Genomic DNA, 229,401 nt, shown 5'->3' on the forward strand with positions numbered 1-229,401 from the left:
GGCGTGCGTCCCGCCTCATGAAGGGATGCCGCCACTGTCGTTCCGATGGCGCCCGGACCGACGAGGGCGACAGAGGGGAGGTCTCGCGTTGTCATAGGGTTCATCCGGTTCGATCATCTGCAAGGTGAGGGCGCAGGGCCAGGGCAAGAGGAACGATCGCCAGGGCGGTGAGCGCGGTCGCGTAGGTGGCCGCCTGCACGCCGATGCCGTCGCCCAGAAAGCCGTAAAGGACCGGCGATATCGCGCCGGACGCAATCGTGCCCGTGTAGAAAATCGCGAATGCGCGCTCGGCGCCTTCGGGCGCCGTCAACTCCGGAACGGTGCCGTACAACACCGACGATGTGCCATTGAGCATCATGCCCAGCATCGGCAGCAGCACCATGGCGAGGGGCAGCGGCAGGTAGATCAGCGCGACGATACTCACAGCGGTGCCGCCCTCGGTGAACAACACCGTGCGCACCACCCCCATGCGCGCGCCCAGCCAGCCGCAGACGAACTTGCCCGCCGCGCCGCCAACGAAGACCAGCGCGAGCGCCGTTCCAAGAAGTTTAGGCGAGATGCCCTTGGCCTCCAGCAGGAAAGGCAGGAAGGTAAGCAGCCCCATGCGGACCGCCGTGTCCAGCACGCCGATGGAAAACAGGGTGGAAAATCCGCGCTTTCCGGTACCTCCGCGATCACCGCGTTGCCCGGGCGGCGCTTCCGCTTCCGCTTCCGCCGCCGTGCCGGCGCTGCGGGGGACGGCGGGAAACATGAGTACGATGACGGCCGCAACAATGGCGCCCATGGCGGCGACGATCCATAGCGCGTGTCGCCACGACATTACTGTCACGAGCACCGAAATGGCCGCCGGAAGGATCGACTTTCCGAGGTCGCCGGAGAAATTGTAAAGACTGAGCGGACCTCTTGCATCGCGTCCGAAGGTGCGCGAGACGGCGCCCGATGCGATGGGGTGCTGCGTGCTCGATCCGCTGCCCGAGATCGCCAGCGCCACGCACAAACCGATCAGGCCGCCGGACATGCCTGCGATGGCGTAGCCGAGCGCGGCCAGGAGCGTACCGCTGGCAAGCGTGACGCGACTGCCCAGTCGCTGTGCCAGCCATCCGGCGGGCAACTGCAATGCCGCCATTGCACCTGCGTAGATGCCGCGCAGGATCGCCAGAGCCGCAAAGTCGAGTCCGAATTCGGACTGCCACACCGGCAGCAGCGCATAGATCATGTCGGTGTAGCCGTCGTGCATGGCGTGCGCAACGCAGGACAGCCACAGCACGCGTGGTCGTGATGGCATGGCCTCCTGAGCAAGCGGAGGGGAAAAAACCGGCAGGCGCATCGTTATTCTCTCCGGGCGAGCGGGGGCGGATTGTCATCGAAAGCCGCTCGCGCTGTCACTTTCTGGCTCGATGTGGAAAATTCTATGGCCGGGATGCCCGATAGTTCAATTGAGCTAAAATCGCGTCAATAGAGAGAAAAAGTCACGTCATGAATGCGAACCCAGGCGCTTCGAAGTCCCGCACCGAGTTGCCCCCGCTCAACGCATTGCGTGCCTTCGATGCGGTTGCGAGGCATGGCAGTTTCGCGGGCGCGGCAGCGGAACTGCACGTGACGCACTGGGCCATCGGAAAGCAGATCCGGTTGTTGGAGGACTGGTTCGGCCTGCCGCTGTTCGACCGTCGGCCGCGGGGTGTCGTGTTGACCGACGAGGGCGCCGCGCTGCTGAGCGACGTGAGCAGTGCGTTCGAGTCCCTCGGTACCGCGGTGGTGCGGTTGCGTCACAACACGGCCAGGCAGCGGATATCCGGGGTCGTGCGGGTGAACGTGCCGATGAGTTTTGCGTTCTGCTGGTTGCTGCCGCGATTGGCCGATTTCCACTCGCGATACCCGGACATCGACGTCAGGGTGTCGACCACATCGCGCAGGCTGCGCTACGTCGCCGACGCGTTCGATATCGGGGTTCGTTCCGGTCCGGAGCAGGGTGCGGGGGTCGTATCGCGGCCGTTGATGCCCGACGTGCGCATCCCGGCCTGCAGTCCCGCGTTGCTGCGCCGGCATCCGATTCAGCACGTGGCCGACCTGCGTCAACATACACTGCTCCACTCCGCGACGACACGCGCCGCCTGGTCTCACTGGTTGAAGGAGGCGGGCGCTCCCGATCTGCGAGCGGCGCGTCACGTCGAGTTCGATCACGTGAATCTTCAGTTGGGCGCAGCCATCGAGGGACTGGGCGTGGCGCTGGCGTCGCTGCCGCTGATCGCGCGCGATCTCGCCGAAGGGCGCCTCGTGTGTCCCATCGCGTCGCCCGCATGGCGTGCCGACGACTACATGCTGGTGACGAACGCCGACCGCGCCGACGATGCCGCCGTGTCCGCTTTCGAGCAGTGGATGAAGGACATGGCGATCCATGAGGCCGGACCGGCTCGTCAATTGCAGAACATCGCAAGGCCCTGACGCGGCAGGTCTTACGGCTTTCACGAGAACGTCGCCCCGAGGGCGCGACTATGCTTCGTACTGCAAATCGAATCCCCCATTGACCCGACCAATCCGCGCGAACCCGAGTTCGCCGAGATGCATCCCGGCGATGCGCAGGCGTTCGGCGCTCACACGATCCAACAGGCGTGAACGAGTGACGGCGGCCAGCGATGCGTCCTGATCGAAGGCGATGGAAACCTCGGGGCGCTGAATCTGGATGTGCGGGAAGTGCACCACGTCGCCCCAGACCAGCAGGCCCTCGTCGCCCGATTCGACCACATAGCCCGTGTGCCCTTCGGTATGTCCCGGCAATGGCATCGCGTGAATACCGGGCGCCACCTCGCCGTCGTCGAAGAGGCAAAGCCGGTCGCGATATACGTCGAACGCCGTGCGTGCGATCAGAAAATTCCCGCGTGCGCGCTCGTTGGCCCGGTTGAGATTCGCGTCGTCCTGCCAGAATGCGATTTCCTTGCGATGCACCACGAGCGACGCGTTCCCGAAGGCCGCGTGCCCTTCGCTGTCCACCAGTCCGCCGACATGGTCCGGATGGGCGTGGGTGAGCAGTACCGTATCGATGCTGTCCGGCTGGACGCCGGCGCGCCTGAGATTCGCCACCAGGCGCCCACCCCATTGCCGGATGCCGCCGGCGCCGGCATCGATGAGCAGCGTGCGGCCCGCGCCGCGCACGACGTAGCTATTGATGTGGATCGCGCCGGGTTCCGTCTGTCCCGCGGCGCGCTGCATTCTGGACGCGTCTTGCGCGTCGATGTTCGAAAGAAGATCGAGACTTGCGGTGAGATAGCCGTCGCTGATGGCAGTGATCGTGAAGTCCCCGACGTGTTGTGTGGGGAAAATGGCGCTATTCGACATATCGGATCCGTTCATCGTTGGCGACGCGCGAGCGCGTCGGCGTGTGTGAGCTGCTTCGTCATCGGTGCATAAAGACAGACGCCATTCGCGATCCGACCGGCGCGCTGCAGTGCTTGCGCCATTGTCCGCGGCAGTACGGCGAGCCAACGTAGCGCCGGAGATTTCTCGAGTGCCACGGCGCGCATGGCCAATGGTTCCAATCCCACGGCATGCAGGTGCTCGGGGCCGCGCGCGTCGAGCGCGAGGCATTCGTCGACTTGCACGGCCGGCGCCGGCCCGATGCCGCCGTACAGATTGCGGTGCCAATCGGTGATGTGCGGCTGCCACTTCGCGAAATTGCCGCCGCCTTTGCGTCGATACTCCTCGCCGTGCAGCACGTCGATTCCGTGCACGGTGTGAAGCGCGAGATAAGTCGGGCATCCGTCACTGATCGCCTTGAAGCGCTGCGATGTGTGAAATCCCGACACGCCAATGAGCGCCGGCAGTTTCTCGAGACTGTAGAAGTCGTTCCATTCGGCTTCGCAAGTGGGGTCGGCGAAGCTGCATTCGACGGTGTAGATCATTGACGGGTTGGCGCGGATAACGCGTGTTCATTGCGGTAACGTAATGCTAGGCTCCAGATTTCCGTCAATAAATCGAATAATGCTCAGGCTTCAGTGACATTTGCTCAAGCTGAAGGCGACCCACCCTGTACCCGCGAGACATTCATGAGCCGAAAGATTCCGAGCAATTCCGCGCTTCAGGCCTTCGAGGCGGCGGCCCGGCATGGCAGCTTCGCGCGCGCTGCCGAAGAGTTGTCGCGTACGGAGGGCGCGGTCAGCCGCCAGATCGGGCGGCTGGAGGCGTTCCTGGGCGTCACGTTGTTCGAGCGCATCGGCAACCGCGTGCGGCTCGCGCCCAATGGCGCTCGCTACGCCGGGCAGGTGCGCGAGATTCTCGACCGGCTCGAGCGCGACAGTCTTTACCTGATGGGGCAGCCCAGCGAGGGTGCCAGCCTCGACGTGGCGGCAAGCCCGACGTTCGCGATCCGCTGGCTGATTCCCCGGTTGAAGCACTTTCACGACAAGCATCCGAACATCACGGTGCACATCGCCGAACGCATCGAGCCGTTTCTTCTGGCGGGAAGCGGCTTCGACGCGGCGATCCATTTCGAGCACCCGGCATGGGCGGGCATGCATGTGCATGCGTTGATGGAAGAAGTGCTGGTGCCGGTGTGCAGTCCGGCGCTGCTCGCCGGCGCCGGCAAGCACGTCTCGCTCAACGCACTGCCTCGCCTGCACCGACGTCAGAATCCGGATGCCTGGCAACGCTACGCGCAGGAGTTCGGCATCGCCCTGTCCAACCCGGCGGTGGGCGCGCGGTTCGATCTTCACTCCATGCTGATCGAAGCCGCCATTGCCGGTCTTGGCGTGGCGCTGGTGCCACGTCTGTACATTGCCGCGGAAGTGGAGCAAGGCCGCCTGGTCACGCCGTGGCCGGACAGCCGCGCGGTCACCAAGCGCTTCTGTCTGGTGCTGCCCGACCCCATCGAGTTGAGCGCGTCACCGATGCAGGCGTTCGCCAGATGGTTGCTCGACGAGGCCAGTCATCTGACGCCCTGATCGCGACCCTCGGCGCGTGTCGCAGCGGACATCGAAGATGACGGCCTAATCGGCCCGAATCGCGTGGCGATGCCGTCGCTGGGCGAAATGAAGACGTCGATGGCCGGCATCGACATGGCCGGAGCGGCCGAGATGGATGCAGGGTACCACCGCGCGATTCGCAGCGATCCGTACGGACTCGCCGCGTTCGCGCCACGCGGGCTCAACTCGGTGAGGCTGCGGATTCCTGAGCGCGACGCAGACGCTCGCGGCTGTTTGTGAGGTGCGTGCGCATTGCCGCGCGCGCCGCTTCCGGGTCGCGTCGCGCAATGGCGTTGTAGATGTCTTCGTGCTCGCGGTTCACGCGATTCAGGTACGACACCTGGTCGTCGTCGGCCAGCGCGGCGGAATTCACCCGCGTGCGCGGAATGATCGTGTTGCCGAGTTGCTCCAGAATGTCGTGGAAGTAGCGGTTGCCGGTGGCGTTGGCAACTTGCAGGTGAAATGCCACGTCGGCGGTCACGGCATTGCCCGTGCGCTGGCGCACATGCATTTCGAAGTCGTCGAGCGCCTGGCGCATCAGCTTGAGTTGCGTGTCCGTGCGACGGTTGGCGGCCAGCCCGGCGGCCTCCGTCTCGAGCGAGATGCGCAGCTCCAGGATCGCCATCACGTCGAGCATGGTGAGAATGCTGTTGGTATCGACCTGAAGCGCGTTCTCGCGCGGCGCCTCGAGCACGAAGGTGCCGATGCCGTGACGCGTCTCGACCAGCTGCGCTGCCTGCAGTCGCGAGATGGCCTCGCGTACCACGGTGCGGCTCACGCCCAGACTTTCCATGATGGCCGACTCGGTCGGCAGCTTGTCGCCCGGGCGGAACGTGCCGCTGCGAATCTGCTCGGACAAGGCGCTCACGACCTCTTCGGTGAGGCTGCGGGACTTGCGGCGAGGGCGAGCGGGCAACGAGCTGGACATGGACATGGCGTCGGTTCGAATGTGGAGAGCGTAAAAAAACGCTCCCAGTTTACCTCATCGACCGTCGCATACATACGACAACCGATAAGAATCGACCGCCAACGCCACGGCCCAGTCCACATCAGGCGTCGGCGGTCGAAAATGCTGCCTCGTGCGACTTCTCGCGACCCTTCGGATCGATCCGGGCGGCACGCGCACGGCGCCGCCCGGATCGTATTGCGAACACCCTGGCGCGTCAGAAATCGACGCGTACCCCCAGCATGCCGACGAACTGCGAACTCGTGGCCGACGGCGTGCTGTTCTGCGAATCGCCAACCACCGGGCCGGCGTTGATGATGCTCGTGGCGTTTGCCGCGAGCGACTTGCCGTTCGCGTGTTGCCACGCCTCGAGCGCGTACAGCGACGTGCGCTTCGAGAGCGAATAGACCTGTGCGAGCGAGATCTGGTGATAGGTCGCCGAATCGGTGATGCCATTCGCCTTGGACGCGGCCGTGTAGCTGTACGCCGCCGCCAGGCGCCACTGCGGCGACGCCGTCCACGACGCATGCACGCCCGCCGTGTTGAAGATCGCCGTGTCGTGGAAGAGCGACGCCGCGCCCGGCTTGTACTGCACGTTGCTGTAGGTGGCGCCCAGCGTCACGCTGCCGATCGTATAGATGCCGGCCACCGCGATGTGCTGCAACGAGTCGGCGGTGACGTAGCCCTGATTGACGGCCGACGTGCCCGGCACGCCTGTCGACGCGCTGTTCCACGTGGTGCCGCCACCGATGTTGTTCAGGCGCAGGTACCCGGCCGCCAGCGACAGGGGGCCGCCGTCGTAACGCAGCGCGCCGGAGAATGTGTTGCCCTTGCTCATGGCGCCGGCCTGTCCGCCGAAGCCGTATTGCACGCTCGCGGTCACCCCCCAGAGCAGCGGCGAGGTGTACGTGACGGAGTTGTTGATGCGAATCGTCGTGTCCAGGCCGTCGATATCGCCCGGGTGGGCACCGGTCGCGCCCGTCACGTAAGACGTCGGGCCAATGGTGCCGACCATCAGGTAGTACGGCGAGTACTGACGGCCGATCGTCACCGTGCCGACCCGGTCGTTCTTCAGGCCGACGAACGCCTGGCGGTTGAACATCACGCCCGACGAACTCATTGTGCCGTTATTGACGTCGAACCCGTTTTCCAGCTGGAACAGCGCCTTGGTGCCCCCGCCGAGATCTTCCGTGCCACGCAAGCCCCAGCGGCTGCCCGCGAGGTTGCCGTTGCGCAGATACGTGTTGGAACTGCCGTTCTGGTTGCTGCTGTACGTCAATGCGTCGTCGACGATCCCGTAGAGCGTCACGTTCGACTGCGCGAATGCCGGCATGGCGCCGACAGCGAGACCGGCCCATACCAGCCCGGCAAACCGTTTCGAATGTCTCACGACTTCTCCTCTTCTGATGTGTTTTCGTTGACTTCCTGTGAATCGCTGATGCGTGCTACCGGTACTAAAAACGGGGTGCCTTGCCGCTCCAGTCGGGGCGGTACTTGCGCATCTGGACCGCGTCGTTGCGCGTGCGCAAGCCGCAGCGCAGGTACTGCTCGTGCAGCCTGGCCAACTGGTCCGGGTCGATTTCGAGGCCGAGCCCGGGCGCCCGCGTGAGGGCGACCGCGCCGTTGCGAATGGCGATCTTTCCGCCGCGCACGACCTCCTCGTCGGGGGCCTGCCATGGGTAGTGGGTGTCGCAGGCGTAGGACAGGCGCGGCACGCTCGCGGCCAGGTGGGTCATGGCCATCAGGCTGATGCCGAGATGCGAGTTGGAGTGCATCGACAGGCCGAGGTCGAACGTCTCGCACATCCGCGCCAGCGTCTGCGTGTCGCGCAGACCGCCCCAGTAGTGGTGGTCGGAGAGAATGATCTGCGCGCCGTTCAGGCGGACGTTCTCGCGGAACTGGCGCAGATCGGTCACGACCATGTTCGTGGCGAGCGGCATGCCGGTCTCGCGATGCAGCTGCGCCATGCCCTCGAGTGTCGGGGTCGGGTCTTCGTAATACTCGAGGTCGCCCGCGAGTTCACGCCCCATCGCAATCGCGGTGGCGAGCGACCAGTTGCCGTTCGGGTCGATGCGCAACGGCTTGTCGGGGAAGGCGCGCTTGAGCGCCTTGAGGCATTTCACTTCCTCGGCGGGTTCGAGTACGCCGGCCTTGAGCTTGATGCTGCCGAAACCGTAGGTGTCGATCATCGTGCGCGCCTGCGCGACGAGTTGTTCGGCGTTCAGCGTCTCGCCCCACGGATCGGACGCATAAGGCGCGTCGATGTGCTGCGCGTACTTGAAGAACAGATAGGCGCTGTATTGCACCTCGTCGCGCACGGCGCCACCGAGCAGTTCGACCAGCGGAACACCAAGGTGACGTGCCTGCAAATCGAGAAAGGGGACCTCGAAGGCGGAGTAAAGCTTCTCGGCGTCCTTGCGCGGATCGGTGCCAGGCGCGAGTTCGTACTCCACGCGCTCGCCGCGCACACCCTGGCGAACCACTGCCGCGACCCGCTCGCGCAGGCCGTTGGTGTTGAACGGGTCCATGCCGATCAGGCTCTCGCGAGCGTTCTCGAGCAGCGCCAGCATCGGCGCGTCGCCATAGGTTTCGCCCAATCCGACATGCCCGTTGTCGGTCTCGATTTCGATGATGGAGCGAAGCGCGTACGGCTCGTGAATGCCCGCCGCGTTGAGCAGCGGCGGATCGCGAAAAGCGATCGGGGTGATCGTGATGCGTTGGATTTTCACTGCGGCGTGTCCTCGGACCCCACCGGCCGCGGAGCCATGGTGAGGTGTCGTCTTAGGGTTGCGACGTAGCTTTTACGTCATCGTATGACTGGCCGTAATTTAGTGAGCGGCCGATCATTCCTCTATCAGTAATATCCCTGATCGAGGGCATGAAACTTCGTTGAGATCGCTGATAAACGCCTGAATTATCGGGGTTGTCTCGCCCTGTTAGGGAAATCTCTGAGGCGATTCGGCATGTCTTCCGATTGCAAATTCGCGACCTCAGTCATATGATGACTTACGAGAAATTCAACGCAAAGAGGAGACAGCATGGCCTTCAGTCGCAGGGGATTCTGGCAACGCACGCTTGGCGCACTGGCATGTGCCGCCGCATTGGGGAGCATGGCGGGTACCGCGACCGCCGCGCCGGTCGCGCTGAACATCGTGGATGTGGCGGGCAACCTCGCGCTCACGCAAAAGGGCTTCGAGGCGTTCCGCGACAAGTATCCGGATCTCGTTTCCAGGATGACGTTTACCAATGCGCCCGCGCCGCAGTTGCCGGGCAAGATCAAGGCCATGCAGGCGGCCGGTCGCGCCGATATCGACATCGTGCTCACGGGCACCGATGCGCTGGCCGCGGGGATACAGCAGAACCTCTGGCAGCGCCTGCTGCCCGACTACAGCGCGAAGCTGCCGGGCGTGCTCGACAAGTACCCGCCCAATGTGCGCGCGATGCAGGATCTCTCGAAGGGGTACGGACTGACGGTGACTTTCATGCCCGCCGGTCCGCTCGTGGAGTACAACCCGGCGAAGGTGACGCAGCCGCCGAAGACGCCCGCCGAACTGCTGGCCTGGTGCAAGGCGAACCCGGGCAAGCTGATATACGCGCGCCCGGCCAATTCGGGCCCGGGGCGCACGTTCCTGATGGGGCTGCCGTATCTGCTCGGTGACAAGGACCCGCACGATCCGATCAAGGGCTGGGACAAGACCTGGGCGTTCCTGAAGGAGCTCGATTCGTGCATTCCGTACTATCCGGGCGGCACCTCGGCGGTGATGAAGGAACTGGGCGAGGGCAGCCGCGACATGACGCTGACCGTCACGGGCTGGGACATCAATCCGCGCGCGCTGGGTATCGTGCCGGCGAGCTTCCGGGTGCAGGCATTCGACAAGCTCACGTGGGTCAACGACGCGCACTACATGGTGGTTCCGAAGGGCGTGTCGAAAGAGAAGATGGAGGTCATTCTCAAGCTCATCAACTTCATGCTCGAACCGGCCCAGCAGGCGCTGACGTATGACGATGGCTACTTCTATCCGGGTCCTGCGGTGAAGGACGTGCCGCTCTCGGCCGCCCCGGCGAAGAGCCAGGAAGTGATCGCGAAGTACGGCCGTCCGGAGTACGCGAAGCTCATTGCCGACTACCCGCACGCCGTGCCGCTCGACGCGACGGCGATGGTCGCGGCGTTCCAGAAGTGGGATGCCGAGATCGGTGCACTGAAATCGAAGTGATCGGAGCGATCGGAGTCGTCAATGAAGCACAACTTTCAACATCTGCGTCTCGATAGCGTCGCGCGCAGTTTCACCAACGCCGAGGGGCAGTCCGTGGCTGCCCTGAACGGCCTGGACCTGACCATCGAGCGCGGCGAGTTCATCGCCTTGCTCGGGCCGTCGGGCTGCGGCAAGTCGACCGCGCTCAACTGCATTGCCGGATTGACGCCGCTCACGGGCGGCGCGATCTGGCTCGACGACGAGCGTATCGACGTGCTGCCCAGCGAGAAGCGCGGCTTCGGCATGGTCTTTCAGAACTACGCGCTGTTTCCGCACATGAGCGTGCTCGATAACGTCGGCTTCGGCCTGCGCATGCGCGGCGTGCCGCGCGCCGAGATCGAAGCGCGCTCGCGCGAAGCCTTGCAGCTCGTGCAGCTCGTCGGCCATGAGCGCAAGTTGCCCGGCCAGCTCTCGGGCGGACAGCAGCAGCGCGTGGCGATCGCCCGCGCCATCGTGATCGAGCCGCCGGTGGTGTTGATGGACGAGCCGCTCTCGAACCTTGACGCCAAGCTGCGCATCGAGATGCGTGCCGAGATCCGCCGCATTCACGGCAAGCTGGACCGGGCCACGATCTACGTCACGCACGATCAGGACGAAGCGCTGTCGATGGCCGATCGTATCGTGGTGATGAAGGAAGGCGTGGTCCAGCAGATCGGCGCGCCGCGCGATGTGTACGCGCGCCCGCGCAATCTGCATGTGGCGCGCTTCATGGGCTATCGCAACGTGCTCGACGTGTCGATCACCTCGGCACAGGGCGATCACGCGCGCGTGTCGTGCGGCGACGCGTCGTTCGACGGCGTGCTCATGGAACCGCCGGGCACCGGAGGCAAGGTCAGCGTGGCGATCCGTCCGGACGACTTCGAGCGCGCTCCGGCGGCCAACGACAACGCCTTCGAGGCGGTGGTCGAGACGGTCGAGTACGGCGGTCGCGATTCGCTGTTGCGCGTGGCGTCGCCGTTCGGCCAGCTCTATGCACGCCTGCCCGGCGACTACGCGGTCGGTGAGCGCGTACCGCTGTGCGTGCCGGCCGAACGCACGCTCGTCTACGCAGGGGAACGCGCATGAGTACCGTGGCACCCTCTGCCGGCGTCTCGATGACGCCGGCCCCACGCTTCGACGGCCGTGGCTGGCTGGTCGCGCCCGCGCTCGTATGCCTGGTGGCGATGTTCGTGTACCCGTTCGCCTACGGCCTGTTCCTGTCGTTCCAGCCGATGGACGGCGGTGGCGTGTTTGCGAACTATCTGAAGTTCTTCAGCGAACCGACGCTGTGGCCGACGGTGCTCATCACGCTCAAGCTCGCGGTGCCCGCGACGCTGATCAACGTGGGGGCGTCGGTGCCGGCGGCCTTCGCGCTTCGCAAGAGCACGCGGGCGTCGAAGTTCGTGACGATGTTGCTGGTGGTGCCGGTCACGCTCGGCACCGTGCTCATCGCCGACGGCATGCTGACTTACTACGGGCCCAATGGCTGGTTCCCGCAGGCGTTGCACGCCCTGGGCTTGTATCACGACGAGGTTCGTCTCACGCACAACTACTGGGGCGTGCTGATCTCGCTGGTGATTTCGGGATTTCCGTTTGCATTCCTGCTGATCCTGTCGTACGTGACGGGCATCGACCCCACGCTTGCGCGCGCGGCCGGCACGCTCGGCGCCGGACCCTGGCAGCAGTTCCGCCTGATCTATCTGCCGTTGCTCGTGCCGGGGCTGACGATGGCGGCATGCCTGTCGTTCGTGCAGGCGTTTTCGGTGTTCCCGTCGGCCGTGCTGCTCGGGGTGCCCGCAGGCGCCACGCGCGTGGTGTCGATCGCAGCCTACGAGGCGGCGTTCGAAAGTTATGACTATTCGCTCGCGTCGTGCGTGGCAATCGTGATGGGCTTCGTGCAGTTGCTGATCGTGGCAGGCATGCTCGGCGCGCGCCGGGCGTTCTACAGCGGTCCGACCACGGGAGGCAAGGGATGAACGCGACGAAAAAGCCTTTGGCCGGTACGCTGGCCGCGCAGAATGGAGACTTCATGACGACCCCTTCTTCCGTGAGCCCGGCCGCCGCGGTGCCCGCGTCGCGGCATAAGATGCGCCGCGAAGGGCCGGGATCGCGTCTGTGGCGCATGCTGGTGTGGGGCGCGATGATCTTCTTCCTGGTCAACGTGGGGCTGATGATCGCGACCGTGACGATGAACTCGCTCGCCACCCGTTGGTTCGGCACGCCGCTGCCCGAGGGTTTCACGCTGCATTGGTACGCGCAGGCGTGGCGGGACTTCCAGTTGGCGGACGTGCTGTGGGTGACCGTCGAGGTCGTGGGTGCCGTGGTGCTGTTGTCGATCGCACTGGGCGTGCCTGCGGCGTACGCGCTCGCGCGTGCGCAGTTCCCCGGCAAGAAGCTCGCGATGCTGGTCTTCCTGTTGCCGCTGATGGTCCCGCCGGTCACGTACGGCATCCCGATGGCAACGGTGCTCTACAAGGTCGGACTGGGTGGCACGCTGACCGGTGTGATCCTGGCGAACCTCGTGCCATCGCTGCCGTTCGTGATTCTCGTGATGACGCCGTTCATCGAGCAGATCGACCCGAATCTCGAAGCGGCGGCGCGCATCTTCGGCGCCAACACTTTCAAGTATTTCCGTCACGTGTTGTTGCCGTTGCTGGTGCCCGGCATTCTCGCGGCCGGACTGCTGGTGCTGGTGCGCACGATCGGCATGTTCGAACTAACGTTCTTTACCGCGGGGCCGGACACGCAGACGCTCGTGGTCGCGCTGTACTACGCGGTGTTCTCGACCGGGGTGCGTGCGCCACAGTCCATTGACGCAATGGCGATGATCTACATGGCCATCACGCTGCTGTGGGTGCTGATAGCGTTGCAGTTCGTAAGCCCGACGCAGCTCGTCAGCCGGGTCAAGGAGGCGCCCAAGGGCGAGTGATCGCAGCAAGGCCGGGCTTGTCCGGGCAGTGGTGCCCGGACAACGGCATTGCGTTCGGTCGGTATGTTGCGTCGCAGCAGAAAAATATCGACCGACGCGGGGAATAACACGTGCGCGGCAGGCGTTCTGAGAGTGTCGTCATCGACATTCATCCAAGGAGCCAATGCCATGAACCAACGTCAATCGATGTCCGCCGTCCTGTCCGCGCTTGTGGCCGCCGCCGGCCTTCTCGGGGCCGTCGCGGCCCACGCCGAGGCCCCGCTCAAGGCAATGAGCGGCATGCTGGTCGACGGCAAGAACCACACTGTCTACACCTTCGACAAGGATGTGGCAGGCAGTGGCAAGAGCGCCTGCAACGGCCCGTGCGCCGAGGCCTGGCCGCCGGTGATGGCACCCGCCGGCGCGAAGGCCGAGGGCGACTACACCATCGTCACGCGCGACGACGGCACGAAGCAGTGGGCCTATAAGGGCAAGCCCGTTTACTTGTTCAGCAAGGACACCGCGCCCGGCGAGATGAAGGGGGACGGCTTCAAGGACGTGTGGCACGTCGTCAAGCCCTGAGGCGCCAGCGAGCGGGCGCATGGCGCCCGTGCGGCGTGGAGTGGGAACGTGAGGGCGGTGTGGGCGGCCATCGATGCCATGCGGCGCAGTGCAGCGCCGCGCCGGCTCGATATAATTTCGCGGCAGGCGTTGGCGATGCGCGCTGACGATGCTTCGCGCCGGCTTGCCGCCGCGCCTCCTCCGTCAGGACATGCGCCGATGACCGCCCAGGATTTGCCGAGCCTGCTACCGGATTTGCTGCCACGCCTCTGGGCGTTCGCGTTGCGCATTTCGGGCGACCGCCACGACGCGGAAGATCTCGTGCAACGCGCCTGCGTGCATGCCCTCGAGCGCACGCATCAATGGCAGCCGGGTACCTCGGCCCTGAGCTGGATGTATCGCATCGTGCACACCACGTGGATCAACGAGATCCGCGCACGCCGTGTGCGCTCGCGCGGCAGTCTCGCCTGGGAGGACGCCGACGTCGAGACCGTCCCCGATCTGCACGCCTCCACGCCCGAGGACCTCGCGAGCTATCGCCAGGTGTTCGGCGCTGTCGACAGGCTGCCTGAGGCGCAGCGGCTCGTGATGCTGCTCGTTGCCGTGGAAGGCATGTCTTACCACGAGGCGGCGCTGGTGCTCGACGTGCCCGTCGGCACCGTGATGAGCCGGCTCTCTCGCGCACGCCGCGCCATCGGCGAGCAATTCCGCCAATCCGGGGAACATGGCCGCCATGCCCCCGATGCCGGCGCTTCCGGCAGTTCCCGCAGTTCCGGCCCGACATTCGGTGCACGAGAGGAGGACGCGTGATGAACGAAGACGATATCCGCCTGCTCGCGTACGTCGACGAAGCGCTGTCCGCCGAAGCGCGAGCCGACGTGGAGGCGGCCATCGCGGCGTCTCCGGTGCTCGCTGACGTGGTGGCGTCGCTGCGCGCGTCGCGCCTGCCATATCGGGCGACGTTCGCGGCGCAAGTGATGCCGCCGGTGCCGGAACGGCTGAGCGCCGGGCTCGACGCGTTGTTGCGTGAGCATGCGCAGCGCCAGACGTCCGCGGCCCGGACGGAGGCGGCGAGCGAGCTGCCCGCGAGCGGAAAGCACGATGACACGCGGCGAACGCCCGCGGCCAACGAGCCTCGAGGGGGCCGGCGGGTACGCGCGTGGTGGTTGGGCGCTGCGTTTGCGGCCGGCGTGGCGGCCACCGTGGTCGCGTTGCCGATCGTCTCCGGCGTGCTGTCGCGACCTGGCGAAAATGCCGGTGCCGGTCCGATGACCACGGCCGCCGTTGACGCACCGCCGAAATCGCCGCAGGGCGTGACATGGGTGCGTGCGGCGGCCGACTATCAGCAGCTGTACGTGCGCGACACCGTTGCCGACTTGCCGGTGGAGGCGCGCGATGTCGAGCAGACGGTGCGAGACATCCGCCAGAGCGACAGCCTCGACATCCGCGTGCCCGACCTGACCGCGCAGGGGCTCTCGTTCAAGCGCGTGCAGCGCCTTCGCTGGCAGGATCGGGCGCTGGTGCAGATGGTCTATCTGCCGCACGTCGGCGATCCGATCGCCTTGTGCGTGGTGCGTGACGGGCGTGCGGATCAGGGCGTGGCCGAGCAGACGATCGACGGCATGGGCGTGGTGACGTGGCGCAAGGGCAAGCTCGGTTACGCGCTCATCGGCGCGCCGGGCAGTTCGGTCGATCTGAAGGCGGTGGCAAAGGCGCTCGCCGAAGGGGCCGTGGCGCCGTTGTACGGTCTGGCGCTGCCGCCCGATGGCACCGACGGGACCCGGTCGCAGGCGTCCTCGTAAACCGTATCTTTGATCGATGCCGATGCGCGAATTCAACGGGTGACGTCAAGGGGGAGCGTTCAGCCCGCGAGTGCGATACGCGTTGTCGGCGCACGGGACTCGCTGACGGCGTCGAACCGCGCCACTTGATGCAAAACGCCCTCGAATCGAGGGCGTTTTGCGCTGCGGCCGGTGCTGCGACGCCGGCCCCTGTCGGGGCCGCGCGGTCACGCCTGCGAGCGTACGCCGTCGCGAAGGCGCCACAAGCCGAGCGGATTGCCTTCCTTGAGGGCGTCGGGCAGTAAGGCGTCAGGTAGATCCTGATAGCACACTGGACGCAGGAAGCGGTCGATGGCCGACGCGCCGACTGAGGTGAACATCGCGTTCGACGTGGCGGGGAAGGGGCCGCCGTGCACCATGGCATGACAGACTTCCACGCCCGTGGGGAAGCCGTTGGCGAGAATGCGTCCGGCGCGACGCTCCAACCCCGGCAACAGGCGGCGCGCGATGGCGGTGTCGCCGGCATCGAGTTGCAGCGTGGCGGTAAGTTGGCCTTCCAGACGTTCCGTGATGGCGATCATTTCGTCGACGGTGTCGCAGGCGATGATCACCGAGGCCGGCCCGAAGACTTCGTCGTGCAGTGCCGGCGTCGCCAGAAATGCCGCCGCCGTGGTGCGGAACAGCGCCGCTTGTCCCTGGCACGCGCCGCCCGTCTGGCCCTTCGCGAGCAGCGTCACCTCGGATTCGCCGGACAGCCGCGCCACGCCGGTGTCGTACGCCCGGTGAATGCCCGGTGTGAGCATGGTGCCGGCGGCCTTCGCGCCGAGGGCTTCGGTCGCGACGGCGCAAAATCGCTCGAGCGACGCACCCGACATCGCCAGCACCAATCCGGGATTGGTGCAGAACTGACCGACGCCCATCGTGAGCGAGTCCACGAAGCCCCGGGCGATGGCGTCCGTGCGCGCGGCCAGGGCTTCCGGAAGCAAGTACACGGGGTTGATGCTGCTCATCTCGGCATAAACGGGAATCGGCACCGCACGCGCTTGCGCGATGCGTTGCAGTGCGAGCCCGCCCGTGCGCGATCCGGTGAATCCCACGGCCGCGATCGCCGGGTGCGCGACCAGCGCCTCGCCCACGGCCCTTTCGCCGACGAGCAGCGAGAACACGCCTTCCGGAAGATCGAGCTGCTGCACGGCCGAGCGTACGGCGCGCGCCACGAGTTCCGACGTGCCGAGGTGGGCCGAGTGCGCCTTGACCACGACGGGGCAGCCCGCCGCGAATGCCGACGCCGTATCGCCGCCGGCCACGGAAAACGCGAGCGGGAAGTTGCTTGCGCCGAACACCGCGACGGGGCCGAGGCCGATCTTCGCCAGCCGCAGGTCGCTGCGCGGCATCGGTTCGCGCGCCGGTTGGGCGGGATCGACGGTGGCATCGAGGAAGTGTCCGTCGCGCACCACGCGCGCAAACAGACGCAACTGGCCGACCGTGCGGCCACGCTCGCCTCGCAGGCGTGCAACAGGCAGACCGGTCTCGGCATGCGCGCGTTCGATGAGCGCGTCGCCCAGATCGAGAATCGCCTGCGCCACGGCCTCGAGAAATTGCGCGCGTCGCTCGAGCGGCAGGGTGCGGAACGGATCGAACGCTTCGCGGGCCAGTTCGCACGCGCGCTCGACGTCCTGCACGGTTCCCGCGCCGAACGCGGGGGCGAGTCGCTCGCCGCGCGCCGGGTCGAATGCTTCGAGCGTGCCCGCACTGCCGCGCACGTCGGCGCGACCGATCAACATCTCTCCAGTGATCTGCATGCCTGTGCTCCTTAGCCTTCGACTTGCTTGATGAGTGCGTCGAGGGCTTCGACTTCCTGCGGCAACAGGTCGGTCAGCGGCGCGCGCACCGGACCGGCGTCATGGCCGACGAGCTTCGCTCCTGCCTTGACGATACTCACCGCGTAGCCCGGGCAGCGATTACGGATTTCCAGGTAGGGCAGGAAGAACGTGTCGAGCAGGCGGCCCATGGTGGCCTGATCGTTCTCGCACACGGCGCGGTAGAACGCCATGGCCGTTTTCGGAATGAAGTTGAACACGGCCGAGGAATACACCGGAACGCCCAGCGCGCGGTAGGCCGCGGCATAGACTTCCGCCGTGGGCAGGCCGCCGAGATACGAGAAGCGCTCGCCCATGCGGCGACGGATCTGCACCATGCGCTCAATGTCGCCCACACCGTCCTTGAAGCCGATCAGGTTGGGGCAGGCGTCGGCCAGGCGCTCCAGCTCGTCGGCGCCCAGTTTCGAATTGGCGCGGTTGTAGACGATCACGCCGATGTTCACCGACCGGCAGACCTGTTCGACGTGAGCGGCAATGCCGTCGAGGCTCGCCTCGGTGAGGTAGTGCGGCATGAGCAGCACCCCCTTGGCGCCGAGGCGCTCGGCTTCCTGCGCATAGGCGATCGCCATGCGCGTCGGTCCACCCGCACCGGCCAGGATCGGCACCTTGCCCGCGCAGGTATCGACCGCCGTCTTGATCACGGCGCTGTAGTCCTGCGGGGTGAGCGAGAAGAATTCGCCCGTGCCGCCCGCCGCGAAGAGCGCCGTTGCGCCGAACGGCGAGAGCCACTCCAGGCGCGCGGCGTAGCCACGGGCATCGAAGTCGCCGTGGGCGTCGAAGTCGGTCACGGGGAAAGACAACAAGCCGTCGGAGACGATCTGCTTGAGTTCTTGAGGTGCGGTCATTTCAAGAGTTCCTGTCGGCAACAAGGCCGGATTCGATGAAGAAAGATGGCGCTCAACCAGCGCTCGGCGCTTAGTTATATGTCATCGTATAACATGTGATGACGCCGGACAAGAGGGGGCGGTGTCGAACGGCAGTGGGATAAACCCGGAAACAACAGTGATGGAGGTTTTATAGGCGTTTGCCCTGATCCTGTCGGAACCGTTGCAGCATATGGGACCGGCCCAACCTTGGATGTATGATGACGCATAAGTGATGCTCGGTTGAGCCAACATCAACGACAACCGACCCCCGGTCGAAACCGGGCAACACGACCGCGCACACGGATCGGCGACGGCGCAGTGCACGACGCATCGGCCGCATCAGACGCATCGGACGGGAAAGGCGGGAAGGACGGGAAGGACGGGAAGGACGGGAAGGACGGGTAGGCTGGGGAGGGCGAAACGCCATCAGGGATGCCATCGGGTGGCGTGACTCTCCCGCTGGCGCACCGCCGCGCGGCCCGCCTTGGGGCCTGGCCGAGGTGCGCGTCCCAACCTGGCGTGCCGTGGGCGCTTAGATCCCGGCCTGGGTTTGTGCCAGCCCGAACTCGAGCATGGCAGGCACGAAGCAGTGATTGAGCGTGTCGCGGCGCGACAGCTTCGTGAGTACATAGCGACGAAACGGCGTGAGCGTAGCCCAGTCGCCGACGTCGGGTGGCAGCAAGTCGGCCATCTCGCATTGCCTGAGCAGCCCCGGGGGCAAGGCGTTCGTATCCTGCCATGCGGTGGACGCGGCATCCTCGCAGCGTTCGACCGCCTGTCCGAGATGGTCGCGGGCGATTTCCGCCAGCCGCGCCGCGAAGTCATCGTCGCCGGGCACGCACGACGCCAGCGTATTGCGCGCTTCCTGCGGCAGGCGCTGCCAGTCGGCCAGCGAAAGATGCAGGCCGTTGCGATCCAGATTGAAGCGGATCGCCATCGTGATGTACTTCAAGTTCTCGCACGCTTCGATCTCGAAAACGAAGATCGGCAAACGCTGATAAAGATGCATGGCTGGCACTCCCCGTGTGGCGACGTATGGCGTGCGAACGATTGTACTCGCGCGGCGTGGCGCGTCGACCGCGCTGCGTGTGAATGGCGCCGCGGCGTCTTCCGAAAATCGACTCGCATGCATGGGAAAAATCTCAAATTTTATTTTGACGGGGAACCTGGGCGTGGCTCGATATGCGTGAAGCGGAATGGCGGAAAGCCTTGATGGGCGGTGAATGTGGCGCGCGCGCGGGGCGAGTGACGGCATGACATGTGAAAGATCCTAGAGTCTGGGTTCTTTCCGAAAGCTGCCAGCGCTTCCTAAGGTGGGCATTCTGTGTTTTTCCGCGTTTCGACAGGAGCCGCCATGTCGTCCAAATCGTCGCCGATGCCATTTCCCTTTTTGCCCGTTGTGCTCCCCCCTTCCTCGCCCGCGAAGGCGGCGCGGCGGGAACGAATGCCTGACGGTCCCGCGCGGGCTTCCGGCGCTGGAGGGAGGGCAGCGGCGCGTCATGGCGCCGAACGCATGGCGCCGCCCCCGCGATGGACGAGGACGGCATTCGGGCGTTCCGGGTGGAGGTGGTGCGTCGTACGGCATCCGAAGGATTGACCCTGCTCGGGGCGATCGTCCGATGAGCGCCGTTCCCGAGAGTGGTGGAACGCCGGCCCGGCGCGACGTGCCCGAGGCGGGCCACGACGCGGTCTGGATGATCGCTTCGCCCCATGCGCGTTGGGCCAGCGCCTCGGGCGACGTTCAGGCGCTGAGCGTCGCGTCGGACGAGGTGTGCTGTACGCTGCACGGCGCGCCCGCCGATACCATGACATGGCTCGAACGCCTTCGGCATGGCGTACTCCTCACGCACGCGCCGGCGCCGGGCACCTGGCTGGCGACGCTCGTCGACGAAGGGCTGGTGCAGGCGCTGCCCGCGACGCGCGACGGCACCGTGACGGCCTTCGGCGAGATCTGCGACGCCTGGGTGCGCGGCATTTTCGCCGCGCCGTTCTGGACTCGCTTTCTCGCGGGCGAGTCGAGTGAGATCCAGGTGCTGGCATTTCTTGCGCAGCTCTATCATCGCGCCGCGGGGCGGACGTCCACAATCGCATTGCGGTCGAGCGCTGCACCGACATGGCGTTGCGACCGCTGTTGCTGCGGCAGTATCGCGAGCAGCGCGGGCAGGCCACGATGCTCGCGGCGGGCCTGCTGCGATGCGGTCCCGCCGCGCGAACGTTTCTCGACAGCGGGGCGTTCGACACCACGCACGCCCTGATCGATTTCATCATCGGGGCGGCGGGCGACATGGCGTCGTACGTCGGGTGCTGTGCGCTCTGCCAGGCACCGGCGACCGTGCGCGCGGTCAGCGAAATCGAGGCACAGTTCGATGCCCTCGCACAACGGTACCCCTCGGCTGCCGACGGATTCGCGGCGGTCTGCGCGCACGCGAAGCACGACGCGAGCGTCAGCGCCAGCGTGCCGTTGCTTGCGCAATGGGTGACCGAGGCGGGCGAGCCCGATGCGGCGTCGCGTCTTCGCATGTTGCGCGGGGCACGCGGCGTGGCCGCGGCTTATCGGGGGATGTTCGACGCGCTGCATCGTCTCGACGAAGATATCTGAGTCCGGGGCGCCGTTCATGCCCCCGAATGGGGCATGCGGCTCGTATAATGGCGTCCCAACGGCGGGGGCGGTTGCGGCTCCGCGCCGCCCGCCCCCTGACCATGACGACCCAACTCGCCTACCTCGCCGCGCTCGGCGCCGCCCTCTGCTGGGCCTGCAGCGGCATGATCGCCATCACGCCTGTTCGCCGGGCCGGCTCGTTCCCCTTCAATTACGCCCGCATGCTGCTGGTCTTCGCGATGCTGCTCCTTGCGCTCGCGGTGCTGCGCGGCTGGCCGTCGCTCACGCTGGAACAATGGCTGCGGCTCGCGGCGTCGGGCCTGATCGGCATTCTCGTGGGCGACACGATTCTGTACACCTCGCTCGGCCGGCTCGGGCCGCGCCGCAATTCGATCATCTTCGCGACGAACGCACCGATGACCGCCGTGCTCGGTTATGCGTGGCTCGGCGAGTCGCTCGGATGGCGCGCGGTGGCCGGGGTGGCGCTGGTGACGGCGGGCGTGGCGCTGGCGATCGCGTTCGGCGGACGCCGGGACGATGCGCACCACTGGGAGTCGGTACGCGGCGATGTTCGGGTAGGGGTGGCGATCGGACTGACGGCGGCGTTGTGCCACGCCATCGGCACGTTGATCGCCAAGCCGGTGATGGCGGCGGGCGTGGACCCGGTTGGGGCGTCGGCCATTCGAGTGGGGGTGTCGGCGCTGGGTCTCACGATCGTCGCGGCACGGCGTGGGCGCGCCGTCTTCGCCAATTTCACGCCCGGTACGCTGGCGCTTACGGCGGCGTCGGGCTTCGTCGGCGTGGCCGTCGGCATGACGCTGCTGCTCTATGGCATGGGGCATGGCAACACGGGCGTCATTGCAACGCTCTCGGCGACCACGCCGGTCATGGTGCTGCCCCTGCTGTGGATTCGCACGCGTCAGCGTCCGGCGGCAGGCGCGTGGTGGGGGGCGCTGATCGCAAGCGCCGGCGTGGCGCTGATCTTCAATCGATGAGGGGCACGCGGTAACTCGACGCGTAGCCACCTCGATCGGGCGGCCACGATTCGGCACCCCGGCGCGGTATTGACATCCGGCGCGCGCATCGCGATGCGCGCGAGGGGCGCCGAGTGCGCTAGCGCGTCATCGGGGACTGCAAGGCGTCGCGGGTCTGATGCGGCGCTTCTTCAGTGAGTTGCGGCGGCGACACGGGCGGCGCAATGCTCGGGCGAGCGACGCTCGGCGTGAGCAGGCGGCGCAGCCATGCGGCCAGGCGCTCGAAGATTCCCGGATCGTCGTTGAACAGTTCCGGACGCAACACCCGCAGGTACTCCAGAATCTGTTCGGCCTCCTGAGTGCCGACCGACCCGTAAATCACCGCCAGGTCCAATAGCGCACGCAATTCGCCGAGCTTCTCGCGGGCTTGCAGCGGGCGCACCGACTCGACGGCGCGCTTGGCCTCGAAAACGCGTTCGCGAAGCACCGAAGCGGTGCGCCACGCGGGCGTTTGCAGGGTGGCTTCGAGCGCGCGCAGGTCCTGCGCCGAACTGACGATCTGACCGGCGAGCGATTCCACGATGCGCTCCTCGCCTTTCGCCTCGCGCACGATGCCTTCGGCCCAGCGGCTTGCCTGGCGCGACATGTCCTCGCGCGTCCACTCGGGGCGAGAGACGAAATAGAACCCGTGCTGGCGCGCCTGATTCAGGATGATCGAGACGACGTCGGGGAATTGCTTGTCGAAGGTGCGTTTTGCCCAGGCGTAGTGGCCGCCGGCGAGCAGTTGCGCCACGGCGGCTTCGGTGAGCGGCACGGTGCTGTCGAGCAAGCGGGCGCGCAGGAAGTCGTCGAACGGCGGCGGGGTGAAGTGGCGATCGACGGCGGCGCTGATGCGCACGAAGGCGTCGAAATCCTTCCTCAGGTCGGCGAGGGCGGTATCGGAGAGGGTCAGGGCGATGCGGCTCATCGTGACGGACTCCCGGTCACGGCCGCAGCGCGCGGGCGCGCGGGCGCGTGTACGCCGGCCGGTGCGGCGTCTGTCCGAGTGCGGCAAGCCACGGGCGCTGTCGCCGAAGCTCGTGCCACGTGCATCCCCATTGCGCGTGAAGTCATTTGCAGCGATACGTAAGCGTTGCGCTGCGGTCGTGGCCGAGCGCTGTGAAGATGGCCGGATGGGCACACGAACCGGCGTCCCGGTGTGCGGGGTCCCATGGCAAATATGGCGGCGATGCTAGCGTACGCATCGCCACGCATGCCGACCGGGCGCCACGAAAATTCAAAATCTCCGGTGCGCGCGGCAGGCGTCTGGATGGGTCAACGGCAGATCGGCGGGAAAACTTTAGCGACGGCCGGTCATTTTTCTTCGCTGACCGGGCGCAGCAGGTAGACGGCGAATCGCGCCCGGGCGTCGAGCCAGACGCGCTCGACGTCCCAGCCTGCGGAGGCGGCCAATGCCCGGAACTCCGTTTGTCCGTACTTGTAGGAGTTCTCCGTGTGGATGGACTCGCCGGCGGCGAAATCGAAGCGACGGCCGAGCACCGTCGCCTGGAACGGGCGCTGCGCCACCAGATGCATTTCGATGCGGCTGGCGCTGGCATTGAAGCGGGCTTCGTGGCGGAAGGCGTCGAGCGGCAGGTCACCGTCCAGCTCACGGTTGATGCGCGTGAGCACATTCAGGTCGAATCGTGCCGTCACGCCACGCGCGTCATCGTAGGCCGGCAGCAGCACCGCGGGGTCCTTGCAGGCGTCGACCCCCACGACCATGCGGCGGCGCGGGCCGAGCATCTTGCCCACGTGGGCGAGGAATGCCGCAGCCTGCCCGGGCGCGAAATTGCCGATCGTCGAGCCGGGAAAGAAGCCGAGTCGCGGACCCTGCGTGTTCTGCAACTGCGGCGGCAGGCGGAATGGCCGGGTGAAGTCGGCGCGCACCGGCAGCATGGGAATGCCGGGGCAGCGGCGCGCGAGCGTGGCGACGGCGTCGTCGAGGAAGTCGTCGGCGATGTCCACGGGCACGTAGGCGCGCGGCGTGACGAGGGCATCGAGCAGCAGCGGCGTCTTGCGGCTCGAACCGCTGCCGAATTCGACGACCACGGCGTCGGGGCCGATCACGTCGGCGATGGCTGCCGCGCATTCGCCGAGCAGCGCGGTTTCGGTGCGCGTCTGGTAATACTCGTCGAGGCCGGTGATTTCCTCGAAGAGTTCGCTGCCACGCCGGTCGTACAGCCAGACACTGGGCAGGGTCTTGGGCGTGTGGCCGAGACCGGCGAGCACGTCGGTGGCAAAGGCGTTGTCCGGTAACGACGGGCAAACGAACGCCGTGGCTTGGGTAGCTTGCGACATCAGCGGTCCTCCGCGAGCCTCAGGCCGCTGAATTGCCAGCGCTGATGCGGGTAGAAGAAGTTGCGGTACGTGGCGCGTGTGTGGCCGGGCGGCGTGGCAACCGAGCCGCCGCGCAACACGAACTGTCCGCACATGAATTTGCCGTTGTATTCGCCGACGGCCCCCGCCGCCGTGCGGAAACCCGGATAGGCGACATATGGACTGGCGGTCCATTGCCATACCGGGCCAAAGCATTGCGTCATGGCGGTCGACGTGGATGATGCCGCGTTCGCCGCGACCTCCCACTCCTGTTCTGTCGGCAGACGCTTGTCCGCCCAGCGGGCGAAGGCGTCGGCTTCGAAGTAGCTCACGTGCTGGACTGGCGCGTCATCGTCGACGGGATGCATGCCCGCGAGCGTCATCGATTGCCACTGGCCGTCGCGCAACTCCCAGTAAAGCGGATGGCCCCAGCCTTCGCGCTGCACGGTTGCCCATCCGTCGGACAACCACAGGCCGGCCATGCGGTAGCCGCTGTCTTCGATGAACGCCCGCCACTCGCCATTGGTCACCACGCGCGAGGCGATGGCGAAGGGGCGCAGCAGCACGTCGTGCGCGGGGGTTTCGCAGTCGAAGGCGAAGTGCTCGTGCGTCGCGCCTTCATGGCCGACGCGGTATCGTCCACCGTCGTGCTCGATCCATTGCAGCGGACCCGCGGGCTCGATGCGGCGCGGCGAAGCGAGGTGTGCGGGGCGCAGCGGATTCTGCGCGAACAGATGCAGCAAGTCGGTGTGCATCAGTTCCTGGTGCTGCTGCTCGTGATGCAGGCCGAGTGTCACGAGGGCGGCGACATCCGGATGCAGGTCGGCGTGCAACAGCAACTCGTGCATGGCGGCGTCGACATGACGGCGATAGGCGAGCACGTCGTCGAGTGTGGGGCGCGTGAGCAGTCCGCGCTGCGGACGCGGATGCCGCGGGCCGGCCGCCTCGTAATACGAGTTGAAGAGATAGGCGAAGCGCGGATCGTAGGGGCGGTAGCGCTGGCCGCCGAGGTGCGCGGGCTCGCCGAGCAGGAAGGTTTCGAAGAACCAGGTCGTGTGGGCGAGATGCCACTTGACGGGGCTCGCATCGGGCATCGACTGCACGGTGGCATCGGCATCCGACAGGCCTTGCGCGAAAGCGACCGACGCGGCTCGCACGGCATCGAATCGTTCCGGCAGCGACGCGGTGGACGTCAATACGCGGATCGACGGGCCGTCTCGCGCGGTGCGGGATCGGGGGGCTTCGGGGGAGGCGCCGGAGGGCGCCTCGGCTTGCGACGTACGACAGGGCAGGGTCATGGGACACACCGTACTGTGAAACGTGCTGCCTATTGTAGACCGGTTGTTCCGGCGCCGTGTGACGGTTCGTAACTGGGGTTGACGGCGCGGGGCCGTCGGTTGCGAGGGGCCGTTAGGTCAACCAGCCGGTCAGGCCGAGCAGGCTGCCGCCGGCAATGAGCCACAACGGGTTCCAGCGAGTGCGAAGCGTGATGGCGATGGCCACGAGCGTGACCAGTGCGCGTGCCGCGTTGATGTCGATTTCTCGCGCGAGCAAGGCGCTGCTGGCGGCGAGCAGACCGACGGTGATGGGCGCGAGGCCCGCACGAACGGCGCGCACCCACGGCGACGTTTCGTGGCGATCGACCCAGCCGCCGACGAGATAGGCCAGTAGCGAGCTGGGGGCACATTTGGCGAGAGTGGCGGTGAATGCGCCGGGGAGGCCGGCCGCTTGCAGGCCGATCAGCGTGACAGCCATGCCATTGGGGCCGGGGGCGGCCTGGGCGAGCGAAAAGAACGTGACGAACTGCGCGTCGGTGATCCAGTGGCGGGTGTCGACGGCGTAGCGATGGATATCGGCGAGCGTGACGTTGGTGCCGCCAACGGCGAGCAGCGACCAGAGCGAGCCATGCAGGAACAGGTCGAGAAGGGTATTCACGAAGCGGCGTCGCGTTTTCTGCGAAGGTGATGGGCCGTGACGATCGCGCAGGGGCCGAGCACGCCGAGCACGAGCAACAGTGGCAGGCCGAACACGAAACTGCCGACGAACGTGGCGGCGGCGAACGTCGCGGTGGTCCAGTGTCGTTCCAGCCCGGCGAGCAGGCGCAGCGCGGTGGCGATCACGAGTCCGGTGGCGGCCGGCATCAGGCCGGAGAGCAGATGCTGGACAGTGGGCGTTTGTCCCCAACGCGCGTAAGCGAAGCCGATCAGGATGATGACGAGGGTCGGGCAGGTGTAGAGGCCGGCGACGGCGGCTGCCGCGCCGCGGGGACCACGGAAGCGGCGTCCGAGTACGGTGGCGATGTTGGCGACGTTCGGGCCCGGGAGCAATTGGGCGAGCGGCAGCAGTTCCGCGAATTCACGGTCGGTGAGCCAGCGGCGCTGATCGACGATCATCCGGCGGGCCCAGGGCAGCACCCCCCCGAAACCCGTGGCGCCGACGGTGCCGAAGGCGAGGGCCAGTTCCCAGCAGGTGGGCGGGGTTGGCGTACGGGCGACGTCGTAAGTGGCGCTCGGGGAGTTGGAAGCGCGGGGCGCGGTGGTGGCAGTGGGATCGGTGCTCACGATTGTCCGTTACCGGCGGGGCCATGGAGCTCGTGTTCGAGCCGGACGACTTCCTGGGCGACGAGTGCGATGGCGTTGCGGATTTCCATGAGCGCGGTGTAGAGGGCTTGCGCGTTCTGAGGGGATTGCAGTGCAACGTCGCGGGCGGCGGCTTCGATGGCGTCGAGCGAGAGGGCGATGCGGTCGAGATTTTCCAGCATGGGTCGATCTCCGATGGCGCGCGCAGAGCGTGCATGCCCTCATGATACCCAACTGACGTATCGCGGTGGGGGATGTTAGAATGCGTGCCCTTGCCGGGGTGATGAAATTGGTAAACATAGCGGACTTAAAATCCGCCGCCTTCGGGCTTGCCGGTTCAAGTCCGGTCCCCGGTACCACCAAGGCTTCGCGCCACATCAAGACAGACACAGTAATCCCTGTTGTTTCAGGGGCTTGTGTTGGATGTTCTGTTTCAGTAGTTGTGCAATAGCGTAGTCAAAAGTAGCCCAAGAAAGCTATTTTCGCTTCTCAGTGCACCAGATTTGCACCGAAATTTGCACCAAAAAGTTCACGAATTCTCAACTGTCTGACGCCAGATGGAAGTCCTAAGGCTCCTCGTCCCGAACGGGGCGGCGAGGCTCCTTTTGAAGGTGTTCGATGGCGAGCCGTTCGACTTTCAAAGTCCTTTGCCTTGTGCGCAGGCGCTCGCTCAGTTGCAAATGCTCACCGAATGGCGTCCTGACAAAAATTCCTTGATAGGCTCTGTGAGTAACGACACTGTCGAGTTGCACATCTCACATGTCTTCATGCGAGGAAATGGCACGCGGTCCCGAGGGCGCTTACTGACGAGTGGCGAGGGGTCGATACTTGTTGGATCGTTTATGTCTTCAGGTTATGGCCGCTTCATTACCGCAGTAGTCTTGGTATTGGTGGGCGTTATGCGCTTCGGTGGGCTGTTCGGTGGCCTCTGTCAAGCGGTTACACAAGCATCCAGTCTGCTCAATGCACTGACCGTCACCGGATTCCTGCTGGTATGGGGGCAGGCGTATGTCTAGTGGGGTGGCTCGTGGTATGGAATGGCGCACCGGCACGCAAGGATGTTCTGGTGATCTCGACAGGCATCCGGAATGCGTTGCGCGAGGGCGGGACGTAGTTCAAGTGTGCCGCTAGCACGCACGACTGGCTGAAGTCGGCCAGGAACGGCCGTTCGACACAGACTCATCGATCGGTAACAATCTTGACAAGTTAAGCCTATACCGCACACGAACATGAACCTACTTGCCCATCGCAAACGGTATCGACCCGCAACCGGGTCGGGGGGCGCGACCTGCACAGAGAGAACCTCTGCGGACTTTTTGATAGACGGACAGTCTTTGCTGGAAATGCTGGTTAAAAGAGCCGGGGGACACGCCGACTTCATGGGCTGTTTCGTGAGTGGTTACGCGAAGGAACGCGAGCACATGTCTTCGATGCTGCTCGACGTTTTACCGGGGAGCGGAAAGCGCGTACTACTTTATATCTGTCCAGAGTGCGGCGACGTCGCTTGCGGCGCATATTCGGTCCTTGTGCGACGCGAACGCGAATCCTATGTATGGGAGAGCTTCGCCTACCAGACAAGTGAATCTGACTTGAAGACATTAGAGGCGTTTGGACCGTTTGTTTTCGACGCCAGAATGTATAGAGGTTCTGTGCTCGCTGCGTCGGCGATTGATGGAACAGAGTAGGTCTGCGGCAACAGTCGGTCAATTTCGGTCAGTCGACGTGACCCGACCAGATCGTCGACAATTCGACATTATCAAGAGCGGCGTTGGACGGATGGAGGCAAATATGGGACCCAAAAGGCAAGAGCTGATCGAGGTGTTGGCCAAACTCGCCGATCTACTTGAAATCAACGGGGGACAGCACTGGCGCGCTTGGTTGCTTCGTGCCAAAGCTCGTTTAGAAAATTCGGATTACTCCGGTATTGAATATTTGCTTCAGGCGTACGGAGGTATGGGCTCGTTCAATGACTTTGTTGCGCCACAGCGCGCTATAGAGGGGCAGCCCACCGGGGAAATCCGGGTACTTCGAACTGAACGATGAGATAGATGCTTTAAGAACTAAGGCGTGGGAGATTGCAACAGACATAAAGCGCAGCCACGAAGTCCAGCGCATCTGATCATTGAATTCATCTCGACTAACCGCATCAGGCAGATCTCGGCCAGTTGCAGTCACTAGCCCGTCCCGCAAAACTTCCGCTTAAACGAAGCGGCGGGTTCGCATTCCAATCCTGCCAATTGCCCAGGTCTGCATCGTGGAACCAGACGGGCCGCATACGGCGACCGCTATTTATTCCCTGCGCGAGACGATTTCGACCGCAACGCCGAAGTTTCAACCTCTCCAGCAAGCATCGCAATGGTGACCGTCCCGAACTTTTTCAGCAGGACAGCCTCGGCTTCGAGAAGCGTCGCCGAAAGATGGGCATTCACAGCTTGTTCGACAAGACATTCCGGATGATCCTCCGAAACAAGATGCGAGAAAAGCGAAGGTTCGCCGACCGCACGGTAGACGTCCAGTAGCGTGATGTTTTCGAGGGATTCGGCCAGCACCCAACCGCCTCCGTGCCCTTTCTCCGAAGTGACGTATCCAATATCGCGCAGGCCGCTGAACAAGCGCCTCACGACGACGGCGTTCGTGCACAGCATTTCACCGAGCGCTTCGGAGGTGAGCGGACCATCCGCATGCTTCATGTGAATCAACGCGTGCAAGACGCGAGACATGCGGCTATCGGTCTTCATCGTGGGCACTCATCTCAAGAAACTTTTCAAGTTGCGTAAAAGTTTAACATGGCGCTATCATGCAACTCTCAATGTTGCGTGATGATCTGGAGAGGGAACGTATGGACGAGCACTACGATGTCATCGTGATCGGCGGCAGCTTCGCCGGTCTTTCCGCCGCAATGCAGCTGGCGCGCGCGCGACGGCGTGTGCTTGTGCTCGATAGCAGAACGCCACGCAATCGATTCGCATCGCACGCTCATGGTTTTCTCGGGCAGGATGGCAAGGCGCCCGGCGAGATCATCCATGAGGCGACGGCGCAACTCTCGGCGTATCCGACGGCGCACTTCGCGACAGGCGAAGCACGCACGGCGGAGCGTGTTGACGATGGCTTCATCGTCACGCAAAGCAGTGGGAGCATCGCAAGCGCGGATCGATTGATCCTTGCGACGGGCGTTCGAGACGAACTGCCCTCTCTCCCCGGCCTGGATGAACGATGGGGTATCAGCGTGCTGCATTGTCCGTATTGTCACGGTTACGAAGTCGCGGACAAACGGCTCGGCGTCCTGGCGACGCATTCATTATCGATTCATCAGGCGATGCTCGTTCCCGACTGGGGGCCGACAACCTGGTTTTCGCAAGGCATCGTCGAGCCGTCGCCCGAAGAGACTGCGTTGCTCGAAGCCCGCAATGTGCGAATCGAACGGACGCCGGTCGTGGAAGTGCTTGGCGACGTACCCGGCATGACAGGATTGCGTCTCGCCGACGGCCGCGCCATCGACATCGATGCACTGTTTGTGGGGCCGCGCACCCAGATGGCAAGTCCGCTCGCAAAGCAGCTCGGATGCGAGTTCGACGAAGGTCCGATAGGTCCCGTTATCCGCGTGGACGACTGGAAGCAGACCACCGTTCCGGGAGTGTTTGCCGCTGGCGATGCGGCGAGCGCATGGTCCAACGCGACGTTCGCCTCGGCCGCCGGCGTTGCAGCGGGCGTCGCGGCACATCGCTCGCTCATTTTTGGCTTGTAATCGATCGTGGAAGTGGCCGCGCCCTGGCAGCGGGCGCTAACGCGTCGAGTGCATCAACCGCCTATCCGCGGGGCTCGCAGTCGTCCGAGGTGGCCACGGGGCGGTCCGGTCGATCATTCGTGCGCCTTGGCTCTTCCCACGAGCAGGTAAAGGCCATTGAGGCCGGAAGCCGAACGGCTACTTCACAGGCGAGAATCGCCATTCAACCGGCCGTGTGTCAAGTGACTCGGCTGGGTCGGAAATGGGCTCTCGTGACCGGCCGCAATCGGCCAAACTCGGACATTGGTGGTGGTCATGGGACCGGCCGCACGCCGATCAGAACCAGTCGCTCAACCTGTTCACTCGATTCGAGATTGAGGGTGTTCGGCGTCAGGTTGATTCCGCTCGTTGTACTCGCTATTAGGTCGAGATCTTCTCGGAATCAGCCACCGGCGCACAATGCGACTCGACGGTTCAGCGTACATTCGCGCGATGGATACGCTCAGGCAGGCAGAAAGCAACAGATAACCGACCAGAACCGCCAGTTTCTCGTCGCCCGTCACGCCGGAAGGCGGGAAAATCGTCCGCAACAGGCCCAGCACGATAAGGTGAAACAGATAGAGTTCATAGCTAAGCCTTCCGAACCCTTCTAGCACAGTGGACGCACGCGTGCTTCGTACTATTGATCCGTCCGGGCGATCATTTGCGGCCAGCAGCAAAACCGCAGTGCCGAAGGCAATTGCCGTGACACCGAACACGTTGCTTTCGTGGATCGGCCAGGCCAGATAAACGAACGTCATGGCCACCGCCGTCGGCCACGCCAACATGCTCCACGCGCGGCCACGCCACACGGCGCGCCTCGCGAGCAGCGCCGCGCAACAGCCGGTGGCGATTGCGTCGAAGCAGGCGAAATACGCGTAGAGATAACCACCCTCGTCACCTTGATGCAGGAAACGGTAAGCCGGACCGACGACGATGCACGCGAGCCAGAAAGCAACGAGCTGCCCCTCCCTGCGAAACGCGAGACAAAGCAGAGGAAACGAGAGGTAAAACACCTCCTCGACGGAAAGCGACCACAACACGCCGAGCGCATAGTTGGTCCAACCGTGCGTGCTGATCAACACGTTCATCCAGAACGTCAACGAAGCCAGATTTACTAGCCAAAACGAAACTGGTGTCCCGGCCGGCGAGTGGTTCTGGAAGACGGCGATGCCGGCTAGCGCCAGCGCATTGACGACGGCCAATAGCAGCAACAGGCACGGAACGATGCGCGCAATGCGTAAGCCGTAAAACGCCCGGACATCGACCTGGCCGAGTTCGGACCAGCGACGAATTGCGTTGCTCGTGATCAGATAGCCCGAAATCACGAAAAACATCGTGACCCCGTAGTTGCCGTTTCTCACAACGGCCCGAACCGCCTCCCAGCCGAATACGCGCGACAGAAAAGTGTCGTTCAGCCGATAGGCGATATTGAAGTGGTGAAACAGCACGAGCAGGATCGAGATGCCACGGAGGAAATCGATCTTCCGGTTTCGCGTGGTGACGTCGGTCATGCCGCGCTCGTGGCCCACTGCACGAACGCCGTGCCCGCTTCGCGCAAAACGGCCTCACGCGCGTCCATGCTGACGCCCGGCGCATCGTAGTAGACAGCAACGAGCAACGGCGCGCGCCCAGGCGGGCGCACGAGCGCGTAGTCGTTGGTTTCGCTCTCGACGCTGGTACCGGGCCGGTCGGCCGCCTGCCAGCCGGCCGGCAACACGGCGCGAATCCGGTTAAGCCCCGGCTTGCAGTCGGTCATTCCGCGTTCCAGTTGTGCGCGAGAGCTGGCGCTCAGAGCATCACCGAGCAGAAGGTGTTGCGCCGTGGTGATGATGGCCTTCGGCGTCGTGGTGTCGAGCACACCGCGATAACGGTTCGACTCCGGCTCATAGCGGTCCGAGCGCGTGACCGGATCGCCAAGTCCACGAACGAACCGGGTCAATGCCGCGGGACCACCGGCGCTGCGCATTAGCAAGATCGCGGCCGTGTTGTCGCTCTCCACCAGGGTCGCCTGGCAGAGTGCGTCGATCGACAACGCACCACGCGCGACGTTGGCCTTGGTCACGGGTGACGTGAAAATAAGGTCCTTTTCCGTGTAGTGAACGAGTCGATCGAGTCGCTCCGCGCCGCTATCGACGCGTGACAGTATCTGCGCTGCGAGCAATCCCTTGAACGTGCTGCACATCAAGAAGCGTTCGTCGGCGCGGTGGCTCAATGTGCGGCCCGAGCCTGTATCGATCGCAAACACGCCGAGGCGGCCGCCATGGCGACGCTCGATATCGGAGAACGGTGAATCGGCTGCACGCAATGCGGGAGCCACGCCCATGCCGGCGAGCAGCGGCAATCCAATCAACAGCTTTCGACGCGTGATCGAGTGAGTCAAGGTTAGGTCCAGTTAGTCAGAGTGAGGAAACGCGGTTAGCGCGACGAACGTCAAGCCAGCTTGTGGGCGAGCAGGAGGCGACGGATGTTGATCGCGTCGCGCGCAGGGAACGCAGCCGGCCCGGCGTCCAGAAACACCATCGTGACGCTGTCCCGAACCGAGCGCAGCCGCATGATCAGGCAACGTCCGGCCGCGTCGGTAAAGCCGGTCTTCGATAACGCGATGTCCCAGCCTTTTTGCCCAACGAGTGGATTCGTGTTCTGGTACTCGACGAGCTTGCCGTCGATCGGGACGACGCTGCGGGGGGCAGTCGTGGCACGCACGATGGCCGGATAGCGGGCCGCCGCGTTCACCATGACCGAGACGTCGCTTGCCGTCGACGTGTTGAGCGGCGAGAGGCCGGTCGGCTCACTGATCGTCGTGTGCTTCAGCCCGAGCGCCGCGATCTTGGCGCGCATCGCGGCCTGGAATGCCGGGAAGCCGCCAGGATAGCCATGCGCCAGCGCATACGCGGCGCTGTTGTTCGACGACATCAGCGCGAGTTGCAACACTGCGTAAAGCGGCAGGCTCGTGCCGACTGGCAATCCTGTGCGGCTGGGACGCACCGCCTCGGCGTTGCCGGCGTCGATACGAATGATCCGATTCATGTCGGGCCGTGCGTCGAGCACGACCATTGCCGTCATCAATTTAGTCAACGATGCGATCGGCACGATATCGTCGGGTCGCTTTTGGAACAGGACCTGACCGGAGTTGTCGTCGATCACCACGACGTGGTTCGATGCGAGCAACCCGACTGGCACGATGCCCGCCTCGTGTTGCGACACGGGCGCGTGCCACAGTGTCTGCGCCGTCACGCACAACGCGACGAAGCCGGCTGTGATAGCCGCGTACGCGACCCAATGCGGCGAGGACGGGACGGGGTGGCAGAGGCGCTTGATGCGATCCAGCAAGTGGCCACCCCGCGCCGATTGCGCGACTGGCGAGTATCCGGCACTCGTCGATTGAAGAGCGTCCAGCTGCTCAAGCGCAAGCGCCAAACGTCGCGGGTTTTGAATAAGCGTGCCAGCGATTTGATCAGCGACGTATTCACGCTCAATACGAATTTGTTGCGACAGCCACCACACTGCTGGATGAAAAAAGAGCAGCGCCTCGATCACGCTTTGCAGCAGGTTGACCAGATAGTCGGCGCGTTTGATATGCGCGATTTCGTGCGCAAGCAACGCTTCGAGCAGATCGGGTGGCATGCGCGCCAGCAACGCAGCCGGAACGAGCACCAGCGGTCGCCACCAGCCGATCGTCAGCGGGCTTGCGAGATGCCTTGCCACGCACAGCGTCACCGGACGCGACAGCCCGCAACGCGCGGCCAGCGCCGACACGTAGGCCTGCCACCGGGTATCCGGCCAATCGGGAAACGTGTGGCCGATCCGACGAACCCACAGCAAGCCGGCGGCCAGACGGCACGACATGGCCGCGACACCGATTAGCCATGCCGCAACCAGCCAAGGCAGGACGTTCTCAATCGTAACCACCTCGCGTGTGTGTTCCGTTGGCACGATCAGAGAATCGGTCGCGCGAAACCAGCCGGATGGCCGCGACGCGGCTTCGATACCCCGGTACACGTCGAGCACTGGTATCGCGAGACACAAAAGAAGCGAAAGGCAGAGGAGCGCATAGCGACCTTGCGGGCTGGCGTCACGCATTAGCCGCAACGACAGTGCCGTTACCACGCCGATCAAGGCGCCCTTCCACGCGAAGTGAATGAGCGCCCATCCCAATACCTGAACAAACGTCCAGGCAAACGGGCTCATCGCTCATCTCCATGGAGAAACTTGCGAATTTCCTCCCGTTCCTCCTGACTAACGTGCTTGCGCAAAGCGGCCATGACGAGTGCCTTGCCCGAACCCGAGAACGCCTTGTGAATCAGTTCCTTCAGCAGGCTGGTTTGCAGCATGTTCTGGCTTTGCGCGGGCGCGTAGATGTGGGAACGCTCGCTTTCGTCGCGCGTAAGCAGCCCCTTCGCATGCATGACCTGCATCTGGCGCAATACGCTGGCATAGGTAACGTCCGCACGTTCCTCATGCATGGCCTGATGGACCTGCTTGACGGTGGCGGGGCCGATTGGCCATAGAACCCGCAGGAGTTCGAGTTCAGCCGCAGTCGGCCTGTTCGCGGGAGTAGCTTTGGTCATGACGGCACCTTCGTGCAAAGACGGGATGACGTAGAGTAGTTTGTCTAGACCTGATTGTCTATATTGACGTGGTCGTGTCCTCACTGCCGGCGTCTGTTCATGGCTTCCCTTGAGTCATACGAGTCGCGCTCTTAACCGACGCTTCAGGGTCGGCAACGGGCTCTCGTGACCGGCAGCAATCGGCCAAATTCTGCCATTGGACCAAGACTCGATGCGCGCGTTTGAGCGACGCTTGATGCCTGAACTCCAGCCATTCTTCCATCGATTCCTCTACCTGTTGACCGAGCTCCGAGAGCTTGATAGGATGGAACCACTTTCAAAACGCTCTCCCGGTTCGCCGGGAGGGCGTTTCGTTTTGGTTCCCTTAATCACGATGGAACCTTGGAATGAAAGTACCCGTTGAAATCCGCCCTGGATCTGAAGCAATCCTCGGATATGTGCAGTATGGCAATGGCCCCGTTCGTGTGCTGGTCATGCATGACTGGCTGGGCGATCACTCCAGCTACGATGCAGTCATGCCCTGGCTTGATGGCCACGCGTTCACGTATGTCTTTGTCGATTTGCGTGGCTACGGACAGTCCATTGAATTGGCCGGTGAATACACGGTAGAAGAGATCGCCGCCGATTGCCTCACGCTTGCGGACCACCTCGGTTGGGAGTACTTCCACGTAGTTGGTCACTCGATGACCGGGATGATTACGCAACGCGTCGCTGCAGACGCTCCGTCTCGCATCACGAGCGCGATCGCCGTATGTCCCGTTTCTGCCGCTGGTAATCGGTTGAGTCCGGACGCCCGCGCTTTCTTTGGCAGCACGATAGAAAGCGATGAGGCCCTTCGGCGACTGTTCAAATTCGTCACCGGCGGCCTTTCCGATGCGTGGGCGGATCGCAAAGTGCGACAAAGCCGCGACACAGTCTCCTCGGTCTGCCGGACGAGATACCTTGAAATGCTGATCACGGCCGACTTCGTCGATGACATTCGGGGGCTTGAAACGCCCTTTTTGGTGATTGTCGGTGACAGGGACCCCGGACTCGATCCGGAAGCAATGAAACGAACCTTCCTCGCGTGGCATCCGAACGCGGAACTGCACGTTATCCCCAACTGCGGTCACTACCCAATGCAGGAGTGCCCGCCTTATTTCGCGACCACCATCGAGGGCTTCCTGAAACGCAAATTCCTTTGAGCTGATTGGCTGAAGGAAAACTGAAAGCGGACATATTCGAGCACCGGCTCGGATTGTCCGCAATGGGTCGGAAGCAGTCATCCGTGACGAGCATTTCCCACGGTGATCACTTCCGCAACGGTGCACCAAACGTGCGCCGATTTTTCAAACGTCTCAAGCCACCTTTGCACGCGGATCGTCGATGAATTGCTGCGAGATTTCGTATCGGACGCCCTGGCGATCCTGTATTCGCACGTGCTTCACCACCAACGCCAACGCAGTGAGGAAGGTGTCGGCGCGCCCGTGCCGCTCGTATGCCGCCTGATCGACCCAGCCCTCGACCAGATGAAAGAGGTTGGGGTCCGTAAGATCAGCCGCAAATGCGTAGTAGACGCATCCCGGCATCCGCCTTGCGGCCGTCATTTCCGGAATGACGACGTCGATGAAGGTCTGCCGATCCGAAGGATGCACGCGGTAGTAAGCGGTGACGACAATGCCTGTCGAGACGTTCTTGTCATGATCCGCCGGCGATCGCCCGTGGTCGGGAAACTGCGCGCTGTAATCGCCGGGAATGGTAGATGGGTGCATGTTGGGCTCCGATGAAGTCGACCGGGTTGGGCTTCGCTGGGCGGGCGCGAGCAAGACGACGCTCAGGCGGGCGAGAACGCCGTTGCCGCAGCGACGGTGTCGAGCGCTTCGCGAAGCAGTGCAATCTTTCCGTCTCGCGCGACAAGTCGTCCCGCGTACATCTGGCGGTAGATTTTTCCCGTCGACGGAACCAGAGCTTCGACTTCGTACTCGGCAAACACCTGCTCAGGTGTCTCGATCAGAAAGCGTGCGTTGTGAAATCGGAAGTCGGGCACCTTCGTAAGCAACGACGCGATGAAACGCTCGATCGCTTCAGTACCCCGGGCATGCGCATCGATGCCGAGCGATTTCAAATATGGCAACTCCAGTACGCCGTCATCGGCGAACAGCGCAGCGGCCTTACGTGGATCACGAATGGCCTGGAGGTAGTCGGTAAGCAGTTGGGTAGCGTTTTTCATGATGAATCCGATCAAGTATCAAAGCGTGTTCAAGGACGACTGTGAAGTCCATGGCGTCCAGAATAGATACCTGACATGATTCTCGAAATAGAAAAGATTGAAATTTATTGTTGCGTTATTGAAATGATCGCTCTCGGGCGCATCCGGCAATCACTTCGGCCATCGCCAGGTCGGTTCGCTCAGGTGTTCGGCAAAGTAGTCCGACAAAGCGCTCACCTTGGCCGGGCGCGCGCGCGCCGACGGTGTGACGAAATACAGCCCGCCTTTCGTCAACGACCAGTCGGTCAGAATCGCTTCGAGCCGGCCATCGCTCAGATACTCCGCCGCGATGAATTCCGGCAACTCGGCAATCGCCAGACCTTCGAGCAGCATCGGTAACAAGGCATCGGAATTCGTCACGCGCAGCGGGCCGTTCGGCAGCACAGGTTCCTCGTCGCCGGCGTCGTTGACGAAGCGCCATACATCGCTGCGCGCGCGATAGGCATAAGACATGCAAGGCCGGTCCACCAGCTCGCGCGGATGCATGGGTCGTCCCTCGCGGGCTAGATAGCCGGGCGAGGCGACCACATATTGCGTGACCGCGCACAGACGCCGCGCCACCAGCGACGAATCGGGTAAAGCGGCGATGCGCAGTGCCGCATCGAACCCGTCGGCCACCAGATCGACGGTCGAGTCGGCCAGATGCAGATCGACCTGCACGTCCGGGTAACGGCGGAAGAACTCTGGCATCAGCGGCGCGACCCAGCGCAGCCCGAACGACATCGGCACCGCAAGTCGCACGAGCCCGCGCGGCTGCACCGACAACTCGCGTGCCGCACCCTCGGCAGCCTCGGCCTGCCGATAGATCTCTCCCGCCTTCTCGCATAGCGTCCGGCCAAACTCGGTCAACGCGAGCTGGCGCGATGTGCGATTGAGCAACCGCGCACCCAAACGCTCCTCCAGACGCGCAACGCCGCGCGACACCGTGGCGACCGACACCCCCATCTCGCGTGCCGCAGCCGCGAACGAGCCTTCCTCGGCCACCTTGGCGAACATCGCGAGTCCTTCGAAATCAGGCAGCTTCGACATGATCACTCTTCATTTCAAATTTGCAACGTTGATTTGCAATTGATTCTATTTCGAAATCATCGGTCCGTCGATATTCTTCACACATCGCAGCACACAACTCGCCGCGAACGCCGAAACCCGAAACCCGGCGCAACCATCGACATCACCGAAACGAAGGAGTTACACCATGGCACGCAAGCTCGAAAACAAAATCGCACTCGTCACCGGCGCCACCAGCGGTATCGGTCTCGCCACCGCCCAGCGCTTTGCCGCCGAAGGCGCGCACGTTTATCTGACCGGTCGCCGTCAGGCCGAACTCGACGCGGCCGTCGCATCGATTCGCGACGCCGGCGGCGCGGCCACCGGCCTGCGCATCGATTCGACGAAGCTCGACGAACTCGATGCGCTCTACGCGCAAATCGCCAAAGCCCACGGGCGTCTCGACGTGCTGTTCGCCAATGCCGGCGGCGGCTCGATGCTCGCCTTCGGCGACATTACCGAAGCGCACTACGACGAAACGTTCGATCGCAACGTGAAGGCCGTGCTGTTCACGGTACAGAAGGCGCTGCCGCTGCTGGCGGACGGCGCGTCGGTGATCCTGGCCGGCTCCACGGCCGGCAGCTCCGGCACGGCGGCGTTCAGCGTGTACTCGGCGTCGAAGGCGGCAGTGCGCGCATTTGCCCGCAACTGGATTCTCGACCTGAAGCCGCGTCACATCCGCGTGAACACGATCAGCCCGGGGGCGACCCGCACGCCCGGCCTGCTGGATCTGGCCGGTGACGACGCCGCACAACGCCAGGGGCTGGCCGATTACCTCGCCGCGCAGATCCCGCTGGGACGCCTGGGCGAGCCCACGGAAATTGCCAGCGCGGCCCTGTTCCTCGCCTCCGACGACGCCAGCTTCGTCAACGGCGCCGAGTTGTTCGTCGACGGCGGCCAACAACAGATCTGAACGGGATGAGCGCCGAGCCCGGTGGCCGACTGCGCACGACGCGTGGTGGCGCAACCGGGCGGCGCCAGAGGACGCATCATGATCGAACATCGCCCGTTTGCGACGTTGTCCACGCTCTCGCGTGATTGGCTCAAGGCCCGACTGCACTTCCGCGTGGGCAATTCCGGTCACCCGAAACATTGCGCCCCGGCGCCGTTGTTGGTGTGGAACGACGACGAAGTGGCGCCGCGCTCAGGCTTCGGGCTGCATTCGCATCGCGACATGGAAATCGTCACGTGGGTGCGCTCGGGTGCCATCACGCACGAAGACGATGCGGGCAATCGTGCGCGTCTGGTTGCCGGCAGCGTGCAGGCCATGCACGCGGGCACGGGCATTCACCACGCCGAGCGCAATGAGGAGGCGGTACCGGCGCGGATGTTTCAAATCTGGCTGCGGCCCCGTGCGCCCGGCGGCACGCCGAGCTGGACGATGCGGAGCTGCTGCCCGGGGCGGCGTGACGGACGCTTCGTGACGCTCGCTAGCGGCGATCCTGCCGATGTGCGGGCAGGGGCGTTACCGATCGACGCCGACGCGCGCGTGAGGATTGCCACCCTGCGCGAAGGGGCATCGATTCGCGTGGCCCTGGCGTCGCCTCATGCGGCGTACTTCGTGCCCGATCACGGCGGAATCGACCTCGCGGGGGTACGGCTCGATGCACGCGACGGTGCGCTGGCGATGGACGAAGACAACTTGTCGCTCACCGCATTGAGCGACACGGACGTTCTGATGGTCGAGTTGTTGGGCGGCAGCGCGTGACGCGCGATCATCCCCGCAAGTGATCGCCTTCCCCCGGCGCGTTTCCCGCCATTCGGCCACTCCGGCAGGAGGCTTGACCGATGCGACGTCGTGCCGACGAACGCGAGGCACGTCGGCGTTTGCGCTATTTCGCGCCCCGAGGCTTGAGCACCGACGCCATGTATTGCGTCGCGAAGTCGACAAACGCCCTCACTCGCATCGGCATCGCGCGTTGCGCGGGATAGACGATGTGCGCTTCGAGCGGCGTCGCGTGCCATTTGGGCAGCACCCGCGCGACGCTTCCCGACTGCAAGTCTTCTTCCACGAGCCACTCGGGCAGCACCGCGACGCCGAGCCCCATTCGCACCGCTTCGCGAATGCTGGCACTGCCCTCCGTGACGAACAATGGCTCCATTTCGAGAGTACGACTCACAGACCCCGAGTGCAGCGCGACCTGCCTTGGCCCCCCGAACTGACTCCCTGACAACCCGATCCACGGAAGCCTGACCAACGCATCAGGATGGCCCACCTTTGCATGGTCCTTGAGGAGCGACGGTGACGCGACGACGAATCGCCGGATCTCGCCCAGCGAGCGCGCCACGACCCGATCGTCGGTCAACGTGCCGGCAAGAATGCCTGCGTCGCATCCCTCTTCGATCATGTGCAAGGGCCGGTTCGTGTACCCCAGTTCGATGCGTACCGCCGGGTTGGCCTGAAGGAAGCTGCTGATCAGGCGGCTTACCACCGACTGACCGAAGTCGATGGTGGAGAAGACGCGAATCCGTCCGCTCAATGTGGTCTCACTCGTGTGCAACCGGGCCTCGAATTCCTCGGCCATCGAGAGTAACGCGCGAGCGTCGGCAAGGATTTGCTGACCCGTGTCGGTCAGACTCATGCGGTGCGTGTCGCGGCGCAGAAGCTCGGCGCCGGCCGCGGTCTCGAGCGCCCGCAACTGGCGGCTCAGCGTGGGCTGGCTCACCCGCAGCCGACGGGCGGCCGAAGAAATGCTGCCACTGTCGACGATGGCGACAAAGGCGCGAAGAAGGTCGAGATTGTCGAAGATGCTCATACAAAAAAAGCATAACCGATATTTGGATTATTCGGCTACCGTTTAACCAGGTGTCCCGCGAGAATTCACTCATCGCAGTCAACCCACGATGTTTTCTCAAGGAGATTTGCCATGAACACCCAAGCCCACAACACGGAATTTGCCAAGGTCGCGATCGTCACGGGCGCCTCCCGCGGTATTGGCGCCGCCATTGCGCGGCGCCTCGCGGCGGACGGCATTGCGGTCGTCGTGAACTACGCCGGACGCGAAGCCGATGCCTTGCGCGTGGTGCAATCGATCCAGGCGGCGGGCGGTCGTGCGGCGGCGGTGCGCGCCGATGTGACGGTTCCTGCGCAGGTGGCGGCGATGTTCGATACGGCCGTCACGATGTTCGGCGGAGTCGACATTCTTGTGAACAACGCCGGGATCATGCAGCCCGGGCTGGTCGCACTCGTCGACACCGACGACGCCCTGTTCGATCGTCTGGTTGGCATCAACCTGAAGGGCACCTTCAACACGTTGCGCGCCGCGGCCAGGAAGATGCGTCCGGGCGGTCGCATCGTCAATTTCTCGAGCAGCATGAACGGCCTCTCGCAGCCCGGTTACTCGGTCTATGCGGCAACGAAGGCCGCTGTCGAGACGATGACCAACATCTTCGCCAAGGAGCTGCGCGGCCGGAACATCGCCGTCAACGCCGTGGCGCCGGGCCCGACGGCCACGGAACTCTTCCTCAAGGACAAGACGCCGGAGCAGATCGACCGCATCGCCAAGGCGCCGCCGATGGAGCGCCTCGGCGAGCCGGAAGACATCTCCGAGGTGGTCGCCTTCCTCGTGAGCAAGGCGGCGAGCTGGATCGACGGCCAGACCATTCGTGTCAACGGCGGCATCATCTGAACCCGGTCACGGCAATCACGAACAAGGAGATCCAAATGAAGCAAGTGATCGTAGTGACCGGTGCTTCGAGCGGCTTCGGCCGCCTGACGGCGGAAGCGCTCGCGCAGGCGGGCCACACGGTGTATGCAAGCATGCGCGCGACCGAGGGCCGGAATGCGGCAGTTGTGGCATCGATGGCGGAATTCGCCGGCACCCACGGCTTGGACCTTCGTACCGTCGAGCTCGACGTGGCATCGCAAGTCTCGGTCGACCAGGGCATCGGGCAAATCGTCGAGCAAGCGGGGCGCATCGACGTCGTCGTCCATAACGCCGGCCATATGGCCTTCGGTCCGGCCGAAGCCTTCCTGCCGGAGCAGTTCGCGCAGCTGTACGACACGAACGTCGTGGGCGCCCAACGCGTCAATCGGGCGGTGCTCCCACACATGCGAGCGCAAAAGCGCGGGCTCCTGCTGTGGGTGTCGAGCAGCAGCTCCGCCGGGGGAACGCCGCCCTACCTCGCGCCGTATTTCGCCGCGAAAGCGGCGATGGACTCGCTCGCCGTTCAATATGCGCGCGAACTCGCGGTGTGGGGCGTCGAGACATCGATCGTCGTGCCGGGCGCATTCACGTCGGGCACGAATCACTTCGCGCACGCCGGTCGCCCCGACGATCAGGGCGTGCTGGACGAGTACGAAAGCGGTCCTTGCGCAGGATGGGGCGAGCGAATTCAGAACGCGTTCGCCGCCATCGTGCCGCCCGAGGCCGACGCAAGCGACGTCGCTAACGCTATCGCCAAGGTGGTCGACACGCCGTTCGGGCAGCGTCCGTTCCGGGTGCACATCGATCCGGCGCAGGACGGTGCGGATGTGGGTTTTGCTGTACTCGATCGTCTCAGGGCCGAAATGCTGCATCGCGTCGGCATGTCCGAATTGCTTCGCCCCCGGGTTTACTGACCCGAGGTCCAACGAAACGTCACGGAGAATTCTCATGAAGATTCGACATCTCGGCCAGAAAGGTCCTGTCACGTCGGCCATCGGGCTGGGTTGCATGGGCATGTCCGATTTGTACGGGCCGGCCGACCGTCGCGAAAGCATCGCGACCATCCACGCCGCGCTCGAAGCCGGCGTCACGCTCCTCGACACGGGCGATTTCTACGGCATGGGGCACAACGAAATGCTTATCCGCGATGCCTTGTCGACGTTGCCGCCGTCACGCCGGGATACGGCCGTCATCAGTGTGAAGTTCGGTGCGTTGCGCGATCCCGCGAGCGGCTGGCATGGGTATGATGCCCGCCCGCAGGCCGTGCGGAATTTCGTCGCCTATTCGCTGCAACGGCTCGGTGTGGACCATATCGACATCTACCGTCCGGCACGACTGGACCCGGCGGTGCCGATCGAAGAGACCGTGGGGGCGATTGCCGATCTGGTCAAGGCGGGATATGTGCGCCACATCGGCTTGTCCGAGCTGAGCGCCGATTCGATCCGACGTGCGGCAAGCGTGCATCCGATCAGCGACCTGCAGATCGAATACTCGCTGATTTCCCGCGGCATCGAAGACGCCATCCTGCCTGTATGCCGCGAACTCGGCGTTGGCATCACGGCCTACGGCGTGCTCTCTCGCGGCCTGATCAGTGGTCATTGGCAAGCGGGCGCGAAGCCGAATGACTTCCGTGCCGCCAGCCCGCGCTTTCAGGGCGAGAATGTTGCGCACAACCTGGCGCTGGTCGACGCGCTTCGCTCGATGGCTGATCGCAAGGGGGTAACGGTTGCCCAGCTCGCCATTGGTTGGGTCGCGGCACAGGGCGCGGACATCGTGCCGCTCGTCGGCGCGCGCACGCGAGAGCGTCTCCATGAGGCGCTGGGCGCCGTCGGGCTCACGCTCGACGCGGCTGATCTTGCCGCCATCGAGCGGGCGATTCCCAAGGGCGCGGCGGCCGGGGGGCGGTACGCACCCGCGCTTCTGGCCGAACTCGATAGCGAACAACAACGCTGACGGCGCGTCGCCGGTGTCGCGATATCGCTCGGAAGAAGCACGACGGCGCATGACGAAGCAAACCGGGCAAAACGATCGATGCCCCGACATCCCGGGGCATTTGTCTTCGGTCCGGTGCGTTGCGTCGCCGGCTCACTGGAACATGGGGGAGGCGGCCGAGAGCAGTCCGAGTACGTACATGGCGCCTTCGGCGAGAACGGGAAGCAGCGGCATGGCGATTCTCCTTGAGTTCGGCTTTGCGCGTGATTGCGTGAGCCGTTGAACGCAGTATCGCGCTGATGCCTGCGCGCCGAAACTGCGATTTATACGACTCGGGAGATCGACCGGATGGGGGCTTTCGTGTCCCGACACGGTCGCCTGAAGACCGATACCACGATACGCTGTCGTCGTCGCGGGGTTTCGCCCCCGCGAAATATCACTTGAACGTGCGCAGATAGGCAATGAGGTCGGCAACCTTGCGTTCGTTGCCGATGCCCCAAAAGCGCATCCTGGTCCCTGGCACGGTCTTGCCCGGGTTGGCGATGAATGCGGCGAGCGTCCTGTCATCCCACACGATCCCGGACTGTTTCATCTCCTTCGAGTAGTCGAAGTCCGCCAGACTGCCGGCGCGCCGGTTGACCACGCCGTTGAGTTGCGGTCCGAACCCGGACGCCGCCATCGGTCCGATCGAATGGCACGACGCACACCGGGCACCGAACAGCGCCTTGCCCGCCTCGACGTCGCCGGCCGCTCGCGCAGTCGCCGGGATGACCGCGAGGGACGCGAGGGCCGCGAGCGCGCCAGCCAGCATGCCGCAACCACGGCGAACACGCGTCAGACGGGGGCGCAGGCGCAGGGTCGGGAGTGCGGTTCGGGCGGTCATCATGAGGTGCGGAAAAAGCGGCGTGAAAGACAATCCGCTAAGTTACGCCTTTCCCGGTTGCGCGGCCAGCGAATCTCAATTCGCGCGGTGCGACATCCTGTCGCGACCGTCGATTGTCGCCGAGGCCGGACTCGCCTACCCACGCATCCCCCCGTCCGACCTGTCATGAAAAACGCCAGCGCGCCCTGGAGGCGTCGCTGGCGTTGCGCGTCGAACATCGACGAGGTTCGATTCCGGTGGGCGCGGCCGGAATGGCGTGCCCTCGGATCATTCGATCAGGCGGCTCCCTTGATCACGCTCTCCGGCAGGTCGCGGCCGTGATACTTCTTGTAGATCGCGTTGAGCTTGCCGTTCTTCAGGTTGGTCTTCACCCAGTTGTTGATCCATGCCTTGAGCGCCGGCTGGTTTTTGTTGAGCGCGATGCCCAGATCGAATTCCTTCTGCGCGAACTTGAGTTCGAGCTGCTTCTCGGGCGCGCGCTTTTGCATCTCGCCAAGGTTCGACGGCGTACTCGAGAAGATGTCGACCTGACCCGTGACCATCGACGTGATTAACGTCGCATCGTCCTCGTAACGCACGATTTGCGCGCCCTTGGCGTTCTGCGTCGTGAGGGTGTCGTTGACGGTCGCGCGCGTGAGACCGATGCGCTTGCCGTTCAGATCGTCATAGCCCTTGATGACGATATTCTTCGGGCCGCCCACGATGATCGAAATGACGGCGTAGGGAATCGAGAAGTCGATCACCTGGGCGCGCTCGGGCGTGATCGAGAGATCGGCCACCACGATGTCGGCCCGGTTCGCCTGCAACGTGGGCACGCGCGCCGCGTTGGTAACCGACACGATATCGAGCTTCACGCCCAGATCCTGCGCCAGCAACTTGGCGGTGTCGACGTCCGAGCCGGCCGGCTGGAGGTTCGCGTCGGCGAACGAGTACAGGGGCGTGCCCATGGCGATCGCCACCCGGATCTTCCCGGCTTTGCGGATGTCGTCGAGCTGATCGGCGAGCGCGGCGTGTGCCATGGCACCGAGCAGGATGGCGGCGCACGCCTGCGTGGCAAACGTCTTGAACGACTTGAGCTTCATGCAAGGGTCTCCTTCGTTGGATGTGTTGTGATGCAATGCGGGCGACGGCGCGCCCAGGGTTACAGGCCGTTGGCGAGAAACGCCCGCAACTCGGGCGTTTGCGGATCGTCGATCATCTCGCCCGGACCGACTTCCCACACCTTGCCCTGATGCATGTAGATGATCTGGTCCGCCACCCGCTTCGCGAATGCCATTTCGTGGGTGACGAGCAGCATCGTCATGCCGTCGGCGGCGAGGTCTTCCATCACACGCAGCACCTCGCCGGTGAGTTGCGGATCGAGCGCGGATGTCACTTCATCGAACAGCATGACCTTCGGCGACATGGCGAGCGAACGCGCGATCGCCACGCGTTGCTGCTGGCCACCCGAAAGTTGCTCGGGATAGCTCTCGGCCTTGTCGGAGAGGCCAACCTGAGCGAGTACACGCCGCGCGACGTCTTCGGCCTCGCTTCGTGTCATGCGCTTGACGTGACGCAGCGCGAGCATGATGTTCTCGCGCACGCTCAGATGCGGAAACAGGTTGTAGCTCTGGAATACGATGCCGACCTCGCGGCGCAACTGATGCAGATCGACTTTCGGGTCTTCCACGCGGATGCCGCACACTTCGATCGAGCCGTCGTCGATGGTCTCGAGCCGGTCGATACACCGCAAGGCCGTGCTCTTGCCCGAGCCGCTCGCACCGATGATCGCGACCATCTGGCCGCGCTCCACTTCGAACGACACGCCCTTGAGGACCGGGTTGTCGCCGAAGCGCTTGTGAATCTGGTTGACCTTAACGATTGCCGACATTGAGCCTGTCCTCCAGGGCGGCGCTCCAGCGCGAGAGCGGGTAGCACAGTACGAAATAAAACACTCCCACGAGCGAGAACACGAGGAAGGGCTGGAAAATCGAGTTGTTGATGATCTGCCCGGCGCGGGTGAGCTCGACGAAGCCGATCACGGAAGCGAGCGACGTCATCTTGATGATCTGCACCAGAAAGCCGATGGTCGGCGGCAGCGACAGCCGCACGGCCTGCGGAATGATGATCAGGCGCAGCGTCTGCCAGCGTGAGAACGACAGGCACTCGGCCGCCTCCCACTGCGCGCGCGGCATCGCCTCCACGCAGCCACGCCAGATGTCGCCGAGATACGCGCTCGTGTAGACCATCAGCGCCAGCGCGGCGGCCACGATCGCGGGCAGTTCGAAGCCATACACCGACAACCCGAAATACACGATGAAGAGCAGGATGAGCAGTGGAATGCCCTGGATCGCCTCGATGAAGATTTGCGAGGGAAGACGCAGCCAGCGGCGCGGCGAGATGCGCGCGAGCATCACCAGAAAGCCGCCCGCGCTGCCGAGCACGAAGGCAATGAGCGAGAGCACCAGCGTCCAGCCGATCGACTGCACGAGATACAGGAAGTAGGTCCAGGAGAAGTTGCCGATCATGAGGCGCTCCGTTGTGCGGCGTTGCCGGTCGACGCATCTGCCATGCCGCCCGTCCCCACCGTGCCCGCGGCGCCCGGCGCGTTGCCGTTGCCGTTGCCCGCGCGTACCGCCGCGGCCCGACGGCGCGCAGCCTGCGCGGTTTGCGCCGCGGCGCGTCTGACCGTGCGCCGGCGCCGGAAGAAGTATTCGCCTGCCGCCCACGCCAGGAGCTTTACGAGCAGGGAAAGCACGAGGTAGAGCGCGGCGACCACGATGTAGGTCTCGAGGGACCGAAACGTATCGGACTGCACCGTGTTGGCCACTGCCGTGAGTTCCTCGGCCGAAATCTGCGAGGCCATCGCGGAAGCCTGCATCATCAGGATGAACTGCGTGGTGAGGGCCGGATAGACCTTCTCGATGGACGGCTGCAGCATGACATGCCATGCGATACGCCACTTCGACAGGCCGAGACACTCGGCCGCTTCGATCTGTCCGCGTGGCACCGACTCGAGCCCCGCGCGAATGATTTCCGCCGCGTAGGCGCCGATGTTGATCACCATGGCAATGACGGCGGCGGCGAATGTCGGCATGTGCACGCCCACGCTGGCCAGGCCGAAGTACAGCAGGAAGATCTGGACGAGGAACGGCGTGTTGCGCACCGCTTCGATATAGATCGCGCACAAACGCGCGAGCCAGCGATGACGACCGCGCTTCGCGAAGGCGACCAGCGTGCCGAGCGCCGTGCCGATGACGACTGCCAGCGCCGTCATCCTCAACGTCAGCCATGCGCCTTCAAGAAAGACCGGCCAGTACGGCACCAGCGGGGCGAAATTCAACGAGAAATGCATGGCTGACGCTTGTCTCCGGTGACGTTCGGGGCCGACGCGCCAGGCGGCACTGACGCGCCAGCCTTCCGCGTCGACCATGGTGAGTCTTTCTTGTACGTCGTCATATAAGTGATGTGATTTTGCGCAGCGCGTCGTGGCGTTGTCAATAGCGCGGCCTTGGGGGGATACCCTCGCTATCACCTTGATGGAACAAGGGTTAAAGGGGGTGGGGGTGGGGGCGGGCCGGCGCAAGGGCGCAGTGCGGCTTGCGTGAGGCGGCTTCAATGACGGGTTGATGTCGGAGGTTATCTGCCTTGTCATCGTATGTCTTGCCGCGCGATCGCGGGCGCCCCCACTGCGGGCTGCCGGTTCTATAATCGCGCTTTGCCGCCGCCGGGCGGGTGTGTGCGGACTCGGGGCACACGACGCGATGCCATCCGGCGGCCTCCAACCCTTTGCGAAGGCGCAGCCTGATGACTCTTTCCGCCAAAGCGCTCGATGAACTCGACCGTAATCTGCTTGCGCTTCTGCGGGTCAACGCGCGCGAGAGCACGGCCAATCTGGCGCGGCGCCTGGGCGTGGCCCGCACGACTGTCGTGGCGCGCATCGGCAGGCTCGAGCAGGCGGGTGTCATCGCGGGGTACACGGTGCGCCTCGGGCAGGATGCCGCCGATGGCGGATTGCAGGCCTGCGTCGGCATCAGCGTGCAACCGCGCTCGGGCCGGGACGTGTTGCGGCGTCTGAACAAGATGCCCGAAATCCACCTGCTGTGCACCGTCAGCGGGGAGTTCGACTACGTTGCCTGGCTGCACGCGGCGTCGGCCGATCAACTCGACGCGCTGCTCGACACCATCGGCGAAATCGATGGCGTGACACGCACCACGACCTCGGTCGTGCTCGCCCGCAAGATCGACCGGGGCGGTGTGCTGCCCTGAGCGTTCCCCGCGCAGCGTCGACGCCCGTAATCTCTCGTAATCCGTCGCTAAGAATCGCGTGCCAATCGCGCGTCGGCCCCGCCGGTGCTCGCGCCGGGCGATCCTGTCCCTGCGTTCCCCATCTTGTCCGCCACGCTCCGGTTTGTCTGGTTGTGGCGATGGTGCTAAACTTATTGAGAATTGTTTGCATTAACTTCTTCATCAAACTGGAGTGCGTATGCGCGTGAAATCCCTCGTGGCGGCGATGTTGCTCGCCGGTGCGGCCACCATGACTTCGGCCGCCGAGTTTCCGATCGGCAAACCGCTGAATGCGGGAGGCATGGAAATCAACACGGTGTATCTCCAGCCGATCACCATGGAGCCGGCCGGCATGATGCGCGACGCGGCGAAGTCGGACATCCACCTCGAGGCCGACATTCACGCGATCAAGAACAACCCGAACGGCTACGCCGAGGGCGACTGGATTCCGGGTCTGGAGATCACGTACAAGCTGCAGAAGATGAAGTCCGATGGCAAGACGCCGGATGGCGCCGCCATCGACGGCCTCATGATGCCGATGGTCGCGAGCGATGGTCCGCACTACGGCGATAACGTGAAGCTGGCCGGCGTGGGCAAGTACAAGCTGACGATGGTGGTGAACGCGCCGGGCACGCTGCAGGAATTCGGTTGCAAGATGGGGGGGCACCCGCGGCGGGCGCCCACGCCGCGCATGGCGGGATGGGCCCATGGTGTTTCGGTCGTCACGTCGACAAGGAAACCGGCGTGGGTCCGTGGTTCAAGCCGATCACGAAGGAAGTCGATTTCACTTTCTCGGGTATCGGCAAGAAGGGTGGCTACTAAGCCGACATAATCTGGATGCAGCGTTGGCCTGAGGCCAGCGCTGTTTTCGTTTGGAGCACAAGGATGAATCAGCGCATCGCGCGCCTGCTGGCCACGATGGCGGCCGTGGGGGCCGCCATGTTCGCACTGGGCGGCACGTCGCTCGCGCGTGCCGACGAGTTGCCCACCTTCAAGCTGGAAATGAACAACGGCAAGCTCAACCCGGCGCGCATCGAGGTGCCGGCCGGCAAGCGCATCAAGATCGAGGTGCACAACACCGGCACGAACGCCGTGGAGTTCGAAAGCCTGCAACTGCGCAAGGAAAAGGTGCTCGCACCGGGCGCGCAGTCGTTCGTGGTGATTGCGCCGCTGCAACCGGGCGAATACAAGTTTTTCGACGATTTCCACCAGCAGGCGCAAGGCGTGATCGTCGCCAAGTAAGCGCTGCGGGTATCGTTTCAGTCACACGGTAGGACACGCATCACAAGAGGAATCAGATGGGTCAGGTCATGTTCATCGTCTGGCGCGAAAGCGTCGAGGCACTGCTGGTCGTCGGCATTCTCCATGCCTGGCTGGCCAACCCGGATCACGGCGCCAAGCGCGGCTTGCCGTATCTGTGGGCTGGCGTCGTACTTGGTATTGCCGCCGCCGTGGGCCTTGGCGCCGCGCTGGTGGGCTTCACCGAGGTGCTCTCCGGCGACGCCCAGGATTACTTCCAGACCGCCATGGTGCTCATCGCCTGCGTGCTGATCGTGCAGATGGTGTTCTGGATGAAGCGCCACGGGCGAACGCTCAAACGCGACATGGAGTCATCGCTGCAGAAAAACCAGGACCAGGGCACCTGGTGGGGCGTGCTCGTGCTCGTGGCGCTGGCCATTGCCCGCGAAGGCAGCGAGACGGCGATCTTCCTCTATGGCATCGGGTTCGGTCAGCAGGGCAGCGTATCGGCGTCGATGTGGCTGGCCGTGCTCGTGGGATTCGGACTGGCGCTCGTCACCTTCTGGCTGCTGCAACTGGGTGGGAAGATTTTCTCGTGGCGTCTGTTCTTCCGCGTGACGGAAATCATGTTGCTGTTCCTCGCGGCCGGTCTGCTGGAGGCCGGTCTGGACCGCCTCATTTCGCTGGAGTTTGTGCCGACGCTGGTCGACCAGTTGTGGGATACTTCCGCGCTTCTGGACGACGCCAGCCCGTTCGGTAGCCTCGTGGCCACGCTGACCGGCTATCGTGCGCATCCGTCCGGCATGAATCTGTTGGTGTATGCGCTGTACTGGCTGTTCATCTGGGCGTTGCTCAAGCGTGCCGGAGCGCCGGCCAAGCAGGTCAAGCCCGCATAAGCGGGCGGGTGCAACGGGCGGCGCGGTGTCGCCCGGCGCACCGCAACGGTCCGAGTCCCGGTCCGTTCACAAGAGTCCGGACAGACGCGCACATCGACGCCCGCACAGCGCGTTCGTCAGCCCGGCAAGGTTGTTCCCCCGACGCAAGAGTTTGAGCATGAGTATCGCCATCCCTGTCCCGAACCGACTGGCCCGTCTGGGCCTCTGGATGCAACGCCACGGCAAATTGATACGCGGCGTGCAGTGGGGCGTCGTGCTCGTCTATGCCTTCCTCATCTGCGTGCCGGTCGTGCTGCCGTTGCCCGACGAGACCGCGCATATCCTCAACAATCTCACGGTGTTCGCGCAGTTCACGTTCTGGGGGATCTGGTGGCCGTTCGTGCTCATCAGCATGGTGCTCATGGGCCGGGTCTGGTGCGGTGTGCTGTGCCCCGAAGGCACGCTCTCCGAATTTGCGAGCCGTCACGGTCGCGGACGCGCGATTCCGCGTTGGATGCGATGGGGCGGCTGGCCCTTCGTGGCGTTTGCCGGTACCACGCTGTACGGTCAGATGGTGAGCGTCTACCAATACCCGAAGGCGGTGCTGCTGGTGCTTGGCGGCTCGACCATCGGCGCGATGGTCATCGGTTATTTCTACGGTCGCGACAAACGGGTGTGGTGCAAGTATCTCTGTCCGGTCAACGGCGTGTTCTCGCTGCTCGCGCGCCTCGCGCCGTTTCACTTCAAGGTCAACGAGGACGCCTGGCGCCAGTCGTATCACACCAACGGCCACAAGATCATCCCGATCAATTGCGCGCCGATCGTGCCGCTGCGCAACATGAAGGGCGGTGCGCAGTGCCACATGTGCGGCCGCTGCGCCGGTCATCGCGACGCCATCGCGCTCACGAGCCGCTCGCCGAGCGAGGAGATCGTGACGTTCGGTGCGACGGAGAACAACAGCGTCTGGGACAGCGTGCTGGTCATGTACGGTCTGCTCGGCGTGGCCATCGGCGCATTCCACTGGACGGTCAATCCGTGGTTCGTCGCGACCAAGACCGCGCTGGCCACGTGGCTCATCGATCGCAACATCATGTGGCCGTTCGAGACCAACGCGCCGTGGTTCGTCTTCACCAACTACCCCGAACAGAGCGACGTCTTCACATGGCTCGACGGCGGCATGGTCGTCACGTACATCCTCGGCAACGGCCTGGTGCTGGGGCTGGCGTTCACGGCCATCTTCGCGCTGGCCAATCGTGCGATGGGGCCGTGGCGCACCGCGCGCTTCAATCATCTGGTGCAGTCGCTCATTCCGATTGCCGGGGCCGGCGTCTTCATCGGTCTGTCGGCCACGACGGTCAGCCTGCTGCGCGCCGAACACCTGCCGGTGTACTGGGCGAACGACGTGCGCGCCGCGATTCTCGCCGCGACCACGCTCTGGAGCCTCTGGCTGGGCTGGCGCGTCACCGGACGGCATGCCGTCTCGCCCGTGCGGCGCCTGGCCGGCATGGCCGGGATTGTCGCGGCGCTCGCGCTGATCAACTGGCTCTGGCTGCTGATGTTCTGGATCTGGTGACGGCTCCGGCGCGGCACGGGCCCGGCCTGGATTGGCGAGCCCGCGCCGCCTGGCCTACAATGACGGCCACAAGTCTTTCTGTGTGACGCCGCCCATGTTGCTCGCTCAACGCCTTCCGCTGTATTTCCGCCTCGTTCGCCTGGACAAGCCGATCGGCACGGTGCTCCTGCTGTGGCCGACGCTCTCGGCGCTGTGGATCGCGTCCAACGGCCATCCCGACCCGCTGCTCGTCGTCATCTTCACGCTCGGCACCTTTCTGATGCGCTCGGCGGGCTGCGCCATCAACGATTATGCCGATCGCGACTTCGACAAGTTCGTCAAGCGCACGAAGGAGCGGCCGATCACCTCGGGACGCATTCGCGCCTGGGAGGCGGTGGCGGTGGCGGCCACGCTCGCGCTCGCGAGCTTCCTGCTGATTCTGCCGCTCAATGCCCTGACCAAATGGCTCTCGATCCCGGCGCTGTTCGTGGCCGGCACGTATCCGTTCACGAAGCGCTTTCTGGCGATTCCGCAGGCTTACCTCGGCGTGGCATTCGGCTTCGGCATTCCGATGGCCTTTGCCGCGGTGCAGGACCAGGTGCCGGTGCTGGCCTGGGTGCTGCTGCTCTCGAACGTGTTCTGGTCGGTGGCCTACGACACCGAATATGCGATGGTCGACCGCGACGACGACCTGAAGATCGGCATCAAGACGTCGGCGATCACGTTTGGCCGCTTCGATGTGCTGGCCATCATGCTCTGCTACGCGGTCGCCCTCGGCATTCAGGCGGGCGTGGGTGTGTTGCTCGGCTTCGGCTGGCCGTTCTGGCTCGGCATGGCCGTGGCGGTGAGCTTCGCCATCTATCACTACTTCCTGATTCGCGGTCGCGAGCGCATGCCCTGCTTCGCTGCGTTTCGCCACAACAACTGGCTCGGTGCCGTCGTGTTCGCGGGCATCGCCGGTCACTATCTGCTCACCGCACAAGGCTGATCCCCCCGGTCCGTGCCGACCTCTGAATGACGCTCGCCCCCGGATCGCGAACGCGAATCCGGGGGCGAGGCGTGCAGTACGGCGTCAGCGGGTTCGGTCGACGGACCGGCGCCAGCCATTATCTGCCATCGATCATCGAGAGGGCGCGCGATCGATCAGGCGTCGCCGAGTTCGTCACCCAGTTCGCGCGCGCGCGTATTTGCGGCGCTCACGCCGCGCACGATGGCGGCCTTGATGTTGTCGCGCTCGAACGAACTCAACGCGGCGAAGGTGGTGCCGCCCTTGGACGTCACACGCTCACGCAACACGCTCGCCGGTTCGCTCGATTGTGCGGCCAGTTGCGACGCGCCGGTAAACGTGGCGATGGCGAGCTGGCGTCCCTGCTCGGGCGTGAAGCCGAGTTCGCGCGCCGCTTGCTCCAGCGCTTCGATGAAATAGAACACGTAGGCCGGGCCGCTGCCCGAGATGGCGGTCACGCCGTCGAGCTGGCTTTCCTTGTCGACCCAGACGATCTGCCCGGCCGCGCCCAGCACGCTTTCCGCGCGCTTGCGCTGGTCCGAGTCCACGCCGGAGAGCGCGGCCAGACCGGTGATGCCCATGCCGATGAGCGCCGGCGTGTTCGGCATGCAGCGCACGATCTGGTTGTGTCCGCCGAGCCAGCGGGCGAGGTCCGAGGCGCGAATGCCGGCGGCGATACTGATGACGAGTTGGCCGTTCAGATGCGGCTGGAGGGCCTGTGCCACATCCTTGAGCACCTGCGGTTTGACGGCCAGCACAAGCGTGTCGTAATCGCGCAGGCGGTCGCTCGAAGCGCTGGCCGTTTCGATCCCGTATTGCTTGACCAGACCCTCGCGGGTCGATTCGTTGACGTCGATCGCGAGAATGTCGCGCGGGGCCGTGCCGCGCTTGACGAGTCCGCCGATCAGGGCGTTGGCCATATTGCCGCCGCCGATGAATGCAATTCTCATAACCATCCTTTGCGTTTCGTGTATGCGTGGATCTTGCCGCGGCCCGGGGCATCGCCCGTGTCGCTGTAACTTCAGGGGGCGACCGGCATCGCGAGGCGCCCGCCGTCGAGTGCCGCGATCAGGCCTTGGGGCCGTAATTGCGCGCACCGAAAATCGCTGTACCGATGCGCACCATTGTCGCACCTTCGGCAATGGCCGCCTCGAGGTCGCCCGACATGCCCATCGAGAGTGTGTCGAGGGGCAGGCCCCCGGCGCAGAGCGCGTCGAACAATTCGCGCACCGCCCTGAATGGGGCGCGCTGGCGGGCCGGATCGTCCTCCGGTTCGGGAATCGCCATCAGGCCGCGCAACCGCAGGTTCGGCAAGGCGGCAATGGCGCGCGCCACGGCGGGAACGTCGCCCGGTGCGACCCCGCTCTTGCTCGCTTCGCCGCTGATGTTGACCTGAAGGCAGACCTGCAACGGCGCCATGCCGGTCGGTCGTTGCGCGCTCAGGCGTTCGGCGATCTTCAGGCGGTCCACGGAATGCACCCAGTCGAAATGCTCGGCCACCGGCCGGGTCTTGTTGCTTTGCAGCGGTCCGATGAAGTGCCACTCCAGCCGCTCGCCGTCGACTCTCTCGCCGGCCAGCGCGGCGATCTTGTCGAGCGACTCCTGCACATAGTTCTCGCCGAACGCCCGTTGCCCGGCGGCTGCGGCCTCGCGCACGGCGTCGGCGCCGAACGTCTTGGACACTGCCAGCAAGCGCACGCTGTTCGCCGGTCGGCCAGCATCGGCGGTGGCTCGGGCGATTCGGGAAAGCACGTCGTGGAGATGTGCGGCAATGGTCGACATGAGGCGGGTTCGGGCGTGGCTGAGGCGATGACGTAAGCGCGGAGCGCGACTGGTCAACGATTATAGCTGTGCCGGCGCCCGAGGTGCTACCCGGTCAAAATCGAGGTGCTACCCGCGAGGCCGGGTACGGTGCGGAGCGCCGAATGGCGCGCCTTGTGGCAGACTGCGCGGAGCCGGCATCCACCGGCGTCCGCGGGTATCCGCCAGCATCGACAGGGAGCAGAGATGAGCGCGACTTCGCAGCAGGTGTACGACTTTTCGGTCCAGACGCTGTCCGGCGAGACGGTCAGTCTCGCGCAATATCGCGGCAAGGTGCTGCTCATCGTCAACACGGCCAGCGAATGCGGGTTCACGCCGCAATACGCCGGATTGCAGGCGTTGTACGAAGCGCTCGCGCCGCGCGGCTTCGAAGTACTCGCGTTTCCGTGCAACCAGTTCGGCAAGCAGGAGCCCGGTGACGCCCAGGCGATTCGCAGCTTCTGCGATCTGCGCTTTCACATCACGTTCCCGATGTTCGCCAAGATCGACGTGAAGGGGCCGGATGCCGCCCCCCTGTACCGCTTTCTCACTCAGGAGAAGCCCGGCGTGCTCGGCACGAAGGCCATCAAGTGGAATTTCACGAAGTTTCTTGTCGACCCGCGGGGGAACGTGGTGGCGCGCTACGCGCCGAGCGCGAAACCCGAGACCCTGCGCGCCGATATCGAGCGGCTGCTGGCCGTCTGAACGTTTGCATCGCGCTCTCGTCTCGCCTCCGGGCCGCGCGCCCGGGGTTCAGACGCCAAGGCGTGCGCGCAGGCGTTGCCACAGGCTCGCGCGGGCCGTCCCGTCCCTCACGGCAAGCTCGGCGCCCGTGTCGCTGGTCAACGCCTGCCAGCCGGTCGTGGGAATCACGCAAACCTCGCCCGCCGCGAGCGACACCGTCGTTTGCCAGACGCTCGCCGCCATCCAGCGCGGCGCCAAGGTCAGCGTGACCCGGCCGCGCTGCACGTGCAGCACCGTGCCGCGAGCCAGGTAGCCGTGGAACGACTGACCTCCCGCCAGCACGATGACCGACGCACGCGTCCCGGGGGCGTCGTGCGGGCGGCCGGGAGCCGCATCGCCAGCCGCCTGTGGCGGCGTCGCGTCGCGAGAGGCGGTTGAGTGCTGGGCGGTCGGCGAAGGCGGGGACAGGGGCGAGAGCGGTGACAGCGACGACAGCGGAGCCGCCAGACTCATCGACGCGAGCGACGACGGGGTGCCGACCGACGAAGCAGTGAGCGACGAACGGGAAGCGCGGGAAAAGTGCGAGCGGGGCGTGGCCATGGCGGACTCCGAGGGCATTGAACAGGTAGGAACAGCGTATCGGCGGCTGTCCCGTCCCGGTAGGCACACAGCGCGGCGGCCGCCCGCGTAACAGAACGTCGCACGGTGTTCTGTTACGATGCCAATTCGACGAATCTGTATCTGTTATGGTCCTGTGCAATGCCCGATGATCTGCGCATGGATGCCGCCACTCCCGACCTTGCCAACCCGGACGACACGCCGCTGAGCCCGTCCGCTCCCCGTACCCTCGGCCCCGCACCGGTGGCGGCTTCGGCGCCGGAAGAGCGCACACCGCTCTACCGTCAGCTCGCCGACCATTACCGGCTCGCCATCGAGGCCGGTACGCTCGCGCCGGGCGACCGCATGCCCAGCGTGCGAACGCTGATGGAGCGCCATCGGGTCAGCCTGTCGACGGCGCTGCAAACGTGCCGCCACCTCGAGGCGCAGGGCATGCTGGAGGCCCGCCCCCGCTCGGGCTACTTCGTGCGCACGCCCGCCCGGGCCAGCCTCGTGCCGGTCCCCGAGCCGCGCCCGTGGGTGCCGGATCTGCTCCAGTACGTGGGGATCAACCAGCGGGTCTCGTCAATACTCGCGCGCGGGCTCCAGGCCGACGTCAAAGTCAATCTCGCGGTAGCGCACGGTTCGCCGTCGCTCTACCCGGTCAACGAACTGCGCCAGGCAACGATCCGCGCGTTGCGCGATCATCCGCTGCTCTTCGGCAACCCGCCGCCCGGCGGCGGCGAGTCGCGTTTTCGCGCGGCGCTCTCCCGACGGGCGCTGGAAGCCCGCATGCACATCAACCCCGAAGAGATCGTCGTCACGCACGGCTGTATCGAGGCGATCAATCTCGCGCTGCGCGCCGTGGCGAGCGCCGGAGATCTCGTGGCGGTCGAATCGCCGACGTATTACGCGCTGTTGCAGACGCTGGAGAGCATGGGCATACGCGCGCTCGAGATTCCAACGAGTCCGCAAACGGGCATTTCGCTCGATGCGCTGGAGCTGGCGAGCCAGACGTACGACAACATCAAGGCCGTTATCGTCGTGCCGCACTTTCAGAATCCGCTCGGCTCGGTAATGCCGGATTCGCACAAGGCGCAGTTGGTGAAGTGGGCCGAGTCGCGCGGCATCGCGATCATCGAAGACGACACCTACGCCTCGCTGGGCGACGACGGCGTCATTCCCGCCGCCATCCGCTCATGGGATACGACGGGAAACGTGATTCATTGCGCCTCGCTGCACAAGACGCTTGCCCCGGGCATGCGTCTGGGCTGGATCGCCGGCGGCAAGTGGCAATGGCGTGTGGAAATGCTGAAGTACGCGCAGACGCGCCCGAATGAAGCGCTGGCTCAGATTGCGATGGGCGAGTTCATCGATTCTCCCCGGTACGACCGGCATCTTCGGCATCTGCGCACGCAACTGCGCGAGCATCGCGCGGCGATGGCCGAGGCGATCGCGACGTATTTCCCTGCGGGCACGCGCCTGACGCTGCCCGCGGGCGGGTTGAGTCTGTGGGTGGAAATGCCGGGCGGCGTGAGTTCCGAACGATTGTTCGATGCGGCGCTGGCGAAGGGGATTCGCGTTGCGCCGGGCAGCCTCTTTTCCAATTCTGCGCGTTACGACCATTTCTTGCGGATCAATGGCGGACAGCCGTTCACGCGCGAGGTCGACAAGGCGGTGCGCACGCTGGCCACCGAAGTGATCCGGCTGCTCGACGCGAATGGGGCACCCTGACGGAACGGGCCCGGCGCGCGAAGGGGCGGCGGGGCAGTCAAGGCTGCGGGCCGTTCTGCGCGCCGCCCGGCTCGAGCGCAGGCGCGAGGTGCGGGCCCGTCGCAGTCAAAACTCCGGATACATGCGTCCCGGATTGAAAATGCCAGCCGGATCGAACACCGACTTCAGGTTGCGATGAATGCGCATGACCGGTGCCGGCAGCGGCGTGAACACGCCCACGCCCGGTTCGCCGTAGCGAAAGAGCGTGGCGTGGCCCCCATCCTGGCGCGCCGCCGAGCGCACGATCTGCGCATCGGCATCGGTGATCCACCAGCGCTGTGCGCCCCCCCATTCGATCAGTTGCTTGCCCGGCAGGCGGTGCGGCTCCGCGGTCGACGGCACCGCCAGGCGCCATAGCGCCTGGCCCGGCCCGGCATCGGCGAAGAAATTGTCGGTCTGCTCTCGAATCGCATGCCAGAACTTGGCGGCGTGAATCGCATCGACCAACTCGCCTCCCATCTTCACGCGCGCGGCCTTGATGGCCGCCGACGCTCCCGCCAGACGAATCACGAGCAAATCGCTGCGCCACGCACTACCAGTGATCGGCAACGGCTGCCCGCCCCATTCATTGAGCTTGCGCACCGCATCGACGGCGTTCATTTCGAATTGCAGCGTGAGTTCGGCGAACGGCTGCGGCAGGACCTTGAGCGACACTTCGAGGATCAGACCCAGCGTGCCGAGCGAACCCGCGAGCATGCGCGATACGTCGTAACCCGCGACGTTCTTCATCACCTGTCCGCCGAAGTTCAGCACGTGTCCACGACCGTCCATCAACTTCGCCCCGAGCACGAAATCGCGCACCGAGCCGACCGCGCTGCGCCGCGGCCCGGCGAGCCCGGCCGCCACCGCGCCGCCGATGGTGGCGCCGGGCCCGAAGTACGGCGGCTCGAACGGCAGCAACTGGTTGTGCTCGGCGAGCGCCGCTTCGACATCGGCGAGCGGCGTGCCGCAGCGCACGGTGATGACGAGTTCGGCGGGATCGTAGGCGACGATGCCGCTGTAGGCGCGCGTGTCGAGCACGTCTCCCACGCGCTGCTGGCCGTACCAGGCCTTGGTGCCGCCGCCGCGAAGCTGGAGCGGCGAGCGTCGGGCCGTGGCCTGTTCGATGACGGCGCGGAAATGCTCGAGGGTGTCGGTCGTGTCGGTCGTTTCGGTCATCAGCTCGGTTCTGGCGGCGGTGGCATGTCGGATTGATAGGCCCCCAGCGTGCCGCCGCAATGCTTGCAGTAGCGTGCGTCGGGGTCATGACCTTCGGAAAGGCATTGCGGGCACGTGCGCGTCGTGACAGTCCTCTTGCGCATGGCCGAGTGAATCTCCGCACCCATGATGCCGGTGGGAATCGCGATCACACTGTAGCCGAGCAGCATCACGAAGCCGGTGATCGCCTTGCCCAGACCGGTCACGGGCACGACGTCGCCGTAGCCTGTGGTCGTGAGCGTCACGATCGCCCAGTAGATGCCCACCGGGATGCTCGTGAAGCCGTGCTCGGGCCCCTCGATGATGTGCATGAGCGTGCCGAAGATCACCACGATGATCGAGATGAAGCCGAGAAACACGAGAATCTTGCGGCGTGCGTTATAGAGGGCGATGCTCAGCACGCCGGCTTCGTTGACATACGCCGTGAGCTTCAGGATCCGGAAGGCGCGCATGAGGCGCAGCAACCGCACGTCGATCAGTCCGTGCAGTTCCGGCACGAGAATCGCGAGATAGGTCGGGAGGATGGCAAGCAGATCGATGATGCCGTAGAACGACAGCGCGTAGCGCAACGGCCGATGCGCACTGAGCAGGCGTGCAATGTATTCGGCCGTGAAGAGCAGCGTGAAGAACCACTCGAGGATCGCCATCGGCAGCGACGCGGAGGCCTGCACGGCAGGCACGCTCGAGACGACGACCGTGAGTACCGACAGAATGATGGCGATGAGCAACGCGATGTCGAACAGTCGCCCTTCGCGCGTATCGGCTTCGAAGATGATGATGTAGAGACGCTGCCGCCAATCGTGCGGCAGCCAGTCCGACAGCGGGCGCATGTCAGAACCTCGGCAGGTCGGGGTGCGGCAGCAGTCCGCCGCGAACGAGTTGCTTGCCGTATTCGGCACAGCGCGCCCGCGTCGGAATACCCTTGTCCGGATTGAGCAGCCCGACCGGATCGAATGCGCGCTTCACCCCGAAGAACGCGTCGCGCTCCTGGGCCGAGAATTGCACGCACATCGAATTGATCTTCTCGATGCCCACGCCGTGCTCGCCGGTAATCGTGCCGCCGAGTTCCACGCACGCTTCCAGAATGTCGCAGCCGAATGCCTCGGCGCGATGCCACTCGTCGAGGTCGTTGCCGTTGAAGAGAATGAGCGGATGCATATTGCCGTCTCCCGCGTGAAAGACGTTAATACAGCGCAATCCGTATTGTTGTTCCATGCCTTCGATGCGTTTGAGTAATGTCCCAATCGCACGGCGTGGAATCGTGCCGTCCATGCAATAGTAGTCGGGCGAGATGCGTCCCGCCGCCGGGAACGCGTTCTTGCGACCTGACCAGAAACGCAGACGCTCTTCTTCGCTTCGCGAGATTTGCAGTCGCGTCGCGCCCGACGTTCGCAGCACGTGGGAGATGCGCATGATCTCCTCGGCGACCTCTTCCGGCGTGCCATCCGATTCGCACAACAGGATGGCGGCGGCGTCCAGGTCGTATCCGGCATGCACGAACTCCTCGACGGCGCGCGTTGCCGGCTTGTCCATCATCTCCAGTCCGGCCGGGATGATGCCCGCGGCGATGATGGCCGCCACGGCGTTGCCGCCGGTCTCCACGTCGTCGAAGCTTGCCATGATGACCTGTGCCATCTGCGCCTTGGGCACCAGTCTGACCGTGATCTCGGTCACCACGCCGAACATGCCTTCACTGCCGATGAAGACGGAAAGCAGGTCGAGGCCCGGGGCGTCGGGACCGAGCGAGCCGAATTCGATGGATTCGCCCGACATCGTGATGGCGCGCACGCGCAGCACGTTGTGCACGGTCAGCCCGTATTTCAGGCAGTGCACGCCGCCCGAGTTTTCGGCGATGTTGCCACCGATGGTGCACGCGATCTGAGACGACGGATCGGGCGCGTAATACAGGCCGTAGGGGGCGGCGGCTTCGGAGATCGCGAGATTGCGCACGCCGGGTTGCACTGTCGCGGTGCGGGCGTACGGGTCGACCTCGACGATCTTCTTGAACTTCGCGAGCGAGAGCACGAGCCCGTCGGCGATCGGCATGGCGCCGCCGGAAAGACTGGTGCCGGCGCCGCGAGGCACGACCGGAATGCCCAACTGGTGGCAGGCCTGCAAAATGCGCTGGACCTGCGATTCCGATTCGGGCAACACCACCGCGAGCGGTACGCGGCGGTATGCCGCCAGTCCATCGCACTCGTAAGGCGTGGTGTCCTCGCGGCGATGCAGGATGCAGTTCGCCGGCAGGATCTGGGTAAGCGCGTCGAGCAGCAGGCGTTGACGCGTAGCCAACGCATCGGCATCGTCGAGCGCGGCCCCCGCCTGCTGCGGCCCAGATGCGTCGCCAGGCCTGTCCGGTGTGTTGGGTGCGTTCATGGGCGCGGTAGTGGACGCGGTAGTGAGTGCGGTGGTCGGGGCGCTGTTTGCGGCGCTATTTTCGTTGCTGATGGGAACGCTGATTAGGACGCCGGTTAGGACGCCGGTCGGGTCGCTGGTTGGGGCGGCCGCGGGCGCGATGCGGATCGCGCGCGCTCGGAGTTGCGCCCCAGCGGCGATCAGCCCGCCGCGCGTAGCCGGAAAATCTTGCCCGGATTGAACAGGTTCTGCGGGTCGAGCGATGTCTTGATCGCGCGCATCACGTCGATGGCATCCTCGCCATGCTCGGTCACGAGAAATCCCATCTTGTGCAAGCCCACGCCGTGTTCGCCAGTGCATGTGCCACCCATGCGGATGGCACGTTCGACGATGCGCTGATTGAGTCGCTCGGCCTCTTCGATTTCCTCGGGCTTGTCGGGGTCGATCAGGATCGCCACGTGGAAATTGCCGTCGCCCACGTGACCGACGATCGGGCAGGGCAGGCTCGATGCGCGCAGATCCTCCTCTGTCTCGCCGACGCATTCGGCCAGGCGGGAGATGGGCACGCATACGTCCGTGGTGACGGCGCGACAGCCGGGCTTGAGCTGGAGCATGGCGAAGTACGCACTGTGACGCGCGCTCCACAAACGGTTCCGGTCCTCGGTGCGCGTGGCCCATTCGAAGCCGGTGCCGCCGTTGTCCTTGGCCAGTTCCTGCACCGTCTCCGCCTGTTCCTTCACGCCCGCTTCGCTGCCATGGAATTCGAAGAACAGCGTTTGCGTTTCGGGCAGCTCCATCTTCGAGTGCTTGTTGATGGCGCGAACCGCCAGCGAATCGACGAACTCCACGCGTGCGACGGGCACCCCCAACTGAATCGTCTGGATGGTGCAGTTCACGGCGTCCGTCATGCTTGGGAACGAGCAGATGGCGGCCGAGACGGCCTCGGGCTGCGGGTACAGGCGCACCGTGGCCTCGGTGATGATGCCCAGCGTGCCCTCGCTGCCGACGAACAGGCGCGTGAGGTCATAGCCGGCGGAGGATTTGCGTGCGCGCGTGCCGGTGTGGATGACGCGGCCGTCGGCGAGCACCACCGTGAGGGCGAGCACGTTCTCGCGCATGGTGCCGTAGCGCACGGCGTTCGTGCCGGACGCCCGGGTGGCGCACATGCCGCCGATGCTGGCGTCTGCGCCCGGATCGATGGGGAAGAACAGCCCGGTGTCGCGCAGCGCTTCGTTGAGTGCCTTGCGGGAGATGCCCGGCTGCACGGTGACGGTCAGGTCCTCGGCGTTGATGGACACGACCTGATTCATCTCCGAGAGGTCGAGCGACAGACCGCCCTCGACCGCAAGCAGGTGGCCTTCGAGCGACGAGCCCGCGCCGTAGGGAATGATGGGGGTGTCGTATTTGGCGCAGAGCTTGACGATCTGCGCGACTTCGTCGGTGCTGTGCGCGAAGGCGACCGCGTCGGGAAGCATCGGGTCGAACGGCGACTCGTCCCGGCCGTGATGCTCGCGCAGCGCTTCCTTGGTGCTGACGCGCTCGCCCAGCAAGGCTTGCAACTCAGCGAGCAGGGCGTCAGGGAACGCGCGCTTGGCGGCGAACGGCAGATGGGGGTGATTCACGGCTTTCTCCTTCGGGTCTCCGGGTTGCCGACGCCGGGCGGCGGCGGCAAGCGCCATATCGGGCGGGGTCTCGGGAGCGGCGCGCCCGAATCATCGGATCGCCGGCGGCGCCCCCTGACACCTCATGAGCGGGGATTTTACGCCGGGACGGCGTTTTTCCCCACCCTTTGCGTCATATCATACGGACTGGCTGCATTGCAGCGCCATCGGAATTGCCCGAAAAGCGGGCATTCCGGGGCGGAACCGGTCAATTTCAATCCATGAAGGTCCACCGCGCAGCCGCCGATCCGGCGCTGCGTTCACGGGCTGCCGCAAGGGGTAGGTGTCAGAAGATGGGCAATCGTTTGAGCAAGATCGTCACGCGTACGGGCGACGGGGGGAAAACCGGCCTTGGCGACGGGGCGCGCGTGGACAAGTTCAGCCAGCGGATCGTCGCCATCGGCGAGATCGATGAAACCAATTCGCACATCGGTGTACTGCTTTGCGAGGCGTTGCCGGCCGACGTCCGGGCGATGCTGCTCGATATCCAGCACGATCTGTTCGATCTCGGCGGTGAGTTGAGCATGCCGCGCCAAACGCTACTCGGCGACGCGCACGTCGTGAAGCTCGACGACTGGTTGGCGCACTACAACGCGGAATTGCCGCCACTCAAGGAATTCATTCTGCCGGGCGGCTCGCGCGCGGCGGCGCTGGCGCATGTGGTGCGGACCGTGGCGCGCCGGGCCGAACGGGCCATGGTGGCCCTCGGAGCCGAGGAGACGGTGAATCCGGCGCCGCGTCAGTACATCAACCGGCTTTCCGATCTGATGTTTGTCCTCGCCCGGGTGCTCAACCGGGCTGCCGGCGGCGCCGACGTACTGTGGCAGCGCGACCGGGCGGCCACGCCCGGCGACGGGGCGCGGTAAGCCCGGCGCTTCGCGAACTCAGTTGCCCGCGCCGCGCTTCAGGCGGCGCTCGCGCACCGCCTCGGCCAGCGTTTCGAGCACGCGCAGGCTGTCTTCCCAGTCGATGCAGGCGTCGGTGATGCTCTGACCGTAGGTCAGGGGCTTGCCCGGCACATGGTCCTGACGACCGGCCACCAGATGCGACTCCACCATCACGCCGATGATGCGATCGTCGCCGCCGGCGATCTGGCGCGCGATGTCTTCGCACACCGGGATCTGGTTTTCATGCTTCTTCTGGCTGTTGGCGTGCGAGGCGTCGATCATCACCCGTGCGGCCAGGCCGGACTTCGCGATGTCTTCGCAGGCGCTCTGCACGCTCGCGGCGTCGTAGTTCGGCGCCTTGCCGCCGCGCAGAATCAGGTGGCAGTCTTCATTGCCCGACGTCGACACGATGGCCGAGTGCCCGCCCTTGGTCACCGACAGGAAATGGTGCGGCTGCGATGCGGCCTTGATGGCGTCGACGGCGATCTTCACGTTGCCGTCCGTGCCGTTCTTGAAGCCGACCGGGCACGACAGACCCGATGCCAGTTCGCGGTGCACCTGCGACTCCGTGGTGCGCGCCCCGATGGCGCCCCATGACACGAGATCGGCAATGTACTGCGGACTGATCATGTCGAGGTATTCGGTGCCGGCGGGCAGTCCCATTGCGTTGATCTGGGCCAGCAGTTCGCGCGCGAGGCGCAGGCCGTCGTTGATCTTGAAGCTGTTGTCCATGTGCGGGTCGTTGATCAGACCCTTCCAGCCCACCGTCGTGCGCGGCTTTTCGAAGTACACGCGCATCACGATCTCCAGCTCGCCCTTGAAGCGCTCACGCTGCTCGACCAGCCGCGAGGCGTACTCCAGCGCGGCTTTCGTGTCGTGGATCGAGCAGGGGCCGATGATGACGACGAGTCGGTCTTCCATGCCGTGCAGCACGCGGTGGATCGCGCCGCGCGAGCGATGGATGAGGTCCGCGCTCTTCTCCGAGCAGGGATATTCGCGAATCAGGTGCGCCGGGGGCGTCAGTTCCTTCAGCTCGCGAATACGGACGTCATCGGTATTGTGGGGAGGCATGGATTTTCTCCTGGGCAGTTCGGACTGCGGTTCGTTGCTTGGGGTATGGGTGAAAACCGGCGTTAAAACCGGGGTAAAAAAAAACCGCCAGACTCGCTGGCGGTTTTTCAGGATTCGTTCGGTGCTTACTGCTGCAACTGTCCCTCTCCATCCGCCAGCGGTGTGAGATACGCAAAAAAGTAAAAGTAAAACTTGCTGGCGTTCATGACGGATGTCTTGGACAGGCTTTGCAGGCGGTTGCCATGCACAGAAACCACTTTATACGCTGAATCGCATGACGTCGCAACCGTGTGAGATCGCCATTCGTCGGGAAAACGCGCGGAAAATCCGCATTTCGATTCTTTGAATTGCGGCGAAATTCCGCTGTTTTTGGATTTTCATGCGAAAACGCCCGGTTTGACCCGGGCGCTTTGCTGAGCTTCACGCATTTTTTGCGGCGCGTCACACGGGGCGAGACGCGCTTATGCCGTGCCGCCGACCGTCATGTTCTCGATGCGCAGCGTCGGCTGGCCCACGCCCACCGGCACGCTTTGGCCTTCCTTGCCGCACACGCCCACCCCCGAGTCGAGCGACATGTCGTTGCCGATCATGGTCACGTCCTTGAGCGATTCCGGGCCGTTGCCGATCAGCGTGGCGCCTTTGACCGGATAGGTGATCTTGCCGTCCTCGATCATGTAGGCCTCGGACATCGAGAAGACGAACTTCCCGTTGGTGATATCCACCTGACCGCCGCCGAAGTTCACGGCGTAAAGCCCGCGCTTGACCGACTTGATGATTTCCTCCGGGTCCTTGTCACCGCCGAGCATGTACGTGTTGGTCATGCGCGGCATCGGCAACGCCGCATATGACTCACGGCGTCCGTTGCCCGTGACGGGCATCTTCATCAGGCGTGCGTTCAGGCTGTCCTGCATGTAGCCGCGCAGAATCCCGTCTTCGATCAGGGTGGTGCACTGGGTGGGATTGCCTTCGTCGTCGACGTTGAGCGAACCGCGGCGGTTCGACAGCGTGCCGTCGTCGACCACCGTGACGCCCTTGGCGGCGACACGCTCGCCGAGGCGGCCCGAGAAGGCCGACGATCCCTTGCGGTTGAAGTCGCCCTCGAGCCCATGGCCGATGGCTTCGTGCAGCAGCACGCCGGGCCAGCCCGGGCCGAGCACGACGGTCATGGCGCCGGCGGGCGCGGGACGGGCATCGAGCTTGACGATCGCGCCGTCGACGGCTTCCCTGACGTACTTTTCGATCAGGTCGTCGGTGAAGTAGCCATAGTCCAGGCGTGCACCGCCGCCGCTATTGCCGATTTCGCGGCGACCGTTCGATTCGACGATCACGGTGACGGACACGCGCACGAGCGGGCGCACGTCGGCGGCGATCACGCCATCGCTGCGCGCCACGAGCACGACGTCGTACTCGCCGGCGAGTCCGGCCATGACCTGCGATACGCGCGGATCGCGGGCGCGGGCGAGTTTCTCGATGCGCTCGAGCAGGGCGACCTTGCCGTTGGCGTCGAGCGAGGCAAGCGGGTCGGACGGCAGATACAGCCCGTGCCCCGACATGTTCGAAAGCTTGTTGCCGACCTTCACGCGACCGCGTCCGGCCGAGGCGATGCTGCGAGTGGCGGCGGCCGCGTCCTTGAGCGCGATCTCGGAGATGTCGTCGGAGTAGGCGAACGCGGTGCGGTCGCCCACGATGGCACGCACCCCCACGCCCTGATCGATCGAGAACGACCCCGATTTGACGATGCCTTCCTCGAGGCTCCACGCCTCGCTGCGCGTGTACTGGAAATACAGGTCGGCGTAATCCACGCGGTGCGTGAAGATGTCGCCGAGGGCACGTTGCAGGTGGCTTTCGTCAAGGCCGTACGGCGTGAGCAGCAGCTCACGGGCGGTGGCCAGGTTCTGGATGCCGGTGTCGATGATTTTCATGCGGTGTCAGGCCAAGGAAATGTATACGATAGATGGGGGCGGATTCGGCAATGTCAACCTTGCAGGACGCGATGCCGCCACGCCGGCAGACTCTGGCGCACGCCCGTCAGTCGGCTCGGATCCAGGTCGCCGACGACGACGCCCGCGCCTTCAGGCTCGCGCTGCGCAACGATGTCGCCCCACGGGTCGATCAGCATGGAATGCCCCCAGGTCCGCCGTCCGTTCTCGTGATGGCCGCCCTGCGCGGAAGCGAGCACGTAGCACTGGTTTTCGATGGCGCGGGCGCGCAGCAACAGTTCCCAGTGCGCGCGGCCCGTCGTGTACGTGAAGGCGGCGGGTACGACCATGAGCGTACAGTCGCCCATGGCGCGGTACAACTCGGGAAAACGCAGGTCGTAGCACACCGACAGCCCCACGCGGCCAAAGGGCGCTTCAAACGTGCGTACGGCATCGCCGGGGCGGATGGTGCGCGCTTCGTCGTACGCCTCGTCGCCCTTGACGAAATTGAACAGGTGGATCTTGTCGTAACGTGCGGCCGGCGTCCCGTCAGGCCCGAACACGAGCGTCGTGTTGAGCACCCGGTCGGGCTCGGGCGCCGCCAGCGGCAGCGTGCCGCCAACGAGCCAGACACCGTGGCGGCGGGCCGTCTCGGCGAGGAAGTCCTGAATCGGGCCCTGCCCCGGCGTTTCGCGCAAGGCGAGCTTGTCGGTATCGCGCTGGCCCATGTAGCAGAAATACTCGGGCAACAGCACCAGTTGCGCGCCGGCGTCGGCGGCTTGCGCCACCAGTTGGCCGGCATCTTGCAGGTTGCGTTCGACGTCGGGCGCGCTCACCATCTGCGCGGCCGCCACGCGAACCGGGGCGGCGCAGGGCGAAGGGGCGGCGGAGGGCGTGTCGGGACTCGTCATGTCGTGGCTGAATTCGTCGCGCGTGGCGCGTGGCGTATGCGGGAAGCGTTCCCCGTGCGCGCTCAGTTGCCGCGCACTCCGGTGGGCGGGACGTTGTTTTGCGTCTCCGGCCGGACTTCCGGGGATGCATCGATCTTACTCTTATTGCCGCTGCCCTGTCCGATGACCGGATTGTCCCAGGAACCGGTCACGTGGTACGTGGTGGAGAGCGTGCGCGAGAGCTGGTCGCCGAGCGCCAGCTGGGCGAAGAACGAGCCGATGCCCAGCGCCGGGTTGATGATCGCCCAGGCCAGCGACGCCGACGCCGCATTGATCTTCGGCAGCACCAGCACGTTCAGGTCCTGCGTCTCGCGAGCCAGATCGGTGTGCCCGTCGATCTTGATCGTCGCCGCGTTGGCATTGATCGTCAGGTCGCTGGTATTGGCGACGCCGCCCTGAATCGTGGCGTTCCCGTCGATGCTGTCGAACGGCAGGCCGCTGCCGATCACGCTGTTGAAGTCGAACGTGAGGATCTTGGCGAGCGTTTGCAGCGACAGAATGCCGAGCAGCTTGGCGAGCCCCGGGTCGGCTTTCAGGATCTGCCCGCGCCGCAGGTCGACCTTCACGCGCCCGAACAGCGTCGGATAGTCGATGGCGTCGGGACCGCCGCGCCAGCCGAAGCGGCCCGACACGGCACCCGAGCCGTCCTTGAGCGTCCTGGGCAGGCCCAGCCGGTCGAGCAGACCGCCCGCGTTCTTCACCTCCAGATTGAAGTCGAGGAGGGTGCGGCGTGGCACGTCGTCGTCGCTGCCCGCGACCGCCGCCCGGCGGCGCGACGTACGCCAGTTGCCCTTGATGTCGAGCGTGGCGGCGTCGTTGCGGAGCTCGAGCTTGGTCAATTGCCACACGGGCACGCCATCCTCGACGTCGTTATGGGCATTGAGCTGCAGCCGGCCGAGCGGCTTGTCGCGCAGCACGAAATCGTTGGCGACCACGTCGATGGCGGGGAATTCGTCGCTCGGTTCGTCGAGTACCTGCGTGAGCACGTCACTGCCGTGCTCCTCGCGGGGAATCACGAGCTTGGCGAGCCGTGCGCGGATCTCGCCCGACGGGTTCTTGTCGTCGGGTGCCTTCCATTCCGCGAAGCCGGACACGAGATCGGACGCGAGACTGACCTGCCAGTCGCGGTCGTTGCGCTGTGCACCGACCACCAGCTCCGGCCATAGGCGCGACATCAGGCGCACCTGCTTTGCGTGAAGCGCCAGCCGTGTGGGCACATACGGGGTGAGGGCGCCGAATTCGTCGCGTGCCGCCGCGGCCGTGGCCGCAGGCGCGGGCGGCGTGCCCTGGGTACCCGGCGTGACCGAGTCGCTGCCGAGCGACGCGACCACACCGCGCCAGGCGTCCACGTCGAGCGTGTCGAACTGCGCGGCGGCCTGCACGCCCTCGCGCGGCGCCGGCACCGGCTGGTTGATGCCGATGCCGCCGCGCAATACGTCCACGCGCGCGCCGTTGCGTTGTTGCACGTAGCTCGCCTGCACGCTGCCGATGGAGATGTCGAGCGTATCGGTGCGACGCCCGCCCGGATTGGGTTGGGGCCGCAACGTGAAGCGGGCCGGCAGCGCGGTCTCGGCGCTCTTGCCCAGCGGTGCGGGCAGATTCAAGGCGAGTCCGGCGAGCGTGGACTGCACCGCCACGTCGGTCATGCCCTGGCGCACGGTGACCGTGGCCGTATAGGGCGTGCTGCCGGTCATGCGCTTGGCCAGTTGCGCGAGCGACGCGTTCTCGCGATTCTCGCGCAGCCCCTGCGCGCTCATCGTGCCGTTGACGTTCAGCGCGATCGTGCCGTCGTTGCGACTGCCGCCGGAGGCGCGCACGTCGCCGCCGAGGAACGTGCCGCGCAGATTGTCCAGCGAGATGCCGCGTTCGGTGAACGCAAGTTCACCGTCCACGGCGCCGAAGGTCGGCAGGCCGCTCAGCAGCGTGACATCGTTGCGCAGGAAACGCGCCCGGCCGGTGACCCTGGACCGGTCGGTATGGTCGAGCGGCATCGACACTTGCATGGCGAGCTGCGTGGTACCGCTCGCGCGTGTCTCGTCGGTGAAGTCGCCGATCCAGTGGCCAACCGGGCTGTTGTTCAGATACTTCACGAAGTCTGCCGCCGGGCCGCGCGCGTCACCCTTGAGCGTGAGCGTCGAGTCGTCCTGGCCGATATTGTTGATGTCGCCCTGCACCTGCGTGAGCGTCACGCCATAGACCGAGCCGCTGTCGATCGCGATGTGCAGCTTGTCGGCGTCGAAGCGCAGGTTGCCGCGAACCTTCTCGAACGCTGGCCAGACTTCCGTGTGGCCGGGGCGCAGCGGCGACGGGTTGAAGGTCACGTCGGCGAGCGGAATGTCGATGCGGAACTTGCCGCCCCCCTTGCCGTATGGGAAATCGTCCAGATCGCCCTGCACCGCGAACGGCGCATTCTGCACCGTGCCCGCAAGCAGGGCGCGTTGCAGATAGTCGCGCACGCTCGCGCCGATGTCCGTGGGCAGATAGCGCGGCACCGACGCCGCGTTCACGCGCGCCACGGTGCCTTTCAGGTCGACGATGCCGTTGCCCTTGCCGCCGTTGCGCCAGGTGCCGCTCACGTCGCCGGCCAGTTCGGCGTTTTGCAGGTGCAGTGCGTCGACGCGCACCCGCACGTCCGCCGGCGCGTCGCGCCGGGTCGCCGAATGCGAGACGCGCCAGGCGCTGCGCGCCGTGAGCGTGTCGAGGTCGATGCGAGGCTGATCGAAGCGGCCGGGGAAATCGAGCACGGCGTTGCGGCTGTTGAGCGTCAGGCTGCCACGCGACTGGTCGGCGTCCACATGCCCGCTGAGGTTGGCGAAGCCGGGCCGGCCGGCGTTAGGCGAACCGGGTCTGGGCGCGGCCTGACTCGGCTGGCTGTCGATGCCGAGGCCTTCGAAATCGGCGACCACGCGATAGCGATCGCGCTCGGGCGGCAGTTGCTTGATGCCGGGCAGATCGCGCCAGTTGCCCGGGCCGTGCGGCTTGGGGGCCTGATAGCTGATGTCGAATTTCGCGAGACGCCCGCGTGGGCGGAAGCTCGCCAACGTATCGCGCGTTTGCGCGTCGACCGGCATCGACGGGATGAGCGCCATGGCGGCACCGATGTCTAGGCGTTGACCCGAGACCGCGACGTGCAGTCCCTGGTCGGCGGTACCCGGGGCGTAGCTGGCTCGCAGATCGGGCACGTCCAGCGTCGGGCGGCCGGCGGCTTGCAGGGTCAGATCGCGCGCGCGCAGGTTCCATCCGGCGTCGGGCCTGGGTCCGGCGCGGGTCACGTCGATGCGCCCCTGCGTGGTGTCGAACGTCAGCGGCGCAAGGTCGTCGGCCAACTGCACGGAGGTGTTCGCTCCGGCAGCGCGCAGAGTCGCACCGGTGATCTCCCCGCTGTCGAAGTCGACCCATGCCCGGGCGGCCAGACGCCCGCGCGGATGCTTGCCCGGCAGCTCGACGTAACGCGCGAGTTCGGTCAGGTCGAGCGTGCCGATATCACCGTACACCTGGCCGCGCCAGCGCCTGACTTCGCCGGGACGCGCGAAGAGCGGATTGGTGAAGCGCGCACGAATGTCGAGCGGCGCGACGATGCCCGCCGGCGGGTTTGCCTGCATGCCGAAGCGATGCTCGAAGCCGCGATTGCGCAGCATGGCGTTCACGTGCGTGACGACGACTTCCGGCACGTCGCGCGTGGCGTCGCGCCATCGCACCGTGCCGTTGCGGATGACGACCCGTGCCTGGCGCAGCAGCCAGTCGCCGGCGCGCGTGTCCGCGGTGTTGCCGTTGCCGGCCACGGGAATGCCTGCCACGAGAATCGCGCCGTCGACGAGACGCTCGACGGTCAGGTCCGGTTCGTACAACGTGAGGTTCGACAGGCGCAGATCGAAGTGGATCAGGCTGGTCCAGGAGAGCACGGCGTCGAGCCGGTGCAGGGTGAGGCTCGGTTCGACCGGGGGCGGCGCGCCGGGTGGCGCGAAGGTCACCGGGGGATTGTCCGGCGCGGCGGAGGCCGACGCCACCGACGTGGCTGACGCGGCGGGTGCCGCCGATGCCGCTGATGCCGCTGATGCCGCCGATGCCGCCGATGCCGCCGATGCCGCCGCAGGCACCGGCTTGACGACGCGCGCGATGAGCGACGCCTTGGGCGGCGGACCCGCGGCGGTGCGCGTGATGCGCACGTCTTCCAGAGTGAGATAGGGGTGCCAGCCTCGCCAGACAGCGTCGACGCGGCCGATGGTCACCGGCAGGCCGATGGCGCGGGTGGCTGCCGCTTCGATTTGTGGACGGTAATCCGCCACGCGTGGGAGGATCACGTACCGGGTTGCGAGGATGACGGCGCCCAGGCCGAAGTAGGCGACAACGACGAGCGCGAGCAGCCATTCCAGGCCCAGGCGCAAGCCACGCGGCAGTGACGAGAACCAGGACCGGGTCGCAGTGGGCGAGGCGGGCGGCTTACGGTCGGTCATGCTGCGCGTCTACAAGGGAATGTGGTAGTTTCTGTGGCAAAGACTGTAACACAAGCCCAAGGCCGTTCGACGGCCCGGCCGTAGGAGAAACAGACGTGTGATCCGGCGTTTCATCACGCCCGGGTGAGCATGCGAAAGTCTCTTCATTCTCATTGCTGACCGGAACCCCGCCAGTGAGTTCACCTGAATATCCGATCGAAATCACGTCCTACTCGCGTTACGCCGCGCGCATGCTCGCGAGCCGGCCCGCGCTCGCCGAGGCGCTGCCTACCCTCGCCGAGCACCCGGTCGATGCCCGCTGGCTGGCGCACCGCTTCGAGGCGATCACCGGCACGGTGCTCTCGCCGCCCGATCAGCCGTCGGGCGTCGCCGGCGCTCCGGGCCTCGACGAGGCGGGGTTGGCCCGTGCGCTGCGCGTGTTGCGCGTCGAGGCGATCTGCGCGGTCATGCAGCGCGATCTGGACGGACGCGCGGAACTCGCCGAGGTGACCGAGGCGATGACGGCGCTGGCCGAGTTCGCCGTGCAGGCGGGCATCGCGGTGCTCTCGCGCGAACTCGAGGCGATCCACGGGGTGCCGCGCAATGCCGAGGGCGAGCGCCAGACGCTCGGCGTGGTGGGCATGGGCAAGCTCGGCGGGCGCGAACTGAACGTATCGTCCGACATCGACCTGATCTTCCTTTACGAGGACGACGGCGAGACTTCCGCACCGGACGACGCCGATCCGGCTGCCGCCGGCCGCCTGCGCCTGCTGTCGAATCACGAATTCTTCACCAAGCTAGGCCGCAAGCTGATTGGCATGATCTCGGAGCTCACGCCGGATGGCTATGTGTTCCGCGTGGACATGCGCCTGCGTCCGAACGGCGATTCCGGGCCGCTCGTGTGCAGCCTGCCGATGCTCGAGGAGTATTTCTATGTGCAGGGGCGGGAGTGGGAGCGCTATGCCTGGATCAAGGGGCGGCTGGTGTCCGAGGTGGCGAGCGAACCGGGACGTCGCGTCGAGCGTCTGCTGTCGTCGCTGGTGCAGCCGTTCGTCTTCCGTCGTTATCTCGATTACGGTGTGATCGGGGCGATTCGCGCGCTGCACGAACAGATTCGGCACGAGGCGGAGCGTCGGGCGCGCGCGAAGCCGGCGCGCATCAACGACATCAAGCTCGGGCGCGGCGGCATTCGCGAAATCGAATTCTCGGCGCAGGTCTTCCAGTTGATTCGCGGCGGACAGGAGCCGGAGCTGCGCGTGCGGCCGACGCTGGCGGTGCTGGGCGTGGCGGCGCGTCGGGGCTGGCTGGCGCAGCACGTGGCCGACGAACTTGCCAACGCCTACGTATTCCTGCGCAAGCTCGAACACCGCATCCAGTATCTGGACGACGCGCAGACGCACGTCCTGCCGGCCGCCGGCGAGGACCGCCTGGCGGTGGCCCGCGCCATGGGCTTTCCCGACGAAGCCACATTCATGACGGTGCTCGACGAGCATCGCGAATTCGTGGCGGCGCAGTTCGACGAGATCTTCGCCGACAAGGACAAGGCCGGCACAGGCGGACGCAAGGGAGCGTCGTCCGGCGGCGACTGCAGTTGCCCGCCGGAACTCTGGAGCGAATGCCTGGCCGACGAGGCGCAGACGGGTGACCTCGGCAACCAGCTCACGCAACTCGGCTTTGCCGATGCCCCCGGTGCGCTCGACCGACTGCGCGCGGTGTGGACGTCGTCGCGCTACAAGGCGCTCGGCGAGACCAGCCGGCGGCGCTTCGACCAGCTGGTGCAGCGCGCGGTGCAGGGCGCGGCGGGCACGGGCGAGGCCGACGCCGTGCTCGCACGCATGCTCGATCTGCTCTCGACCATCAGCCGTCGCAGCTCCTATCTGGCGCTGCTCACGGAGTATCCGCGCGCGCTCGAGCGTGTGGTCAAGGTGCTGGCGGGGTCGCGATGGGCGGCGGGGTATCTGATCAGCCACCCGCAATTGCTCGATGAGTTGCTCGACGACGAGGCGCTCGCCGCGCCGTTCGACTGGCCGTCGTTCAAGACGCAACTGCTGCTGAGCCTGAACGCCTCGGGCGCCGCGGGCAATGTCGAAGTGCAGATGGACATTCTGCGGCGCGCGCACCACGCCGAGGTTTTCCGCATTCTGCTGCTGGATCTGCAGGGCACGCTATCGGTGGAGGCCATCGGCGACCGGCTCTCGGAGCTGGCCGACATCATCGTCGACGTGACCATTGCCACCGTCTGGCCGCACGTGGCCACGCGCCATCGCGAAGTGCCCCGCTTCTCGGTGATCGCGTACGGCAAGCTCGGCGGCAAGGAACTGGGCTATGCGTCCGACCTGGACCTGATCTTCCTTTATGACGATGACGACGAGCGCGCGCCCGACGCTTACGCGGCGCTCGCCCGTCGCTTTGTCACCTGGCTCACCACGCACACCGGCGCCGGCATGCTGTTCGACGTGGATTTGCGTCTGCGCCCGAATGGCCTGTCGGGCCTGTTGGTGACGAGTCTCGAGAGTTTCCGGCAGTACCAGTTCCGCGAAGGCAACGCGAATACGGCGTGGGTGTGGGAGCATCAGGCGCTCACGCGCGCGCGTTTCTGCGCGGGCGACGAGGACATCGGCGCCGCGTTCGAGCGCATCCGCGCGCAGGTGCTCGCCACGCCGCGCGAAGCGCTACCGCTCGCGCAGGAAATCGTCGCCATGCGCCGCAAGGTGACGGAAGGGCACCCGAACCCGACGCAACTCTTCGATCTGAAGCACGATCGTGGCGGTATGGTCGACATCGAGTTCACCGTGCAGTACCTGGTGCTACTGCACTCGGGGGCGCATCCGGCGCTGTTGCGCAATGCCGGCAACATCGCGCTGCTGCGCGAATCGGCGCAACTCGGGTTGATCGATGCGAACCTCGCCGACGGGGCGGCCGCCGCATATCGGACGTATCGCAAGCGTCAGCACAAGCTGCGGCTCGACGGCGTGGAAGCGGCGCGCGTACCGGCCGAGCAAGTGGCGACCGAGCGCGAGGCCGTGATCGCGCTGTGGGATTCGGTGTTTTCGGCCGTCGCCCCGGCCTGACGGCCGCGAGAGTCCGCCGGCTCGAGATGGCGCCGGCGGTGCGGTTGCGCAAGGCGGCGTTACAGCGCCAACATTTCGCGTGCGTGCTTGCGCGTCGTGGCCGTGATCTCGACGCCACCCAGCATGCGCGCGATTTCCTCGACGCGCTCGGTCCGTCCGAGCGGTTCGATCTCGCTCATGGTCGTGTCGCCGTCGCTGCGCTTTTTCACCCGCAGATGCTGGTGGCCGAGTGCGGCGACTTGCGGCAAGTGGGTCACGCACAGCACCTGGCGTCCCTGACCCAGCTCGCGCAGCAACCGGCCCACCACTTCGGCCACCGCGCCGCCGATGCCGGAATCCACCTCGTCGAAAATCAGCGTAGGCGTGAGGCTCGCGCTGCTGGCGATCACCTGCAACGCGAGGCTGATGCGTGCGAGTTCGCCGCCCGACGCCACTTTCGCCAGCGGCCGGGTGGGTACACCCGGGTGGCCGGCCACCAGGAATTCCACCGTCTCCATGCCAAACGATTGCGGTTCTGTCGTGGGGCTGAGCGCGACTTCGAAGCGTCCGCCCGGCATCGACAGGTCCTGCATCGCGCGCGTGACTTCGCGCGCGAGCGACGCCGCCGCCCTGGCGCGCTCCCTGGACAACGTCTTTGTCAGTTTCAGATAGGCCGCCTGCGCGGCGTCGGCGGCGGCTTGCATCGCGGCCATGTCCTGCGACGCGGTCAGTTCGGCGAGCTGGGCCCGGCGCTCGGCATGTTCGGCGGGCAACTGCTCGGGCGTAACGCGGAATTTGCGTGCGGTCGAATGCAAGGCGTCCAGACGTTGCTCGACCACGGCAAGCCGCTCCGGGTCGAGATCGATGCGCTGCGCGTAGTGCGTGAGCGAGTGAACCGCCTCGCGAAGCTGGATCTCGGCGGGCTCGAGCGCGGCGAGCGTGTCGGCGAGTCCGGCGTCGATCTCGGCCAGTTCGCGGATCTGGTGCACCACGTGGCCCAGCGACGGGACGATGGCGCCGTCGGCTTCGGCCAGCGCGTCGAGCGCGCCCTGCACGCCGTTGATGAGACTTGCTGCGTGCGACAGACGCCGATGCTCGGCGCTCACCTCGTCCCATTCGCCTTCCTGCGGATTGAGCTTGTCGAGTTCGGACGTTTGCCATTCGAGGCGCTCGCGTTCGAGCTGCAACTCGCGGTCGCGCCCGTGGGCTTCCTCGCAACGCTTGACGAGACGGCGCCACTCCCTGTGCGCGGCCGCGGTGTCGGCGGCCAGCGCCGTGGCGCCTGCGTGCGAGTCGAGCAGCCGGCGCTGGGCGTCGGGGCGAAGCAGTTGCTGGTGAGCATGCTGGCCGTGAATGTCGACGAGCATCTCGCCGAGCTCGCGGAGCTGCGCGAGCGTGGCGGGCGTGCCGTTGATGAAGGCGCGCGAGCGGCCGCCGGAATCGAGCACGCGGCGCAGCAGCACGCCGCCGTGCTCTTCCAGCGTGAGCGCCTGCGCCTGCAGCCAGGCTTCGAGATCGGGGCGCGCTTCGGCGTCGGCGGCGAACTCCGCGGTGATGTCGGCGCGCGTTTGCCCGGTGCGCACCATGCTGGCGTCGCCACGCTCGCCCATGGCCAGGGCCAGCGCGTCGATCAGGATCGATTTGCCCGCGCCGGTCTCCCCCGAGAACACGGTGAAACCGGCGGAGAATTCCAGGTCGAGACGATCGACGATCACGAAATCGCGAATCGAGAGACTGCGTAGCATGGGATATCGATGAGGCGTGGAGTCAGTTCTGCGGCGTATCTTCGTCGGAGATATGCTCGTTCCAGTGCAGTTTGCGGCGCAGCGTGGCGTAGTAGTTGTAGCCGACCGGGTGCAGGAACGTCACCTGATGCTCGGAGCGGCCCACCAAAATCTGGTCGCCCTGCCGCAGTTCGGCGAACGACTGCATGTCGAAGTTGGCGCCGACCTCGCGTCCGCCAGTGATCGTGATGACGATGTCGCTCGAGTCCGGCAGCACGATGGGGCGATTCGACAAGGCGTGCGGGGCGATCGGCACGAGCACCACGCCGCCCAGGCGCGGATGCAGGATCGGCCCGCTTGCCGAGAGCGCGTAAGCCGTCGAGCCCGTCGGGGTGGCCACGATCAGCCCGTCCGAGCGCTGTTTGTACATGAAGCGGCCGTCCACGTCCACGCGCAGCTCGACCATGCCGGAGATGCCCGAGCGATTGACGACCACGTCGTTGAACGCCAGCGTTTCGTAAAGCGTCTTGCCATCGCGCTCGATGCGCGCGGCCAGCAGTGTGCGCTGCTCTGCTTCGAAGTGACCTTCGAGCATGGCCGGCACGACCTGGCGCATCTCGTCGAGCGGAATATCGGTGATGAAGCCGACGCGACCATGATTCACGCCGATGAGCGGCACCTTCGACGCCGCGAGCTGACGGCCGATGCCGAGCATCGTCCCGTCGCCGCCCACGACCACCGCCACGTCGGTCTGCGTGGCGATTTCCTGGATGTCGAGGGTTCCGTAAGGATCGGCGGCCGCACCGATGTTGTGCGCCGTGTCGCGCTCGAAGACGACGTGGTGCCCGCGCTGGGCGATGCATGCCGCGAGCGTGAGCAGGGGTTCGGCAACGCCGTCGGCATGATATTTCCCGACGAGCGCCACGGTCTTGAAGGGGCTCCCAGTTTTCATGCCGCCATTACACCATAAGTCGATGACAGCAACCATCGCCACGCAAGGCCCGCGGCGGTTTCCGCCTCGGGGTTTGCCGCACGCCGCGTATGCATATTTCGCGTTACAATTTTTGCCATGCTAGATCAACGTGCGCAAACGCTTCTCAAAACCCTGATCGAAAGGTACATCGCGGATGGCCAGCCGGTCGGCTCGCGCACGCTTTCCCGATACTCGGGGCTCGACCTCTCGCCGGCGACGATCCGCAATGTGATGGCGGATCTGGAAGCCCTCGGCTTCGTGGCCAGTCCGCATACGTCGGCCGGGCGGGTGCCAACGCCACGCGCGTACCGCCTGTTCGTCGACACGATCCTCTCGGTGCGTCCGCTCGAAGATGCCGTGCACCATCTCGCGTCTCAGGTGCAGAACCGCCTGCAACCGGCCGGGCCGCAACAGCTGGTCGCCTCCGCGGCCCAGGTGCTCTCCAATCTGTCGCAGTTCGCCGGCGTGGTCCTCACGCCGCGTCGTAGCCAGACCTTCCGACAGATCGAATTCCTGCGGTTGTCCGAAAAGCGCGTGCTGCTCATCATCGTCACGCCTGATGGCGACGTGCAGAACCGCATCATCCTGACCGAAAAGGATTATTCGCCGGCGCAACTGGTCGAGGCGGCAAACTACCTGAACGCCAATTTCGGCGGCCACAGTTTCGATGAGGTGCGCGCTTACTTGCGCGGCGAGCTCGACGCATTGCGTTCCGACATGAGCGCGCTGATGCAGGCGGCGGTGCAGGCCGGCAGCGATGCCATGGCCGACACCAGCCGTGAGAGCGTGCTGATCTCGGGCGAGCGCAATCTGCTGGGCGTGGAGGACCTGTCGTCGAACATGGAGCGGCTTCGCAAGCTCTTCGACGTGTTCGAGTCCAAGACCGGTCTGCTGCAGTTGCTCGACGTGTCGAGCCGTGCCTCGGGGGTGCAGATCTTCATTGGCGGCGAGTCGAATCTGGTGCCGATCGAGGAGATGTCAGTCGTGACGGCGCCTTACGAGGTCGACGGCGAGGTCGTCGGCACGCTGGGCGTGATCGGCCCGACGCGCATGGCGTACGAGCGTGTGATTCCGATCGTCGACATCACCGCCAAGCTCCTGTCCAACGCGCTTAGCCAGCATTGATGGGCCCCGTGGCGCGCGTCGCCCGGGCGTCCGGGTCGCCACTTCGGCCCGTGCACGCCATCCATCGGCCGCCGCCCCGGCGCAGCGATCCGCCGCGCGATGCCGGCCGGGGCTTCCGGTTACATGCCCGTAGCATTCCTTTACACGCTGTCACACGCGAGGGGCTTACGCTCGAGGTGTCACTTGCGGCGAAGTCCCCGGAATGGCGGGTGTCAGGTTCGCCGAAGGATTCGGACAGAAGAATGAAGGTGGCATGCCGGCACCGTTGATCGGCGCGTTGCCCGAAGGGCCTCGGAGTCTTTATGAACCCCCTGATTTCCTGGCGGACCGCGGTCCGCCAACTCGGCGTCGTCGGCGTTGGGCTGGCGCTCGGGGTGCTTGGCGTGGCGGGCATGCCCGCCTTCGCGCAGGCGCAGAGCGCCGACCCCCCTGGGCGTGTGGCGCGTCTGAGTCAATTCGACGGCACCGTGACCTTCTCGCCGGACGGCACGGGCGACTGGCGCTACGCCGAGCGAAACCGTCCGCTGACCACGGGCGACGCCGTCTGGGTCGATCGCAACAGCCGCGCGGAAATGCGCGTGGGTGGCGCGGCGGTGCGCCTGGGAGCGTCGACGAGTGTCGCGCTCTCGGCCGTCACCGACCAGAATGTGCAACTGAACGTAACGCAGGGCACGGTCGGGCTGCGTCTGCGCGGCTATGACCCGAATCAGCCTTACGAGATCGACACGCCGAACCTCGCTTTCGTCCCGCAGCAAGCCGGCGAGTACCGCCTCGACGTCGATCCCAATGGCGTGACGACCGTGAGCGTGTCGCGTGGCGCGGCCACCGTGTACGGGCAGGGCGCGTCGGTGCCGTTGCAGCAGGGCCAGCGGGTGGCATTCGTGGGGCAGAATCTGACGCAGCAGCCCGCCGGGCCTTCGCGCGCGGATGCGTTCGACCAGTGGGTGCGGCAGCTCGACGCCCGGGAAGACGCCTCCGTGTCGGCCCGCTACGTGTCGCGCGACATGACCGGCTACGAGAGTCTCGACGATTACGGCACCTGGCAGGAGACGCCGGACTACGGCGCGGTGTGGGTGCCTTCGGATGTGCCGTCGGGCTGGGCGCCTTACCGCACGGGCCACTGGACCTGGGTCGATCCGTGGGGATGGACCTGGGTCGACGATGCGCCCTGGGGCTTTGCGCCGTATCACTATGGCCGGTGGGCGTACGTCGATGCCCGCTGGTGCTGGGTGCCGGGACCGGTGGCGGTGCGTCCGGTGTACGCGCCTGCGCTCGTCGGCTGGGTCAATGGCAGCAGCGGTGGAAATGCCTGGGGGGTCGCGTTTGCCGCCGGCGGCGTGGGACTCGCATGGTTCGCGCTGGGACCGCATGACGTCTATCGACCGGCCTATCACGCCAGTTCCGCGTACATCACGAATATCAACCGCACGACGGTGATACGCAACACCAACATCACGAACATCAACAACATCTACGTGAACCGCAACGTGCGAGGCGCGATCTCGACGATGCGCGCGCAGGCCTTCGTGCAGGGACGCCCGGTCGGTGCGCCCGCCGCCCTGGCCACGCCGCCGCGCAATACGCCGGGGCGCGCACCGGACCAGAGGCCGGGATGGCACGTGGGCAATACGCCTGGCGTTGCACCGGTACAGCAGAGTGTGTTCGGCAACAGCCGTCCTGCCGCGGGCGCGCCGCCTGCCGGCGTGTTCAACCGCGCGGTGCTGGCCACGCGCGCGCCGGTGGCGCGCACGACGCCGTCGCGAGAACTCACGAGCCAATTGCATCCCGTGCCGAACGCCGGCGGCGCGCCACTGTCTTTCGACCGGGCCGCGCAGCCGGCCCGGCGGGGCCTACCGACTGCATCGACCGCACCGAGTGCGCCGCGCGTACAGCCTCGCGTGACGGTCGTCGGTACGCACGGGCCCGTCGGCGCACCGATCGGTGTGAATGGGCCGACGCCCGCACAGCCGGCGATCGGCGCGACCGGTTCGGCGCCTGCGCAGGGCGCTCACCCGGGCACTGGCGCCATGCCGCCTCGATATGGCGCACCCGGCGTTCCCGGTCGACCGGGCGTGCCGGGAACGCCGGGTGTTCCGGGGCAGCCCGGTGTCCCGGGAGCACCGGGAGAGCCTGGTGTACCCGCTCATGGCGCATATGGCGGGTATCCGTATCGCCCGGGACAGCCGGCGCCGTCCGGCGTGCCGCATCCGCCCGGAGTGGCGGAGGGGGCGGGCGCGGCGGGACAGCCCGTCGGACGAGGCGAGGCGCCGCGGGCGGTGCCGCAGCCCGGGCATGACACCGCGCAGCGGGAGATGCAGATGCACCGTTCGGTGCCGCAGGGCTTGCCTGACGTGCCTCGGACGCCCGGTGCGCTGAATGCACCGGGTGCGCCCGAGATGTCACAGCGTGCGCGCCCCGAAGCCGCCGAGCCGACGCGTCAGCCCCAGCAATGGCAGTCGCACGGCCAGCCGCAGCCGCAACCCCAGATGTCGCCGCAGCCGCGTGTGCAGGCGCCGATGGAGCGCGGGCAACCGCGTCCTGAGCCGCAGATTGCACCGCGACCCGAACCGCAGCGGCAGGAGCGTGCGCAGGAACGGCCGCAGGCGCCGCGTTCCCAACCTCAACCCGAACCTCAACCCCAACCTCAGCCGCAAGCCGCGCCTCATCCGCAGCCGCAGGAGCGTGCACATCCGCAGCCTGCGCCGCGCGAAGGACGCCCAGAGGGCGCACGTGCGCCGTCGCATGAGAGCGAGCACGCCGCGTCGGCGCATCGGTCGCCGCGCGAAGGCGAGCACTCGCACGGCTGAGTGCCGGAATGACGTCGCCCTGCGTCGATTTCCCCGACGCCGGGCGGGCGCGCAATGCACTGCCGGATTTGCGCCGGGTTTGCGGTAAAGTACGCTTCATGCGCTTCGATCCAGAACCCATTTCGCACGGTCCGTCCGGAAAGACGGCCGTCCTGCTGATCAACCTCGGCACCCCCGATGAGCCACGGCCGGCGGCCGTGCGCCGTTATTTGCGCGAGTTCCTGTCGGATCCGCGTGTCGTGGAGATTCCTTCCTTCGTCTGGCAACCGTTGCTGCGGCTGGTGATCCTGCCGTTGCGCTCGCGCCAGTCGGCGCAGAAGTACGCGACCGTTTGGACACGCGAAGGCTCGCCGCTCAAGGTCAACACCGAGCAGCAGACGAATGCCTTGCGCGGCCTGCTGCATGCCAACGATTACGACGTCGTCGTCGATTACGCGATGCGCTACGGCAATCCGTCGATCGCGGATCGCATTCGCGCGCTGCGGCAAAACGGCGTCGAGCGGATTCTGCTGCTGCCGTTGTATCCACAGTATTCGAGCAGTACGACCGCGACCGCTACCGACGCCGTGTTTCGTGTGCTCGGGCGGCTGCGAAATCAGCCCGACGTGCGTACGGTGCGTGACTATCACGACCATCCGGCGTATATCGAGGCCCTGCGCCAGCAGGTCGAAGGTTACTGGCAGCAGCACGGCCGGCCCGACTTCGCGGCAGGCGAGCGACTGCTCCTTAGCTTCCACGGCGTGCCGCGCCGCACGCTCGATCTGGGCGATCCGTACCACGATCAATGCGTGAAGACGGCACGTCTGCTGGCTGCCGCGCTCGGCCTCGACGAGACCACCTGTCGCCTCACGTTCCAGTCCCGTTTCGGCAAGGCCGAATGGCTTCAGCCCTACACGGCGCCCACCCTGGAGGAGCTCGGCCGGGGCGGCACGCCGCGTGTGGATGTCTTCTGCCCGGGCTTCACTTCGGACTGTCTGGAAACGCTGGAAGAAATCAATATGGAAGGCCGTCACGCCTATCTGTCGGCCGGCGGCAAGGCGTTCCATTTCATTCCGTGCCTGAACGGCGCGAGCGCCTGGATCACGGCGCTCGGCGAGATCGCTGCGCGCCACCTGCAGGGGTGGCCGGTGCTCACGCCGGAAGGCGTGGCCGATGCGGCCGCAGCGGCTGCGGCATCGACCCGTCAGCGACAGGTTGCCGCGGTTGCCGCCTTCGACTCGGCCAACGCCGCGGCGGCCGCTGCCGCGCAGGTGGCGGAACCGACGGCGCCGGGAGCGCGCACGTGACGATCAAGGTCGACGATTCGCCGCACGCCGCAACGCGTATCGACAAATGGCTGTGGGCTGCCCGGTTCTTCAAGACGCGCTCGCTCGCCACGCAGGCGGTCGACCGCGGGCGCGTGCTGTGCAACGAAGCGCGCGTGAAACCGGCGCGCGACGTGCGCCCGGGCGACGTCGTGACAGTGGACAACGGCAGCACGAAGTGGGAAGTGCGAGTCAAGGCCATCGCGGAGGTTCGCGGCTCTGCGCCGGTCGCGCAGTCGCTCTACGAGGAAACGGAAGCCAGTATTCGCGCTCGTGCCGACGAGAGTGAGCGCCGGCGCCTGTTTCAGGAGCCGGCCGCGCAGATGCATGGCCGACCAACCAAGCGCGACCGTCGCCGACTGGGCGGTATCGGCGAATAGCGCCGTGGTCCGGCGGATCCGTCGCGCAAAGCGACGTTGCGTGGCATCCCGGGCGCGACGGTTCGAATTTTCCGAGGCACGAATGGACGCCGCCGTCGGCGCAGGGCCGGACGGCGGGCGGGAGATCGGGAGTCAGCGGTCCCGGAAGGGGAACGAGAGGACCAAGGGAAACGCAGCCCGTGAGCGTGGCGACGTATCGCGCGCCCGGAGCGATCAGCGCGAGGGGATTCCGGAGTTGGACGAGCGATGGGCTGGCATGCCCGGCATCTCGACATAGTGATGCAGCACGGCCCGCACGCTGCCGTACTCGGTGTCGCGCCGGGTGACCGCGCCTGACAGGCAGATCGTAATCGTTACCGTCGTCACCAACGCAAGGATGAAGACAACAGCCAGTGGCAGCTTCATGATGCGCTCCTTACACCTGTAAACATCGGTTCGGACGTGAGTGTCCGTCCGGCCGACGGCCGGGTCCGGTGCGGCACTTCGCATCACCAGACCGTAATTCATGTTAGGTCGCAGCAACGGCCGATACAATAGAGGACTCGTAACGCGTGTAACCGGATATTTACCGGCACGCGGCAAGCACCGGTATGGCGCACGGAATGCCCGCCAGCTCTTGAAATCGGTGTGAACGCCCCTACTATCCAAAGGGATTTGAACCGGTGGCGCATCGTCTTGGTGCGCTGCGAAAACCTTTTGACGACTCAAGCTCATGACTGAACAGCAAAACACCCCCGACCAGCCGATTCCGTCCCAGGCCGAAGCGGCCCCGAACGACGCTGAGCTCGCGAACGACGCGCTGCCCTCGGTCGAGGCGCAGTTGCTGGCCGCGCAGGCCGAGGCGGCCAGTCTTCGCGACGAAGCGCTGCGTGCCCGGGCCGAAATGGAAAACGTGCGCCGCCGCGCCGAAGAGGAAGTGACCAAGGCGCGCAAGTTCGCCGTGGAAAGCTTCGCGGAGAACCTGCTGCCGGTGATCGACAGTCTGGAAGCCGCCGCCGCCGACAAGAGCGGCGACGTGGCCAAGCTGCAGGAGGGCGTGGCCCTGACCCTGCGCCAGCTCATCTCGGCCCTGGAGCGCAGCAAGGTTTCCGTTATCGACCCGGCCGGCGCAAAATTCGATCCGCATCAACATCAGGCCATTTCGATGGTGCCGGCGGAGCAGGAACCGAATACCGTGGTATCGGTGCTGCAAAAAGGTTATCTGATCGCCGATCGCGTGCTGCGCCCGGCGTTGGTGACGGTCGCCGCAGCCAAGTAAGGCCGCCGACGGCCGACGGGACCTGCCGATGCGACGCCCCGCTCTGCCATCCCATCATGGCAAGCTTTGGGCTCGACAGGCGGAGGTGCCGGTGTTGCGGCCTTGCCGGACGATGAAGACGAGGACGTAGGGACATGGCGGGCGATCATCCGGGCATGAAGGGCGTGGACGGTACGGCGTTCGAGGCATTTTCGATGGACGAACTCACGGCCGCCACCTTCGACGACGGGCTGCGAGAGGCGGGCGATGCGCTCGCCGTGGTGTTCTTCTGGGGCGTCGACTGTTTCAACTGCGAAGTCGCCAAGAAGACCATGCTCGCGCAGCGCGACGCGATCGAGGCGCTCGGACTGCGCTGGTTTCACGCCAACGTGTATGCGGACATGGCGCTGGCCAGGCGCTTTGCGCTGCACGGGGTTCCGACGTTTTTCTTCTTCCATCGAGGGAAGAAACTGGGCCGGGCGACCGGTTGGCACGGTCTGCCCCAGTTCCGGCTGGCGGTCGCCGCCGCCCGCGAGAAGATCGCGGCGGCCGGGGGCAAAACCGGACCGCAAGAAGGGTCTTGAAAAGCACCGGGCTGCACCCATATGACGTGCAGATCAACGAATTGAACGGGCCACGGGCCTGACGGAAAGACGCAAAGGACGCTAGGAGAAACAATATGGGCAAAATCATCGGCATCGACCTGGGCACCACGAACTCGTGCGTGGCCGTTATGGAAGGCAACCAGGTCAAGATCATCGAGAACGCGGAAGGTGCACGCACCACGCCGTCGATCATCGCCTACATGGACGACGGCGAAATCCTGGTCGGCGCGCCGGCCAAGCGCCAGGCGGTGACCAATCCGAAGAACACGCTGTACGCGGTCAAGCGACTGATCGGCCGTCGCTTCGAAGAAAAGGAAGTGCAGAAGGACATCGGCCTGATGCCCTACACGATCGTCAAGGCCGACAACGGCGACGCCTGGGTGGAAGTGCGCGACCAGAAGCTGGCCCCGCCGCAGATTTCCGCCGAAGTGCTGCGCAAGATGAAGAAGACCGCCGAGGACTACCTTGGCGAGCCGGTCACGGAAGCCGTGATCACGGTGCCCGCGTACTTCAACGACAGCCAGCGCCAGGCGACCAAGGACGCCGGCCGCATCGCCGGTCTGGAAGTCAAGCGCATCATCAACGAGCCGACGGCCGCCGCACTGGCTTTCGGCCTCGACAAGAAGGAAGGCGGCGACCGCAAGATCGCGGTGTATGACCTGGGTGGCGGCACGTTCGACATCTCGATCATCGAAATCGCGGACGTGGACGGCGAGCACCAGTTCGAAGTGCTGTCGACCAACGGCGACACGTTCCTGGGCGGCGAAGACTTCGACCAGCGCATCATCGACTACATCATCGCCGAGTTCAAGAAGGAACAAGGTGTCGATCTGTCGAAGGACGTGCTCGCGCTGCAACGCCTGAAGGAAGCCGCCGAAAAGGCCAAGATCGAGCTGTCGTCGAGCCAGCAGACCGAGATCAACCTGCCGTACATCACGGCCGATGCCTCGGGTCCGAAGCACTTGAATCTGAAGATCACGCGCGCCAAGCTCGAAGCGCTGGTCGAGGACCTGATCGCCCGCACGATCGAGCCCTGCCGTCTGGCCATCAAGGATGCCGGCGTGAAGGTCAGCGACATCGACGACGTGATCCTGGTCGGCGGCATGACCCGCATGCCGAAGGTGCAGGAGAAGGTCAAGGAGTTCTTCGGCAAGGATCCGCGCAAGGACGTGAACCCGGACGAAGCCGTGGCGGCGGGCGCGTCGATTCAGGGCTCGGTGCTTTCGGGCGATCGCAAGGACGTGCTACTGCTCGACGTGACGCCGCTCTCGCTCGGTATCGAAACGCTCGGCGGCGTGATGACGAAGATGATCACGAAGAACACCACGATTCCGACGAAGCACTCGCAAGTGTTCTCGACGGCCGACGACAACCAGCCGGCCGTGACGATCAAGGTGTTCCAGGGTGAGCGCGAGATGGCCGCCGGCAACAAGTCGCTGGGCGAGTTCAACCTCGAGGGGATCCCGCCGGCGGCACGCGGCACGCCGCAGATCGAAGTGACCTTCGACATCGACGCCAACGGCATTCTGCACGTGGGCGCGAAGGACAAGGCCACCGGCAAGGAAAACAAGATCACCATCAAGGCGAACTCGGGCCTGTCGGACGCCGAGATCGAGCAAATGGTGAAGGATGCCGAGCTCAACGCCGAGGAAGACAAGAAGGCGCGCGAGCTGGCCGATGCCCGTAACCAGGGCGACGCGCTGGTGCACAGCACCCGCAAGGCGCTCACCGAGTACGGCGACAAGATCGAAGCGTCGGAGAAGGAAGCCATCGAATCGGCGATCACGGCACTGGAAGGTGCGCTGCGCGGTTCGGACAAGGCGGACATCGATGCCAAGGTCGAAGCGCTGGGCACCGCCAGCCAGAAGCTCGGCGAGAAGATGTATGCCGACATGCAGGCCCAGGCCGGCGCTGCGGGTGCCGCGGGCGCCGAGCAGGCCAAGCCGCATGACGATAACGTCGTCGACGCAGAAGTGAAGGAAGTCAACGACAAGAAGTAAGGCTTGCATGGCGCGCGGTGTCCGGTGACGGGCGCCGCGTGTAGGCCGGGTATCGAAGTTCTCTGCGAAGGGAATCTCGACCCGGCTTTTTGCCTGATGGCGGACATGCGCCAACACTGGAAAGACTTATGGCCAAACGTGATTACTACGAAGTCCTTGGCGTGGCCAAGAACGCCACCGACGACGAAATCAAGAAGGCGTATCGCAAGCTGGCGATGAAGTACCACCCGGACCGCAATCCGGACAGCAAGGACGCCGAAGAGAAGTTCAAGGAGGTCAAAGAGGCCTACGAGATGCTCTCCGAGCCGGAGAAGCGCGCGGCGTACGACCAGTACGGCCACGCGGGCGTCGACCCGAACATGGGCGGCTTCGGCGGGGCGGGCGGTCAGGGCTTCGGCGGCTTTGCCGACGCGTTCGGCGATATCTTCGGCGACATCTTCGGCCAGGGCGGCCCGGGTGGGCGCGGTGGCCGGGGCGGCCCGCAGGTGTATCGCGGCGCGGATCTGCGGTACAACATGGAGATCACGCTCGAGCAGGCGGCAAACGGTTTCGACACGCAGATTCGCGTGCCGAGCTGGGAGGAGTGCGAGGTGTGCCACGGCAACGGCGCGAAGCCGGGCACGAAGCCCGAGACCTGCCCGACCTGTAACGGTTCGGGTTCGGTGCGCATGTCGCAGGGCTTCTTCAGCATTCAGCAGACCTGTCCGAAGTGCCACGGCACGGGGTCGTACATTCCCGAGCCGTGCACCAACTGCCATGGTTCGGGCAAGCTCAAGAAGACCAAGACGCTGGAGATCAAGATCCCGGCGGGCATCGAAGACGGCATGCGCATTCGTTCGGCCGGCAACGGCGAACCGGGTGTGAATGGTGGACCGGCGGGCGACCTGTACGTGGAAATCCACATCAAGCCGCACAACGTGTTCGAGCGCGACGGCGACGACCTGCACTGCCAGATGCCGATCTCGTTCGCGACGGCGGCGCTCGGCGGCGACATCGACGCGCCCACGCTGCACGGCAAGGCGACCTTCGAAGTGCCGGAAGGCACGCAGACGGGCAAGACGTTCCGCCTGCGCGGCAAGGGCATCAAGGGGTTGCGTGCGAGCTACCCGGGCGATCTGTACGTGCACGTGCAGGTGGAAACGCCGGTCAAGCTCGACGACAAGCAAAAGCAGTTGCTGCGCGACTTCGACGCCTCGCTCAAGGCGGGCGGCGCGCGCCACAGCCCGCAGACCAAAGGCTGGTTCGACCGTGTGAAGCAGTTCTTCGAGTAATTTCATGCAAAGTGAAGCGCCCTTGGCCGCGTTCGCACTGTTGGACGACAGCGCGGATCCGGTCGGTGGAGCGCGTCTGTATACCGGGCTCGTGCGCGAGGTGACTTGCGACGAGCCCGGTGTGCTTTCCGACGCGCTTCGCGAAGTGGAGGAAGCCACGCGCGACGGCCTGCATGCCGTGCTGCTGGCCGATTACGAATTCGGCGTGCGCCTGGCCGGCGTGCATACGGTCGCGACGCGTCGCGCACCCGGGCAGTTCCGCGCCCTGTTGTTCGCCACCCTGGCGCACCTGAGCGCCGCGCAGACGCAAGCCTGGCTGGCCGGCCGTGAGGCCGCCTGCGCGCAGGCGAGCCCACGGGACATCGATCACGCCGCCGGCACCGACGATATCGCGCCGCCGGGCGTGGCAGGCGTTGCCGCGTTGCAGGACGACGTGAGCGATGCGGCCTTCGACGACGCCATCGCTCGCATTCAAGACTGGCTCGCGCAAGGCGAGTGCTACCAGATCAATTACACCTATCGCCTGAATTTCGACGCATTCGGCTCGCCCGTGGCACTGTACCGCCGCTTGCGTGCGCGCCAGCCCGTGCCTTACGGGGCGCTGGTGATGCTTCCCGGTGCCGGATGCGTGGCAGGTCGGGCGATACTCTCGCTCTCGCCCGAGCTGTTCCTGCGTCATTCGCGCGGACGGGTCGAGGCGCGGCCGATGAAGGGCACCGCCCCCGCGTGCGGCGACGCCGCCGTCGACGCCGAGCGCAGTGCGGCGCTTGCCGCCGACGAGAAGAACCGCGCCGAGAACCTGATGATCGTGGACCTGCTGCGCAATGATCTCGGGCGCGTCGCCACACCGGGGTCCGTCAAGGTGCCGAAACTCTTCGAGGTCACCCGCTTCGCGAGCGTGCTGCAGATGACGTCGACCGTTACGGCCACGCTACCGCCCTCGGCCTCGTTGGCTGACGTCATGCGTGCGCTGTATCCCTGTGGCTCGATCACCGGTGCGCCGAAGTATCGTGCGATGCAACTGATCGGCGAGCTCGAAACGTCGCCGCGCGGGCTCTATACCGGTGCCATCGGCTGGCTCGATGCCCGCGAAGACGCGCCGGAAGCGCTCGGCGACTTCTGCCTGTCGGTCGCCATTCGAACCCTCGAACTCGATGCACCCATGGCCAGCGGATTACGTCGCGGACGTCTCGGTATCGGTGCGGGCATCGTGCTCGACAGCCGTGCCCGCGAGGAGCGCGAGGAATGCAGGCTCAAGGCGCGTTTCCTGAGTGCGCTCGACCCGGGGTTCGAGATCTTCGAGACCATGCGGGCGACACCGTTGTCGGGCATCGACCATCTCTCGCGCCATCTGGCGCGTCTGGCGGCGTCGGCAAAGTACTTCGGCTTTCGTTTCGACGAGGCGTCGTTGCGGGCACAACTCGACGCGGTGGTCGCAACACTCGACGCGAGCGAGATCCATCGCGTGCGCCTCGCCCTCTCGCACGACGGCGCCGCCACGATCACGCACGGCGTGCTCGAACCGCTCGCGCAGCCGAGCGTGACGGTGTGGCTCGCGAACATGAGCGAGGCGACGCGTGCCGACGATCTCTTCCTGCGTCACAAAACGACCGTGCGCGAGCGCTACGATACGGCGTGGAAGGCGGCGCAGGCCCGTGGCGCGTTCGACATGCTGTTCTTCAACGAGCGCGGCGAGCTGACCGAGGGCGGGCGCAGCAGTGTGTTCGTCAAGCGCGACGGTCTCTGGGTGACGCCCCCGCTGTCGTGCGGGTTGTTGCCGGGGATCATGCGCGGCGTGATGCTCGACGACCCGTCGTGGGCCGCCGTCGAGGACGTGCTGACCCGTGAAGACGTCGAGAACGCGCAGGCCATCGCGGTTTGCAACGCATTGCGCGGCGCGCTACCCGCGAAGCTGGCTCGCGCACCCGCTTGACGAGCGCCCCTCACCGCTCCCGCTCCTGAAATGCACAGCGGCGCCCTCGGGCGCCGCTGCGTTTCTCCTCGACCTGCACGTCGACCTGCACATCGCTTCACGCATCGCGGCCCGCGCTGGGACCGTCGATGCGCGCGGAGCGTTGCGTGTCGCGTATCGTGCGAGGCGTGTCGCGTCGCTCAGCTTCCCTGACGCGACGCCATCTCCGGCACGAACAGTTCGCTCCACTTCGCCGGCCGCGTCTTGATCGTGCCCGCGCGGCTCATGAATTCGACATATTGCATCAGGCCGTTGGGCGTGGTGGTGAACTGCAGGCCCGGATCGGCCAGCATCTGTTCGATCTCCGCTTGCGGAAGGTTCATCTTCGACACGCGCAGGAAGGTCTTCGCCGCGCCCACGTGATCCTTCGCGATATAGGCCGCGGCTTCGTCCTGTGCCGCCAGAATCGCCTGGACCAGCTTCGGATTCTGCACCGTGAACTGCTTCGGCGCGAATACCACGTCGATGGTGATGTTGCCGAGCACGTCGGTCGAATTCAGCACGCGCTTGATGCGCGGGTCCTTCAGCTCCTGATACGAGAACGGCGGCGAGGTGAAGTGCGCGGTGATCTCCGTCTTGCCCGAGAGCAGGGCGCTCACGGCTTCCGGATGGCTCAGGCTGACGGTTTGCGGGTCGAGCTTCGCATAGTTCTCGATGCCGAAGGTCTTTGCCACGGCCATTTGCAGCAGCACGGCCGAGAGCGATGTCTTGATACCCGGAATCGCGATCTTGTCCTTCGGCGTGAAGTCCTTGAGCGTCTTGATGTTCGGGTTGTTCGTGTTGAGCCAGAGCGGGCCGGTCGACAGCGCCGACAGGCCGATCACCTCCGAGCGCGGAATGCCGTGCGCCTTCGACCACAGCGTGACGAAGCCCGGTGCGCCGGTGCCGGCCACGTCGAGATTGCCGGCGAGCATCGCGTCGTTGATCACGTTGCCGCCGTCGAGAATGGTCCACGTGGTCTTCACGTCGCCCAGACCCATTGCCTTGGCGTGCTTCTCGATCAGATGCTGGTCGCGCATGACCATGAGTGGCAGATAGAGAATGCCGTAGCCGTGCGACAGGCGCACGGTGCTCGCTTCGGCGTGGGCAACGTTGCCCAGCGGTGCGAGCGTGGCCGCGGCCGTCGTGACCGCCAGCGCGAGCGTGCTGGCCCAGCGCGTGAAATGACGTCGATTCATGATGTTGTCGTCTCCGGATAGTTGGAATTATTCATGCCCCCGAGGGGGCGTCGATCAATGCTGCATGCCCCAGCGATGCAGCGTGCGTTTCTCGATACGGGCGAACAGCAGGTTCTCGACTGCCAGCCCGATGAGAATCACGAAGAACAGCCCGGCGAAAACGTTGGCCGTCTCCAGCGAATTGCGGTTCTCGAAGATGTACCAGCCCAGACCGCCCGAACCCGACGACACGCCGAACACGAGTTCCGCCGCGATCAGCGTGCGCCATGCAAAGGCCCAGCCCACCTTCAGGCCGGTGAGAATGCTCGGGAACGCCGCGGGAATCAACACGTGGCGTACCAGCGCGAAGCGTTTGAGTCCGTAGTTCTGGCCGACCATGCGCAATGTTTTCGACACGCCGCGAAAGCCGCTGTGCGTGTTGAGCGCCACGGCCCACAGCACCGAGTGCACCAGCACGAAGATCACGCTGCCGTTGCCCAGGCCGAACCAGATCAGCGCGAGCGGCAACAGGGCGATGGCGGGCAGCGGGTTGAACATCGCCGTGAGCGTTTCGAGCAGGTCGTTGCCGATCTTCGAGCTGATCGCCACCGTGGTGAGCACGGCGGCGAGCGCGATCCCGATGCCGTAGCCGATCAGCAGCGTCTTGAGCGAGACGGCCGCGCGCAGCAGCAGCACACCGCTCGTGAGGCCATTGACGAAGGCGCCGAGCGTGTCGGTGAAGCTCGGGAAAAGCAGCGAATTGTCGAGCCAGCGGCCGTAGATTTCCCAGATGATGGCGAGCACGCAAAGAATGACGGTCTTGCGCAGCCAGCCGAGGCGGTAGAGCGTCTCGAAGGTCGAGAGCGGGCGCTGGATCGACGCTAACTCGGCCTGCACGGGTTCGAGCACGAACTCGGGCCGCACGACCGGTTCGATCCTGGGGGTAGAGGGCGACGACGTCGTCGCCCGGGCCATCGTATTCATGAACGTCGTCCTCAATGGGTTGCGAACAGCAGTTGATCGATGCGCGCCTCCAGGGCGCTCTGGTGCGCCGTGCCGAGCTGTTCCGGCGCAATGCTGTTGAGTTCGGCCTTGACCTGGCCGGGGTGCGGCGAGAGGAGCAGGATGCGCGTGCCGATGCGAATCGCCTCGTCGATGCCGTGCGTGACGAACAGCACCGTGAAGCGCGTGTCGTCCCACAGGCGCAGCAGTTCGTCCTGCATCTTGCGACGCGTGAGCGCGTCGAGCGCGGCGAACGGCTCGTCCATGAGCAGCACATCGGGCTCCATCGCCATGCCGCGCGCGATCGACACGCGTTGCTTCATCCCGCCGGAGAGCGTGTGCGGATAGCTGTCGATGAACTTGCCCAGGCCGACCTTTTCGATATAGTGCGCGGCGCGCCCGGCGGCCTCGCGCCCCTTGAGGCGACCGCTCGCGATGAGAGCGAATTCCACGTTCTGGCGCACCGTCTTCCACGGCAGCAACTGGTCGAATTCCTGGAACACCATCATGCGGTCCGGCCCCGGCTCGCTGATCGCGCGTCCCTTGAGGCGAATCTCGCCGCTTACCGGCGGCAGATAGCCACCGATGGCCTTGAGCAAGGTCGACTTGCCGCAGCCGGACGGGCCGAGCAACACGAACCGGTCGCCCGGATAGACGTTGAAGCTCACTTGCTGGGCGGCGGTGACGAGGTAGTCGTCGGTCTTGTATTGCAGCGTGACGCCGTCGATTTCGAGCAGCGGCGGCACCGTGGACGCGGGTGTCCCGGCGCCCGGAAGGGGGGCATGCGGCATGGCGTGTCTCCGAATGGATGCTTTTATAATCGGCTTCGATACTATGCAGCCAAGCTGTAACGAAGCTGACATCGACGGCCGCCGGGCCGATATTCAGGGCAAACCCCGAGGACGCCCGCGCCGAATTCCGGGACAATCGCGCCCACCGGCAACCCGAAAGCGCGTCAGGCGCCGAGCGTGGGCGCCGACGAGAAGGAGACACAAACATCATGCGCATCATGCTGGTGGAAGACACCGCCGACGTCGCCGAAGCGATCGCCACCCAGCTGCGCAAGCTCGGTCATGCGCTCGATTGCGAGACGGACGGCGCCGCGGCCGCCGCGCGCATCGGCGACGACTACGACCTGCTCATTCTCGACGTGATGCTGCCGCACGTCGACGGATTCGAGCTGCTTCGGCGGGTGCGTGAGCGAGGTCTGGCCACGCGCGTGCTCATGCTCACCGCGTGCGCCGAGATCGAGGAGCGCGTGCGCGCGCTCGACCTCGGGGCCGACGACTATCTCACCAAGCCATTCGATTTTCGCGAGCTCGAAGCGCGAGTGCGTGCGCTCATGCGCCGCACCGGCCAGGATGCGACGAACCGTCTGGCATGCGCGAATCTCACGCTCGATCGCAAGAGCCGCGGCGTGGAGATCGACGGTCAGCCCATCGAGCTCACGCGCCGGGAAGTCACGCTGCTCGAAATTCTCGCGGCGCGTCCGGGGCGCATCTTCGGCAAGGACGAACTCATGGATCGCCTGTACGGCGACGAACCCGTGCCGAACGCCAATGCCATCGAACAATATGTCGCGCGCCTGCGCAAGAAGCTGGCCGCGGCACAATTCCAGATCCGCACGTTGCGCGGACTGGGCTATCAGCTCGTGCTGTCATGATCGTTCCCGGCCGTTCCCTGTATCTTCGCCTGGTCGTGCGCATGGGCGCGGTGCTCGCGTTCGCGGTCGCCGCCGTGCTGCTCGGCATCTGGTTCTCCACCCGCGCGGCGGTCGACCGCGCCTATGACCGATGGCTGCTCGGCAGTGCGCTGCAGGTCGCCGAGAACACGTGGTACCAGAACGGCGAAGTGAATGTGGACGTGCCGCTGGCCGCGTTCTCCGCGCTCGCGCCGGGCGATCAGATCTTCTATACCGTGCTCGACCCGGACGGACGCTCGGTGGCCGGCGATTCCGAATTTCGTCCGCCGATTCCATGGGACAAGCTGGCGGACGGGCCGCTCGTCGTCGACGGCACGTATCAGGAAATGCCGATCCGCATCGCCATCGTGGGACGACGCATGCCGGTGGCCGCCGCGCACCCGTGGGCGGTGGTCGCACTCGCGCACACGCAGAACGCGCGCGTGCGGTTCACGCGCGGTCTCGCCGACAACACACTGCTCATCACCATCGCCACGGGCGTGCTGACGATGCTCGCGGCGTTGTGGACGCTGCGTCAGGCGCTCGCGCCGCTCAAGCAGATCGAGGCGGCCATACGCGCACGCGATTCGAACGATCTCGTGCCGCTGGCGGTCACGGCGCCCGCCGAAACGCTCGCCCTCGTGGGCGCGATCAACGATTTCATGCAGCGGCTGGCCACGTCGCGCGCGCTGATGCGCCGTGTGATCGGCGACGCCGCGCATCAACTGCGCACGCCGGTGACGGCGCTCACGGCGCAGGCCGAACTGCTCACGCAGACACAGGATGAAACGGCGCGACAGGCGCACGTCGCACGCATCCAGAAGCAGGCGCGTGGACTTGGCGGGCTCATCCATCAACTGATCAATCACGCGATGGTGCAGCACCGGGCGGACAGCGTGGCGCCCGTACCGGTCGACCTGAACGAGTTGCTGCAAACGGCCATGCGCGAAACGTTGTCCTATGCCACGCGAGATATCGATGTCGCGCTGCATGCGCCGGATACGCCGGACACGCCGTGCCGAATCGTAGGCGATCCGCTGAGCCTGCGTGAGGCGATCAAGAACGTGTTGGTCAATGCACTCGCCTACGGCGCACCGCATCGTCTGCATGTCGATGTGACGAAGGTCGACGACCAATGGCGTTTGCGATTCTTCGACGACGGCCCGGGCATCCCCGAGTCGGAGTGGGCGCGCGTGCGCACGCCGTTCTCGTCGCGGGCGGATGGCCGCGAAGGGGCCAGCCTGGGACTGGCCATGGTGGCCGAAGTGGTCGGCGCGCACGGCGGACAAATGACCTTCGAGCGCGTGGCGGGCGAGGGCTTCGCCGTGGTGCTGACTTTGCCGGCAGCGCAATGAAAAAAGCGGCCCGAAGGCCGCCTGTTCACGCGATGCGCCGTGCGGCGCGCCAGGTCAGAAGCTATGTTCCTGCGAAGGGAACGAGCCGTGTTTCACCGCTTGCACGTACGCCTCGATGGCCGCGGCGATGCTCGGTTGGCCTTCCATGAAATTCTTCGAGAACTTCGGCGACTTGCCGGGGAACACACCCAGCATGTCCTGCAGCACGAGCACCTGCCCGTCGCAATCGGGACCCGCGCCAATCCCGATGGTCGGCATCGTGGGCACTTCCGGCGTCACGCGCGAGGCCAGGGCGGCCGGAATCGCTTCGAGCACGACCAACTGCGCGCCGGCCGCTTGCAGCGTACGGGCGTCGCCGATCAACTGTGCCTGCGCGGCATCTTCGCGCGCTTGCACCTTGAAGCCGCCGAACGCGTGCACGGACTGCGGCGTGAGGCCCAGGTGAGCGCACACCGGGACGCTGCGTTCGACCAGAAAGCGCACGGTGTCGGCCAGCCATGCGCCGCCTTCGATCTTCACCATCTGGGCACCGGCCTGCATGACGGCCACGGCACTCTGATATGCCTGCTCCTTCGTGCCATAGGTGCCGAACGGCAGATCGGCGAGCACGAGCGCCTTGCTCACGCTGCGGGCCACGCATTCGGTGTGATAGCAAATGTCGCGCAGCGTGACCGGCAGGGTGGTGCGCTGGCCCTGGATCACATTGCCGAGCGAGTCGCCGATCAGAATGGCGTCGACGCCGACACGGTCGAGCAGCGCGGCGAAGCTGGCGTCGTAGGCGGTCAGCATGACGATCTTCTCGCCACGCTCGCGCATCTGGGCCAGTCCGGGAACGGTCACGGCCTTGCGGTTGGATTCTTGCAGATAACTCATGTCGGCCTCGGTTCAGCAGGGGTCGCCGGCGCAACAAGCGCGCCTTCGACGAATCGGGAGACGATCAGGGGCGAGCGCCCTTGACGAAGACTTCCTTGCGTCCGCGCATCTGATCGATGCGCTCGACCAGCAGGGTGAAGTCGCTGTCGTTGTGCGCCGGGTCGAATTGTTCCGTGTCGACAGTCAATACCGGCGCCGCGGCGTAATGATAGAAGAATTCGCCATAGATGTCGCACAGCGCACGCAGATACGTGTCCGGAATCTGTTGCTCCATCGGAATCGCGCGCTTCTGGATACGCGCGTAAAGCGTCTCGGGACTGGCCTGCAAATGGATCACGAGGTCGGGCGCGCGGTGCGCGCGCTCGACGTGCGCGACGAGCTTGCGATACAGATCGAGCTCGTCGGCCGACAGGGTGAGACGCGCGAACAGGCCGTCCTTTTCCGGGAGGAAGTCAGTAATAATCGGCTTGCCGTCGATTTCGCGGCGCGCGATTTCCATCGCTTCGTCCACGCGTCGCAGGCAGAACGACAACTGCGCGGGCAGCGCATAGCGCGCCGAGTCGCGATAGAAACGTTCGAGAAAGGGATTGAGCGCGGGTTGCTCGAGCATGATGTCGGCGCCGGCCGCATCGGCGAGCCGTTGCGCGAGCGATGTCTTGCCGACCCCGATGGGGCCTTCGACGGCCAGATAGCGAAAACGCCCGAGCACGGGCGATCTCATGAGACGTAGGCGCGCTTCGTCGGGCAGCAGCACGCCTCGACGCGCTCGATGCGCTGGTCGGCGACATCCCCCAGCAGGGCGCTTACGCGTCCCATGCCGGGAATGTCGAGTTCGGGAGCGAGATCGGAGAGCGGGCGCAGCACGAAGGCGCGCGCGGCCATGCGCGGATGCGGCACGATCAGGTCGGGTTCGGCGATGCATTCATCGCCATACAGCAGCAGATCGAGATCGAGCGTGCGCGGGGCATTCTTGTACGGGCGCTCGCGCCCGAAATGCAGTTCGATCTTCAGGCAGAGCGTAAGCAACTGGCGCGCCGTGAGGCGGGTCTCCACGGCGACGACGCAGTTCAGATAATCCTCGCCGGTCGACTCGATGGGCGCGGTGCGATACAGATCGGACTTGCCGATGATGGTCACGCCGATTTGCTGCGCCAGGCAGACGACGGCGTCCTTGATCGCTTGGCGGGCGTCGCCGAGATTCGCGCCGAGCCCGATATAGGCAACAGTCATGAAGCACCTTCGGAACCATGCTGTCGCGATGATACCCGCTTGCCATGATTCTCGCTGGTGGCGTTCTCATTGCCGTCGCCAGCGCTCGCTTCGTTGCCCGATCCTTCACCGCCCCGTCCACCCGTCGGCTTGCGACGGCGACGACGACGCTTGGCCGCCGGCGTACCGCTCGGTGCACTGCCTTGTGCGAGCAGGGCGTCGCGCGCGGCGGCATCGCCCTCGAGGAAGTCCGTCCACCACTGCCCGGCTTCGGCGGGCACCTCGCCCGACTCGCAGCGCAGCAGCAGGAAGTCGTAGCCGGCACGCAAGCGCGGATGTTCGAGCAGCCGCAGCGGCGTACGGCCCACGCGCTTGTCGAGACGCACCTGCAGGCCCCAGATTTCCTTCATGTCGGCAACGAAACGGCGCTGGATCGCGAGCTTGCCGGTCTGGGCGTCGAGCACGTCGTCCATGGCCAGATGCAGCGCCGGAATCGGGTACTCGCCCGCGCGCTGGTAGGCCTGCCACTTCTCGAGCACGAGATGCCACAACAGGGCGGCGAACAGGAAGCCCGGCGAAACCGGCTTGCCGGCGCGAATGCGCGCGTCGGTGTTGGCGAGCGCGAGCGTGACGAATTTCTCGCCCATCGGCTGCTCCAGCACGACGTCGAGCAGCGGCAGCAGACCGTGATGCAGGCCCTGCGCGCGCAATTGCTGCACGCACGCCCAGGCATGGCCCGAGAGCAGCAGCTTGAGCATCTCGTCGAACAGCCGCGCGGCGGGCACATTGTCGATGAGCGGTGCGAGCTGCGAGATCGGCGCGGCGGTCGCCTCGTCGATCTTGAAGCCGAGCTTGGCCGCGAAACGCACCACGCGCAGCATGCGCACGGGGTCTTCGCGATAGCGCGTGGCCGGGTCGCCGATCATGCGCAGCACGCGCTTCTGGATGTCTTCCCAGCCGTGATGGTAATCGTGCACCGTCTGCGCGGCCGGGTCGTAATACATGGCGTTGACGGTGAAGTCGCGCCGCGCGGCGTCTTCTTCCTGCTCGCCCCAGACGTTGTCGCGCAGCACGCGGCCCGATTCGTCGGTCACGTGCGTCTTGCGATCGAGTTCGCCCTTTTTCGGACGGCGTGCACCGATCTGCTCGCTGTCGACGGCGTCGACCAACGCGCGGAACGTCGAGGTCTCGATGATCTCCTGACCGAACTGCACGTGCACGATCTGGAACCGGCGACCGATGATGCGGGCGCGGCGGAACAGACGCTGCACCTGCTCGGGCGTGGCGCTCGTGGCGACGTCGAAGTCCTTCGGCGCGATACCGAGCAACAGGTCGCGCACCGCACCGCCCACGATGAAGGCCTTGAAGCCGGCCTGCTGCAACGTGTCGGTCACGCGCACGGCGTTCTTCGAAAGCAGCGAGGGATCGATGCCGTGAACGCCAACGGGAATGACGACGGGGGTGCCGGGCGGCGTCGGGCCGGTAGCGCCGGTAGCGCCGGCGCGGGGCTGACCGTCCTTGCCCAGCAGCTTCTTGATGAGTTTGCGGATCACTGGAACAACTCGAGAATGGGCCAGCGACGCGCCAGCGCGATTTCGCGCAGCGCCTCATCGGGGTTCGTTGCCACCGGATGGTTGACCTTCTCCATCAGGGGGACGTCGTTGGCGGAATCGCTGTAGAAAAAGGCGTGGTCGAAGTCGTCCCAGGTCTTGCCCAGGCTCGCGAGCCACGCTTCGGTACGGGTGATCTTGCCTTCGCGGAAGCTCGGCGTGCCGACATACTCGCCGGTGTAGCGCGCGTTCGGGCCGTCGCCGGCGGTGGCCGGTTCGGTGCCGATCAGATGATCGATCCCGAAGGCCTTCGCGATCGGACGGGTCACGAACGTGTTGGTCGCCGTCACGATGGCGCACAGGTCGCCGGCCTTGCGGTGCGTGTCGATCAGTTCGAGCGCCTCGCTGCGCACGTGCGGCAGGATCGACTCCTCCATGTACTGCGCGTGCCAGGCGTCGAGCTGATCGCGCGGGTAACGCGCGAGCGGCGCCAGGCAGAAACGCAGATAGGCCGGCATGTCGAGCCGGCCCGCACGGTAATCCTGATAGAAGGCCTCGTTGGCCTGCGCGTACGAGTCACGCTCGACCGCGCCCTGGCGCACGAGGAAGCGACCCCACTCCTTGTCGCTGTCCGTGGGCAGCAATGTGTGGTCGAGATCGAAGAGAGCTAAATTGGTCATTGCGCGAATTTTACCTGAAGCTAACACCGGTCAGTTTTTGCCGTCGGGGGTGGCAGGATCGGTGTGGGTGAGCATCTGGCGCAGCAACGGCAAGGTCACCGCGCGCTTTTGTTCCATCGAAAATCGGTCCAGGCGGTCGAGCAGCGCCATCAGGCTCGACATGTCGCGCTGGAAATGCGTGAGCAGATAGGCGGGCACGTCGGCCGCCAGTTGCAGCCCCCGCTCGCGGGCCGCGTTCTGCAGCGCCTGCTTCTTGCCCTCGTCGTCGAGTCCCACAATGTGAAATACGAGCCCCCAGCCCAGGCGGGTGCGCAGGTCTTCCCGAAGCGGCATGTCGACCGGCGGTTGCGAGCCGGCGGCGACGAAAGCGCAATGCGGTCGGGCGCGGGTTTCGTTGAAGAGGTTGAACGCGGCGATCTGCTGGGTGGACGACAGGGTGTCGCAATCGTCCACGCAATAGACCGTGCTGGCCTCGTCGAACGTGAAGGCGGCCAGCGGGCTGTGTGGGCGCAGATACCGCGCGCTCGGGCCCACGGCATGGCACAGCGCCTCCATCAGGTGGGTGCGGCCCGATCCGGCCGTTCCCCAGAGGTAGATGCCACGGTCGCGTGCGGTGCCGGCCGCCAGTTCGGCACTCAGGCCGGCAAGCGTCTGCGCCGCCTCGCGATTGGGCCCGACAATGAAATTGTCGAACGTGGCGGGCGGCGGGGTGCCGAGGTCGAGATACAGTTGCTGGATCACGAACGAAGAAAGCCGGCGACAGGCCGGCGGAGTACGGTTTACGGGGCACGACGGGGTCAGCCGGCGTCCGATATCCGGTTTGCGTGCCGAAAGGACACGCGCATCGGGTAAAATCGCATTTTACCGAACCTTGATGCATTCCCGTCATGTCACACCCTAACGAAACTTCCGGCCTTTCCTATCGCGACGCTGGCGTCGACATCGAAGCGGGCGACGCGCTGGTCGAAGCGATCAAGCCGTTTGCCAAGAAAACCCTGCGCGACGGCGTGCTGGGCGGCATCGGCGGCTTCGGCGCGCTGTTCGAAGTGCCCAAGCGCTACAAGGAGCCGGTGCTCGTTTCGGGGACCGACGGCGTGGGCACCAAGCTCAAGCTGGCCTTCACGCTGAACAAGCACGACACGGTTGGCCAGGACCTGGTCGCCATGAGCGTGAACGACATTCTGGTGCAGGGCGCCGAGCCGTTGTTCTTCCTCGATTACTTCGCCTGCGGCAAGCTGGACGTGGCCACGGCGGCCACGGTCGTCAAGGGGATCGCGCAGGGTTGCGAGCTGGCCGGATGCGCGCTGATCGGTGGCGAGACGGCGGAAATGCCGAGCATGTACCCGGACGGCGAGTACGATCTGGCCGGTTTCGCGGTAGGCGCGGTGGAAAAGAGCAAGATCATCGACGGCACGACCATCGTGCCGGGCGACGTGGTGCTGGGGCTGGCCTCGTCGGGGGCGCACTCGAATGGCTATTCGCTGGTGCGCAAGATCATCGAAGTCGCGAAGCCCGACCTGGACGCCGACTTTCACGGCCAGCCGCTGCGCGATGTGCTGATGGCGCCCACGCGCATCTATGTCAAGCCGCTGCTCGCGCTCATGCAGACGCTTAACGTCAAGGGCATGGCGCACATCACCGGCGGCGGCATCGTCGAGAATATCCCGCGTGTCCTGCAGGATCATCTGACGGCCGACATCAAGCAGGACGCCTGGACGCTGCCGCCGCTGTTCCAGTGGCTGCAGGCCCACGGCAAGGTGGCCGACGCGGAGATGCATCGCGTATTCAACTGCGGCATCGGCATGGCGGTGATCGTGTCGGCGGCCGACGCCGACGCCGCGGTCAAGCACCTCGAGGCCTCGGGCGAAACGGTCTACCGTCTGGGCGCGATCCGCGAGCGCAAGGAAGGCGAAGCGCAGACGATCGTCTCGTAAGCGCAAGGTGTTGACGATACCCGGCAACGAAGCGAGGCGCGCGCGACGATAACGCGCCACCACGCCGCGAGCCATGCATGAAAAAGCCCGCCAGGGGGTCCCCCGGCGGGCTTTTTTGTCGGCGCCGCGGCGCGGGGACCGGTTTCAGGCCATCATTCGCGCCTGGACCGCGCGAAGCACGTCGTCGAGCGTCGTCTCCATCACGCGCACGAGATCGTCGAGCTGCGCGCTGGGCGCGGCGGCGCGCGGCGTGATGCGCAGCGTGTGGAACGGCATCGACGGTTCGAAGCGGCGCAGCACGAGGTCGGAGTCGAGAAAGTCGTAAGCCGAGACCGGGTGCAGCAACCCGATGCCCACGTTTTCCTTGACCATCGTGCCGATATTGATCGAGTAGCGCGCCGTGGCGACCACCTGCTCGTGCAGATTGCCGTCGGCGAAGAGTTGGTCCATGCCCCAGCGGACCATGTCGGTGGGTTCGTACGAGAGAATCGGCTGGCCTTTCAGATCTGCCAGGCGAATGACCTTCTTGCGCGCGAGCGCATGCCCGGCGGGCAGTGCGCAAATGGCGTCGAGCTTGGCGAACGAGACGGCGTCCGTTGCCGCCACGTCGATCGTGTCGGTCACGATGCCCAGCGCGAGCTGATGGGTGACGACCTGATCGCGAATCAGATCCGACGCACCGGTCGTGAGCGCCAGTTGCACGCTCGGATGCAACGCCCGGTACCTCGCCATCACCCTGGCGAAGAAGCCGAGACCGAATGAGACGACCGATCCCACCCGAATGACGGCGCGATCGGGGTTGCGCAGATTCAGCGCGAATTCGCGGATATTGTCGAGTCCGGCGTAGCGGCGCTCGACCTCCTCGAACAGCGCGAAGGCTTCGGCCGTCGGTTCCAGCCGGCCTCGCGCGCGGTCGAACAGCGTGAGCCGCGTCGAGCGCTCGAGGTCAGCCACGAGGCGGCTGACCGCGGACTGCGACGTGCCGAGCACCTGGGCGGCCTTGGTGGTCGTGCGCGTGAGCATCAGCGCCCGAAAGGCGTCGATGTGCCGAAAATCCATCGATTCTCCACGGAAGGGTTGGCGTGTGGGTGGCGCGCTTTCCGCAGCTGCGCCGAGGCGTCGCGCGATGCGTCACCGCCGAATGCGACGGCATCGGTGGGCGGTGACGCTGCCATGCGATGCGCTCGCCGGCGCTCGCCTCACATCGCGAAAGCGTGGATTCTACCGCCCTTCATCACCATGGGAATTCGCTCGCCCTGGCCGAGCAGGCAGTCCAGCGACGCGAGCGGATTGCCGTCGACGATCAGCACATCGGCATGCGCGCCGGGCACGATCTCGCCCAGTTGACCGGATTGGCCGAGTACCTCGGCACCCACCACCGTCGCACTGCGCAGGATCTCGGCGGGCGTGAGTACCTCGGCGCGCAGCCGGAACTCGTCGCTTTGCAGGCGCTGCGACTCGCCCAGGAGATCGGAGCCGTAACCCATCTTCACCCCGGCGTCGCGGAAGATCTCCAGCGAGCGCAGGCCGGCGGCATGCACATCGGCGATCTTGGCCACGCTGTCGTCCGGCAGGCCGAGCGATTTTCCTTCGTTCGCGAGCGCGTCGTACGTCACCAGCGTCGGCACGGCGTACGCCCCCTGCTCGGCCATGAAGCGCGCCGTCGGGGCGTCGACGAGGTTGCCGTGTTCGATGGTGCGCACGCCGCAGCGCACCGCGCGCTCGATCGCCGCGGCGGTATACGCATGCGCCAGTACATAGGTGCCGCGTCCGCGCGCTTCGGCGACGATGGCACGGATTTCGTCTTCGGAGTACCCCCACGCGCCCACCGGATCGGTGGGCGAGGCCACGCCGCCCGAGGCCATGATCTTGATCTGGTCGGCCCCCATTTGCAGTTCTTCGCGCACGGCGCGGCGCACCGCGTCGACGCCGTCGGCCACGCGCGAGAGCGCGCCCACGCGCACGCAGCACGGACACGGCCCGTCGGTGCCGATGTAGTCGGTGCGTGGGCGTCCGTCGCCGTGTCCGCCGGTCTGGCTGATGGCGCGGCCCGACACGAACAGGCGCGGTCCCTCGGCGAGCCCGCTCTCGACGGCGTGCTTGATCGCGTGGCCCGCGCCACCGGCGTCGCGCACCGTGGTAAAGCCGCGCCGCAGCATGCCTTGCAGAATCGGCACCGACTTGAGCGTGACCAGCACGTTCGGCAGATGCGCCTGTGCGGCGAGATTGAGCTGGGTGGCGTGCACATGCACGTGCAGATCGATCAGGCCGGGCATCACGGTGCGCCCGTGCGCGTCGATCTCGCGCGCCGCCTGCGTGCGGATCGGCTTGTCCGAGACTTCCTTGATGCGTCCGTTCTCGATCAGAACGGCGTGATCCTCGCGCAGTTCGCCCTTGACCGGGTCCAGCAGCGCGCAGTTCGACAACAGAATCGACTCCATGACCTCTCCTCCGAAATTGGTATGTGCGTTCAATCGATCGTGGCGTGCGCGAGCGTTCGCGGCGTGCGCGTGAGCATCAGCGGCGTATCGCCCGTCACCACCGAGTCGTCCAGACGGAATCCGCCCAGCCCGTAGACGTAGATGCCCGGTTCGGCCGAGTAGACCTCGTTGGCGAGCAGCGGACGATGGTTGAACGCCATGTCGTCGGGGTATTCGTGGCCGATGATGCCCATGCCGTGTCCGGTGCGATGCCGGATGAACTCGCCGCAGCCGGCCTTCTCGATGACGGCCTGCGCGGCCGCGTCGATGCCGGAGACCGGCTGGCCCGTGACGGCGGCGCCCACCGCGGCCTCGTTGGCCGCCCGTGCGACCTCGTAGAAGCGCGCCTGCTCGGTCGATGGCTTGCCGCAGAACCAAGTACGTTCGTTCTCGATGACGAGCCCGTTCAGGCGCGGGATCACGATGTTTACCATGCCGTCGCCCGCGTTGATGCGCGCGCCGCACGATGCGCCGTCGCCGTGCGGCGAGGCCGAGGCCGGACCGGAGAGGGTCCAGCAACGCATGACTTCGAGGTTCTCGCCCGGGAAGCGCTTCGCGCCTTCGGTGACCATGAGCGCGGCCATCGAGTAATCGAGCTCCTGCACCAGACGCCCGGGGCGGATGTTCTCGCGATAGCGCTCCTGCACCCAGTCCGCCAGTTCGGCCGCCGCGCGCATGATGGCGATCTCTTCGTCGTGCTTGACCCAGCGCAGGCCGCGCATCTGCGCGAGCATCGGCACGAGCTTCGCGTCGGGCAGCAGGGCGCCCGCGCGCGCGAGGGGGCCGCCGGCGGCGTCGACGCCGATGCGCGAGCCGCCCAGCCCGGCCGCGCTCAACGCCTCGGCGATCAGCGCCGGCACCTCGGCGAGCAGCGGCTGACGTTGCGTCACGCGGGGGTGCTCGGCGTACAGTGTGACGCGCGCCGGATCCAGCCAGAGGTGGTGGCGCTCGCGGGCCATCATCAGGTGATGCGTGGAGAGCTCGTTCATCACGGCGAAAGGCTCGCCGTTGCGCGGCACGCACACCGCGATGGGACGCTCCCACGTCTGCACGTCGACGTGGAAGTTGGTGGCCCACTGGAAGAAGTCGGCAGCGGTGAACACGAGCGCGTCGACGCGCGTGCGGTCCATCAGGTCGTTCATGAGGCTGCGGCGGTACTGACGGGTGGCATCGGTGAGTATCGGCATGGCGAAATCCTTGTGAGGCGGCTGCGCTGTCTGTGAAGGCCCGGCGGAAATGCCTGCGGCAGTGCCGCGCTGCCGCCGGGAGCGAGTCGGGAATGCGTCGGGAATGCGTCGGGAGCGTCAGGTCATCATCGTCTTCGCGTAGCGACGATGAATGACCCAGTGGGAGGCGATGGCGAGCGCGAAGGTCACGACCATCGACACGATCGAGAGCACCGCGCCGAAGGGCCAGTTGTTCGCCTTGGCGATCTGGTCGTAGATCGTGGGCGTCATCATCGTGATGCCGGTGCCGCCCAGCAGGACCGGTGTCGCGTAGGCGTTCATGCACAGGATGAACACGAGCATGGTGCCGGCCGCGATGCCCGGCGCCGCCATGGGCAGGATCACGCGCAGGAGCGTTTGTCCGAAGGTGGCGCCGAGATTGCGCGCGGCCTCTTCCACGGAGAAGTCCATGCCTTCGAGCACGCTTTGCAGCGTGAGGATCATGTAGGGCAGCACCACGGCAGTGGTGCCCACCACCACGGCGAACGGCGTGTACAGCAACCGCACCGGCTGCGGCACGATGCCCAGCGACACGAGCAGCGAATTGACGAAGCCGGCATTGCCGAGCATGACCATCCAGCCGGCCGCGCGCACGACGTTGCCCACGAGCAGCGGGAAGACCAGCAGCATGACCAGCAGACTCTTGAAGCGGGTCTGCGTGCGGGCGAGCATGTACGCGACCGGAAAGCCGAACACGAGCGCGAGCGCCGTGCACAGCGAAGCGATCTTGATGGTCGTCCACAGCACCGACAGGTAATACGGGTCGGTGAAGAACTTGACGTAGTTCTCGGCCGTGAGCGCCGCCTGCATCATGTCGACGGGATCGAACCGGTTGAAGCTGTAGCGCACCAGTTGCAGGCCTGGCAGCACGATCACGAACAGCACCACGAACGTGGCCGGCGTGACGAGCGAGCCCCCGGTGAGGGCGCCGCGCACCGCGCGTGCGGTGGCGGCCCGGGCGGCTTGCGCGGATGGCGGGGCGGCGGGCGAAGTCATCGAGGGCTCGGGCGGGGCGGCGAGATTCACAGGCCCACCTTGAATTCCTTGTTCCAGAAGTCGAGCAGCGCCGGCTTGTCGGCGGTGAAGCGGGCGTAATCGAGCTTGACCATGCGATCGAGTTCGTCGTTGGTGAAGCCCACGCTTTGCTGCAGCGACGGCGGCAAATTGGCGTTCTTCACCGTCGGCGCGTAGCCCATCGTCTCGGCAAAGCCGATCTGCGCGCGCGGATCGAGCATCGCGTTCAGATAGTTGAAGCCGCACGCCTTGGACTGCGAGTTCTTCGGCACGGCGGCCTCGAACGTCACCGGCACCGCGCCCTCCTTGGGCACCACGTAGTCGATCGGCACGCCGGCCTTCTTCCATTGCAGGGCACGCGCCTTCCACATGCAGGTGAACCAGATGTCGCCGCTCTTGAGCGCCGAGGCCACCGCTTCGTTCGACGGATACACCTTGGGCTGTTGCGTCTTGCGAAGCTCGCGCAGGAATTGCACGCCGCCGGCCATGTCGCCGTCCTTGTGTCCGGCCGCAAGCGAGCTGCTCACCACGTTGAAGTTGTAGAGGATGTCCGAGAACCCGACCTTGCCCTTGAGCTTGGGATCGAGCGCCGCCGTGAACGAGTCGGGCTTCGTGCCGAGCTTTTCCGGGTTGTACACGATCACCATCGCGCTGAAGATGTGCGGAATCGAGTAGGGGCGGCGCAGTGCGTCGAGCGTGTTGACGAGATTCGGCACGAGTTTGGCGTCGACCGTCTCGAGAATGCCCGAGCGGTTGATGTCGTACATGTCGAGATCGGCCAGACAAGCCACGTCGAGCGAGCCGCGGCGCGAGGCCTTTTCGGCGCGCAGCTTGGTCATGCGTTCGACCTGTCCCGCGGAATCGTAAGTGACCTTGCCCCGGCCGCCTCGATAATCGGTTTGCCGATGTTCTGCTCCAGCAGGTTCAGGTAGTCGCCGCCCCAGGTGCCCACGACCACGTTCGGGCACGCGGCGGCGGCGTGTGCCGAAAGGGCGTCGAGACCCAGCGCGGGGGCGATCACCAGGCCGGAAGCGGTCTTCAGAAACGTGCGGCGGTTCAGAGCGTGCGTCATGTCGTCATCCTTCGTAGCATGGGCCAGGCGACTGGCCGGGGTATGGAGCGAGAAGCCTGCGTGTGGTGGTGTGGTGCGTGCGTTACGGATATCGGATCGTCGGCAAGGTCGCCGCGCGTTATTGCATCGAAGCGGCACATCGTGGCGACCCAGTGCGGTCGGCGGTCGGCGGCCGTCAGGCGTTGAAGAACAGACAGTCCGTACTCGCGAAGCACGCCTTGAGCGCGCGTCCCGGAGCGTAACGGCCTGCGTCGTCGCGAGCCGTGTTGGGCACATGCGCCACGAGCGTCTCGCCTTGCGGACTCTTCAGGCGCAGCTCCAGCGTGGCGCCAAGATAGATCGTCTGATCGACCGTCACGGGCATGGACGTCTCGTCGTGCGCCGGCGCGTCGCTCAGGCGCAGACGTTCGGGGCGAATACCCAGCGTGCGCGCGTCCGGTGTGGCGCTCGCGAGCGCCAGGCGTTCGCCGCGGGCCGTCACGAAGTGGCCGTCGTGCATCTGACCGGCGAGGAAATTCATCTTGCCGAGAAAGTTCGCCACGAACGGATTCGCAGGGCGTTCGTAGAGCGCGTCGGCCGTGCCGATCTGCTGCACGCGGCCGTCATGCATGACGGCGAGGCGATCGGCAATCGCGAGCGCCTCTTCCTGGTCGTGGGTGACGAAAATCGTGGTGAGGCCCAGACGCCGCTGGAGCGCGCGAATTTCCTCGCGCACTTCGGTGCGCAGCTTGGCATCGAGGTTCGAGAGCGGTTCGTCGAGCAGGAACACGTCGGGACGAATCGCCAGCGCGCGGGCGATCGCCACGCGCTGTTGCTGACCGCCCGAGAGCTGGCGCGGGTAGCGGTCGGCCAGCTGGGACAGCCGCACCATGTCGAGGGCTTCGCGGATGCGCGCGGCGCGATCGGCGCTCGACACGCGCCGCATCTCCAGTCCGAACGCCACGTTCTCGGCCACGGTCATGTGCGGAAAGAGGGCGTAGCGCTGGAACACCATGCCCGTGTTGCGGCGATGCGGGGGCAGGCGCGAGACTTCCTTGCCGCCGATCCATATTTCTCCCGCCGTGGGCTCGACGAAGCCCGCCACCATGCGCAGCGTGGTGGTCTTGCCGCAGCCGCTCGGGCCGAGGAACGCGACGAGCTCGCCTTCGGCGATCTCCAGCGAGAAGTCCGTCACGGCAGCGGCGTTGCCGTATTGCTTGCGCAGTCCGCGCAGCGAAACGTTGGCCATGTCAGATCACCTGGCTGAGTTTGACGAAGCGATCGGTGATCAGCATGACGATGCCGAGCAGCACGATCTGCGCGGCGGAGACCGCCGCAATCGTCGGATCGAGATTGAATTCGAGGTACTGCATGATCGCGATGGGCAACGTGGTCTTGCCCGGGCCTACCAGCGGCAGCGTGAGTTCGAGGTTCTCGAACGACACGATGAAGCTGAACAACACCGCCGCGACAATGGCGGGGCGCAGCATCGGCAGCGTGACACGCCACAGCGTGCGCCACGGCCCCGCGCCGAGATTGCGCGCGGCCTCCTCGATGGTGCCGTCGATTTGCGCGAGGCTCGCGCCCACGAGTCGCATCGTCCAGGGAATGGTCAGGCAGATGTGCGCGATGACCAGACCACCGAACGTGCCGACGATGTCCATGTCCAGCGCGTTTTCGGCGCGCAGGTAGAAGAGGTAGGCGGCGATGCCGGCCACGATGCCCGGCACCACCAGCGGCAGCAGCAGCACGTTGCCCAGCGTGCGGCGTCCCGGAAAGCGGTAGCGCGCGAGGGCCAGCGAGGCGGCAACCCCGAGAATCACGCCGCCAATGGCGGCGCAGGCGGCCAGTTGCAGCGAGAGCAGGAAGCCGTCGGCAAACGCGGCATTGCGCCAGGCGTTCAGATACCACGAGACCGTGTAACCGCTGGGCGGGAAGGTGATGATCGCGTCTTTGAAAAAACTCAGCCAGACCACGAAGATCAGCGGGCTGAGCATGAACAGGTAAATCAGCGTCACCCCGGCGCGCACGGCCCAGCTCGCGAGCGGCACACGCCGCGGTCGACCGGCGGGGCGTGGCAGCACGTTGCCCGTCATCCCGCTCGGCTCCATCGAAGTCTGCGTCATTGGCGTCCTTCCCGGTATCGTGGATTCGATGCAAATTTGCATTGCTCGAAACGTTGATATGCAAATTAGCATATCAAAATCGACATGCAAACCGGAAAGCTGTCAGGGTTTCAACCGAGTCGGGCGGCGCGTGTTTCACACCCTGTTTCGCATCCTGTTTCGCATCCTGTTTCGCATCCTGTTTCGCACCGTGGAAGGGTGCGCGAATGCAACGGGGATGCCGCGCAGCGCGCCACGTGGCATGCCGCCGGGAAGCCGCGGCCGCGCCGCTTTTCAGTCTCGCCAGAGGGCGCGCACGGTGGCGAGTGCGCGTTGTGAGGCGTCGGCGGCGGTGCAGTCGACGATGTGTCGCTCAGGCATCGAGCGCAGCCACGTGAGCTGGCGCTTGCACAACTGACGCGTGGCGAAGATGCCCTTGTCGCGCATCGTGTCATAGTCCGTTTCGCCGTCGAGGTATTCCCACACCTGTCGGTAGCCGACGCAGCGCATCGACGGCAAGCCGGGATCGAGATCGCCGCGCGCACGCAGGCGTTCGACCTCGTCGACCAAGCCCGCGGCGAGCATCAGCCGAAACCGCTCGGCGATGCGCGCATGCAGCACCGAGCGATCGCCGGGCTCGAGGGCCACCGGCACGAACGTATGTCCGGGTGACGTGCGCGACGACTGCGCCTGCTCGGCAAGCCACTGCGACATCGGCTTGCCCGACAGCTCGAAAATCTCCAGCGCGCGCTGGACGCGCTGCGCGTCGTTCGGGGCAAGGCGCGCGGCTGTCGCGGGATCGACGCTCGCGAGCCGGGCGTGCATCGCGGGCCAGCCAATGCGCGCGGCGTCTTCGTCCAGCCTGGCGCGCACGGCGGCGTCGGCCGACGGCAGCGGCGACAGGCCATGCGTGAGCGCCTTGTAGTACAGCATCGTGCCGCCGACGAGCAGCGGACGACGTCCGCGTGCCGCGATCTCGTCGACCAGACGCAGCGTGTCCTCGCGGAATTGCGCGGCGGAGTAGGCGTCGCGCGGATCGATGATGTCGATCAGGTGATGCGGAACGGCCGCCAGTTCGGCGGCGCTGGGTTTCGCCGTGCCGATATCCATCTCGCGGTAGACGAGCGCGGAATCGACGCTGACGATCTCCAATGGTGTCTCCTGCGCGAGCGCCAGGGCGGCGGCGGTCTTGCCGGATGCCGTGGGGCCCAGCAGGCAGACGATCGGGGAGTGTGCCTTCATGAACCGCTCAACGTCCGCGCATGAACAATTTGTCGAGGTCGCCGAGCGTGAGCTGGTACCAGGTGGGGCGCCCGTGATTGCATTGGTCGGCGCGTTCGGTCGCTTCCATCTGGCGCAGCAGCGCGTTCATCTCTTCATGCGTGAGGCGGCGGTTGGCGCGCACGGCCGTATGGCACGCGAGCGTGCCCAGCAATTCGTGCTGACGCTCCGTGAGCACGCGCGAGCCGCCGTACTGGCGAAGGTCCGCAAGCACCGCGCGTGCGAGCGCCTGAGCGTCGGCGCCGTCGAGCAGCGCGGGAATGGCACGCACGGCAAGCGTCGTCGGCGAGATGGCCGCGAGGTCGAAGCCGAGCGCGGTGAGCGTTTCCTGATGCTCTTCGGCCGTGCCGATTTCCACCGGATCGGCGAAGAACGTTACCGGAATGAGCAGGGGCTGCACCGGTACGCTTTGCTCGAGCAGCGCCTGCTTGAAGCGCTCGTAAAGAATGCGCTCGTGCGCCGCGTGCATGTCGACGAGCACCAGCCCGTGGTCGTTCTGCGCCAGGATGTAGATGCCGTGCAGTTGTCCGAGTGCGAAGCCGAGCGGTTGGTCGGGCGCCGTGGCGCCCTGCGTGTCGCCGGGCCCGCTCGCATTGCCGTATGGCGTTGCCGGGGCGTCCGAGACATGCGTGACGCCAGGTTGGCCAGGTTGGCCCGGTTGGCCAGGCTGACCGTAAGGGCGCGGTGCGGGCGGCGCGGCACGTCCGAACAGGTTGTCATAGACGGAAAGCGGCTGCGCCACCGGCAGCGTGCCTTGCTGCACGCGCGAATTCCAACTGCTCCCCCCGGGCGTGCCGAAGCCGCCGCCCGGGCGTGCGCTACCGAAACCTCCCACGCCCGCGATGGCGCCGGGACCGGCGGCAAGGCCGCCGGTGTCCGTGAGGTGCGCGGCGTGCGTGGCACCGCCGCCACCGGCTGCGCGCGCGAGCGCACGCTGCACGGCATGAAAGACGAACTGGTGCACGCTGCGCGCATCGCGGAATCGCACTTCGATCTTCGATGGGTGGACGTTCACATCGACGAGCTGCGGCGGCAGTTCGAAATACAGCACGTAGGCGGGATAGCGGTCGCCGTGAAGCACGTCTTCGTAGGCAGCGCGCACGGCGTGCGTGAGCAGCTTGTCGCGCACGAAGCGGCCGTTGACGAAGAAGAACTGCTGGTCTGCCCGGCCTCGGCTGGCCGTGGGCAGGCCGACGAAACCGGACAGGCGAAGCTCGGCCGCCCCTTCGTCGAGCGCGAGATGGGCGCCGGCAAAGTCGCTGCCGAGCACGCGCGAGACGCGCGTGGCCGCGTCCGACACATTCCAGTGCTCCACCGCGCGGTTGTTGTGCAGAATCGAGAAGCCGACGTCCGGGCGCGCCAGGGCGCTGCGGCGGATCACGTCCATGCAATGGCCGAATTCGGTTTGCTCGGTCTTCAGGAATTTGCGGCGTGCGGGGGTGTTGAAATACAGGTCGCGCACGTCGACGGTGGTGCCTACGGGGCCCGCCGCCGGCGTCAGCGCGCCGGTGTTGCCGTCGATGGCGGTCGCGTGCGGCGCGTCGATCTGCCGGCTCGACAGCGTGAGTTGGGCGACTGACGCAATGGACGCAAGCGCCTCGCCCCGGAACCCGAGGGTGAGCACCGATTCGAGCTCGTCGAGCGTGCGGATCTTGCTGGTGGCGTGCCGGGTGAGCGCGAGCGGCAACTGCTCGGCGGACATGCCGCCGCCGTCGTCGGTGATGGCGATGCGGCGTACACCCCCTTCCTCGAGCTTGATCTGGAGGGCGCGGGCCCCCGCGTCCAGGGCGTTTTCGAGCAATTCCTTGACCACGGAGGCCGGGCGTTCGACCACCTCGCCGGCGGCGATCTGGCTGATCAGCTGGTCGGGAAGCACGCGGATGGCGCGCGCCGGCGCGAGGGCCGCCGGCATGGGGCCGGGGCGGCGCTCGGGAGCGTCGGGTGTGGCGTCGACGGGCACGGCGGCCGGGTCTTGCGCTGCGGGGGCGGGGGTCGGGGTGGCAGACATGGGAACCATTATAAAGGTTGCCCTCAAACACATTGGTCCCCGCCGTTTCAGCCTGCGATACCCTTCTTAATTCGCAACTAATTTCCGTGTGCGAAGGTGGTGGCGGAAGATCAGCCCCGTCTGAGCCACCCGAACCGCCTGGCCGCTCAACGCCGGAAGTCGCGGGAAACCGTGGGAAGGTTGGGTGGGTCGTCGGGCGGACGCGCCGGCACGCGCCGCACGATGGCATGGAAACCGCATGACCCGACCGGCTCCGGCCGTCATGCAGACTTAACGACGCCCGACGGCCGCGCTGGTATGATGCGACTCGTCGTGCGCCCGCAGGGACGGGCCGGCGTCCTTTATCTTGAGGAATCGTCTTGGATACTTTGGTGCAATTGCTGGAGATGGTGCTCCATATCGATAAACATCTGGGCGTGTTTATCGATCAGTACGGAAACTGGGTGTATCTGTTCCTGTTCATGATCGTGTTCGTGGAGACGGGGCTGGTGCTGTTTCCGTTCCTTCCCGGCGATTCCCTGCTGTTCATCGGCGGCGCCTTCGCGGCCACCGGTGCCATGGATCCGTGGCTGCTCGGCGCGCTGCTATTCATCGCGGCCGTGACCGGCAACACGCTCAACTATTGGATCGGCTCGAAGATCGGGCCGCGCGTCTACGAGAAGAACTGGCGATTTCTCGATCGCGACGCGCTGCGCAAGACCCACGACTTCTACGAACACCATGGCGGAAAGACGATCGTGATGGCACGATTCGTGCCCGTGGTGCGTACGTTCGCCCCGTTCGTGGCGGGCGTGTCGGCCATGTCGTGGGCACGCTTCCAGCTCTACAACGTGATCGGCGCGGCCATCTGGGTGACGCTGCTCGTGGGCGGCGGTCACCTGTTCGGCAATCTCCCGGTCGTCAAGCAATACCTGAACGTCATCGTGCTGGTGGGGATCTCGGCCGCCGTCGTGCCGATCGCGCTCGGCGCGCTGTGGAAGATGTTCACGCGCGGTCGCCGCCGCGAGCCGCAACGTCAGGGCGAGTAAGGCAAGGCGCACCTCGGTGCGGGCCGGTCGAATCCGGCCGGCAGCGCGCGCGGCGTGACCCAAAAAAGATGGCGCATCCGGAAACCGGACGCGCCATTTTTCTTTGCCCTCGCCGCTTGGCGTCAGGCCGTGCGGTTCTTCGCGAGGGGCGGATTCTTCGCGAAGTAGGCCTTGATGCCCTTGAGCAGGGCGTTGGCGAGCCGTTCCTGGTAGGCGGGATCGTTCAGCGACTGCTCTTCCCTGGGGTTGCTGATGAAGGCCGTCTCGACCAGCACCGACGGGATATCCGGGGCCTTGAGCACGGCGAAGGCCGCCTGCTCGACATGCTTGCTGTGCAGGCGGTCCGCCACCGTGCCGATCTCGGCGAGCAGTGCCGTGCCGAACACCTTGCTGTCGCGGATCTGCGCGGTCGTCGACATGTCGAGCAGCGCGTGCGCCACCGCCCGGTCGTTGGTTTTGATGTTCACGCCACCAATCAGGTCGGAAGCGTTCTGCGTCTTCTCCAGCAACCGCGCCGTCGCGCTCGTGGCGCCGCGCTCGGACAGCGCGAACACCGAGGCGCCGTTGGCCGACGGCGACGTGAACGCGTCGGCGTGAATCGACATGAACAGATCGGCGTCCACGCGGCGCGCCTTCTGGACGCGCACGCCGAGCGGCACGAAGAAGTCGGCATCGCGGGTCATCATGGCGCGCATGTTGGGCTGGGCGTCGATCTTCTCCCGCAGCCGCTTGGCAATCTGCAACACCACAACCTTTTCGTACGTGCCACTGCTGCCGATCGCGCCCGGATCTTCCCCGCCATGACCGGGGTCGATGGCGATGGTGAGCAGGCGTGCCGTCTTCGGCCCGCGCGCGGGCGGCGTGGGCAGGCCGTCGTCGCTTTCGTTCCCGCGCTGGGCGAGCGGCGGCGTCCTGTCCGGCGCCGGCGTCGGACGTGACGCACGCGGGCCGGGCTCGCGCTGCGCATAACGCTGGAAGAACGCCTCGCTCTCTTCCGTGCTCGGCGTGCCCGACCCGGCACCCGGGGCGGCAGGCGGCGGGTTCTGCGCGAGCGCCTCGGCCTTGCGGCTGGACTTCGCGAGCAACTCCATGAGTGGATCGGGTTCAACGGCCGGATACAGGTCGAACACCGTGCGGTACTTGTAGCCGGCCACCGGCGGCAGCGTGAACGATTGCGGCTTCACGCCGGCCTTCAGGTCGAAGACCATGCGCACCACGCCGGGCTTGAACTGCCCCACGCGCACCTGCATGATCTGCGGATCGTTCGGCTGGATCTTGGAGACGAGATCGCGCAGCGTCGGACTCAGATCGACCTCGTCGAGATCGATCACAAAACGGTTCGGACTCTCCATCAACTGCTGCTGGAACTTGACCGGGTTGTCGGTCTCGAGCGTGACGCGCGTGTAGTCCTTGGCCGGCCAGACGCGCACCGCCACGATGGCGTTGGCGCGCGCGAGGCGGGGTCCCGCAAGGGCGAGGATCAGTGTGGATGCGCCCGCGCGCAGTGCTCGGCGTCGGCCGGCATTGGGCGATGAGGCGTCATCGGTTCGGGCAAAGCGTTTGATCAGCATGAGTTCAGGCAAGCAAGACCCGCCGGCGTGTAGGCGCTCGTCGTCAGACGGCGGCTGTTGCCCACGGGTTCCAGCCAAAGGCGCAAATCGGGGGTGCCGAGCAGGCCATCGGCTTTTTCCGGCCACTCGACCAGGCACAGCGCGTCGCCCGCGAAGTGCTCGCGAAAGCCCGTGTCATGCCATTCGGCCGGATCGGCAAAGCGGTACAGGTCGAAATGATAGACCGGCAACACGCCATTTGGTGTGTCGATGTTGTAGGGTTCACACAGCGCGTAGGTGGGGCTTTTGACGCGTCCCGTGTGCCCCAGCGCCCGCAGCAGCGCCCGCACGAGTGTGGTTTTACCCGCGCCGAGGTCGCCCGAGAGTTGCACGTGAAGGCCCGCATGCGCCGCGTCGGTGTGCGCCATGCGGGCCACGATCACGCGCGCGAGGGCCGCCGCGAACGCTTCGGTGGCGGTTTCGTCCGGCAACGCGAAAACGCGCTCGCCCAGCGGGGGCGGCGCCGAAGAATCGGACATGGCGGGCATTGCGTAAAATGGAGTCGATGAAAGCTTCCGTGATTTTCCCCGCTACCGCCGCACAAGTCGAGCCATCGACGCCTCCGAACGCTTCGGAAGTGTCGTCATCGCGCGACAATGCGACATCTCTCGCGCTCGATGTCGGGCGCCTGAGCGCGCTTGTCGCACAAATTCGCGAGTGGGGACGTGAGTTGGGGTTCGACAAGGTCGGCATCACGGACACCGATCTCTCGCACGCCGAACCGGGCCTGCAACAGTGGCTCGACGACGGTTGTCACGGCGATATGGACTACATGGCCACGCACGGCATGAAGCGCGCGCGCCCCGCCGAACTGGTGCCTGGCACCGTGCGCGTGATTTCCGTGCGTATGAATTACCTGCCCAGCGACACCGATACCGCGACCTGGCGCGAGCGCGAGGCCGCGCGCGCCGCCGTGCCGGGCGAAGCCGTGGTGTCGCTCTACGCCCGGGGGCGCGATTATCACAAGGTCGTGCGCAATCGCCTGCAGCAGCTGGCCGACCGGATCAGCGCGGCGATCGGGCCGTTTGGCTACCGGGCGTTTACCGATTCCGCCCCCGTCCTCGAAGTCGAACTCGCGCAGAAGGCTGGCCTTGGCTGGCGCGGCAAGCATACGCTGCTGCTCTCGCGCGACGCCGGTTCGCTCTTCTTCCTCGGCGAAATCCTGGTCGATCTGCCGCTGCCGGTGGATGTCGACGCGGCGATCGCACCCCGCGATGCGCATGGCTCGCGCGGCGACGCAGGGGCGAGAGCGTTGCAGCGCGGCGAACACTGCGGGCAGTGTCGGCGATGCCGCGACGTATGTCCCACCGGCGCCATCACCGAGGACTTCCGTGTCGATGCGCGGCTGTGCGTGTCGTATCTGACGATCGAACACAAGGGTGCGATTCCCGAGCCGTTGCGCGCCAAGCTGGGCAACAGGATTTACGGTTGCGACGACTGCCAGCTCTATTGCCCGTGGAACAAGTTCGCGCAACCGGCCTCGGTTCCCGATTTCGCCGTGCGCAACGGTCTGGATCGCGCCTCGCTGGTCGAGCTGTTCGCATGGAGCGAAACCGAATTCACGCAGAAGCTGGCCGGTAGTCCGATCCGGCGCATCGGACATGAGCGGTGGCTGCGCAATCTGGCGGTCGGGCTAGGCAACGCCTTGCGCGAGACGGCCGACGCCGGCGCTCGTACGTCATTGCGCGACGCCTTGCTCGCGCGACGCGATCATTCCAGCGCCCTGGTGCGCGAGCACATCGAATGGGCACTGGCTCAGGAAGGAGTCACCGATTGACCCAGCGCACACTTCCGCCAATGCATGTCAACGACGACGCTGACGACGACGTGGACGCCGATTTCGGCGCGGGGCCAGACGCCTTCGACGAGGCCGGGGAACCCTTCGAGCAGGCAGCGTCCGGCGCCGAGGAGGCCGACCGTCGTGATGGGCACGATAGGCACGATGGGCACGACCGCGAGGCCGCCGCGCTCGCCTTCGATGCCGACGGCGCGACCTACCGTCGCAGCGCCGCGCTCATCGATCAGTTCTGCGACACGCTCTGGCTCGAAGACGGTCTCTCGCGCAACACCCTCGACGCCTATCGGCGCGACTTGCGTCTTTTCGCGCAGTGGCTGGCCGCGACGCGCGACACGTCGCTCGACGGCGTGAACGAAGCGGCGCTCAGCGCCTACCTCGCGTGGCGGCGCGACAGTCTGGCGAGCAGCGTGAACCGGCGTCTGTCAGTCTTCAAGCGGTTCTATCAATGGGCCTTGCGCGAGCACATCGCACAGCAGGACCCGTGTCTGCGCATCGCTTCGGCCAAGCGCGCGCAGCGGCTGCCCTCGACATTGTCGGAAGCGCAGGTCGAAGCGTTGCTCGCCGCTCCCGATCTCACCCAGCCGCTTGGCCTGCGGGACCGGGCCATGCTCGAATTGATGTACGCGAGCGGGTTGCGCGTGTCGGAACTGGTCTCGCTCAAGACCATCGAAGTGGGCCTGAACGAGGGGGTGCTGCGCATTTTCGGCAAAGGTGCGAAGGAGCGGCTCGTGCCGTTCGGCGAGGAGGCGAATGGATGGCTCACGCGTTATCTGGCCGAGAGCCGGGGCGTGCTGCTTGCCGGGCGCGCGTGCGACACGCTGTTCGTTACCCAGCGTGGCGAGGGCATGACGCGGCAGGCGTTCTGGTATCTGATCAAGCGCTATGCCTCGCAGGCGGACATTCGCGCGCCGCTTTCGCCGCACACGTTGCGCCACGCGTTCGCCACACACCTGATCAATCACGGCGCCGACCTGCGCGTGGTGCAGTTGCTGCTCGGTCACGCCGACATCTCCACCACGCAGATCTATACGCACGTCGCGCGCGAGCGCCTCAAGTCGCTGCACGCGCAGCATCACCCGCGAGGCTGATCCGGCGCGCGCACGCCGAGGTGGCGCGCGGGGCCCGTCAGAGCAATGCCTTGAGCCTGTGCTTGAGCACCTTGCCGGTCGATGCGGCGGGCAGGGCGTCGAGCACCCGAATCTGCGCCGGGCGCTTGTATGGCGCGAGGCGCTGCGCCGCCCACGCCGCCAGGCCCGGTTCATCGATGACATGACCCGGGCGCGCCTCCACGAACGCAATCACCTGTTCGTTACCTTCGTGTTCGCGACCGAGCACGGCGGCCTGAAGGACGTCCGGATGGCTCGCGAGCGCTTGTTCGACCTCGATCGGGTAGACATTGAAACCGGAGTGAATGATCAGTTCGCGGGCGCGTCCGGCGAGGAAAAGCGCGCCGTCGGCGGCGCGGCGCCCCAGGTCGCCGGTGCGTAGCCAACCGTCGGCGCTCACCGCGGCGGCCGTCAGCTCGGGCGCGCGATAGTAGCCCAGCATGACGTTCGGGCCGCGCACCCACAGTTCGCCGACCTCGCCGTCGGGCACGTCGCGGCCGTCGCGATCGACGATTCGCACCGCCACGCCCGGAATGACCGGCCCGACGGCACAATCGTCGCGCGGCGCATCGAGCAGCGTCTGCGACACGGTGGGGCTGCTCTCGGTGAGCCCGTAGCCGTTATGGATCGGCAGGCCGTAGAACGCTTCGACGCGGGCCTTGAGCGCGGCGTCGAGCGGGGAGCCGCCCGAGTAGACGAAACGAAGCCGCGGCGCGACCAGCGGTACCCCCTGCGTTGCCACGTGCGCCATCAGTCGCGCGTGAATGGCAGGCACGCCTTGCAGGATGGTCAGGCCGTCGTGGGCGAGCGAGTCGAGCACGGCCTCCGGGCTGAAGCGCGCGGCCAGTCGGAGCGTGCCGCCCGCGTAGAGCGTGCCGAGGCACACCGACGTGAGGCCGTAGACGTGAGAAATCGGCAGCACGCCGTATGCGACATCGTCGGCGCTCACGCGCCGCAATGTGCTGGACACGGCCGCGATGAACATCAGGTTGCGGTGCGACAGGCGCACGCCCTTCGGCGTGCCTGTCGTGCCCGTCGTATAGATGAGCGCCGCGCATTGCGCAGCCGGATCGGCCGAGACGGGCTCGGCGGCACTCTCGGCATCGATGTCGGACATCGCGACGGCGCCCAGCGCGAGCTCGGTCCATGCGACCTTCGCGGCGTCGGCACGCGCGTGGGCCGCCGCGTCGGGCGAGGCGTCGATGGCGTAAATGGCGCAGCGCGGGCGTGCATGCGCACGGATCACGCTCAGCTCGACCGACGACAGGCGGGCGTTGCACAGCAGGGGCCATGCGTCGAGCGACGCCGCGGCGAGAAGCAGCACCACATACGCGATGCCGTTCTCGCCAACGATCATGACGCGATCGCCGCCACGCACGCCATGCGCGCGCAGTCGGTCCGCACTCGCGGCCACGGCGTTCGCGAGTTCGCCGTAGGTCATCCGGCCGAAGTCGTCGATCAGCGCGACGCGTGCGGGCGCGTGCGCGGCAATGCGCGCGGGCAGGGCGTCGATGCGGGCGGGAAGCGTCGCGAGCAACGCGGCAACTGACGTGTCCGAGTCCGGCATGGCGGGGGCGTCTGAGGTGTCGGTAGGGGCTGACATGGGCGCATTGTAATGCGCCCGGCGCCATCGGGCAGAGAAGACAGGGGCAGGGACGTCGGGCAATACTCGGAGCGCCGACGAGCATCGGCAGTGCGGCACGCGCTCGGCGGCACCCGGTGGCCGCGGCCCCACGATGTCACCGCACGCACGACGGGTTTCATTACAATAGGCGCCCATGAGCAAGACCAAACATGTCTCGGAAACGCCGGCCACGCAGTTTCTGAAGCAAAAGCAAGTGGCCTTTACCGAGCACGTCTACGAGTATGTCGAGCACGGCGGGACCGGCGAGTCGGCGCGACAGCTCGGCGTGGACGAGCACGCCGTCGTCAAGACGCTCGTCATGGAAGACGACAAGGCCAAGCCGCTGATCGTGCTGATGCATGGCGACCGCACGGTCTCCACGAAGAACCTCGCCCGTCAGATCGGCGCGAAGCGCGTGGAGCCATGCAAGCCGGAAGTCGCACAGCGTCATTCGGGCTACATGGTGGGCGGCACGTCGCCATTCGGCACCAAGCGGGCGATGGTGGTGTACGTCGAGGCGTCGGTGCTCGACTTGCCGAAGATCTACATCAACGGCGGACGTCGCGGCTATCTCATCGGTATTGCGCCGCCGGTGCTGCTCAATACGCTGGGTGCGAAGCCGGTCAACTGCGCCTTGAGCGACGATTGAACGCCTCCGGCCACGGCGATTCGACGCGTCGCGCGCCTCGGCTCGCCAAGCGCGCCCCAACATCGGCGGCAACGAGCGTCGCCCCGGCACTTTGCGCGCTGGCGCAACCCCGTGTTTGCCAGAATGGGGCGTCGGGGCCGCTCAAGTAGAATGGCGCCCATCACAAATTCTCCTCACTCACGAAGTTCATGGCCACACTGGTTTTTATCGTCCTTGCGTATCTGATGGGTTCGGTTCCCTTTGCGGTGATCGTCAGCCGCACCATGGGCCTCGCGGACCCGCGCAGCTACGGCTCGGGCAATCCGGGGGCCACGAACGTGCTGCGCTCCGGCAACAAGAAAGCGGCCGTACTCACGCTGATCGGCGACGCCCTCAAGGGCTGGCTGGCCGTCTATCTCGCCCAGCACTTCGCCGACGCGTGGGGTGTGGGCGATTTCGGCCTCGCGGCGGTCGCGCTCGCGGTGTTCGTCGGTCACCTGTACCCGGTCTTCCTGCGTTTCGCCGGGGGCAAGGGCGTGGCGACGGCCGCCGGCGTGCTGATCGCCATCGATCCGATCCTTGGCCTCGCCGTGGTCGCCACCTGGCTCATCATCGCGATCTTTTTCCGCTATTCGTCGCTCGCCGCGCTGGTCGCCGCCGTGTTCGCGCCGCTCTACTACGTATTCATGTTTGGATTCGGGCCGTATGCGCCAGCGGTCATCGTCATGGCGATCCTGCTGATCTATCGTCACCGCGCAAACATCGGCAAGCTGATCGCCGGCAAGGAAAGTCGCATCGGGCAAAAGAAGTGAGCCGGTCCGGCCGGTCGACGCCCAACAAAAAACCCGCAGTGAAGCTGCGGGTTTTTTGTGTCTGCTGGCCCCCGGGACGGGCGACCGTAACGATCAGTCGCGGAAGTTGTTGAAGTCCAGCGGCGTGTCGGTCACGTCCTTGCGCAGCAGCGCGATGGCGCTTTGCAAGTCATCGCGCTTGGCGCCCGAGATGCGCACGCTGTCGCCCTGGATGCTCGCCTGCACCTTCATCTTGCTGTCCTTGATCAGGCGCACGATCTTCTTGGCCAGATCGCCTTCCACGCCCTTTTTCACCTTGACGACCTGCTTGACCTTGTCGCCGCTGACCTTCTCGACCTTGCCGTAGTCGAGGAAGCGCACGTCGACGTTGCGCTTGGCCATCTTGCTCACGAGCACCTGCGTGACCTGATCGAGCTTGAAGTTGTCGTCGGCGAACAGCGTGAGTTCCTGATCCTTGTGCTCGACGCGCGAGTCCGATCCCTTGAAGTCGAACCGCGTCGAGATCTCCTTGTTGGCCTGATCGACGGCGTTCTTGACCTCCACCATGTTGGCTTCGCTAACCACGTCAAACGATGGCATCTGGCTCTCCTGAATTGAAAAGGGTTCGTGGAGCGGCACGACGGGCATGCCGCGGGCATTCGGCGGTGGCGCGGGACGCGCCGCGCGGCCGGTATAATGATGCGCAAAATTCTTTCGCCCGACATTGTAATTCAGCCGTCGGTCCCGCGTCCGTCCCGGCGGCGCCCACTGGCTCTCCCATATTCCATGCTCCAGTTGCAACGCGACGTCAGCCTGCGCGATTTCAATACCTTCGGTTTGCCCGCGACCGCGCGCTACGTCGTGACGATCGACAGCGAAGCGGCACTGCTCGAGGCGTTGGCCATGCCAGAGCTGGCAGGCTTGCCGCGTCTGGTGCTCGGCGGCGGCAGCAACGTGGTGCTCACGCGCGATTTCGACGGCGTGGTCTTTCGCATGGCCATCCGCGGCCGCGAACGGCTTGCCGACGACGCCCACGCCCGGTACGTGCGCGGCGGCGCCGGCGAGATCTGGCATGAGTTCGTCGACTGGACGCTCTCGCAGGACTGTGCCGGCCTCGAGAACCTCGCCCTGATTCCCGGGACGTTGGGCGCTGCCCCGATGCAGAATATCGGCGCATATGGGCTCGAACTCGCCGAGCGTCTTGCCCACGTGCGCGCGCTGGACACCGCCACGGGGGCATTCGTCACGCTTTCGCGCGATGCGTGCGCGTTCGGTTATCGGGATTCCTGTTTCAAGCATGAGCCGGGCCGCTACATCATCGTTGCTGTCACGCTGCGCCTGCCTCGGCCCTGGCAGCCGGTGACCGGCTACGCGGACGTGGCACGTACGCTGGCCGAGGCCGGCATCGAACGGCCCTCGGCGCGACAGATCTTCGACGCCGTCGTGGACATTCGTCGGCGCAAGCTGCCCGACCCCGCCGAACTGGGCAACGCCGGCAGTTTCTTCAAGAACCCGGTGGTCGATGCCGCCACGTTCGCCGCGTTGCGCGAACGCTCACCGCAAGCGGTCGGCTACGCGCAGCCCGACGGCTCATGGAAGGTGGCCGCCGGCTGGCTGATCGACCAATGCGGCTGGCGCGGCAAATCGCTCGGTCACGCAGGTGTGCACGAGCGTCAGGCGCTGGTGCTCGTCAATCGCGGCGGCGCGAGCGGCGCCGACATCGTCGCGCTCGCTCGCGCGGTGCAGGCGAGCGTGCAGGAACGCTTCGGCATTCGCCTCGATCCGGAACCGCTCATGCTTTGATGGCCGTGGCGTCGGGCAGGCGCTGGAGGTAGTCGCGCCGCAGGTCCACGCTCGAGCGCACACCCACGTCGGCATAGTGTGCGTCGAGCCAGCGCGCGGCCGCCTCGCGGCCACGGTCGCGCAGCGTGGTCAGGAAATGCCAGTCGGTCACGAATTTCGTCGACGACGACAGGTCGTAAAGCGCCTTGTCCGCCCGGATCGAATGGATCAGCGGGTACTTCAGACGCTTGCGAAACTCGGGTTTGAGCCACCCCTCGTCGAGCAGCTTGTGCACGAACGAGATGGCGCGGAATTCGCGCTGCAGCGACGCGTTGAACGTGATCTCGTTCACGCGATTCATGATCTGTCCCGGCAGCACGGGCTTCTCCTTTCGCTCGATCGGATTGATATGCACGATCAGGATGTCGCTCGTCACCGTCTCGTAGTAGAAGGGGTAGAGCGCAGGATTGCCCAGGTAGCCGCCGTCCCAGTAGTAGTCTTCGTCGATCTTCACCGGCTTGAACAGCCACGGCAGGCAGGCCGACGCCATCGCCACGTCGAGCGTGATTTCGTGCGTGCGGAAGATGCGGATATTGCCGGTACGGATGTTGGTCGCGGACACGAACAGATGCGTGGCGGTGCTCTCGCGCAACCGCTCGAAGTCGACCTGGGCCTCGAGTACCGTGCGCAGCGGATTGATTTCCGTGGTCGGTTGCGAGAACGGCATCATCCACTGTTGCATGCTCTGCATCCAGTCGTGCCACACCGGGTACTCCGTGGGGCGGCCGTTGAGCCAGCTGAAGACGGTTTGCGCCCATGCGGTGGCCGACGACCCGGCCTGCGACACGCCCAGCCAGAAGCTGTGCAGCGCTTCACGCGCCTTTTCGCGCGGGTCCACGCCCGGGCGATCGAGTAGCCCGTGCGCCAGCACCACGGCATTCATGGTGCCGGCCGACGCGCCGCTGATGCCTTCGAACTCGAGACGTCCGTCCTCGAGCAATTTGTCCAGCACGCCCCACGCATAGGCGCCGTGCGCGCCGCCGCCCTGAAGCCCGAGGTCGATTCCCTTGCGTTTGGCGTTGCCGCGACGCGAGCGGGCCGCCTTCGGGTTTTTGACGCGTGTTCTGGTGCGGGATGGGGCGCCGTCCGGTGGGAGCAGCGGCACGTCGCTTGGCTCGAGATCGGAGCCCGGGTCGCTGGCGCGCAGCGAGATGTCGTCCCGCTCGTCGGCGGGCGCCGAAGCGGTGGGATCACTGGCGGTGGCGTTGCCGTCGGGATCGTCGGCAAGGGCCTCGGCAGGTCGGGGGGGCAGACGCGACATAGTGAGTAGCGGCGCCGGGCCGCGCTGAACCGGCCGAGAGGGCGATGGCGCCGGTTGCCCCGCGCCGTCGCGATGCTGGCCAGTCGGTTAGCCGTAGTGGCAAACGTAATCGAGCGTCTCAACGACCTCGATGTCGAACTTGCTGTTGCCCGGCACGGAAAACTGCTGGCCCGCGGCATATTCCTGCCATTCGGTCTGGCCTGCGAGGCGGATGCGGCAGCGTCCACCCGTGAGCTCCATGATTTCGGGCGCATCGGTGCCGAACTGGAGCGTGGCCGGGAAAATCACGCCCAGCGTCTTGCGCGTGCCGTCCGGGAACAACACGGTGTGCGAAACGCACTTGCCGTCGAAATAGGTATTGGCGCGCTTGATTACGGAAACGTTGTCGAACTGCGTTGCGTTTTGCGTCATGACCGAATGCGGTGTCGAATGCGAGGGAAACTCGCATGAGGTGGTGAAGATGCCCATCCCTGGAGGGACAGACGTGAATTCATGCTAGCACGTTTCGCGCGTCCACCCGGGAGCATTTTGTGCATTGCACAACGAATTTGCCTCGCATTGGTGCATATTCCGAAATGTTCTGACGAAGGGATCTGGCGATGCAGTGCGGCGATGAAGCGCGCGCGTCTTTGTTGGACGGGCGCGCGTCACGGATGATAGCGGAACGCTGATCGCGGTGGGGCAGGTGTGTCGCCCGAACAAGGCGGGAACGGAGCGAGAAGGAAGCGAGAAGGAAGCGGGAAGGAAGCGGGAAGGAAGCGGAACCAGGGCGGCCGTGCGGCCGATTGGTGAGGCGAGGGAAACGCGAGGCGGCGGGAGGGGCGGCCCGGGCGGGCAGTACCGGCCCGGGCGTTGCGCAACCGCGTCAGACGCGGCCCAGCATCAGATACTCCATGAGTGCCTTCTGGACATGCAGGCGGTTCTCGGCCTCGTCCCATACAACGCTCTGCGCGCCGTCGATCACGTCCGCCGAGACTTCCTCGCCACGATGGGCCGGCAGGCAGTGCATGAACAGGGCATCGGGCTTGGCCTGCTGCATCAGATCCGTATTGACGCACCATTGCGCGAAGGCCGCCTTGCGGGCTTCGTTCTCCGCTTCGAAGCCCATGCTGGTCCACACATCGGTCGACACCAGGTCGGCGCCCTTGCAGGCTTCTCGCGGGTCGTCGAACTCACGCACGAACGGGCGGCTCGACTCGGCAACCATTGCCTGATCGAGACGGTAGCCCGGCGGCGTGGAAATGTTGAACTGGAACCCGAAGATCTCGGCCGCCTGGATCCACGTGTACGACATGTTGTTCGCGTCGCCGATCCAGGTGACCGTCTTGCCCTTGATGGGGCCACGATGCTCGTAATACGTGAAGATATCGGCCAGCACCTGACACGGATGGTATTCGTTGGTCAGCCCGTTGATCACCGGCACGCGCGAGTGCTGCGCGAAGCGTTCGATGATCTCCTGGCCGAACGTGCGGATCATGATGATGTCGGTCATGCGCGAGATGACCTGGGCGGCGTCTTCGATGGGCTCGCCGCGACCGAGCTGCGTGTCGCGCGTATTCAGGAATACGGCATGCCCACCCAGTTGGTGAATGCCGGCTTCGAACGACAGGCGCGTGCGGGTCGAGCTCTTCTCGAAGATCATCGCCAGCGTGCGGTCGTGCAGCGGGTGGTACGTCTCGTAGTTCTTGAATTTCTTCTTGAGGATGCGGGTGCGCTCAAGCACGTAGTCATACTCGTCGAGCGTCAGATCCGAAAACTGAAGGTAATGCTTGATGGGTTTGGCGGTGGTCATTTGGATGTTCTGCTGGAGGCCGCTCTCGCGGGAGTTCGCCGGGAACTCGCTCGCTTGCGGCACGACGAACAAGCCTTGAGGCCTGTCCCCCGATCAGGCGCGTGAAGGTGTTCTGCCGGTTGCTGGACTCGGGGGAACAGACCCTAGTCTACCAAATCGTTCTGCCGTCACACGAAAAGCGTATCATCGTCCCCGCTGCGGCACAGCCAAAAACGGCTGGCAAGACCGAAAAAAACGTCCGCAGCTGAGGTGGGGAGACGGGTTTGAGTCTTATATAAGATATAATACTGTCTCTGTCAGCAACGCTACCCGCGTACGGCTGGCCAGGTGTTTTTTGAGGTGATTGAGCGATATGACCGACCAGGTTTCCGCGCGCGAGTATTTCATCCAGGGCATTACCCGGGATGGCAAGAAGTTCCGGCCGAGCGACTGGGCGGAACGTCTGTGCGGTGTCTTGTCGTTCTGCGGCCGACGCAATGCCGGCCCGAACGCATACATGCAGTACTCCCCCTACGTGCGTCCGATTATGGTGGGTGACGTCAAGTGCGTCGTCGTTGACGAGCGACTGCGCGATATCGAGCCGATGGCTTTCGATTTCGCAATGAATTTCGCGCGTGACAACGATTTGCAACTGACCGAAGCCTGCATCGTCCCCGACGTCAAGTAATTCCCCCTGACCGTTTCCCGTCAGACGTGAGTGCCGGGCCTTTGGCCCTGACTCACCGTCGCCACCCACCACCTCTGGCCGCCCTCCGGCCGATGTCCTGTCGTCGTCGTTCGCCGCTCGCGGCGCATCCGACCATTCGTTCGCCTCGTCCCTCTCGTTCGTACCGTGCGGTTGATTTGCTGTCACCGGCTGGCGCGATGGAGGGAGGGGCCGATCGCCGCGCTGATACGACGTTTGGCGCCGGAAAAGAAAAAAGCCCGCGCGAAGCGGGCTTTTTAGTGTCCCGACCGTAGTCGGAACCGGCAAGCAACAGGTCGTGTCTCGCTGGCTTACGCAGCAGCCGACATCGCCTTGATGGCGGCCGACAGGCGGCTCTTCTGGCGAGCGGCGGTGTTCTTGTGAACGATGTTCTTGTCGGCAATGATGTCGATCGTCTTGGCCGAAGTGCGCAGCACTTCCTTGGCGGCAGCCTGATCGCCAGCGGCGATGGCCTTGCGGACAGCCTTGACTGCCGTGCGCAGACGCGAACGCAGCGCCGAGTTGTGGGCGTTGATCTTAACGGTTTGACGCGCGCGCTTGCGTGCTTGTGCGGTATTTGCCATGTTCGGTGAATTCCTTGAATTGCTCCGCCTGATGCGGCTTCTATGCAGTTTGGCTCGGCTCCCTGGGAGACACGGTGGCCAGGAAGCAATCCATTGACTTCGAAACCGACGATTATAGCCGAAGGCCAACGGAAATTGCAACTTCTTTGCTGCGAGGCTGTGCGTATAATACGCGCAACATGAATTTGCTCAAAGCTCTCGCTACGGTCAGCGGTTTCACGATGCTCTCGCGCATCACCGGTCTGGTCCGTGAAATCCTGATCGCACGCATGTTCGGCGCGGGTCCCATGACCGACGCCTACAACGTGGCGTTCCGTATCCCCAATCTGCTGCGCCGCCTGTCCGCGGAAGGGGCATTTTCGCAGGCATTCGTTCCAATTCTGGCCGAATTCAAGACGCAACGCAGCGAACAGGAGACGAAAACCCTCGTCGACTCGGTCACGACGGTCCTTTTCTGGGTACTGCTGGCCATCACCGTGGCCGGCGTGCTTGGCGCGTCGGCGGTGGTCTACGCGGTGGCGACGGGCCTGTCGCGCGAAAACGGCACGTTCGACGCCGCGGTGTTCATGACGCGAGTGATGTTCCCTTACATCACGCTCATTTCCATTACGACGCTGGCCGCCGGGGTGCTCAATACGTGGCGGCAGTTTTCGATGCCGGCATTCGCGCCGGTGCTGCTCAACGTCAGCTCCATCGTGGCCGCGCTGTGGGTGGCGCCGCACCTGGAGACGCCGGTTTACGCGCTGGCCTATGCCGTGATCGTGGGCGGCGTGCTGCAACTGCTGATCCAGCTCCCGGCGCTCGCACGCATCGGCATGATTCCGCGCATCACCCTCAATATTGCCGCCGCGCTGCGCAACGTTGGGGTCAAGCGCGTGCTGGCGAAGATGGTGCCGGCCACGCTGGCCGTGTCGGTCGCTCAGGTGAGCCTCATCATCAACACGAACATTGCCTCGCGGCTCGCGCAGGGCAGCGTTTCGTGGCTCGCGTATGCCGATCGCCTGATGGAATTCCCGACGGCGTTGCTGGGTGTGGCGCTGGGCACGATCCTGCTGCCGAGCTTGTCGCGCGCCCACGCCGACGGCGATGCCGCGGAATATTCCGCCCTGCTGGACTGGGGACTTCGGCTGACGTTCCTGCTCGCGATGCCCAGTGCGGTGGGGCTGTTCGTCTACGCGGAGCCGCTGACCGCCACGCTGTATCAATACGGACGGTTCGACGCCACCGACGTCGTGATGACCGCACACGCGCTCACGGCCTACGGCGTCGGACTGGTCGGCCTGATTCTCATCAAGATTCTCGCGCCGGGCTTCTATGCCAAGCAGGACATCAAGACGCCGGTGAAGATCGCCGTGGTGGTACTCGTCGCCACCCAATTGTCGAACGTATTGTTCGTGCGCTGGTTCGCGCACGCCGGTCTGTCGTTGTCGATCGGGGTGGGCGCCTGCATGAACGCCGCGCTGCTGTTCGCGGGGCTCTACAAACGCGGCATTTACCGTCCGGCGCCTGGCTGGCGCCTGTTCTTCGTGCAACTGCTTGCCGCCTGCCTGATTCTGGCCGGCACGCTGCTGTGGTTCACGCAAAGCTTCGACTGGGTTGCGCTCGGCGCGCGCCCGCTCTCGCGCATCGCGTTGCTCGGCGCGAGCCTGGTGCTATGCGCCGTGGTGTATTTCGGGGCATTATTCCTCATGGGTTTCAACTTCTCGTTCTTCCGCCGCCGCACGCGTTGATCGCGTCCCGCCAGGACCCGACGGGCGATGGCCGGAGGCTTGACGGCTGCGGCACGGCAGCATTCACGGATACCGCATGGCGAATCGAATTCTCGAATATTTTGCTGCGCTGGTCGCGTCCGACGACGGCCTCCCGCTCACCGAGGCGGCCATTGCCATCGCGCAGGACGTCTATCCCGACCTCGACGTGCAGGGCACGCTTACCCAGATCGACGCGCTCGCCGCACGCCTGTCACGGCGGTTGCCGCCCGACGCCGGGCCGCTGCAAAAGCTCCAGTTGCTGGACCATTTTTTCTTTCGCGAACTCGGGTTCGCCGTCAACCAGAACGACTACTACGACCCGGACAACAGCCATCTGCACATCGTGCTGGACCGCCGGCGCGGCATTCCGATTTCGCTGGCGGTGCTGTGCATGGAGATCGGGCATCAGATTGGCCTGCCGCTGCGCGGCCTGTCGTTCCCCGGACATTTTCTGTTGCGCCTGGCGGTGCCGGCCGGCGACGTGGTCATCGACCCGCTCTCCGGCAATTCGCTCTCGCCGCAGCGTTTGCTCGAAATGGTCGAGCCATATCTGAAGCACTACCGGGACGAAAGTGCCGAGCCGATTCAGGAGTTAGCGTTATGGGCATTGCTCCACCCGTTTCTGGAGCCCGCCACGCCGCGTGAAATCCTCGCCAGGATGCTGCGCAATCTGCGGGCCATCTACACGCAGAACGAGCGTTGGGAGCGTTTGCTGGCGGTGCAGGAGCGCATGGTGCTCGTGCTGCCTGACCATCCCGTCGAAAAACGCGACCGGGGGTTGGCGTACGCCCGGCTCGGGCTGGTACGTCCGGCGCAGGACGATCTCGAGTACTACCTGAGTACGCGTCCAGAGGCGGAGGACGGCGACGCCATCCGGCAAGTGCTCGACGATCTGAGTCGACGTCCCGGCGGTCATGGCTGACGCCGATGACCGACGACTGGCGCACGCCGGTTTCGTCCTGCACCGCGAAAAAAACGCCAGTCGGCATCGACTGGCGTTTTGCTTTTCGCGAGCCTCCCGCCCCCGCAGCGTTGCGCGGCGAGCGGGGGCCGGGAGCCGGGAAGTGCCGGTGACGGGCGTCAGGCGGACTGCGCGGCCAGCTCCTGCACGCGTCGCTGCAGTCCGGGCTTGTAGCCGAAATGGAAGAACACTTCGGCCATCAGGAACATGGGCGCGATAAAGATCTGGAAGAAGTTGTCGAGCAGCGCCGGTTTGCGTCCTTCGAAATGATGGCCGATCAGCTGAATGATCCAGCCGCCCACGAACAGGACCCCGAACACCGCGAGCGCCCACGTCCATGGCAGGCGTGCGAGATGTTGCGTCACGGCCAGCAATACGGCGAAGAACGCTGTCATCGCCAGTGCGAGGGGAACGTCGAGAATGAAGTAGTACGACAGCAGCACCAGCATGACCACGTGCGCCAGATTCAGTCCACTCGGGCCTAGCGGCACCCATGACAGCGCCTGCATCACGGCAAGGATGATCATGGGAACGCCGAAGAAATGCGTGAGACGGTTCTTGGGACTGCGGTGATAGCGCTGGTAGAACGACATCTGTTGCGCCAGTGATTTCATGCCAGCCTCCTGCCTCGGGGGGACGGGAAGAACACGAGGGCGCCGGTGTTTCGTCCGGCGTCGGGACCGAGCGCGGTGGCGATCGGCATTCCATTGTAGTCACAGTCCGGGTGATGGCGTGTTGCGGTGCGTCAAGGTGCGCCGGGGATCGCGCGCCTCGCGCGGGTGCTTACTTCGGTTGCATCCGGATCGCGCCGTCCAGACGGATGACTTCGCCGTTGAGCATGGGGTTGCGCACGATCTGCTCCACGAGCATGGCGTACTCCGACGGTTTCCCGAGTCGGGGCGGAAACGGCACCATCTGGCCAAGCGACGCCTGCACCTCGGCGGGCATGGCGAGCATCATGGGCGTCTCGAAGATGCCGGGGGCGATGGTCATCACGCGGATGCCGCTGCGCGACAGGTCACGTGCGACGGGCAGCGTCAGGCTCGCGACCCCGCCCTTGGACGCAGCATACGCGGCCTGACCCATCTGGCCGTCGAAGGCAGCGACCGAAGCGGTATTGACGATCACGCCGCGCTCGCCTTCGCCGTTGGGCTCGCCCTGGCTCATGGCCGTGGCGGCGAGGCGAATCATGTTGAAGGTGCCGATCAGGTTGATCTGGATGACGCGCGAGAAAGCGTCGAGCGGGTGTGGGCCGTCGCGGCCCACGGTCTTGCTCCCGATTGCGATGCCCGCGCAATTGACGAGACCTCGTAACGTGCCGAGCGCTTGCGCCGTGGCGACGGCGGCCTTGCCGTCATCCTCGCGGGTCACATCGCATTTGACGAACTTGCCGCCGAGCTTTTCCGCGAGCGCCTCGCCTTCGGCGACGTTCACGTCGGCAAGCACGACTTTCGCCCCGAGCCCGGCGAGCCATCGCGCTGCCGCCGCGCCGAGCCCCGAGGCGCCACCGGTGATCAGAAACACATTGCCCTGAATTTCCATGCGTCATCCTCCTTTGGCAAAAAAGGCGGCCAAGTCTGCACTGGCCGCCTTTTTCATGGCGTTGCGGTCGCCTGCGCGGCGTCGACAGGGCCGGGCCATGTCGTCGACCACAGGCGTTGGCGCGCTTACTTCAGCGCGTCGAACACGCGTGCACGGATCTCGTCCACACTGCCCTGGCCGGAGATCTTGCGATATTGCGGCGCCTCGACGATTGCGCCCTGGCTGCCGTGCTTGGCCCAATCGGAATAATAGGCGACGAGCGGCTTGGTCTGCGATTCGTACACGGCCAGACGCTTCTTCACCGTCTCTTCCTTGTCGTCGTCGCGCTGCACGAGCGGCTCGCCCGTCACGTCGTCCTTGCCTTCCACCTTCGGCGGGTTGAACTTGACGTGATACGTGCGACCTGAGGCCGGGTGCGTGCGACGGCCGCTCATGCGGGTAATGATCTCGTCGAACGGCACGTCGATTTCGAGCACGTAGTCGATGGCCACACCCGCTTCCTTCATGGCTTCGGCTTGCGCGATCGTGCGCGGGAAGCCGTCGAACAGGTAACCGTTCTTGCAGTCGTCGGCCGTCAGGCGCTCACGCACCATGCCGATGATCACGGCGTCCGGCACGAGATCGCCGGCGTCCATGAAACGCTTGGCCTCGAGACCGAGTTGGGTGCCTTCCTTGATCGCGGCGCGCAACATGTCGCCGGTCGAGATTTGCGGGATGCCGAATTTTTCTTTGATGAACGTGGCTTGGGTGCCCTTGCCGGCCCCGGGTGCCCCCAACAAAATCAGACGCATCGATGACTCCTGAAAGTTTGTGATTTGTGAATGCTGTGCGTGCGGCAGGCAGACATTTCCCGGCGATCGGCAGCGGGTTGCGGGTCCGTTGACCGGCCAACCTCACCTCGCGCCGGCGCCGCGCTCGGCAAGGCGCGACGCGCGCACGACCGGGGTCTGCTCGCGAGAATCAGAGCGATTATGCCACGACGTACCCGCCCGGCGGCGTTTTGCCGATGGATGCGCGGCGCGCCGGTATGAATTCCGGTACGGACCTCGCAGTGCGCAGGACCGGTGAGCCGCGGCGCGCGCAGGCATGGGGATTCGCGTCGCCGGCCATTTCAGCGCCCGGCCGCCGCCAAGTTGTGTGCCCATCACTCGCCCATCGCGCCGCGTTGGCGACTGTCGCAGGCGCCTTGCGTCAAACGCCTTGCGTCAGCCTTTCAGCAGCGCGCGAACCCGCTCGAGGTCCTCGGCGGTATCGACGCCCGGCAGCGGTGCGTCCTCGGTGACGAGTACCGCAATGCGCTCGCCATGCCATAGCGCGCGCAGTTGTTCGAGCGATTCGGCGGTCTCGATCGGTGCCTGAGGCAGGCCCGGATAGCTGCGCAGGAATTTCGCCCGGTAGGCATACAGTCCGATGTGACGCAAGATCGGGGTGCTGGCTGCGGGCAACGTTGCCGTGTGTGCGAGCCCGGCCGACCATGCGTCGCGCGACCAGGGAATAGGGGCGCGGGAAAAATAGAGCGCGCGGCCGTGTGCATCGAGCACGACCTTGACGACATTCGGAGAAAAGATCTCGGCGTTCTCGGTGATCGGATGTGCCGCGGTCGAGAGCGCACATTCGGGATGGGCCGCCAGGTGGGCCGCTACCGCATGCACGAGGCGCGGATCGATGAGCGGTTCGTCGCCCTGCACGTTGACGACAATGGTGTCGTCGGACCAGCCATGTTGCACGGCGACTTCTGCCAGGCGGTCGGTGCCCGTGGGGTGATCGGCGCGCGTCAAGGCAACGCTGAAGCCATGGGCCGAGACGGCGTCGGCAACGCTTTGCGCGTCGGTTGCCACGACGACCTGGCGCGCGCCTGACTCGCGCGCCCGCTCGGCCACGCGTACGACCATCGGCTTGCCGCCGATATCGGCAAGCGGCTTGTTCGGCAGGCGCGTCGACGCGAGCCGGGCCGGCACCACGGCGACGAAGTCGACGGCAGCGGCGGCGCTCACGATGCGGACAGGTCGTCGCTCGGCGGCACGGGCGTGCCTTCGACGGACTGACGTGCTTCGTCGGCCAGCATGACGGGAATGCCGTCACGAATCGGATAAGCGAGCTTGTCGGCGTGGCAAATCAGCTCCTGGGCTTTCTTGTCGTACTCCAGGGGACCCTTGCACAACGGGCAGACGAGAATCTCAAACAGTCGGTTGTCCACGCAATTTCTCCACTACCAGTGATACGAGACGCGCATCGAGCGCTGCCTCGGCAGGCACGGCCCACACACGCGGGTCGGACCAGGTGACGCATTTTACTGCATCCTTTTCGGTAATCAGGATGGTGTCGGCCGCCAGGCCATCGAACGGATTCGTGGCGAAGTCGTAATGATCGGGCAGGGCGAGCGTCTCGATCTGCAAGCCGGCGCTGCGCAACGCCGCGAAGAATCGCTCCGGGGCGCCGATACCGGCGGCCGCCAGCACTCGCTTGCCGCGGAAGTGCGAAAGCGGCCGGGTGAGCGACGACTGGCTCACGCACCACGCGTCGCCCAGCGACAGCGTCAGGCGCCAGGTGTCGCGCCAGGCCGGCAATGTCTTGCCGTAAGGGTCGTTGATCAGATTGGCGTCGCGCGTTCGCGAGAGCGGTTCGCGCAGCGGACCCGCCGGCAGCAGGAACCCGTTGCCGCCGAGACGATGGTCGAACACCGCGATTTCGACGTCGCGGGCCAGTGCATAGTGTTGAAGCCCGTCGTCGCAAAGAATGACATCGCACTCGGGGTGCGCGGCGAGCAGCGCGCGTCCTCCTTCGACGCGCGCCGGCCAGACCCACACCGGAGCGCCCGTGCGCCTGGCGATGAGCAGCGGTTCGTCGCCGACCGCTTCGGGGCGCGCGGACGGGCTCACTTCGGTCGGGTGTGAAAGCCGTGCCCCATAGCCGCGCGACAGCACGCCCGGGGTGTACCCGTGTGCGCGCAATGCGTTCACCAGTGCAATGACGGTCGGCGTCTTGCCGGTGCCACCCACGGTGAGATTGCCGATCACGACGACAGGCACGGGCAGGCGCGTCGACGTCTTCCAGCCGCGGCGAAAACTCAGACGTCGCCATGCGGCGATCGCTCCGAAGATGCATGACAGCGGCCACAGCAGCCACGCGACGGCGCCGCGCCGCTGCCATTGCATGTCGACCCAGTGCACCAGCGCGCCCGACAGGCGCGGCACCAGCGCACGGGCGCGCGCACCTTGCGCGGCGCGGTGCGCAGGCGAAGTCATCGGGACGGGCGCGCCGTTGTGGCGCGCGCAGCGAAGGTCAGTCGCGATAGCCCGGCTTCGCGTGCGGCCTCCATTACGTTGATGACCGACTGATGGCTGCTTTTCGCATCGGCGTTGATGATGATGACAGGCGCTTGTGCAGCGTCGCTCGCCGGCCCGGCGGCCTGGCGCAGCGCCGCTGTCAGGCTGGCCACGTCACGCTGTGCGAGCGCGTGCCGGTCGATGGCGTAGCTGCCGTCCGCACCGACCGACACCACGATCTGGCGCGGCGGCACCACAGCCTTCTCCGCGTCGGCCGTCGGCAGATTGACCTTGAGCGCGGTGTAACGCGTATAGGTCGTCGTGACCATCAGAAAGATCAGGATGACCAGCAGCACGTCGATGAGCGGGATCAGATTGATCTCGGGCTCGTCGCGTGTGGAGAGGCCTCGACGGAAATTCATCGCGCAACTCTCGGGTCAGTGCCGCGGCAGCGTGGCATCGAGAAAATGGACCGCCTGCGTCTCGAGTTCCACCAGGAAGGCGTCGACGCGTGTGCGGTAATAGCGGTAGAAGATCATCGCGGGAATCGCGATCATCAGGCCGAACCCCGTGTTGTAAAGCGCGACCGAGATGCCGTGCGCGAGCTGCGCCGGGTCGGTCCCCGTGGCGTCTTGCGAGCCGAAGATTTCGATCATGCCGACGACCGTGCCGAACAGTCCCATCAGCGGGGCGATCGACGCAATGGTGCCGAGCGCCGGCAGAAACCGCTCGAGTTCATGCGCGACGGCGCGCCCGGTCTCCTCGAGGGCTTCCTTCGCGGCGTCGCGCGGCCCCTGTGGATTGTGGGCGACGTAGCGCACGCCCGTGGCGAGCACGCGCCCGAGCAGGGACCCACGCGCCAGCGCCTCGGTGGCCTCCTGCTTGGCGCCACGGCGGGCGAGCGTGATCGCGTTCTCGAGAATGCCCGCGGGCAGCACGCGTGCGCGGCGCAGCGACAGGGCGCGCTCCACGATCAGTGCGAGAGCGATGACGGAGGCGATGAGAAGTGGCCAGATGGGCCAGCCGGCGGCCTGGATGACGGCAAACAAAGACGACCTCTTGCTTGTTGCGGGGGATGGGCAAACGAGTCCGCACTGTAGCGTGCAGGGTGGGGATGGGCAAGCACCGTTTTCCACATTGCACGAGCACAAGGATGTGGACAACCGTGGGATACATCCGACAACTCTTTGACGCAGCGGCGCTTTTTGGTTCGTGATTAAAAAATGCGCAGTGAGCTGTTTCAGAAATGAACACCACCGCAAGCTCACGAATCCCGGAAAACCCGCGCAAGCCTGTGGATAACTATGTGCACATGTCCGCGCCTCGGGAGATATCTTGGCCACGGTACCGAAACCCGTCTTTGAGACGGTCCGGATTCATCTCGGAAAGCCAGAGAAATCAAGGGTTTAGATTGTCCGAGCGGGAAATGTCGGGCGTTCGCACGCGAAAACCCTTAAATTAGCGGGCCTGTGGACAGTTTTTCGTCAGCCAACGCGCATGAACCCATCTTTCGACGACGCCCGGCCCACCGGTGGTGCGGATCGCGTGCTAAGTGTTTCAGATCTGAACAAAGCCGTGGCCGGCGTGCTCGAGCGGAGCTTCCCTCTGGCCTGGGTCAGCGGCGAGATCTCGAACTTCACGCGCGCGGCCAGCGGTCATTGGTATTTTTCCATCAAGGACGCCCAGGCGCAGATGCGCTGCGTGATGTTCCGCGGACGCGCGCAGCATGCCGATTTCATGCCGAAAGAGGGCGATCGCGTCGAAGTTCGCGCCTTGCTCTCGATGTATGTGCCACGCGGCGAAGTGCAACTCAACGTGGAGGCTATCCGTCGCGCCGGACAGGGCAACCTGTACGAGGCGTTCCTGCGGCTCAAGGAAAAGCTCGCCGCGGCAGGGCTCTTCGATACCGCCCGAAAACGTGTGTTGCCAAAGTACGCACGTCGCGTTGGCGTCGTGACGTCGTTGCAAGCCGCCGCGCTGCGCGACGTACTGACCACGCTGGCGCGGCGTGCGCCACACGTCGCGGTCGTGGTCTATCCCGCCCCGGTGCAGGGCGCCGACGCCGCGGCCCGCCTCGCCGCCGCGCTCGACATCGCCAACGCCCGTCGCGAGGTGGATACCATCCTGCTGTGCCGCGGCGGCGGCTCGATCGAAGACCTCTGGGCTTTCAACGAGGAAGTGCTGGCGCACGCGATTGCGCGAAGCGAACTGCCGGTCGTCTCGGGCGTGGGGCACGAAACCGATTTCACCATTGCGGACTTCGTGGCCGATGTGCGGGCGCCCACGCCGACGGCGGCCGCCGAACTCATCAGTGCCGCGCGCGACGAATGCCTGCGCGAGGTCGACCGCGAGCGCCAGCGTCTTACGCGCGCCATGTGGCGTACGCTCGAGCAGCGCGCCCAGCAACTCGACAGCCTGTCGCGCGGGTTGGTGTCGCCGCGCGAACGTCTGGCGCGTCAGCGCGGCGAGCTCGCGCACTTGTCCGATCGCATGCGGCACGCACTGGAGCGCCCGTTGGCGCAACGTCGGGGCCGCTTCGAGATGTTGCGCCTGCGGCTGGCGCGCGCCGTGCCGGATATTGCGTCGCAACATGAACGCGTGGCATTGCTTGGACAGCGCATGCAGAGTGCCATGTCGCGCCGCGCCGAGCGCACATCGCAGCGTCTGACCGATGCCAGGGCCCAGCTTGAACTGCTCAATCCGCGTCGAACGCTGCAGCGCGGTTATGCCGCGGTGCTCGATGCCAGGGGGCAACCGCTGCGCGACCCCCGTCGGCTGCAACGCGGCCAGCAGGTCACGATGCATTTGGCGCAAGGCGCGGCCGATGTCGGCATTGGTGACGTTCAAGTCAGGCTAGACGATACTTTTTAGGCGTGGCCGGTTCGGGGAATCTGCCAAATCGCAGGGATCGTGCGTCGATTGGCCGGGATCGGCAAACAATCGTCACATTCGACGGGCACATTGCGGGAAGCCAAGTACCCGTTGGGTTTGCGGGGTTATCGCATCTGCCCTAGAATCGATGGCTCCGGATAACGCAAATCGGGTTCCCCTCAGAGCACAAAGGACAATTGCCATGGAACACAAGCTCCCTGAACTGCCGTACGCCATCGATGCACTGGCGCCGACCATCTCCAAGGAAACGATGGAGTATCACTACGGCAAGCACCACCAAGCCTATGTGACCAACTTGAACAACCTGATCAAGGGCACCGAATTCGAAAACGCCAGCCTCGAAGACATCATCAAGAAGTCGTCGGGCGGCGTGTTCAACAATGCAGCCCAGGTGTGGAACCACACCTTCTTCTGGAACACCCTGACGCCCAAGAGCAGCGGCGCACCGGCTGGCGATCTGGCCAAGGCCATCGATGCCAAGTGGGGTTCGTTCGACGCCTTCAAGGAAGCCTTCACGAAGTCGGCCGTGGGCAACTTCGGTTCGGGCTGGACGTGGTTGGTGAAGAAGGCCGACGGTTCGCTCGACATCGTGAACACGAGCAACGCCGCAACCCCGCTCACCACGACCGACAAGCCGATCATCACGATCGACGTGTGGGAGCACGCTTACTACATCGACTACCGCAACGCCCGTCCGAAGTTTGCCGAGGCATTCTGGACGCTGGTCAACTGGGATTTCGCCGCGAAGAACTTCGCGTAATCGAACGTCCCGGACTTTGCCGGTCGACAATGGCGAATCGCGCACTCCGATGTGCGGTTCGTGACGCGATGCCGCGTCAGGCGCCCAACCCGAGCGCGCGACGCCGCCGGCAATCGAAAAGCCCACCGCTTGCGGTGGGCTTTTTTCGTTTTCAGCGGTTGCAGGATCGCGCGGATGTGAGGTGGACTTGATCGACATCAACGTTTGGCGATGCGACCCTCGATAGAGTGAGAGCTCCAAACGCGAAGAACGACTTATGCCAGACCCTGCGCCAACCGCTTGTGATCCTTCCGTTGATCCCCTTCCCGAGCGCCATGCGCACCGCGCGGGCCCGGAGGTGGCAGCGGTAGACCCCCGGCCCGTCGCGCCGTACCGGAGCCGGCTCGCCGATGCCCGGCTCATGCGCAGTTTGCCGAGTGCGGCATGGACGTTGTTCCGTCTGGCCGAACACAAGCGTGGTGGTACCGCCACTCACATGTGGCGCGTGGGTACGCTCGCGTGGCGTTTCGCGAAGTCGCTGGAATTGCCCGCCGTGGAGGCGCAGGCGCTCGGCCTCGCGGCGGCGCTGCATGACACGGGCAAGCTCTGCATTCCCAATACGATTCTGGAAAAGCCGGGCAAGCTGTCGCCCGACGAGACGCAGGTGATGCGGATGCATCCCCGGCTCGGCGCCGACATGCTTCGCGCCATTGGCGGGGCGGCGTGCGAACTGGCCGCCTCCGTGGCGCTCACCCATCACGAGCGTTACGACGGCCTCGGGTATCCGCATGGGCTGTCGGGAAATCGCATCCCGCTGGCGGGGCGTATCGTTGCCATCGTCGACGTGTTCGATGCGCTCGCGAGTCATCGGCCTTATCGGGCCGCGCTCAGCCCGACGCAAATCGTCGGTGCGATGCTCGCCGAACGGGGGCGTCACTTCGATCCGTGGCTGCTCGACCGCTTTCTCGAACGATCACTCACATCCGCGCTCGGCGTATCGAGCGGCGCGCGCTGAGCGCGCCCCCCGGCATCCCGACGATCAGCGCGGGAGGCCGGAGATCTTCATGCCCGGTCCAATGCCCCGCTTCCTGAACCAGCCCTGGTTCATTTCGAGCGCGTAGCGCACGGCGGCACGCGGGCAGTGGTTATCTTCGGTCTGCGGGGCCATGTCCTCGATGTTCACGATCGTGCCGTCGTCGGCGAGAAAGGCAATGGACAGCGGCAGGTCGGTGTTTTTCATCCAGAAGCAGTGACCGGCACGTTGTTCGAACACGAACAGCATGCCGGCGTTATCGGGCATGGTCTTGCGATACATCAGACCCTGCTCGCGATCGGCTTCGTTGGCGGCCACTTCAGCCTTGATCAGATACATGCCGGCGGAAAGCTGGACGGTGGGAAACTGACCGGGTTGTTTGATCTGCGCGACGGCGCTCGTCGGCGCAAGGGCCATGACGGCGGCGGAGGCGGCAAACGCGGCGCTGGCGGCAAGCGCGGCCAGTTGACGTGAAATCCGGATCACGAACGACTCCTGAAAGATCGGGGGAACGTCAGAGGAAGGCGGATCATTGTAGCCGCCGGACGAAAAAAAAGCAGGTTGCGAGAGCAACCTGCTTGTTACCGCACGTTGCGCAGACAGGCTGCGCCACGCGGGACTTACTTGCTGGCAGCGGCCGGCGCTTCAGCAGCCGAAGCCTTCTTTGCCGACTTCTTGTGCGACTTCTTGTGCGTCGACTTCTTCTTTGCAGCCGGCTTGCTTGCGGCGGCCGGAGCAGCACCCGCGTCAGCGGCCGGAGCCGAAGCTTGAGCGAACACGCCAGTTGCGAACAGGCCAGCGACCAGGGCAGCGATCAGTTTTTTCATGAGATTCCTCGTTGAAGCTCGATGTTGGGGTGATGTACTCGTTGACCCGCGAAGTGAGTCATCTCCTTTAACGTCCGTTCAGAACATCGGTTGACAACCCACCCGCAGTTTTTTTCGAACACAAGTATTACGGCTTGTTACCGACCGGGGGTTGGACAGCCTTCTTGCCGGTCTTCTTGTGGTGATGCTTTTTGTGCTTGGCCTTCTTCGCCGGAGCGGCATGGGTAGCCGCTGCCGGTGCCGCCGGAGCGGGCGCTGCCGCTGCAGGCGCCGCCGGTGCGACAGGCGCCGTGGCCGGCGCCGATTGTTGGGCCATCGCGGCGCCGGACACGATCAGGCCGGCGGTCAATGCGAGCAGCAGTTTGTTCATGACTTGGTTTCCTCGTTTCAGTTCGTGGTGCGTATGTTGCGCACCTGTTCCCTCAACGAGATGAGCGATCGCGGCGTTGACCGGAAAGTGTAAGTATTTGTTGCGGCAGTTCGCACCATTGTCCTGGCGCCAGATTCAGCGCGAAGACGTCGACCGGACCGATGGCCACGCGCACAAGTCGCAGGGTCGGTTTGCCCACGGCGGCCGTCATGCGTCTGACCTGACGGTTCTTGCCTTCGACCAGCGTGATCTCCAGCCAGTGGGTCGGAATGCTCGCGCGATAGCGGATGGGCGGATGGCGAGGCCACAGCGCCTGCGGCTCGGGAATCTCGCGGGCGTCGCAGGGCAGGGTGACGAAATCGCCCAGATCGAGACCGGCGCGCAGGCGAGCGACAGCCGTTTCTTCGTAAGCCCCTTCGACCTGCGCCCAATAGGTCTTGGGCAACTTACGTTCCGGTTCGGCGATCCGCGCCTGAAGGCGACCATCGTCGGTGAGCAGCAGCAGTCCTTCGCTGTCGGCATCGAGGCGACCCGCCGGATACACCCCGGGCTGCGCGATGCATTCGGCGAGTGTCGGGCGGGTGGGATGCGGCGAGAACTGACAGATCGTGCCGAAGGGTTTGTTGAGTGCGAGAAGTGTCATACCGGTAGCGCAAAATCGGAGAGTGCCGACGAACATGCCCGCCATGCGGCAGGGCATCTGAACGCAATATGCGTTCTCGACCTGCTGGCCAGCCCCGCCATGTTAATGCATAATCGGGAACGTAAGTCTTATGTCTTATATAAGACTTGCCTTGCGTCACGCGCACTTTACGATGCAGTGACTACAATAGGGACGAAATACGTCGAGCGTTCCCCCGGGCGCATTTGGCGAGCGCAGTCCGATTTTTCCATTGGAGCCCCACCATGTCGTATCAGCACATCAAGGTACCGGTCGGCGAGAAGATCACCGTCAACAAGGATTTCTCGCTCAACGTGCCGGACAATCCGATCATCCCGTACATCGAGGGAGACGGCACGGGCGTGGACATTACGCCGGTGATGCTCAAGGTCGTCGATGCGGCCGTGGAAAAGGCCTATGGCGGCAAGCGCAGGATCAGCTGGATGGAAGTCTACGCGGGAGAAAAGTCCACGCGCATCTATGGCCCCGATGTGTGGCTGCCCGACGAAACGATGCAGGCCGTGAAGGACTATGTCGTGTCGATCAAGGGGCCGTTGACGACACCGGTGGGGGGCGGCATCCGATCGCTCAACGTGGCGTTGCGCCAGCAACTCGACTTGTACGTCTGCCTGCGTCCGGTGCAGTACTTCAAGGGCGTTCCGTCGCCGGTGCGACACCCCGAGAAGATCAACATGGTGATCTTCCGCGAGAACTCGGAGGACATCTACGCCGGCATCGAGTGGGAGGCGGAATCGGCGGGGGCGAAGAAGCTGATCGCGTTTTTGCGAAATGAAATGGGCGTCACCAAGATCCGCTTTCCGGAAACCTCCGGCATCGGTGTGAAGCCGGTTTCGCGCGAGGGCACGGAGCGCCTGGTACGCAAGGCCATTCAATACGCGATCGACAATAACCGCGACAGCGTGACGCTCGTGCACAAGGGCAACATCATGAAGTTCACGGAGGGCGGGTTCCGCGATTGGGGGTACGCGCTCGCCAAGAACGAATTCGGTGCGACGGAGATCGACGGCGGGCCGTGGTGCAAGGTGAAGAACCCGAAGACCGGCAAGGAGATCACGATCAAGGATTCGATTGCCGACGCGTTCCTGCAACAGATTCTGCTGCGTCCGGCCGAGTACGACGTGATCGCCACGCTGAATCTGAACGGCGATTACATTTCCGATGCGCTCGCGGCGCAGGTCGGGGGCATCGGTATCGCGCCGGGCGCGAACCTGTCGGATTCAGTCGCGATGTTCGAAGCCACGCACGGCACGGCGCCGAAATACGCTGGCAAGGACTACGTCAATCCAGGGTCGGAAATCCTCTCGGCGGAGATGATGCTGCGCCATATGGGATGGACGGAAGCGGCGGACCTGATCATCGCGTCGATGGAGAAGTCGATCCTCTCGAAGAAGGTCACCTATGATTTTGCCCGTCTCATGGAAGGCGCGACGCAAGTGTCCTGTTCAGGCTTCGGTCAGGTGATGATCGAGAACATGTAATCCAATATTTCGGATCGCTGAACAACCCCGCCACCGATTGGATTAGGCGGGGTTTTTTTATTGACGTCGAACGCAAGCGCTTCGCAGCGAACCGCCCGGCAATTCCGAGCCGTCCTGCGCGTCGCGTCGGCTAGTTCACGACGATCGTCGTCGTTACGCGGTGGTCGCCGGTGGTGGGCGTGTGGCTGCCGAGTTCGCGTGGGAAGCCTACGGTCCAGGTGACCACGTCGGTGCCGGGCGATTTCCCGGCCTGATACCAGACCACCATGCCGGGAAATCGCATGCTTTCGCAGCGCTGCCCGGCCGGCACCGTGTAGTCGATCCATTCGGGGATCACTTCGCCGAGCGTGGGCGTCGAGTCGAGTTCGAACGTCGGCTGGCCGAGCGAGCGGCAAAGCACGCTGTAGTTGGGCTGCACCCAGATCGCCGCCTTCTCGCCGACGGCAACCGTAAGCGTGATTTCCTTCGGAGGATACGGGGGAAGCGTTGACTGAGCGCGCGGCGCGCCAGGTGCCAGCGCAAGCGTGGCCAGGGCCATCGCGCGCCATGCGGTCTTGGTGGTATCCATGGCGGATCTCCCACCCCCCTTGACTGCCGACGCCGAGCGTTCTCCTCGCTCCTGCCTGCCGTCGGCAAGACGCTTCCATTACAGTGCACACACGCGCACAAGGCAAGGCGCGGCGCCGTGGGCGCATCACCGACCGTCGAAGCATGCGGCCAGACGCTGCGCCTCGAAAGCCTGCACCACGTGATCGACGAAGACCCGGGTGCGCAGGGGAAGCTGCTTCTTGTTCGAGTAATAGATGAACACGCCGCCGTACTCTTCGTACCATCCCGGCAGAAGTCTGCGAATGCGACCCGACGCGAGCAATGGCGCCGCATGCGGCATCGGCAGCAGTGCGACCCCGTAGCCGAGCGCAACCGCGTGCGCCATCGCCTCGGGATCGTCGAAGATCATGCGCGTGCGCGCCTCGATGTTGACGCGCTCGCCCAGCGCGTTGCGCAAGTCCCAGGCGCGCAGTCGCCCGGTCGCACCGGAGCGCCGGATCACGGCATCGAACGACGCCAGCGCGGACGGATGCACGGGTGTCTCGCGTTCGGCCATATAGCCGGGCGACGCACAGATGACCGCATAGGTTGGCGCGAGCCGTCGCGCGATCACGCCGGGCGTGAGCTCGATCCCGCCGCCGATGGCGGCATCGAAGCCTTCGGCCACGACATCCACGCTTCGGTTGTCGAAGCGCCAGTCGGGCACGATCTCAGGGTAGCGGGCGAGAAAGTCGCCGAGCAACGGCAAGAGGTACTGACGCCCGAACGCGTGCGCCACGCTGACCTTGAGCATGCCGGATGGCGCGCTCTCGCGCTCGGCGGCGCGGGCAAACGCGTCGGTCAGCGCCGCGAATGGCGCGTCGACGTCGAGCAGGAACCGCTCGCCGCCCGCCGTGAGCGTCAGGCTGCGCGTGCTGCGGTGGAACAGGCGCAAACCGAGTTGCGCCTCCAGACGCGCCACATTCTTGCTCACGGCCGCGGGCGTTATCCCCAACCGGCGCGCGGCGGCGGAAAAACTTCCCGCGCGGGCGCTGAGCACGAAAGACTCGATCAGATGCATGGCATCCATCGCTCACCTGTTCCAATTGATTGAAATTGATGATCGGTATTATCGTCTAGTTGAGATGTAATTCGCCAATCATACTGGCTCCACTTCTCAACCCAGTGGAGCAATGACATGGCAACGAACTTTCAAGGCAAGGTGGCATTCGTGACGGGGGGCTCGCGCGGGATTGGCGCGGCCGTGGTGCGGCGACTGGCCGACGGCGGCGCGGCCGTCGCGTTCACGTTCAAGGGATCGAGGGCGGCCGCCGAGGATCTGGTCGCTGAAATCGAGGCCTCGGGCGGGCGCGCGCTTGCCTTGCATGCCGACGCGGGCGATGCCTCCGCATTGACGCAAGCGGTGAACGAGGCGGCGCTTCGGTTCGGCAGGATCGACATTCTCGTGAACAACGCCGGTGTGTTTTCCATGGCATCGATCGCGGACATTCCGGTCGAAGAGTTCGACCGCATGCTCAACGTCAACGTGCGCGCCGTGTTCATCGCATCGCAGGCGGCGCTTGCGCACATGGGCGAGGGCGGGCGCATCATCAACATCGGCTCGTGCAACGCCGAGCGCATGCCTTTCGCCGGCGGCGCGACCTACGCGATGAGCAAGGCCGCGCTGGTCGGGCTGGTCAAAGGGATGGCGCGCGATCTCGGTCCGCGAGGCATTACCGTGAACAACGTGCAACCGGGGCCGACGAACACCGACATGAATCCGGCTGCCGGCGATTTCGCGGGGGCGATGCACGATCTGATGGCGCTCAAGCGCCACGCCCGCCCCGAGGAAATCGCGGCGATGGTGGCATATGTCGCGAGCGAGGAGGCAGGGTTCGTGACCGGCGCGAGTCTCACCATCGACGGCGGATTCAACGCCTGAGTCGTGGCCCGGCAGGTCGCGTGCCGCGCGCGCAAGCCCGGGGCCGCGACGTCGGCGTCGCCAGCGCGCCCAACATGGGGCGTGGGCCGATGCCGTGCTCGGCGACGCTCACTCCGAGAAGTGTTCGAACAGCAGCGTGCGCATCCATTGGCTTGCCGGTTCCTGGTGATACCGGGCGTGCCAGAAGAGGTTGATCTGGACGTCGGGCACGTCGAGCGGGTGGTCGACGTAACGCAGGCCGAAGTGCTGCGCGCTTCGCTGGGCAAACTTTTCGGTCACGGTGGCAATCAGGTCGGTCGCATGCAGGATGTCGGCCAGCGCGACGAAGTGCGGCACGCGCAGCCGAATGTTGCGATGCACGTGGGCGCGTGCCATGAATTCGTCGACCTGGCCGTGTCCGGTGCCCGCGGCGACCACCATCACCTGCTCGGCGCGTTCGAAGTCGTCGCGCGTCATCCGTGTCTGCTTCGGTCGATCCAGCGGATGTCCCGGCCGGAACATGCAGACATATTTCTGGCGGAAGAGCCGCCGCTGGAAGAAGCCTGCCGTGAGATCCGGCAAATGCCCCACCGCGAGGTCGACCTGACCCGCCGCCATTTCCTCCTGCAGATTCACCGCAGTATTACGCACGGTGCTGACGGTGATCCCCGGCGCCCGCTCGCCCAGCGCATGCATGAGTTTCGGCAGGAAGTGCACCTCGCCGATGTCCGTCATGGCGATCCGGAACGCGCGCCGGCTGGTCGCCGGATCGAAGGCGAGCTGACGGTTGAAGACGCCGTGCAGGGCGTCGAGCGCCGCCGCGATGGGCTCGGCCAGCGCGACGGCCATCGGCGTGGGCAGCATGCCGCGCGATGTACGGATGAACAGCTCGTCGTTGAACAGCTTGCGCAGGCGCGCGAGCGAATTGCTGACCGCTGGTTGCGTAACACCCAGGGCCTCGGCCACGCGAGACACGCGTCTTGCGTTGTACAAGTGCTGAAAGACGACCAGCAGGTTCAGATCAACGGAATGGAGGTCCATGGGCGTGCCGGGTCGTTCGGTGAGATCACTGGAATTTATGAGGCATATAAACGAGATTCTATTGGTTTATATCAAGGGTTGCGCGATCCTGTCTGCAAACGGCGTCGAAACGCCATGCGCGGTGCATCGAGTGCACCGTCGGAACGGAGACAACCCCCATGCAAGTCCACGTGCAGCCGCTCGGCGAGCGCCTCGAGGTCACACCTGGCGATAACCTGCTCAAGACGCTGACCAAGCGTCAGATCCCGATTTCCTACAGTTGTCTGTCCGGCCGATGCGGCACATGCCGTTGCCGGGTCCTATCGGGCGACGTGCGCCAGGCCGACGGGGTCGAGTACCGTCACCACGACGAACATTCCCAGGGCGAAGGCGAGCGCCACGTGCTGGCCTGCCAGTCGACGGTGCATGGCGATTGCGAGATCGAGTTGCCGGAAGTCGACGAAGTCGTCGTGCATCCCGCGAAGATCCTCAAGGCGACGGTGCTCGCCATCGAAACGCTCACGCACGATATCAAACGTCTGGTCCTCAAGCCGGCGAAGCCGCTCAGCTTCTCGCCGGGGCAATACGCCACGCTGCAATTCACGCCCGCGCATATCCGCCCGTATTCGATGGCCGGACTCGACGCCGACGAAACGCTCGAGTTTCACATCCGCCGCGTGCCGGGCGGCGCGGTGACCGGCTACGTCGCCGAGCAACTCGAAGTGGGAGATGCGGTTCGCGTATCCGGCCCGCTGGGTACGTCGTATCTGCGTACCCGCCACGCGGGGCCGATGCTTTGCGTGGCTGGCGGGACGGGGCTCGCGCCGGTGCTCTCCATCGTGCGCGGCGCGGTGGCTCGCGGCATGACCAATCCCATCGAAATCTACGTCGGTGCCCGTTCGCCGGACGACGTGTACGGTCTTGCGTGGCTGCGCGAGCTCGCGTCGCGGCACGCGGGCATTCGCCTGCACGTGGTGACGACCACGGCGGCGGCCGACGCGGGTGCGCCGCGTGACGAGGCATTCCGTGTCGGACATGTGACGGAGGCGATCGCGGCCGATTTCGTCTCGCCCGATGCGCTGGGCGGATGGCGCGCCTACCTGTGCGGCGCCCCGCCGATGGTCGAGGCCGCCACGCGATTGCTGCGCGAGCGCGGTATCGACGCCGCGCATATCTACGCCGACGCGTTCTACGCCAAGGCCGCCTAGGAACGCATGGGGCGTCCGGGTCACGCTGGCGGCGAACGTGCACATCCGCGCTGTCGCCTCCGCCCGTGCGCCGGCCGGCCTGAGGTTTCGCCGCATCGATGGATTTCGCATACCCAAAGGAGACAATCGTGAGTACCACACCGCAGACCGGGTTCGACCCGGCGCCGTCCGACAGCCAGTCGGCAACGGACATCTGGCCTGGCGAGGGATCGAGCCGCATTCCGTTTCGCGTCTATACGGACGAGCAGCTCTATCGCCGGGAACTCGAGCAGTGCTTCTATCGCAAGCACTGGAACTACGTCGGGCTGGAGGCCGAGGTGCCCGGGCCGGGCGACTTCAAGCGCACGGTGATCGGCGAGCGCTCGGTCATCGTCACGCGCGACGCCACGGGCGACATCAACGTGGTCGAGAACGTGTGTGCGCATCGCGGCATGAAGTTCTGTCGGGAAAAGCGCGGCAATCGCACCGATTTCCATTGCCCGTATCACCAGTGGAACTACGACCTCAAGGGCAATCTTCAGGGCGTGCCGTTCCGTCGGGGCGTGAAGCAGGACGGCAAGGTCAACGGCGGCATGCCGAAGGATTTCAAGCCCGAGGAGCATGGGTTGACCAAGCTGAAGGTCGCCACGCGCGGTGGCGTGATCTTCGCGTCGTTCGATCACGAGGTCGAATCGCTCGAAGACTTCCTCGGGCCGGAGATCTGCGCCTATTTCGACCGGTTGTTCGACGGGCGCAAGCTCAAACTGCTGGGCTATAACAAGCAGCGCATCCCGGGCAACTGGAAGCTCATGCAGGAGAACATCAAGGACCCGTATCACCCGGGGCTGCTGCATACCTGGTTCGTCACGTTCGGCCTGTGGCGCGCCGATAACAAGTCGCGTCTCGTGATGGACGCGCACGGTCGCCACGCGGCCATGATTTCCGCGCGCGGTCAGGGCGGTGGCGGAGAGGTGACCTCGGGCGTGTCGAGTTTCAAGGAATCGATGTCGCTCAACGACATGCGGTTTCTCGACATCGTTCAGGAAGACTGGTGGAAGGGCCCGACGGCCGTGCTCATGACACTGTTCCCCAGCGTGATCCTCCAGCAACAGGTCAATTCGGTGTCGACGCGCCACATCCAGCCGCGCGGGCCCAATGCGTTCGACTTCGTCTGGACACACTTTGGCTTCGAGGACGACACCGAGGAAATGACCCAGCGCCGTTTGCGCCAGGCGAACCTGTTTGGGCCGGCAGGCTTCGTTTCGGCCGACGACGGCGAAGCGATCGAGTGCTCGCAGGAGGGCTTCGCGCAGAAGCCGTGGCACCGCGTCATCGCCGAGCTGGGCGGCACCGGCGTGGAGAACACGGACCACATGGTGACCGAGACGCTGATTCGCGGCATGTACGCCTATTGGCGCCGTTTGATGGACGTTTGAGGAGACGACCGATGGTGGATTTCACAACCTTTCAGGCCGTGGTCGAGCTCAACGCAGCCTACGCGGCGGCGCTCGACGCCCAACAATGGGACGCCTGGCCCGAATTCTTTCTCGACGATTGCGTGTATCGCATCCAGCCGCGCGAGAACTACGACATGGGGCTGCCGCTCGCCACGCTCTCGTTCGAAAGCAAGGGCATGTTGCGCGATCGCATCTACGGGATTCGCGACACGCTGTTTCACGACCCCTACTACCAGCGGCACGTGATCGGCCTGCCGTCGATTCGCGAGCGCGATGCCGATACGCTCGAGGTCGAGGCGAACTACGCCGTATTTCGCACCAAACCGGATCAGTTGAGCGACATCCTGTCGGTCGGCCGGTATCTGGACGTCATCAAGCGCACCGGCGAGGGATGGAAGTTCGCGTCGCGCCAATGCATTTTCGACAGCGAGATGATCCCCAACTCGCTGATCTACCCGATCTGAAGCGAGGAACGACATGAGTGGAAACTGGATGGAAGCGGCGTCGCGCGACGCGATTCCCGAGGACGACGTGATCGGCGTGGTGGTGGCCGGCCGGGACATCGCCCTGTATGGCGTGGATGGCGAGGTGTTCGCGACCGACAACGTCTGCACCCACGGGAACGCCCGGCTTTGCGACGGATTTCTGGACGGCCACGAGATCGAGTGCCCGCTGCATCAGGGCAAGTTCGACGTGCGGACCGGTGCCGCCCTGTGCGCGCCGCTAACCGAGGCGGTGAAAATCTATCCGATCCGAATCGAGGCCGACAAGGTTTACGTCGACCTGGGCTGAGGCGGCTTGCCCCTGAGCGGTGCAAACGACGTGGGGCACGGCCCTTTGCCTGCCTTGCGAGACGTTCGAACGGGCCGCCCGACGGGGGGCCGGTGCCTATTGCGGCGCAGCGTTGCGCAAGCCCCACGTCTCGTCGCGAAGGGAGGACGCGTTGAATCACATGGCGCTTCGTGAAACAAATGATTCATCCCGCGGATTACCCTTGCGCCGTGATGCGAGCTTTCGTGATCGTCGAATACGTGTTCCGTTCCGGCGCGCAACGCTGGCGAATTGGTCGATTCCCGTCCCGACAGCCAAATCGGCGAGATTGGGATGCGCGGGCAAGAAACGGCTCCGTAGGATTACTTACATTATTGAAGTAAATGCGTAATTGATTTCCGCATTCCGGTAACGCCGTTGAGTAATTTAATAATTGGAGGAATGTTGCGATGAATCAAGTTTTATACAGGTTTTAACGCAGATAAATTTCGCACGACTTTGGGTCGTGAGTGGAAAGTTGCGTCGAATCCGCAGATCGAAAATGGATCCAAAATGAGACAAGCTGGTGCATGCGTTGCTGCGGCGCAATAAAAAACCCGGCCGGAGCCGGGTTTCCAATGCGTCGAACCGTGGCGCTCAGGGAGCTGCCTGGATGTTCGAAGCTTGCTTGCCCTTCGGGCCTTGAACGACCTCGAACTGCACCTTCTGACCTTCCTTGAGGGTCTTGAAGCCGTTCATCTGGATCGCCGAGAAGTGCGCGAACAGGTCCTCGCCACCTTCGTCAGGCGTGATGAAACCAAAACCCTTGGCATCGTTAAACCATTTGACCGTACCGGTTGCCATACAAACTTCCCCTAAACAATTACGACTACTACATATCACCGCAACAACGAGCACATCTGAAAAACCCGCCGGCTGGCGGCGGCTTCTTAGGCTCACCCAGGCATCTTTTCTTTTAAAACGCTTATAGAGGAAAAGCGCCACGATGATTGTTTTCGCTAACCGCCAATAGTGTCAAGCGCTTTTTGAACGATAGAAGTGGCGTTCGATCAGGTTTTACCCTTATATCTGGCAGGGCATAAAGGGTGCCGCGACACACCCTTGAAATTTGGGTTAAGCTGACTCATATGGGTGTGGCACCCCCGGTGGTCGGGGGCTGCGGCGCCTTGCTGGGCAACGCACGCGATCAACGGCGAGTGTTGGCATTCCGGTGGACGACCGGCCGGCAGGCGGCAATAGGAGCTCCGATTGCTTCCTGCGCCCGGGAGTTGTTTAGAATCCACGTATGGCAACCTTACCGACAACGCATGACGACACCGTACAGGAGCGGCAGGAGCAACAGCTCAAGCCGCCGTCGATGTACAAGGTGGTACTGTTGAACGACGATTTCACCCCGATGGAATTCGTGGTGATGGTCATTCAGGAATATTTCAATAAGGACCGGGAATCTGCCACGCAGATCATGCTCAAGGTTCATCGCGAGGGCAGGGGAGTTTGTGGGGTCTTTACGCGCGACGTCGCGGCGACCAAAGTTGAGCAAGTCGTTAGCCATGCAAGGCAGTCCGGGCACCCGCTGCAGTGCGTGATGGAGGAAGCATGATTGCCCAGGAATTGGAAGTCAGCCTGCACATGGCGTTTATGGAAGCGCGCCAGGCACGACACGAATTCATCACGGTCGAGCACCTGTTGCTCGCCCTCTTGGATAACCCGACCGCCGCCGAGGTGTTGCGCGCGTGCGCCGCGAATCTCGATGATTTGCGGCAGAACCTGCGCAACTTCATCGCCGACAATACCCCGACGGTGCCTGGCAGCGACGAGGTCGACACGCAGCCCACGCTTGGGTTCCAGCGCGTGATCCAGCGCGCCATCATGCACGTGCAGTCCACTTCCAACGGCAAGAAGGAAGTCACGGGCGCGAACGTGCTGGTCGCGATTTTCGGCGAGAAGGACTCCCACGCCGTCTACTACCTGCAGCAGCAGGGCGTGACGCGGCTGGACGTCGTCAATTTCATTTCGCACGGCATCACCAAGACGGGCGCGTCGGGCGAGTCGGCCAAGGCCGGTGAAGGCAGCGCCGAAGGCGAAGAGGGCGCCAACGCCAAGGAAAGCCCGCTCGCGCAGTACACGCAGAACCTCAACCAGATGGCGCGCGATGGCAAGATCGATCCGCTCATCGGACGCGAATCGGAAGTCGAGCGCGTGGTGCAGGTGCTGTGCCGCCGTCGCAAGAACAACCCCCTGCTCGTCGGCGAAGCCGGCGTGGGCAAGACCGCCATCGCCGAAGGGCTCGCCTGGCGTGTGACGCGCGGCGAAGTGCCCGAGATCCTGCAGGATGCCACCGTCTACTCGCTGGACATGGGGGCGCTGCTGGCAGGTACGAAGTATCGCGGCGACTTCGAGCAACGTCTGAAGGCGGTGCTCAAGGAACTCAAGGAGCGCAGCAACGCGATTCTGTTCATCGACGAAATTCATACGCTGATCGGCGCGGGCGCCGCGTCGGGCGGCACGCTCGACGCGTCCAACCTGCTCAAGCCGGCGTTGTCGTCGGGGCAGCTCAAGTGCATCGGCGCCACGACCTTTACCGAGTACCGCGGCATCTTCGAGAAGGACGCCGCGCTGTCGCGCCGTTTCCAGAAGATCGATGTGAACGAGCCCACGGTCGAGCAAACCGTGCAGATCCTGCGCGGGCTGAAGTCGCGCTTCGAAGAGCACCATGGCGTGAAGTATTCGTCGAGCGCGCTGTCCGCCGCCGCGGAGCTGTCAGCCAAGTTCATTACCGACCGTCACCTGCCGGACAAGGCCATCGATGTGATCGATGAAGCCGGTGCCGCGCAGCGCATCCTGCCGAAGTCCAAGCAGAAGAAGACGATCGGCAAGGGCGAGATCGAGGAAATCGTCTCGAAAATCGCGCGCATCCCGCCGCAGAGTGTGTCGGCGGACGATCGCGGCAAGCTTCAGACGCTCGACCGCGACCTGAAGAGCGTGGTGTTCGGGCAGGACCCGGCCATCGATGCGCTGTCCGCGGCGATCAAGATGTCGCGCGCCGGGTTGGGCAAGACGGACAAGCCGATCGGTGCGTTCCTCTTCTCGGGACCGACCGGGGTCGGCAAGACCGAAGTCGCCAAGCAGCTTGCGTTCACACTGGGCATCGAGCTGATTCGCTTCGACATGTCGGAGTACATGGAGCGCCACGCCGTGAGCCGTCTGATCGGCGCGCCGCCGGGCTACGTGGGCTTCGATCAGGGCGGCCTGCTGACCGAGGCCGTGACGAAGAAGCCGCACTGCGTGCTGTTGCTCGACGAAATCGAGAAGGCGCACCCGGACATCTTCAACGTGCTGCTCCAGGTGATGGATCACGGCACGCTGACGGACAACAACGGCCGGAAGGCGGACTTCCGCAACGTCATCATCATCATGACGACGAACGCGGGCGCCGAGACGATCAACCGCGCGAGCATCGGCTTCACGAACGAGCGTCAGGCCGGCGATGAAATGGCCGACATCAAGCGCATGTTCACGCCCGAGTTCCGCAACCGCCTGGACGCGATCATCAGCTTCAAGCCGCTCGACGAGCAGATCATCCTGCGCGTCGTCGACAAGTTCCTCATCCAGCTGGAAGACCAGCTGCATGAGAAGAAGGTCGAGGTGGTGTTCACCGACAAGCTGCGCGCGTATCTCGCGAAGAAGGGCTTCGATCCGCTCATGGGGGCACGTCCGATGCAGCGTCTGATTCAGGACACGATTCGTCGTGCGCTGGCCGACGAACTGCTCTTCGGGCGCCTGACCAGCGGTGGGCGCGTGACCGTCGACCTGGACGAGCACGATCAGGTGCAGTTGTCGTTCCCGGAGGACGGTAACACGCGTCCCGAGCCGGAAGCGGCCGAGGTCGAGTAACCGTCAGGACCCGTCAGTCGACTTCAGGGCCTTGCGCCCATGAAAAAGCGCCGCTTCAAGCGGCGCTTTTTTTTCGACGTCGGTGCGTCAGTGCTTGCCGGTGCTGCCGAAGCCGCCCGCACCGCGATCGCTCTCGGGGAACTCGTCGACGATATTGAACTCGGCCTGCACGACCGGCACGATCACGAGCTGCGCCAGGCGCTCGAAAGGGTTCAGGACGAACGGCTCGTTGCCGCGGTTCCACGTCGACACCATCAATTGGCCCTGGTAGTCCGAGTCGATCAACCCGACCAGATTGCCCAGCACGATGCCGTGCTTGTGGCCGAGGCCCGAGCGCGGCAGGATCAACGCGGCGTAGCCCGGGTCTTCCAGATGGATCGCCATCCCGGTGGGGACGAGCACGGTTTGTCCGGGGGCGATGGTCATGGGCGCATCGAGGCAGGCACGCAGGTCAAGCCCGGCGCTGCCCGGCGTGGCGTAAGCGGGCAACTGCGAGCGCAGGCGTTCGTCGAGGATCTTGACGTCGAGTTTCATGGTGTTAGGAGGTGAGTACGTTAGGGCGTGACGACGTTAATGAGGACAGCGGGGCCGGGCAACCCTGTGTGCGAACACATGGGGGCGCAAGGCGCATGGAAACTATGCCGGGACGTGGAGGCGGGGCGCGCCCGTGGTGGCGAGGGCACGCGCACCGGTTCAGTCGTCCGCCCGCAACGCGAAGGCCTGTGCGAGCAGTTCATGCGAGCGCAGGCGCGCGCGATAACTGCCGGCCACCGTAAGCACGACGATTTCGTCGGCTTCGAACTGCTCCTGCAATTCCATGACGCGCTCGGTCACCCGCTCCGGGGTGCCGATGATACTACGCGGTTTCTCGCGCGCGATCACCGACAATTCCCGTTCGCGATACTGCGCCCTGGCCTGAGCGCCCTGTTCCAGACTCGGGATCGGCTCGTTCATGCCGTAGGCCATTTGCACGCGTCGCAGATCCACGCCGGCTTCGAGTGCTTCGGCCTCGGCCTGGGTGTCGGCGCAGATGACGAAAAGCGCAACGGCGCAGTACGGCTTGTCCAGTCGTCCCGGCGTGAAGCGTTCCCGATAGGCTTGCGTGACGCGGTGTCCGTAATGCGCGTTGATGAAGTGCGCAAAGCAGTAGCGCAGACCGAGCTGTGCGGCGAGCAGTCCGCCGAATTCGCTGGAACCCAGCACCCACACCTCGGGCCGAGTGGCCACGGCCGGTTGCAGCAATACCCCGCGATAGGGATGGTCGTCGGCGAGCGTGCCATCGAACAGCGCCGCGAGTTCCGCGACCTGCTGCGGGAAGTGCTCGCCGGCGTCGTACGGGCCTTTCGCGACGGCGCGCGCGGTGCGCATGTCGCCGCCCGGCGCGCGTCCCACGCCCAGGTCGATGCGGTTCGGAAACAGCGCTTCGAGCATCAGGAACTGTTCCGCCAGCTTGAACGGGCTGTAGTAAGGCAGCATCACGCCGCCGGAGCCCACGCGCAGCCGCTTCGTCACGCTCGCCAGCCGGGCGATCATGACCTCGGGCGCGGGATTGGCCACGCCGCGCAGGCCGTGATGCTCCGCGCACCAGTAACGCGTGTAGCCGAGGTCGTCGGCGGCCTGGGCCAGTTCGACGGTCGCCGCAATGGCATCGGCCACGTCATGGCCGTGGATGACGGGTGTCTGGTCGAGGATCGACAGCTTGATGCGGGCAGTGGCGGGTTGTGTCATGCGTTCGGGCTCCGAGGGGCCGGCGGGCAGGGCGCCGGCGCATCGTCTTGTGAGTCAGTGGCCGCTGCCGGCGGACGAATCCACCGGTACCGTGCCGGGGCCTGCATGCGGCAGGCGCGCAATCATCAGAATCGCCACGATACCGCCCAGTGCGCCGCACAGGAATATCGAGGCATAACCGAAAAAGTTGGCGACGAGGCCGGCCATCGGCCCGATCAGGCCGAGGGCCAGGTCGAAGAACGCCGAGTAGGCGGCCAGCGCCGCGCCGCGGTTTTGCGGCGGTACCTGGCGCAAGGCTTCCACGCCCAGCGCGGGGAATACCAGCGAGAAGCCCACGCCTGTCAATCCTGCGCCCGCGAGCGCCATGTGCGGGCTCACGGCGCCCCAAAGCAGGAACTGACCGATCGCGCTGAATACCAGTGAGCACATGGCCACGCGGCGTCCGCCGAAGCGATCGACCGCATGGGCGAGCAGAATCCGCATGCCGATGAAGCAGGCACTGTACAGCGTGAGCGCGTATGCGGCGCCCGACCAGCCCTGGCTGGCGTAGTAGAGCGTGATGAATGCCGCGATGACCGCGTAGCCGATGCTGCCGAGCGTCATGGCAAGGCCCGGACGCCAGACCCGTCCGACCACGCGGAAGAACGGCAGGCGGTTGCCCCCCACGGGCGCGGCCGCGGGAAGACGCAAGGCGATCGCGAAGGCCACGGCCGGCAGTGCGATGTTCACGAGCGAGACGACGGTGAAGCCTGCCGACTGCAGCAGATATGCCCCGAACGGGGCGCCGATGGCCAGCGCCGTGTACATCGACACGCCCTGCCACGAAATCGCCTTGCTGGCGTGTGCGGCGCCGAGCAGGCCAATGCCCCACGACATGCCGCCGGTCAGGATCAGGCTTTCGCCGAAGCCCAGTACAACGCGCCCGGCGATCAGGATACCCAGTGCGAGCGCGGAATTCGGTGCGATGGAGGCGACGAGATAGAGCACGCCCGCGGCGGCGCATCCGCACAGGCCGGTGAGCACGGCACGGCGCGGACCGCGCGTGTCGACGGTGCGCCCGGCGTACGAGCGCAGCAGCAGCGTGACGACGGACTGGATGCCGATCGTCACCCCGACCACGAACGAGCCGTAGCCAAGGGTTTCGTGCACATAGACCGGCAGCACGGGCAGTGGCATGCCGATCGTCATGAAACCGAAGAACATGATCGCGGCGAGCATGCTCAGCGTCCCGTAGACACTGACATTCGGACGCGCGGACGAAGGAGGTTGCGTCATTTTCGATTCGGGTCGTGCGATGGCCCGCAGGCCGCGATCGGCCAATGTCGGGCGGACATTGCGGCGGCCCTCGGGCCACCGGTTTCTACGCGTCTGCCAGCGTTGCCGGACAACGACGATGACAGACGATCGGCTCGCGTCAGGCCGGGGTGCGCGACGGGAGTCTGGCGGCGATCTCGACGATCAGGCTGCGCGCGAGCGACGCCTTGTCGGCGCGTGGCAGGCGCTTCTGCCCGGCTTCGTCGAAGAGAATGACTTCGTTGTCGTCCTTGCCGAACGTGGCCGGGCCGAGGTTGCCCACGAGCAGTGGCACCTGCTTGCGGCGGCGCTTGTCCGCGCCGTGCTTTTCCAGGTCGCCCGATTCGGCGGCGAATCCCACGCAGTAAGGCGCATTGGGCAGTTGCGCCACGGCCGCGAGGATGTCGGGGTTCTGCACGAATTCGAGGCTTGGCACGTCCCCCTCGCCGGTCTTCTTGATCTTGTCCTGGGCGACGTCGCGCACTCGCCAGTCGGCGACCGCGGCCACCGCGATGAAGATGTCGTTGTGCGAGACGTCGGCCATGACCGCATCGAACATCTGGCGGGCGGTCTGGACGTTGGTGCGCGTCACGCCGCAGGGCGTCTCGAGCGCGCACGGGCCGGCCACGAGATGCACGTCGGCGCCCGCTTGCGCAGCGGCGCGCGCGAGTGCGAAGCCCATCTTGCCGCTCGACAGATTGGTCAGCCCGCGCACCGGATCGATCGGCTCGAAGGTCGGCCCGGCGGTGATCAGCACGCGCCGTCCGGCAAGGCGCTTGGGCTGGAAGAAGGCGGCGAGCGCTTCGTAGAGCGCTTCCGGTTCGAGCATGCGGCCGTCGCCGATTTCGCCGCACGCCTGGTCGCCGCTGTCCGGACCGAGCACCGCGATACCGTCGCCACGCAGGGTGGCCGCGTTGCGCTGGGTGGCCGGGTTGGCCCACATCTGGCGGTTCATGGCCGGCGCCACGAGCAGCGGACAGTCGCGCGCCACACACAGCGTGCTGAGCAGATCGTCCGCCATGCCGTGTGCGAGCTTGGCGAGGAAGTCGGTGGAGGCGGGGGCGATCAGAATGGCGTCGGCCTCGCGCGAGAGGTCGATGTGCGCCATGTTGTTGTCGATGCGGTTGTCCCACTGGCTCGTGAAGACGGGACGCCCGGAGAGGGCCTGCATCGTGAGCGGCGTGATGAATTGCGTGGCGGCTTCGGTCATCACGACCTGTACCGTGGCGCCTGCCTTGATGAGCAACCGGGTGAGTTCGGCCGACTTGTAGCAGGCAATGCCGCCCGTCAGGCCGAGAACGATGGTCTTGCCCGCCAGTTCGCCGCGTTCCATAGAAATGCTTCCTCCAAAGTGCCGCGCGGCGCCTCCGGGGCGCCGCGACGGTGTGTGTCGTCCGCTCGCACATGCCGCCGTGCGCGCGGATCGCGCCGCAACTGCCGCGGCGGACCCTGCGATGTGGCCTACTTGCCGCGCCGCACGCGCCGCAGCTCGTCGATCACCAGCAACACGGCGCCCACGCAAATCGCCGAGTCGGCCACGTTGAACGCCGGCCAGTGCCAGCCGCCGACGTGAAAGTCCAGAAAGTCGATCACGTGGCCATAGATCACGCGGTCGATCACGTTGCCCAGCGCACCGCCGAGAATCAGCGACAACGACAGGCAGAACATCTTCTGGCCGTTGTGGCGCTTGAGCAGCACGACGATGACCGTTGCCGCCACCACGCCGAGCAGCGTGAAGAACCAGCGTTGCCACCCACCCGCGGCGGCGAGGAAGCTGAACGCCGCCCCCTTGTTGTACACCAGCACCAGATTGAAGAACGACGTCAGCGGGTGGAACTCGCCGTACTGGAACGTCTTCAGAATCGTCAGCTTGGTGACCTGGTCGAGCAGGATCGCAATGACCGCGATCCCCAGCCAGGGCGCCAGGCCGAACGTGGCGCCACCGCGCGCGCCCCCCCTGCTGCCATTGCTGCCGCTACCGCCGCTTCGTCGTTGCGCGCCCGAACGCGCGCCTGCTTTGCTTGCCATTATGCCGCGCTCCGGTGTTCGCCGCTGCCGAAGAGATTCGACACGCAACGCCCGCAAAGGGTCGGGTGATCCGCGTCGGCACCCACGTCTTCGCGGTAGTGCCAGCAGCGTTCGCACTTCTGATGCGACGACGGCGTGACGACCACGCCTTCGTCGGCTTCCGCGGCCACCTGCGTGACGGTCGCGGCCGACGTGATCAGCACGAAGCGCAGATCGTCGCCGAGGCTGGCCAGCACGTCGTACTTGCGGCCCGAGACCCGCACGTCGACTTCGGCCTGCAGCGACGAGCCGATCTTCTCGGCCGCTCGCGCCTCCTCGAGTGCCTTGGTCACGTCGCCACGCACCGTGCGCAACAGGTGCCACTTCTCCAGCAAACGCGTGCCCTGCGCGACTTCCGGATAGGCGTAATACGTTTCCGTGAAGATCGTATCGTTGCCCGGCTGGAACACTTGCCACGCCTCTTCGGCCGTGAACGACAGGAACGGCGCCATGAGTTTCAGCAGGCCGTGCGTGATGTGATAGAGCGCGTTCTGGGCGGCGCGGCGTGCCATGGCGTCCGGCGCGCTCGTGTACAGACGGTCCTTCAGGATGTCCAGGTAGAACCCGCCGAGGTCTTCCGAGCAGAACGTCTGCAGCTTGGCCACGACCGGGTGGAACTCGTAGCGGTCGTAGTGCCCGAGGACTTCGGTCTGTAGCGACTGGGCCAGCGCCACGGCGTAGCGATCGATCTCGAGCCATTGCTCCGGCGGCAGCGCATGCTTCGCATGGTCGTAGTCGGCCAGGTTCGCGAGCAGGAAGCGCAGCGTGTTGCGGATACGGCGATAGCTCTCGACCACGCGCTTGAGAATTTCGTCGGAGATCGACAGTTCGCCCGAATAGTCGGTCGACGCGACCCACAGTCGGATGATTTCCGCGCCGAGCTTGCCGGCGACTTCCTGCGGCACGATGGTGTTGCCGATCGACTTCGACATCTTGCGGCCCTGGCCGTCGACGGTGAAGCCGTGCGTGAGCAGCGCCTTGTAGGGCGGACGGCCGTCCATCATCGACGCGGTGAGCAGCGACGAGTGGAACCAGCCACGATGCTGGTCTGAGCCTTCCAGATACAGGTCGGCGGGAAAGCCGAGCTCGTGCGCGTGCGAGCCGCGCAGCACATGCCAGTGCGTGGTACCCGAGTCGAACCACACGTCGAGCGTGTCACGGTTCTTCACGTAATCCTTGGCGTCGTCGCCGAGCAGTTCGACCGGATCGAGCGTCTGCCACGCTTCGATGCCTTCGGTCTCCACGCGCTTGGCCACGGCTTCGAGCAGTTCCGGCGTGCGCGGGTGCAAGGCACCGGTTTCCTTGTGCACGAAGAATGCCATCGGCACGCCCCATTGGCGCTGGCGCGAGAGCGTCCAGTCCGGGCGGTGCGCGATCATGTTGTGCAGGCGCTGCTTGCCCCACGACGGGAAAAATTCCGTGGCCTCGATGCCGGCCAGGGCGATCTCGCGCAGCGTCTTGCCGTCGCCCGGCGCACCGTCGACCGGCTTCACGTCCATGCCCGCGAACCACTGGTTGGTGGCGCGATAGATGATCGGCGACTTGTGGCGCCAGCAGTGCATGTAGCTGTGCGTGTACTTGAACGAGTGGAACAGCGTACCCGCCTCGCGCAGCGCCTCGACGATCTGCGCATTGGCGTCCCAGATCGACAGGCCGCCGAACAACGGCAGGCTGTCCTGATAGCGTCCGTCGCCGAGCACCGGCATGCGGATTTCCGAGTCCGGCATGCCGTGTGCCTTGCACGACATGAAGTCTTCCACACCGTAGGCGGGCGCCGAGTGCACCACGCCCGTGCCCGTGTCGGTCGTCACGTAGTCGCCGAGGTAGATCGGCGAGGTGCGGTCGTAGCCGGCGTCCGCCGTGGCGAGCGGGTGGCGGAAACGGATCAGCGAGAGCGCTTCACCCTTCGCGTGGGCGAGGACCTCGCCGTGCAGGCCATAGGTCTTGAGGCTCTCCTCGACGCGCTCCGTGGCCAGGATCAGCAGGCCGCGTTCGGTCGACACGAGCGCGTACTCGATCTCGGGATTGACATTCAGGGCCTGATTCGACGGGATCGTCCACGGGGTGGTCGTCCAGATCACGATGAAGCCGTCGTTGCGCGGCAGCTTGGGCAGACCGAAGGCCTTGGCGACCTTTTCCGGCTCGGCGAACGGGAAGCCCACGTCGATCGACAGGTCGGTCTTGTCCTTGTATTCCACTTCGGCCTCGGCCAGCGCGGAGCCGCAGTCGAAGCACCAGTTCACCGGCTTGAGGCCACGATAGACGTAGCCGTTTTCCATGATCTTCGCGAGGGCACGCAGTTCGTCCGCCTCGTTCGAGAAGTTCATGGTCTTGTACGGATTTTCCCAGTCGCCGAGCACGCCCAGGCGCTCGAAGTCCGCCTTCTGGCGCTCGATCTGCACCGCCGCGTAGGCACGCGCCTTTTCCTGCACTTCACGCACGGGCAGGTGCTTGCCGAACTGCTTTTCGATCTGGATCTCGATGGGCATGCCGTGGCAGTCCCAGCCCGGCACGTAGGCCGCGTCGAAGCCCGCGAGGCTGCGCGCCTTGACGATCATGTCCTTGAGGATCTTGTTGACCGCATGGCCGATGTGGATGTCGCCATTGGCATACGGCGGGCCGTCGTGCAGGATGAATTTCGGACGGCCTTTGCTGGCGCGGCGGATCTTGTCGTAGATCTTCTTTTCCTGCCACTGCTTGACCCACAGCGGCTCGCGCCTGGGCAGGTCGCCGCGCATCGGGAACGGCGTGTCCAGCAGATTGACGGGGTACTTGCTCGGGGCTTTCTTATCGCTCATGGTGCTTCGCTACGAATTTTGGATGTCGGGTGTGCGGCGCTCGCGCCGATGACGTTGCGTTCGGCCCCAGCGGGCCGGGAAATGCAACGCCCGGGCAGGTGCCAGTGGCGGCGGCAGGCCGCGCGCGCGGCGCGGGGCGCCGGCGCACGCGGGCGAAGATCAACTAATTCGGTCGGTCGCCGAGGTGGCGAAATCGCGTCGCGCGCTCGGGCCGTTGGCGTCGAGCGCATGGGCGAAATAGGCGCGGGCCTCGCGCGTGTCCTGTGCGATGGCGGCTTCGAGTTCGGTCAGTCCGTCGAATTTCGCCTCGTCGCGCAGCTTCTGCAGGAATTCCACGCGTACGAGCTTGCCATAGCAGTCGCCCGCGAAGTCGAGCAGATGCACCTCGAGCAGTACACGGCCCGAGTCGTCGACGGTCGGACGCAGTCCCAGGCTCGCCACGGCGGGCAGCGGCCGCTCGGCCAGTCCGTGCACCTGCACGACGAAGATGCCCGACAGGGCAGGGTGCTTGTGGGCGATGCGAAGATTGAGTGTCGGGTAGCCCAGCTTGCGGCCGAGCTTCATGCCGTGCACCACGTGGCCGGTGATGGCGTACGGACGGCCGAGCAGCGCGTGGGCGCGCTCGAAATTGCCGTCGGCAAGCGCCGCGCGGACTTCCGAACTGGAGATGCGCACGCCGTCATGCGCGATGGTCGGCATCTGCTCGACGACGAAGTCGAAGCGGCGCCCGGCGTCGCGCAGATATTCGATGTCGCCGGCGCGCCTGGCGCCGAAGCGGAAGTCATCGCCCACGAGCAGCCAGCGGGTGTGCAGGCCGTCGACGATGATGTTGCGCACGAAGTCCTCCGGCGACTGTCCGGCGAAATGGGCGTTGAAGTGTTCCACCACCAGCCGGTCGACCCCCTGCGCGCGCAGGGCCTCGAACTTGTCGCGCAGGTTGGAGATACGCGCCGGCGCCCGGTCGGGCGTGAAGTATTCGCGGGGATGCGGCTCGAACGTCATTACACACACCGGCAGGCCGCGCGCGGCCGCGGCGGCGCGCACACGTGCGAGCAGTGCCTGGTGGCCCAGGTGCACGCCGTCGAAATTGCCGATCGTCAGCACGCAGGGCGCTTTGCTTTGCGCGTTGGGTAGACCCCGGAAGACTCGCACGATAAGGAAGCGTCAGTACAGGACGTTGATTGAGCGTTGGTGGATGGACTGCGCGGCACGGCTGCGTGGGCCCGGCGGTCTGCGCGGGCCGTACCCGGCCCGTTTCCCGCAGAACGGCCAGACCGACATTGCGGCGCCGCAGAACGTTGAATTATAAACGCTTCGGGGCCATCGCGGCGTGCATCGCGCTGTCTGGTGCGCCGCGCCAATGATAAAATCCGGCGATGAAGAACATTGTCATCCTGATTTCCGGACGAGGCAGCAACATGCAGGCCATCGTCCGGGCCTGTACCGCAGAAGGCTGGCCGGCCCGCGTGGCCGCTGTCATCGCCAATCGTGCCGAGGCCGAAGGCCTGGCGTTCGCCACCGAAAACGGCATCCCGGCAGCCATGGTGCCGAGCCGCGGCAAGACCCGCGAGGCGTTCGACGCCGAACTCGCCGCCGAAATCGATCGCCATCAGCCCGATCTGGTCGTACTCGCCGGGTTCATGCGCATTCTCACACCGGCATTCACCGAGCGCTACGCCGGCCGCCTCATCAACATCCATCCGTCGCTGCTTCCGGCCTTTCCCGGGTTGCAAACGCACGCCCGCGCGCTCGACGCCGGGTGCAAGATCGTGGGCGCCACGGTGCATTTCGTGACGTCCGAGCTCGATCACGGCCCATACGTGCTGCAGGCCGCCGTGCCGGTGCGCCCGGGCGATACCCCGCAAGCGCTGGCCGAGCGCATCCTGCCGCTCGAACACATCATTTATCCGCGCGCCGTGCGCTGGTTCGTGGAAGACCGTCTGGTCGTGGCCGATGGCCGCGTGACGGTCCTGCCCGCCGCCGACGGCACGCCCGACTCGCAATGGCTCTTTGGTGAGGACGCATGAGCACACGCCCGACCCAGCGCCGCAATGGCGCAAATCACGCCGGTGGCCGCACCGGCGGTAAATCGTTCGATTCCCGTTCGTCGTATGGCAGCAAGGGAGGCCGAAGCACCCGCGACGGCGACCGCCGGCACGACGCCGCGCCGGTGGACAGCGCCCGCATGCGCGGCGAACACCTGTCGCCCGCGCTTTTCGAGCGCACGCAGGAATTGCTCGGCACCGTGCTGACGTTCACCGGTCCGGCCGATACGCTCGTGAGCACCTACTTCCGCGCTCACGACCGCCTGGGGCACCGCGAGCGCGGCGTGCTGGCCGAAACGGTATTCGCCATCCTGCGTCGCAAGCTCGAATTCGGGCAGCACGCAGAGAGCGGTTCCGGCCCGCTGGAGCGCCGTCTCGCGCTGCTTGGACTGGCGTTCACGCGCGGTATCGCGTCGGTCAAGCTCGTGGCGTCCGCGGAGGAAGTCGACTGGCTCGAGCGCGTAGGACAGATCGATCCGGCGACGCTCAAGCCGAGAGTGCGTACTAACTTGCCGGAGTGGCTTTACGAACGGCTGGCCGCGCGTTTCGACGCCGCCGAGCTCGAAAACCTGGCCGCCGCGCTCAATCAACCGGCGCCGCTCGACTGCCGCGTGAACGTCGTCAAGGCCAGCCGCGACGATGTGCTCGCGACGCTTCGCGAAGACGGGTTTTCGGCCGAGCCCACGCCTTACGCGCCCAACGGCATTCGCCTGGCCGGCAAGCCGGCGCTGCAGAAGCACCCGCTGTTCGTGTCCGGCGCGATCGAGGTGCAGGACGAGGGTAGCCAGTTGCTGTGCCAGCTGGTGGCGCCGCGCCGCGGTGAGATGATTGTCGACTTCTGCGCCGGTGCCGGGGGCAAGACGCTCGCGATCGGCGCGCAGATGCGCTCGACGGGGCGGCTCTATGCGTTCGACGTCTCCGAGAAGCGTCTCGCCAAGCTCAAGCCGCGTCTGGCGCGCAGCGGTTTGTCGAACGTCTATCCTGTGATGATCGACAGCGAGAACGACAGCAAGATCAAACGTCTGGCGGGCAAGATCGACCGGGTGCTGGTCGACGCGCCGTGCAGCGGGCTGGGCACGCTGCGCCGCAATCCGGACCTGAAGTGGCGGCAGACACCGCAGTCGGTCGACGAGCTCACGCAGAAACAGGCGTCGATCCTCGCGAGTGCCGCGCGCCTGGTCAAGCCGGGCGGTCGTCTCGTGTATGCCACATGCAGTCTGCTCAACGAAGAGAACGCGGCTATCGCCGAAGCGTTCGCGGCCGCGCATCCCGACTTCGTGCTGCTGCCGGCGAACACATTGCTCGCATCGCAGAAGATCGGGCTCGATACCGGCAAGTACCTCGAGCTGCTGCCGAACCGCCACGCCACCGACGGTTTCTTTGCCGCGGTGTTCGAGCGCCGGGCGGCCCAGGCTTGATGGATGGGGGTGGGGATAGGGTGGGGCGATGAACGGCGCCGATCTCGCCTTGCCCGGCCGGGGTCGATGCCCCGGGCCGGCGGCGCCAAATGATGTCGGCTGACAACAAGAGATAAAAGAGATGGCGATGCAGGAAAGTCCGGCTTTCGCGAGACTGGTGCGCGACGTCGTTCGCGACTTCGGCGACACGCAGATCATCTGGCAAATCGTGGCGCTGGTGGTTGCGCTCGCCGCCGCGTTCGTCCTGCGGCGCTGGATGATCGGGCGCCTCGACCGCCATTTCGACCGGGTGGCGCCGTCGCGCCGCGCCGGGTCGTCGAGTCTGCGCCGCGCGTTCTTCCCGATGTTCGGCTGGATGTGCGTCGCACTCACGCGCGTGGTGCTCCAGGAGCACACCCGCGTCTCGCTGCTGATGCTCGCCGAGGTGCCGCTCTTTGGCACGGCGCTGATCTATCTGGCGTTCTATTTCGCCCGTCGACTGTTTGCGACGTCGCCGCACGCATCGGGCCTGCTCAAAGTCTTCGAGCGCGTGTTCACCACGCTCGCCTGGCTGACGATGATCGCTTACGTGCTCGGCGTGCACGACGACATCCTCAAGTGGATGGGCAGCGTGCGCTTCGCGGTCGGCGCGAGCCATCTCACATTGCTCTCGATTCTCTCCGGCCTGCTCTGGGTCGGGGTGACGCTGATGCTCGCGATGTGGGTCGGCTCGCTGATCGAAGACCGGATCATGCGCACGACCACGCTCGACGGCAACCTGAAGGTCGTGCTTTCGCGCACCGTCAAGGGGCTGCTCACGCTGATTGCGGTACTCGTTACGCTTTCGTTCGTCGGCATCGACATTACGGTGCTCGGGGTATTCGGCGGCGCGCTCGGCGTGGGGCTGGGCTTTGGCCTGCAGAAGATCGCATCGAACCTCGTGTCGGGCTTCATCATTCTGCTCGACCGGTCGGTGCGTATCGGCGATCTGATCACGGTCAGCCCGTATCACGGCACGGTGTCGCAGATCAATACGCGCTACACCGTGGTGCGCGGCCTCGACGGCGTGGAGGCGCTCGTGCCGAACGAGCAACTGGTCACGAACGTCGTGCAGAACCATTCGTTTACCGAGACGCGCGGCCGCGCCAAGGTCAACGTGCAGGTCGCCTACAGCGCGGACGTGGAGCTGGCGATGTCGCTGATGCTCAAGGCGGCACAGGACATCCCCCGTGTGCTGGCCGATCCGCCGCCGTCGGCGTTGCTGCTGAATTTCGGCGCAGACGGGATGGATCTGGAAATGGGGTTCTGGGTGCAAGATCCGGCGCAAGGCAGCGGCGCGATCCGCTCGGAAATCAATTTGCGGATTTGGCGCACATTTCGCGAACATGGTATTGAAATTCCGTATGCCCAGCGCGAAATACGCATTCTGAATGATTGGCCGGACGGTATTCCTTCCCATCATGTCAATCAACCCGATCCTTCATCGGCGTCGGCCCGGCGGGCTTTGCCACCGGAAGATGACGGCGTAAAGACGACCTCGTAGCGGGTTTCGTCCGGGCGACGGGATTGACCTGCGACAAAATGCGTGGCGGGCAGGCGACACACGGGCGACAGTCCGTCAGGTAAAATGCCTCCCAAACCATAACAACAGACGTTCACTGGCACGTTTTCCGCCCATATCGCCCCGGCATGCCGCAACTTGCCGACCTCCAGCGAATCCAAGCGTCAAGCGAGCGAAAGAACGAGACCTTGACGCGACGGCCATCGATGCCGATTCGGCCCGACAAGACACGACACGGCATGGAGAACTTGCCGTGATGGCTACCGTATTGATCAGTTTGGAGTGATATTTTGCTGGACAGTCTTCTTGGATTTCTCTCGACCGGCCTGCTCGACTGGAGCGGCTGGGAGATCACGTTGTTCACGCTGGCCGTTACCCATGTAACGATTGCCGCCGTGACGATCTACCTGCACCGTTGCCAGGCGCACCGCGCGCTCGACGTGCATCCGATCGTCTCCCATTTCTTCCGTTTCTGGCTGTGGATGACCACCGGGATGGTCACCAGCGAGTGGGCGGCGATTCACCGCAAGCACCACGCCAAGTGCGAGACGCCTGAAGATCCGCACAGCCCGCAAACGCGTGGTCTGTGGAAGGTGCTGGCCGAAGGCGCCGAGCTCTATCGCGCCGAAGCGAAGAACGAGGAAACGCTGCGCAAGTTCAGCCACGGCACGCCGAACGACTGGATCGAGAACCATGTCTACAAGCGCTATCCGATCCTGGGCATCAGCTTCATGATGATCATCGACATTGCGCTGTTCGGTGCCATCGGTCTGACCGTGTGGGCCGTGCAGATGGTGTGGATCCCGTTCTGGGCCGCCGGTGTCGTCAATGGTCTGGGCCACTACTGGGGCTACCGCAACTTCAACTGCGCCGACGCGTCGACGAACCTGCTCCCGTGGGGCATCATCATCGGCGGTGAGGAACTGCACAACAATCACCACACCTACGCCACGTCGGCCAAGCTGTCGAACAAGTGGTACGAGTTCGATATCGGCTGGATGTACATCCGCATGATGCAGGCGGTGGGGCTGGCCAAGGTGAAGAAGATCGCGCCGACGCCCAAGCTCGCGAAGAACAAGGCGGCGTGCGACGACGACACGCTGCAGGCCGTGCTCTCGAACCGCTATGAAGTGATGGCGCGCTATGCCAAGACCTTCAAGCGGGCCTACGGAGAGGAGCTGGCGCGCTTCAAGGAGAAGCGCCAGCACGGCGAGTACCAGTTGTTCCGCGGTGCACGCAAGTGGCTGCATCACGACGAAGCCTCGCTGCAGGAGCCGCAGAAGCAGCAACTCGGCGAGATCTTCGCGCACAGCAATGCGGTGAAGACGTACTACGAACTGCGCAATGAACTGGCCGGTATCTGGGAGCGTTCGAACGCATCGCGCGAGCAGTTGCTGAGCCAGCTGCAGAACTGGTGCCAACGCGCCGAGCAAAGCGGAATTCATGCGTTGCAGGAATTCGCTTCGCGCCTGCGTCGCTACGCCTGAACGGACTTGCGCCTGAAATTCGTTTTTGACGCATAATCGAAACCCCGCCACGGCGGGGTTTTGTCATTCCCGGTCCCGCCACGGGACAAGTGAACATGAACGCCTCACTGAAATCCGTAGAATTCGAGCGCCCCGCACCGAGCGGCGCCACTTGCGTCGCCCATGCGTGGGCGCGTGTCCCGGAGGCGCCGTCGCAGGAGGAACGCGCGGCCCTCAAGGCCAGAATCAAGCGTTTGCTCGTCGAGCAGAATGCCGTGCTGGTGGCGCATTACTACGTCGACGCCGACTTGCAGGACCTCGCCGAGGAGACCGGCGGCTGCGTGGCCGACTCGCTGGAGATGGCCCGTTTCGGCCGCCATCATTCGGCCAGTACGTTGGTCGTGGCCGGTGTGCGGTTCATGGGCGAGACCTCGAAGATTCTCAGCCCCGAAAAGCGCATTCTGATGCCGGACCTGGACGCGACCTGCTCGCTGGACCTGGGGTGCCCGGCCGACGAGTTCGCTGCTTTTTGCGACGCGCATCCCGATCGCACGGTCGTCGTCTACGCGAACACGAGCGCGGCGGTAAAGGCGCGGGCCGACTGGATGGTCACGTCGTCCATCGGGCTGGAAATCGTGGCGCACCTGCATGCGCAGGGCAAGAAGATCCTGTGGGCGCCGGATCGCCATCTGGGCAGCTATGTCCAGAAGCAGACGGGGGCCGACATGCTGTTGTGGCAGGGCGCGTGCCTCGTTCATGACGAGTTCAAGGGCACCGAACTGGAATTGCTGCGTCGTGAATATCCGAACGCGAAGGTGCTGGTGCATCCGGAGTCGCCCGCAGCGGTGGTGGCGCAGGCCGATGTGGTCGGCTCGACCTCGCAGATGATCACCGCCGCACAGACGATGGATGCCACCGAGTTCATCGTGGCCACCGACAACGGCATTCTGCACAAGATGCGCGCCGCGGCGCCGGGCAAGCACTTCATCGAGGCGCCGACGGCAGGCAACAGCGCGACGTGCAAGAGTTGTGCGCACTGCCCGTGGATGGCCATGAACAGTCTGCAAAATCTGGCCGATGTGCTGGAATCTGGCCGCAACGAGATTCACGTCGATCCGGAGATTGGCCGCCGGGCGCATACCTGTATCGACCGTATGTTGAAGTTCGCCGAGGCGCGCAAGCAGAGTGTGCGTGCGAGCGGCGATTTCGCGCGCGACGGCGCGCTGTTCTCCGGTGTGGGCCCTGCATGATGACATCATCGAAAACGCTGAGTACCGAAGCGGCTTTGTCCCCGCATTTTGCGACTTTCGGCGAGCCGCTCGAAGCGGCACTCGCGCGCAATGTGCGCGACGCGCTTGCCGAGGACGTCGGGGCCGGCGATCTGACAGGCCTGCTCGTGCCGTCGGAGGAAATGGCGCACGCACGCATCATTGTGCGCGAATCGGCGGTGCTGTGCGGGGTGCGCTGGTTCGAGCAATGCATGCGAGGCGTCGACGCCTCGGTGCGCGTGCAATGGCATTACCGCGAGGGCGAGCGCATGACGCCCGACTCCGTGGTATGCGACATTCACGGCCCGGCGCGCGCGCTGCTGACGGGCGAGCGCACGTCGATGAACTTCCTTCAGATGCTCTCCGGGGTGGCCACGGCGGTCCGCCGATACGCCGACATCGTGGAAGGCACGAAGGCGCGGGTGCTCGATACGCGCAAGACGTTGCCGGGGCTGCGCCTCGCGCAAAAATTTGCCGTGCTTGTGGGGGGCGGGGCCAATCAGCGGCTGGCGTTGTACGACGGCATTCTCATCAAGGAAAATCACATTGCCGCCGCGGGCGGCATTCGTCAGGTGCTGGCGAACGCCGATCGTCTGGCGGACGGCGCGCCCGTGCAGATCGAGGTCGAGTCGCTCGAGGAACTCGAGACGGCGCTGGAATGCGGAGCGAAGTCGATCCTGCTCGACAATTTCACGTTGGAGATGATGCGGGAAGCGGCGAGAGTGTCCGACGGGCGCGCGGTGCTCGAAGCCTCGGGTGGCATCAATCTCGAAACGCTGCGCGCGATTGCGGAGACGGGCGTCGATCGTATCTCGGTCGGCAGTCTGACCAAGGACATTCGCGCAACCGATTACTCCATGCGCATCGTTGAGACGGTCGGGTAACGCGTCTGGGGGGGGAGGCGGTGCCGACGGCGCTCTTGTTCTCCCGAGTGCAAAACGGCCACAGGTACACCTGTGGCCGTTTTTTGTTGCCCGCTCGAATGCGCGCGAGCGCGGCACGTGAGGCTTTCCAGGCCTCGGCGAGTGTGACGTCAGCGCACGCGGCGAGGGAGCGCGGGGGAGAGCACGGTCGGTAGTGCCTTCGGCAGGGTGTCGGGGAAGTCACGCGAGAAATGCAGGCCGCGGCTCTCGTGACGCGATAGCGCGCTGTCGACGATGAGCGACGCCACGTCGACCAGATTGCGCAGCTCAAGCAGATCGCGCGTGACTCGGAAGTTCGCGTAATACTCGGCGATTTCCTCGCGAAGCAGGGCAATACGATGCTGGGCGCGTTCCAGGCGCTTGGTCGTGCGCACGATACCGACGTAGTTCCACATCATGCGACGCAGTTCGTCCCAGTTGTGTGCCACCACGACTTCCTCATCGGCGTCCGAGACGCGGCTTTCGTCCCAGGCGGGGACATTGGTGGTCGCGGGGGCCGTTGTCCCGCAGCGCTCGATGTCCTGCGCCGCCGCCTTGCCGAGCACGAGACATTCCAGCAGCGAATTGCTCGCCAGGCGGTTGGCGCCATGCAGGCCGGTGTAAGTCGCTTCGCCCACGGCATAGAGTCCCGGCAGGTCGGTGCGCCCGTGCATGTCGGTGACGATACCGCCACACGTGTAGTGGGCGGCCGGCACGACCGGGATCGGTTGCTTAGTGATATCGATGCCCAGCTCCGCGCAACGCGCCAGAATCGTGGGAAAGTGTTCCTGCAGGAATTCCGGGCTCTGGTGACTGATATCGAGATAGACGCAATCCAACCCGTGCTTCTTCATCTCGAAGTCGATGGCTCGGGCGACGATGTCGCGCGGCGCCAGTTCGGCGCGCGGGTCGTGCTGCAGCATGAAGCGGGTACCGTCCGGCAACACGAGACGGCCGCCTTCGCCGCGCACGGCCTCGGTGATCAGGAACGACTTCGCGTACGGGTGGTAAAGACATGTCGGATGGAATTGGATGAATTCCATGTTGGCGATGCGGCACCCCGCCCGCCATGCCATGGCAATGCCGTCGCCGGTGGCCGTATCGGGGTTGGTCGTGTACAGATAGACCTTGCCGGCGCCGCCGGTGGCGAGCACCGTGTGGCGCGCGGTCATCGCGTGAACTTCGCCCGTCGCGAGATCCTGTACGTAGAGGCCCTGGCAATGGCGACCGGCGGTCGGTGCGCTATGCGCGCGGTCCGACGTGATCAGGTCTACGGCGAAGTGATTCTCGAAGAGCGTGATGTTCGGATGTTGGCGTACGCGTTCCGTGAGCGTGGCGATCACGGCGTGGCCGGTAGCATCGGCCGCGTGAATGATGCGCCGATGGCTGTGACCGCCTTCGCGCGTCAGGTGAAAGCCCAGCTCGGCGGCGTCGTCGCGGGTGAACGGCACGCCCTGCGCGATCAGCCATTCGATGGCTTCGCGGCTGTGCTCGACAATGCAGCGCGTGGCAGCCTCGTCGCACAGACCGGCGCCGGCGATCAGGGTGTCGGCCACATGCTCATCGACACTGTCGGTCGAGTCGAGGACGGCGGCGATGCCGCCCTGTGCCCAGTCGCTTGCGCCCTCGGGCATGGGACGTTTGGCGACCAGTGCCACTCGGCAAGTATCGGCCAGATGCAGGGCGACGGATTGGCCGGCCAGTCCACTGCCGACAATGACGACATCGAAATTCATGATTCGCGCGGTGTCTGGGACCGGCGCGACAAGCGTGGCGCGATCCCGGGGTGAAAGATGAGCCAGTATAGCGAGTCAATACGCGCTTGACACATCGCCCTATGCGCACATCGTAGAAATTGTGCGCGGAGTCACTACGCATAGCGTAGCGTTGCGAATTTCGGGACGTCCAAATGAAAAACCCCGCCAGAGGCGGGGTATCGAACGCAGCAGCGAACTGCTGCGAGAAAACCTGTTGATCTTATTTGATCTTGGTTTCCTTGTAGGGCACGTGCTTACGAGCCACCGGATCGAACTTGCTGATTTCCATCTTTTCCGGATGGGTACGCTTGTTCTTGGTGGTCGTGTAGAAATGACCCGTGCCTGCGGTCGATTCCAGTTTGATCTTGTCGCGAGCGCCTTTTGCCATGATGAGCTCCTAAAACTTAGATGGCGTTGCGCGAACGCAGGTCGGCCAGAACGGAGTCGATACCGTTCTTGTCGATCAGGCGCAGGCCCGCATTCGAAATGCGAAGGCGCACCCAACGGTTTTCGCTCTCAACCCAGAACCGGCGATTTTGCAAGTTCGGGAGAAAACGGCGCTTGGTTTTGTTGTTGGCGTGGGAAACGTTGTTGCCGACCATCGGCGCTTTCCCGGTCACTTGACATACGCGTGCCATGAAGCACTCCTAACCCAGAATTCTGTGTAAAAAAATGGTGAGTCGAAAAGACAGACCGCGATGATACCACAAAAATCCCAGACAAATCAATCGCTTTAGTCGATTTAGGATGCGAGTCCCTGGCGGGAAACGTCTGTCGGAGATTCGGGGAAGGGACGGATTATAGCGCAAGCGCGGCGTGAACGCGACTCGGCTGCCAAATTTCCGTGCAAGTGTTGTAGTGCGTCACCATCCGCCATGCTCCGCGAGCGAACAGACGGTGTCGCCGGCCACGATGAAATGGTCGAGCAACCGGATCTCCAGCAAGGCCAGGGCCTCGCCCAGCTGCCGTGTGAGCGCGAGATCGGCAGCGCTCGGCAGGGCCACGCCCGACGGGTGGTTGTGGGCAACAATGACCGACGCGGCATGCACTTCCAGCGCGGCCCGAACGATTTCGCGCGGGTAGGCGCACGTTTGCGTGAGGGTACCTTCGAACATGACCCGTGTACTCACGAGCCGGTGAGACGCATCGAGAAACAGACAGGCGAAACGTTCGCGCGAGCGGTCCTGCAGCGTGAGCCGCAGGTAGTCGCGCACCCGCGTGGGGGAATCGAGCAGACTGCCCGACGCCATGCCCTCGCCCAGCATGCGTCGCGCCACTTCGACGGCCGCCTGGAACTGTAGGGATTTCGCCTGGCCGAGGCCCGGAATCTGCCGCAGGGTCTCGAACGGCGTGACGAGCAGCCGCGCCAAAGAACCGCTGCGTGCGAGCAACTCGCGTCCGAGGTCGACGGCGTTGCGTCCCTGCGAACCGGTGCGCAGCAGGATGGCGAGCAACTCGGCGTCGGACAGGGCGCCAGGCCCTCGGGCCAGCATTTTTTCTCGGGGACGCTCGGCGAGCGGCCATTGGGCGATGGACATGACAACGACTCCACAGGCGGTCGCGCCGCGCGCATGATCGCGGCTGCCGCAGCGGTCACGTGGGCGGTGACCGGTTACGGGGACGCTGCACCGGCAGACAAAAATCGGGGCAGCTTTGATGGGGAGCCGGACGCGCAACGCGTCGTCATTTACAATAATAGCTTGACCCTGCATTGAGATCCCCATGAGTTCTGTCGCATCCCCCGTGGTTCAAGACGATTCCTATCTGACGCTCCACTATCGGATTGCCGCGCCGGACGGCGCGGACATTGTCAACACTTTCGAAGGCACACCGGCCACGCTGCAGCTCGGCGGCGGTCAGATGGCGCCGACACTGGAGCAGGCGCTGCTGGGAATGACGGTGGGGGAGCGGCGCAGCATCGAGCTGGCGCCCGAGCAGGCCTTCGGTCCGCGCAACCCGGAACTGCTGCAGCGCGTCTCGATGAAGACGCTCCAGGAAAACAGCAATTTCGGCGAGGAGTACAGCGTGGGCGATCTGGTCGAGTTCAACGCGCCGAGCGGTGGCCGCTATGCGGGCATCCTGCGCGAACTGGGCGACGGCTGGGCCTTGTTCGACTTCAACCATCCGCTGGCCGGCCAGCCGATCGTGTTCGAAGTCCAGATTATCGGCATTCTGTAGGAATCGAAATGAGCGCCACCCAAGTCGTTGCACCGACGCTGTCGGATGCGGAAATCCTGTTGGCTCAGCCGCGCGGTTTTTGCGCGGGCGTCGACCGCGCGATCGAGATCGTCGAGCGCGCCCTCGCCATGTATGGCGCGCCGATCTACGTGCGTCACGAGATCGTGCACAACGCGTACGTCGTCGAGAATCTGCGCAAGAAAGGCGCGATCTTCGTGGAGGAACTCACGGATGTCCCCCCGGGCAACACGCTGATCTTCAGCGCCCACGGCGTATCGCAGGCGGTGCGGGCCGAAGCGGAAGCGCGCGGACTGCGCATTTTCGATGCGACGTGCCCGCTCGTCACGAAGGTGCACGTCGAAGTCGCCAAGATGCGCAGCCAGGGGCTCGAGATCATCATGATCGGCCACAAGGGGCATCCGGAAGTCGAGGGGACGATGGGGCAGTCGGGCGAGGGCATGTTCCTCGTCGAGACGATCGACGACGTGATGTCGCTCCAGGTCGCCGACGAAAGCAAGCTGGCGTACGTGACGCAGACGACGCTTTCCGTCGACGATGCCGCCGAGGTTATCAACGCGCTCAAGCAGCGCTTTCCGTCGATCACCGAGCCGAAGAAGCAGGACATCTGCTACGCCACGCAGAACCGCCAGGACGCGGTGAAGTTCATGGCGCCGCAGTGCGACGTGGTGGTGGTCGTGGGCAGCCCGAACAGCTCGAACTCGAATCGTTTGCGCGAAGTGGCCGAGAAGATGGGGGTGCCGGCCTATATGGTGGATTCGCCGGACCAGTTGCAGGCCGCGTGGTTCGACGGCAAGCGTCGTATCGGTGTGACCGCCGGCGCGTCGGCGCCGGAAGTGCTGGCGCAGTCGATCGTGTCGCGCTTGCGCGAGTTGGGTGTCAATCAGGTCAAGGTACTCGAGGGCGTTGAGGAGAACATCGCGTTCCCGCTGCCCAAGGGGCTTACGCCGGTAACGACCGGCTGACGCCGGGCAATCCACGGGCGTTGCGCGCCGCCGAAGTCCCACGACAAGCGGCCCGCGCGCGCCCAATCCGCGGAACCGCTCGGGGCGCTTGCCGCCTGAGCTCACCAAACCGGGTGTCACGTTGCGTGCCCCGGTTTTTTTGCGCCCGCCGCAAAGCGGTGCGGCGTGCCATGCCTTGCCCGACTCCCATTCGGCAATGCCCCGCCTTCCCGCGTGAATCTCCCTGCGGAATCTTCGCATTCCCGCGCCATCATTTGCAAAAAATCCGCGCGACGTATTTATTGGCTTTTGATGTCTCATCAGCCAAAACCGAATGCCATCAGTTTTAATTCAACACATAACGAATTGCGGTGCGTTCATGGATTCCGGTTTTCCAGAATCTAATTATTTATATATTCCCTTAATTAGAATGAACGCTCCAACTCCGCCGGGCACGGTAATTGCATATTAGATTGGCGGGCTGCTCAAGCCCATATATGGTGCATCGGTTGCACCACGAAGCCACCCGGGGCAGTGCGGCCGGGTGTGTAAAACCTTTCACAATTCCGGGGTTGCACTTTTGAAAAAATAGGGTTGTACAAGTTGGTATAAAACCTTAGTCACCGATTATGGAAAACCCTGTGGCGGCGAGCATCGCAGCCGCAAAGAATGGAGTTACAATGCGCGCGTTTCGCATACGAAACGTCGAATTGGCGTCATTGGCGTTATTCAATATACGCCGACAATCAGGAGATAATCACATGCACCTCAAGTTCGCGAAGGTACTGCCCGTAGTCGCCGCAGTGACGCTGTTGGCGGCCTGCGGCCAGAAGGAAGAAAAGCAGGCCGATTCGGGTGCCGCTTCTGCACCCGCCGCGACGACTGCCGCCAGCGGGGGCGGCGATGCGGTTGTAGTCAAGATTGGCCACGTTGCACCGCTGACGGGCCAGATTGCTCACCTGGGCAAAGATAACGAAAATGGTGCACGCCTGGCCATCGAAGAGGCCAACAAGGCCGGTCTGACGATCGACGGCAAGCCGGTCAAGCTGGAACTGGTGGCCGAAGACGACGCCGCCGATCCGAAGACCGCCACGCAGGTTGCCCAGAAGCTCGTCGACGAGAAGGTCGTCGCCGTGGTGGGCCACCTGAACTCGGGCACGACGATTCCGGCCTCGAAGATCTACAGCGACGCGGGCATCGTGCAGATCTCCCCGTCGGCCACCAACCCGGCCTACACGCAGCAGGGCTTCAAGACGACCTACCGTGTGGTCGCCACCGACGCCCAGCAGGGTCCGGCACTGGCCAATTACGCCACCAAGTCGCTCAACGCCAAGTCGGTCGCCATCGTCGACGACGCGACGGCCTACGGCAAGGGGCTGGCCGACGAGTTCGAGAAGACCGCCAAGGCCAACGGCATGAAGGTTCTCTCGCACGACGCGACCAACGACAAGGCCACGGACTTCCGCGCGATTCTGACGAAGATCAAGGGTGAGCGTCCGGACATCATCATGTACGGCGGCATGGACGCGACCGGCGGCCCGTTCGCCAAGCAGTCGAAGGAACTGGGCATCGGCGCCAAGGTGCTCGCCGGCGACGGCGTGTGTACCGACAAGGTGGCCGAGCTGGCCGGCGACGCCATCGACAACATCGTCTGCTCGGAAGCGGGCATGGCGCTGTCGAAGATGGAAAACGGCGCGGACTTCGCCAAGCGCTATGAAGCCCGCTTCAACCAGCCGATCCAGATCTACGCCCCGTTCACGTACGACGCCGTCAACGTGATCATCGACGCCATGAAGCGTGCCAACTCGGCCGACCCGGCGAAGATCCTGGCCGCCATGCCGGCCACGGACTACAAGGGTGTCATCGGTCACATCGCCTTCGACAGCAAGGGCGACATGAAGGAGCCGGTGATCACGCTCTACAACTACAAGGACAAGAAGAAGAGCGTGCTCGACGTGGTGAAGATGTAACTCCCGGGCGCTTGCGCCATGAAACGGCACCGTTGCCTACCCATTCGGTGCCGTTTCTTCATCTGCGGAACGATGCCGTGCCTGCATGACGGGCACGGCCCCTTTCCTGACACAGGATTACGCCTCATTACCCGCAGTTCTCTCGACCCCCTCGCGCGCCCTATCGGGCAAGCGTGTCGAGAGCCCGTTTTCGGGACAAGGAGTTAGCTTCATGGATATCTTTATCCAACAAATCTTGAACGGCCTCGTGCTTGGCAGCGTCTACGCGATCATTGCACTGGGCTATACGATGGTCTATGGCATTCTGGGCATCATCAACTTTGCCCACGCCGACGTGATGATGATCGGCGCGATGGTCGCGCTGTCCACCATCAACCTGTTGCTGAAGATCGCGCCGGACATGAACCCGGCGCTCATGCTGGCCATTGCCACACTCGTGTGCATGCCCGTGTGTGCCCTGACCAACTTCGTGATCGAGCGCGTGGCCTACCGGCCGTTGCGCAATGCGCCGCGTCTCGCGCCGCTGATCACGGCCATCGGCGTGTCGCTGCTTCTGCAGACGATCGCCATGCTGATCTGGTCGCGCAACCCCCTCTCGTTCCCGCAGTTGCTGCCCACCGACGCCATGACCGTGATCCCGCAACGCGGCGAGCATGCGGGTGCCGTGACCAATGGCACGGGCATCGTGATCGTCGTGGTCGCCTTCCTCGTCATGTTCGGTCTCACCCAACTCGTGAACCGCACCAAGCTCGGCCGCGCCATGCGTGCGACGGCGGAAAACCGCAACGTCGCGGGCCTGATGGGCGTGAACCCCAACTTCGTGATCTCGGCGACCTTCGCGCTCGGTGGCGGCCTCGCGGCGCTCGCGGGCGTGATGATGGCGTCGAACTACGGCAACGTCCACTTCTACATGGGCTTCATTCCCGGCATGAAGGCGTTCACGGCGGCAGTGCTCGGCGGCATCGGCAACCTGCAGGGCGCCATGGTCGGCGGCGTGCTGCTCGGCCTCATCGAGGCGTTGGGCGCCGGCTACATCGGCGATCTGACCGGTGGCGTCTTCGGCAGCAACTACCAGGACGTGTTCGCTTTCGTCGTGCTGATCGTGGTGCTGGTGTTCCGTCCGAGCGGCCTGCTCGGCGAACGCGTGGCCGATCGTGCTTGAGCGGGGAGGATCGATACCATGAATCAACCCGTGCAAACCTCCAACGGCGGCGCCACGCAGATCTCTGCGGCGGCGGCCACGCGCAAGGCCTATCGTGGCCTGGCGTTCTTCCTGATCGCCGCGGTCTTCGCGCCCGTGCTCGTCGGCTATGCCGGTGGCAACTACTGGGTGCGCGTGCTCGACTTCGCGCTGCTCTACATCATGCTCGCGCTGGGCCTGAATATCGTGGTGGGCTTCGCCGGCCTGCTCGATCTGGGTTACATCGCGTTCTATGCGGTGGGCGCGTACGTCACGGCGTTCCTCAGTTCGCCGCACCTCACCACGCAGTTCGAATGGATCGCGCATCTGTTCCCGAACGGACTGCATGTGCCGGTGTGGTTCACGATTCCGATCGGAGCAGCGGTCGCGGCGATATTCGGCATCCTGCTCGGTGCGCCGACGCTGCGCCTGCGCGGCGACTATCTGGCCATCGTGACACTGGGCTTCGGCGAGATCATCCGCATCTTCATGAACAACCTCGACCGGCCGGTGAACATCACCAATGGCCCGAAGGGGATCACCGGCATCGAGCCCGCGTCGCTGTTCGGCTTCGATTTCTCGAAGGCGCACAGCGTCTTCGGGTTCCAGGTCAGCTCGGTGTACATGTACTACTACCTGTTCGTGTTCCTTGCGCTGGTCATCGCGTTCATCTGCGTGCGCTTGCAGCATTCGCGCATCGGACGCGCCTGGGTCGCGATTCGTGAAGACGAAATCGCCGCCAAGGCGATGGGCATCAACACGCGCAACATCAAGTTGCTCGCATTCGCCATGGGCGCGTCGTTCGGCGGTGTTGCCGGCGGCATGTTCTCGGCGTTCCAGGGCTTCGTCTCGCCCGAGTCGTTCACTTTCTGGGAGTCGATCATCGTGCTCTCGATGGTGGTGCTCGGCGGCATGGGCCACATTCCGGGCGTGATCCTGGGCGGTGTGCTGCTCTCGGCGTTCCCCGAGGTGCTGCGCTCGACCATGGGCCCGTTGCAGACGCAGTTGTTCGGTAGCGTCATCGTCGATCCCGAAGTGATCCGGCAGTTGCTGTACGGTCTGGCCATGATTCTGATCATGCTGTACCGTCCGGCCGGCCTGTGGCCGTCGCCGCGTCCGGAAGAGCGGACACTGTAAGTCGAGGGAGACGATCTGACTATGAGCGAACAAATTCTTCTGTCCGTCAAGGGCGTGAACAAGCGCTTCGGCGGTCTGCAGGCCCTCACCGATGTGGGCCTGGAGATCCGGCCGGGGCAGATTTACGGGCTGATCGGCCCGAACGGTGCCGGCAAGACCACGTTCTTCAACGTGATCACCGGTCTCTACACGCCCGACTCGGGCGAATTCCGTCTCGACGGCGCGTCCTACAAACCGACTGCCGTTCATGAAGTGGCGCGCGCGGGCATTGCCCGCACGTTCCAGAACATTCGTCTGTTCGGCGGCATGACCGTGATCGAGAACGTCATGGTCGGTCGCCACGTGCGCACGAAGATGGGCGTGATCGGTGCCATCCTGCGCCATCCGGGGGCGAAGGCCGAAGAGCGTGCCATTCGCGATCGTGCGATGGCGCTGCTCGAATACGTGGGCGTGGCGAAGTATGCCAACTACACGGCGGCGAACCTCTCGTATGGCCACCAGCGCCGTCTGGAGATCGCGCGTGCGCTGGCGACCGATCCGAAGCTGCTCGCGCTCGACGAGCCGGCCGCGGGCATGAACGCGACCGAGAAGGTCGAATTGCGCGGCCTGCTCGACAAGATCCGCAGCGACGGCAAGACGATTCTGCTCATCGAGCACGACGTGAAGCTGGTGATGGGGTTGTGCAACCGCATGACGGTGCTCGATTACGGCAAGGTGATTGCCGAAGGTTTGCCGCAGGATGTGCAGAAAAATCCGGCGGTGATTGAAGCGTATCTGGGTTCGGGAGGCCATTGATGAGCGCAATGTTGACGATCAAGGGCCTGAAAGTCGCTTACGGCGGGATCAAGGCGGTCAAGGGCATCGACCTCGCCATCCAGCCCGGCGAACTGGTCACGCTCATCGGCGCGAACGGCGCCGGCAAGACGACCACGATGAAGGCGATCACGGGATTGTTGCCGTGGGCCGATGGCGACATCGAGTACCTGGGCAAGTCGATTCGCGGCGTGAAGGCGTTCGATCTGCTCAAGCAGGGATTGGCGATGGTGCCGGAAGGTCGCGGCATCTTCACGCGCATGACCATTCTCGAGAACATGCAGATGGGCGCCTATCTGCGCAACGACAACGCGGGCATCAAGCAGGACGTCGACAAGATGTTCGGCATCTTCCCGCGCCTGAAGGAGCGCAAGGACCAGCTCGCCGGCACGCTCTCGGGCGGCGAGCAGCAGATGCTCGCCATGGCGCGTGCGCTGATGAGCCAGCCCAAGCTGTTGCTGCTCGACGAGCCGTCGATGGGTCTCTCGCCGATCATGGTCGAGAAGATCTTCGAAGTGGTGCGCACGGTGTCGGCGGAGGGCGTGACGGTGCTGCTCGTGGAGCAGAACGCGCGTCTGGCGCTGCAGGCCGCGCACCGTGGCTACGTGATGGACAGCGGGCTCGTCACCATGACCGGCAATGCGAAGGACATGCTCGACGATCCGAAGGTGCGCGCTGCCTATCTGGGCGAGTGAGTTGGCGGCGATCCGCTGGCGCACGCCGGCGTGATCGCTTGCTTATCCGGGCAAGGGGCGCCGAAGGCAACTTCGGCGCCCTTGTTTTTTGCGTGTGCGCGCGCGTCGTCGCGGTGCGTCAGTGCGATCGCCAGACGTTCGCGGACGGCATGAGCGGCAGGCGCTTGCCCAGGCTCACGACGTCGTCGGCCGCGTAGCCATGTGCCGTGTAGAACGCCAGGGCTTCGCGCGATCGGGTGAGCACTTGCAGATTGAGCTTGAGGCAACCACGCTCGGCCAGTGCGGCTTCCGCGTGGCGCAGCAGGGCGCTCGCCACGCCGCGTCGGCGCAGCGCGCGCGCGACGGCCAGCGAGTACACCCAGCCGCGATGCCCGTCGTAGCCGGCCATCACCGTGCCGGCGATCTTGCGATCGCGCACGGCAACGAAGAACAGACCGTCGCGCATCGCCACCTTGTTGGCGATCGAGCGACGCGGTTCGCGATGCGGCTTGTCAGGAGCGTTGTATTCCGGGAACGCGTCGCGCCAAAGCGCCAGCACCGCGTCGGTGTCGGCGTCGTCGAACGCGCGGATATGAATCTCGGCGGGCATGGCGATCATGGCGCTTCCTGTGGGCCGGTGTAGATATCCGGGCGATGGATCTGCATCATCTTGTTGACCGGTCCGAGCGGTTCGAAGCCATAACGGGCGTAGAGACCCGCGGCATCGGTCGTGGCAAGCAGAAAACGACGCAGGCGCTGCAGCGCGGGATGCGCCAGCACATTTTCGCAAAGGCGCTTGCCGATGCCGAGGCCGCGCATCGACGGATCGACGAACACATCGGCCAGATAGGCAAAGGTGGCGCGGTCGGTGATCACGCGCGCGAAGCCGACCTGACGCGACGGCCCGCCCTCGACCTGTGTGGCGTAGGCACCGAAACACAGCGAATTCGAGACGGCACGCATGAGCGTGTCCCTGGGAATGTCCTTGGCCCAGTGCGTTTGTGTCGAGAGCGCGTGATGAATGAAGGCGATGTCCAGCCGTGCCGGGTCGGACGAGATCTCGACGATGGCGTCGGCCGGCGGGGGCGGGTGCCCGTGGCTCAGGTCGTTCATGGAAGGCGTCTCCGTTGATGTCTTGGGGGTACCGGGCGTCGCATCGCCCCGGGGCGTTCCCGGGGGCGACGACGCCGACGGCCTGAGGTCAGGCGTGCCTGGCGAGCAGCGAATCGAGCATCGAGAGCATCTGATCGATCTCGTCGCGGCTCACGTTCAGCGCGGGCATGAAACGCAGCAGCCCGGGGCGCGGCGAGTTCAGCAGCAGGCCGTCCGGGGCCATGTCGCGCGCGGCCTCGACCAGTTGCGGACCGATCTCGCGCCCGAGCATCAGCGCGCGCAACAGACCGGCGCCGCGCTCGCCCTGGCCGCCGTAGCGCGAGGACAGATGTTGCAGCCCGGCGCTCAGATAGTCCGCCTGCGCTCGCACGAATTCGAGAAAACCCGGTGCGGCGACGGTGCGCATGACCGCGAGGCCGACGGCGCACATGAGCGGGTTGCCGTTGTACGTCCCGCCCTGGTCGCCGGGCTGGAACACCGCGAATGCGTCGCCGCACAGCATGGCCGCGAGCGGCACGCCGCCGCCGATGCCCTTGCCGAGCGTCATGATGTCGGGCACCACGCCGGCCTGCTGATGCGCGAACATCGTCCCCGTGCGTCCGCATCCGGTCTGGACTTCGTCGACGATCAGCAACAGGCCGCGCGCGGTGGTGAGTTCGCGCAGCGCCTTCATGAAGGCGTCGGTCGCCGGCACCACCCCCGCTTCACCCTGAATGGGTTCGAGCATCACGGCAACGGTGTCGGGGCCGATGAGGGCTTCGACCGAGGCGATATCGTTGAGCTCCGCCTTCGGGAAGCCCGGCACCTGCGGCGCGAAGATCGTGTCCCACCCTGGCTTGCCGCTGGCCGACATGGTGGCCAGCGTGCGGCCATGAAAAGCGTTCTTGAACGTGATGATCTCGTAGCGCGCACCGCCCGCGGCGTTCGGGTGCAGTTGCCCCCACTTGCGCGCGAGCTTGATGGCGCTCTCGTTCGCCTCGGCACCGCTGTTGGCGAAGAACACCTTGCCGAGTCCGGAGAGCCGTGCGAGCAGATCGGCCAGTTCGATCATCGGCACGTTGTAATACGCGGGGCTTGGATTGAGCAGCAATGAGCCTTGCGTGGCGAGCGCGTCGCGCATCACCGGATGGCAGTGACCGAGGCTGTTCACGGCCCAGCCCTGGATGAAATCCAGGTATCGCTTGCCTTCGTGATCGTAAAGCCAGCCCCCCTTGCCGTGCGTGAACACGAGATCGGGGCGCGTCGTGATGGGGAGCAGCGCGCCGGTGGCGAACTCGGAGAACTTCGCGCTGCGCGCCGGTTTGGACGTGGCGGGGGCGGGGGTGGCGGACGGGGGGGCAAGCGACATGACGGTCTCCGAAGGGCAAGGTGGAAGAGACGAGGAAATAAAAAAAGCCACGGGGGTTGCCCGTGGCTTCGCTGTGCTTGAGAACTTGCGTGTTATCGCAGTCGATAGCGTGCCGCGCGGCATCCCGGTTGGGGCAGCGTACGGCGACGTCGGATCGAGGCGATGGCAATCAGGTTCATGTCGGCAAGCATAAAGCGCTCAGGCGGCGCTTGTCAAAGGGTATGCGCGCACTGTGGCGCGCGTGCATCTGCGGGCCGGCGCCAGGCGGCGCCGCGTGTCACTGACCGCCGCCCGGATTGTCGGCCTCGGTGGTGAAGGCGTCGGCGAAGAAGGCGTCTTCCGGCAGCCGGTGGTGGGCGACGAAGTCGCGGCGTGCCGACTCGACCATCACCGGCGCGCCGCAGGCATATACCTCGTAGCCCGACATATCGGGCAGGTCTTCGGCCACGGCGCGGTGCACGAAGCCCGTGCGGCCTTGCCACTGGTCTTCTGGCGCGGCCTCGGAGAGCACGGGCACGAACCTGAAACCCGGGATCTCGCGCGCCCACTGCTCGGCGAGTTCGCGCATGTAGATGTCTTTCAACCGACGCGCGCCCCAGTAGAGCGTCATCGGCCGCGTGAGCCCCTTGTGAACGGCATGCTCGACGATGGCCTTGATCGGCGCGAAGCCGGTGCCAGAGGCGAGCAGCACGATCGGCTTGTCCGACTCCTCGCGCAGGAAGAATGTCCCCAGCGGGCCTTCGAAGCGCAGGATCTCGCGCACCTTCATGTGCTCGAACACGTGGTCCGTGAACACCCCGCCGGGCATGTGGCGCAGGTGCAGTTCCATGAAGCCTTCCTCGTGGGGCGCGGTGGCCATCGAGTAGCTGCGGCGCCTGCCGTCCTTCAGGATGAATTCGATGTACTGGCCGGCAAGGTACTGGAACCGCTCGTTGGCGGGCAGTTGCAGGCGCATGACCATCACGTCGTCGGCGCGGCGCTCCAGCGCATTCACGCGGCACGGCAGGCGCTTGACCGGGATATCGCCGATGCCCTTGACCTCGCGCGATTCCACGACGAGATCGCTCTTGGCATGCGCGCAGCACAGCAGCGCGAAGCCGCGTGTTTCCTCGTCCTTCGACAAGGCGGAGCTCGAATGCGCACCATGCTCGACGGCGCCCTCGACGAGCTTGGCCTTGCACGACCCGCAACCGCCGTTCTTGCAGCCGTAAGGCAGCCCGATGCCCTGACGCAGCGCCGCGGAAAGCACGGCCTCGCCGTCTTCGACCTGGAACTCGCGCCCGCTCGGCACGAGGGTAACGTTGTAAGCCATACTACAATCCGAAAAATGAAAAATTCGTCGAAACTCTTCGGTCGTCCGCGCCTGCTGGTGGTGGGCTGCGGCGACGTCGGCATGCGTGCGCTGCCGGCCCTCGTCAAACGCTTTCGCGTCTTCGCGGTGACCTCCAGCGATGCGCGTCACCCGGCCTTGCGCGCGGCGGGTGCCGTACCCGTCGTCGCCAACCTGGACCATGCCGCGAGCCTGCATCGCATCGGACATCTGGCGCCACGGGTGTTGCATCTGGCGCCGCCCGCCGGGGTGGCAGGCAGCGGCCGGCTGGACCTTCGCACCCGCCGGTTGCGCGCCGCACTGACCCGTGCGCCGAAGCCTGCCATTGTACCCGACGGGGGCCATCGGACCGTGCCACGACAGCCACGTCGGGTATTGGTCTACGCGAGCACCAGCGGGGTGTACGGCGACTGTGGCGGCGCCCGGGTGAACGAGACACGTACGCCATCGCCACGCTCGCCGCGCGGGCAGCGGCGCGTCGACGCGGAGCGCACCGTGCGCATGCTGGGTCGTCCGTCATCGCACGCCCGGAACACGCGCCGCACCCTGGCAGCGGGACCCGCGCGGGCCATGAGCCCGGCCGCCGGCGGCGTGCGTGCGACCTGGCGTCGATCGGCGCCAGGTCGCACGCCATGGCGCACGACGCTGGTGCGCATTCCCGGCATTTACGCGGCCGACCGTCTGCCCGTGGGGCGTCTGCAGCGCGGCACGCCGGCACTGCTGCCAGCCGACGACGTCTTCACCAATCACATCCACGCCGACGATCTCGCCGCGATCCTGATTCGCGCGATGTGGCGAGGCAAGGCGCAACGCGTGGTTCACGCGAGCGACGACACGGAATGGCGCATGGGCGAGTACTTCGATCGCGTGGCCGACGCGCTCGGGCTGCCGCGGGCCCCGCGCGTGTCGCGCGCCGAAGCCCAATGTGTGCTGGAGCCGACGCTGCTGTCGTTCATGTCGGAATCGCGCCGGCTCGACAATACGCGCCTCAAACGCGAGTTGGGCTACCGGCTGGCATATCCGGACGTGGCGGCGCTGCTGGCCACGCTGACCCCTTCGGCCCATCCTGCCCTTCCAGCCCCTTCATCCCCGTCAACCCATATAGCCGCCCCGGCGTTGTCCGCGCCTTCCGGTGACGACGCCTGAGCGGCGTGGCGAGCCAATGCCGTGCTGGAGCATGCCTGTGGCGAGCACGGCGTCTTCCGGAATGGCGCGTGTGACGCGGGCGCTGAGATAGGCCGGCGCGCTCGCGCGCGGCCAGGCCAGCCAAACGACGAGTGCGAACCGCGGCGCCATTACGGCAGCGGGCGCGCGCCGGCCGGCGGTTCGGGGTGCGCCGGCGTCGGGTAGGTCGGGCGCGGGAGCGGCGTGCCGGGGCGGCGTACGACGATCTGATCGACTACGGCTTCGACGTCGGCCGTCTCGCCGAGCGCCTTGATGAATTTCGCCACGGGAAAGCCCGGAGCGACGCAGCCCTGCACGACGACGATGCGCCGCTGGAACGTGAGCCAGAGCGATGTTTGCGTCGCCCACGGCAACGCGACGGCAAGGCTCGAAAGCCGGCGTTGGGCGGACTCGGCGATCTCGGTGTCGTATCGATAACTGTTCGACAGCCGGCAGCGTCCCTCCAGCCAGCAGTGGTTGCCCTTCTCGATGCGATGATGGGCGTCGGCAAGCCAGTCCGATTCACGCATCGCGGGGCCCAGCGGGGTGGGGCAGTCGGCGATGGCCGATGAAATGTGGAGAAACGGATCGTGGCCGAAATTGCGCGGCTCGTCCTGCGCGGCGGGGCCCGCGGACGCTTCGGAAGCCCCCGGCGCGCCGCCGGACAAGGCGTTCGGCGCGGCCTGCGCGCCGGCGTGCGCAAGACACGCGAGCGCGGCGCACATGGCGATGGGGCCGCACAGTGTGAAGATGGCTCGGCACATGCTGCCTCCGATGCCCGTCTCGGGCGATACGGACAACGCCGTGGTGTCGGCGCGGGTAGGGTGCGAAAGCTATAATTGCGCGTTATGTCGTGCAACGTCGCCTTATTTCATGCTTTTTTGATCTTTCGCGAGCACGTCGCTTTCGTCGTGGTCCGGAGGCGCCTTTCCAATCCTTTCCGGAACAGGGCTTGAGCGCCATTCTATAAGATGCTTCGGCCGACGCCGGAACGGGCGAACGTGCAAACTTCGGTGCATCTCGACATCGAGGGGAGCACGCATCATGTTCAAGGGGACAGGCGCGCCACGTTTCAATTACCGAGAGAGATCCATGAGTCTGCATGTTCTTCTGGTCGACGACGATCCGGTCGTACGCGACCTGTTGCGCGAATTGTTGCATGCCAACGGCATGCAGGTCTCGGTGCTGCACGACGGCGCGTCGTTGCTGCGCCGCCTCGAACTCGAGCGCCCGTCGGTGATTCTGCTCGACATCATGATGCCGGAGCGCGACGGCCTGCGCGCGCTCCAGGACCTGAGAGCCGCCGGCGAGGACATCCCGGTCATCATGCTGTCCGCGCGCGGCGGGCCGCTCGACCGGGCGCTCGGGCTCGAGCTGGGGGCCGACGACTATCTGGCCAAGCCGTTCGATCCGCGCGAACTGCTCGCCCGCATTCACGCCGTGCTGCGCCGCCGGGGGCCCGTGGCGGCGAGCGCACCCGATGCACGCGCGCCGTATCGCTTCGGGCCGTTCGAGCTCGATTACGGGCTGCGCACGTTGCAGCGCGAGGGCGAGCGGCTGCCGCTGCGCGACACCGAGTTCGCCATGCTCAAGGCATTCACGCACCACCCGATGCAGGTGCTGCCGCGTGTGAAGCTGCACGCCATGCTGTACGGCGACGGCATTGCGTTTCGCGACCGGAGCCTGGACGTGCCGGTGTGGCGCCTGCGGCGTCTCATCGAAGCCGACCCGTCGGCGCCGCGCTACATCCAGACGATTCGCGGCAAGGGGTACGTGTTCGTGCCGGGTGGTGAGTTGGCCGAGGACGCGACGTCCGAGGCGGGCGAGCGCTCCGGTGGTGCGCAAGGCACGGGCGGTGCGGGTGGCGTGGACGATCGCGGTGCCGCCGGCGGCGTGGCGCTTGCGCCAGCCGCGGCGAACCTTGGCGCCATGCGCGCATGGCGGGAGTCGGCGGCGTGAATTGGCGGCGGTTGCTGCGCGACTCTTTGTTCGCGCGCATGGCATGGCTGGGTATCGCCGTCTTGCTGGTGATGCATCTGGTGTGGAGCGCACTGGTGTTCTACCAGCGTCCTCGCCAGCAGGTCGACGGCTTTGCGCGCGGACTGCTCGTGGCCATTCAGAGCGTGGATCAGCGCGCCGTCGATCCGGGCAGTCTCGCACCGCCGCACGGCTTGCGCCGCGTGCCGTTGGCCGACGCGCCGGCGTTTGCCGCCGAAGCCGACGACGCGCGTGCCTCGCGGCTGCGGCACGAGTTGCTCTCGCGTCTTCCAGCGGGCACGCAGTTGCATCTGGTCAACGAGCGCAAGCGGGGCAATCTGTGGGTGCTGTTGCCCGGGCACACGGAATGGATCGTCATCGGACTCGATCTGCCCCCCATGCCGCCGTTCGTGCGCGAGACGCTCGGCATTCTGATCGGCGCCGTGCTGCTCGCGCTGCTCGTCGCCTGGCAAATGCAGCGGCCCATCGCCCGCGTGGCGCAGGCCGCCCGCGTGATCGCGCGCGGGCGGCGCCCGGCGCTGCTGCCCGAGCAGGGGCCGCACGAACTGCGCGACCTCTCGCACGCGTTCAACGACATGGCCAAGCGCCTGGCCGAAGCGGAGGACAATCAGGCGATCATGCTCGCCGGCATTGCGCACGACCTGAAGTCGCCGCTCACGCGACTGCGTCTGCGCGCCGACCTGATCGACAACGAAGGCTCGCGCGAAGGTTTCGTGCGCGACATCAAGTCCATCGATCACATCGTGCAGCAATTCCTCGCGTATGCCCGCGACGAGGCCGACACGAGCCCGCTCGTAAGCGTCGACGCGTTCCTGCGCGAGCAATTCCCGGCGGAGGATTCGCTGTTCGTTTCTCACCTGCGCGCGGGCGAAGCGTTTCAGCTTCCGCGCACGTTGCTCGATCGCGTGATGTCGAATCTCGTGGACAACGCGCTGGAGCATGGCGAGCCGCCGGTGCGGCTGGCAACGTGGCGCGACGGCGCGGCGGGGTACATCGAAGTGAGCGACTGCGGCGCGGGGATCGCCGAGGATCAGGTGGCGCTGGCGATGCGGCCGTTCGTGCGGCTCGATGCGTCGCGCGGCGGCGAGGGACACTGCGGGCTCGGCCTGGCGCTCGTCGGCCGTCTGGTGGAAGGGCGCGGGGGGAGTGTTCGGCTGGACCGGTCGCCGGGCGGTGGCTTGCGCGTGACGCTGTGCCTGCCCATCCCGCCCGGGCGCTCCGGACTCCCGGTATGCCAGGGGCGGGACGCGGCAGGCGCGCGGGCCGCCTGACCGATGGCATGACGCCGCAAGGGCGGCTTCGCGCCATCGGCGCCGGACGTCAATAGATTTCCGGCACGATCATCTCGGGCGGAACGGGGTGACGCATGTAGTCGTCGCTGCGTGCGCGCTCGGGCAGCACCACCTGCGAGCGCTCGACGTCGTGATACGGCACCTGAGCGAGCAGGTGGTGAATGCAGTTCAGCCGGGCGCGCTTCTTGTCGTCGGCCTGCACGACCCACCAGGGGGCTTCGGGAATATGGGTGCGTTCGAGCATCACTTCCTTGGCCACCGTGTATTTCTCCCAGCGCGTACGGCTCTCGAGATCCATCGGGCTGAGCTTCCATTGCTTGAGCGGGTCCTGAATCCGCGCCATGAAGCGCGCTTCCTGCTCTTCATCGGAAATCGAGAACCAGTACTTGACGATCTGGACGCCGCTGCGCACGAGCATCTTCTCGAACTCGGGCACCGAGCGAAAGAACTCCTCGTATTCGTTCTGGGTGCAGAATCCCATCACGTGCTCCACGCCCGCGCGGTTGTACCAGCTGCGGTCGAACAGCACGATCTCGCCCGCTGCGGGCAGATGCTGCACATAGCGCTGGAAGTACCACTGCGTGCGCTCCCGGTCGTTGGGGGCGGGCAGGGCGGCCACGCGGCATACCCGCGGATTCAGGCGCTGGGTGATGCGTTTGATCGCGCCGCCCTTGCCGGCCGCGTCGCGGCCTTCGAAGATCACGACCAGACGGTGTCGGCTGCGGATCACCCAGTCCTGGAGCTTGACGAGCTCGCCCTGCAGTCGGAACAGTTCGCGGAAATAGTGCAGACGATCGTCTCGCGCGGCATCGGTCAGGTCGTTCAGGCCGGGCAGGCGAAGATCGTCGATCTCCATCTCGATCTCTTCGTCGTAGCTGTCGATCAGGTCGTCCTGCAGACGGCGCACGAGCCTGTCGTCGGGCGTATGGGCGGCGTCGGAATCGAATTTGGTCATGGCGGCGATCTCTTGCGGGCCGGAAAGACGAAGGACACCCGTAACGTCCGGGTGGTGGCGGGCGGACGGCCTGCGCCGTGGCGCCGGGCGGATGGCCGCGTTTGGCGCGCCCGTGAGGCAGCACCGAGTATGCGACGATTTTATGACAATCGCATGGCGCTGACGAACGTGACGCCCTCGGCGACCTCGGCCATCGCCTGAAGCACGGGGGCGCCAGTGTGTCGACGGGCAGGGGTGTCGGCAAAAACGCTGTCATGAAAGCGAAATATGACATTGCCATGATGGTCCCTCCCACCGCCATGCGGTGCGGCGACCGTCCTTCCCCTCGCTCGTTCAGACACCGCGCGCATGTTCGCTGACCTGGTTCACAACGCTTACGGCTGCGATCAGGCCGGCCTGATCTATGGCTACCGCTTCGTCGATGGCGCGTCGCCCGAGCCGATCGATTCGGACGATGCGCTGGCGTGGCTGGCACAGGGCGAGCGCGCGCAAGGGTTTCTATGGCTGCATTTCAACTTCGCGCATGTGGCGTGCGAGAAGTGGCTGCAACAGCGCCTGACGCTCCCCGGCGAGTTCTACGACAGCCTGAGCGAGGGGTCGCGCTCCACGCGCATTGAACATTCCGAGGACTGGCTGCTGGCCGTCATCAACGATGTGATTTTCGCGTTCGATATCGCGCAGTCCGAAATTTCGACGCTACGTGTGGCGGCCAACGCACGACTGCTGGTGACCGGACGTGTGAAGCCATTGCGCTCGATCGACAAGCTGCGCGCGTCGGTCAAACGCGGCGATGCCTTCCGTTCGCCGCTTGCGCTGCTGGTGCACCTGTTGCGCGACCAGGCCGACGTGCTCGAGCGCATCGTGCGCGAGACGAGCCGCCGGGTCGATACGGTCGAAGACCGCCTGTTGCAGCAGCGCATCGAGAGCAATCGCGCCGATCTGGGCTCGCTGCGCCGGGTGCTCGTTCGGCTGCAACGTCTGCTGGCGCCGGAGCCTGCCGCGCTGTTTCGCCTGCTCAGCCGCCCGCCAGCCTGGGGGCATGCGGAAGACGTGCAGGAGTTTCGCCAGGCGACGGAGGAGTTCGCGGTGGTGCTCAACGATCTCTGCGCATTGCTCGAGCGCATCAAGCTGCTACAGGAAGAGATTGCGGCAATGGTGAGCGAGCGCACGGACCGCACCATCTACACGCTCACGGTCGTGACCATGCTGGCGCTCCCCATCAACATCGTGGCGGGCTTCTTCGGCATGAACGTGGGCGGCATTCCGCTCTCGGATCATCCACACGGCTTCTGGGTGCTCGTGGCGATTGTCGCTACCGGCACCGCAGCCGCAGGCTGGTGGGCGTTTCGCCGCCGTCCCGAGTGATATCGGTGGCGCAATTGCCACGCCCAGACCGGTCGCAGCCGCGGTGTCGCAAGCGCCGTGGCGATCGCCGCGCATGCCGGCGTCGCGGGTGGGCGGTCCTTTAAACGACCGTTCAAAACCCGGGTTTGAAATCCCCACCGCCCATTGGGTGCGGGTTTCGGCGCGTTTCGAACGCGGGCTTGAGGGGGGGCGGCGAAACCGTACCGCCTGTCTTCATCCCGTTATTCAAAATACCATTTGCACGACGAATTAAAGGGTCTGCGAAAGCGCTTGCCTTCCTCGTATAATTCTTCGAATCAAGGATTGACCAGAGAGAGTCCATTCAACCGCTTTCAGGCGAGGAGACCGACAATGAAGTGTCCCCCTGTATCGCCGATGGAAACCGAGAGACTCGCGGCGCTGGCTGAATACGGTCTGGGAAGTGACCGTCCGCTGCCGAGTCTCGATGCCGTTGTCCAGATCGCCGCGCGCATGTTCGACGTGCCGGTGGCCGCGGTCAACATGGTTGGCGATGATCACGTGTTCTTTGCCGCGGCCACGGGGTTTGGTTGCGAGAATGTCGACATGAGTCGCGACGCCTCGTTCTGCGCACACGCGATTCTCCAGGACGGCGTGATGGTCGTGCCGGACACGCACGCCGACGAGCGTTTCCACGACAATCCGCTCGTCACCGGCGCCACGAGCGTTCGGTTTTACGCCGGCGTGCCGCTGCTGTCGGTCGGCGGTCATGCGCTCGGGGCGATCTGCATCCTGGACACGCAACCGAACCCGCACTTCTCCGGCGTGGATCGCGAGCGCCTGCGCGAACTGGCGAAGATGGCGTCCGATCGTCTCGAACTGCGCCGCGTCGAATTGTTCATCGAGCGCGACCGGCACACGTTCGCCGAGCCCGAGCGTTGTTCGCCGACGGCCATGATCCGCTTCAGTGCCACCGGTGAAATCCTCGACTGGAACCAGGCCGCTGCCTCGCTCTATGGCTACGACGTGGCCGAGGGCCGCGGGCGCGCTGTCCTGTCGCTTGTCTCCGATCAAGGGCGAGGGCCGCTGTACGACCACTTCGAACAGGCTGTGCTCGCGGGCACGGTCGACGGCATGACCATGCCGGAAAATCTGTTCGGATTGCGTAAGGACGGTACCGAGTTCCCAATGAGCGTCTCGCTGTTTTGCTGGCGAGAGAACGGCGTGCCGACGTTCAATGCCCACGTGCACGACCTGGGCGTGGCGCGGCGCAAGGCGGACGCGGACCGGCGTCTGGCAAGCACCGATGCGCTTACGGGTGTGGCGAATCGCGCGCGCTTCTATCGCGACACGGAGGCGGCATCGGTGTGCCGCAACGGCGCCGCCGTGGTGATCCTCGATCTCGACGGCTTCAAGGACGTCAACGACACGCTCGGCCACGCGGTGGGCGACGCTATCCTGCGCGAAGTCGCGCGGCGCCTGTGTCGCAGCGTTCGGCCGATCGATACGGTCGCGCGCGTGGGCGCCGATGAGTTCGGGCTGTTGTTGCCCGGGGTCAGTACGGCCGTCGAAGCGCGGCGTCTTGCGGACGTGGCGGCTGCCGCGGTGGCCGAGCCGATGGTCGTCGACGGTTTCGACGTGCGGGTCACGGCATGCTGCGGCATCGCGGTCAAGCCCTTGCATGCCATGGAGGCGTTGCGCCTGATCAGCAATGCCGACCTGGCACTCTCGGGCGCCAAACGGCACGGCCCGGGCCAGGTCTTCGTCTATGTCGACGCGCTGCGCGCGGAGGCCGTCGAGCGCCGCGTCTACAACATCGAACTGCACCGCGCGGTCAGCGACGGCGAGTTCGTGTTGTTCTACCAGCCGCAGGTGGATTTGCGCGATGGCTCGCTCACCGGCGCCGAAGCGTTGATTCGCTGGCGACACCCGCAGCGCGGCCTGCTCTCGCCTGCGGCGTTCCTGCCGGCGCTCGAACGCGGGCCGCTCGCGGCCACCGTCGGCGCGTGGGTGATCGACGAGGCATGCTCGCAGGCCGCGTTCTGGCGCCGCCAGGGCGCGCCGCAGTTCCGAATGGGGGTGAACCTGTTCGGCTTGCAGTTTCGCGTGGGGAACATCGTCAACGATGTGATGGCGGCGCTGGACCGGCATGGATTGCCGCCCCACGCACTCGAGCTGGAAGTCACCGAGGGCATCGTGCTCGAAGACGATGGGGTGCTTCACGCGTTACAGCGCCTTCGCGGGCACGGCGTGGGGATTGCCTTCGACGACTTCGGAACGGGGTATGCCTCGATCAGCCAGCTCAGACGCTATCCGCTCAGCCGAATCAAGATCGACCGGTCGTTCGTGCAGGCCATGATGGACGCCGAGCGCGATGCGTCGGTCGTTCGCGCCCTCGTGGACATGACGCGCAGCTTCGACCTGCGCACGATCGCCGAAGGCGTGGAAACCGTGGCGCAACGCGACACGTTGCGCCGGCTCGGATGCGACGAGGGGCAGGGGTACCTGTTCGGCATGCCCATGCCCGCGCGTGAGTTCGGCGAGACGTTCGGCGTCGGACAGGGGCCCGAGCGCCGGTGGAGCTTCGCATGAGCGCGCGGCGCGGCGCCAGGGTGCTCACGCGGCCGATTTCGCCCCCTGGATCATCTTCCAGCCGTTGCCGGCCGGGTCCCGGAAGCCGGCGTCGACGCTGCCGTATCGGTCGACTGGCGCCTGCGTGAATTCCACGCCGCTCGCCTTCATCCGGTTGTAGCTCTCGCGGCAGTCGTCCACGTACATCACGAGCGGCGGCATCGCACCCTTGGCCACCATCGCGTCGAGTGCGCGCGCCGTCGCGTCGTCGTGAATGGGGGGGCCGGGCCGGAACAGCCCGAGCTGGAACGACGGCTGATCCGGGTGTTGCACCGTCAGCCACCGATAGGGGCCATTGCGCACGTCCGTATGAACGCGAAAGCCGAGTTTGTCGACGTAAAACGCGAGGGCCGTATCCTGATCGTCGACGTAAAGTCCCACCACACCGATGCCTGAGTTCATGAGCGCTCCTTGGTTGATGTGTCGACTTTACCGTCGCGCATGCGACGGCGCTTCTCCAAAACTGCGATGTTGAGATCGGGGCGTTGCGCCGCTTTCAGCACGCAGGCCGGCACGCGATCGAGTTCGTTTCCCGCCTGCCGCGCCGCCACGCGAGCGCTGCCGGGCGTGTGCCCGGTAATGGCGCGGAAGATGCGGCCGAACGTGCCCACGCTTTCCCAGCCGGTGGCCAGCGCAATGTCGGTGATGCTCAGGTCGGTGTCGCGCAGCAGGGTGTTCGCCTGCTCGATGCGGCGCGTGAGCAGGTAGCGATGCGGAGGCAGGCCGAAGGCCTGCTTGAACGAGCGCGCGAAATGCGCCTCGGACGTGCCGCTCACCGCGGCAAGGCGCCGAACCGGCCAGGCTTCGTGCGAGGCGGCGTCCATGCGGTCCTTCGCGCGCAGGAGGCGGCGCAGCAGGGTCGGGGCTTGCGCCGGCGCGGCGTCTGCGGGCGCCGTGCCGGTGCGGGGGCGTGCGCGTGAGACCATGAGATTCGCGATTCGCGTGGGGGGACGCCTAGTTTATGCCCAACGCCCGGTCCACGGCCGCGAGCACCCTTTCGGGCGTGATCGCCCGCGTGCATTCGAATGCGCGGGGGGTGTCCTTGTGGCGCGGACACCAGTGAAAGTCGTCGTGGTCGTAGCGCAGCGCGGGATCGTGCCAGCACCCGGTGCAGACCTGCGGCGCGATGACACGGTACGGCGTGTCGAACTCGTTGTGCGGTAGCGTGAAGCCGGACACGAGCACCGTTGGCGTGCGCATGGTCCATGCGAGCCATGACAGTCCGCTCGACAGTCCGACAAAGGCGCGCGCGTGGGCGAGCCATCGCGCCCGTTCGGTCAGCGGCAGATCGCCCGTGGCGTCGATGGCGCCCTCGGGCACCGTCTGCCAGAAATCGCCCTTGCCGTGCCGCGGCTTCTGATCGATGCACACCACCTCGAACCCGCGTGCGCGCAAGCCTGCCACGACCGTTTCCCAACCCTGCGGGTGGTTCCAGTACTTGCACTGCGCCGTGCTCTGCACGGCGATGCACACATAGGGTGCCGCCATCGGGCACGACGTGTCCGGCAAGGCGGTTCGCGCATGCGCCTCGCCGTCGTCCACGCCGAGAATGTGCGCGGCCGTGCGATGCAGGCCCGTTTCCCGAAAGTCGCGCGGTTGCTGGAGGCGCGCCTTGTCGTCGAAGAACAGGCCGACGTTGTAGGTCGCGTAGTACTTGCGTCGCTCGACCTGGTCCTGCGCCACGAAGTCGACGTCGGGATACGCATCGCGGAACAGCGCGGCAACCCCCGGCGTGACCACGCAGGCGAGGCGGCATCCGTGGACATCGGCAAAACGCAGGGCATACGGCAGCCAGCCGAGCACGTCGCCCAGGGCGGCAAGCGGGAACTGGACAAGCACGTCCTGATGCCGGGCGTCGTAACGATGCTCGAAGACCACGACGTCGTTCAGCCAGATCGTGATGCCATACGGCACGTAGTACTTCGCGGGGCTGCGCACCACGCCGGAAGACAGCGGGACGTCGGCGAGCGTGGCGTCGTTGCGCAGATCGCTGATACGCACCCGCCACGGTAGCGGCTGGCCGAAGTCGGGAATCACCACCCGTGCGCCGTCGTTGAAGTCGTACCGTAGGCCGGCGGGACCGACTTGCGTCGGCAGCAGCGCCGGCGGCAGGAAAATCTGTCGGGGCGACTGCGCGAATGGCCCGACTGGGGCGATCGGGGCGCCGGACGTGCCGGGCAGGGGCGAGACATCCGCCGCCGACGACGGCGAAGCATCGAGGGAGGGGGGGCGGCAGGCGGGGGTGGGAGACGCGATGTCGTTCATGGACAACACCTTACGCCAGTCGCTTGCTCGCCGATTTGGCGGCAAACGAGCGAAAAAGGGCGCATTTCGCGAAATTGGCCGGCGTTGCCTTCAAAAGACCCTTCCGCGACTTTGTGCTCCTTCCCTGGCCACGGGCCTGCCCGTGCGCGTACCGTCGCTCAGGGCGCCCCGGTCATCGACTGGTACTGAGCGCGCAGGGCCTGGGTGAACAGTCGATGCGTCTCGCGTGGATTCTCGCGACGGGTGAACATCGCCACTGGCGGCAGCGTCCAGGTGAGCGACCACGGCACGATGGCCACACCGGCAATGCGCACGAGCTCTTCCGCGATGTCGGCCGGCAGCAGTGACACTGCGCGCTCGCTGCTGGCCAGGAGCTCGCCGGTCAGGCGCGACGAGAAGCTCTCGACGATGGGCACCGGCGGTACCACGCCCGCATGCAGGAAAAGATCGGAGAGCTGGTCGCGCATGGGCGTATGGGGGGCGCCCATGACCCAGTCGAGCTCGGCGAGCTGCGCCCATACCGGTGCGCTGCGTCCGAGCCGTGCAGCCAGGCGGCGGCTGGCGACCACGCGCGGCATCTGGTGATGCAGCACCTCGAACTGCACCTGAGAGAGATCGACGCTGGCGGCGGCGCGCCCGATCACCACGTCGAGCGTGTGGTCGCGCAGTTGCGCCATCAGCGCCTCACTGGTGCCCTCGTGGAGGGTGACCGTCAGCCGTTGGGGGATCTGCGCGAGTGTTTGCTGGATGGCCGCCGCGAGCGTCTTGCCGGAGATATAGGGAATCACGCCGACCTGGAGCCTGGCCGCGTGACCGGCCATCACGGCTTCGATGTCGCGGGTCAGATGGTCCAGGTCATGCACCATCGCCTGCGCGCGGGCCAGAACCACGTCGCCCAGCGGCGTGGGCGTCATGCCGCGCGGGGTGCGGTCGAAGAGCGGGCCGCCGAGCATGCTCTCGAGCTCGGCCAGTGCGCTGGTGACCGCGGGCTGGCTCGTCGCCATGTGTTCGGCCACCCGCGTGAGCGACCCGTGCTGCTGAATCTGCAGCAACAGCACGAGATGTCGCATCTTGAGCCGAGTGGTCAAGCGCCGGACCACTTCCCCGGTATCGAATGGCACCGCCACCATCTGTCCTGAATCCCCTGGAACCCCCGATATGCCGGGCTTATAAGAAAACGTGATGCCCCCATAGTAATTCAGAATCGCCCCCGGCTGGCGGCTGCCTAGAATGGCCTCACCTCTGATGCGACATCGCCGGAGCCGTCGACAGAACGGTTGTGCAGCGCAAACCAGAGTCGAGACATTCACCGAGGACGACATTGCCATGAGCACCAACAACGACCACCAGGCCGCCCTGGAATATCACCAGTTCCCGACCCCGGGCAAGATTTCCGTCACGGCGAGCAAACCGCTCGTCACGCAGCGCGATCTGGCGCTCGCCTACACCCCGGGCGTGGCTATCCCCTGCCAGGAAATCGCGGCGGACCCGGCGGCGTCGTTCAAGTACACCGGGCGTGGCAATCTGGTCGGTGTGATCACCAACGGCTCGGCCGTGCTCGGTCTGGGCAATATCGGTGCGCTGGCCTCCAAGCCCGTGATGGAAGGCAAGGCCGTGCTCTTCAAGAAGTTCGCGGGCATCGACGTCTTCGACATTGAAGTCACGGAAAGCGACCCGGACAAGCTCGTCGAGATCATCGCAAGCCTCGAAGCCACGTTCGGCGGCATCAACCTCGAAGACATCAAGGCCCCCGAGTGTTTCACCGTCGAGCGCAAGCTGCGCGAACGGATGAAGATTCCGGTCTTCCACGACGACCAGCACGGCACCGCGATCACCGTGTGCGCCGCGTTCATCAATGGCCTGAAGGTCGTGGGCAAGGACATCCGCGAGGTGAAGGTCGTCACGTCCGGCGCCGGCGCCGCCGCGCTTGCCTGTATCGACCTGATGCTCGACCTCGGCCTGCCCATCGAGAACGTCTGGGCGACGGACATCGATGGCGTCGTGTACGAAGGCCGCACCGTCGGCATGGACCCGGACAAGGCCCGCTTCGCCCAAAAGACCGACAAGCGCACGCTTGCCGAAGTGATCGAGGGTGCCGACGTCTTTCTCGGCTTGTCCGCCGGCGGCGTGCTCAAGCCGGAAATGCTCGCCACGATGGCCGCGCGCCCGCTGATTCTTGCGCTCGCCAACCCGACCCCGGAAATCTTCCCGGAAGTCGCGCGCGCCGCCCGCGAGGACGTGGTGCTCGCCACGGGCCGTTCGGATTTCCCGAACCAGGTCAACAACGTGCTGTGCTTCCCCTACATCTTCCGTGGCGCGCTCGACGTAGGCGCCACGACCATCACGCGCAACATGGAAATCGCGGCGGTGCATGCGATTGCCGGGCTGGCGCAGGAAGAGCCGAACGATTCCGTCGCGACCGCGTATGGCGCATACGATCTCTCGTTCGGGCCGGAATACCTGATTCCGAAGCCGTTCGATTCGCGACTGATCGTGCGCATCGCGCCGGCCGTGGCGCGCGCGGCCATGGAAGATGGCGTGGCGACGCGTCCGATCACCGATTTCGACGCGTACGCCGACCAGCTCCAGCAGTTCGTCTACCACTCGGGTGCGTTCATGAAGCCGATTTTCTCGGCCGCGAAGCAACTGGTGCGCGACGGCGGCAAGGCTCGCATCGTGTTCGCCGAGGGCGAAGAAGAGCGCGTGCTGCGCGCGGTCCAGGTCATCGTCGACGAGAAGCTGGCGCGTCCGATTCTCGTGGGCCGCCCCGAAGTGCTGCTCGCCCGCATCGAGAAGTTCGGCCTGCGCCTGCGTCTGGGCGAGGACGTCGAAGTCACGAACCCGTACTACGACGAGCGCTTCCACCAATACTGGACGAGCTATTGGGAGCTGCGCTGCCGAGACGGCATCACCAAGGAAATGGCGCGTGTGGAAATGCGCCGCCGTCTCACGCTGATCGGCGCGATGATGGTGCGCCTGGGCGACGCCGACGGCATGATCTGTGGCACGGTGGGCGCGTATCACGATCACCTGCGCTTCGTCGATGAAGTGATTGGCAAGCAGGCTGGCGCGAACACCTACGCCGCGATGAATATCCTGCTGCTCGACAAACGCACCGTGGCGCTGGTCGACACGCACGTCAACGACGATCCGACGGCCGAACAGATTGCCGAATTCACGCTGGCGGCGGCGCGGCAGATGTCGTGGCTGAACCTCAACCCGAAGGTGGCGCTGCTCTCGCGTTCGAACTTCGGGTCGGGTAGTGCGGCGTCGGGCACCAAGATGCGTCGCGTGCTGGAGATGGTCACGGCACAGGCGCCGGAGCTCGAGATCGACGGCGAAATGCACGGCGATTGCGCCCTGGACGAAGGCCTGCGCAGCCGCATCCTGCCGCAATCGCGTCTGAAGGGTGCCGCCAACCTGCTGGTGTGCCCGAACGTCGACTCCGGCAACATCGCCTACAACCTGCTCAAGACGGGCGCCGGCAGCAACGTGGCCGTGGGACCGTTCCTGTTGGGCGTGGGTGCGCCGGTCAACGTGTTGACGTCGAGCTCGACCGTGCGACGCATCATCAACATGACCGCGCTTACGGTCATTCAGGCCAATCGCGACTGACGCGACCGGCGCGACTGACGTGCGCACGGTGCTGGCACCCGGCACGCGCGCGCCGTTTCGTCATCCCCCGAACGCAAAACGCCGACGCTCACGAGCGTCGGCGTTCCGGTTACCGCAAGGTTGCGCCGCCATGGGAGGCGACGTCGACGTCACTGAAGTGGCGCAAGCCACCGCCGAGAGACGGGTCAACCGTGGTAACGGTCGTGGTCCTGTTGGTGATCGTCGTGGCGATCCCGTCCCCAGCCGCGGCGTCCACGGTCATCGCGGCCCCGGTCGTCGTGCCCCCAGCCGCCGCGATCAAGCTGCCAGCCACGCGGCCCCTGATGCCAGGCTGGGGCGCGATAGGCATAGCCCGGACGCGCACGTTCCCAGTGCCCGCCGCGCCATTCGTGACGGTGGCCGTCCCAGTCCCAGAAGCCCGGTGCCCACACATAACCGGCGCGAGGCGGCGGCACCGGCTCGTAACGCGGCGGCGGCGGCGCACCGATGCTGATCGACACGCCCACCTGAGCGTGGGCCGGTGCGACGGCAATGCCGCCGAGCGTGGCGGCCACGAGTGCGATGGTCAACGTTAGTTTTTTCATTTTCGCCCCCTTTGAAAGCGATGTCTTGGTACGCCTTCATCGTACGAGCGAAGGGCGAGGAGGCGAAGCAAATAGTCGTAAGAAAGTGTTGGAATTGTTTCTTTCCCTTTCCTGAAACGTCGAATTGGCGCGGCTTTCCGGCGTTCGTCCCCCCAGTCGATATTCGGCCTGTCGCTGGGGGCGAAGGGCGCCGCGACACGGCGAACGGCACGCTCCGCCGGTGCCGCACGCGCCATCGCCATGGTTCGACATGAGGGGACGGATCGGGATCCGCCGGGAATCCATCGGCGTGCCGGAACGCTTGCCGTGGCGCTCATGGACTCGCTGCGCTCGCGCTTCAGGTCGCCGGGTGCTGATGCCGAAATTCCTGCGTGCGTCCACCGTAGCCGTAGGCCGCGCCGCGCGCATCGATGACATGGATGTAGGAACACGGATGCACGTTGCCAAGCAGTCCGGACAGCGTCTCGAACACCTGCGCGATGAACTGGGCCTTTTCGGCCTTCGTGTTCGTCTCGTCCGTCACGCTGATGTCGAGGTGGAACGCATTCCTGCCCTGTTCCGCGAGCGGCGTGCCGGCGATGAACCAGCGCTCGTGAGGAATGAACTCGACGGTCATTGCAATGACGTCCGGTGCCTTGTGCAAGGTGTCGACCGTCAGTTGCGAGACTTCGCGCACGGCGCGGCGGGCGAGCGTGTCGTTGGGCGTGCCCGAGAGTTGCAGGACGATGTGCGGCATGGTGTGACTCCTGGATCGGAAGGACTGTGGAAACAACGCCTTCAGTCTAGGGGCCGGTTTGACATCGGAAAAGCGGGAATATACGATTTCATCCATCGGTTTCTTGAATGGATGAAATCATGATCCCCGGATTCGATTTCGATCAGCTGCGCACCTTCGTCGCGGTAGCCGAGGCGGGCAGCCTTTCCGCCGCGGCGCCGCGCGTGTTCCTGTCGCAGTCGTCGGTGAGCGAGCAGATGCGCAAGCTCGAAGAGCGCATCGGGGTGACCTTGTTCACGCGCGGCAAGCAAGGTGTTGCCACCACGCCCGCCGGCGAGCGCCTGCTCGCCCATGCGCGTCAGTTGCTTGCCCAGTCGGAGCACGCCTGGCATGACGTGCGCGGCTATTCGCTGGCGGGAGAGTTGCGACTGGCGATCACCGATTACTTCCGCCCCGGCGATGTGGCGCGCATGCTGCGGCATCTTGGGGTGGCGTACCCGGCGCTGCGCATTCACGTAACGATTCTCAAAAGCGGCGAGATCGAATCCGGCTACGAGACCGGCGACTTCGATATCGGGCTGTCGATGCGCATCCTCGGCAAATCGCTCGGGCGCGACACCGTGGCCGGCACCCGCGCGCTGGGGCGCGAGTCGCTTGAATGGGTAGCCGCCGCCGACCTGGCGCTGTCAGCGGGCGAGCCGTTGCCATTGCTGGTGTTGCCCGACACGTGCGCGTTGCATCGGTTCACTACGCAATGGCTCGACGGGCATCGCGTCCCATACACGATCGCGCATGTGGCGTCGGGGGTGGCGGGGTTGAAGCTGGCGTTGAGCGCGGGACTCGGGGTGGCCTGCCTGAATGCCTCGGCGGCGGGACCCGGGCTCGCACGCATCGAGACGTTGATGCCCGGGCGCCGCCTACCGGCGCTGCCCGACGCCGAGTTTCACCTGCTGCCCGCGCGTCGCGGCGAGCCGACGTGGGTCACGCAGGCGCGCGAAGCGTTGGCCGGGCAACTCACAGCACATTGAGCGGGATCTTCAGGTAACGCGTGCCATTGGCCTCGGGCGCGGGCATGTCCCCGGCGCGAATGTTGACCTGTACCGCCGGCAGGATCAGTGTGGGCATCTCGAGCGTGCGGTCGCGCGCCTCGCGCATGGCGACGAAGGCGTCTTCATCGATGCCGTCGTGCACATGAATGTTCGCGCGGCGCTGCTCCGCCACCGTCGTCTGCCAGTTGGGCGCGCGCGTGGCGGGCGGGTAGTCGTGGCACATGAACAGACGTGTCGCTTCCGGCAGCGACAGCAAACGGCGAATCGAGCGAAACAACGTGTGGGCATTGCCGCCGGGGAAATCGCAGCGCGCGGTGCCCACGTCGGGCATGAAGAGCGTGTCGCCCACGAAGACGGCGTCGCCCACGCGGTAGGCCATGTCGGCGGGCGTATGGCCCGGCACGAACATCGCCTCGGCCTGCAGCGCGCCGATCGCGAACGTCTCGCCGTCTTCGAAAAGGTGGTCGAATTGCGAGCCGTCCGGCGGCACGTCCGCGCCCAGATGGAACAGCTTCTTGAACACGTGTTGCACGTCGCGGATGTGCGCGCCAATGGCAATGCGTCCGCCCACATGCTCCTTGAGCCAGCGCGCCGACGACAAATGATCGGCGTGCGCATGCGTCTCGAGAATCCAGTCGACGGTGAGTTGCTTGTCCGCCACGAAAGCGAGCACCCGCTCGGCCGACGCCGTATGCGTGCGGCCCGCCTTCGGATCGTAGTCGAGCACGGGGTCGATGATCGCCGCCCGGCCGCCCGGGGCATCGAACACGACGTAAGTCACCGTGGCGGTGACGTTGTCGAAGAAGGCTTCGATGTGTGCTGAGGTGGCTGACATGACCGGCTCCTGCAATAATTTATGAATTGATATATTATAAACCAGTAAAGTGTACGCGATGCCGGTGACAAATGGAGAACGGCTTGCGAGGGGTGCGACATGGCGTCGCGCCCGACTTTCCCATTTGCTTCGATCCTGCCATGCCCCGAACCAGCACGCTATCCCTCCTGTCGGCCCTGTCCGCCGAATCGACGCCGTCCGTCGCTCCGACGGGGACGGGGGGAGGTGCGGCCGACACGGACGACACCGACGATAAGGACGCAAAGGGCGCTAAGGGCGCCAAGGCCGTTGCCGGTGCGCTCGACGTCACGCCGCTGCGCGCGGCCGCGCAGGAAGCTAGCGCCCTGCTGCGGGCGCTGGCCAACGAAGACCGTCTGCTGATCCTGTGCCAATTGACGCAGGGCGAGCTGTCGGTCGGCGAGCTCGAAGCCCAGCTCGACATTCGTCAGCCCACGCTCTCGCAGCAACTCGCCGTGCTTCGCACCGAAGCGCTCGTGACGACCCGTCGCGAGGGCAAGCGCATCTATTACTCGGTGGCCGACGGCGCGGTGCTCGCCGTGCTCGCCTGTCTCTACGCCCAATTCTGTCCGAAAGCCTGATTGCCATGACACTCGATACTCTGCATTTCACCCCCTGGTCGGCGCTCGCCGGTGGGGCTCTGATCGGCGCCGCAGCCGTCTGGCTGATGCTGTCCGACGGGCGCATTGCCGGGATCTCCGGCATCGTGGGGGGCCTGCTGCGACCGTATGCCGGCGATGTGGGCTGGCGGATCGCCTTCATCGTCGGCATGCTGCTCGCGCCCTGGGCGTACCGTCTGGTCGCAGTGGTGCCGGAGGCGCAGATCGATGCCGGCACGGCAATGCTCGTGACGGCGGGACTGCTGGTGGGCTTCGGCACGCGGCTTGGTTCGGGCTGCACGAGTGGCCACGGCGTGTGTGGTTTGTCGCGGCTGTCGTGGCGCTCGCTCGTCGCCACGCTCTGCTTCATGGCGACCGGCTTCCTGACGGTCTTTGTCGTGCGCCATGTGCTCAACGTGGGAGGTGCCGCATGAAAAAGCTCGCATTCGCGTTCATCGGCGGCCTCGCGTTCGGCGCGGGGCTGATTCTCGCGGGCATGGCGAACCCCGCGAAAGTGCTTGGATTTCTCGATCTTGCCGGTCGCTGGGACCCGTCGCTCGCCTTCGTGATGGGCGGCGCCATCGCGGTCGGGCTCGTCGGCTTCCGTCTGGCTCGCGCAAACCCGCTTGCGTGGTCGGGCGAGCCGCGTGCGTGGCCCGCGCTGCGCCAGCTGGACAAGCGGCTGGTCGTCGGCGCGTTGGTGTTCGGCGTGGGCTGGGGGATCGCGGGCATCTGCCCGGGGCCGGCGCTGGTATTGCTCGGCGCGGGCTCGGGCAAGGGGTTGATCTTCGTCGTCGCCATGCTCATCGGGATGGCGATTCACGCGGTCGCGACACGGTCCGGCGCGAAGTCCTGACGTCGTGCCGGGCCGTGGTTTCAGCGCTTGCGCGCCAGTTCGGTCCCGGCGTTGGCGGGCAACTGGCGGGTAATGGGGATCGAGAGCACCGAGAACAGGCCGATCACGAGAAACGCCGGCAGGAAGTCGCTGGCGGTGAGTCGGTCGTGACCGGCCAGGCGACTGCTCGCTTGCAGCACCATGCCCGAGATCGTTACGCCGAGCCCCAGCGACAGTTGCTGGACCACGCTTGCGAGGCTCGTCGCGCGGCTCGCATCGGCGCTCTTGATGTCGGCGTAGACGATCGAGTTCAGGCACGTGAACTGCAGCGAGGGGAAAAAACCGCCGAACGCCACCACGGCGAGCATCACAAGGACCGGCGTGTCGTGCGTGAACAGGCCATAAGACGACAGCGCCACGCCGGCGAGCGCGGCGTTGACGATCAGCACGCGCCGGAAACCGAATCTCGCCAGCACGCGCTGGGCGATCGCCTTCATGAAGATCGCGCCAAACGCCGAGGCGCACGTGATCATCCCCGATTCGAATGGGTCCATGTGCAGTCCCTCCTGCAACGCCAGCGGCAACAGGAACGGCACGGCGCCCAGCCCGATGCGAAAGAGCGAGCCGCCCACCACGCTGGCGTGGAACGTCGGAATGCGCAGCAGCCGGAAGTCGAGCAGCGGCGCCTGCACCCGATTGGCATGACGCCAGTAGGCAAGGACGCACAGTGCACCCGCGACGCACATCGCGATCACCACGCCGTTGTCGACCTGGTGCTCGCCGATCAGCGCCAGACCCAGCATGAGCAGGCCGCTGCCGAGCGCCGAGAGAATGAAGCCGAGCGTGTCGAGGCGTCCCGCGTTGCCGCCCCGTTCGTTGTCGATGTACTTGCCCGCGAGATAGATGCCGAGCAGGCTCACGGGAATGTTGATGAAGAAAATCCAGCGCCAGTGCAAATAGGCGGTGATCGCGCCACCGAGCGGCGGGCCGATGACCGGGCCGAGGAGCGCTGGCATGGTCAGATACCCGATGGCCTTGACGAGGTCATGTTTGGGCACGGTCCGAAAGATCACGAGACGACCGACCGGAACCATCATCGCGCCGCCAACGCCTTGCAGAAAGCGGGCGAACACGAAGGTCGGCAGCGAAAACGATACCGCGCACAGGATCGAGCCCGCCATGAAGATGCCGATCGCGGTGCGGAATACGTTTCGTGCACCAAACCGATCGGAGACCCAGCCGCAGACAGGGATAAAGATCCCCAGCCCGACCACGTAGGCGGTGAGCGCCATCTTGAGCGAGATCGGATCCTGATGGAGATCGCGTGCCATGGCAGGCAGCGATGTGGTGATCACCGTGGCGTCGATGTTCTCCATGAACAGGGCGCAGGCGATGATGAGCGGAATGATGACGGCGCGCGACACGATGGGGGAGGCTGCTGGCGCAAAGAGCGCAATTCTCCCACGAATTAAACAGGCGCTTCAATCGCGGAGGCGACGCCTACCGCGTGCCGCACGCCAGCGCGTCTGCCTCGAGCCGGTACAGCACATGACGACGCAGGCGGTGCCCCGGGGGAATCAAAGGGTGCAAGAAGTCCTCGTCGGGACAATGGCGCATGCCGATGCGCTCCATCACCGCGCGCGAGCGCACGTTCGCCGGCACCGTGAAGGATACGAGCTCGCTTAGCCGCAGCGTGTCGAAGGCGAATTGCGCCGCGGCAATGGCCGCTTCCGTCGCGTACCCTTTCGACCACCAGGCTTGCGCCAGCCGCCAACCGATCTCGACCGCCGGCGCGAACGGCGCGTCGAAACCGACGCGCATGAGGCCGACGAATCCGGCGAACGGCGTCACACCGGGAATTTCCAGTGCCCACGGTCCGTAGCCGTGCGTGTGCAGATGCTTCGCCAGCCGAAGCGCGACGGCGTCGCTCTGCGCCCGGTCGAGCGTTGTCGGGAAGTGCCGCATGACCTCGCGATCGGCGTTGAGCGCGGCGAACGGCGGCAGATCGTCGGCGCGCCAAGCACGCAGGATCGTGCGCTCGGTGCGCAGGACCGGCGCGTCGGTGTCGAACGGCGAACTCGAAGTGACGGGCGAAGGGCTCATGCGCGGGCAGTGTCTCCATGGCGTCGGCGCGAGTATTCGCCGATTGCGACAAATCAGGAATGGCTTAATTTCGATATTTCCAATCTGGATATACGGGGCAAATCCAGACCTGACAGGCCACAGCGGGCGTTAGGCCCCATCTTACGAAAACTCCTGCGTTTAGGGAAATGACATTGCCGCATGAGTTTGACGTATACGTCAATGGATCCGTCATAAGCGCCATTTCTCCGGTGGACCTTGATAATACCGACTCGCGAACGCTCATCGTGGACAATTCGATTGCGGATAGCTCCGATATCGAGGAAACGTTCATTAGGATGGACAGGCATGTCGAAATCCGGAGGCGTCATTAATGTTCGCCGAAAGCCATATGGACGGATTGGCCGGGATTTGTCGTTTGGTATCCGTAGTTTGCGTCGCCCCGATGCGAATCGTCCGAGTGCCGACGCTGCTTTGGATAACAGACTGATCGGATAGCGATTAAGTATTTGCGATCGTATATTTTCCGCGCCGAATTATCGGGAAAAAGAAGTCGGGACGCTCCCGCGAGTCGAGGGGGAATGCTTTCCACGTCTTGTTCGATGCGTAGTGAACTAAATTGGCATTGTGGAGTCCTGATGACAGGCCCCTCGGATTCACCGGGAATCTCGAAGAAATTGAAGTGGCATGCGCTGGGATTATGATGTGAACAATCCGGCGGTATTCCCGGAATCGTGCCCTGACTTTGTGCATATTCCGAGGTGCCACTCGGATAATTCATTACTTTTTCGCGTCTCAAACCCCATTTGCCGGAAATGCGGTTTTCAAATAATTAAAACTCGTGTTATTTTAAGTGGCGATCCATTTTAACAACGTAAGGACACGCCAGATGGCAAGCTATAAGGAACTCGTCGCCCAGCGCGAAAAGATCGAAAAGCAGATCGAAGAGGCCCGCGCCCGTGAAGTGGCTCAGGTCATTGCAGAAGTCAAACAGAAGATCCAGGAATACGAACTGACGGCGAAAGACCTGGGCCTGGTGGCCACGGATGGCCGTCGTCGCGCCGCTCGTGCGCAGATCGCGCCGAAGTACATGAACCCGGCGACGGGCGAAACGTGGTCGGGTCGCGGCCGCGCGCCGAAATGGGTCGGGAAGAACAAAGAGAAGTTCCTGATCAAGTAAGCCGCCGGCAAACGTCGGGCCGGCGCTGCCGGTCACATGCCAGGGAGAGGTTGGGGGCGGTGCGTCGCGGCAACGCGTGCCAACAGGCGCCGGCGCAAAGCGGCGGCCATCTTCACCGTGTCCCTGAGAGCAGTAAAGCAGCAGCCCAGTTATCGCATTGCCCCCCAACCCGGATCGCCTGGCTGTGGCTTGATGTGATGCAGCGCCACGCACGAAAAAAACCCGCCCTTCGTTGATCGATGGCGGGTTTTTTCATCGTCGGCATCCGGCGCGCTAGGCGGCGTTCGTATCGTCCGGAGGGAACATCAAGGTGACTTGCAAGCCGCCGGCAGGGCGGTTGCTGAACGACACACGGCCGCCGAGTTGCTGCGTGAGCTTGTCGACGATGGCGAGTCCCAGCCCGCAGTGTGCATTGCCGCCGCGCGCCGGATCGAGGCGCACGAAGGGCCGCACGATACGGTTGATGTCCTCGTTGGGAATGCCGGGGCCGCTGTCTTCGATAACAAGACGCCAGCCGCCCGGGTCCTGTGATGTTCGGATCGTGAGCGGCGCGCGCCCGTACGTCACGGCGTTATCGAGCAGATTGTTCACGATGCGCTCGAGATACGTCTGCTTCAGCTTGAAGCCGGGGCCGGCCTGAAGATCCAGATCGATGGCATAGCCCTGGTCGAGAAACGGTGCGATCAAGGCTGGGATGCGCGCTTCCACCGGCGACGCCGCGCCCTCCATCTCGACGCCTCGGGCGAACAGCAGGAACTGATCGACGATACGGGTCATCGACTCGGCGTCGCGCGTGATGCCTTCGCTCATCTGCATGTCTTCGAGCATTTCCGCGCGCAGGCGCAAGCGGGCGAGCGGCGTTTTCAAGTCGTGGGCAATGCCGGCGAGCATCGTGTTGCGCTCCCGGTCCGTTTGCACGATGTCGTGGCTCATTCGGTTGAAGCGCTCTGTCAACTGCCGCAGTTCTAGCGGGCCGCGCTCCTTGACCTGCGTGCGCACGCGATGCGTGGCCAGTTGCTCGGCCGCCGCGGCCATGTCGCGCACGGGGCGCTGCAACTGCCAGGCAGCGAACAGCGCGAAGATGACGGTAATGCCCAGCACGGCGGCCAGGCCCGGAAGAATGGTTGCCGTGCCCGGCGGATTTCGCACGGACAACACCGGCGTGGCAATCCAGTAGTCGCGGTTGGGCAGGCGCGCCCAGATGCGCGGCGGCGGCGTGCGCTCCACGCGCAATTGCGTCCCGGCGGGCAGCCGGCGCGCCAGTTCGGTGGTCAGGCGTGCGCTTTTGCTCGCGGGCTCGAACACGTCGCCGTGCGCGAACGACACTGGCACGACCTGCACGAGGTCGGGCAGCGTGAGCGCCGAGTTGCCGTCGTGCACCTCGGCGGCGGCCTTGATGATGAACGCCATCTGCTCGGCGGCGTTCTGAACGCGCGTTTCGTCGTGATCGCTGCGAAGGATCGTCAGATACGAGAAATGGCTGATGACCAGCGCCGCAATGATGATCACCGCGAGCCGGCCGAACAGCGTGTCGAAGCGAAGCCCCTTCATGCCATGCTCCGCATGAGGGACGGAATGTCCAAAATCGGCCGCATGCCGGAATCCTTGTCAGACCGGGAATATCGGCGCCGGACAGCGTGGCGCCGTGCGTTTCGCTTCATTAACCGGTGGCCATGTCGGCGCGCTGGCCGTCGGGGACGAAAATGTAGCCGCGCCCGCGCACGGTCTGAATGAAGCGCGGGCTCTGCGCGTCCTCGTCGAGCAGCCGGCGCAGGCGCCAGATCTGCACGTCGATGCCGCGGTCGTTGACGTCGCTCTCCGCGCCGTAGAGCAATTCGATGATGCGTTCGCGCGAGAGCACCTGCATGGCGTGGTTGACCAGCAGGCGCAGCAAGCCGTACTCGCCATCCGAGAGCGTGAGCAATTGCGCGTCGCGGGTGAGCGTGCGGCTGCGGAAGTCGAGTACGAACGGACCGAACGTGTAGTTCTCGCGCTGTTCCGGTACCGCCGCATCGGGCGTCTTGCGTCGGCGCAGCACGGCGTTGATACGCGCGAGGAGCTCGCGCGGGCTGAACGGCTTGCCCAGGTAGTCGTCGGCGCCGATCTCGAGTCCGACGATGCGATCGATCTCGTCGCTGCGAGCGGTGAGCAGAATCACCGGCACGTCGTCGTTGCGCGCGCGCAGGTCGCGCAGGGCCGTGAGGCCGTCGACTTTGGGCATCATCAGGTCCAGCACGATCAGGGCGGGGCGCTCACGCTCCAGGCGCGCGGCCAGCCCGTCCCCGTCGTGCATGACCGCGACGGAGAAGCCGTGACGGCTCAGATACTCTCTGAGCAGGTCGCGCAGGTCGGGATCGTCGTCGACAACAAGAATTTTCATATTCGATCGGACAGGGTGTGTCGTCATGATAGTGGCCTCGGCGCGCGCCCAGACACGCATTTTGTTTCCGGACATTACAGTCTTGGTGGCCTGTAACGATGCGTAATAATAGAGCGAGCCCGCGTAACGCGCGATTTTCGCACGCATCACGTAAGCTTCAATCTCACCATTTCCGCATACCCAGTCGCGCATTCCGCATGTTTTCATGTGGCGAGAATGGCGCGATCAGGCATTGCACGGCACCGCCGCGGCCGGATGAGGTGACGTTCCGCGATGACGCGCGTCGACAGGCGTGCATCGACGAAATGTGCGGATGAATTGCCTCGGTCCGATGCCGCTTCGAAATGCGACGCAAGGATTCGACGCGAACCATCTCGCGTGCCTTCGGTCTTTTCACAGCACTGCCAATCTTGAGCCGGCGGCACGAAAAAACCAGACAGGTGCGTCGCCCGCGTCACGCCGGCGACGCCCGCATGGGCCGCGCCTGCGCGAAGGCATGTCGGTCTGCTATGCTGATCGGCCAAATCCGGCTTCAGGCGCGGCCCCGCAAGGTTTTCGGGCATCTTTGCCGCGCCGCAGCAAACCGACCGAAAAAAACGTCGTCCCCAACGGACGAATCCGCCAACGACTCCGCTGTTACGAGGAAGTTATGACCGAGCACGGTCCCCACGGTTCGGAACCACCGAACGGTTCTGATCGGCCCACGTCCCCCAACGGGACGCCACGTACCGCCACGCCCGCGCTTGCCGAATCGCGCCGGCGCCGATGGCTCGTGCCCGGCATCATCGGATTGATCGTCCTGCTCATTGCCGGCGGCGTGTATTACCGTTTGCACGCGCCAAAGGCGCAGGGTCCGGGGCAGGCGAGCGGGCGTCGCGGCGGTCCGCCGGGCGGCATGGCCGGCGCGGGCATGCCGGCCACGCCGGTGACCGCCGTCGAGGCGAAAGCGGGCGATCTGCCGGTCTTCCTCAACGGGCTGGGTACTGTCACGCCGACGCGCAGCGTCACCGTGCACTCTCGCGTGGACGGCCAGCTCATGAAGGTGCACTTCAAGGAAGGCGACATGGTCAAGGCGGGGCAGTTGCTCGCCGAGATCGATCCGCGTCCGTTCCAGGTGCAGGTCACGCAAATGGAAGGTCAGTTGGCCCGCGACCAGGCGCTGCTCAGGAACGCGCAACTCGACCTGGCCCGCTATGAAACGCTGCTCACGCAGGACTCGATCGCCAAGCAGACGGTCGACACCCAGCGCGCGCTCGTCAAGCAGTACGAAGGGACCGTGAAGTCCGACCAGGGGCAACTCGACAACGCGCGGCTGCAGCTGAACTATGCGAGCGTCACCGCGCCGGTGTCGGGCCTGGCGGGCCTGCGACAGGTCGATCCGGGCAACATCGTCCACGCCTCGGACACCAACGGTATCGTCATCATCAACGAAGTCACCCCGATCACGGTCGTCTACACGATCCCCGAAGACAATCTGCCGTCGGTGGTCAAGCGATCGCGCGCCGGCGAAGCGCTGCCGGTCGAAGCGTTCGACCGCGCGAACAGGATCAAGCTCGCCGACGGCAAGCTGGCGTCGATCGACAACCAGATCGATACGACCACCGGTACCGTCAAGCTCAAGGCAGAGTTCGCGAATCTCGACGGCGTGCTGTTCCCGAACCAGTTCGTCAACGTGAAGATGCTCGTCGACACGCTCAAGGGTGCCACGCTCGTGCCGAGCGCCGCGGTGCAGCGCGGCACGCAGGGCAGCTTTGTCTACGCCGTGCAGCCCGACCACACCGTCAAGTTGAAGACGGTGAAGCTCGGCCCGACGGACGGTGTCAACGTGGCGGTCGAAGCGGGTATCGCGCCGGGCGAGAAGCTCGTGATCGACGGCATGGACAAGCTGCGCGACGGCGCGAAGGTCGAGGTGATCACCCCCGAGAGCCGGGCGGCAGCCGTCGCCCCGCGCGCCCCGGGCGCCCCGGGCGACAAGCGCGGCGCCGCTGCCAACGGCGGCCATCGCCGCCAGGCGCAGTGACGATGCGCCGCGCGATCCCGCGTGAGGCCGGGCCTGGCCCGGCGGCGACGCCGGACGCCGCCGCGCCCGCGATCCCGCGCGAGCACGCCGCCCGGCCCGGCGCCGGATGGCAGCCCCAGAGACGCCTTCGAACGTAGCCAATGAATCCGTCACGCCCGTTTATCCTCCGGCCGGTCGCCACATCGTTGCTGATGCTGGCGATCCTGCTCGCCGGTTTCGTCGCCTACCGGCTGCTGCCGCTGTCGGCATTGCCGGAAGTCGACTATCCGACCATTCAGGTCGTCACGCTCTATCCGGGCGCCAGCCCGGATGTGATGACATCGTCGGTGACCGCGCCGCTCGAGCGCCAGTTCGGCCAGATGCCGGGGCTCAACCAGATGTCGTCGACCAGTTCGGGCGGCGCGTCGGTCATCACGCTGCAGTTCTCGCTCAATCTCGGCCTCGACGTCGCCGAACAGGAGGTGCAGGCCGCCATCAACAGCGCGAGCAACCTGCTGCCGAGCGATCTGCCGATGCCGCCGATCTACAGCAAGGTGAATCCGGCCGACACGCCGATTCTCACGCTGGCGATCATGTCGAAGACCATGCCGCTGCCCAAGCTGGAGGATCTCGTCGACACCCGCGTGGCGCAGAAGATCTCGCAGCTGCCTGGCATCGGTCTGGTGAGCCTCTCGGGCGGGCAACGCCCCGCGGTGCGTATCCAGGTCAATCCGCGCGCCGTCACGTCGTACGGATTGAACATCGAGGACGTGCGCACGTCGATTGCCGCCGCGAACGTCAACGGCGCGAAGGGCAGTTTCGACGGACCGCTGCGCGCGTCGACCATCGACGCCAACGACCAGCTCGCCTCGGCCGACGAATACCGTAACCTGATCATCGCCTACAAGAATGGCGGGCCGATCCGGCTGTCCGACATTGCCGACGTGATCGACGGCGCGGAGAACACCAAGCTCGCGGCGTGGGCCGACACCACGCCCGCCATCGTGCTCAACGTGCAGCGCCAGCCGGGGGCGAACGTGATCGAGACGGTCAACAAGGTCAAGGCGCTGCTGCCGCAGCTTCAGGCCTCGTTGCCGGGCAGCATCGACGTCAAGCTGCTGACCGATCGCACCACCACGATTCGCGCCTCGGTCTCCGACGTGCAGTTCGAGCTCGTGCTCGCCGTCGCGCTCGTGGTCATGGTGATTTTCGTCTTCCTGCGCAACGTCTCGGCGACCCTGATCCCGAGCGTGGCCGTGCCGCTGTCGCTGGTCGGCACGTTCGGCGTGATGTATCTGTCCGGTTTCTCGATCAACAACCTCACGCTCATGGCGCTGACCATCGCGACGGGCTTCGTGGTCGACGATGCCATCGTCATGATCGAGAACATCGCGCGCTACATGGAGCAGGGCGAGAAGCCGCTGCAGGCGGCGCTCAAGGGCGCCGAGCAGATCGGCTTCACGATCATTTCGCTCACGTTCTCGCTGATCGCCGTGCTGATTCCGCTGTTGTTCATGGGCGACGTGGTGGGCCGGTTGTTCCGGGAGTTCGCGATCACGCTGGCCGTGTCGATCCTGATCTCGGCGGTCGTGTCGCTCACGCTCACGCCGATGATGTGCGCCAAGCTGCTGCGTCACGTGCCCGAAGAGAAGCAGGGCAAGTTCTATCGCAAGACCGGCGAAATGTTCGATCGCATCATCGCGAAGTACGGCGAGTGGCTCACCTGGGTGCTCGACCGTCAGCGGGCCACGCTGCTTGTGGCGCTCGGCACGCTCGTGCTCACGGTGTTGCTGTATCTCTGGGTGCCCAAGGGCTTCTTCCCGGTGCAGGATACCGGGGTGATCCAGGGCATTTCCGAGGCACCGCAGTCGATTTCGTTCGCCGCGATGAGCGAGCGCCAGCAGGCGCTGGTGGCCGCGGTGCTCAAGGATCCGGCCGTCGAATCGGTGTCGTCGTTCATCGGCGTCGACGGCGTGAACACCACGCTCAACAGCGGGCGCCTGTTGATCAATCTGAAGGACAAGCATACCCGTGGGCTCGACGCCTCCGAGGTCATCCGCCGCATTCAACCCGAGGCGGCGAAGGTGCCGGGCATCGCGCTTTACATGCAGCCGGTGCAGGATCTGACGATCGAAGACCGTATCAGCCGCACGCAATACCAGTTCACCCTGCAGGACCCGAGTCTGGACACGCTTGGCGTGTGGGTGCCCAGGCTGGTCGACAAGCTCCGTGAGGTGCCGGAGCTGGCCGACGTGACGAGCGACCTTCAGGTCAACGGACTGCAGGCGTACGTCGAGATCGATCGCGATGCCGCGAGCCGACTGGGCGTGACGCCCGCCGCCGTCGACCAGACGCTTTACAGCGCGTTCGGCCAACGCCTGATTTCGACGATCTACACGCAGGCGTCGCAATACCGCGTGGTGCTGGAAGTCGCCGACGACTTCCGGCGCGGGCCCGATGCGCTCAGGGGCATCTACGTGGCCTCGACCTCGGGCGTGCAGGTGCCGCTCACGTCGTTCGCGAAGGTCATCGAGAAGCCCACGCCGCTCGCGATCAACCATCAGGCGCAGTTCCCGTCGGCGACGATCTCGTTCAACCTGGCGAAGGGCGCGTCGCTCGGCCGGGCGGTCAAGGCGATCACCGCGGCGGAGCAGTCGATCGGCCTGCCGGTCAGTACGCAGACCACATTCCAGGGGGCCGCGCAGGCGTTCCAGGCATCGCTCTCGAATACGCTGTGGCTGATTCTCGCGGCCGTGATCACGATGTACATCGTGTTGGGCGTGCTCTACGAGAGCTACATCCATCCGATCACGATCCTGTCGACGCTGCCCTCGGCCGGCGTCGGTGCGTTGCTCGCGCTCATGGTCTCGGGCAACGACATCAGCATCATCGCGATCATCGGCATCATCCTGCTGATCGGCATTGTGAAGAAGAACGCCATCATGATGATCGACTTCGCCCTCGAGGCGGAGCGTGAGCACGGCATGACGCCGCGCGAGGCGATTTATCAGGCGTGCCTGCTGCGTTTTCGCCCGATTCTGATGACGACCATGGCCGCCGTGCTCGGGGCGCTGCCCCTCATGCTCGGCTCGGGCGTGGGTTCGGAGCTGCGTCAGCCGCTCGGGATCACGATGGTGGGCGGGCTGATGGTGAGCCAGGTGCTCACGCTCTTCACCACGCCAGTGATCTATCTGTGGTTCGATCGACTCGCCTACCGGGCGCGGGCCTGGCGCGAGCGACGTTTCGGGCCGTCGGACGACGTATCGCACGACGACCGGGGCGATGCTGACGACTCGGGCGGCCAGGGTGGTCAGGGCGGCCCCGCAACCACGGACGGTCCTGCGCGATGAACCTGTCGGCTGTCTTCATCAGGCGCTCCGTCGCGACGGTCCTGCTCACCATCGGGGTGACGCTGGCGGGCAGTGTCGCGTTCGGGTTGCTGCCGGTCTCGCCGCTGCCGCAGGTCGATTTCCCGACCATCTCGGTGTCCGCGTCGCTGCCCGGCGCAAGCCCGGAGACGATGGCCGCCAGTGTGGCCACGCCGCTCGAACGCTCGCTGGGGCGCATTGCGGGCGTGACGGAAATGACGTCGAACAGCACACTGGGCTCGACACGCGTCACGTTGCAGTTCGACCTCTCGCGCGACATCAACGGCGCCGCGCGCGACGTGCAGGCCGCCATCAACGCCGCGCGCAGCCTGCTGCCCACGGGCCTGCCGAGCAATCCGACCTATCGCAAGGTGAACCCGGCGAGCGCGCCGGTGATGATCATCGCGCTCACGTCCGAGAGCATGACGCGCGGCCAGATGTACGACGCCGCCTCGACCATCCTTGCGCAGAAGATCTCGCAGCTCGACGGCGTGGGCGATGTGACCGTGGGCGGCAGTTCGTTGCCGGCGGTGCGCGTCGAGCTCAACCCGACGGCACTCAACAAGTATCAGATTCCGTTGGAAACGGTGCGCACCACGATTCAGTCGGTGAATGCGAATCGTCCCAAGGGAGCGCTCGAAGACGGCGACCGCCGCTGGCAGATTCTCGCCAACGACCAGGCGAAGACGGCCAGCGAATACATGCCGGTCATCGTGAGTTACAAGGACGGTCGTCCGGTGCGTCTCTCCGATGTGGCCGACGTGGTGGATTCAACGCAGGACCTGCGCAATGCCGGATCGGCAAACGGTAAGCCGTCGGTGCTGCTGATCGTCACGACCCAGCCGGGCGCGAATATCATCCAGACGGTCGACGGCATCAAGCGGATTCTGCCGAATCTGCGCGCGTCGATCCCGGCGGCGATCAATCTCGATGTGGTGCTGGACCGTACATCGACGATTCGCGCGTCGCTCAGGGAGGTGGAACGCACGCTGCTGATTTCGATCGCGCTGGTGGTCATGGTGGTATTCCTCTTCCTGCGGAACTGGCGCGCGACGCTCATTCCGAGCGTGGCGGTGCCCGTGTCGCTGATCGGCACCTTCGGGATCATGTACCTGTGCGGGTTCAGTCTCGATAACCTGTCGCTCATGGCGCTGACCATCGCCACGGGCTTCGTGGTCGACGACGCCATCGTGGTGTTGGAGAACATTTCGCGGCACATCGAGGAAGGGCTGAGTCCGTTCGCGGCGGCGCTCAAGGGCACCCGCGAGGTCGGCTTCACCGTGTTGTCGATGAGTATCTCTCTGGTGGCGGTCTTCATCCCGCTGCTGCTCATGGGCGGCATCGTGGGACGCCTGTTCCGCGAGTTCGCGGTCACGCTCTCCGCGGCGATCATGGTGTCGCTGGTCGTGTCGCTCACGACCACGCCGATGATGTGCGCACGTCTGCTCAAGGGGCGCGCCGCGCCGGGCGTTCCCCCGGAGACGGCGCCGCTCGCACCCGAGCCGCCGCGTCGAGCGTCGGTCTGGGCGCGCGTGGGCGACTGGACCGAGCGCATGTTCGCTGCGATGTTGCGCGAGTACGAGCGCTCGCTCGGGTGGGCGCTGCGGCATGGGCCGCTGATGCTGATCATTCTCCTCGGCACGATCTGTCTGAACGTCTGGCTCTATGCCGTCGTTCCGAAGGGTTTCTTCCCGCAGCAGGACACGGGGCGCATGATCGGCTTCATCCAGGCCGACCAGGCCATTTCGTTCCAGGCGATGGAAAAGAAGCTGGCCGACTTCATCACGATCGTGCGGGCCGATCCCGATGTCGCGACGGTGACCGGCTTTACCGGCGGGTCGAACCGCAACGGCGGGATGATGTTCGTCACGCTCAAGCCGCTGGGCGAGCGAAAGATTTCGGCCGATCAGGTGATCGCACGCCTGCGCGGAAAGCTCGCGAAAGAGCCCGGGGCGATGCTCTATCTGCAGGCGGCGCAGGACATTCGCGTGGGCGGGCGGTCGAGCAATGCGCAATATCAGTACACGCTGCAGGCCGACGATCTCCAGCAATTGCGCGAGTGGGAGCCGAAGGTGCGCAACGCCATTTCGCGTCTGCCGAACCTCGCCGATGTCAACACCGATCAGCAGGACAAGGGCCTGCAGACGACGCTCGTGGTCGACCGGGACCAGGCGTCGCGTCTGGGGCTGACGATGAGCCAGATCGACAATGTGCTCAACGACGCCTTCGGGCAGCGCCAGGTTTCCACCATCTACAACCCGCTCAATCAGTACAAGGTCGTGATGGAAGTCGCGCCGCGCTGGTGGCAGAGCCCGGAGTCGCTCAAGGATATCTATGTGGTGACGTCGGCCGGCGCCCAGGTGCCGCTCTCGGCGTTTGCGAGCTACAAGCCGACGAACACGGCGCTGGGCGTGTCTCACCAGGGGCAGTTCGCCGCGAGCACGATTTCGTTCAACCTGCCCCCGGGCGTCTCGCTCTCGCAGGCGCAGGCGTCGATCCAGGACGCCGTGGACCGGCTTGGCATGCCCACGTCGGTGCACGGCAGCTTCCAGGGCACGGCGCAGGCGTTCCAGTCGGCGCTGTCGTCGCAACCGATCCTGATTCTGACGGCGTTGCTCACGGTGTACATCGTGCTTGGCGTGCTCTATGAGAGCTACATCCATCCGCTGACGATTCTCTCGACGTTGCCGTCCGCGGGCGTGGGGGCGTTGCTGGCGTTGATTCTCTTCGACACGGAGTTCAGCATCATCGCGCTCATCGGCGTGATCCTGCTGATCGGCATCGTGAAGAAGAACGCCATCATGATGATCGACTTCGCGCTCGACGCGCAGCGGCGCCACAACATGCCGCCGCGCGAGGCGATCTTCCACGCTTGCGTGTTGCGTTTCCGCCCGATCATGATGACGACCATGGCGGCGATGCTCGGGGCGATCCCACTGGCCCTGGGCACGGGCGACGGCGCCGAGCTGCGCCAGCCGCTGGGAATTTCCATCGTGGGCGGGCTGCTGGTGAGCCAGGTGCTCACGCTGTACACCACGCCGGTGGTGTATCTGTACCTCGACCGTTTGCGTCTGCGTTGGGCCCGCTGGCGTGCCCGCGCACGCACCGGTCACGGCGACGCCGGGGAGGTGGGGCATGGCTGACAGCGTTTGCCGTCCGCGACGGCCCCCTCAGGCGCGCATCGTCGCGTTCGTCGCGCTTTCCAAAACCCAAGTCCCGGCCGATGGGCCGATGTGTGCCATGTCCCGTATCCCGAATCGTCAAGCCGTTCCCGCCTGCTCTCATGCCGTCCCGGCAGCGTGCGATGCGCGAGGGCGAAGCGTGCGGGCGCTTCGGCCCATGCGCCGCACGGCCACGTTCCTCGCGGCGAGCGCCGTGCTGTGGCTTGCCGGTTGCGCCGTGGGGCCAGACTACGTCCGCCCGGAAATCGACATGCCGGCCGCATTCAAGGAAACCGGCGACTGGAAATTCGCGCAGCCCAATGACGCCGCAGCCAAGGGCGATTGGTGGGCGATCTACCAGGACCCGGTACTCTCCGACCTGATGTCGCAGGTCGACGTCAACAACCAGAACATCAAGGTGGCCGAGGCGAACTACCGGCAGGCCCTGGCGGTGGCGTCGCAGGCACGCTCGGCGTTCTTCCCGACGATCGGCGCCGACGCCGGACTGACCCGCTCCAGTTCGCGGGTGAGCAACACGGCGGTCAGCGGCTCGGGCGCAGGCGGCATTTCCAACAGTTATTCCCTGTCGGGCACGGCGAGTTGGGAGCCGGATATCTGGGGCAGCGTGCGTCGCTCGGTGGAAGCCGGCAATGCCAGTGCGCAGGCGAGCGCGGCCGATCTGGCCAACGCGCGGCTGTCAGCACAGGCACTGCTTGCGCAGAACTACTTCGACCTGCGCGTGACGGACGCGCAAAAGGCGCTGCTCGATCGCACCGTCGCCGCGTATGAGGAGACGCTCAGACTGACGCAGAATCAATATGCGGTCGGCGTCGCGCAGCGCTCCGACGTCATCCAGGCGCAGTCGCAGTTGCAGTCGGCGCAGGCGTCGGCGCTCGACATCGAAGTGACGCGGGCCCAACTGGAGCATGCGATCGCGCTGCTCGTCGGCAAAGCGCCCGCGACGTTCTCGCTCGCTCCCGCGCCATTGCGTGCGGCCCTGCCTCCGGTGCCGGCCAGTCTGCCGTCGCAATTGCTCGAGCGCCGGCCCGATATCGCATCGGCGGAGCGCGCGGTGGCCGCGGCGAACGCCAGGATCGGCGTGGCCAAGGCGGCCTTCTTCCCTTCACTCACCTTGTCGGCCACGGGCGGCTTCCAGAGCAGCAGCTTTGCCGACTGGCTCACGCTGCCGAGCCGGTTCTGGTCGGTCGGCCCCGCGCTGGCCGCCACGCTCTTCGACGGCGGTCTGCGCCGGGCGCAGACCGACGCCGCCATCGCGGCCTACGACGCGCAGGTGGCGACCTACCGCCAGACAGTGCTCACGGCGTTCCAGGCGGTCGAGGACAACCTTGCCGCGCTGAACTATCTCGGCCGCGAGGCTGCCGTGCAGACGCAGGCGGTGCAGTCCTCCCGTGAGGCCGCGCAGCTCATCCTCAACCAGTACAAGGCCGGCACCGTTGCGTTCCAGAATGTGCTGACGGCCCAGGCCACGGCCTATGCCACCGAGCGCACCTCGCTCACGATTCTCGGACGTCAGTTCACGGCCAATGTGCTGCTGGTGACGGCCCTGGGCGGCGGCTGGCATGGCCTGCCGACCGACGGCGATGGCGCGGCCCGCGACGACGCCGCGCCCGATGCGGCAAAGGCCTCGGGCGCCGCCGCCGCGAAGTGACGGGACTCGGCCGTTGCCACTACGCATCCGCCGATGCCGGGCGGTAGCCGAGCACTAATTTCGCCTCCGGTGTTTAAGTAATTTCCGAACTTCGCATTCGGAATGAGAGAAACGCGCCCGGCGAAACCTCCGAACGCCGGTGACGCGAGTAGCACAGACTCGGGCGCTGCGTGTCTGTGCAATTTCATCTCCCTGCGAGCCCGGTCAAGCAGTTAGACGGCAGTTACCGCTCTATCGGGCAGCACGCGGGCCTCGCGCGGGCTGAGCACGCCGCGTGGCAGTGCCGCGCGGCCTCCGCGACTATGTGACGTTTCCCATCTGATTGGCGCGACCGCTTTTTGCCAGAATGATCCCGCTTCGCGGCGACGGCAGACGCGGGGCACCCACCGTGCATGGCATGAGGCGCGCACGGCCACTACGGGGCTGCCAGATGACGAATAAGGAGGGGGACAGGGATGACGATCAATGTCGTGGTCGCGGATGACCATCCGATTGTGCGCTTTGGGATACGACGCCTGCTCGAAGAGCGCGAAATGATTCATCTGGTCGGCGAGGCGGCCAATTCGTCGGAGCTCGTGAGCTTGCTGGCCAAGGCGCCGTGCGACATTCTCGTGACCGATTTCTCGATGCCGGGCGGGCATTTCAAGGATGGCCTGTTTCTCATCGGTTACGTGCGCCGCTACTTTCCCAACATCAAGATCATCGTCGTGACGATGCTGGAGAATCTGGCGATCCTGCGCGGCATGCTCAAGCTGGGGGTTCACTCGATCCTCTCGAAGCTCGACGAGCAAAGCTCGATCGCCGACATCGTGTGCGTGGTGGCGGACGGCAGCCGCTACATCCCGGCGGGGCTGGCGACGCGGCTGCACGACGCCGTGGCCGACGATACCGAGGTCGACGCGACGAAGCTCTCGGGGCGGGAAGTCGAAGTGGTGCGGTTGTTCGTCTCGGGGCTCACCATCAGCGAAATCGCGTTCAAGCTCAGCCGCAGCGTGAAGACCGTCAGTTCCCAGAAGACCAACGCCATGCGCAAGCTCGGCCTCGACCGTGACGTTGATCTCTATCATTACGCCACGCGCTCGGGCATCGCCTGACGGCCGCAGGCCACGCCCGCCGCTCTCCTGCCGGGGGCGGACGCGCGACGTGCGGCGGCGCCGCGTCAGGCAGGCAGACGAATCCCTCGCATATCCCGAAGAATCAGCTCGCCGGCGCGCAGCATCTGCTTGAGTTGGTGCACTACCTGTTTGATCTCCTGCACTTGCGCTTCGGACACATCCGGTTGCTGTTCCTGCGCCACGACCAAGGCATCGAGACGCCGCGTATAGTCCCGCATGGCCTCGGTCGCGGCCTGCGCATCCGTCGGCACCGACGCCGCCGGCGCGGCCACCGCCTGTGACAGCAGATCGCTGATGGCCGAGACGACCTGCTCGAGCTCGCCGCTCTTGTCCGCCGCGATTCTACGCGGCAGCACATCCGCCATGCCCGTGATGTATGACGCCATGACGTGGTTCTGCACCAGCAAATCGTTCAGTTCCCCGACGCAGACCTGCTTGGACTTTGGCTCGAGCATCATGCGCTTGAACGCCCCGCCGAAATTGCCGAAGGCGATGTGCATGTCCTTGCGCGCCATGCGATAGGCCAGATCGTCGCGCTTGCCGTCGCGCCCGGCGCTCGCCTCGAGGTAAGCACGGGTCGATTGCACGGCCTGGCGAATGAGCGGTCCCATCAGACGGTACTCCCAGTATGGGAACAGGTACGAGCACACCAGCGCGACGGCCGAGCCGATCAGGGTGTCGATGGCGCGCTCGCCGATGACCGACAGCGATCCCGGCAGCAGGAAGTGGAACAGCAACAACACATACGACGACATGAATACCACCGACAGGCCGTAGTTGAAGAGCGACAGACTGTTCCCCATGACCATGCAGAAGAACATGAGCGCAAGCAGCACCCAGGACTTTTGCACGAACGAGAGGATGACCAGCACGCTCACGCAGCCCACGAGCGTGCCCGTCAGACGCTGGGCGTTCTTCTGCTTCGTCAGGCTGAAGCCCGGCTTCAGAATCACGATGATGGTGAGCAGCACCCAATAGCTGTGCGCCTGGCCGGCGAGCACCGACCAGTTCTCGCAGATGATCAGGCCGGCCGTGATGGCAATCGTCACGCGCAGCGCATGACGAAAACTCGGCGACGAGAATGTCAGGTTTTTCCAGAGCAGCTTCGGCGAGAAGCTCTGGCGCGAGGTAAAGCGCAGCAGCGCCTGATCGATCTGCACCTCGGTGGCCGTGCCGGCCGTGGATAGATCCGTATTGCGATGCATGCGCTCCACGATGCGCGTGGCGCTCCATACGCGGCGGAAGGTGCTCGTGAGCGCCTGATAGGCCTCGGGTGAGCGCTGCGGCAACTGTTGCTTGCGCATCAGCTCGATCTCGTACTCGATGGCGCGGAATTCCGCCCGCCAGCTGCGTTGCGCCCGCGAGGGTTCGTTCGTGGCGATGGCGTAGCCGATGGCATCCACCTCGTTCGCGATCTTGCGCACCATGTCGCGGAAGAACAGCAGTACGTCGTTGTCCGCGAATTCGCGGCGCAACATCGGGTAGTCGGTGTGCACCGAAACTACCGTCTCGTGCAGATCGACGATGTTGATGAACAGGTTGAACAGCATCGTGCGGCGCGGCTCGAGCGTGCCGGTACGCAGGCGCGGCAGGTTGCGCAGGATGATCTCGCGCGCGGCCTGCTGCTTTTCCACGACATTGACCTGCGCGGCGATCAGGCGCCGGTAACATTCGTCGATATCGGTCGAGGTATCGTAAAAGGCCGCTTTGGCCGCCAGATATTCCGACGTGACGAAGAAACTCTCCGCGAGTGTCTGCTGTTCGATGCGAAACCACCAGATGCGACAGACGACGAGACTGAAATAGGTGTACCAGAGCCCGCCCGCGAGCACGGCGCCGGCGTCCAGCACGGCCTGATGCCGCGTGAGATCGGCCTCGACATTCAGGACCATCATCATCAGGCAGGCAAAGCTCACCAGCGAGGCGCGCATGCCATACACGACCAGCATCGAGAGGCCGAACGTCAGGATCAGCGTGGTGATCCACAGTTGCCAGGGCTGGGCGGCCGTGGCCATGCCGGTAATGAGGACGGTGAGGGCGCCGAGCAGGGTGCAGCTGAGCAGCTCCGTGTGCTTGTGTCGCAGCGGTCCGTTGATGTCGACCACGCTCGCGCAGAGCGCGCCGGAGGCGACTTCGATACCGAGCAGGTGCTGGTCCATGCCCCAGAACAACACGAGAGCGGGCAGCACGACACCCACTGCCTGCCGGGTGCCGCTGAAAAAGTAGTGGCTGTAGAGGAACTTCTTGATATCGGTCTGGTAGTCCATGCGTCGGGTGCGAGGGTTCCGCAGCAAAGGCGGCCGCGCGACGGGGTACGGCGCGGCGCACAGAGAGTCTAGCCGAAGCCCCGCGCGCCGCGAAGAGGGGATACCGCCGGTTACACGCGGCGCGCCGAGGCACGCCAATGCATCGCATCCGCGGGGCTGCCGGCAGGCGTCACGCATGAGGGGGCGGATTTCAGGATCCGTCCGATGGGCTGTGCGACAGGCCATTTGCTATGCTTGCGAACAGATCCGATCAGCCGCCACGCCCGCATGCTCCACCTATTCTTTTCCAACCGGTTCACCACGCTCGAAGCCGCCTTGCTGCGCGATCTCGCGCAAGCGCCCGGCCAGGGCGACGCCGCCGCGAATCCCTTCGACACGGAAACCATCGTCGTGCCGAGCGTGGCGGTGCGGCGTCGGCTCGAACTGGACTACGCGGACATCTTCGGCGTATGCGCGAACGTCCGGCTGACCTACCTCGCCCAGTGGCTCTGGGACATGGCGGGCAAGCTGCTCACGGTGCCGGAGAGTTCGCCGTTCGCGCCGGACCGGCTCGTCTGGCCGCTGTACCAGTGCCTGGCCCAGCCGTGGGTCAGGAGCTCGCCGCGTTTGGCCGGCTATCTGGCCGGCGCCGACGATGTCATGCGCTTCGAACTGGCGGAGCGTCTGGCGCACATCTATGACCAGTATCTGACCTATCGGCCGAACTGGCTCGAGCGTTGGCAGGCCGGCGAGCCCATCGATGCCGGCACGGCGCCGGGCTGGGGGCAGGTGCAGCGTGACGACGAAGCGTGGCAGAGCGCGTTGTGGCGAAAGGTGCTGGCGCATCTGGACATCCGCGAGCGTCATCCCACGCTCCGGGCGATCGACCGGATCGAACAACTGACACCGGAAACGGTGCCCCATGGCTGGCCCAGGCGTGTGTCGGTGTTCGCACTGTCGTCGATGCCGCCGTTGTCGATGGCGCTGCTCAAGGCGATGTCTCGCCTGATCGACGTCCATCTGTACGTCCTCAATCCGTGCGAGAGCTATTGGTTCGACATCGTCCCGCCGTCGCGTCTGTCGTATCTCACGCGCCGCGATGGCGCGGCGCACCGGGAGGTGGGGCATCCGTTGCTGGCCGAGTGGGGTCGCCAGACGCAGTCCCACATCGACGCGCTGTATGCCGATCTCGCGCCACAGGCGGTCGAAGACCGGGCGCTATTCCAACCCAATCCTGCCCCGACGCTGCTCGCCGCCTTGCAGAACGGCATCCTCACGCTGGACGACGGCCGTCACGGCACCACGCAGGAGGTCGGCGCCGATGGTTCGGTGCAGGTGCATGTGTGCCACAGTCTGGCGCGCCAGATCGAGGTGCTTCACGACCGGCTGCTTGCCTGCTTCGACGAAATTCCCGATCTGCGGCCCGACGACGTGCTGATCACCGTGCCCGATCTGGGACGCGCGGCGCCGCTCATCGACGCCGTATTCGGGACCGCCACGCCTCGCATTCCCTATCTCGTGACGGGCCTGCCGCCCACGCGCACCAATCCGGTCGCGCGCGCCTTCGCTTCCATACTGGCATTGCCGCAGCAGCGGGTGGCGGCATCGAGTCTCGTGGAACTGGCGCGCACGGAAGCCGTGGCGCAACGCTATGACCTCGGGGGCAATGTGCTCGATGCCATCCAGAACTGGCTGCACGCCGCCGGCGCACGTCGCGGCTGGCGCGGCGACGCGCTGCTGCGGCTGGAGGCACCGCGGCAGGCCGCAGACGGCGACGGGGAGATGGCGCCCGCGCTGGAGCGTCATACGTTGGGAGACGCCATGATGCGGCTGTTCCTCGGCTATGCGCTGCCGGATGACGCTTTGCCGGTCGACGACTGGCTGCCGGTCGGCGGTATCGAGGGCGGTCGTGCCGAGTTGCTTGGCCAGCTGGCGCGTCTGATCGACGATCTCGACATGACGTCCGTTGCGCTGCGGACGGAGCGCACGGGGCTTGAGTGGCGCGATCAGTTGCTCGCGATGCTGGAGCAGTTCTTCTCCGACGAGACGCGCTTCGCCGACGACGTGGCCGAGGTGCGCATGGCAATCGAGCAGATCGGTTCGGCCATTGCCGACGGCGCACCGGAGGTTCGCGTGCCGGTTGAAGTGGTCGCCCGCGTGCTGGCCGACGCCCTCGACGATCCCACGCGCGGCGGCGTGCCCTCGGGGCGCGTGACGTTTGCCGCCATCCCGAGCCTGCGTCTCTTGCCGTACCGCGTGGTGTGCATGATCGGCATGGACGACGGTGTGCTTCCGGGGCGCGTACGTGCCGACGAGTTCGACCTGATGCGCGTGTTGCCGCAGCGAGGCGATCGTCAACGACGCGACGACGAGCGCAACCTCTTCCTCGACCTGATGCTCAGCGCCCAGGATCGCTTTCTCATCACCTATACCGGGCGCAGCGTGCGCGACAACGCACCTCTGCCGCCCTCGACCGCGGTCGACGAACTGCTCGATTTCACGGGACAGTTGCTTGCCCCGGTATCCGCGGGGTACACGCTCGAGGCACAGCGCGAGGCGCGCGACGCCCTGATCGTGCTGCATCCGTTGCAACCGTTTTCCCCGGCTTATTTCGACGGTCGCGACGCGTCGCTCTTCAGCTACGACGTGTCCAACGGCGACGCCGCGCGGGCGTTGGCCGACCCCCTGGCCGTGCCCGCATCAGACGTCCCCGAGGCGCCCTTCGTGCGAGAAGCGCTGCCCGCCGTGGCGCAGACGCATCTGACGCTCGACGACCTGCTCCGCTTCTGGCGGCATCCCGGCCGTGCGTGGGCAAGGGACCGACTGGGACTGTCGCTGGGGGAGATGCTCACCGAAGTGGAGGACGATGAGCCGTTCGTGCTGGATTGGGCGGGCCGCGATGCGCTGGCGTCCAGGCTGCTGCCGCGATTGCTGCGCGACGATGCACGCGACGCCCGCCATCATGCCGAAGCCGTCGAGCGAATCGCCCGCGTGAGTCATGAGTTGCCGGGCGGCGCGACAGGCGCGGTCTGGCGCCGGCGCGAGCTGGGTGGCTTGCGCGCGCTCGCGGCGCAGGTGCGCGAGGCCCAGGCCGAAGGGACGCAGGAGCTATTGGTGGCCCTGCCGTTGACGCCGGCACTGCCGCCGTCGTGGAAGGCATCGACGCCGGCCGCATGGCACGGTGACGCGACCTTGTCGGCGCAGTGTCTGTTGCAAGGACGGCTCGCACCGGTTTCGCGTTACGGGCTGGTGATGTATCGCTATGGCAGCATGCGTCCAAGCGATCTGCTCGCCGCGTGGCTGGCGCATCTTGCCTTGTGTGCGCATTTGCAGCAGAGCGCGCATGCCGGTCTGGATGTGGCGCCAAGAACGTTGTGGTACGGCGAGAACGAGACGTTCGCCCTTCGTCCCGTGGAAGACGCGGCGGCGTTGCTCGCCCAATGGGTGGCGTTGTACCGGCTGGGCCAGACGCGCCCGCTACCGTTTTTCGCACGCAGCGCGTGGAAGCTGGCGAGCACCGGCAGGGCCGCAGAGGCCGAGAGCGCCTGGCAGGGTTCGGCGTTCGCACGCGGTGATGCCGACGATCCTTACACGCGGCTACTTTGGCGCGGCGTGGAGAATCCCTTGGCGCCGCCCTTCGATCTGCTTGCGAATACCGTGTTCGGGCCGGTGGTTCAACATCTCGAAGTCGTGGAGGGCGCATGACGCAACTCATCGACCTCGACGTGTTCGGCTGCGATCTGGACGGCGTCTGCCTGATCGAAGCGTCGGCCGGCACCGGCAAGACGTGGAACATTTGTGCGCTGTACGTTCGGCTGTTGCTCGAGAAACAACTGACAGTCGAGCAGATTCTCGTCGTGACGTTCACCAATGCCGCGACCGCCGAACTGCGCGAGCGGATTCGCGCACGCCTGGCCGGACTGGTGGCCGCCATGGCACCGGTGTTCGATGAGGCATCGAACGACTGGCATGACGAGGACGTGGATGAGGGGGAGGGGTTCTCCGATTTCGATCCCGACGCCAGCGACGACCCGTTGTTCAGCGTGATGATCGCCGGGCTGATCGAGCGCGGCGAGATGACGCCGAAAGCCGTTCGCGACTGTCTTCAGACCGCATTGCGCGGGTTCGACCAGGCGTCGATTCATACGATTCATGGATTCTGTCAGCGGGCGTTGGCGGAAGTCCCGTTCGCGGCCGGGCTGCCGTTCGCCTACGAGTT

At 65.3% G+C, this 229,401-nt stretch carries 208 protein-coding genes, 1 tRNA gene and 2 pseudogenes (2 of these 211 cut by a window edge); 95 read left to right on the forward strand and 116 right to left on the reverse strand.

Annotated features, from left to right (window positions below; all coding sequences use genetic code 11):
* Both LV28_RS28725 and LV28_RS28730 read right to left on the reverse strand, forming a co-directional pair.
* Positions 1-95, reverse strand: partial view of an oxidoreductase gene (locus LV28_RS28725; protein ID WP_023594438.1) — the 5' portion only. Its footprint begins 802 nt before the window's first position; 95 of the gene's 897 nt are visible here — the first part of the coding sequence; its start codon is at positions 93-95; its stop codon lies beyond the left edge, outside the window.
* Between the two features lie 5 nt (positions 96-100).
* Positions 101-1,327: an MFS transporter gene (locus LV28_RS28730; protein ID WP_038618651.1), complete on the reverse strand. Its 1,227-nt coding sequence runs from the start codon at positions 1,325-1,327 to the stop codon at positions 101-103.
* A gap of 149 nt (positions 1,328-1,476) precedes the next feature.
* Here LV28_RS28730 and gcvA point away from each other — a divergent pair, with 149 nt between their 5' ends.
* Positions 1,477-2,442, forward strand: a complete 966-nt coding sequence (gene gcvA, locus LV28_RS28735) for a transcriptional regulator GcvA (protein WP_023872192.1) — start codon at positions 1,477-1,479, stop codon at positions 2,440-2,442.
* Between the two features lie 48 nt (positions 2,443-2,490).
* Here the strand turns inward: gcvA and LV28_RS28740 are convergent, their stop codons facing one another.
* Both LV28_RS28740 and LV28_RS28745 read right to left on the reverse strand, forming a co-directional pair.
* On the reverse strand, positions 2,491-3,333 hold the full coding sequence (locus LV28_RS28740; protein ID WP_038621535.1) for an MBL fold metallo-hydrolase: 843 nt from the start codon (positions 3,331-3,333) through the stop codon (positions 2,491-2,493).
* A gap of 11 nt (positions 3,334-3,344) precedes the next feature.
* Positions 3,345-3,896, reverse strand: a complete 552-nt coding sequence (locus LV28_RS28745) for a hypothetical protein (protein WP_023594442.1) — start codon at positions 3,894-3,896, stop codon at positions 3,345-3,347.
* Between the two features lie 144 nt (positions 3,897-4,040).
* On the opposite strand from LV28_RS28745, the gene LV28_RS28750 reads away from it, so the two are divergent.
* Positions 4,041-4,934 (forward strand): LysR substrate-binding domain-containing protein, encoded by an 894-nt coding sequence (locus LV28_RS28750; RefSeq protein WP_038618646.1) that lies wholly within the window; start codon positions 4,041-4,043, stop codon positions 4,932-4,934.
* A gap of 202 nt (positions 4,935-5,136) precedes the next feature.
* Here the strand turns inward: LV28_RS28750 and LV28_RS28760 are convergent, their stop codons facing one another.
* From LV28_RS28760 to LV28_RS28770, 3 genes are all read right to left on the reverse strand, one after another.
* On the reverse strand, positions 5,137-5,883 hold the full coding sequence (locus LV28_RS28760) for a FadR/GntR family transcriptional regulator (protein WP_024788599.1): 747 nt from the start codon (positions 5,881-5,883) through the stop codon (positions 5,137-5,139).
* Between the two features lie 235 nt (positions 5,884-6,118).
* The gene (locus LV28_RS28765) at positions 6,119-7,291 is read right to left on the reverse strand and encodes a porin (RefSeq protein ID WP_023872191.1); all 1,173 of its coding nucleotides are present in this window, start codon (positions 7,289-7,291) and stop codon (positions 6,119-6,121) included.
* A 64-nt stretch (positions 7,292-7,355) separates the two neighbouring features.
* Entirely contained in the window at positions 7,356-8,630 is a 1,275-nt protein-coding gene (locus LV28_RS28770) for a glucarate dehydratase family protein (protein ID WP_038618640.1), read from the reverse strand.
* A 381-nt stretch (positions 8,631-9,011) separates the two neighbouring features.
* Here LV28_RS28770 and LV28_RS28775 point away from each other — a divergent pair, with 381 nt between their 5' ends.
* The 7 genes from LV28_RS28775 (at position 9,012) to LV28_RS28805 (ending at position 15,404) form a co-directional block, all read left to right on the forward strand.
* Positions 9,012-10,115 carry an extracellular solute-binding protein gene (locus LV28_RS28775; protein ID WP_223272247.1) on the forward strand — a complete coding sequence of 368 codons (1,104 nt, stop codon included), beginning with the start codon at positions 9,012-9,014 and terminating at the stop codon, positions 10,113-10,115.
* 21 nt (positions 10,116-10,136) lie between these two features.
* Positions 10,137-11,219 carry an ABC transporter ATP-binding protein gene (locus tag LV28_RS28780; protein ID WP_023594449.1) on the forward strand — a complete coding sequence of 361 codons (1,083 nt, stop codon included), beginning with the start codon at positions 10,137-10,139 and terminating at the stop codon, positions 11,217-11,219.
* A complete protein-coding gene (locus tag LV28_RS28785; protein WP_023872190.1) occupies positions 11,216-12,109 on the forward strand; it encodes an ABC transporter permease in 894 nt (297 codons plus the stop codon). Before LV28_RS28780 ends, LV28_RS28785 begins: the two co-directional genes overlap by 4 nt.
* 110 nt (positions 12,110-12,219) lie before the next feature.
* On the forward strand, positions 12,220-13,062 hold the full coding sequence (locus tag LV28_RS28790) for an ABC transporter permease (protein ID WP_255315228.1): 843 nt from the start codon (positions 12,220-12,222) through the stop codon (positions 13,060-13,062).
* A gap of 168 nt (positions 13,063-13,230) precedes the next feature.
* On the forward strand, positions 13,231-13,623 hold the full coding sequence (locus tag LV28_RS28795; RefSeq protein WP_023594452.1) for a COG4315 family predicted lipoprotein: 393 nt from the start codon (positions 13,231-13,233) through the stop codon (positions 13,621-13,623).
* A 198-nt stretch (positions 13,624-13,821) separates the two neighbouring features.
* Positions 13,822-14,412 carry an RNA polymerase sigma factor gene (locus LV28_RS28800; RefSeq protein WP_038618634.1) on the forward strand — a complete coding sequence of 197 codons (591 nt, stop codon included), beginning with the start codon at positions 13,822-13,824 and terminating at the stop codon, positions 14,410-14,412.
* On the forward strand, positions 14,412-15,404 hold the full coding sequence (locus LV28_RS28805) for an anti-sigma factor family protein (protein WP_048806437.1): 993 nt from the start codon (positions 14,412-14,414) through the stop codon (positions 15,402-15,404). The genes LV28_RS28800 and LV28_RS28805 overlap by 1 nt, the downstream gene beginning before the upstream one ends.
* A gap of 206 nt (positions 15,405-15,610) precedes the next feature.
* Here LV28_RS28805 and LV28_RS28810 read toward each other — a convergent pair whose 3' ends face one another.
* From LV28_RS28810 to LV28_RS28820, 3 genes are all read right to left on the reverse strand, one after another.
* Positions 15,611-17,185, reverse strand: coding sequence for an aldehyde dehydrogenase (NADP(+)) (locus LV28_RS28810; protein WP_038618631.1), 1,575 nt, complete (start codon positions 17,183-17,185; stop codon positions 15,611-15,613).
* 11 nt (positions 17,186-17,196) lie between these two features.
* Positions 17,197-18,108 carry a 5-dehydro-4-deoxyglucarate dehydratase gene (kdgD, locus tag LV28_RS28815; protein ID WP_023594456.1) on the reverse strand — a complete coding sequence of 304 codons (912 nt, stop codon included), beginning with the start codon at positions 18,106-18,108 and terminating at the stop codon, positions 17,197-17,199.
* A 553-nt stretch (positions 18,109-18,661) separates the two neighbouring features.
* On the reverse strand, positions 18,662-19,138 hold the full coding sequence (locus LV28_RS28820; RefSeq protein ID WP_023872185.1) for a nitrate reductase associated protein: 477 nt from the start codon (positions 19,136-19,138) through the stop codon (positions 18,662-18,664).
* Between the two features lie 610 nt (positions 19,139-19,748).
* On the opposite strand from LV28_RS28820, the gene LV28_RS28825 reads away from it, so the two are divergent.
* From LV28_RS28825 to LV28_RS28835, 3 genes are all read left to right on the forward strand, one after another.
* Positions 19,749-20,384: a hypothetical protein gene (locus tag LV28_RS28825; RefSeq protein ID WP_038618628.1), complete on the forward strand. Its 636-nt coding sequence runs from the start codon at positions 19,749-19,751 to the stop codon at positions 20,382-20,384.
* 29 nt (positions 20,385-20,413) lie between these two features.
* A complete protein-coding gene (locus LV28_RS28830) occupies positions 20,414-20,728 on the forward strand; it encodes a hypothetical protein (protein WP_155765747.1) in 315 nt (104 codons plus the stop codon).
* Positions 20,729-20,829: 101 nt separating this feature from the next.
* Complete coding sequence (locus LV28_RS28835; RefSeq protein WP_023594460.1) at positions 20,830-21,723, forward strand: DMT family transporter; 894 nt, start codon at positions 20,830-20,832, stop codon at positions 21,721-21,723.
* A gap of 118 nt (positions 21,724-21,841) precedes the next feature.
* On the opposite strand, the gene LV28_RS28840 is transcribed toward LV28_RS28835, so the two are convergent.
* From LV28_RS28840 to LV28_RS28865, 6 genes are all read right to left on the reverse strand, one after another.
* Positions 21,842-22,669, reverse strand: coding sequence for a DUF4088 family protein (locus LV28_RS28840; RefSeq protein WP_023594461.1), 828 nt, complete (start codon positions 22,667-22,669; stop codon positions 21,842-21,844).
* 386 nt (positions 22,670-23,055) lie between these two features.
* Entirely contained in the window at positions 23,056-24,042 is a 987-nt protein-coding gene (gene egtD, locus LV28_RS28845) for an L-histidine N(alpha)-methyltransferase (RefSeq protein WP_023872181.1), read from the reverse strand.
* A complete protein-coding gene (egtB, locus tag LV28_RS28850; protein WP_081326815.1) occupies positions 24,042-25,358 on the reverse strand; it encodes an ergothioneine biosynthesis protein EgtB in 1,317 nt (438 codons plus the stop codon). The genes egtD and egtB overlap by 1 nt, the downstream gene beginning before the upstream one ends.
* 112 nt (positions 25,359-25,470) lie before the next feature.
* Positions 25,471-25,995 (reverse strand): chromate transporter, encoded by a 525-nt coding sequence (locus tag LV28_RS28855; RefSeq protein WP_025250339.1) that lies wholly within the window; start codon positions 25,993-25,995, stop codon positions 25,471-25,473.
* Complete coding sequence (locus tag LV28_RS28860; protein WP_023594465.1) at positions 25,992-26,621, reverse strand: chromate transporter; 630 nt, start codon at positions 26,619-26,621, stop codon at positions 25,992-25,994. The genes LV28_RS28855 and LV28_RS28860 overlap by 4 nt, the downstream gene beginning before the upstream one ends.
* Complete coding sequence (locus LV28_RS28865) at positions 26,618-26,821, reverse strand: hypothetical protein (protein WP_023594466.1); 204 nt, start codon at positions 26,819-26,821, stop codon at positions 26,618-26,620. The genes LV28_RS28860 and LV28_RS28865 overlap by 4 nt, the downstream gene beginning before the upstream one ends.
* Before the next feature lie 92 nt (positions 26,822-26,913).
* Between LV28_RS28865 and LV28_RS28870 the strand changes: the two genes are divergently transcribed.
* The 3 genes from LV28_RS28870 (at position 26,914) to LV28_RS28885 (ending at position 28,682) form a co-directional block, all read left to right on the forward strand.
* Positions 26,914-26,998: transfer RNA gene (locus LV28_RS28870), tRNA-Leu, on the forward strand.
* Positions 26,999-27,244: 246 nt separating this feature from the next.
* Complete coding sequence (locus LV28_RS28875) at positions 27,245-27,655, forward strand: hypothetical protein (RefSeq protein ID WP_147291580.1); 411 nt, start codon at positions 27,245-27,247, stop codon at positions 27,653-27,655.
* Positions 27,656-28,361: 706 nt separating this feature from the next.
* A complete protein-coding gene (locus LV28_RS28885; protein ID WP_196759323.1) occupies positions 28,362-28,682 on the forward strand; it encodes a helix-hairpin-helix domain-containing protein in 321 nt (106 codons plus the stop codon).
* Positions 28,683-28,924: 242 nt separating this feature from the next.
* On the opposite strand, the gene LV28_RS28890 is transcribed toward LV28_RS28885, so the two are convergent.
* A complete protein-coding gene (locus LV28_RS28890; protein WP_025250341.1) occupies positions 28,925-29,377 on the reverse strand; it encodes an Rrf2 family transcriptional regulator in 453 nt (150 codons plus the stop codon).
* 101 nt (positions 29,378-29,478) lie between these two features.
* Here LV28_RS28890 and LV28_RS28895 point away from each other — a divergent pair, with 101 nt between their 5' ends.
* Positions 29,479-30,384, forward strand: coding sequence for an NAD(P)/FAD-dependent oxidoreductase (locus LV28_RS28895; RefSeq protein ID WP_038618617.1), 906 nt, complete (start codon positions 29,479-29,481; stop codon positions 30,382-30,384).
* A gap of 338 nt (positions 30,385-30,722) precedes the next feature.
* Here LV28_RS28895 and LV28_RS28900 read toward each other — a convergent pair whose 3' ends face one another.
* The 4 genes from LV28_RS28900 to LV28_RS28915 are packed head-to-tail and all read right to left on the reverse strand — an operon-like array spanning position 30,723 to position 34,973.
* Positions 30,723-31,916, reverse strand: coding sequence for an acyltransferase family protein (locus LV28_RS28900; protein ID WP_048806728.1), 1,194 nt, complete (start codon positions 31,914-31,916; stop codon positions 30,723-30,725).
* A complete protein-coding gene (gene bla, locus LV28_RS28905; RefSeq protein WP_038618614.1) occupies positions 31,913-32,785 on the reverse strand; it encodes a class A beta-lactamase in 873 nt (290 codons plus the stop codon). Before bla ends, LV28_RS28900 begins: the two co-directional genes overlap by 4 nt.
* Before the next feature lie 50 nt (positions 32,786-32,835).
* Positions 32,836-34,593, reverse strand: coding sequence for a M56 family metallopeptidase (locus tag LV28_RS28910; RefSeq protein ID WP_052408611.1), 1,758 nt, complete (start codon positions 34,591-34,593; stop codon positions 32,836-32,838).
* Complete coding sequence (locus LV28_RS28915; RefSeq protein WP_038618611.1) at positions 34,590-34,973, reverse strand: BlaI/MecI/CopY family transcriptional regulator; 384 nt, start codon at positions 34,971-34,973, stop codon at positions 34,590-34,592. Before LV28_RS28915 ends, LV28_RS28910 begins: the two co-directional genes overlap by 4 nt.
* Before the next feature lie 386 nt (positions 34,974-35,359).
* Here LV28_RS28915 and LV28_RS28920 point away from each other — a divergent pair, with 386 nt between their 5' ends.
* Positions 35,360-36,157, forward strand: coding sequence for an alpha/beta fold hydrolase (locus tag LV28_RS28920; RefSeq protein WP_023872171.1), 798 nt, complete (start codon positions 35,360-35,362; stop codon positions 36,155-36,157).
* Between the two features lie 153 nt (positions 36,158-36,310).
* Here the strand turns inward: LV28_RS28920 and LV28_RS28925 are convergent, their stop codons facing one another.
* From LV28_RS28925 to LV28_RS28935, 3 genes are all read right to left on the reverse strand, one after another.
* Positions 36,311-36,724 carry a putative quinol monooxygenase gene (locus LV28_RS28925; protein ID WP_081326817.1) on the reverse strand — a complete coding sequence of 138 codons (414 nt, stop codon included), beginning with the start codon at positions 36,722-36,724 and terminating at the stop codon, positions 36,311-36,313.
* Between the two features lie 62 nt (positions 36,725-36,786).
* On the reverse strand, positions 36,787-37,182 hold the full coding sequence (locus tag LV28_RS28930; RefSeq protein WP_023872169.1) for a nuclear transport factor 2 family protein: 396 nt from the start codon (positions 37,180-37,182) through the stop codon (positions 36,787-36,789).
* A gap of 150 nt (positions 37,183-37,332) precedes the next feature.
* On the reverse strand, positions 37,333-38,250 hold the full coding sequence (locus tag LV28_RS28935) for a LysR family transcriptional regulator (RefSeq protein WP_023872168.1): 918 nt from the start codon (positions 38,248-38,250) through the stop codon (positions 37,333-37,335).
* A 166-nt stretch (positions 38,251-38,416) separates the two neighbouring features.
* On the opposite strand from LV28_RS28935, the gene LV28_RS28940 reads away from it, so the two are divergent.
* Complete coding sequence (locus tag LV28_RS28940) at positions 38,417-39,181, forward strand: SDR family NAD(P)-dependent oxidoreductase (protein ID WP_038618608.1); 765 nt, start codon at positions 38,417-38,419, stop codon at positions 39,179-39,181.
* A gap of 78 nt (positions 39,182-39,259) precedes the next feature.
* Positions 39,260-39,976 carry a pirin family protein gene (locus LV28_RS28945; protein WP_023872166.1) on the forward strand — a complete coding sequence of 239 codons (717 nt, stop codon included), beginning with the start codon at positions 39,260-39,262 and terminating at the stop codon, positions 39,974-39,976.
* A 124-nt stretch (positions 39,977-40,100) separates the two neighbouring features.
* Here the strand turns inward: LV28_RS28945 and LV28_RS28950 are convergent, their stop codons facing one another.
* Positions 40,101-41,024 (reverse strand): LysR family transcriptional regulator, encoded by a 924-nt coding sequence (locus tag LV28_RS28950; RefSeq protein WP_023594471.1) that lies wholly within the window; start codon positions 41,022-41,024, stop codon positions 40,101-40,103.
* A 111-nt stretch (positions 41,025-41,135) separates the two neighbouring features.
* Here LV28_RS28950 and LV28_RS28955 point away from each other — a divergent pair, with 111 nt between their 5' ends.
* The 3 genes from LV28_RS28955 to LV28_RS28965 are packed head-to-tail and all read left to right on the forward strand — an operon-like array spanning position 41,136 to position 43,868.
* Complete coding sequence (locus LV28_RS28955; RefSeq protein WP_023594472.1) at positions 41,136-41,897, forward strand: glucose 1-dehydrogenase; 762 nt, start codon at positions 41,136-41,138, stop codon at positions 41,895-41,897.
* 35 nt (positions 41,898-41,932) lie between these two features.
* Positions 41,933-42,829 carry an SDR family oxidoreductase gene (locus tag LV28_RS28960; RefSeq protein WP_023594473.1) on the forward strand — a complete coding sequence of 299 codons (897 nt, stop codon included), beginning with the start codon at positions 41,933-41,935 and terminating at the stop codon, positions 42,827-42,829.
* 34 nt (positions 42,830-42,863) lie between these two features.
* Positions 42,864-43,868, forward strand: coding sequence for an aldo/keto reductase (locus tag LV28_RS28965; RefSeq protein ID WP_025250346.1), 1,005 nt, complete (start codon positions 42,864-42,866; stop codon positions 43,866-43,868).
* A 415-nt stretch (positions 43,869-44,283) separates the two neighbouring features.
* On the opposite strand, the gene LV28_RS28970 is transcribed toward LV28_RS28965, so the two are convergent.
* The 5 genes from LV28_RS28970 to LV28_RS28990 all read right to left on the reverse strand — a co-directional run bounded on the left by LV28_RS28970 (position 44,284) and on the right by LV28_RS28990 (position 48,064).
* Positions 44,284-44,733 (reverse strand): c-type cytochrome, encoded by a 450-nt coding sequence (locus LV28_RS28970; RefSeq protein ID WP_306630146.1) that lies wholly within the window; start codon positions 44,731-44,733, stop codon positions 44,284-44,286.
* 272 nt (positions 44,734-45,005) lie between these two features.
* Positions 45,006-45,749, reverse strand: coding sequence for a transporter substrate-binding domain-containing protein (locus tag LV28_RS28975; protein WP_048806724.1), 744 nt, complete (start codon positions 45,747-45,749; stop codon positions 45,006-45,008).
* 122 nt (positions 45,750-45,871) lie between these two features.
* On the reverse strand, positions 45,872-46,600 hold the full coding sequence (locus LV28_RS28980; RefSeq protein ID WP_023594477.1) for an amino acid ABC transporter ATP-binding protein: 729 nt from the start codon (positions 46,598-46,600) through the stop codon (positions 45,872-45,874).
* Entirely contained in the window at positions 46,584-47,237 is a 654-nt protein-coding gene (locus LV28_RS28985; protein ID WP_023594478.1) for an amino acid ABC transporter permease, read from the reverse strand. The genes LV28_RS28980 and LV28_RS28985 overlap by 17 nt, the downstream gene beginning before the upstream one ends.
* Positions 47,234-48,064, reverse strand: coding sequence for an amino acid ABC transporter permease (locus LV28_RS28990; RefSeq protein WP_023594479.1), 831 nt, complete (start codon positions 48,062-48,064; stop codon positions 47,234-47,236). The genes LV28_RS28985 and LV28_RS28990 overlap by 4 nt, the downstream gene beginning before the upstream one ends.
* A 452-nt stretch (positions 48,065-48,516) precedes the next feature.
* On the opposite strand from LV28_RS28990, the gene LV28_RS28995 reads away from it, so the two are divergent.
* From LV28_RS28995 to ubiA, 6 genes and pseudogenes are all read left to right on the forward strand, one after another.
* The gene (locus LV28_RS28995; protein WP_023594480.1) at positions 48,517-48,978 is read left to right on the forward strand and encodes an Lrp/AsnC family transcriptional regulator; all 462 of its coding nucleotides are present in this window, start codon (positions 48,517-48,519) and stop codon (positions 48,976-48,978) included.
* A gap of 217 nt (positions 48,979-49,195) precedes the next feature.
* A pseudogene (locus LV28_RS29000) lies at positions 49,196-49,818 on the forward strand (iron transporter).
* 63 nt (positions 49,819-49,881) lie between these two features.
* A complete protein-coding gene (locus LV28_RS29005; protein WP_029754676.1) occupies positions 49,882-50,238 on the forward strand; it encodes a cupredoxin domain-containing protein in 357 nt (118 codons plus the stop codon).
* A 56-nt stretch (positions 50,239-50,294) separates the two neighbouring features.
* Entirely contained in the window at positions 50,295-51,131 is an 837-nt protein-coding gene (locus LV28_RS29010) for an FTR1 family iron permease (RefSeq protein WP_023594483.1), read from the forward strand.
* 208 nt (positions 51,132-51,339) lie between these two features.
* Positions 51,340-52,683 (forward strand): 4Fe-4S binding protein, encoded by a 1,344-nt coding sequence (locus tag LV28_RS29015; protein WP_038621514.1) that lies wholly within the window; start codon positions 51,340-51,342, stop codon positions 52,681-52,683.
* Between the two features lie 94 nt (positions 52,684-52,777).
* Complete coding sequence (gene ubiA / locus LV28_RS29020) at positions 52,778-53,650, forward strand: 4-hydroxybenzoate octaprenyltransferase (RefSeq protein WP_038618598.1); 873 nt, start codon at positions 52,778-52,780, stop codon at positions 53,648-53,650.
* A 155-nt stretch (positions 53,651-53,805) separates the two neighbouring features.
* On the opposite strand, the gene proC is transcribed toward ubiA, so the two are convergent.
* Positions 53,806-54,618 (reverse strand): pyrroline-5-carboxylate reductase, encoded by an 813-nt coding sequence (gene proC / locus LV28_RS29025; protein ID WP_023594486.1) that lies wholly within the window; start codon positions 54,616-54,618, stop codon positions 53,806-53,808.
* A gap of 118 nt (positions 54,619-54,736) precedes the next feature.
* Positions 54,737-55,450: a YggS family pyridoxal phosphate-dependent enzyme gene (locus LV28_RS29030; protein WP_023594487.1), complete on the reverse strand. Its 714-nt coding sequence runs from the start codon at positions 55,448-55,450 to the stop codon at positions 54,737-54,739.
* A gap of 225 nt (positions 55,451-55,675) precedes the next feature.
* Between LV28_RS29030 and LV28_RS29035 the strand changes: the two genes are divergently transcribed.
* Positions 55,676-56,173 (forward strand): glutathione peroxidase, encoded by a 498-nt coding sequence (locus LV28_RS29035; RefSeq protein WP_024788594.1) that lies wholly within the window; start codon positions 55,676-55,678, stop codon positions 56,171-56,173.
* Between the two features lie 48 nt (positions 56,174-56,221).
* Here LV28_RS29035 and LV28_RS29040 read toward each other — a convergent pair whose 3' ends face one another.
* The gene (locus LV28_RS29040) at positions 56,222-56,752 is read right to left on the reverse strand and encodes a hypothetical protein (protein WP_038618595.1); all 531 of its coding nucleotides are present in this window, start codon (positions 56,750-56,752) and stop codon (positions 56,222-56,224) included.
* A 177-nt stretch (positions 56,753-56,929) separates the two neighbouring features.
* On the opposite strand from LV28_RS29040, the gene LV28_RS29045 reads away from it, so the two are divergent.
* On the forward strand, positions 56,930-58,483 hold the full coding sequence (locus LV28_RS29045; RefSeq protein WP_255315180.1) for an aminotransferase-like domain-containing protein: 1,554 nt from the start codon (positions 56,930-56,932) through the stop codon (positions 58,481-58,483).
* 105 nt (positions 58,484-58,588) lie between these two features.
* Here the strand turns inward: LV28_RS29045 and glcE are convergent, their stop codons facing one another.
* The 4 genes from glcE to LV28_RS29065 form a co-directional block, all read right to left on the reverse strand.
* Complete coding sequence (gene glcE / locus LV28_RS29050) at positions 58,589-59,680, reverse strand: glycolate oxidase subunit GlcE (protein ID WP_023594491.1); 1,092 nt, start codon at positions 59,678-59,680, stop codon at positions 58,589-58,591.
* A complete protein-coding gene (locus LV28_RS29055) occupies positions 59,680-60,549 on the reverse strand; it encodes an ion transporter (protein WP_023594492.1) in 870 nt (289 codons plus the stop codon). The genes glcE and LV28_RS29055 overlap by 1 nt, the downstream gene beginning before the upstream one ends.
* Before the next feature lies 1 nt (position 60,550).
* On the reverse strand, positions 60,551-62,095 hold the full coding sequence (locus LV28_RS29060; protein WP_038618592.1) for an FAD-linked oxidase C-terminal domain-containing protein: 1,545 nt from the start codon (positions 62,093-62,095) through the stop codon (positions 60,551-60,553).
* 179 nt (positions 62,096-62,274) lie between these two features.
* Positions 62,275-63,696, reverse strand: coding sequence for an FAD-binding oxidoreductase (locus tag LV28_RS29065; RefSeq protein ID WP_023872157.1), 1,422 nt, complete (start codon positions 63,694-63,696; stop codon positions 62,275-62,277).
* Positions 63,697-64,028: 332 nt separating this feature from the next.
* On the opposite strand from LV28_RS29065, the gene LV28_RS29070 reads away from it, so the two are divergent.
* Entirely contained in the window at positions 64,029-64,601 is a 573-nt protein-coding gene (locus LV28_RS29070) for a cob(I)yrinic acid a,c-diamide adenosyltransferase (protein ID WP_023594495.1), read from the forward strand.
* 18 nt (positions 64,602-64,619) lie between these two features.
* Here LV28_RS29070 and aroG read toward each other — a convergent pair whose 3' ends face one another.
* The 4 genes from aroG to LV28_RS29090 all read right to left on the reverse strand — a co-directional run bounded on the left by aroG (position 64,620) and on the right by LV28_RS29090 (position 73,016).
* On the reverse strand, positions 64,620-65,693 hold the full coding sequence (gene aroG / locus LV28_RS29075) for a 3-deoxy-7-phosphoheptulonate synthase AroG (RefSeq protein WP_023594496.1): 1,074 nt from the start codon (positions 65,691-65,693) through the stop codon (positions 64,620-64,622).
* Between the two features lie 461 nt (positions 65,694-66,154).
* Positions 66,155-67,615, reverse strand: a complete 1,461-nt coding sequence (gene tldD / locus LV28_RS29080) for a metalloprotease TldD (protein WP_023594497.1) — start codon at positions 67,613-67,615, stop codon at positions 66,155-66,157.
* A 53-nt stretch (positions 67,616-67,668) separates the two neighbouring features.
* Positions 67,669-68,523: a carbon-nitrogen hydrolase family protein gene (locus tag LV28_RS29085; RefSeq protein WP_023594498.1), complete on the reverse strand. Its 855-nt coding sequence runs from the start codon at positions 68,521-68,523 to the stop codon at positions 67,669-67,671.
* Positions 68,524-68,585: 62 nt separating this feature from the next.
* On the reverse strand, positions 68,586-73,016 hold the full coding sequence (locus LV28_RS29090; RefSeq protein WP_038618588.1) for a YhdP family protein: 4,431 nt from the start codon (positions 73,014-73,016) through the stop codon (positions 68,586-68,588).
* Positions 73,017-73,189: 173 nt separating this feature from the next.
* Here LV28_RS29090 and glnE point away from each other — a divergent pair, with 173 nt between their 5' ends.
* Positions 73,190-76,066 carry a bifunctional [glutamate--ammonia ligase]-adenylyl-L-tyrosine phosphorylase/[glutamate--ammonia-ligase] adenylyltransferase gene (gene glnE, locus LV28_RS29095; RefSeq protein WP_023872154.1) on the forward strand — a complete coding sequence of 959 codons (2,877 nt, stop codon included), beginning with the start codon at positions 73,190-73,192 and terminating at the stop codon, positions 76,064-76,066.
* A gap of 59 nt (positions 76,067-76,125) precedes the next feature.
* Here glnE and recN read toward each other — a convergent pair whose 3' ends face one another.
* Together recN and LV28_RS29105 are read right to left on the reverse strand one after the other, a co-directional pair.
* A complete protein-coding gene (gene recN, locus LV28_RS29100; RefSeq protein WP_025250358.1) occupies positions 76,126-77,790 on the reverse strand; it encodes a DNA repair protein RecN in 1,665 nt (554 codons plus the stop codon).
* Positions 77,791-77,812: 22 nt separating this feature from the next.
* Positions 77,813-78,721: an NAD kinase gene (locus LV28_RS29105; RefSeq protein ID WP_023872153.1), complete on the reverse strand. Its 909-nt coding sequence runs from the start codon at positions 78,719-78,721 to the stop codon at positions 77,813-77,815.
* Between the two features lie 117 nt (positions 78,722-78,838).
* On the opposite strand from LV28_RS29105, the gene hrcA reads away from it, so the two are divergent.
* From hrcA to LV28_RS29125, 4 genes are all read left to right on the forward strand, one after another.
* Positions 78,839-79,867 carry a heat-inducible transcriptional repressor HrcA gene (gene hrcA, locus LV28_RS29110; protein WP_023594503.1) on the forward strand — a complete coding sequence of 343 codons (1,029 nt, stop codon included), beginning with the start codon at positions 78,839-78,841 and terminating at the stop codon, positions 79,865-79,867.
* Positions 79,868-80,169: 302 nt separating this feature from the next.
* Entirely contained in the window at positions 80,170-82,674 is a 2,505-nt protein-coding gene (locus LV28_RS48645; protein ID WP_048806434.1) for a collagen-like protein, read from the forward strand.
* A gap of 98 nt (positions 82,675-82,772) precedes the next feature.
* The gene (gene hemH / locus LV28_RS29120) at positions 82,773-83,960 is read left to right on the forward strand and encodes a ferrochelatase (protein ID WP_081326818.1); all 1,188 of its coding nucleotides are present in this window, start codon (positions 82,773-82,775) and stop codon (positions 83,958-83,960) included.
* Between the two features lie 2 nt (positions 83,961-83,962).
* Positions 83,963-84,358 carry an RNA-binding S4 domain-containing protein gene (locus LV28_RS29125; protein ID WP_023872150.1) on the forward strand — a complete coding sequence of 132 codons (396 nt, stop codon included), beginning with the start codon at positions 83,963-83,965 and terminating at the stop codon, positions 84,356-84,358.
* Between the two features lie 213 nt (positions 84,359-84,571).
* Here LV28_RS29125 and LV28_RS29130 read toward each other — a convergent pair whose 3' ends face one another.
* Positions 84,572-84,763: a hypothetical protein gene (locus LV28_RS29130; protein ID WP_369798672.1), complete on the reverse strand. Its 192-nt coding sequence runs from the start codon at positions 84,761-84,763 to the stop codon at positions 84,572-84,574.
* A gap of 307 nt (positions 84,764-85,070) precedes the next feature.
* Here LV28_RS29130 and grpE point away from each other — a divergent pair, with 307 nt between their 5' ends.
* The 5 genes from grpE (at position 85,071) to LV28_RS29155 (ending at position 91,404) form a co-directional block, all read left to right on the forward strand.
* On the forward strand, positions 85,071-85,616 hold the full coding sequence (grpE, locus tag LV28_RS29135; RefSeq protein ID WP_023594508.1) for a nucleotide exchange factor GrpE: 546 nt from the start codon (positions 85,071-85,073) through the stop codon (positions 85,614-85,616).
* A gap of 134 nt (positions 85,617-85,750) precedes the next feature.
* Positions 85,751-86,179, forward strand: a complete 429-nt coding sequence (locus LV28_RS29140; protein ID WP_023594509.1) for a thioredoxin family protein — start codon at positions 85,751-85,753, stop codon at positions 86,177-86,179.
* A gap of 95 nt (positions 86,180-86,274) precedes the next feature.
* Entirely contained in the window at positions 86,275-88,200 is a 1,926-nt protein-coding gene (gene dnaK, locus LV28_RS29145) for a molecular chaperone DnaK (protein ID WP_038618582.1), read from the forward strand.
* 128 nt (positions 88,201-88,328) lie between these two features.
* Positions 88,329-89,471: a molecular chaperone DnaJ gene (dnaJ, locus tag LV28_RS29150; RefSeq protein ID WP_023594511.1), complete on the forward strand. Its 1,143-nt coding sequence runs from the start codon at positions 88,329-88,331 to the stop codon at positions 89,469-89,471.
* A 4-nt stretch (positions 89,472-89,475) separates the two neighbouring features.
* Positions 89,476-91,404: a chorismate-binding protein gene (locus LV28_RS29155; RefSeq protein WP_038618579.1), complete on the forward strand. Its 1,929-nt coding sequence runs from the start codon at positions 89,476-89,478 to the stop codon at positions 91,402-91,404.
* 179 nt (positions 91,405-91,583) lie between these two features.
* Here the strand turns inward: LV28_RS29155 and LV28_RS29160 are convergent, their stop codons facing one another.
* Genes LV28_RS29160 through LV28_RS29170 form a run of 3 tightly spaced genes read right to left on the reverse strand, consistent with a single transcriptional unit; the run spans position 91,584 to position 94,393 of the window.
* On the reverse strand, positions 91,584-92,621 hold the full coding sequence (locus tag LV28_RS29160) for an ABC transporter substrate-binding protein (RefSeq protein ID WP_023594513.1): 1,038 nt from the start codon (positions 92,619-92,621) through the stop codon (positions 91,584-91,586).
* A 54-nt stretch (positions 92,622-92,675) separates the two neighbouring features.
* Positions 92,676-93,575 carry an ABC transporter permease gene (locus tag LV28_RS29165; protein ID WP_038621502.1) on the reverse strand — a complete coding sequence of 300 codons (900 nt, stop codon included), beginning with the start codon at positions 93,573-93,575 and terminating at the stop codon, positions 92,676-92,678.
* Between the two features lie 20 nt (positions 93,576-93,595).
* Entirely contained in the window at positions 93,596-94,393 is a 798-nt protein-coding gene (locus LV28_RS29170; protein WP_023594515.1) for an ABC transporter ATP-binding protein, read from the reverse strand.
* A gap of 209 nt (positions 94,394-94,602) precedes the next feature.
* Here LV28_RS29170 and LV28_RS29175 point away from each other — a divergent pair, with 209 nt between their 5' ends.
* Both LV28_RS29175 and LV28_RS29180 read left to right on the forward strand, forming a co-directional pair.
* Positions 94,603-95,265: a response regulator transcription factor gene (locus LV28_RS29175; RefSeq protein ID WP_023594516.1), complete on the forward strand. Its 663-nt coding sequence runs from the start codon at positions 94,603-94,605 to the stop codon at positions 95,263-95,265.
* On the forward strand, positions 95,262-96,638 hold the full coding sequence (locus LV28_RS29180; protein ID WP_023594517.1) for a sensor histidine kinase: 1,377 nt from the start codon (positions 95,262-95,264) through the stop codon (positions 96,636-96,638). The genes LV28_RS29175 and LV28_RS29180 overlap by 4 nt, the downstream gene beginning before the upstream one ends.
* Positions 96,639-96,692: 54 nt before the next feature.
* Here LV28_RS29180 and panB read toward each other — a convergent pair whose 3' ends face one another.
* The 6 genes from panB to hda form a co-directional block, all read right to left on the reverse strand.
* Complete coding sequence (panB, locus tag LV28_RS29185) at positions 96,693-97,511, reverse strand: 3-methyl-2-oxobutanoate hydroxymethyltransferase (RefSeq protein WP_023594518.1); 819 nt, start codon at positions 97,509-97,511, stop codon at positions 96,693-96,695.
* 64 nt (positions 97,512-97,575) lie between these two features.
* On the reverse strand, positions 97,576-98,232 hold the full coding sequence (locus tag LV28_RS29190) for a deoxynucleoside kinase (RefSeq protein ID WP_028731250.1): 657 nt from the start codon (positions 98,230-98,232) through the stop codon (positions 97,576-97,578).
* Positions 98,229-98,741: a 2-amino-4-hydroxy-6-hydroxymethyldihydropteridine diphosphokinase gene (gene folK / locus LV28_RS29195; RefSeq protein ID WP_023594520.1), complete on the reverse strand. Its 513-nt coding sequence runs from the start codon at positions 98,739-98,741 to the stop codon at positions 98,229-98,231. Before folK ends, LV28_RS29190 begins: the two co-directional genes overlap by 4 nt.
* Positions 98,738-100,273, reverse strand: coding sequence for a polynucleotide adenylyltransferase PcnB (gene pcnB / locus LV28_RS29200; RefSeq protein ID WP_023872143.1), 1,536 nt, complete (start codon positions 100,271-100,273; stop codon positions 98,738-98,740). The genes folK and pcnB overlap by 4 nt, the downstream gene beginning before the upstream one ends.
* A complete protein-coding gene (locus LV28_RS29205; protein ID WP_023594522.1) occupies positions 100,270-100,950 on the reverse strand; it encodes a histidinol-phosphatase in 681 nt (226 codons plus the stop codon). Before LV28_RS29205 ends, pcnB begins: the two co-directional genes overlap by 4 nt.
* Before the next feature lie 30 nt (positions 100,951-100,980).
* Positions 100,981-101,691: a DnaA regulatory inactivator Hda gene (gene hda / locus LV28_RS29210; RefSeq protein ID WP_023594523.1), complete on the reverse strand. Its 711-nt coding sequence runs from the start codon at positions 101,689-101,691 to the stop codon at positions 100,981-100,983.
* A 146-nt stretch (positions 101,692-101,837) separates the two neighbouring features.
* Between hda and purM the strand changes: the two genes are divergently transcribed.
* Positions 101,838-102,884 carry a phosphoribosylformylglycinamidine cyclo-ligase gene (purM, locus tag LV28_RS29215; protein ID WP_023594524.1) on the forward strand — a complete coding sequence of 349 codons (1,047 nt, stop codon included), beginning with the start codon at positions 101,838-101,840 and terminating at the stop codon, positions 102,882-102,884.
* 144 nt (positions 102,885-103,028) lie between these two features.
* Here the strand turns inward: purM and LV28_RS29220 are convergent, their stop codons facing one another.
* The 9 genes and pseudogenes from LV28_RS29220 to mutL form a co-directional block, all read right to left on the reverse strand.
* Entirely contained in the window at positions 103,029-103,943 is a 915-nt protein-coding gene (locus tag LV28_RS29220; RefSeq protein ID WP_038618575.1) for a LysR substrate-binding domain-containing protein, read from the reverse strand.
* A gap of 140 nt (positions 103,944-104,083) precedes the next feature.
* Complete coding sequence (locus tag LV28_RS29225) at positions 104,084-105,325, reverse strand: metal-dependent hydrolase family protein (RefSeq protein WP_023594526.1); 1,242 nt, start codon at positions 105,323-105,325, stop codon at positions 104,084-104,086.
* Between the two features lie 29 nt (positions 105,326-105,354).
* On the reverse strand, positions 105,355-106,551 hold the full coding sequence (locus tag LV28_RS29230; RefSeq protein WP_038618570.1) for a M24 family metallopeptidase: 1,197 nt from the start codon (positions 106,549-106,551) through the stop codon (positions 105,355-105,357).
* A 117-nt stretch (positions 106,552-106,668) separates the two neighbouring features.
* The gene (locus tag LV28_RS29235) at positions 106,669-107,586 is read right to left on the reverse strand and encodes an ABC transporter permease (protein WP_223272010.1); all 918 of its coding nucleotides are present in this window, start codon (positions 107,584-107,586) and stop codon (positions 106,669-106,671) included.
* A gap of 26 nt (positions 107,587-107,612) precedes the next feature.
* Positions 107,613-108,676, reverse strand: a pseudogene (locus LV28_RS29240) (extracellular solute-binding protein).
* Between the two features lie 175 nt (positions 108,677-108,851).
* Entirely contained in the window at positions 108,852-109,904 is a 1,053-nt protein-coding gene (locus tag LV28_RS29245; protein WP_038618567.1) for an ABC transporter ATP-binding protein, read from the reverse strand.
* A gap of 1 nt (position 109,905) precedes the next feature.
* Positions 109,906-110,751, reverse strand: coding sequence for an ABC transporter permease (locus tag LV28_RS29250; RefSeq protein WP_369798679.1), 846 nt, complete (start codon positions 110,749-110,751; stop codon positions 109,906-109,908).
* 303 nt (positions 110,752-111,054) lie between these two features.
* Positions 111,055-112,002: a tRNA (adenosine(37)-N6)-dimethylallyltransferase MiaA gene (miaA, locus tag LV28_RS29255; RefSeq protein ID WP_038618564.1), complete on the reverse strand. Its 948-nt coding sequence runs from the start codon at positions 112,000-112,002 to the stop codon at positions 111,055-111,057.
* A 7-nt stretch (positions 112,003-112,009) separates the two neighbouring features.
* Complete coding sequence (gene mutL / locus LV28_RS29260) at positions 112,010-113,953, reverse strand: DNA mismatch repair endonuclease MutL (protein WP_038618561.1); 1,944 nt, start codon at positions 113,951-113,953, stop codon at positions 112,010-112,012.
* Between the two features lie 455 nt (positions 113,954-114,408).
* Between mutL and LV28_RS29265 the strand changes: the two genes are divergently transcribed.
* A complete protein-coding gene (locus LV28_RS29265) occupies positions 114,409-115,077 on the forward strand; it encodes a VTT domain-containing protein (protein ID WP_023594535.1) in 669 nt (222 codons plus the stop codon).
* A gap of 122 nt (positions 115,078-115,199) precedes the next feature.
* On the opposite strand, the gene LV28_RS29270 is transcribed toward LV28_RS29265, so the two are convergent.
* Together LV28_RS29270 and tsaE are read right to left on the reverse strand one after the other, a co-directional pair.
* Entirely contained in the window at positions 115,200-116,660 is a 1,461-nt protein-coding gene (locus LV28_RS29270; RefSeq protein ID WP_115344393.1) for an N-acetylmuramoyl-L-alanine amidase, read from the reverse strand.
* Complete coding sequence (gene tsaE, locus LV28_RS29275) at positions 116,642-117,175, reverse strand: tRNA (adenosine(37)-N6)-threonylcarbamoyltransferase complex ATPase subunit type 1 TsaE (protein WP_023872138.1); 534 nt, start codon at positions 117,173-117,175, stop codon at positions 116,642-116,644. Before tsaE ends, LV28_RS29270 begins: the two co-directional genes overlap by 19 nt.
* An 8-nt stretch (positions 117,176-117,183) precedes the next feature.
* On the opposite strand from tsaE, the gene queG reads away from it, so the two are divergent.
* Together queG and xerD are read left to right on the forward strand one after the other, a co-directional pair.
* Complete coding sequence (queG, locus tag LV28_RS29280; RefSeq protein WP_081326819.1) at positions 117,184-118,464, forward strand: tRNA epoxyqueuosine(34) reductase QueG; 1,281 nt, start codon at positions 117,184-117,186, stop codon at positions 118,462-118,464.
* Positions 118,461-119,573, forward strand: a complete 1,113-nt coding sequence (gene xerD / locus LV28_RS29285; protein ID WP_306630162.1) for a site-specific tyrosine recombinase XerD — start codon at positions 118,461-118,463, stop codon at positions 119,571-119,573. Before queG ends, xerD begins: the two co-directional genes overlap by 4 nt.
* Positions 119,574-119,610: 37 nt before the next feature.
* Here xerD and LV28_RS29290 read toward each other — a convergent pair whose 3' ends face one another.
* Positions 119,611-121,194 carry a class I adenylate-forming enzyme family protein gene (locus tag LV28_RS29290; RefSeq protein WP_048806433.1) on the reverse strand — a complete coding sequence of 528 codons (1,584 nt, stop codon included), beginning with the start codon at positions 121,192-121,194 and terminating at the stop codon, positions 119,611-119,613.
* Positions 121,195-121,369: 175 nt separating this feature from the next.
* On the opposite strand from LV28_RS29290, the gene ybaK reads away from it, so the two are divergent.
* Positions 121,370-121,864: a Cys-tRNA(Pro) deacylase gene (gene ybaK, locus LV28_RS29295; RefSeq protein WP_023594541.1), complete on the forward strand. Its 495-nt coding sequence runs from the start codon at positions 121,370-121,372 to the stop codon at positions 121,862-121,864.
* Positions 121,865-122,052: 188 nt separating this feature from the next.
* Positions 122,053-122,655, forward strand: coding sequence for a glycerol-3-phosphate 1-O-acyltransferase PlsY (gene plsY, locus LV28_RS29300; RefSeq protein WP_023594542.1), 603 nt, complete (start codon positions 122,053-122,055; stop codon positions 122,653-122,655).
* 93 nt (positions 122,656-122,748) lie between these two features.
* Here plsY and LV28_RS29305 read toward each other — a convergent pair whose 3' ends face one another.
* Positions 122,749-123,234: a YajQ family cyclic di-GMP-binding protein gene (locus LV28_RS29305; protein WP_023594543.1), complete on the reverse strand. Its 486-nt coding sequence runs from the start codon at positions 123,232-123,234 to the stop codon at positions 122,749-122,751.
* Between the two features lie 186 nt (positions 123,235-123,420).
* On the opposite strand from LV28_RS29305, the gene murB reads away from it, so the two are divergent.
* A complete protein-coding gene (murB, locus tag LV28_RS29310; RefSeq protein WP_038618552.1) occupies positions 123,421-124,437 on the forward strand; it encodes a UDP-N-acetylmuramate dehydrogenase in 1,017 nt (338 codons plus the stop codon).
* On the opposite strand, the gene LV28_RS29315 is transcribed toward murB, so the two are convergent.
* The 3 genes from LV28_RS29315 to argF form a co-directional block, all read right to left on the reverse strand.
* Positions 124,427-125,737 carry a patatin-like phospholipase family protein gene (locus tag LV28_RS29315; protein WP_023594545.1) on the reverse strand — a complete coding sequence of 437 codons (1,311 nt, stop codon included), beginning with the start codon at positions 125,735-125,737 and terminating at the stop codon, positions 124,427-124,429. The genes murB and LV28_RS29315 overlap by 11 nt on opposite strands.
* Before the next feature lie 87 nt (positions 125,738-125,824).
* Positions 125,825-126,148, reverse strand: a complete 324-nt coding sequence (ppnP, locus tag LV28_RS29320) for a pyrimidine/purine nucleoside phosphorylase (RefSeq protein WP_038621491.1) — start codon at positions 126,146-126,148, stop codon at positions 125,825-125,827.
* Positions 126,149-126,602: 454 nt separating this feature from the next.
* The gene (argF, locus tag LV28_RS29325; RefSeq protein WP_023872131.1) at positions 126,603-127,529 is read right to left on the reverse strand and encodes an ornithine carbamoyltransferase; all 927 of its coding nucleotides are present in this window, start codon (positions 127,527-127,529) and stop codon (positions 126,603-126,605) included.
* A 352-nt stretch (positions 127,530-127,881) separates the two neighbouring features.
* Here argF and LV28_RS29330 point away from each other — a divergent pair, with 352 nt between their 5' ends.
* Positions 127,882-128,196: a DUF3579 domain-containing protein gene (locus tag LV28_RS29330; protein WP_023594548.1), complete on the forward strand. Its 315-nt coding sequence runs from the start codon at positions 127,882-127,884 to the stop codon at positions 128,194-128,196.
* Between the two features lie 329 nt (positions 128,197-128,525).
* Here the strand turns inward: LV28_RS29330 and rpsT are convergent, their stop codons facing one another.
* On the reverse strand, positions 128,526-128,798 hold the full coding sequence (rpsT, locus tag LV28_RS29335) for a 30S ribosomal protein S20 (RefSeq protein WP_023594549.1): 273 nt from the start codon (positions 128,796-128,798) through the stop codon (positions 128,526-128,528).
* Positions 128,799-128,977: 179 nt separating this feature from the next.
* On the opposite strand from rpsT, the gene murJ reads away from it, so the two are divergent.
* On the forward strand, positions 128,978-130,528 hold the full coding sequence (gene murJ, locus LV28_RS29340) for a murein biosynthesis integral membrane protein MurJ (protein WP_023872130.1): 1,551 nt from the start codon (positions 128,978-128,980) through the stop codon (positions 130,526-130,528).
* Between the two features lie 76 nt (positions 130,529-130,604).
* Entirely contained in the window at positions 130,605-131,471 is an 867-nt protein-coding gene (locus LV28_RS29345; RefSeq protein WP_025250371.1) for a SirB1 family protein, read from the forward strand.
* 158 nt (positions 131,472-131,629) lie between these two features.
* On the opposite strand, the gene LV28_RS29350 is transcribed toward LV28_RS29345, so the two are convergent.
* The 8 genes from LV28_RS29350 to LV28_RS29385 form a co-directional block, all read right to left on the reverse strand.
* On the reverse strand, positions 131,630-132,124 hold the full coding sequence (locus LV28_RS29350) for an Mpo1 family 2-hydroxy fatty acid dioxygenase (protein WP_023594552.1): 495 nt from the start codon (positions 132,122-132,124) through the stop codon (positions 131,630-131,632).
* A 169-nt stretch (positions 132,125-132,293) separates the two neighbouring features.
* Positions 132,294-133,052 carry a 3-hydroxyacyl-CoA dehydrogenase gene (locus LV28_RS29355; RefSeq protein ID WP_023872129.1) on the reverse strand — a complete coding sequence of 253 codons (759 nt, stop codon included), beginning with the start codon at positions 133,050-133,052 and terminating at the stop codon, positions 132,294-132,296.
* 125 nt (positions 133,053-133,177) lie between these two features.
* Positions 133,178-133,843, reverse strand: coding sequence for an adenylate kinase (adk, locus tag LV28_RS29360; RefSeq protein WP_023594554.1), 666 nt, complete (start codon positions 133,841-133,843; stop codon positions 133,178-133,180).
* A gap of 414 nt (positions 133,844-134,257) precedes the next feature.
* Positions 134,258-135,046 (reverse strand): 3-deoxy-manno-octulosonate cytidylyltransferase, encoded by a 789-nt coding sequence (gene kdsB, locus LV28_RS29365; protein ID WP_023872128.1) that lies wholly within the window; start codon positions 135,044-135,046, stop codon positions 134,258-134,260.
* Positions 135,043-135,249 carry a Trm112 family protein gene (locus tag LV28_RS29370; protein ID WP_023594556.1) on the reverse strand — a complete coding sequence of 69 codons (207 nt, stop codon included), beginning with the start codon at positions 135,247-135,249 and terminating at the stop codon, positions 135,043-135,045. The genes kdsB and LV28_RS29370 overlap by 4 nt, the downstream gene beginning before the upstream one ends.
* A complete protein-coding gene (gene lpxK, locus LV28_RS29375) occupies positions 135,230-136,207 on the reverse strand; it encodes a tetraacyldisaccharide 4'-kinase (RefSeq protein WP_048806722.1) in 978 nt (325 codons plus the stop codon). Before lpxK ends, LV28_RS29370 begins: the two co-directional genes overlap by 20 nt.
* Positions 136,208-136,293: 86 nt before the next feature.
* A complete protein-coding gene (locus LV28_RS29380) occupies positions 136,294-136,740 on the reverse strand; it encodes an ExbD/TolR family protein (RefSeq protein ID WP_023594558.1) in 447 nt (148 codons plus the stop codon).
* A 15-nt stretch (positions 136,741-136,755) separates the two neighbouring features.
* Positions 136,756-137,367, reverse strand: a complete 612-nt coding sequence (locus LV28_RS29385; protein ID WP_023594559.1) for a MotA/TolQ/ExbB proton channel family protein — start codon at positions 137,365-137,367, stop codon at positions 136,756-136,758.
* A 448-nt stretch (positions 137,368-137,815) separates the two neighbouring features.
* Here LV28_RS29385 and xseA point away from each other — a divergent pair, with 448 nt between their 5' ends.
* The 3 genes from xseA to LV28_RS29400 all read left to right on the forward strand — a co-directional run bounded on the left by xseA (position 137,816) and on the right by LV28_RS29400 (position 140,964).
* Positions 137,816-139,189, forward strand: coding sequence for an exodeoxyribonuclease VII large subunit (xseA, locus tag LV28_RS29390; protein WP_038618547.1), 1,374 nt, complete (start codon positions 137,816-137,818; stop codon positions 139,187-139,189).
* A 202-nt stretch (positions 139,190-139,391) separates the two neighbouring features.
* Complete coding sequence (sodB, locus tag LV28_RS29395) at positions 139,392-139,970, forward strand: superoxide dismutase [Fe] (protein ID WP_023594561.1); 579 nt, start codon at positions 139,392-139,394, stop codon at positions 139,968-139,970.
* Between the two features lie 400 nt (positions 139,971-140,370).
* Positions 140,371-140,964, forward strand: coding sequence for an HD-GYP domain-containing protein (locus LV28_RS29400; RefSeq protein WP_023872125.1), 594 nt, complete (start codon positions 140,371-140,373; stop codon positions 140,962-140,964).
* 24 nt (positions 140,965-140,988) lie between these two features.
* Here the strand turns inward: LV28_RS29400 and LV28_RS29405 are convergent, their stop codons facing one another.
* The 4 genes from LV28_RS29405 to LV28_RS29420 all read right to left on the reverse strand — a co-directional run bounded on the left by LV28_RS29405 (position 140,989) and on the right by LV28_RS29420 (position 142,822).
* Positions 140,989-141,468, reverse strand: a complete 480-nt coding sequence (locus LV28_RS29405; protein ID WP_024788590.1) for a DUF192 domain-containing protein — start codon at positions 141,466-141,468, stop codon at positions 140,989-140,991.
* Positions 141,469-141,602: 134 nt separating this feature from the next.
* The gene (locus LV28_RS29410) at positions 141,603-141,809 is read right to left on the reverse strand and encodes a hypothetical protein (protein WP_023594564.1); all 207 of its coding nucleotides are present in this window, start codon (positions 141,807-141,809) and stop codon (positions 141,603-141,605) included.
* A 127-nt stretch (positions 141,810-141,936) separates the two neighbouring features.
* A complete protein-coding gene (locus LV28_RS29415; RefSeq protein ID WP_023594565.1) occupies positions 141,937-142,179 on the reverse strand; it encodes a hypothetical protein in 243 nt (80 codons plus the stop codon).
* Between the two features lie 52 nt (positions 142,180-142,231).
* A complete protein-coding gene (locus LV28_RS29420; protein ID WP_025250373.1) occupies positions 142,232-142,822 on the reverse strand; it encodes a pseudouridine synthase in 591 nt (196 codons plus the stop codon).
* Between the two features lie 263 nt (positions 142,823-143,085).
* On the opposite strand from LV28_RS29420, the gene icd reads away from it, so the two are divergent.
* Positions 143,086-144,339, forward strand: coding sequence for an NADP-dependent isocitrate dehydrogenase (gene icd / locus LV28_RS29425; protein ID WP_038618544.1), 1,254 nt, complete (start codon positions 143,086-143,088; stop codon positions 144,337-144,339).
* A 130-nt stretch (positions 144,340-144,469) separates the two neighbouring features.
* Here the strand turns inward: icd and LV28_RS29430 are convergent, their stop codons facing one another.
* Positions 144,470-144,907 carry a hypothetical protein gene (locus LV28_RS29430; RefSeq protein WP_038618540.1) on the reverse strand — a complete coding sequence of 146 codons (438 nt, stop codon included), beginning with the start codon at positions 144,905-144,907 and terminating at the stop codon, positions 144,470-144,472.
* 126 nt (positions 144,908-145,033) lie between these two features.
* Complete coding sequence (locus LV28_RS29435; protein WP_038618537.1) at positions 145,034-145,957, reverse strand: LysR family transcriptional regulator; 924 nt, start codon at positions 145,955-145,957, stop codon at positions 145,034-145,036.
* Positions 145,958-146,065: 108 nt separating this feature from the next.
* Here LV28_RS29435 and LV28_RS29440 point away from each other — a divergent pair, with 108 nt between their 5' ends.
* On the forward strand, positions 146,066-146,809 hold the full coding sequence (locus LV28_RS29440; RefSeq protein ID WP_038618534.1) for an SDR family oxidoreductase: 744 nt from the start codon (positions 146,066-146,068) through the stop codon (positions 146,807-146,809).
* Positions 146,810-146,917: 108 nt separating this feature from the next.
* Here the strand turns inward: LV28_RS29440 and LV28_RS29445 are convergent, their stop codons facing one another.
* Entirely contained in the window at positions 146,918-147,829 is a 912-nt protein-coding gene (locus tag LV28_RS29445; protein WP_023594571.1) for a LysR family transcriptional regulator, read from the reverse strand.
* A gap of 158 nt (positions 147,830-147,987) precedes the next feature.
* Between LV28_RS29445 and LV28_RS29450 the strand changes: the two genes are divergently transcribed.
* The 4 genes from LV28_RS29450 (at position 147,988) to LV28_RS29465 (ending at position 151,244) form a co-directional block, all read left to right on the forward strand.
* Complete coding sequence (locus tag LV28_RS29450; RefSeq protein WP_038618531.1) at positions 147,988-149,016, forward strand: 2Fe-2S iron-sulfur cluster-binding protein; 1,029 nt, start codon at positions 147,988-147,990, stop codon at positions 149,014-149,016.
* 128 nt (positions 149,017-149,144) lie between these two features.
* A complete protein-coding gene (locus tag LV28_RS29455; RefSeq protein ID WP_257125738.1) occupies positions 149,145-150,431 on the forward strand; it encodes an aromatic ring-hydroxylating dioxygenase subunit alpha in 1,287 nt (428 codons plus the stop codon).
* 11 nt (positions 150,432-150,442) lie between these two features.
* Entirely contained in the window at positions 150,443-150,916 is a 474-nt protein-coding gene (locus LV28_RS29460) for an aromatic-ring-hydroxylating dioxygenase subunit beta (RefSeq protein WP_023594574.1), read from the forward strand.
* A gap of 13 nt (positions 150,917-150,929) precedes the next feature.
* Positions 150,930-151,244: a non-heme iron oxygenase ferredoxin subunit gene (locus tag LV28_RS29465; RefSeq protein ID WP_025250376.1), complete on the forward strand. Its 315-nt coding sequence runs from the start codon at positions 150,930-150,932 to the stop codon at positions 151,242-151,244.
* A gap of 615 nt (positions 151,245-151,859) precedes the next feature.
* Here the strand turns inward: LV28_RS29465 and cspD are convergent.
* Positions 151,860-152,066, reverse strand: coding sequence for a cold shock domain-containing protein CspD (gene cspD, locus LV28_RS29470; protein ID WP_023594576.1), 207 nt, complete (start codon positions 152,064-152,066; stop codon positions 151,860-151,862).
* Positions 152,067-152,508: 442 nt separating this feature from the next.
* On the opposite strand from cspD, the gene clpS reads away from it, so the two are divergent.
* Positions 152,509-152,823, forward strand: coding sequence for an ATP-dependent Clp protease adapter ClpS (gene clpS / locus LV28_RS29475; protein WP_010807118.1), 315 nt, complete (start codon positions 152,509-152,511; stop codon positions 152,821-152,823).
* The gene (clpA, locus tag LV28_RS29480; protein ID WP_023594577.1) at positions 152,820-155,117 is read left to right on the forward strand and encodes an ATP-dependent Clp protease ATP-binding subunit ClpA; all 2,298 of its coding nucleotides are present in this window, start codon (positions 152,820-152,822) and stop codon (positions 155,115-155,117) included. The genes clpS and clpA overlap by 4 nt, the downstream gene beginning before the upstream one ends.
* Positions 155,118-155,204: 87 nt before the next feature.
* On the opposite strand, the gene dut is transcribed toward clpA, so the two are convergent.
* The 7 genes from dut to LV28_RS29515 all read right to left on the reverse strand — a co-directional run bounded on the left by dut (position 155,205) and on the right by LV28_RS29515 (position 164,155).
* Positions 155,205-155,651, reverse strand: a complete 447-nt coding sequence (gene dut, locus LV28_RS29485) for a dUTP diphosphatase (RefSeq protein WP_023594578.1) — start codon at positions 155,649-155,651, stop codon at positions 155,205-155,207.
* A 159-nt stretch (positions 155,652-155,810) separates the two neighbouring features.
* On the reverse strand, positions 155,811-156,845 hold the full coding sequence (locus LV28_RS29490) for an LLM class flavin-dependent oxidoreductase (protein WP_024788588.1): 1,035 nt from the start codon (positions 156,843-156,845) through the stop codon (positions 155,811-155,813).
* A 54-nt stretch (positions 156,846-156,899) separates the two neighbouring features.
* A complete protein-coding gene (locus tag LV28_RS29495) occupies positions 156,900-158,120 on the reverse strand; it encodes an MFS transporter (protein WP_023594580.1) in 1,221 nt (406 codons plus the stop codon).
* Between the two features lie 139 nt (positions 158,121-158,259).
* Positions 158,260-159,471 (reverse strand): bifunctional phosphopantothenoylcysteine decarboxylase/phosphopantothenate--cysteine ligase CoaBC, encoded by a 1,212-nt coding sequence (coaBC, locus tag LV28_RS29500; RefSeq protein WP_023594581.1) that lies wholly within the window; start codon positions 159,469-159,471, stop codon positions 158,260-158,262.
* 128 nt (positions 159,472-159,599) lie between these two features.
* Complete coding sequence (gene lspA, locus LV28_RS29505) at positions 159,600-160,166, reverse strand: signal peptidase II (RefSeq protein ID WP_024788587.1); 567 nt, start codon at positions 160,164-160,166, stop codon at positions 159,600-159,602.
* Positions 160,166-163,003, reverse strand: coding sequence for an isoleucine--tRNA ligase (ileS, locus tag LV28_RS29510; protein ID WP_038618525.1), 2,838 nt, complete (start codon positions 163,001-163,003; stop codon positions 160,166-160,168). Before ileS ends, lspA begins: the two co-directional genes overlap by 1 nt.
* Positions 163,004-163,162: 159 nt before the next feature.
* Complete coding sequence (locus LV28_RS29515) at positions 163,163-164,155, reverse strand: bifunctional riboflavin kinase/FAD synthetase (protein WP_023594584.1); 993 nt, start codon at positions 164,153-164,155, stop codon at positions 163,163-163,165.
* A gap of 224 nt (positions 164,156-164,379) precedes the next feature.
* Here LV28_RS29515 and purN point away from each other — a divergent pair, with 224 nt between their 5' ends.
* The 6 genes from purN (at position 164,380) to nadC (ending at position 171,624) form a co-directional block, all read left to right on the forward strand.
* The gene (gene purN / locus LV28_RS29520; protein WP_023594585.1) at positions 164,380-165,030 is read left to right on the forward strand and encodes a phosphoribosylglycinamide formyltransferase; all 651 of its coding nucleotides are present in this window, start codon (positions 164,380-164,382) and stop codon (positions 165,028-165,030) included.
* 158 nt (positions 165,031-165,188) lie between these two features.
* Positions 165,189-166,466: an RsmB/NOP family class I SAM-dependent RNA methyltransferase gene (locus LV28_RS29525; RefSeq protein WP_048806718.1), complete on the forward strand. Its 1,278-nt coding sequence runs from the start codon at positions 165,189-165,191 to the stop codon at positions 166,464-166,466.
* A gap of 127 nt (positions 166,467-166,593) precedes the next feature.
* Positions 166,594-167,988 (forward strand): mechanosensitive ion channel family protein, encoded by a 1,395-nt coding sequence (locus tag LV28_RS29530; protein WP_231107031.1) that lies wholly within the window; start codon positions 166,594-166,596, stop codon positions 167,986-167,988.
* 308 nt (positions 167,989-168,296) lie between these two features.
* The gene (locus tag LV28_RS29535) at positions 168,297-169,493 is read left to right on the forward strand and encodes a DesA family fatty acid desaturase (protein ID WP_023594588.1); all 1,197 of its coding nucleotides are present in this window, start codon (positions 168,297-168,299) and stop codon (positions 169,491-169,493) included.
* A gap of 95 nt (positions 169,494-169,588) precedes the next feature.
* Positions 169,589-170,722, forward strand: a complete 1,134-nt coding sequence (nadA, locus tag LV28_RS29540) for a quinolinate synthase NadA (protein WP_023594589.1) — start codon at positions 169,589-169,591, stop codon at positions 170,720-170,722.
* A complete protein-coding gene (nadC, locus tag LV28_RS29545; RefSeq protein ID WP_081214975.1) occupies positions 170,719-171,624 on the forward strand; it encodes a carboxylating nicotinate-nucleotide diphosphorylase in 906 nt (301 codons plus the stop codon). Before nadA ends, nadC begins: the two co-directional genes overlap by 4 nt.
* 149 nt (positions 171,625-171,773) lie before the next feature.
* Here nadC and nadB read toward each other — a convergent pair whose 3' ends face one another.
* From nadB to radC, 4 genes are all read right to left on the reverse strand, one after another.
* Positions 171,774-173,378 carry an L-aspartate oxidase gene (nadB, locus tag LV28_RS29550; protein ID WP_038618520.1) on the reverse strand — a complete coding sequence of 535 codons (1,605 nt, stop codon included), beginning with the start codon at positions 173,376-173,378 and terminating at the stop codon, positions 171,774-171,776.
* A 241-nt stretch (positions 173,379-173,619) separates the two neighbouring features.
* Complete coding sequence (rpmG, locus tag LV28_RS29555; protein WP_010807102.1) at positions 173,620-173,787, reverse strand: 50S ribosomal protein L33; 168 nt, start codon at positions 173,785-173,787, stop codon at positions 173,620-173,622.
* A gap of 16 nt (positions 173,788-173,803) precedes the next feature.
* Entirely contained in the window at positions 173,804-174,037 is a 234-nt protein-coding gene (rpmB, locus tag LV28_RS29560) for a 50S ribosomal protein L28 (protein ID WP_023594592.1), read from the reverse strand.
* A 225-nt stretch (positions 174,038-174,262) separates the two neighbouring features.
* On the reverse strand, positions 174,263-174,937 hold the full coding sequence (gene radC / locus LV28_RS29565) for a RadC family protein (protein WP_023594593.1): 675 nt from the start codon (positions 174,935-174,937) through the stop codon (positions 174,263-174,265).
* Between the two features lie 184 nt (positions 174,938-175,121).
* Here radC and LV28_RS29570 point away from each other — a divergent pair, with 184 nt between their 5' ends.
* From LV28_RS29570 to LV28_RS29600, 7 genes are all read left to right on the forward strand, one after another.
* The gene (locus LV28_RS29570) at positions 175,122-175,577 is read left to right on the forward strand and encodes an FKBP-type peptidyl-prolyl cis-trans isomerase (RefSeq protein WP_023872108.1); all 456 of its coding nucleotides are present in this window, start codon (positions 175,122-175,124) and stop codon (positions 175,575-175,577) included.
* 8 nt (positions 175,578-175,585) lie between these two features.
* Positions 175,586-176,560, forward strand: coding sequence for a 4-hydroxy-3-methylbut-2-enyl diphosphate reductase (ispH, locus tag LV28_RS29575; protein ID WP_023594595.1), 975 nt, complete (start codon positions 175,586-175,588; stop codon positions 176,558-176,560).
* A 740-nt stretch (positions 176,561-177,300) separates the two neighbouring features.
* Complete coding sequence (locus tag LV28_RS29580; RefSeq protein ID WP_023594596.1) at positions 177,301-178,509, forward strand: branched-chain amino acid ABC transporter substrate-binding protein; 1,209 nt, start codon at positions 177,301-177,303, stop codon at positions 178,507-178,509.
* 211 nt (positions 178,510-178,720) lie between these two features.
* Positions 178,721-179,671, forward strand: a complete 951-nt coding sequence (locus LV28_RS29585) for a branched-chain amino acid ABC transporter permease (RefSeq protein WP_023594597.1) — start codon at positions 178,721-178,723, stop codon at positions 179,669-179,671.
* An 18-nt stretch (positions 179,672-179,689) separates the two neighbouring features.
* Positions 179,690-180,826, forward strand: coding sequence for an ABC transporter permease subunit (locus LV28_RS29590; RefSeq protein ID WP_023594598.1), 1,137 nt, complete (start codon positions 179,690-179,692; stop codon positions 180,824-180,826).
* 21 nt (positions 180,827-180,847) lie between these two features.
* Entirely contained in the window at positions 180,848-181,621 is a 774-nt protein-coding gene (locus tag LV28_RS29595; RefSeq protein WP_023594599.1) for an ABC transporter ATP-binding protein, read from the forward strand.
* On the forward strand, positions 181,621-182,334 hold the full coding sequence (locus LV28_RS29600; RefSeq protein WP_023594600.1) for an ABC transporter ATP-binding protein: 714 nt from the start codon (positions 181,621-181,623) through the stop codon (positions 182,332-182,334). Before LV28_RS29595 ends, LV28_RS29600 begins: the two co-directional genes overlap by 1 nt.
* A 118-nt stretch (positions 182,335-182,452) precedes the next feature.
* Here the strand turns inward: LV28_RS29600 and LV28_RS29605 are convergent, their stop codons facing one another.
* From LV28_RS29605 to LV28_RS29620, 4 genes are all read right to left on the reverse strand, one after another.
* Positions 182,453-182,932 (reverse strand): GNAT family acetyltransferase, encoded by a 480-nt coding sequence (locus LV28_RS29605; RefSeq protein WP_023594601.1) that lies wholly within the window; start codon positions 182,930-182,932, stop codon positions 182,453-182,455.
* Positions 182,929-183,426, reverse strand: a complete 498-nt coding sequence (locus LV28_RS29610; protein WP_025250384.1) for a GNAT family N-acetyltransferase — start codon at positions 183,424-183,426, stop codon at positions 182,929-182,931. Before LV28_RS29610 ends, LV28_RS29605 begins: the two co-directional genes overlap by 4 nt.
* Positions 183,427-183,514: 88 nt before the next feature.
* Positions 183,515-184,774 (reverse strand): acetylornithine transaminase, encoded by a 1,260-nt coding sequence (locus LV28_RS29615; RefSeq protein ID WP_023594603.1) that lies wholly within the window; start codon positions 184,772-184,774, stop codon positions 183,515-183,517.
* Between the two features lie 277 nt (positions 184,775-185,051).
* Positions 185,052-186,086 carry a CDP-6-deoxy-delta-3,4-glucoseen reductase gene (locus tag LV28_RS29620; protein WP_023594605.1) on the reverse strand — a complete coding sequence of 345 codons (1,035 nt, stop codon included), beginning with the start codon at positions 186,084-186,086 and terminating at the stop codon, positions 185,052-185,054.
* A gap of 15 nt (positions 186,087-186,101) precedes the next feature.
* On the opposite strand from LV28_RS29620, the gene LV28_RS29625 reads away from it, so the two are divergent.
* Positions 186,102-187,250: a Rossmann-fold NAD(P)-binding domain-containing protein gene (locus LV28_RS29625; protein ID WP_069106819.1), complete on the forward strand. Its 1,149-nt coding sequence runs from the start codon at positions 186,102-186,104 to the stop codon at positions 187,248-187,250.
* A 149-nt stretch (positions 187,251-187,399) separates the two neighbouring features.
* Here LV28_RS29625 and LV28_RS29630 read toward each other — a convergent pair whose 3' ends face one another.
* Entirely contained in the window at positions 187,400-188,032 is a 633-nt protein-coding gene (locus LV28_RS29630) for a hypothetical protein (RefSeq protein WP_069106820.1), read from the reverse strand.
* 328 nt (positions 188,033-188,360) lie between these two features.
* On the opposite strand from LV28_RS29630, the gene LV28_RS29635 reads away from it, so the two are divergent.
* Positions 188,361-189,227: a response regulator gene (locus LV28_RS29635; RefSeq protein WP_023594608.1), complete on the forward strand. Its 867-nt coding sequence runs from the start codon at positions 188,361-188,363 to the stop codon at positions 189,225-189,227.
* Complete coding sequence (locus LV28_RS29640; protein ID WP_255315179.1) at positions 189,224-190,537, forward strand: ATP-binding protein; 1,314 nt, start codon at positions 189,224-189,226, stop codon at positions 190,535-190,537. The genes LV28_RS29635 and LV28_RS29640 overlap by 4 nt, the downstream gene beginning before the upstream one ends.
* A 49-nt stretch (positions 190,538-190,586) precedes the next feature.
* On the opposite strand, the gene ppk2 is transcribed toward LV28_RS29640, so the two are convergent.
* Complete coding sequence (ppk2, locus tag LV28_RS29645; RefSeq protein ID WP_023594610.1) at positions 190,587-191,513, reverse strand: polyphosphate kinase 2; 927 nt, start codon at positions 191,511-191,513, stop codon at positions 190,587-190,589.
* 348 nt (positions 191,514-191,861) lie between these two features.
* Between ppk2 and LV28_RS29650 the strand changes: the two genes are divergently transcribed.
* Positions 191,862-192,878 carry a transporter gene (locus LV28_RS29650; RefSeq protein ID WP_038618515.1) on the forward strand — a complete coding sequence of 339 codons (1,017 nt, stop codon included), beginning with the start codon at positions 191,862-191,864 and terminating at the stop codon, positions 192,876-192,878.
* Between the two features lie 351 nt (positions 192,879-193,229).
* Positions 193,230-195,428 (forward strand): putative bifunctional diguanylate cyclase/phosphodiesterase, encoded by a 2,199-nt coding sequence (locus LV28_RS29655; RefSeq protein WP_038618513.1) that lies wholly within the window; start codon positions 193,230-193,232, stop codon positions 195,426-195,428.
* A 24-nt stretch (positions 195,429-195,452) separates the two neighbouring features.
* On the opposite strand, the gene LV28_RS29660 is transcribed toward LV28_RS29655, so the two are convergent.
* The 4 genes from LV28_RS29660 to LV28_RS29675 all read right to left on the reverse strand — a co-directional run bounded on the left by LV28_RS29660 (position 195,453) and on the right by LV28_RS29675 (position 198,853).
* Positions 195,453-195,869, reverse strand: a complete 417-nt coding sequence (locus tag LV28_RS29660) for a VOC family protein (protein WP_023594613.1) — start codon at positions 195,867-195,869, stop codon at positions 195,453-195,455.
* The gene (locus LV28_RS29665; RefSeq protein ID WP_025250389.1) at positions 195,866-196,393 is read right to left on the reverse strand and encodes a helix-turn-helix domain-containing protein; all 528 of its coding nucleotides are present in this window, start codon (positions 196,391-196,393) and stop codon (positions 195,866-195,868) included. Before LV28_RS29665 ends, LV28_RS29660 begins: the two co-directional genes overlap by 4 nt.
* A gap of 28 nt (positions 196,394-196,421) precedes the next feature.
* Positions 196,422-197,732 carry an autotransporter strand-loop-strand O-heptosyltransferase gene (locus tag LV28_RS29670; protein WP_025250390.1) on the reverse strand — a complete coding sequence of 437 codons (1,311 nt, stop codon included), beginning with the start codon at positions 197,730-197,732 and terminating at the stop codon, positions 196,422-196,424.
* Between the two features lie 158 nt (positions 197,733-197,890).
* Positions 197,891-198,853, reverse strand: coding sequence for a LysR family transcriptional regulator (locus tag LV28_RS29675; protein ID WP_025250391.1), 963 nt, complete (start codon positions 198,851-198,853; stop codon positions 197,891-197,893).
* 205 nt (positions 198,854-199,058) lie between these two features.
* Between LV28_RS29675 and LV28_RS29680 the strand changes: the two genes are divergently transcribed.
* Positions 199,059-201,347: an NADP-dependent malic enzyme gene (locus tag LV28_RS29680; protein WP_023594615.1), complete on the forward strand. Its 2,289-nt coding sequence runs from the start codon at positions 199,059-199,061 to the stop codon at positions 201,345-201,347.
* 185 nt (positions 201,348-201,532) lie between these two features.
* Here LV28_RS29680 and LV28_RS29685 read toward each other — a convergent pair whose 3' ends face one another.
* Positions 201,533-201,931, reverse strand: a complete 399-nt coding sequence (locus LV28_RS29685; protein ID WP_023594616.1) for a YXWGXW repeat-containing protein — start codon at positions 201,929-201,931, stop codon at positions 201,533-201,535.
* 337 nt (positions 201,932-202,268) lie between these two features.
* Positions 202,269-202,667, reverse strand: a complete 399-nt coding sequence (locus LV28_RS29690; RefSeq protein ID WP_023594617.1) for a tautomerase family protein — start codon at positions 202,665-202,667, stop codon at positions 202,269-202,271.
* Positions 202,668-202,789: 122 nt separating this feature from the next.
* Here LV28_RS29690 and LV28_RS29695 point away from each other — a divergent pair, with 122 nt between their 5' ends.
* A complete protein-coding gene (locus LV28_RS29695) occupies positions 202,790-203,674 on the forward strand; it encodes a LysR family transcriptional regulator (RefSeq protein WP_023872095.1) in 885 nt (294 codons plus the stop codon).
* Here LV28_RS29695 and LV28_RS29700 read toward each other — a convergent pair.
* Complete coding sequence (locus tag LV28_RS29700) at positions 203,661-204,530, reverse strand: MBL fold metallo-hydrolase (RefSeq protein WP_023594619.1); 870 nt, start codon at positions 204,528-204,530, stop codon at positions 203,661-203,663. The two genes, LV28_RS29695 and LV28_RS29700, sit on opposite strands and share 14 nt — an antisense overlap.
* Positions 204,531-204,844: 314 nt before the next feature.
* Between LV28_RS29700 and LV28_RS29705 the strand changes: the two genes are divergently transcribed.
* Genes LV28_RS29705 through LV28_RS29715 form a run of 3 tightly spaced genes read left to right on the forward strand, consistent with a single transcriptional unit; the run spans position 204,845 to position 206,003 of the window.
* Positions 204,845-205,129, forward strand: a complete 285-nt coding sequence (locus LV28_RS29705) for an ArsR/SmtB family transcription factor (RefSeq protein WP_023872093.1) — start codon at positions 204,845-204,847, stop codon at positions 205,127-205,129.
* A gap of 5 nt (positions 205,130-205,134) precedes the next feature.
* Entirely contained in the window at positions 205,135-205,581 is a 447-nt protein-coding gene (locus LV28_RS29710) for a YeeE/YedE family protein (protein WP_023594621.1), read from the forward strand.
* On the forward strand, positions 205,578-206,003 hold the full coding sequence (locus LV28_RS29715; RefSeq protein ID WP_023594622.1) for a DUF6691 family protein: 426 nt from the start codon (positions 205,578-205,580) through the stop codon (positions 206,001-206,003). Before LV28_RS29710 ends, LV28_RS29715 begins: the two co-directional genes overlap by 4 nt.
* Positions 206,004-206,023: 20 nt before the next feature.
* On the opposite strand, the gene LV28_RS29720 is transcribed toward LV28_RS29715, so the two are convergent.
* Both LV28_RS29720 and LV28_RS29725 read right to left on the reverse strand, forming a co-directional pair.
* On the reverse strand, positions 206,024-207,406 hold the full coding sequence (locus LV28_RS29720) for an MFS transporter (RefSeq protein ID WP_023594623.1): 1,383 nt from the start codon (positions 207,404-207,406) through the stop codon (positions 206,024-206,026).
* A 76-nt stretch (positions 207,407-207,482) separates the two neighbouring features.
* Entirely contained in the window at positions 207,483-208,085 is a 603-nt protein-coding gene (locus LV28_RS29725) for a GNAT family N-acetyltransferase (protein ID WP_023872091.1), read from the reverse strand.
* 868 nt (positions 208,086-208,953) lie between these two features.
* Between LV28_RS29725 and LV28_RS29735 the strand changes: the two genes are divergently transcribed.
* Positions 208,954-209,244, forward strand: coding sequence for an H-NS histone family protein (locus tag LV28_RS29735; RefSeq protein WP_023594626.1), 291 nt, complete (start codon positions 208,954-208,956; stop codon positions 209,242-209,244).
* A gap of 273 nt (positions 209,245-209,517) precedes the next feature.
* On the opposite strand, the gene LV28_RS29740 is transcribed toward LV28_RS29735, so the two are convergent.
* From LV28_RS29740 to LV28_RS29750, 3 genes are all read right to left on the reverse strand, one after another.
* Positions 209,518-210,795: an ATP-binding protein gene (locus LV28_RS29740; protein WP_023872089.1), complete on the reverse strand. Its 1,278-nt coding sequence runs from the start codon at positions 210,793-210,795 to the stop codon at positions 209,518-209,520.
* 109 nt (positions 210,796-210,904) lie between these two features.
* Complete coding sequence (locus tag LV28_RS29745; RefSeq protein WP_028730836.1) at positions 210,905-211,624, reverse strand: response regulator; 720 nt, start codon at positions 211,622-211,624, stop codon at positions 210,905-210,907.
* 203 nt (positions 211,625-211,827) lie between these two features.
* Entirely contained in the window at positions 211,828-212,187 is a 360-nt protein-coding gene (locus tag LV28_RS29750) for a hypothetical protein (protein ID WP_023872087.1), read from the reverse strand.
* Between the two features lie 209 nt (positions 212,188-212,396).
* On the opposite strand from LV28_RS29750, the gene LV28_RS29755 reads away from it, so the two are divergent.
* The 5 genes from LV28_RS29755 to LV28_RS29775 all read left to right on the forward strand — a co-directional run bounded on the left by LV28_RS29755 (position 212,397) and on the right by LV28_RS29775 (position 222,915).
* A complete protein-coding gene (locus LV28_RS29755) occupies positions 212,397-213,644 on the forward strand; it encodes an MdtA/MuxA family multidrug efflux RND transporter periplasmic adaptor subunit (RefSeq protein ID WP_025250395.1) in 1,248 nt (415 codons plus the stop codon).
* Between the two features lie 140 nt (positions 213,645-213,784).
* A complete protein-coding gene (locus LV28_RS29760) occupies positions 213,785-216,973 on the forward strand; it encodes an MdtB/MuxB family multidrug efflux RND transporter permease subunit (RefSeq protein WP_023872085.1) in 3,189 nt (1,062 codons plus the stop codon).
* Positions 216,970-220,134 carry a multidrug efflux RND transporter permease subunit gene (locus tag LV28_RS29765; protein WP_038618508.1) on the forward strand — a complete coding sequence of 1,055 codons (3,165 nt, stop codon included), beginning with the start codon at positions 216,970-216,972 and terminating at the stop codon, positions 220,132-220,134. Before LV28_RS29760 ends, LV28_RS29765 begins: the two co-directional genes overlap by 4 nt.
* A 196-nt stretch (positions 220,135-220,330) precedes the next feature.
* Positions 220,331-221,821, forward strand: coding sequence for an efflux transporter outer membrane subunit (locus tag LV28_RS29770; protein ID WP_038618505.1), 1,491 nt, complete (start codon positions 220,331-220,333; stop codon positions 221,819-221,821).
* Between the two features lie 455 nt (positions 221,822-222,276).
* Positions 222,277-222,915, forward strand: coding sequence for a response regulator (locus tag LV28_RS29775; RefSeq protein WP_038618502.1), 639 nt, complete (start codon positions 222,277-222,279; stop codon positions 222,913-222,915).
* A gap of 65 nt (positions 222,916-222,980) precedes the next feature.
* Here the strand turns inward: LV28_RS29775 and LV28_RS29780 are convergent, their stop codons facing one another.
* The gene (locus LV28_RS29780; protein ID WP_023594635.1) at positions 222,981-225,203 is read right to left on the reverse strand and encodes an FUSC family protein; all 2,223 of its coding nucleotides are present in this window, start codon (positions 225,201-225,203) and stop codon (positions 222,981-222,983) included.
* A 267-nt stretch (positions 225,204-225,470) separates the two neighbouring features.
* Between LV28_RS29780 and recC the strand changes: the two genes are divergently transcribed.
* Complete coding sequence (gene recC / locus LV28_RS29785; RefSeq protein ID WP_038618499.1) at positions 225,471-228,887, forward strand: exodeoxyribonuclease V subunit gamma; 3,417 nt, start codon at positions 225,471-225,473, stop codon at positions 228,885-228,887.
* Positions 228,884-229,401 carry the 5' end (the start) of an exodeoxyribonuclease V subunit beta gene (gene recB / locus LV28_RS29790; protein ID WP_069106821.1) on the forward strand. The gene runs 3,370 nt beyond the window's last position, so only the first 518 of its 3,888 coding nucleotides appear in the window; the start codon lies at positions 228,884-228,886; the stop codon falls past the right edge of the window. The genes recC and recB overlap by 4 nt, the downstream gene beginning before the upstream one ends.

It is taken from the genome of Pandoraea pnomenusa (genome assembly GCF_000767615.3).
Classification (GTDB): domain Bacteria; phylum Pseudomonadota; class Gammaproteobacteria; order Burkholderiales; family Burkholderiaceae; genus Pandoraea; species Pandoraea pnomenusa.

Coding starts and splice junctions, on each gene's coding strand:
- LV28_RS28730 (WP_038618651.1), bottom strand. CDS start 1,327: ATGCGCCTGCCGGTTTTTTCCCCTCCGCTTGCTCAGGAGGCCATGCCA.
- gcvA (WP_023872192.1), top strand. CDS start 1,477: ATGAATGCGAACCCAGGCGCTTCGAAGTCCCGCACCGAGTTGCCCCCG.
- LV28_RS28740 (WP_038621535.1), bottom strand. CDS start 3,333: ATGTCGAATAGCGCCATTTTCCCCACACAACACGTCGGGGACTTCACG.
- LV28_RS28745 (WP_023594442.1), bottom strand. CDS start 3,896: ATGATCTACACCGTCGAATGCAGCTTCGCCGACCCCACTTGCGAAGCC.
- LV28_RS28750 (WP_038618646.1), top strand. CDS start 4,041: ATGAGCCGAAAGATTCCGAGCAATTCCGCGCTTCAGGCCTTCGAGGCG.
- LV28_RS28760 (WP_024788599.1), bottom strand. CDS start 5,883: ATGTCCAGCTCGTTGCCCGCTCGCCCTCGCCGCAAGTCCCGCAGCCTC.
- LV28_RS28775 (WP_223272247.1), top strand. CDS start 9,012: ATGGCGGGTACCGCGACCGCCGCGCCGGTCGCGCTGAACATCGTGGAT.
- LV28_RS28780 (WP_023594449.1), top strand. CDS start 10,137: ATGAAGCACAACTTTCAACATCTGCGTCTCGATAGCGTCGCGCGCAGT.
- LV28_RS28785 (WP_023872190.1), top strand. CDS start 11,216: ATGAGTACCGTGGCACCCTCTGCCGGCGTCTCGATGACGCCGGCCCCA.
- LV28_RS28790 (WP_255315228.1), top strand. CDS start 12,220: ATGCGCCGCGAAGGGCCGGGATCGCGTCTGTGGCGCATGCTGGTGTGG.
- LV28_RS28795 (WP_023594452.1), top strand. CDS start 13,231: ATGAACCAACGTCAATCGATGTCCGCCGTCCTGTCCGCGCTTGTGGCC.
- LV28_RS28800 (WP_038618634.1), top strand. CDS start 13,822: ATGACCGCCCAGGATTTGCCGAGCCTGCTACCGGATTTGCTGCCACGC.
- LV28_RS28805 (WP_048806437.1), top strand. CDS start 14,412: ATGAACGAAGACGATATCCGCCTGCTCGCGTACGTCGACGAAGCGCTG.
- LV28_RS28810 (WP_038618631.1), bottom strand. CDS start 17,185: ATGCAGATCACTGGAGAGATGTTGATCGGTCGCGCCGACGTGCGCGGC.
- kdgD (WP_023594456.1), bottom strand. CDS start 18,108: ATGACCGCACCTCAAGAACTCAAGCAGATCGTCTCCGACGGCTTGTTG.
- LV28_RS28820 (WP_023872185.1), bottom strand. CDS start 19,138: ATGCATCTTTATCAGCGTTTGCCGATCTTCGTTTTCGAGATCGAAGCG.
- LV28_RS28825 (WP_038618628.1), top strand. CDS start 19,749: ATGAGCGCCGTTCCCGAGAGTGGTGGAACGCCGGCCCGGCGCGACGTG.
- LV28_RS28830 (WP_155765747.1), top strand. CDS start 20,414: ATGGCGTCGTACGTCGGGTGCTGTGCGCTCTGCCAGGCACCGGCGACC.
- LV28_RS28835 (WP_023594460.1), top strand. CDS start 20,830: ATGACGACCCAACTCGCCTACCTCGCCGCGCTCGGCGCCGCCCTCTGC.
- LV28_RS28840 (WP_023594461.1), bottom strand. CDS start 22,669: ATGAGCCGCATCGCCCTGACCCTCTCCGATACCGCCCTCGCCGACCTG.
- egtD (WP_023872181.1), bottom strand. CDS start 24,042: ATGTCGCAAGCTACCCAAGCCACGGCGTTCGTTTGCCCGTCGTTACCG.
- egtB (WP_081326815.1), bottom strand. CDS start 25,358: ATGACCCTGCCCTGTCGTACGTCGCAAGCCGAGGCGCCCTCCGGCGCC.
- LV28_RS28865 (WP_023594466.1), bottom strand. CDS start 26,821: ATGCTGGAAAATCTCGACCGCATCGCCCTCTCGCTCGACGCCATCGAA.
- LV28_RS28890 (WP_025250341.1), bottom strand. CDS start 29,377: ATGAAGACCGATAGCCGCATGTCTCGCGTCTTGCACGCGTTGATTCAC.
- LV28_RS28895 (WP_038618617.1), top strand. CDS start 29,479: ATGGACGAGCACTACGATGTCATCGTGATCGGCGGCAGCTTCGCCGGT.
- LV28_RS28900 (WP_048806728.1), bottom strand. CDS start 31,916: ATGACCGACGTCACCACGCGAAACCGGAAGATCGATTTCCTCCGTGGC.
- LV28_RS28910 (WP_052408611.1), bottom strand. CDS start 34,593: ATGAGCCCGTTTGCCTGGACGTTTGTTCAGGTATTGGGATGGGCGCTC.
- LV28_RS28915 (WP_038618611.1), bottom strand. CDS start 34,973: ATGACCAAAGCTACTCCCGCGAACAGGCCGACTGCGGCTGAACTCGAA.
- LV28_RS28920 (WP_023872171.1), top strand. CDS start 35,360: ATGAAAGTACCCGTTGAAATCCGCCCTGGATCTGAAGCAATCCTCGGA.
- LV28_RS28925 (WP_081326817.1), bottom strand. CDS start 36,724: ATGCACCCATCTACCATTCCCGGCGATTACAGCGCGCAGTTTCCCGAC.
- LV28_RS28930 (WP_023872169.1), bottom strand. CDS start 37,182: ATGAAAAACGCTACCCAACTGCTTACCGACTACCTCCAGGCCATTCGT.
- LV28_RS28935 (WP_023872168.1), bottom strand. CDS start 38,250: ATGTCGAAGCTGCCTGATTTCGAAGGACTCGCGATGTTCGCCAAGGTG.
- LV28_RS28940 (WP_038618608.1), top strand. CDS start 38,417: ATGGCACGCAAGCTCGAAAACAAAATCGCACTCGTCACCGGCGCCACC.
- LV28_RS28945 (WP_023872166.1), top strand. CDS start 39,260: ATGATCGAACATCGCCCGTTTGCGACGTTGTCCACGCTCTCGCGTGAT.
- LV28_RS28950 (WP_023594471.1), bottom strand. CDS start 41,024: ATGAGCATCTTCGACAATCTCGACCTTCTTCGCGCCTTTGTCGCCATC.
- LV28_RS28955 (WP_023594472.1), top strand. CDS start 41,136: ATGAACACCCAAGCCCACAACACGGAATTTGCCAAGGTCGCGATCGTC.
- LV28_RS28960 (WP_023594473.1), top strand. CDS start 41,933: ATGAAGCAAGTGATCGTAGTGACCGGTGCTTCGAGCGGCTTCGGCCGC.
- LV28_RS28965 (WP_025250346.1), top strand. CDS start 42,864: ATGAAGATTCGACATCTCGGCCAGAAAGGTCCTGTCACGTCGGCCATC.
- LV28_RS28970 (WP_306630146.1), bottom strand. CDS start 44,733: ATGATGACCGCCCGAACCGCACTCCCGACCCTGCGCCTGCGCCCCCGT.
- LV28_RS28975 (WP_048806724.1), bottom strand. CDS start 45,749: ATGGCACACGCCGCGCTCGCCGATCAGCTCGACGACATCCGCAAAGCC.
- LV28_RS28980 (WP_023594477.1), bottom strand. CDS start 46,600: ATGTCGGCAATCGTTAAGGTCAACCAGATTCACAAGCGCTTCGGCGAC.
- LV28_RS28985 (WP_023594478.1), bottom strand. CDS start 47,237: ATGATCGGCAACTTCTCCTGGACCTACTTCCTGTATCTCGTGCAGTCG.
- LV28_RS28990 (WP_023594479.1), bottom strand. CDS start 48,064: ATGCATTTCTCGTTGAATTTCGCCCCGCTGGTGCCGTACTGGCCGGTC.
- LV28_RS28995 (WP_023594480.1), top strand. CDS start 48,517: ATGACTCTTTCCGCCAAAGCGCTCGATGAACTCGACCGTAATCTGCTT.
- LV28_RS29005 (WP_029754676.1), top strand. CDS start 49,882: ATGAATCAGCGCATCGCGCGCCTGCTGGCCACGATGGCGGCCGTGGGG.
- LV28_RS29010 (WP_023594483.1), top strand. CDS start 50,295: ATGGGTCAGGTCATGTTCATCGTCTGGCGCGAAAGCGTCGAGGCACTG.
- LV28_RS29015 (WP_038621514.1), top strand. CDS start 51,340: ATGCAACGCCACGGCAAATTGATACGCGGCGTGCAGTGGGGCGTCGTG.
- ubiA (WP_038618598.1), top strand. CDS start 52,778: ATGTTGCTCGCTCAACGCCTTCCGCTGTATTTCCGCCTCGTTCGCCTG.
- proC (WP_023594486.1), bottom strand. CDS start 54,618: ATGAGAATTGCATTCATCGGCGGCGGCAATATGGCCAACGCCCTGATC.
- LV28_RS29030 (WP_023594487.1), bottom strand. CDS start 55,450: ATGTCGACCATTGCCGCACATCTCCACGACGTGCTTTCCCGAATCGCC.
- LV28_RS29035 (WP_024788594.1), top strand. CDS start 55,676: ATGAGCGCGACTTCGCAGCAGGTGTACGACTTTTCGGTCCAGACGCTG.
- LV28_RS29040 (WP_038618595.1), bottom strand. CDS start 56,752: ATGGCCACGCCCCGCTCGCACTTTTCCCGCGCTTCCCGTTCGTCGCTC.
- LV28_RS29045 (WP_255315180.1), top strand. CDS start 56,930: ATGGATGCCGCCACTCCCGACCTTGCCAACCCGGACGACACGCCGCTG.
- glcE (WP_023594491.1), bottom strand. CDS start 59,680: ATGACCGAAACGACCGACACGACCGACACCCTCGAGCATTTCCGCGCC.
- LV28_RS29055 (WP_023594492.1), bottom strand. CDS start 60,549: ATGCGCCCGCTGTCGGACTGGCTGCCGCACGATTGGCGGCAGCGTCTC.
- LV28_RS29060 (WP_038618592.1), bottom strand. CDS start 62,095: ATGAACGCACCCAACACACCGGACAGGCCTGGCGACGCATCTGGGCCG.
- LV28_RS29070 (WP_023594495.1), top strand. CDS start 64,029: ATGGGCAATCGTTTGAGCAAGATCGTCACGCGTACGGGCGACGGGGGG.
- aroG (WP_023594496.1), bottom strand. CDS start 65,693: ATGCCTCCCCACAATACCGATGACGTCCGTATTCGCGAGCTGAAGGAA.
- tldD (WP_023594497.1), bottom strand. CDS start 67,615: ATGAAAATCATCGACACCGGCATCCAGAACCTGGCCACCGCCCGTGAG.
- LV28_RS29085 (WP_023594498.1), bottom strand. CDS start 68,523: ATGACGAGTCCCGACACGCCCTCCGCCGCCCCTTCGCCCTGCGCCGCC.
- LV28_RS29090 (WP_038618588.1), bottom strand. CDS start 73,016: ATGACCGACCGTAAGCCGCCCGCCTCGCCCACTGCGACCCGGTCCTGG.
- recN (WP_025250358.1), bottom strand. CDS start 77,790: ATGCTACGCAGTCTCTCGATTCGCGATTTCGTGATCGTCGATCGTCTC.
- LV28_RS29105 (WP_023872153.1), bottom strand. CDS start 78,721: ATGAAAACTGGGAGCCCCTTCAAGACCGTGGCGCTCGTCGGGAAATAT.
- hrcA (WP_023594503.1), top strand. CDS start 78,839: ATGCTAGATCAACGTGCGCAAACGCTTCTCAAAACCCTGATCGAAAGG.
- LV28_RS48645 (WP_048806434.1), top strand. CDS start 80,170: ATGAACCCCCTGATTTCCTGGCGGACCGCGGTCCGCCAACTCGGCGTC.
- hemH (WP_081326818.1), top strand. CDS start 82,773: ATGCGCTTCGATCCAGAACCCATTTCGCACGGTCCGTCCGGAAAGACG.
- LV28_RS29130 (WP_369798672.1), bottom strand. CDS start 84,763: ATGAAGCTGCCACTGGCTGTTGTCTTCATCCTTGCGTTGGTGACGACG.
- grpE (WP_023594508.1), top strand. CDS start 85,071: ATGACTGAACAGCAAAACACCCCCGACCAGCCGATTCCGTCCCAGGCC.
- LV28_RS29140 (WP_023594509.1), top strand. CDS start 85,751: ATGGCGGGCGATCATCCGGGCATGAAGGGCGTGGACGGTACGGCGTTC.
- dnaK (WP_038618582.1), top strand. CDS start 86,275: ATGGGCAAAATCATCGGCATCGACCTGGGCACCACGAACTCGTGCGTG.
- dnaJ (WP_023594511.1), top strand. CDS start 88,329: ATGGCCAAACGTGATTACTACGAAGTCCTTGGCGTGGCCAAGAACGCC.
- LV28_RS29155 (WP_038618579.1), top strand. CDS start 89,476: ATGCAAAGTGAAGCGCCCTTGGCCGCGTTCGCACTGTTGGACGACAGC.
- LV28_RS29160 (WP_023594513.1), bottom strand. CDS start 92,621: ATGAATCGACGTCATTTCACGCGCTGGGCCAGCACGCTCGCGCTGGCG.
- LV28_RS29165 (WP_038621502.1), bottom strand. CDS start 93,575: ATGGCCCGGGCGACGACGTCGTCGCCCTCTACCCCCAGGATCGAACCG.
- LV28_RS29170 (WP_023594515.1), bottom strand. CDS start 94,393: ATGCCGCATGCCCCCCTTCCGGGCGCCGGGACACCCGCGTCCACGGTG.
- LV28_RS29175 (WP_023594516.1), top strand. CDS start 94,603: ATGCGCATCATGCTGGTGGAAGACACCGCCGACGTCGCCGAAGCGATC.
- LV28_RS29180 (WP_023594517.1), top strand. CDS start 95,262: ATGATCGTTCCCGGCCGTTCCCTGTATCTTCGCCTGGTCGTGCGCATG.
- panB (WP_023594518.1), bottom strand. CDS start 97,511: ATGAGTTATCTGCAAGAATCCAACCGCAAGGCCGTGACCGTTCCCGGA.
- LV28_RS29190 (WP_028731250.1), bottom strand. CDS start 98,232: ATGAGATCGCCCGTGCTCGGGCGTTTTCGCTATCTGGCCGTCGAAGGC.
- folK (WP_023594520.1), bottom strand. CDS start 98,741: ATGACTGTTGCCTATATCGGGCTCGGCGCGAATCTCGGCGACGCCCGC.
- LV28_RS29205 (WP_023594522.1), bottom strand. CDS start 100,950: ATGACCAATTTAGCTCTCTTCGATCTCGACCACACATTGCTGCCCACG.
- purM (WP_023594524.1), top strand. CDS start 101,838: ATGTCACACCCTAACGAAACTTCCGGCCTTTCCTATCGCGACGCTGGC.
- LV28_RS29220 (WP_038618575.1), bottom strand. CDS start 103,943: ATGGATTTTCGGCACATCGACGCCTTTCGGGCGCTGATGCTCACGCGC.
- LV28_RS29225 (WP_023594526.1), bottom strand. CDS start 105,325: ATGGAGTCGATTCTGTTGTCGAACTGCGCGCTGCTGGACCCGGTCAAG.
- LV28_RS29230 (WP_038618570.1), bottom strand. CDS start 106,551: ATGCCGATACTCACCGATGCCACCCGTCAGTACCGCCGCAGCCTCATG.
- LV28_RS29235 (WP_223272010.1), bottom strand. CDS start 107,586: ATGACTTCGCCCGCCGCCCCGCCATCCGCGCAAGCCGCCCGGGCCGCC.
- LV28_RS29245 (WP_038618567.1), bottom strand. CDS start 109,904: ATGGCCAACGTTTCGCTGCGCGGACTGCGCAAGCAATACGGCAACGCC.
- LV28_RS29250 (WP_369798679.1), bottom strand. CDS start 110,751: ATGACGGGCAACGTGCTGCCACGCCCCGCCGGTCGACCGCGGCGTGTG.
- miaA (WP_038618564.1), bottom strand. CDS start 112,002: ATGAAGGCACACTCCCCGATCGTCTGCCTGCTGGGCCCCACGGCATCC.
- mutL (WP_038618561.1), bottom strand. CDS start 113,953: ATGCCGGCGGCCCTCGCGCCGGCGCGCGCCATCCGCGTGCTTCCCGAC.
- tsaE (WP_023872138.1), bottom strand. CDS start 117,175: ATGCCCGCCATGTCCGATTCTTCGGCGCCGCCCCCGCTGGGCGAGCGC.
- queG (WP_081326819.1), top strand. CDS start 117,184: ATGGAGTCGATGAAAGCTTCCGTGATTTTCCCCGCTACCGCCGCACAA.
- LV28_RS29290 (WP_048806433.1), bottom strand. CDS start 121,194: ATGTCAGCCCCTACCGACACCTCAGACGCCCCCGCCATGCCGGACTCG.
- ybaK (WP_023594541.1), top strand. CDS start 121,370: ATGAGCAAGACCAAACATGTCTCGGAAACGCCGGCCACGCAGTTTCTG.
- plsY (WP_023594542.1), top strand. CDS start 122,053: ATGGCCACACTGGTTTTTATCGTCCTTGCGTATCTGATGGGTTCGGTT.
- LV28_RS29305 (WP_023594543.1), bottom strand. CDS start 123,234: ATGCCATCGTTTGACGTGGTTAGCGAAGCCAACATGGTGGAGGTCAAG.
- murB (WP_038618552.1), top strand. CDS start 123,421: ATGCTCCAGTTGCAACGCGACGTCAGCCTGCGCGATTTCAATACCTTC.
- LV28_RS29315 (WP_023594545.1), bottom strand. CDS start 125,737: ATGTCGCGTCTGCCCCCCCGACCTGCCGAGGCCCTTGCCGACGATCCC.
- ppnP (WP_038621491.1), bottom strand. CDS start 126,148: ATGACGCAAAACGCAACGCAGTTCGACAACGTTTCCGTAATCAAGCGC.
- argF (WP_023872131.1), bottom strand. CDS start 127,529: ATGACCACCGCCAAACCCATCAAGCATTACCTTCAGTTTTCGGATCTG.
- LV28_RS29330 (WP_023594548.1), top strand. CDS start 127,882: ATGACCGACCAGGTTTCCGCGCGCGAGTATTTCATCCAGGGCATTACC.
- rpsT (WP_023594549.1), bottom strand. CDS start 128,798: ATGGCAAATACCGCACAAGCACGCAAGCGCGCGCGTCAAACCGTTAAG.
- murJ (WP_023872130.1), top strand. CDS start 128,978: ATGAATTTGCTCAAAGCTCTCGCTACGGTCAGCGGTTTCACGATGCTC.
- LV28_RS29345 (WP_025250371.1), top strand. CDS start 130,605: ATGGCGAATCGAATTCTCGAATATTTTGCTGCGCTGGTCGCGTCCGAC.
- LV28_RS29350 (WP_023594552.1), bottom strand. CDS start 132,124: ATGAAATCACTGGCGCAACAGATGTCGTTCTACCAGCGCTATCACCGC.
- LV28_RS29355 (WP_023872129.1), bottom strand. CDS start 133,052: ATGGAAATTCAGGGCAATGTGTTTCTGATCACCGGTGGCGCCTCGGGG.
- adk (WP_023594554.1), bottom strand. CDS start 133,843: ATGCGTCTGATTTTGTTGGGGGCACCCGGGGCCGGCAAGGGCACCCAA.
- lpxK (WP_048806722.1), bottom strand. CDS start 136,207: ATGCAATGGCAGCGGCGCGGCGCCGTCGCGTGGCTGCTGTGGCCGCTG.
- LV28_RS29380 (WP_023594558.1), bottom strand. CDS start 136,740: ATGAATTTCCGTCGAGGCCTCTCCACACGCGACGAGCCCGAGATCAAT.
- xseA (WP_038618547.1), top strand. CDS start 137,816: ATGAACCCATCTTTCGACGACGCCCGGCCCACCGGTGGTGCGGATCGC.
- sodB (WP_023594561.1), top strand. CDS start 139,392: ATGGAACACAAGCTCCCTGAACTGCCGTACGCCATCGATGCACTGGCG.
- LV28_RS29400 (WP_023872125.1), top strand. CDS start 140,371: ATGCGCAGTTTGCCGAGTGCGGCATGGACGTTGTTCCGTCTGGCCGAA.
- LV28_RS29410 (WP_023594564.1), bottom strand. CDS start 141,809: ATGAAAAAACTGATCGCTGCCCTGGTCGCTGGCCTGTTCGCAACTGGC.
- LV28_RS29415 (WP_023594565.1), bottom strand. CDS start 142,179: ATGAACAAACTGCTGCTCGCATTGACCGCCGGCCTGATCGTGTCCGGC.
- LV28_RS29420 (WP_025250373.1), bottom strand. CDS start 142,822: ATGACACTTCTCGCACTCAACAAACCCTTCGGCACGATCTGTCAGTTC.
- icd (WP_038618544.1), top strand. CDS start 143,086: ATGTCGTATCAGCACATCAAGGTACCGGTCGGCGAGAAGATCACCGTC.
- LV28_RS29430 (WP_038618540.1), bottom strand. CDS start 144,907: ATGGATACCACCAAGACCGCATGGCGCGCGATGGCCCTGGCCACGCTT.
- LV28_RS29435 (WP_038618537.1), bottom strand. CDS start 145,957: ATGGATGCCATGCATCTGATCGAGTCTTTCGTGCTCAGCGCCCGCGCG.
- LV28_RS29440 (WP_038618534.1), top strand. CDS start 146,066: ATGGCAACGAACTTTCAAGGCAAGGTGGCATTCGTGACGGGGGGCTCG.
- LV28_RS29445 (WP_023594571.1), bottom strand. CDS start 147,829: ATGGACCTCCATTCCGTTGATCTGAACCTGCTGGTCGTCTTTCAGCAC.
- LV28_RS29450 (WP_038618531.1), top strand. CDS start 147,988: ATGCAAGTCCACGTGCAGCCGCTCGGCGAGCGCCTCGAGGTCACACCT.
- LV28_RS29460 (WP_023594574.1), top strand. CDS start 150,443: ATGGTGGATTTCACAACCTTTCAGGCCGTGGTCGAGCTCAACGCAGCC.
- LV28_RS29465 (WP_025250376.1), top strand. CDS start 150,930: ATGAGTGGAAACTGGATGGAAGCGGCGTCGCGCGACGCGATTCCCGAG.
- cspD (WP_023594576.1), bottom strand. CDS start 152,066: ATGGCAACCGGTACGGTCAAATGGTTTAACGATGCCAAGGGTTTTGGT.
- clpS (WP_010807118.1), top strand. CDS start 152,509: ATGGCAACCTTACCGACAACGCATGACGACACCGTACAGGAGCGGCAG.
- clpA (WP_023594577.1), top strand. CDS start 152,820: ATGATTGCCCAGGAATTGGAAGTCAGCCTGCACATGGCGTTTATGGAA.
- dut (WP_023594578.1), bottom strand. CDS start 155,651: ATGAAACTCGACGTCAAGATCCTCGACGAACGCCTGCGCTCGCAGTTG.
- LV28_RS29490 (WP_024788588.1), bottom strand. CDS start 156,845: ATGACACAACCCGCCACTGCCCGCATCAAGCTGTCGATCCTCGACCAG.
- LV28_RS29495 (WP_023594580.1), bottom strand. CDS start 158,120: ATGACGCAACCTCCTTCGTCCGCGCGTCCGAATGTCAGTGTCTACGGG.
- coaBC (WP_023594581.1), bottom strand. CDS start 159,471: ATGGAACGCGGCGAACTGGCGGGCAAGACCATCGTTCTCGGCCTGACG.
- lspA (WP_024788587.1), bottom strand. CDS start 160,166: ATGGCAAGCAAAGCAGGCGCGCGTTCGGGCGCGCAACGACGAAGCGGC.
- ileS (WP_038618525.1), bottom strand. CDS start 163,003: ATGAGCGATAAGAAAGCCCCGAGCAAGTACCCCGTCAATCTGCTGGAC.
- purN (WP_023594585.1), top strand. CDS start 164,380: ATGAAGAACATTGTCATCCTGATTTCCGGACGAGGCAGCAACATGCAG.
- LV28_RS29525 (WP_048806718.1), top strand. CDS start 165,189: ATGCGCGGCGAACACCTGTCGCCCGCGCTTTTCGAGCGCACGCAGGAA.
- LV28_RS29530 (WP_231107031.1), top strand. CDS start 166,594: ATGCAGGAAAGTCCGGCTTTCGCGAGACTGGTGCGCGACGTCGTTCGC.
- nadA (WP_023594589.1), top strand. CDS start 169,589: ATGAACGCCTCACTGAAATCCGTAGAATTCGAGCGCCCCGCACCGAGC.
- nadC (WP_081214975.1), top strand. CDS start 170,719: ATGATGACATCATCGAAAACGCTGAGTACCGAAGCGGCTTTGTCCCCG.
- nadB (WP_038618520.1), bottom strand. CDS start 173,378: ATGAATTTCGATGTCGTCATTGTCGGCAGTGGACTGGCCGGCCAATCC.
- rpmG (WP_010807102.1), bottom strand. CDS start 173,787: ATGGCAAAAGGCGCTCGCGACAAGATCAAACTGGAATCGACCGCAGGC.
- rpmB (WP_023594592.1), bottom strand. CDS start 174,037: ATGGCACGCGTATGTCAAGTGACCGGGAAAGCGCCGATGGTCGGCAAC.
- radC (WP_023594593.1), bottom strand. CDS start 174,937: ATGTCCATCGCCCAATGGCCGCTCGCCGAGCGTCCCCGAGAAAAAATG.
- LV28_RS29570 (WP_023872108.1), top strand. CDS start 175,122: ATGAGTTCTGTCGCATCCCCCGTGGTTCAAGACGATTCCTATCTGACG.
- ispH (WP_023594595.1), top strand. CDS start 175,586: ATGAGCGCCACCCAAGTCGTTGCACCGACGCTGTCGGATGCGGAAATC.
- LV28_RS29580 (WP_023594596.1), top strand. CDS start 177,301: ATGCACCTCAAGTTCGCGAAGGTACTGCCCGTAGTCGCCGCAGTGACG.
- LV28_RS29585 (WP_023594597.1), top strand. CDS start 178,721: ATGGATATCTTTATCCAACAAATCTTGAACGGCCTCGTGCTTGGCAGC.
- LV28_RS29590 (WP_023594598.1), top strand. CDS start 179,690: ATGAATCAACCCGTGCAAACCTCCAACGGCGGCGCCACGCAGATCTCT.
- LV28_RS29595 (WP_023594599.1), top strand. CDS start 180,848: ATGAGCGAACAAATTCTTCTGTCCGTCAAGGGCGTGAACAAGCGCTTC.
- LV28_RS29600 (WP_023594600.1), top strand. CDS start 181,621: ATGAGCGCAATGTTGACGATCAAGGGCCTGAAAGTCGCTTACGGCGGG.
- LV28_RS29605 (WP_023594601.1), bottom strand. CDS start 182,932: ATGATCGCCATGCCCGCCGAGATTCATATCCGCGCGTTCGACGACGCC.
- LV28_RS29610 (WP_025250384.1), bottom strand. CDS start 183,426: ATGAACGACCTGAGCCACGGGCACCCGCCCCCGCCGGCCGACGCCATC.
- LV28_RS29615 (WP_023594603.1), bottom strand. CDS start 184,774: ATGTCGCTTGCCCCCCCGTCCGCCACCCCCGCCCCCGCCACGTCCAAA.
- LV28_RS29620 (WP_023594605.1), bottom strand. CDS start 186,086: ATGGCTTACAACGTTACCCTCGTGCCGAGCGGGCGCGAGTTCCAGGTC.
- LV28_RS29625 (WP_069106819.1), top strand. CDS start 186,102: ATGAAAAATTCGTCGAAACTCTTCGGTCGTCCGCGCCTGCTGGTGGTG.
- LV28_RS29630 (WP_069106820.1), bottom strand. CDS start 188,032: ATGTGCCGAGCCATCTTCACACTGTGCGGCCCCATCGCCATGTGCGCC.
- LV28_RS29635 (WP_023594608.1), top strand. CDS start 188,361: ATGAGTCTGCATGTTCTTCTGGTCGACGACGATCCGGTCGTACGCGAC.
- ppk2 (WP_023594610.1), bottom strand. CDS start 191,513: ATGACCAAATTCGATTCCGACGCCGCCCATACGCCCGACGACAGGCTC.
- LV28_RS29650 (WP_038618515.1), top strand. CDS start 191,862: ATGTTCGCTGACCTGGTTCACAACGCTTACGGCTGCGATCAGGCCGGC.
- LV28_RS29655 (WP_038618513.1), top strand. CDS start 193,230: ATGAAGTGTCCCCCTGTATCGCCGATGGAAACCGAGAGACTCGCGGCG.
- LV28_RS29660 (WP_023594613.1), bottom strand. CDS start 195,869: ATGAACTCAGGCATCGGTGTGGTGGGACTTTACGTCGACGATCAGGAT.
- LV28_RS29665 (WP_025250389.1), bottom strand. CDS start 196,393: ATGGTCTCACGCGCACGCCCCCGCACCGGCACGGCGCCCGCAGACGCC.
- LV28_RS29670 (WP_025250390.1), bottom strand. CDS start 197,732: ATGAACGACATCGCGTCTCCCACCCCCGCCTGCCGCCCCCCCTCCCTC.
- LV28_RS29680 (WP_023594615.1), top strand. CDS start 199,059: ATGAGCACCAACAACGACCACCAGGCCGCCCTGGAATATCACCAGTTC.
- LV28_RS29685 (WP_023594616.1), bottom strand. CDS start 201,931: ATGAAAAAACTAACGTTGACCATCGCACTCGTGGCCGCCACGCTCGGC.
- LV28_RS29690 (WP_023594617.1), bottom strand. CDS start 202,667: ATGCCGCACATCGTCCTGCAACTCTCGGGCACGCCCAACGACACGCTC.
- LV28_RS29700 (WP_023594619.1), bottom strand. CDS start 204,530: ATGTCAGCCACCTCAGCACACATCGAAGCCTTCTTCGACAACGTCACC.
- LV28_RS29710 (WP_023594621.1), top strand. CDS start 205,135: ATGACACTCGATACTCTGCATTTCACCCCCTGGTCGGCGCTCGCCGGT.
- LV28_RS29715 (WP_023594622.1), top strand. CDS start 205,578: ATGAAAAAGCTCGCATTCGCGTTCATCGGCGGCCTCGCGTTCGGCGCG.
- LV28_RS29725 (WP_023872091.1), bottom strand. CDS start 208,085: ATGAGCCCTTCGCCCGTCACTTCGAGTTCGCCGTTCGACACCGACGCG.
- LV28_RS29735 (WP_023594626.1), top strand. CDS start 208,954: ATGGCAAGCTATAAGGAACTCGTCGCCCAGCGCGAAAAGATCGAAAAG.
- LV28_RS29740 (WP_023872089.1), bottom strand. CDS start 210,795: ATGAAGGGGCTTCGCTTCGACACGCTGTTCGGCCGGCTCGCGGTGATC.
- LV28_RS29745 (WP_028730836.1), bottom strand. CDS start 211,624: ATGAAAATTCTTGTTGTCGACGACGATCCCGACCTGCGCGACCTGCTC.
- LV28_RS29750 (WP_023872087.1), bottom strand. CDS start 212,187: ATGCCCGAAAACCTTGCGGGGCCGCGCCTGAAGCCGGATTTGGCCGAT.
- LV28_RS29760 (WP_023872085.1), top strand. CDS start 213,785: ATGAATCCGTCACGCCCGTTTATCCTCCGGCCGGTCGCCACATCGTTG.
- LV28_RS29765 (WP_038618508.1), top strand. CDS start 216,970: ATGAACCTGTCGGCTGTCTTCATCAGGCGCTCCGTCGCGACGGTCCTG.
- LV28_RS29770 (WP_038618505.1), top strand. CDS start 220,331: ATGCGCCGCACGGCCACGTTCCTCGCGGCGAGCGCCGTGCTGTGGCTT.
- LV28_RS29775 (WP_038618502.1), top strand. CDS start 222,277: ATGACGATCAATGTCGTGGTCGCGGATGACCATCCGATTGTGCGCTTT.
- LV28_RS29780 (WP_023594635.1), bottom strand. CDS start 225,203: ATGGACTACCAGACCGATATCAAGAAGTTCCTCTACAGCCACTACTTT.
- recC (WP_038618499.1), top strand. CDS start 225,471: ATGCTCCACCTATTCTTTTCCAACCGGTTCACCACGCTCGAAGCCGCC.